General features: G+C 38.5%; 205 protein-coding genes, 2 pseudogenes and 2 riboswitches (1 of these 209 cut by a window edge). Of the genes and pseudogenes, 110 read left to right on the top strand and 97 right to left on the bottom strand.

The window, feature by feature from the left end:
- The first annotated feature begins 490 nt into the window (after positions 1 to 490).
- Complete coding sequence (locus tag H4J76_RS06580; protein WP_182217472.1) at positions 491 to 1,030, top strand: gamma carbonic anhydrase family protein; 540 nt, start codon at positions 491 to 493, stop codon at positions 1,028 to 1,030.
- Positions 1,031 to 1,045: 15 nt separating this feature from the next.
- Here the strand turns inward: H4J76_RS06580 and H4J76_RS06585 are convergent, their stop codons facing one another.
- The 11 genes from H4J76_RS06585 to H4J76_RS06635 form a co-directional block, all read right to left on the bottom strand.
- Positions 1,046 to 1,273, bottom strand: a complete 228-nt coding sequence (locus tag H4J76_RS06585; protein WP_182230293.1) for a hypothetical protein — start codon at positions 1,271 to 1,273, stop codon at positions 1,046 to 1,048.
- A gap of 1 nt (position 1,274) precedes the next feature.
- On the bottom strand, positions 1,275 to 2,081 hold the full coding sequence (aroE, locus tag H4J76_RS06590; RefSeq protein ID WP_182230294.1) for a shikimate dehydrogenase: 807 nt from the start codon (positions 2,079 to 2,081) through the stop codon (positions 1,275 to 1,277).
- A gap of 135 nt (positions 2,082 to 2,216) precedes the next feature.
- Positions 2,217 to 2,915: an OmpW family protein gene (locus tag H4J76_RS06595; protein ID WP_182230295.1), complete on the bottom strand. Its 699-nt coding sequence runs from the start codon at positions 2,913 to 2,915 to the stop codon at positions 2,217 to 2,219.
- A 277-nt stretch (positions 2,916 to 3,192) separates the two neighbouring features.
- Positions 3,193 to 4,104, bottom strand: a complete 912-nt coding sequence (gene hemF, locus H4J76_RS06600) for an oxygen-dependent coproporphyrinogen oxidase (RefSeq protein ID WP_182175890.1) — start codon at positions 4,102 to 4,104, stop codon at positions 3,193 to 3,195.
- Positions 4,101 to 4,649: a Sua5/YciO/YrdC/YwlC family protein gene (locus H4J76_RS06605; RefSeq protein WP_182175891.1), complete on the bottom strand. Its 549-nt coding sequence runs from the start codon at positions 4,647 to 4,649 to the stop codon at positions 4,101 to 4,103. Before H4J76_RS06605 ends, hemF begins: the two co-directional genes overlap by 4 nt.
- A 119-nt stretch (positions 4,650 to 4,768) precedes the next feature.
- On the bottom strand, positions 4,769 to 6,394 hold the full coding sequence (locus H4J76_RS06610) for an acyl-CoA synthetase (RefSeq protein WP_182230296.1): 1,626 nt from the start codon (positions 6,392 to 6,394) through the stop codon (positions 4,769 to 4,771).
- A gap of 254 nt (positions 6,395 to 6,648) precedes the next feature.
- Positions 6,649 to 7,152 (bottom strand): 5-(carboxyamino)imidazole ribonucleotide mutase, encoded by a 504-nt coding sequence (gene purE / locus H4J76_RS06615; protein WP_070375268.1) that lies wholly within the window; start codon positions 7,150 to 7,152, stop codon positions 6,649 to 6,651.
- 38 nt (positions 7,153 to 7,190) lie between these two features.
- Positions 7,191 to 7,766: a topoisomerase DNA-binding C4 zinc finger domain-containing protein gene (locus H4J76_RS06620; protein ID WP_182230297.1), complete on the bottom strand. Its 576-nt coding sequence runs from the start codon at positions 7,764 to 7,766 to the stop codon at positions 7,191 to 7,193.
- A gap of 75 nt (positions 7,767 to 7,841) precedes the next feature.
- Positions 7,842 to 8,315 (bottom strand): DUF494 family protein, encoded by a 474-nt coding sequence (locus tag H4J76_RS06625; RefSeq protein WP_070375270.1) that lies wholly within the window; start codon positions 8,313 to 8,315, stop codon positions 7,842 to 7,844.
- A 9-nt stretch (positions 8,316 to 8,324) separates the two neighbouring features.
- The gene (dprA, locus tag H4J76_RS06630) at positions 8,325 to 9,482 is read right to left on the bottom strand and encodes a DNA-processing protein DprA (protein ID WP_310733608.1); all 1,158 of its coding nucleotides are present in this window, start codon (positions 9,480 to 9,482) and stop codon (positions 8,325 to 8,327) included.
- A gap of 57 nt (positions 9,483 to 9,539) precedes the next feature.
- Positions 9,540 to 10,637 (bottom strand): LysM peptidoglycan-binding domain-containing protein, encoded by a 1,098-nt coding sequence (locus tag H4J76_RS06635; RefSeq protein ID WP_182217480.1) that lies wholly within the window; start codon positions 10,635 to 10,637, stop codon positions 9,540 to 9,542.
- 124 nt (positions 10,638 to 10,761) lie between these two features.
- Here H4J76_RS06635 and def point away from each other — a divergent pair, with 124 nt between their 5' ends.
- The 4 genes from def to trkA are packed head-to-tail and all read left to right on the top strand — an operon-like array spanning position 10,762 to position 15,034.
- Positions 10,762 to 11,271: a peptide deformylase gene (gene def / locus H4J76_RS06640; RefSeq protein WP_070375272.1), complete on the top strand. Its 510-nt coding sequence runs from the start codon at positions 10,762 to 10,764 to the stop codon at positions 11,269 to 11,271.
- A 35-nt stretch (positions 11,272 to 11,306) separates the two neighbouring features.
- Positions 11,307 to 12,299, top strand: a complete 993-nt coding sequence (gene fmt, locus H4J76_RS06645) for a methionyl-tRNA formyltransferase (RefSeq protein ID WP_182230298.1) — start codon at positions 11,307 to 11,309, stop codon at positions 12,297 to 12,299.
- Positions 12,299 to 13,600 carry a 16S rRNA (cytosine(967)-C(5))-methyltransferase RsmB gene (rsmB, locus tag H4J76_RS06650; protein WP_182222571.1) on the top strand — a complete coding sequence of 434 codons (1,302 nt, stop codon included), beginning with the start codon at positions 12,299 to 12,301 and terminating at the stop codon, positions 13,598 to 13,600. Before fmt ends, rsmB begins: the two co-directional genes overlap by 1 nt.
- 54 nt (positions 13,601 to 13,654) lie before the next feature.
- Positions 13,655 to 15,034: a Trk system potassium transporter TrkA gene (gene trkA / locus H4J76_RS06655; protein ID WP_070375275.1), complete on the top strand. Its 1,380-nt coding sequence runs from the start codon at positions 13,655 to 13,657 to the stop codon at positions 15,032 to 15,034.
- Positions 15,035 to 15,116: 82 nt separating this feature from the next.
- Here the strand turns inward: trkA and H4J76_RS06660 are convergent, their stop codons facing one another.
- The 5 genes from H4J76_RS06660 to H4J76_RS06680 form a co-directional block, all read right to left on the bottom strand.
- A complete protein-coding gene (locus tag H4J76_RS06660; protein WP_070375276.1) occupies positions 15,117 to 16,568 on the bottom strand; it encodes a TrkH family potassium uptake protein in 1,452 nt (483 codons plus the stop codon).
- Between the two features lie 107 nt (positions 16,569 to 16,675).
- Complete coding sequence (locus tag H4J76_RS06665; RefSeq protein ID WP_182222570.1) at positions 16,676 to 17,035, bottom strand: 5-carboxymethyl-2-hydroxymuconate Delta-isomerase; 360 nt, start codon at positions 17,033 to 17,035, stop codon at positions 16,676 to 16,678.
- A 24-nt stretch (positions 17,036 to 17,059) separates the two neighbouring features.
- The gene (locus H4J76_RS06670; RefSeq protein ID WP_182230299.1) at positions 17,060 to 17,686 is read right to left on the bottom strand and encodes a YigZ family protein; all 627 of its coding nucleotides are present in this window, start codon (positions 17,684 to 17,686) and stop codon (positions 17,060 to 17,062) included.
- 32 nt (positions 17,687 to 17,718) lie between these two features.
- Complete coding sequence (gene pepQ, locus H4J76_RS06675) at positions 17,719 to 19,038, bottom strand: Xaa-Pro dipeptidase (protein WP_070375279.1); 1,320 nt, start codon at positions 19,036 to 19,038, stop codon at positions 17,719 to 17,721.
- Between the two features lie 56 nt (positions 19,039 to 19,094).
- The gene (locus H4J76_RS06680; RefSeq protein WP_182230300.1) at positions 19,095 to 21,014 is read right to left on the bottom strand and encodes a transglycosylase SLT domain-containing protein; all 1,920 of its coding nucleotides are present in this window, start codon (positions 21,012 to 21,014) and stop codon (positions 19,095 to 19,097) included.
- 320 nt (positions 21,015 to 21,334) lie between these two features.
- Between H4J76_RS06680 and tusA the strand changes: the two genes are divergently transcribed.
- A complete protein-coding gene (gene tusA, locus H4J76_RS06685) occupies positions 21,335 to 21,595 on the top strand; it encodes a sulfurtransferase TusA (protein ID WP_182222566.1) in 261 nt (86 codons plus the stop codon).
- A gap of 60 nt (positions 21,596 to 21,655) precedes the next feature.
- Here the strand turns inward: tusA and glyS are convergent, their stop codons facing one another.
- The 6 genes from glyS to dnaA all read right to left on the bottom strand — a co-directional run bounded on the left by glyS (position 21,656) and on the right by dnaA (position 30,901).
- The gene (gene glyS, locus H4J76_RS06690) at positions 21,656 to 23,722 is read right to left on the bottom strand and encodes a glycine--tRNA ligase subunit beta (protein ID WP_182217494.1); all 2,067 of its coding nucleotides are present in this window, start codon (positions 23,720 to 23,722) and stop codon (positions 21,656 to 21,658) included.
- Positions 23,722 to 24,645, bottom strand: a complete 924-nt coding sequence (gene glyQ, locus H4J76_RS06695) for a glycine--tRNA ligase subunit alpha (RefSeq protein ID WP_070375291.1) — start codon at positions 24,643 to 24,645, stop codon at positions 23,722 to 23,724. Before glyQ ends, glyS begins: the two co-directional genes overlap by 1 nt.
- 211 nt (positions 24,646 to 24,856) lie before the next feature.
- A complete protein-coding gene (gene gyrB / locus H4J76_RS06700) occupies positions 24,857 to 27,301 on the bottom strand; it encodes a DNA topoisomerase (ATP-hydrolyzing) subunit B (protein WP_070375292.1) in 2,445 nt (814 codons plus the stop codon).
- Positions 27,302 to 27,311: 10 nt separating this feature from the next.
- Positions 27,312 to 28,400 (bottom strand): DNA replication/repair protein RecF, encoded by a 1,089-nt coding sequence (gene recF, locus H4J76_RS06705; protein WP_070375293.1) that lies wholly within the window; start codon positions 28,398 to 28,400, stop codon positions 27,312 to 27,314.
- Positions 28,400 to 29,503, bottom strand: a complete 1,104-nt coding sequence (gene dnaN / locus H4J76_RS06710) for a DNA polymerase III subunit beta (protein WP_070375294.1) — start codon at positions 29,501 to 29,503, stop codon at positions 28,400 to 28,402. Before dnaN ends, recF begins: the two co-directional genes overlap by 1 nt.
- A gap of 42 nt (positions 29,504 to 29,545) precedes the next feature.
- Positions 29,546 to 30,901, bottom strand: coding sequence for a chromosomal replication initiator protein DnaA (gene dnaA / locus H4J76_RS06715; protein ID WP_070375295.1), 1,356 nt, complete (start codon positions 30,899 to 30,901; stop codon positions 29,546 to 29,548).
- Positions 30,902 to 31,376: 475 nt separating this feature from the next.
- Between dnaA and rpmH the strand changes: the two genes are divergently transcribed.
- The 22 genes from rpmH (at position 31,377) to glmS (ending at position 52,250) form a co-directional block, all read left to right on the top strand.
- Entirely contained in the window at positions 31,377 to 31,511 is a 135-nt protein-coding gene (gene rpmH, locus H4J76_RS06720) for a 50S ribosomal protein L34 (protein ID WP_070375296.1), read from the top strand.
- A 40-nt stretch (positions 31,512 to 31,551) separates the two neighbouring features.
- Positions 31,552 to 31,908, top strand: a complete 357-nt coding sequence (gene rnpA, locus H4J76_RS06725; protein ID WP_070375297.1) for a ribonuclease P protein component — start codon at positions 31,552 to 31,554, stop codon at positions 31,906 to 31,908.
- Complete coding sequence (gene yidD, locus H4J76_RS06730) at positions 31,875 to 32,123, top strand: membrane protein insertion efficiency factor YidD (protein ID WP_070375298.1); 249 nt, start codon at positions 31,875 to 31,877, stop codon at positions 32,121 to 32,123. The genes rnpA and yidD overlap by 34 nt, the downstream gene beginning before the upstream one ends.
- Before the next feature lie 6 nt (positions 32,124 to 32,129).
- A complete protein-coding gene (yidC, locus tag H4J76_RS06735) occupies positions 32,130 to 33,767 on the top strand; it encodes a membrane protein insertase YidC (RefSeq protein WP_182222564.1) in 1,638 nt (545 codons plus the stop codon).
- Between the two features lie 101 nt (positions 33,768 to 33,868).
- Complete coding sequence (gene mnmE / locus H4J76_RS06740; RefSeq protein WP_182230301.1) at positions 33,869 to 35,245, top strand: tRNA uridine-5-carboxymethylaminomethyl(34) synthesis GTPase MnmE; 1,377 nt, start codon at positions 33,869 to 33,871, stop codon at positions 35,243 to 35,245.
- 39 nt (positions 35,246 to 35,284) lie between these two features.
- Positions 35,285 to 35,728, top strand: a complete 444-nt coding sequence (locus tag H4J76_RS06745) for a flavodoxin domain-containing protein (RefSeq protein ID WP_182230302.1) — start codon at positions 35,285 to 35,287, stop codon at positions 35,726 to 35,728.
- 436 nt (positions 35,729 to 36,164) lie between these two features.
- A complete protein-coding gene (mnmG, locus tag H4J76_RS06750; RefSeq protein ID WP_182217500.1) occupies positions 36,165 to 38,054 on the top strand; it encodes a tRNA uridine-5-carboxymethylaminomethyl(34) synthesis enzyme MnmG in 1,890 nt (629 codons plus the stop codon).
- Between the two features lie 27 nt (positions 38,055 to 38,081).
- Positions 38,082 to 38,714 carry a 16S rRNA (guanine(527)-N(7))-methyltransferase RsmG gene (gene rsmG, locus H4J76_RS06755; protein WP_182222561.1) on the top strand — a complete coding sequence of 211 codons (633 nt, stop codon included), beginning with the start codon at positions 38,082 to 38,084 and terminating at the stop codon, positions 38,712 to 38,714.
- Positions 38,715 to 38,735: 21 nt separating this feature from the next.
- Positions 38,736 to 39,533 (top strand): ParA family protein, encoded by a 798-nt coding sequence (locus tag H4J76_RS06760; RefSeq protein ID WP_070375304.1) that lies wholly within the window; start codon positions 38,736 to 38,738, stop codon positions 39,531 to 39,533.
- Between the two features lie 27 nt (positions 39,534 to 39,560).
- Positions 39,561 to 40,445, top strand: coding sequence for a ParB/RepB/Spo0J family partition protein (locus tag H4J76_RS06765; protein WP_182217502.1), 885 nt, complete (start codon positions 39,561 to 39,563; stop codon positions 40,443 to 40,445).
- Between the two features lie 311 nt (positions 40,446 to 40,756).
- Positions 40,757 to 41,152 carry an ATP synthase subunit I gene (locus H4J76_RS06770; RefSeq protein WP_182217504.1) on the top strand — a complete coding sequence of 132 codons (396 nt, stop codon included), beginning with the start codon at positions 40,757 to 40,759 and terminating at the stop codon, positions 41,150 to 41,152.
- A 47-nt stretch (positions 41,153 to 41,199) separates the two neighbouring features.
- Positions 41,200 to 42,054 carry a F0F1 ATP synthase subunit A gene (gene atpB, locus H4J76_RS06775; protein ID WP_182230303.1) on the top strand — a complete coding sequence of 285 codons (855 nt, stop codon included), beginning with the start codon at positions 41,200 to 41,202 and terminating at the stop codon, positions 42,052 to 42,054.
- 84 nt (positions 42,055 to 42,138) lie between these two features.
- Positions 42,139 to 42,366, top strand: coding sequence for a F0F1 ATP synthase subunit C (atpE, locus tag H4J76_RS06780; RefSeq protein WP_086745850.1), 228 nt, complete (start codon positions 42,139 to 42,141; stop codon positions 42,364 to 42,366).
- Between the two features lie 40 nt (positions 42,367 to 42,406).
- The gene (gene atpF / locus H4J76_RS06785; protein WP_070375308.1) at positions 42,407 to 42,877 is read left to right on the top strand and encodes a F0F1 ATP synthase subunit B; all 471 of its coding nucleotides are present in this window, start codon (positions 42,407 to 42,409) and stop codon (positions 42,875 to 42,877) included.
- Positions 42,878 to 42,891: 14 nt separating this feature from the next.
- Positions 42,892 to 43,425 carry a F0F1 ATP synthase subunit delta gene (gene atpH / locus H4J76_RS06790; RefSeq protein ID WP_070375309.1) on the top strand — a complete coding sequence of 178 codons (534 nt, stop codon included), beginning with the start codon at positions 42,892 to 42,894 and terminating at the stop codon, positions 43,423 to 43,425.
- A gap of 16 nt (positions 43,426 to 43,441) precedes the next feature.
- Positions 43,442 to 44,983: a F0F1 ATP synthase subunit alpha gene (gene atpA, locus H4J76_RS06795; RefSeq protein ID WP_070375310.1), complete on the top strand. Its 1,542-nt coding sequence runs from the start codon at positions 43,442 to 43,444 to the stop codon at positions 44,981 to 44,983.
- A gap of 27 nt (positions 44,984 to 45,010) precedes the next feature.
- Positions 45,011 to 45,871 carry a F0F1 ATP synthase subunit gamma gene (atpG, locus tag H4J76_RS06800; protein ID WP_182230304.1) on the top strand — a complete coding sequence of 287 codons (861 nt, stop codon included), beginning with the start codon at positions 45,011 to 45,013 and terminating at the stop codon, positions 45,869 to 45,871.
- 58 nt (positions 45,872 to 45,929) lie between these two features.
- Positions 45,930 to 47,315, top strand: coding sequence for a F0F1 ATP synthase subunit beta (gene atpD / locus H4J76_RS06805; RefSeq protein ID WP_182217848.1), 1,386 nt, complete (start codon positions 45,930 to 45,932; stop codon positions 47,313 to 47,315).
- 74 nt (positions 47,316 to 47,389) lie between these two features.
- Entirely contained in the window at positions 47,390 to 47,812 is a 423-nt protein-coding gene (locus H4J76_RS06810) for a F0F1 ATP synthase subunit epsilon (protein WP_070375313.1), read from the top strand.
- Between the two features lie 266 nt (positions 47,813 to 48,078).
- Positions 48,079 to 49,452, top strand: a complete 1,374-nt coding sequence (gene glmU / locus H4J76_RS06815) for a bifunctional UDP-N-acetylglucosamine diphosphorylase/glucosamine-1-phosphate N-acetyltransferase GlmU (RefSeq protein ID WP_182217846.1) — start codon at positions 48,079 to 48,081, stop codon at positions 49,450 to 49,452.
- 192 nt (positions 49,453 to 49,644) lie between these two features.
- The gene (locus H4J76_RS06820; RefSeq protein WP_182217845.1) at positions 49,645 to 50,406 is read left to right on the top strand and encodes a DeoR/GlpR family DNA-binding transcription regulator; all 762 of its coding nucleotides are present in this window, start codon (positions 49,645 to 49,647) and stop codon (positions 50,404 to 50,406) included.
- 11 nt (positions 50,407 to 50,417) lie between these two features.
- Complete coding sequence (glmS, locus tag H4J76_RS06825; protein WP_182217843.1) at positions 50,418 to 52,250, top strand: glutamine--fructose-6-phosphate transaminase (isomerizing); 1,833 nt, start codon at positions 50,418 to 50,420, stop codon at positions 52,248 to 52,250.
- 387 nt (positions 52,251 to 52,637) lie between these two features.
- On the opposite strand, the gene H4J76_RS06830 is transcribed toward glmS, so the two are convergent.
- A complete protein-coding gene (locus tag H4J76_RS06830; RefSeq protein WP_182217841.1) occupies positions 52,638 to 55,658 on the bottom strand; it encodes a TonB-dependent receptor in 3,021 nt (1,006 codons plus the stop codon).
- 1,057 nt (positions 55,659 to 56,715) lie between these two features.
- Here H4J76_RS06830 and H4J76_RS06835 point away from each other — a divergent pair.
- Positions 56,716 to 57,597: an NAD(P)-dependent oxidoreductase gene (locus H4J76_RS06835; protein WP_182217840.1), complete on the top strand. Its 882-nt coding sequence runs from the start codon at positions 56,716 to 56,718 to the stop codon at positions 57,595 to 57,597.
- Positions 57,598 to 57,772: 175 nt separating this feature from the next.
- Here the strand turns inward: H4J76_RS06835 and H4J76_RS06840 are convergent, their stop codons facing one another.
- Positions 57,773 to 58,513: a FadR/GntR family transcriptional regulator gene (locus tag H4J76_RS06840; protein ID WP_182217838.1), complete on the bottom strand. Its 741-nt coding sequence runs from the start codon at positions 58,511 to 58,513 to the stop codon at positions 57,773 to 57,775.
- A 430-nt stretch (positions 58,514 to 58,943) separates the two neighbouring features.
- Between H4J76_RS06840 and H4J76_RS06845 the strand changes: the two genes are divergently transcribed.
- The 9 genes from H4J76_RS06845 (at position 58,944) to pgi (ending at position 70,605) form a co-directional block, all read left to right on the top strand.
- Entirely contained in the window at positions 58,944 to 61,214 is a 2,271-nt protein-coding gene (locus tag H4J76_RS06845; protein ID WP_404842432.1) for a polysaccharide lyase 6 family protein, read from the top strand.
- 85 nt (positions 61,215 to 61,299) lie between these two features.
- On the top strand, positions 61,300 to 63,465 hold the full coding sequence (locus H4J76_RS06850) for a heparinase II/III family protein (RefSeq protein ID WP_259367753.1): 2,166 nt from the start codon (positions 61,300 to 61,302) through the stop codon (positions 63,463 to 63,465).
- A gap of 9 nt (positions 63,466 to 63,474) precedes the next feature.
- A complete protein-coding gene (locus H4J76_RS06855; protein ID WP_182217836.1) occupies positions 63,475 to 63,852 on the top strand; it encodes a cupin domain-containing protein in 378 nt (125 codons plus the stop codon).
- A complete protein-coding gene (locus tag H4J76_RS06860) occupies positions 63,852 to 65,150 on the top strand; it encodes an MFS transporter (RefSeq protein WP_182217835.1) in 1,299 nt (432 codons plus the stop codon). Before H4J76_RS06855 ends, H4J76_RS06860 begins: the two co-directional genes overlap by 1 nt.
- A 63-nt stretch (positions 65,151 to 65,213) precedes the next feature.
- A complete protein-coding gene (locus tag H4J76_RS06865; RefSeq protein WP_182217833.1) occupies positions 65,214 to 66,164 on the top strand; it encodes a sugar kinase in 951 nt (316 codons plus the stop codon).
- Positions 66,165 to 66,184: 20 nt separating this feature from the next.
- Positions 66,185 to 66,808 carry a bifunctional 4-hydroxy-2-oxoglutarate aldolase/2-dehydro-3-deoxy-phosphogluconate aldolase gene (eda, locus tag H4J76_RS06870; RefSeq protein WP_182217831.1) on the top strand — a complete coding sequence of 208 codons (624 nt, stop codon included), beginning with the start codon at positions 66,185 to 66,187 and terminating at the stop codon, positions 66,806 to 66,808.
- Between the two features lies 1 nt (position 66,809).
- The gene (gene fbaA, locus H4J76_RS06875; RefSeq protein WP_182230305.1) at positions 66,810 to 67,898 is read left to right on the top strand and encodes a class II fructose-bisphosphate aldolase; all 1,089 of its coding nucleotides are present in this window, start codon (positions 66,810 to 66,812) and stop codon (positions 67,896 to 67,898) included.
- Complete coding sequence (locus tag H4J76_RS06880; protein WP_182217827.1) at positions 67,895 to 68,872, top strand: class 1 fructose-bisphosphatase; 978 nt, start codon at positions 67,895 to 67,897, stop codon at positions 68,870 to 68,872. The genes fbaA and H4J76_RS06880 overlap by 4 nt, the downstream gene beginning before the upstream one ends.
- Before the next feature lie 104 nt (positions 68,873 to 68,976).
- Complete coding sequence (gene pgi / locus H4J76_RS06885) at positions 68,977 to 70,605, top strand: glucose-6-phosphate isomerase (RefSeq protein ID WP_182217826.1); 1,629 nt, start codon at positions 68,977 to 68,979, stop codon at positions 70,603 to 70,605.
- A gap of 107 nt (positions 70,606 to 70,712) precedes the next feature.
- On the opposite strand, the gene H4J76_RS06890 is transcribed toward pgi, so the two are convergent.
- Positions 70,713 to 71,033, bottom strand: coding sequence for a hypothetical protein (locus tag H4J76_RS06890; protein ID WP_182217824.1), 321 nt, complete (start codon positions 71,031 to 71,033; stop codon positions 70,713 to 70,715).
- A 238-nt stretch (positions 71,034 to 71,271) separates the two neighbouring features.
- On the opposite strand from H4J76_RS06890, the gene H4J76_RS06895 reads away from it, so the two are divergent.
- The 3 genes from H4J76_RS06895 (at position 71,272) to H4J76_RS06905 (ending at position 74,381) form a co-directional block, all read left to right on the top strand.
- Positions 71,272 to 72,036, top strand: coding sequence for a SapC family protein (locus H4J76_RS06895; protein WP_182217822.1), 765 nt, complete (start codon positions 71,272 to 71,274; stop codon positions 72,034 to 72,036).
- Positions 72,037 to 72,149: 113 nt separating this feature from the next.
- On the top strand, positions 72,150 to 72,749 hold the full coding sequence (locus tag H4J76_RS06900; RefSeq protein WP_182217821.1) for a YjaG family protein: 600 nt from the start codon (positions 72,150 to 72,152) through the stop codon (positions 72,747 to 72,749).
- Positions 72,750 to 72,812: 63 nt separating this feature from the next.
- Positions 72,813 to 74,381 (top strand): serine hydrolase, encoded by a 1,569-nt coding sequence (locus tag H4J76_RS06905; RefSeq protein ID WP_182222550.1) that lies wholly within the window; start codon positions 72,813 to 72,815, stop codon positions 74,379 to 74,381.
- A gap of 62 nt (positions 74,382 to 74,443) precedes the next feature.
- Here the strand turns inward: H4J76_RS06905 and rsmD are convergent, their stop codons facing one another.
- Positions 74,444 to 75,028, bottom strand: a complete 585-nt coding sequence (gene rsmD, locus H4J76_RS06910) for a 16S rRNA (guanine(966)-N(2))-methyltransferase RsmD (protein WP_070375326.1) — start codon at positions 75,026 to 75,028, stop codon at positions 74,444 to 74,446.
- Positions 75,029 to 75,366: 338 nt separating this feature from the next.
- Between rsmD and ftsY the strand changes: the two are divergent.
- From ftsY to ftsX, 3 genes and pseudogenes are all read left to right on the top strand, one after another.
- Positions 75,367 to 76,290: pseudogene (gene ftsY / locus H4J76_RS06915) on the top strand (signal recognition particle-docking protein FtsY); the annotation flags it as partial.
- Positions 76,291 to 76,361: 71 nt separating this feature from the next.
- Entirely contained in the window at positions 76,362 to 77,060 is a 699-nt protein-coding gene (gene ftsE, locus H4J76_RS06920) for a cell division ATP-binding protein FtsE (protein WP_182217164.1), read from the top strand.
- Positions 77,044 to 78,030: a permease-like cell division protein FtsX gene (gene ftsX, locus H4J76_RS06925; RefSeq protein WP_404842489.1), complete on the top strand. Its 987-nt coding sequence runs from the start codon at positions 77,044 to 77,046 to the stop codon at positions 78,028 to 78,030. Before ftsE ends, ftsX begins: the two co-directional genes overlap by 17 nt.
- 21 nt (positions 78,031 to 78,051) lie before the next feature.
- Here ftsX and H4J76_RS06930 read toward each other — a convergent pair whose 3' ends face one another.
- Complete coding sequence (locus H4J76_RS06930) at positions 78,052 to 79,269, bottom strand: EAL and HDOD domain-containing protein (RefSeq protein WP_259377124.1); 1,218 nt, start codon at positions 79,267 to 79,269, stop codon at positions 78,052 to 78,054.
- Positions 79,270 to 79,605: 336 nt separating this feature from the next.
- Between H4J76_RS06930 and rpoH the strand changes: the two genes are divergently transcribed.
- Complete coding sequence (gene rpoH / locus H4J76_RS06935; RefSeq protein ID WP_182175927.1) at positions 79,606 to 80,469, top strand: RNA polymerase sigma factor RpoH; 864 nt, start codon at positions 79,606 to 79,608, stop codon at positions 80,467 to 80,469.
- Between the two features lie 289 nt (positions 80,470 to 80,758).
- On the top strand, positions 80,759 to 83,392 hold the full coding sequence (locus tag H4J76_RS06940; RefSeq protein WP_182230306.1) for an EAL domain-containing protein: 2,634 nt from the start codon (positions 80,759 to 80,761) through the stop codon (positions 83,390 to 83,392).
- 18 nt (positions 83,393 to 83,410) lie between these two features.
- Here H4J76_RS06940 and H4J76_RS06945 read toward each other — a convergent pair whose 3' ends face one another.
- The gene (locus H4J76_RS06945) at positions 83,411 to 84,433 is read right to left on the bottom strand and encodes a hypothetical protein (protein ID WP_182230307.1); all 1,023 of its coding nucleotides are present in this window, start codon (positions 84,431 to 84,433) and stop codon (positions 83,411 to 83,413) included.
- 92 nt (positions 84,434 to 84,525) lie between these two features.
- Between H4J76_RS06945 and tatA the strand changes: the two genes are divergently transcribed.
- From tatA to H4J76_RS06980, 7 genes are all read left to right on the top strand, one after another.
- Positions 84,526 to 84,765 carry a Sec-independent protein translocase subunit TatA gene (gene tatA / locus H4J76_RS06950; protein ID WP_070375334.1) on the top strand — a complete coding sequence of 80 codons (240 nt, stop codon included), beginning with the start codon at positions 84,526 to 84,528 and terminating at the stop codon, positions 84,763 to 84,765.
- A 3-nt stretch (positions 84,766 to 84,768) separates the two neighbouring features.
- Positions 84,769 to 85,188 carry a Sec-independent protein translocase protein TatB gene (gene tatB / locus H4J76_RS06955; protein ID WP_182230308.1) on the top strand — a complete coding sequence of 140 codons (420 nt, stop codon included), beginning with the start codon at positions 84,769 to 84,771 and terminating at the stop codon, positions 85,186 to 85,188.
- A gap of 4 nt (positions 85,189 to 85,192) precedes the next feature.
- Positions 85,193 to 85,936 carry a twin-arginine translocase subunit TatC gene (gene tatC, locus H4J76_RS06960; protein ID WP_182217156.1) on the top strand — a complete coding sequence of 248 codons (744 nt, stop codon included), beginning with the start codon at positions 85,193 to 85,195 and terminating at the stop codon, positions 85,934 to 85,936.
- Positions 85,937 to 85,957: 21 nt separating this feature from the next.
- Positions 85,958 to 86,746 carry a TatD family hydrolase gene (locus H4J76_RS06965; protein WP_182221389.1) on the top strand — a complete coding sequence of 263 codons (789 nt, stop codon included), beginning with the start codon at positions 85,958 to 85,960 and terminating at the stop codon, positions 86,744 to 86,746.
- Positions 86,746 to 87,585, top strand: coding sequence for a GGDEF domain-containing protein (locus H4J76_RS06970; protein WP_259377125.1), 840 nt, complete (start codon positions 86,746 to 86,748; stop codon positions 87,583 to 87,585). The genes H4J76_RS06965 and H4J76_RS06970 overlap by 1 nt, the downstream gene beginning before the upstream one ends.
- A gap of 38 nt (positions 87,586 to 87,623) precedes the next feature.
- Entirely contained in the window at positions 87,624 to 88,643 is a 1,020-nt protein-coding gene (gene hemB / locus H4J76_RS06975; RefSeq protein ID WP_070375340.1) for a porphobilinogen synthase, read from the top strand.
- A 154-nt stretch (positions 88,644 to 88,797) separates the two neighbouring features.
- Positions 88,798 to 89,649 (top strand): DMT family transporter, encoded by an 852-nt coding sequence (locus H4J76_RS06980; protein WP_182230309.1) that lies wholly within the window; start codon positions 88,798 to 88,800, stop codon positions 89,647 to 89,649.
- A 72-nt stretch (positions 89,650 to 89,721) separates the two neighbouring features.
- Here H4J76_RS06980 and H4J76_RS06985 read toward each other — a convergent pair whose 3' ends face one another.
- The gene (locus tag H4J76_RS06985; RefSeq protein ID WP_182230310.1) at positions 89,722 to 91,260 is read right to left on the bottom strand and encodes a guanosine-5'-triphosphate,3'-diphosphate pyrophosphatase; all 1,539 of its coding nucleotides are present in this window, start codon (positions 91,258 to 91,260) and stop codon (positions 89,722 to 89,724) included.
- A gap of 6 nt (positions 91,261 to 91,266) precedes the next feature.
- On the bottom strand, positions 91,267 to 92,529 hold the full coding sequence (gene rhlB / locus H4J76_RS06990) for an ATP-dependent RNA helicase RhlB (RefSeq protein ID WP_070375343.1): 1,263 nt from the start codon (positions 92,527 to 92,529) through the stop codon (positions 91,267 to 91,269).
- 177 nt (positions 92,530 to 92,706) lie between these two features.
- On the opposite strand from rhlB, the gene trxA reads away from it, so the two are divergent.
- The 5 genes from trxA (at position 92,707) to arfA (ending at position 97,177) form a co-directional block, all read left to right on the top strand.
- Positions 92,707 to 93,033: a thioredoxin TrxA gene (trxA, locus tag H4J76_RS06995; protein ID WP_070375344.1), complete on the top strand. Its 327-nt coding sequence runs from the start codon at positions 92,707 to 92,709 to the stop codon at positions 93,031 to 93,033.
- Between the two features lie 214 nt (positions 93,034 to 93,247).
- Positions 93,248 to 94,507, top strand: a complete 1,260-nt coding sequence (gene rho / locus H4J76_RS07000) for a transcription termination factor Rho (protein WP_070375345.1) — start codon at positions 93,248 to 93,250, stop codon at positions 94,505 to 94,507.
- Between the two features lie 138 nt (positions 94,508 to 94,645).
- On the top strand, positions 94,646 to 96,148 hold the full coding sequence (ubiD, locus tag H4J76_RS07005; protein ID WP_070375346.1) for a 4-hydroxy-3-polyprenylbenzoate decarboxylase: 1,503 nt from the start codon (positions 94,646 to 94,648) through the stop codon (positions 96,146 to 96,148).
- A gap of 53 nt (positions 96,149 to 96,201) precedes the next feature.
- A complete protein-coding gene (fre, locus tag H4J76_RS07010; RefSeq protein WP_070375347.1) occupies positions 96,202 to 96,897 on the top strand; it encodes an NAD(P)H-flavin reductase in 696 nt (231 codons plus the stop codon).
- A gap of 76 nt (positions 96,898 to 96,973) precedes the next feature.
- Positions 96,974 to 97,177 carry an alternative ribosome rescue factor ArfA gene (gene arfA / locus H4J76_RS07015; RefSeq protein WP_070375348.1) on the top strand — a complete coding sequence of 68 codons (204 nt, stop codon included), beginning with the start codon at positions 96,974 to 96,976 and terminating at the stop codon, positions 97,175 to 97,177.
- 100 nt (positions 97,178 to 97,277) lie between these two features.
- Here arfA and H4J76_RS07020 read toward each other — a convergent pair whose 3' ends face one another.
- The 7 genes from H4J76_RS07020 to cyaY are packed head-to-tail and all read right to left on the bottom strand — an operon-like array spanning position 97,278 to position 103,061.
- Positions 97,278 to 97,706 carry a hypothetical protein gene (locus tag H4J76_RS07020; RefSeq protein ID WP_182230365.1) on the bottom strand — a complete coding sequence of 143 codons (429 nt, stop codon included), beginning with the start codon at positions 97,704 to 97,706 and terminating at the stop codon, positions 97,278 to 97,280.
- Between the two features lie 53 nt (positions 97,707 to 97,759).
- Positions 97,760 to 98,398, bottom strand: coding sequence for a hypothetical protein (locus tag H4J76_RS07025; RefSeq protein WP_182230311.1), 639 nt, complete (start codon positions 98,396 to 98,398; stop codon positions 97,760 to 97,762).
- Positions 98,395 to 99,639, bottom strand: a complete 1,245-nt coding sequence (locus H4J76_RS07030; RefSeq protein ID WP_182230312.1) for a heme biosynthesis HemY N-terminal domain-containing protein — start codon at positions 99,637 to 99,639, stop codon at positions 98,395 to 98,397. The genes H4J76_RS07025 and H4J76_RS07030 overlap by 4 nt, the downstream gene beginning before the upstream one ends.
- Positions 99,639 to 101,063: a uroporphyrinogen-III C-methyltransferase gene (locus H4J76_RS07035; RefSeq protein ID WP_182230313.1), complete on the bottom strand. Its 1,425-nt coding sequence runs from the start codon at positions 101,061 to 101,063 to the stop codon at positions 99,639 to 99,641. The genes H4J76_RS07030 and H4J76_RS07035 overlap by 1 nt, the downstream gene beginning before the upstream one ends.
- Positions 101,056 to 101,814 (bottom strand): uroporphyrinogen-III synthase, encoded by a 759-nt coding sequence (locus H4J76_RS07040; protein WP_182221380.1) that lies wholly within the window; start codon positions 101,812 to 101,814, stop codon positions 101,056 to 101,058. The genes H4J76_RS07035 and H4J76_RS07040 overlap by 8 nt, the downstream gene beginning before the upstream one ends.
- Entirely contained in the window at positions 101,801 to 102,736 is a 936-nt protein-coding gene (gene hemC / locus H4J76_RS07045) for a hydroxymethylbilane synthase (protein ID WP_182230314.1), read from the bottom strand. Before hemC ends, H4J76_RS07040 begins: the two co-directional genes overlap by 14 nt.
- Before the next feature lie 4 nt (positions 102,737 to 102,740).
- Positions 102,741 to 103,061 (bottom strand): iron donor protein CyaY, encoded by a 321-nt coding sequence (gene cyaY / locus H4J76_RS07050; protein ID WP_070375355.1) that lies wholly within the window; start codon positions 103,059 to 103,061, stop codon positions 102,741 to 102,743.
- Positions 103,062 to 103,142: 81 nt separating this feature from the next.
- On the opposite strand from cyaY, the gene H4J76_RS07055 reads away from it, so the two are divergent.
- The 8 genes from H4J76_RS07055 (at position 103,143) to H4J76_RS07090 (ending at position 112,525) form a co-directional block, all read left to right on the top strand.
- On the top strand, positions 103,143 to 103,349 hold the full coding sequence (locus H4J76_RS07055; RefSeq protein ID WP_070375356.1) for an LPS translocon maturation chaperone LptM: 207 nt from the start codon (positions 103,143 to 103,145) through the stop codon (positions 103,347 to 103,349).
- A gap of 2 nt (positions 103,350 to 103,351) precedes the next feature.
- Positions 103,352 to 104,602 (top strand): diaminopimelate decarboxylase, encoded by a 1,251-nt coding sequence (lysA, locus tag H4J76_RS07060; RefSeq protein ID WP_182221378.1) that lies wholly within the window; start codon positions 103,352 to 103,354, stop codon positions 104,600 to 104,602.
- Positions 104,603 to 104,627: 25 nt separating this feature from the next.
- On the top strand, positions 104,628 to 105,458 hold the full coding sequence (gene dapF, locus H4J76_RS07065) for a diaminopimelate epimerase (protein ID WP_182221377.1): 831 nt from the start codon (positions 104,628 to 104,630) through the stop codon (positions 105,456 to 105,458).
- Positions 105,459 to 105,506: 48 nt separating this feature from the next.
- A complete protein-coding gene (locus H4J76_RS07070; protein WP_259364684.1) occupies positions 105,507 to 106,190 on the top strand; it encodes a DUF484 family protein in 684 nt (227 codons plus the stop codon).
- Between the two features lie 8 nt (positions 106,191 to 106,198).
- A complete protein-coding gene (locus tag H4J76_RS07075; protein ID WP_182221376.1) occupies positions 106,199 to 106,960 on the top strand; it encodes an HAD-IA family hydrolase in 762 nt (253 codons plus the stop codon).
- A gap of 46 nt (positions 106,961 to 107,006) precedes the next feature.
- Positions 107,007 to 109,181, top strand: a complete 2,175-nt coding sequence (gene uvrD, locus H4J76_RS07080) for a DNA helicase II (RefSeq protein ID WP_182221375.1) — start codon at positions 107,007 to 107,009, stop codon at positions 109,179 to 109,181.
- Between the two features lie 63 nt (positions 109,182 to 109,244).
- Positions 109,245 to 110,498, top strand: coding sequence for a diguanylate cyclase (locus tag H4J76_RS07085; protein ID WP_182221374.1), 1,254 nt, complete (start codon positions 109,245 to 109,247; stop codon positions 110,496 to 110,498).
- 116 nt (positions 110,499 to 110,614) lie between these two features.
- Positions 110,615 to 112,525 (top strand): YfiR/HmsC family protein, encoded by a 1,911-nt coding sequence (locus tag H4J76_RS07090; RefSeq protein ID WP_182230315.1) that lies wholly within the window; start codon positions 110,615 to 110,617, stop codon positions 112,523 to 112,525.
- Between the two features lie 233 nt (positions 112,526 to 112,758).
- Here the strand turns inward: H4J76_RS07090 and rarD are convergent, their stop codons facing one another.
- Both rarD and H4J76_RS07100 read right to left on the bottom strand, forming a co-directional pair.
- Positions 112,759 to 113,682 (bottom strand): EamA family transporter RarD, encoded by a 924-nt coding sequence (rarD, locus tag H4J76_RS07095; protein ID WP_182217127.1) that lies wholly within the window; start codon positions 113,680 to 113,682, stop codon positions 112,759 to 112,761.
- A 253-nt stretch (positions 113,683 to 113,935) separates the two neighbouring features.
- Positions 113,936 to 114,403, bottom strand: coding sequence for a thioesterase family protein (locus tag H4J76_RS07100; protein WP_182230316.1), 468 nt, complete (start codon positions 114,401 to 114,403; stop codon positions 113,936 to 113,938).
- A 165-nt stretch (positions 114,404 to 114,568) separates the two neighbouring features.
- Here H4J76_RS07100 and recQ point away from each other — a divergent pair, with 165 nt between their 5' ends.
- A complete protein-coding gene (gene recQ / locus H4J76_RS07105) occupies positions 114,569 to 116,380 on the top strand; it encodes a DNA helicase RecQ (RefSeq protein WP_182230317.1) in 1,812 nt (603 codons plus the stop codon).
- A 72-nt stretch (positions 116,381 to 116,452) separates the two neighbouring features.
- On the opposite strand, the gene H4J76_RS07110 is transcribed toward recQ, so the two are convergent.
- Complete coding sequence (locus tag H4J76_RS07110; protein ID WP_182217124.1) at positions 116,453 to 116,752, bottom strand: cytochrome c; 300 nt, start codon at positions 116,750 to 116,752, stop codon at positions 116,453 to 116,455.
- A gap of 250 nt (positions 116,753 to 117,002) precedes the next feature.
- Positions 117,003 to 118,004, bottom strand: a complete 1,002-nt coding sequence (locus tag H4J76_RS07115; RefSeq protein WP_182230318.1) for a GGDEF domain-containing protein — start codon at positions 118,002 to 118,004, stop codon at positions 117,003 to 117,005.
- A gap of 230 nt (positions 118,005 to 118,234) precedes the next feature.
- Positions 118,235 to 118,317, bottom strand: a riboswitch (cyclic di-GMP riboswitch).
- Positions 118,318 to 118,476: 159 nt separating this feature from the next.
- Between H4J76_RS07115 and H4J76_RS07120 the strand changes: the two genes are divergently transcribed.
- Both H4J76_RS07120 and H4J76_RS07125 read left to right on the top strand, forming a co-directional pair.
- Entirely contained in the window at positions 118,477 to 120,309 is a 1,833-nt protein-coding gene (locus H4J76_RS07120) for a hypothetical protein (RefSeq protein WP_182230319.1), read from the top strand.
- A gap of 32 nt (positions 120,310 to 120,341) precedes the next feature.
- A complete protein-coding gene (locus H4J76_RS07125; protein ID WP_182230320.1) occupies positions 120,342 to 120,827 on the top strand; it encodes a hypothetical protein in 486 nt (161 codons plus the stop codon).
- A 66-nt stretch (positions 120,828 to 120,893) separates the two neighbouring features.
- On the opposite strand, the gene H4J76_RS07130 is transcribed toward H4J76_RS07125, so the two are convergent.
- Entirely contained in the window at positions 120,894 to 121,148 is a 255-nt protein-coding gene (locus H4J76_RS07130) for a hypothetical protein (RefSeq protein WP_070375371.1), read from the bottom strand.
- 152 nt (positions 121,149 to 121,300) lie between these two features.
- Here H4J76_RS07130 and tesB point away from each other — a divergent pair, with 152 nt between their 5' ends.
- Positions 121,301 to 122,158 (top strand): acyl-CoA thioesterase II, encoded by an 858-nt coding sequence (gene tesB / locus H4J76_RS07135; RefSeq protein WP_182217117.1) that lies wholly within the window; start codon positions 121,301 to 121,303, stop codon positions 122,156 to 122,158.
- On the opposite strand, the gene H4J76_RS07140 is transcribed toward tesB, so the two are convergent.
- Positions 122,155 to 123,408, bottom strand: coding sequence for a mechanosensitive ion channel family protein (locus H4J76_RS07140; protein ID WP_182230321.1), 1,254 nt, complete (start codon positions 123,406 to 123,408; stop codon positions 122,155 to 122,157). The two genes, tesB and H4J76_RS07140, sit on opposite strands and share 4 nt — an antisense overlap.
- A 26-nt stretch (positions 123,409 to 123,434) precedes the next feature.
- Positions 123,435 to 124,337 carry an acyltransferase gene (locus H4J76_RS07145; protein WP_182214597.1) on the bottom strand — a complete coding sequence of 301 codons (903 nt, stop codon included), beginning with the start codon at positions 124,335 to 124,337 and terminating at the stop codon, positions 123,435 to 123,437.
- 420 nt (positions 124,338 to 124,757) lie between these two features.
- On the opposite strand from H4J76_RS07145, the gene proB reads away from it, so the two are divergent.
- Positions 124,758 to 125,855, top strand: coding sequence for a glutamate 5-kinase (gene proB / locus H4J76_RS07150; RefSeq protein WP_182230322.1), 1,098 nt, complete (start codon positions 124,758 to 124,760; stop codon positions 125,853 to 125,855).
- Between the two features lie 30 nt (positions 125,856 to 125,885).
- Here the strand turns inward: proB and H4J76_RS07155 are convergent, their stop codons facing one another.
- From H4J76_RS07155 to ilvC, 3 genes are all read right to left on the bottom strand, one after another.
- Positions 125,886 to 126,281, bottom strand: coding sequence for a Fis family transcriptional regulator (locus H4J76_RS07155; protein WP_182214593.1), 396 nt, complete (start codon positions 126,279 to 126,281; stop codon positions 125,886 to 125,888).
- A gap of 285 nt (positions 126,282 to 126,566) precedes the next feature.
- A complete protein-coding gene (locus H4J76_RS07160) occupies positions 126,567 to 126,884 on the bottom strand; it encodes a pyrimidine/purine nucleoside phosphorylase (RefSeq protein WP_182230323.1) in 318 nt (105 codons plus the stop codon).
- A gap of 129 nt (positions 126,885 to 127,013) precedes the next feature.
- On the bottom strand, positions 127,014 to 128,498 hold the full coding sequence (ilvC, locus tag H4J76_RS07165) for a ketol-acid reductoisomerase (protein ID WP_182230324.1): 1,485 nt from the start codon (positions 128,496 to 128,498) through the stop codon (positions 127,014 to 127,016).
- Positions 128,499 to 128,697: 199 nt separating this feature from the next.
- Here ilvC and ilvY point away from each other — a divergent pair, with 199 nt between their 5' ends.
- Positions 128,698 to 129,576 (top strand): HTH-type transcriptional activator IlvY, encoded by an 879-nt coding sequence (gene ilvY, locus H4J76_RS07170; protein WP_070375379.1) that lies wholly within the window; start codon positions 128,698 to 128,700, stop codon positions 129,574 to 129,576.
- Between the two features lie 123 nt (positions 129,577 to 129,699).
- Here ilvY and H4J76_RS07175 read toward each other — a convergent pair whose 3' ends face one another.
- A complete protein-coding gene (locus H4J76_RS07175) occupies positions 129,700 to 131,223 on the bottom strand; it encodes a YifB family Mg chelatase-like AAA ATPase (RefSeq protein WP_182214590.1) in 1,524 nt (507 codons plus the stop codon).
- 501 nt (positions 131,224 to 131,724) lie between these two features.
- Between H4J76_RS07175 and ilvG the strand changes: the two genes are divergently transcribed.
- From ilvG to H4J76_RS07215, 8 genes are all read left to right on the top strand, one after another.
- A complete protein-coding gene (ilvG, locus tag H4J76_RS07180; RefSeq protein ID WP_070377107.1) occupies positions 131,725 to 133,389 on the top strand; it encodes an acetolactate synthase 2 catalytic subunit in 1,665 nt (554 codons plus the stop codon).
- A gap of 1 nt (position 133,390) precedes the next feature.
- Complete coding sequence (gene ilvM, locus H4J76_RS07185) at positions 133,391 to 133,636, top strand: acetolactate synthase 2 small subunit (RefSeq protein ID WP_070375381.1); 246 nt, start codon at positions 133,391 to 133,393, stop codon at positions 133,634 to 133,636.
- Positions 133,637 to 133,751: 115 nt separating this feature from the next.
- Positions 133,752 to 134,678: a branched-chain amino acid transaminase gene (locus tag H4J76_RS07190; RefSeq protein ID WP_070375382.1), complete on the top strand. Its 927-nt coding sequence runs from the start codon at positions 133,752 to 133,754 to the stop codon at positions 134,676 to 134,678.
- Between the two features lie 236 nt (positions 134,679 to 134,914).
- Positions 134,915 to 136,777 (top strand): dihydroxy-acid dehydratase, encoded by a 1,863-nt coding sequence (ilvD, locus tag H4J76_RS07195; RefSeq protein ID WP_070375383.1) that lies wholly within the window; start codon positions 134,915 to 134,917, stop codon positions 136,775 to 136,777.
- Between the two features lie 35 nt (positions 136,778 to 136,812).
- A complete protein-coding gene (ilvA, locus tag H4J76_RS07200; protein ID WP_182230325.1) occupies positions 136,813 to 138,384 on the top strand; it encodes a threonine ammonia-lyase, biosynthetic in 1,572 nt (523 codons plus the stop codon).
- Positions 138,385 to 138,521: 137 nt separating this feature from the next.
- The gene (locus tag H4J76_RS19875) at positions 138,522 to 139,955 is read left to right on the top strand and encodes a DUF418 domain-containing protein (protein WP_259364914.1); all 1,434 of its coding nucleotides are present in this window, start codon (positions 138,522 to 138,524) and stop codon (positions 139,953 to 139,955) included.
- A gap of 235 nt (positions 139,956 to 140,190) precedes the next feature.
- Positions 140,191 to 140,961 (top strand): response regulator, encoded by a 771-nt coding sequence (locus H4J76_RS07210; protein ID WP_070375385.1) that lies wholly within the window; start codon positions 140,191 to 140,193, stop codon positions 140,959 to 140,961.
- Between the two features lie 209 nt (positions 140,962 to 141,170).
- Positions 141,171 to 141,893 (top strand): helix-turn-helix domain-containing protein, encoded by a 723-nt coding sequence (locus H4J76_RS07215; RefSeq protein ID WP_182214588.1) that lies wholly within the window; start codon positions 141,171 to 141,173, stop codon positions 141,891 to 141,893.
- A gap of 60 nt (positions 141,894 to 141,953) precedes the next feature.
- Here the strand turns inward: H4J76_RS07215 and H4J76_RS07220 are convergent, their stop codons facing one another.
- Positions 141,954 to 142,202 (bottom strand): ubiquinone biosynthesis accessory factor UbiK, encoded by a 249-nt coding sequence (locus H4J76_RS07220; protein WP_070375387.1) that lies wholly within the window; start codon positions 142,200 to 142,202, stop codon positions 141,954 to 141,956.
- 186 nt (positions 142,203 to 142,388) lie between these two features.
- Here H4J76_RS07220 and rep point away from each other — a divergent pair, with 186 nt between their 5' ends.
- On the top strand, positions 142,389 to 144,410 hold the full coding sequence (gene rep, locus H4J76_RS07225) for a DNA helicase Rep (protein WP_182221364.1): 2,022 nt from the start codon (positions 142,389 to 142,391) through the stop codon (positions 144,408 to 144,410).
- A 1,081-nt stretch (positions 144,411 to 145,491) separates the two neighbouring features.
- Here the strand turns inward: rep and H4J76_RS19880 are convergent.
- The 4 genes from H4J76_RS19880 to ubiE all read right to left on the bottom strand — a co-directional run bounded on the left by H4J76_RS19880 (position 145,492) and on the right by ubiE (position 150,061).
- Complete coding sequence (locus H4J76_RS19880) at positions 145,492 to 146,130, bottom strand: PEP-CTERM sorting domain-containing protein (protein ID WP_259364640.1); 639 nt, start codon at positions 146,128 to 146,130, stop codon at positions 145,492 to 145,494.
- A gap of 917 nt (positions 146,131 to 147,047) precedes the next feature.
- Positions 147,048 to 148,613 (bottom strand): ubiquinone biosynthesis regulatory protein kinase UbiB, encoded by a 1,566-nt coding sequence (gene ubiB, locus H4J76_RS07235; protein WP_182230326.1) that lies wholly within the window; start codon positions 148,611 to 148,613, stop codon positions 147,048 to 147,050.
- A 15-nt stretch (positions 148,614 to 148,628) separates the two neighbouring features.
- A complete protein-coding gene (locus tag H4J76_RS07240) occupies positions 148,629 to 149,267 on the bottom strand; it encodes an SCP2 domain-containing protein (protein WP_182230327.1) in 639 nt (212 codons plus the stop codon).
- A gap of 2 nt (positions 149,268 to 149,269) precedes the next feature.
- Positions 149,270 to 150,061, bottom strand: a complete 792-nt coding sequence (gene ubiE, locus H4J76_RS07245) for a bifunctional demethylmenaquinone methyltransferase/2-methoxy-6-polyprenyl-1,4-benzoquinol methylase UbiE (protein ID WP_182221359.1) — start codon at positions 150,059 to 150,061, stop codon at positions 149,270 to 149,272.
- Between the two features lie 173 nt (positions 150,062 to 150,234).
- On the opposite strand from ubiE, the gene H4J76_RS07250 reads away from it, so the two are divergent.
- Both H4J76_RS07250 and H4J76_RS07255 read left to right on the top strand, forming a co-directional pair.
- A complete protein-coding gene (locus H4J76_RS07250) occupies positions 150,235 to 150,510 on the top strand; it encodes a hypothetical protein (RefSeq protein ID WP_182230328.1) in 276 nt (91 codons plus the stop codon).
- 21 nt (positions 150,511 to 150,531) lie between these two features.
- Positions 150,532 to 153,153, top strand: coding sequence for an immune inhibitor A domain-containing protein (locus H4J76_RS07255; RefSeq protein ID WP_182230329.1), 2,622 nt, complete (start codon positions 150,532 to 150,534; stop codon positions 153,151 to 153,153).
- 49 nt (positions 153,154 to 153,202) lie between these two features.
- Here H4J76_RS07255 and recG read toward each other — a convergent pair whose 3' ends face one another.
- From recG to H4J76_RS07295, 8 genes are all read right to left on the bottom strand, one after another.
- Positions 153,203 to 155,293, bottom strand: coding sequence for an ATP-dependent DNA helicase RecG (recG, locus tag H4J76_RS07260; protein ID WP_182230330.1), 2,091 nt, complete (start codon positions 155,291 to 155,293; stop codon positions 153,203 to 153,205).
- An 86-nt stretch (positions 155,294 to 155,379) separates the two neighbouring features.
- On the bottom strand, positions 155,380 to 156,087 hold the full coding sequence (trmH, locus tag H4J76_RS07265) for a tRNA (guanosine(18)-2'-O)-methyltransferase TrmH (RefSeq protein ID WP_182221356.1): 708 nt from the start codon (positions 156,085 to 156,087) through the stop codon (positions 155,380 to 155,382).
- A gap of 165 nt (positions 156,088 to 156,252) precedes the next feature.
- Positions 156,253 to 156,642 carry a RidA family protein gene (locus H4J76_RS07270; protein ID WP_070375400.1) on the bottom strand — a complete coding sequence of 130 codons (390 nt, stop codon included), beginning with the start codon at positions 156,640 to 156,642 and terminating at the stop codon, positions 156,253 to 156,255.
- A gap of 38 nt (positions 156,643 to 156,680) precedes the next feature.
- Positions 156,681 to 158,798 (bottom strand): bifunctional GTP diphosphokinase/guanosine-3',5'-bis pyrophosphate 3'-pyrophosphohydrolase, encoded by a 2,118-nt coding sequence (gene spoT, locus H4J76_RS07275; protein WP_070375401.1) that lies wholly within the window; start codon positions 158,796 to 158,798, stop codon positions 156,681 to 156,683.
- 170 nt (positions 158,799 to 158,968) lie between these two features.
- Positions 158,969 to 159,253, bottom strand: a complete 285-nt coding sequence (gene rpoZ, locus H4J76_RS07280; RefSeq protein WP_070375402.1) for a DNA-directed RNA polymerase subunit omega — start codon at positions 159,251 to 159,253, stop codon at positions 158,969 to 158,971.
- Positions 159,254 to 159,358: 105 nt separating this feature from the next.
- Entirely contained in the window at positions 159,359 to 159,985 is a 627-nt protein-coding gene (gene gmk / locus H4J76_RS07285) for a guanylate kinase (RefSeq protein ID WP_182175052.1), read from the bottom strand.
- A 175-nt stretch (positions 159,986 to 160,160) separates the two neighbouring features.
- Positions 160,161 to 161,189 (bottom strand): L-threonine 3-dehydrogenase, encoded by a 1,029-nt coding sequence (gene tdh, locus H4J76_RS07290; protein ID WP_070375404.1) that lies wholly within the window; start codon positions 161,187 to 161,189, stop codon positions 160,161 to 160,163.
- A 22-nt stretch (positions 161,190 to 161,211) separates the two neighbouring features.
- On the bottom strand, positions 161,212 to 162,423 hold the full coding sequence (locus tag H4J76_RS07295; RefSeq protein ID WP_070375405.1) for a glycine C-acetyltransferase: 1,212 nt from the start codon (positions 162,421 to 162,423) through the stop codon (positions 161,212 to 161,214).
- A gap of 175 nt (positions 162,424 to 162,598) precedes the next feature.
- Here H4J76_RS07295 and H4J76_RS07300 point away from each other — a divergent pair, with 175 nt between their 5' ends.
- The gene (locus tag H4J76_RS07300; RefSeq protein ID WP_404842490.1) at positions 162,599 to 163,030 is read left to right on the top strand and encodes an Lrp/AsnC family transcriptional regulator; all 432 of its coding nucleotides are present in this window, start codon (positions 162,599 to 162,601) and stop codon (positions 163,028 to 163,030) included.
- A gap of 14 nt (positions 163,031 to 163,044) precedes the next feature.
- Here H4J76_RS07300 and H4J76_RS07305 read toward each other — a convergent pair whose 3' ends face one another.
- Positions 163,045 to 163,827, bottom strand: a complete 783-nt coding sequence (locus H4J76_RS07305; protein ID WP_182230331.1) for a hypothetical protein — start codon at positions 163,825 to 163,827, stop codon at positions 163,045 to 163,047.
- 173 nt (positions 163,828 to 164,000) lie between these two features.
- On the opposite strand from H4J76_RS07305, the gene waaA reads away from it, so the two are divergent.
- Complete coding sequence (waaA, locus tag H4J76_RS07310) at positions 164,001 to 165,293, top strand: lipid IV(A) 3-deoxy-D-manno-octulosonic acid transferase (protein WP_182230332.1); 1,293 nt, start codon at positions 164,001 to 164,003, stop codon at positions 165,291 to 165,293.
- Position 165,294: 1 nt separating this feature from the next.
- Here waaA and H4J76_RS07315 read toward each other — a convergent pair whose 3' ends face one another.
- The 5 genes from H4J76_RS07315 to H4J76_RS07335 all read right to left on the bottom strand — a co-directional run bounded on the left by H4J76_RS07315 (position 165,295) and on the right by H4J76_RS07335 (position 170,797).
- Positions 165,295 to 166,101: a DUF4198 domain-containing protein gene (locus tag H4J76_RS07315; protein ID WP_182230333.1), complete on the bottom strand. Its 807-nt coding sequence runs from the start codon at positions 166,099 to 166,101 to the stop codon at positions 165,295 to 165,297.
- Between the two features lie 52 nt (positions 166,102 to 166,153).
- The gene (locus H4J76_RS07320) at positions 166,154 to 166,672 is read right to left on the bottom strand and encodes a DUF2271 domain-containing protein (RefSeq protein ID WP_182214554.1); all 519 of its coding nucleotides are present in this window, start codon (positions 166,670 to 166,672) and stop codon (positions 166,154 to 166,156) included.
- 53 nt (positions 166,673 to 166,725) lie between these two features.
- Complete coding sequence (locus H4J76_RS07325) at positions 166,726 to 167,316, bottom strand: PepSY-associated TM helix domain-containing protein (protein WP_070377110.1); 591 nt, start codon at positions 167,314 to 167,316, stop codon at positions 166,726 to 166,728.
- A gap of 72 nt (positions 167,317 to 167,388) precedes the next feature.
- A complete protein-coding gene (locus H4J76_RS07330; protein ID WP_182230334.1) occupies positions 167,389 to 169,482 on the bottom strand; it encodes a TonB-dependent siderophore receptor in 2,094 nt (697 codons plus the stop codon).
- Between the two features lie 241 nt (positions 169,483 to 169,723).
- The gene (locus H4J76_RS07335; protein WP_182230335.1) at positions 169,724 to 170,797 is read right to left on the bottom strand and encodes a glycosyltransferase family 9 protein; all 1,074 of its coding nucleotides are present in this window, start codon (positions 170,795 to 170,797) and stop codon (positions 169,724 to 169,726) included.
- A gap of 52 nt (positions 170,798 to 170,849) precedes the next feature.
- On the opposite strand from H4J76_RS07335, the gene H4J76_RS07340 reads away from it, so the two are divergent.
- Positions 170,850 to 171,623, top strand: a complete 774-nt coding sequence (locus H4J76_RS07340; protein WP_220465999.1) for a 3-deoxy-D-manno-octulosonic acid kinase — start codon at positions 170,850 to 170,852, stop codon at positions 171,621 to 171,623.
- Positions 171,624 to 171,693: 70 nt separating this feature from the next.
- Here H4J76_RS07340 and H4J76_RS07345 read toward each other — a convergent pair whose 3' ends face one another.
- On the bottom strand, positions 171,694 to 172,374 hold the full coding sequence (locus H4J76_RS07345; protein ID WP_231907340.1) for a TetR/AcrR family transcriptional regulator: 681 nt from the start codon (positions 172,372 to 172,374) through the stop codon (positions 171,694 to 171,696).
- 144 nt (positions 172,375 to 172,518) lie between these two features.
- Between H4J76_RS07345 and coaD the strand changes: the two genes are divergently transcribed.
- On the top strand, positions 172,519 to 172,992 hold the full coding sequence (coaD, locus tag H4J76_RS07350; RefSeq protein ID WP_070375412.1) for a pantetheine-phosphate adenylyltransferase: 474 nt from the start codon (positions 172,519 to 172,521) through the stop codon (positions 172,990 to 172,992).
- On the opposite strand, the gene mutM is transcribed toward coaD, so the two are convergent.
- The 9 genes from mutM to radC form a co-directional block, all read right to left on the bottom strand.
- On the bottom strand, positions 172,989 to 173,804 hold the full coding sequence (gene mutM, locus H4J76_RS07355; protein ID WP_070375413.1) for a bifunctional DNA-formamidopyrimidine glycosylase/DNA-(apurinic or apyrimidinic site) lyase: 816 nt from the start codon (positions 173,802 to 173,804) through the stop codon (positions 172,989 to 172,991). The two genes, coaD and mutM, sit on opposite strands and share 4 nt — an antisense overlap.
- 28 nt (positions 173,805 to 173,832) lie before the next feature.
- Positions 173,833 to 174,738 carry a RimK family alpha-L-glutamate ligase gene (locus tag H4J76_RS07360; RefSeq protein ID WP_259377126.1) on the bottom strand — a complete coding sequence of 302 codons (906 nt, stop codon included), beginning with the start codon at positions 174,736 to 174,738 and terminating at the stop codon, positions 173,833 to 173,835.
- Positions 174,739 to 174,771: 33 nt separating this feature from the next.
- Entirely contained in the window at positions 174,772 to 175,257 is a 486-nt protein-coding gene (locus tag H4J76_RS07365) for a hypothetical protein (protein WP_182230336.1), read from the bottom strand.
- 96 nt (positions 175,258 to 175,353) lie between these two features.
- On the bottom strand, positions 175,354 to 175,509 hold the full coding sequence (gene rpmG / locus H4J76_RS07370; protein WP_070375415.1) for a 50S ribosomal protein L33: 156 nt from the start codon (positions 175,507 to 175,509) through the stop codon (positions 175,354 to 175,356).
- Between the two features lie 24 nt (positions 175,510 to 175,533).
- On the bottom strand, positions 175,534 to 175,770 hold the full coding sequence (gene rpmB / locus H4J76_RS07375) for a 50S ribosomal protein L28 (RefSeq protein WP_070375416.1): 237 nt from the start codon (positions 175,768 to 175,770) through the stop codon (positions 175,534 to 175,536).
- A gap of 233 nt (positions 175,771 to 176,003) precedes the next feature.
- Entirely contained in the window at positions 176,004 to 176,384 is a 381-nt protein-coding gene (locus H4J76_RS07380; RefSeq protein WP_070375417.1) for a hypothetical protein, read from the bottom strand.
- Complete coding sequence (locus tag H4J76_RS07385; protein ID WP_070375418.1) at positions 176,371 to 177,039, bottom strand: AAA family ATPase; 669 nt, start codon at positions 177,037 to 177,039, stop codon at positions 176,371 to 176,373. The genes H4J76_RS07380 and H4J76_RS07385 overlap by 14 nt, the downstream gene beginning before the upstream one ends.
- Positions 177,040 to 177,119: 80 nt before the next feature.
- A complete protein-coding gene (locus H4J76_RS07390; protein WP_182214547.1) occupies positions 177,120 to 177,446 on the bottom strand; it encodes a PilZ domain-containing protein in 327 nt (108 codons plus the stop codon).
- A 26-nt stretch (positions 177,447 to 177,472) separates the two neighbouring features.
- Positions 177,473 to 178,147, bottom strand: coding sequence for a DNA repair protein RadC (gene radC, locus H4J76_RS07395; RefSeq protein WP_070375420.1), 675 nt, complete (start codon positions 178,145 to 178,147; stop codon positions 177,473 to 177,475).
- A gap of 81 nt (positions 178,148 to 178,228) precedes the next feature.
- Here radC and coaBC point away from each other — a divergent pair, with 81 nt between their 5' ends.
- The 4 genes from coaBC to H4J76_RS07415 all read left to right on the top strand — a co-directional run bounded on the left by coaBC (position 178,229) and on the right by H4J76_RS07415 (position 182,436).
- Positions 178,229 to 179,449: a bifunctional phosphopantothenoylcysteine decarboxylase/phosphopantothenate--cysteine ligase CoaBC gene (gene coaBC, locus H4J76_RS07400; protein ID WP_182230337.1), complete on the top strand. Its 1,221-nt coding sequence runs from the start codon at positions 178,229 to 178,231 to the stop codon at positions 179,447 to 179,449.
- A gap of 11 nt (positions 179,450 to 179,460) precedes the next feature.
- Positions 179,461 to 180,045 carry a nucleoid occlusion factor SlmA gene (slmA, locus tag H4J76_RS07405; protein ID WP_070375422.1) on the top strand — a complete coding sequence of 195 codons (585 nt, stop codon included), beginning with the start codon at positions 179,461 to 179,463 and terminating at the stop codon, positions 180,043 to 180,045.
- 95 nt (positions 180,046 to 180,140) lie between these two features.
- Entirely contained in the window at positions 180,141 to 181,613 is a 1,473-nt protein-coding gene (locus H4J76_RS07410; protein ID WP_182230338.1) for an aminoacyl-histidine dipeptidase, read from the top strand.
- Between the two features lie 163 nt (positions 181,614 to 181,776).
- Positions 181,777 to 182,436 carry a response regulator gene (locus H4J76_RS07415; protein ID WP_404842394.1) on the top strand — a complete coding sequence of 220 codons (660 nt, stop codon included), beginning with the start codon at positions 181,777 to 181,779 and terminating at the stop codon, positions 182,434 to 182,436.
- A 132-nt stretch (positions 182,437 to 182,568) separates the two neighbouring features.
- Here H4J76_RS07415 and H4J76_RS07420 read toward each other — a convergent pair whose 3' ends face one another.
- Entirely contained in the window at positions 182,569 to 186,006 is a 3,438-nt protein-coding gene (locus H4J76_RS07420) for a PAS-domain containing protein (protein ID WP_182230339.1), read from the bottom strand.
- Positions 186,007 to 186,190: 184 nt separating this feature from the next.
- Between H4J76_RS07420 and H4J76_RS07425 the strand changes: the two genes are divergently transcribed.
- Genes H4J76_RS07425 through H4J76_RS07435 form a run of 3 tightly spaced genes read left to right on the top strand, consistent with a single transcriptional unit; the run spans position 186,191 to position 191,153 of the window.
- The gene (locus H4J76_RS07425; protein ID WP_182230340.1) at positions 186,191 to 186,913 is read left to right on the top strand and encodes a TetR/AcrR family transcriptional regulator; all 723 of its coding nucleotides are present in this window, start codon (positions 186,191 to 186,193) and stop codon (positions 186,911 to 186,913) included.
- Between the two features lie 28 nt (positions 186,914 to 186,941).
- Complete coding sequence (locus tag H4J76_RS07430) at positions 186,942 to 188,039, top strand: efflux RND transporter periplasmic adaptor subunit (RefSeq protein ID WP_182230341.1); 1,098 nt, start codon at positions 186,942 to 186,944, stop codon at positions 188,037 to 188,039.
- A gap of 6 nt (positions 188,040 to 188,045) precedes the next feature.
- On the top strand, positions 188,046 to 191,153 hold the full coding sequence (locus tag H4J76_RS07435; protein ID WP_259377127.1) for an efflux RND transporter permease subunit: 3,108 nt from the start codon (positions 188,046 to 188,048) through the stop codon (positions 191,151 to 191,153).
- Positions 191,154 to 191,245: 92 nt separating this feature from the next.
- Here H4J76_RS07435 and H4J76_RS07440 read toward each other — a convergent pair whose 3' ends face one another.
- The 4 genes from H4J76_RS07440 to H4J76_RS07455 all read right to left on the bottom strand — a co-directional run bounded on the left by H4J76_RS07440 (position 191,246) and on the right by H4J76_RS07455 (position 194,797).
- Positions 191,246 to 191,668, bottom strand: a complete 423-nt coding sequence (locus H4J76_RS07440; protein ID WP_182230342.1) for a VOC family protein — start codon at positions 191,666 to 191,668, stop codon at positions 191,246 to 191,248.
- A gap of 398 nt (positions 191,669 to 192,066) precedes the next feature.
- Positions 192,067 to 192,507: a hypothetical protein gene (locus H4J76_RS07445; RefSeq protein ID WP_182221346.1), complete on the bottom strand. Its 441-nt coding sequence runs from the start codon at positions 192,505 to 192,507 to the stop codon at positions 192,067 to 192,069.
- Between the two features lie 299 nt (positions 192,508 to 192,806).
- Positions 192,807 to 194,546, bottom strand: a complete 1,740-nt coding sequence (locus tag H4J76_RS07450) for a sodium:solute symporter family protein (protein WP_070375431.1) — start codon at positions 194,544 to 194,546, stop codon at positions 192,807 to 192,809.
- Complete coding sequence (locus H4J76_RS07455; protein ID WP_070375432.1) at positions 194,546 to 194,797, bottom strand: DUF4212 domain-containing protein; 252 nt, start codon at positions 194,795 to 194,797, stop codon at positions 194,546 to 194,548. Before H4J76_RS07455 ends, H4J76_RS07450 begins: the two co-directional genes overlap by 1 nt.
- Before the next feature lie 314 nt (positions 194,798 to 195,111).
- On the opposite strand from H4J76_RS07455, the gene H4J76_RS07460 reads away from it, so the two are divergent.
- Complete coding sequence (locus tag H4J76_RS07460; RefSeq protein ID WP_182214531.1) at positions 195,112 to 196,989, top strand: putative nucleotidyltransferase substrate binding domain-containing protein; 1,878 nt, start codon at positions 195,112 to 195,114, stop codon at positions 196,987 to 196,989.
- 8 nt (positions 196,990 to 196,997) lie between these two features.
- Positions 196,998 to 197,702 carry an exonuclease domain-containing protein gene (locus H4J76_RS07465; protein WP_182214529.1) on the top strand — a complete coding sequence of 235 codons (705 nt, stop codon included), beginning with the start codon at positions 196,998 to 197,000 and terminating at the stop codon, positions 197,700 to 197,702.
- Between the two features lie 143 nt (positions 197,703 to 197,845).
- Here H4J76_RS07465 and H4J76_RS07470 read toward each other — a convergent pair whose 3' ends face one another.
- From H4J76_RS07470 to H4J76_RS07485, 4 genes are all read right to left on the bottom strand, one after another.
- Entirely contained in the window at positions 197,846 to 198,145 is a 300-nt protein-coding gene (locus H4J76_RS07470; protein ID WP_070375435.1) for a hypothetical protein, read from the bottom strand.
- Positions 198,146 to 198,354: 209 nt separating this feature from the next.
- On the bottom strand, positions 198,355 to 198,606 hold the full coding sequence (locus H4J76_RS07475; protein WP_070375436.1) for a YdcH family protein: 252 nt from the start codon (positions 198,604 to 198,606) through the stop codon (positions 198,355 to 198,357).
- Positions 198,607 to 198,616: 10 nt separating this feature from the next.
- Positions 198,617 to 198,931: a TraR/DksA C4-type zinc finger protein gene (locus tag H4J76_RS07480; RefSeq protein WP_182214528.1), complete on the bottom strand. Its 315-nt coding sequence runs from the start codon at positions 198,929 to 198,931 to the stop codon at positions 198,617 to 198,619.
- A gap of 175 nt (positions 198,932 to 199,106) precedes the next feature.
- Positions 199,107 to 201,395: a DPP IV N-terminal domain-containing protein gene (locus H4J76_RS07485; protein WP_182230343.1), complete on the bottom strand. Its 2,289-nt coding sequence runs from the start codon at positions 201,393 to 201,395 to the stop codon at positions 199,107 to 199,109.
- 300 nt (positions 201,396 to 201,695) lie between these two features.
- Between H4J76_RS07485 and H4J76_RS07490 the strand changes: the two genes are divergently transcribed.
- Entirely contained in the window at positions 201,696 to 202,742 is a 1,047-nt protein-coding gene (locus H4J76_RS07490) for a DcaP family trimeric outer membrane transporter (protein WP_070375439.1), read from the top strand.
- A gap of 933 nt (positions 202,743 to 203,675) precedes the next feature.
- On the opposite strand, the gene H4J76_RS07495 is transcribed toward H4J76_RS07490, so the two are convergent.
- Together H4J76_RS07495 and yihA are read right to left on the bottom strand one after the other, a co-directional pair.
- A complete protein-coding gene (locus tag H4J76_RS07495; RefSeq protein ID WP_182214524.1) occupies positions 203,676 to 206,024 on the bottom strand; it encodes a Tex family protein in 2,349 nt (782 codons plus the stop codon).
- Positions 206,025 to 206,222: 198 nt separating this feature from the next.
- Positions 206,223 to 206,864: a ribosome biogenesis GTP-binding protein YihA/YsxC gene (gene yihA, locus H4J76_RS07500; RefSeq protein WP_220465222.1), complete on the bottom strand. Its 642-nt coding sequence runs from the start codon at positions 206,862 to 206,864 to the stop codon at positions 206,223 to 206,225.
- Positions 206,865 to 207,067: 203 nt separating this feature from the next.
- Here yihA and H4J76_RS20280 point away from each other — a divergent pair.
- From H4J76_RS20280 to H4J76_RS07530, 7 genes and pseudogenes are all read left to right on the top strand, one after another.
- Positions 207,068 to 207,694 (top strand): annotated as a pseudogene (locus H4J76_RS20280) (c-type cytochrome); the annotation flags it as partial.
- On the top strand, positions 207,689 to 208,300 hold the full coding sequence (locus tag H4J76_RS20285) for a c-type cytochrome (protein WP_220466007.1): 612 nt from the start codon (positions 207,689 to 207,691) through the stop codon (positions 208,298 to 208,300). The pseudogene H4J76_RS20280 and the gene H4J76_RS20285, both read left to right, overlap by 6 nt.
- Before the next feature lie 197 nt (positions 208,301 to 208,497).
- Positions 208,498 to 209,121, top strand: a complete 624-nt coding sequence (locus H4J76_RS07510; protein ID WP_070375442.1) for a cytochrome c — start codon at positions 208,498 to 208,500, stop codon at positions 209,119 to 209,121.
- Positions 209,122 to 209,384: 263 nt separating this feature from the next.
- Positions 209,385 to 210,011 (top strand): paraquat-inducible protein A, encoded by a 627-nt coding sequence (locus tag H4J76_RS07515; protein ID WP_182214521.1) that lies wholly within the window; start codon positions 209,385 to 209,387, stop codon positions 210,009 to 210,011.
- On the top strand, positions 210,001 to 210,672 hold the full coding sequence (locus H4J76_RS07520) for a paraquat-inducible protein A (protein WP_182214519.1): 672 nt from the start codon (positions 210,001 to 210,003) through the stop codon (positions 210,670 to 210,672). Before H4J76_RS07515 ends, H4J76_RS07520 begins: the two co-directional genes overlap by 11 nt.
- Positions 210,662 to 213,682 carry a PqiB family protein gene (locus tag H4J76_RS07525; RefSeq protein WP_182230345.1) on the top strand — a complete coding sequence of 1,007 codons (3,021 nt, stop codon included), beginning with the start codon at positions 210,662 to 210,664 and terminating at the stop codon, positions 213,680 to 213,682. Before H4J76_RS07520 ends, H4J76_RS07525 begins: the two co-directional genes overlap by 11 nt.
- A 227-nt stretch (positions 213,683 to 213,909) precedes the next feature.
- Positions 213,910 to 215,460, top strand: coding sequence for a DUF418 domain-containing protein (locus H4J76_RS07530; protein ID WP_182230346.1), 1,551 nt, complete (start codon positions 213,910 to 213,912; stop codon positions 215,458 to 215,460).
- 16 nt (positions 215,461 to 215,476) lie between these two features.
- Here H4J76_RS07530 and thiE read toward each other — a convergent pair whose 3' ends face one another.
- Genes thiE through thiC form a run of 5 tightly spaced genes read right to left on the bottom strand, consistent with a single transcriptional unit; the run spans position 215,477 to position 221,228 of the window.
- The gene (gene thiE / locus H4J76_RS07535; protein WP_182230347.1) at positions 215,477 to 217,000 is read right to left on the bottom strand and encodes a thiamine phosphate synthase; all 1,524 of its coding nucleotides are present in this window, start codon (positions 216,998 to 217,000) and stop codon (positions 215,477 to 215,479) included.
- A gap of 18 nt (positions 217,001 to 217,018) precedes the next feature.
- The gene (locus H4J76_RS07540) at positions 217,019 to 217,822 is read right to left on the bottom strand and encodes a thiazole synthase (RefSeq protein WP_182230360.1); all 804 of its coding nucleotides are present in this window, start codon (positions 217,820 to 217,822) and stop codon (positions 217,019 to 217,021) included.
- A gap of 2 nt (positions 217,823 to 217,824) precedes the next feature.
- Positions 217,825 to 218,058, bottom strand: coding sequence for a sulfur carrier protein ThiS (thiS, locus tag H4J76_RS07545; protein WP_182230348.1), 234 nt, complete (start codon positions 218,056 to 218,058; stop codon positions 217,825 to 217,827).
- Complete coding sequence (locus H4J76_RS07550; protein ID WP_220466000.1) at positions 218,048 to 219,259, bottom strand: FAD-dependent oxidoreductase; 1,212 nt, start codon at positions 219,257 to 219,259, stop codon at positions 218,048 to 218,050. Before H4J76_RS07550 ends, thiS begins: the two co-directional genes overlap by 11 nt.
- A 7-nt stretch (positions 219,260 to 219,266) precedes the next feature.
- Positions 219,267 to 221,228, bottom strand: a complete 1,962-nt coding sequence (gene thiC / locus H4J76_RS07555; RefSeq protein ID WP_182230349.1) for a phosphomethylpyrimidine synthase ThiC — start codon at positions 221,226 to 221,228, stop codon at positions 219,267 to 219,269.
- 105 nt (positions 221,229 to 221,333) lie between these two features.
- A riboswitch (TPP riboswitch) is annotated at positions 221,334 to 221,455 on the bottom strand.
- Positions 221,456 to 221,629: 174 nt separating this feature from the next.
- Between thiC and H4J76_RS07560 the strand changes: the two genes are divergently transcribed.
- Positions 221,630 to 223,306, top strand: coding sequence for a M1 family metallopeptidase (locus H4J76_RS07560; protein ID WP_220466001.1), 1,677 nt, complete (start codon positions 221,630 to 221,632; stop codon positions 223,304 to 223,306).
- 80 nt (positions 223,307 to 223,386) lie between these two features.
- On the opposite strand, the gene H4J76_RS07565 is transcribed toward H4J76_RS07560, so the two are convergent.
- Entirely contained in the window at positions 223,387 to 223,896 is a 510-nt protein-coding gene (locus H4J76_RS07565; protein WP_182214509.1) for an outer membrane beta-barrel protein, read from the bottom strand.
- Between the two features lie 154 nt (positions 223,897 to 224,050).
- Here H4J76_RS07565 and H4J76_RS07570 point away from each other — a divergent pair, with 154 nt between their 5' ends.
- From H4J76_RS07570 to H4J76_RS07590, 5 genes are all read left to right on the top strand, one after another.
- Entirely contained in the window at positions 224,051 to 224,992 is a 942-nt protein-coding gene (locus H4J76_RS07570; protein WP_182214507.1) for a tetratricopeptide repeat protein, read from the top strand.
- Positions 224,993 to 225,186: 194 nt separating this feature from the next.
- Entirely contained in the window at positions 225,187 to 226,335 is a 1,149-nt protein-coding gene (locus H4J76_RS07575) for an S-(hydroxymethyl)glutathione dehydrogenase/class III alcohol dehydrogenase (RefSeq protein WP_220465219.1), read from the top strand.
- A gap of 21 nt (positions 226,336 to 226,356) precedes the next feature.
- On the top strand, positions 226,357 to 227,202 hold the full coding sequence (gene fghA / locus H4J76_RS07580) for an S-formylglutathione hydrolase (protein WP_182221337.1): 846 nt from the start codon (positions 226,357 to 226,359) through the stop codon (positions 227,200 to 227,202).
- A complete protein-coding gene (locus tag H4J76_RS07585) occupies positions 227,202 to 227,774 on the top strand; it encodes a HutD family protein (protein WP_182214504.1) in 573 nt (190 codons plus the stop codon). The genes fghA and H4J76_RS07585 overlap by 1 nt, the downstream gene beginning before the upstream one ends.
- A 127-nt stretch (positions 227,775 to 227,901) precedes the next feature.
- Entirely contained in the window at positions 227,902 to 229,443 is a 1,542-nt protein-coding gene (locus H4J76_RS07590; RefSeq protein WP_182221335.1) for a S10 family peptidase, read from the top strand.
- A gap of 63 nt (positions 229,444 to 229,506) precedes the next feature.
- Here H4J76_RS07590 and H4J76_RS07595 read toward each other — a convergent pair whose 3' ends face one another.
- The 3 genes in view from H4J76_RS07595 to H4J76_RS07605 are tightly spaced (at most 10 nt apart) and all read right to left on the bottom strand, a layout consistent with a single transcriptional unit that may run on beyond the window.
- Complete coding sequence (locus H4J76_RS07595) at positions 229,507 to 230,094, bottom strand: DUF4252 domain-containing protein (RefSeq protein ID WP_182230350.1); 588 nt, start codon at positions 230,092 to 230,094, stop codon at positions 229,507 to 229,509.
- 10 nt (positions 230,095 to 230,104) lie between these two features.
- The gene (locus tag H4J76_RS07600; protein ID WP_182175201.1) at positions 230,105 to 230,647 is read right to left on the bottom strand and encodes a DUF4252 domain-containing protein; all 543 of its coding nucleotides are present in this window, start codon (positions 230,645 to 230,647) and stop codon (positions 230,105 to 230,107) included.
- Positions 230,644 to 230,686, bottom strand: partial view of a hypothetical protein gene (locus tag H4J76_RS07605; protein WP_182214497.1) — the 3' end only. The gene runs 509 nt beyond the window's last position; 43 of the gene's 552 nt are visible here — the last part of the coding sequence; its start codon lies off the right edge, out of view; it ends in the stop codon at positions 230,644 to 230,646. The genes H4J76_RS07600 and H4J76_RS07605 overlap by 4 nt, the downstream gene beginning before the upstream one ends.

Raw genomic sequence — 230,686 nt, forward strand, 5'->3', positions numbered from 1 at the left:
GGAGCGTTGCTCCGTTGCTGCAGGCCTTGCCTGAAGCGAGATGCGCATGATACGCTTCTCAGTTTTGATGTCAACGTTTTATTTAATTTAATTTGAAGTTTCTTTTCGAAGATTCAAACCTTATCGATAAACGTTAAGTTAACTACTTTACCCTAAAGTGATGTAGATAACTTATCAAAACAGCTCTTTCGTGGTTCGTTTTGACTGAACCCCTTGGAACTGGAGCGCATTCTAGAGATTTCTCGCTGGGCGTCAACCCTTTTTTGCAATAAGTTTGAAATAAACGTTTGTTCGCTTAATTAACGTACAGGCCACGTTTTTATTGAGGTTTATTCGACCGAATACCACATTTATTAACCACACTTCTATTAGCTGATACTCTTTCGTTAAACTAAACATTTATATTAATACAGTTTATAACTGATATTTTTTCAACCTTTAGTCGATATTTGCTAATATTAATGCACAAGTTCACAACCTAATTCTCATTATGAATAAAACTATATTACGTAGCTACAATAAAATCACACCAAAATTGGGCCAAAAGGTCTATATTGATGAGTCTGCTGTACTCGTTGGAGATATATCTATGGGTGACGATGTCAGTATTTGGCCTTTGGTCGCCGCTAGGGGTGACGTTAATACTATTAGCATTGGCAATAGAACCAATATCCAAGATGGTACGGTATTGCATGTAACCCGTAAAAGCGCAGGTAATCCAACAGGCAATCCTCTCATTATAGGTGAAGATGTTACCGTTGGTCACAAGTGCATGCTACATGGTTGCACGTTAGGAGATCGTATACTTGTTGGTATGGGGGCAATCATTATGGATGGCGCGATTATTGAAAGTGACGTTTTTATTGGTGCAGGTTCTTTGGTGCCTCCTCATAAAACGTTAGAGAGTGGTTACCTATATGTAGGTAACCCGGTAAAACAAGTGAGATTACTAAAAGAAAGTGAGCAAGCATTTCTTAGTCAGTCTGCGATTAATTATGTTGAGCTTAAGAATGAGTACCTTGCTCAATAATAATTTATTAGCCCGTTACTTATAGTACAGCTCTATTCGACTTTCAAGGAGTGGCTCATTATCGTCGAGCCACTCTTCAACGATTTCTTCTAAATCAAATTTCAATGCATCACTCATTACATTATGCTTTGTACACTTAATAAGAATATTAATACGCTCACCAGAGAGTAATCCACTAAAGATCCAGCCCTGTTGGTTGTTATCATAAGTTATATCATCGTTGAAGATTATTTGTTGGTTCATCTTAATCCTCTTTTCTTAGCCTATTTAGCACCGATGCGGTTTCAGGTGAAACATTTCGCCAAGTTCTAAAACTTTCGGCGGCTTGTTCTACCAACATACCTAAACCATCAATAACATTACTTGCGCCATTGGCTTTCGCCCAAGCTAAAAATGGACTAAGTTCTTTACCATAAACCATATCGTAACAGTCGGTATTAGCAATAAGCTCTTTTGATAACGGTGGAATTTTCCCTGTTAAGCTTGCCGATGTTGCATTGATAATAAGGTCAAACTTTTCTGCTCCCAGAGCATCGAACCCTGTAGCCGTTAATTTATTGTTGTTAAACTTTTTAATCAGCTCTTCGGCTTTACTAACTGTTCTATTGGCGATAACAATTTTCTGTGGTCCTTGTGCTAATAAAGGTAAAATCACGCCTTTAGCAGCACCACCGGCACCAAGTAATAAAATACGACTATTTTTTAATAATATTTTATGATTAAGGAGGTCTTGTACAAGCCCTTCCCCATCGGTGTTATCGCCAAATATTTTACCACCCGTAAACGTTAAGGTATTTACCGCGCCGGCAAGTTGAGCCCGCTCGGTTAATTTATCGCATAATGCCATCGCTTGTTCTTTAAAAGGAGCGGTAATGTTGGCACCTTTAGCGCCACTATGCATAAAAGTAATGATTGTTTGTTCAAATAGCTCTAGTGCTACATATACACTTTGGTAGTTAAGTTGCTGCTGAGTTTGCTGCGCAAAAGATTGGTGAATGATGGGCGAACGTGATTGTTTGATAGGGTTACCAAAGACGCGATATTGATCCATAGAAAGCACTGGGTAATAAATTATACTTAAGGTTATCGTAATAAAGGCATGATGAATATAAAAAAAGCAGTTACCTTTATATAAAAGATGACTGCCTTAAAAGGGGGTTGTTAAGAGTTTGTGTTATTAATAATACTAAAACTTATAACCCAACATGATTGAATAAACCATAGGGTCAATTTCTACTGACGCAGACCCTTTAATATCACCAATTTTGAACGAGGCATCGGCATTAATATCAATATAACGAGCGGAAGCATTTACGTGCCACTTATCATTTATTAAGTAATCAGCGCCCACTTGAAACGATAAGCCGAATGAGCCATCAAGCTCTAAATCATTAAAACCTAAGGATTCAGGTGTACTTTTAAAACTTTCATCAAAAAATATGGTGTAATTTATGCCAACACCCACATAAGGTTTAATGTTCGATGCACTGTTAAAGTAATAAAGTGCACTAATTGTGGGTGGTAACTGTGTGACTTCCGCTAATGTCGCACCATCGACGTTCGCACCAAACAGTCCGGCAGAGATACGTTGTTGATCGTGAATAATGACATCATGGGCGAATGGTGTTGCAGCTAAAACTTCTATTGCCCAATTGTTATCATAGAAATAAATAAAATTTAAGCCAAGTTGAGTATTGTCATCAACAGAAAGAGATAATGGCGTGTTACCTCCTAATGCTTCAACAAAAACCCCTGACTTACCGCTATCTGGGTTAACCATAGTCGCACCACCACGGAAAACAAAATCTCCGGCTTTATAATCTTCAGCAAAGGCAGTTACAGAAAGAGAAGCTAAAACAGCTAAAGTAAGTAAACGTTTTTTCATGTGCAAAGTCCCTGTTTATTTTGTGGGTATTTAATGAAACGGATTCTATAGAGACTTAAAAATAAAAACATGACCTAGCGCAATAAAGTTGCGTTGTTTTAACTTTTATTTAAATATTTTACAAATAGAGGGGAGTAGAGGTAAATAACAGTGGCAAGTAAGCTTGGTGACGCAAATATAAAACAGCTAATGTCATTGACAGAAACACGAGAAGCTTTAGGCTTCTCGTTCAATCGGCGTTCAAAAAATCTAGCTGAAGTATTATAAATGATAATAATTATTGAGCTAACCAGTCTTGCGGTACTAAGTACTGAGCCAGTTCAGCTTCTTGACTTGTTGGATCGGGCTGATAATTATATTCCCAACGAGCAAGTGGCGGCATCGACATTAATATCGATTCTGTACGCCCACCGGACTGCAAACCAAATAAGGTTCCTCGGTCAAAGACTAAGTTAAACTCAACATAACGGCCACGGCGATATAATTGAAATTGACGTTGTTGCTCAGAGAATTCAATGTGCTTTCTTTTTTCGATAATCGGAACATAAGCGTCAACAAAGCCTTGCCCAACAGCTTTAATATAATTTAAGCAAGTATCAAAATCCCATTGATTCAAATCATCAAAAAATAAACCACCAACACCACGCGTTTCATCTCGGTGTTTTAAATAAAAATATTCATCGCACCATTTTTTATGCTCATTATAAACATTTTCACCAAAAGGCTGACAAAGTGATTTTGCCGTTTGGTGCCAATGAACAACATCTTCTTTTATAGGATAAAAAGGGGTTAAATCAAAACCACCACCAAACCACCACACAGGTTCCTCACCTTCTTTCTCAGCGATAAAAAATCGTACATTAGCGTGTGACGTTGGAATATAAGGATTTTTAGGGTGAATAACTAATGAAACACCACAAGCTCGCCAGGTTCTACCGGCTAGTTCAGGTCGATGAGCACTCGCTGATGGGGGTAACTTATCACCAGAGACTTCTGAAAAGTTTACACCACCTTGTTCAATAACAGTCCCGTCGGTTAATACTCGAGTACGGCCACCACCGCCTTCAGCGCGTATCCAGTTATCTTCAACGAACTGCCCACTACCGTCGGCGGCTTCTAATGCTGAACAAATATTGTCTTGCAGTGATTTTAAAAATTCAATGACTGTTTCTATGCTTACTTGGCTCATGCTCGAATTGTCTCTCCGGTCAGTGCATCAATTATTCTTGAAGGTTGAGTATACCCTAAAGTACTACCTTTTATGATGAAATCGATTTCAGCTGACAAAGTTTCTTCAACGTCTTGCCAAGTTCTTGCCGGCTCCTCCCCCGATAGGTTAGCACTGGTAGAAACAATCGGTTTATTTACCTTGTTGCATAGCGCTACTACATCAGGTTGGCTAGTCAATCGAACGGCTATGGTGGAAAATTTTCCAGTAAGTAGCCGATGGGTATTGCTATTTTTTGGCAATAATTGAGTAATACCGTTAGGCCAGCGAGAAAGTATACTCAAGCGTTTATCTTGCGGTATTTTACTGTCATCAATATAAGGGAGTAATTGAGAGTAGTTAGCCGCTAGTAAAATGAGGCCCTTTTCTGGAGAGCGGTTTTTAATGCTAAGTAATTTTTCAATTGCGAGTAAATTATCTGGATCGCAACCTAGGCCAAAAACAGCTTCGGTTGGATAAGCAATAATACCACCTTGGCTGTAAGCCTCTTCGGCAGAAGTCATCATAAATAATAATGGAAAATTAAAGGATTATTTTATGATTATACGGCGTTTATCTAACAGATAAAATAAGTGTTTAATTTCAGATAAAAATAATTTTATCGCCAAAATTAAACACTTGATAGTTATGAGAGGCTTTTTACTTTTTCACGTAAAATAAACTTCTGCACTTTACCTGTCGACGTTTTTGGTAAATCACTAAACACAATTTTCTTAGGGGCTTTAAATGTAGCCATATGTTCTCGACAAAAACTGATGATATCTTGCTCTGTAGCGCTTCGGCCTCGCTTTAATGAAACAAAGGCACATGGAGTTTCCCCCCATTTCTCATCGCTTTTAGCGACAACGGCTGCCTCTAATATATCAGGGTGTTGATATAAAATACTTTCGACTTCTACTGAAGATATATTTTCTCCACCTGAAATAATAATATCTTTAGAACGATCTCTTATTTCAATATAACCATCAGGATGCTTAACGGCTAAATCACCAGAATGGAACCAGCCATGTTTAAATGCTTCATTGGTCGCTTTCTCATTTTTTAGATAACCTTTCATCATACTATTACCACGAAACATAATTTCACCAACCGTTTCAGCATTACAAGGGACGGGCTGCATAGTTTCAGGGTCTAATACATCGACTTCTTCTTGTGTAGGATAGCGTACACCTTGACGTGCTTTTAACGCTGCTCGTTCATCATCGCTTTTATCATTCCATTCATCTTTCCACTCACTTACCACACAAGGCCCATAAACTTCAGTTAAACCATAGCCTTGGGTAATATCAAACCCCATTGCTTCCATCCCTTTAATAACGGATGGTGGGGGCGGAGCCCCCGCGGTCATGATATTTATGCCACGTGGTACTTTTGCCAGTAACTTTTGGTCTGCATTTAAAATCATATTTAAGACGATTGGCGCGCCACAAAAATGGCTGACCTTATGTTCAATTAAACTTTCAATGATTGCGCCAACTTCTACCTGCCTTAAGCAAACTTGTGTTCCACCCACAGCAACAACAGTCCATGGAAAACACCAACCATTACAATGGAACATTGGCAGTGTCCATAGGTACACTGAGTTATTGCCTAATGGCCAGATCATGTTGTTACCCAGCGAATTTAAATAAGCGCCGCGATGTGAATAGACCACACCTTTTGGGTTACCCGTTGTCCCTGATGTGTAATTTAACGCCAGCGCTTGCCACTCATCATGAATTAAATTTCCGGTGAAATTTTCATTACCTTCGGCAAGTAAGTCTTGATACTCAACACAACCTAAACGTTCACCGCCTTCACTCATTACATCGTCGATATCAATAATCAACGGTTGACGTGAACATAAGGTTAGTGCTTTTTTTACCACACAAGAAAATGCCGTATCGGTTAAGAGTACATCACATTCGCCATGGTCGAAAAGAAAAGCAATACTTTCAGCGTCTAAACGAATGTTTATAGAATGTAATACTGCACCCGTTAACGGCACACCATAATGGGCGTCTAGAAAGGCAGGAATATTAGCCGCCATGATGGCTACTGTATTACCGGGCTTAACACCGCGTTGCATTAATGCAGAGGCTAAGCGTCTAACATTATTACGATATTCACGATAAGTAATTTTTTGTTTACCATGAATGATGGCAACGCGTTCAGGATGTACGTCGGCGGTTCGATTTAAAAAGTTAATCGGTGTTAAAGGCTGGCTATTGGCTGCAACTTTGTCTAAGCCTTGGTCATAAATATTGTTCATCGACTTTCCTCATTATATTACGGTGCTGGTAGCTATTTAGTGCTACTTAACTTCTGCACTTACTGAGGATAGTTTACGCCTATTATTGCGTATAAAAATTATCCTTTGGTCTAATGGGGGAATTGGGGTATTCACATTCGATCGCAGTAAATATCTAGCGGAATATTTATATTTTAGCTAAACAAAAATATCAGGGTAAATTTTGGACATAAAAAAACCAGCAAGTAGCTGGTTTCTCAAATAACACATAAAATTTATGTTAATTTTTCTTGCATCGCTTCATCTTTTGCAAGTAAAGCAATAACATTAGCAGCGCGTTCTGCTTTTACTTTTTCTGCAATAGACGGATCAGCAACACCTAATATTTGTGCGGCTAAATAACCCGCATTTTTTGCACCAGCTTTACCAATAGCAACTGTTGCAACCGGTATTCCACCAGGCATCATAACCGTTGAAAGTAAGGCATCATGACCTTGTAATGGTCCGTTATCAATTGGAACACCAATAACTGGACGTGTGGTCATTCCTGCAACAGCACCAGCTAAATGAGCCGCTAAACCTGCAGCACATATAAAGACTTTACAGCCACGTTCTTCGGCATCTTTTACGTAAGCTTTAGCAGCATCAGGGGTTCTATGTGCTGAACGAACACGTACTTCATGTTCAATACCAAATGTTTTTAAAACGCTGATGGTTGCTTGCATAACAGGTAGGTCAGAATCTGAACCCATTAAAATTGCAACAAAAGTTGATGACATTTTGTCTCTCCAGAAGTTTAGTTAAATAATTGCGCGTATTATATCTCTTTACGCTTATAGGTGCATTTCTTTTCTGGACAGATTATGACGTTACCACTCGCCATTTTACGCTTCACTAATATCGGCCAATGGCATTCAGGGCAATTTTCAGCAACGGGTGGATAATTAAGGACATACTTGCATTTAGGATATTGTTCACAAGAATAAAATGTTTTTCCATAGCGATTGGTACGCTCAATTAATTCGGCTTGCTTACCCTTTTTCTGGCACTGTGGGCAAGCTACGCCAACGTCTTCTTGACCACTAGTATCTTCAATATGATGGCATTGGGGATAATTGGAACAACCGATAAACATTCCATATCGCCCTTGTTTAACCGCAAGTTCATGTTGGCACTCTGGGCATTCAGTTCCAGCTAAAATTTTATCTTCGACACGTTCGTGTTCAACAACTGGACGAGTGAAATCGCAGGCAGGATAGGAAGCACAACCAAAAAACTTTCCCGACTTACTATTCTTTATAACAATTTCACTGCCACATTCTGGGCACACTTCATACGCTTTTTCTAAAGCATGTTCGTTCTGTGAAAATAAGGGTTTATCAGAATTAGGCATAATGCAATCACTAGAATATTGTTAACGTTATTATGCCACGATTAGCCAAACTTAAGCGAGTTATACGATTGACACTTAATGTAATGGACCTTCTTGCTCATCAAAAATAAGATCTTCCATTTGCGAGTAAGCATTTTCTTTACCTGGCACGTTAAATAACACCATAAGTACCACCCACTTTAAATCATCAATCGAGAAGAACTTAGTATCTAACTCCATCACGCGGTCAATAACCATTTCTCGTGTGGTAAAATCTAGGACATTCACTTGCTCTAAAAATAAAAGAAAACCTCGACACTCAACATCAAGTAATTGCATTTCATCATCAACATAGACACGTACTGAGCGACGCCCTACTCGCGTTAAATACGGATAAGCATCGGTGTCTTGAAGTGCTGCTAGCTTTTCTAACCAACTTAGCGCTTTATATATTTCGTCTTGATGAAAACCTGCTCGGGTAAGTTCATCCGTTAATGACTCATGATCCACCATGATTTCGGCTTCACTATGTATATAGTTTTCAAAAAGATACATCAGTATATCAAACATAATTAGCCCCTATTTTACTCTTAGGTAACCCCCTGGAACCGTAGCAACCAGACCTTTAAGCTCTAACATTGTTAACCGAGTTAGTACGACATCTATCGGTAATTTGCTTCGTGAAACCACCATATCTACGGGGGTGATTTCATAACCCACACTAGCTAACAATGAATCGTTAAACAAGTGTTGTTTTTGACTTTTTTCTAAGCGTTGTTCTTTCTCTTTGTTTATCGTTAAGTGTAGACCTCTTTGTGGCAGTAGATCTAATTCATCAACTATATCGGCAATATTATCGACAAGTTTAGCACCTTGTTTAATCAGCCAGTGACACCCTTTAGCTTGTGGGTTATTAATGGTACTTGGGATAGCAAACACGTCACGATTTTGTTCTATGGCGCAACGAGCGGTTACCAAAGAGCCACTTTTAATAGTGGCTTCAACCACCAGCACCCCCACACTTAAACCACTAATCAATCTATTTCGTTTGGGGAAATAACCTGGCTTAGGTGGGGTGTTTGGAGGAAATTCACTGATAATAGCACCGTCATTGTCTAGAATGTTTTTTGCTAATAATCTATGTCTTGCTGGATAGACCTGATCTAAACCGGTCGCGACAACCGCGATGGTTTTACCTCCTGCCGATAACGTTCCCTGGTGAGCGGCGCCATCTATACCTAGCGCTAAACCACTCGTGACCACTAATCCAGCATTTGCTAACTGTTGTGCAAATTTAAACGCATTCTCTCGACCATTAATACTGGCATCTCGGCTACCGACCATGGCAATTTGCATTTGGTTTAATAGGCTAATATTTCCTTGGGCAAATAAAACCAATGGCGGATCATAAATTTGCTTTAACTGTGAAGGGTAACGAGAGTCAACAAAAGGAATAATGGCACTAATACATCGTTCAGTGGCGGCAATAATTTCAGAAATTCTTTGCCAATCAGGAGATCTAATCGCCGCTATCTGTTTTTGAGTAAGGTTTAATGATGACAGTTCTTGTGAGGAATGAAAAAGCTGCTCTACCCCAAAGAGTTCAACAAGTCTTAATTTTTTATCGATAGCTAGGCGTGGTATAAGCTTAAGCGCCAGCCAAAAGTGACTCGCGCTTTTCTTTTTATACTCATCACCCTGTTGAGGGATAACAGCTAAATTATACTTTATTGTCACTGTCTTCTCCCTAAGTACAGCGGTTTTACTTGTAAATTAAGATGAATTGCCTGTTGGTTAGTTTTCCACGGGTGAAGTAATAATATCTTGTAATCGAAGCGGTTTACTTGAACGCATAACGAGCGCTAAACTCACTTGCTGATACACTTTAAAAATCATCATTTCGCCAACAACCTCTTCTGGCATTTTATAATCAGAGCTCTCAACATTTGCCATACGATTCCACCGTGAAGCATCTTTGCTATACGTTGGGCCGTTACTTGTTTCAACAACACCTGGGCTGATTCGTTTTACCGAAACAATATCTCCTTGCTCAACGGCATGTTCGGCGCCACGATTAATCATTACGACGTCGAGTTTTCCAAATTCACTTAACCCACTCATACTGTTGATAATTAGTCCACGTAACGACTTAGTCGCTGGCTTTAGACTAAAAAATGACGGGTATTGTTGGTTTTCATTGACGGGCAGAATGAAATCACCGGAACGAATTTCTTCTTTAACGCCATCGACATACAAGGTAGCAGGCACTTTATTGTCAATATCACCGGTGCGTAAGACTTTTCCGGTACCTACAACACTAATGTTGTAGCCTAAAAGTTCTTGTGTTTCAGGGTCATAAATAGGCTTTTCTTTCTGATATATACCATAACCTTTGCCTAACTCTAATTCGCCGTTTACATAGAGATTAAAGCCGTCAATACTAGAGTTATAACCTTCATCACTCCCTAGTATATAAGGGAGCTTTGCAATGTCATCTTCAGATAAAATGCTACTGTAATTAATATAAGGCGCAATCACGTCCAAGGATAAACTTGAAATAGCAGATTGATCTTTTAATTTAACTCGTGCTCGGGGCGACCATTTAAGTTCAGGCTTTCCTCGCACTAACATTGGTTGCCCTTTTTCGTCAAAAACTAAACGAAGCTCGTCACCAGGATAAATTAAATGAGGATTATCAATATCAGGATTCAATCGCCACAACTTTGGCCAGAGCCAAGGCTGCTTGAGAAATATTGCTGAAATATCCCACAAAGTATCCCCCTTTTTAACAAAGTAAGATTTTGGGGCATTTTTATTTAATGTTAACTCATCAGCAGTAACCAATACTGAAAAAGATAAGCAGAGTATTAACAAAAAACTACGTATTAGCATGATAGTTCGCCTATTAAACAGATATATTAAGCTTTTAGCCTAAACCACTATTATTAATTATATTTAATAGCTAAAATTGAAACATAACACTCAATGCGATATTTCGCGAATTATTTGAATATTTATGACTATTTTAAACGTACTTAGATTTCCTGACGAACGCTTGCGCACTAAAGCGTTACCTGTAGAAGATATTAACAGTGATGTACAACAAATAATTGATGACATGTTTGAGACCATGCGAGAAGAGAACGGTGTTGGTTTAGCTGCCACCCAGGTCAATATCCATCAACGTATTGTCGTCATTAATGTTTCAGAAGACGAAGACCAGTCTTATGTCTTGATTAACCCAGAAATAATTAGCCATAGTGATACGACCGAAATCAATGAAGAAGGTTGTTTATCTGTGCCCGGTTGTTACGCAAAAGTTGACCGCTACACAGAAGTTACCGTGAAAGCGCTCGATCGTGAAGGACAAGCCTTTACCTTAAATGCAACTGAGTTACTCGCAGTTTGTATACAGCATGAATTAGATCATTTAGATGGTAAGTTATTTGTTGATTATCTATCACCATTAAAACGCCAGCGGATAAAAGCAAAACTAGAAAAAGAAGCTCGTTTAGCCAACAATTAATTATTGTTTTTATTAATATAATTCGGAATAAAACTTTGTCAAAAGCTCTTAAAATTATTTTTGCTGGCACGCCAGACTTTGCTGCACAACATCTGGCGGCGCTAATTAACTCTCATCATGAAGTGGTCGCGGTTTACTGTCCACCCGATAAACGTGCTGGACGTGGTAAAAAGCTAACCGCTTGTGCTACCAAAGAACTCGCTTTATCGCATGGTATTGTTGTTGAGCAACCAGTTAATTTTAAAGACGCTGGCGATCAAGAAAAGCTAGCCAGTTATAATGCTGATATTATGGTTGTTGTCGCTTACGGCTTATTATTGCCAATGGTTATTTTAGAAGCGCCGCGTTTAGGCTGTGTAAATGTACATGGCTCGATATTGCCAAAATGGCGTGGCGCCGCACCTATTCAACGTTCATTAGAGGCCGGTGATAAAGAAACAGGTGTGACGATTATGCAGATGGACAAAGGTTTAGATACCGGAGACATGATAGCTAAAGCAACCTGTGAAATTACTCAACAAGATACTAGCGCCACACTCTATGAAAAATTAGCCGATATCGGCCCTATTGCTTTACTAAGCACGCTTGATTTAATGGCTGAGAACAAGCATAGCGCCGAGCCCCAAGATAATAATTTAGCTAACTATGCGGCCAAACTTGATAAAGATGAAGCAGAATTAGATTGGCAATTACCCGCTGTAGAACTTCATCGTAAAGTTCGTGCTTATATACCATGGCCAGTTGCACAATTTACCTTTACTGATGAAAAAAATATCGAACATCGTATTCGGGTTTGGCAAGCCAGCTATACTGATGAGGCTCATGGTTGCCTGCCTGGAACAATAATTTCGGCAAATAAAAACGGCGTTACTGTTGCTACAACTTCAGGTTCACTGTGCTTAGAATCATTGCAATTACCCGGTAAAAAGCCAATGCCAGTGCGTGATATTTTAAACGGAAAAGCACTATGGTTTGCTGAAAACAGCCATATCAATAATTTAACTGCAAACAACATGAGTGAACAATAATGGCGACTAATATTAGAGCCCTAGCGGCAAGGTGTTGTTTTGCTGTTGTTGATAAAGGCAGAAGCCTTAGCGATGAGTTACCCAAAGCTCAAGCAAAAGTAGAAGGTAAAGATAAAGGACTTTTACAAGAACTTTGTTACGGCGTTTTACGGTATTTACCGGCACTTGAATATGACTTACGCCAGTTAATGGATAAGCCATTAAAAGGTAAACAACGGGTTGGCCACTTTCTTATTCTAGTGGGCATATATCAAGTAAAGCATACGCGCATTCCTGACCACGCGGCGGTAAGTGAAACAGTAGCAGCAACAAAACCTTTAAAGTGCGACTTTTTAAGAGGTTTAATTAATGGTGTCTTACGTAATGTTCAACGTAACCTAGCCAAAGACGATGCAGCAGAAATCGCAGCGAAGTTACCTGATCCAATAAAATATTCACACCCAAGCTGGTTTATCAAAAAGGTACAAAACGCTTACCCTGATCAATGGCAAGAAATTCTTAATGCTAATTTAGAGCGACCGCCGATGTGGTTAAGAGTCAATCAACGCCACCATAATGTGACTGAATATTTAGCTTTACTCGAGCAAGCAGAAATCCCTGTAGCACTCGTTGACGATAAATCATCAGCGATTAAACTCGTTGCTGCTGTAGATGTTAATAAGCTTCCTGGCTTTATTGATGGTTGGATCTCAGTTCAAGATGGTGCGGCTCAACAAGCCGCGATATTACTCGATACTCAAGCGGGTGACTTTGTGCTTGATTGTTGTGCTGCCCCAGGTGGTAAAACTTGCCACATTCTAGAATTAACCCCTGACTTAGCAAAAATGACGGCCATTGATATTGAAGAAAGTCGTTTATTAAGAGTAGAAGAAAACTTATCGCGCCTTAACTTATCAGCCGAGGTAATTACTGCTGATGCTGCTTCACAAGAATGGTGGGATGGACAACTTTTCGACCGTATTTTACTCGACGCCCCCTGCTCGGCTACCGGTGTAATTCGTCGCCACCCCGATATAAAATGGTTGAGAAAAGCAGAAGACATTGAAAAACTGGCAATATTGCAGCAACAAATATTAAAAAACATTTGGTCTTTACTTAAACCTGGCGGTATTTTGCTTTATGCAACCTGTAGTATTTTACCCGAAGAAAATATTCAACAGATAGAAGAGTTCTTATCTGAGAATAACAATGCTAAATTAGTACCAATAACAAATGAAAAAACCGACATAGGCTGGCAAATCTTGCCAAATGAGCAATCAATGGACGGTTTTTATTACGCTAAATTAGAAAAAACAATATAGGCTCTGATGATCTTTCAACCTTGCCGCTTAAAGACTAAAAATGAAAGTTAACTTATGAAAATAATAATAATTGGCGCAGGGCAAGTGGGCGGAACATTAGCTGAAAATCTTGTTGGTGAGCGTAACGATATTACGCTCATTGATACCAACGCAGAAACCTTGCATGAATTACAAGATAAAATGGACTTGCAAGTTGTTATTGGTAATGGCTGTCACCCTGATGTATTAAAGCAAGCGGGTGCAGAGGATGCCGAGTTGGTTATCGCGGTAAGTAGTGATGATGCAACGAATATGCTCGCCTGCCAAATTTGTTATACTTTATTTAACACCGCAAATAAAATAGCCCGAATTCGTTCATCACAAATATTACGCTACCAAAAAGAACTCTTTCAATCAAAAAACATACCCGTAGACCATGTTATTGCTCCAGAACAATTAGTTACTCGTGATATTGCGCGTTTAATTGATTACCCTGGCGCACTACAAGTCTTAGAGTTTGCCCAAGGAAAAGTCAGTTTAGTTGCCGTAAAAGCTTATTACGGGGGGTTATTGGTTGGTCATGCCCTGTCAACTTTGCGCGAGCATATTCCTAATGTTGACACACGAGTAGCGGCTATTTATCGTAACGGAAAACCTATCCGTCCGCTGGGTACTACCGTTATTGAAGCAGATGATGAAGTGTTTTTTATTGCTGCCACTATCCATATTCGTGCGGTAATGAATGAACTGCAAAAACTTGAAGCCTCATATAAAAGAATTATGATCGCTGGCGGTGGTAATATAGGCGCCGGCTTAGCTAAAATCTTAGAAAAAAATCATCAAGTTAAACTTATTGAACGTTCACCAAAGCGTGCGGAATACTTAGCCTCTGAGCTCAATGATACCTTAGTTTTTATTGGTGACTCTTCCGACCAAGAACTGTTACTCGAAGAACATATTGATCAATTCGATGTGTTTATTGCGGTCACCAACGACGATGAAGCAAATATCATGTCATCTTTGTTAGCAAAACGCTTAGGTGTACGTAAAGCGATGGTGCTAATTCAGCGAAGTGCTTATATAGATTTAGTACATGGCAGCGATATCGATATTGCCGTATCACCGCAACACGCTACTATCTCGGCATTATTGACACATGTACGCCGTGGTAGTATTGATAACGTATATAGCTTACGTGGTGGTGCTGCAGAAGCGATTGAAATTATTGCTAAAGGTGATGAAAAATCTTCAAAAGTAGTCGGTAAAACCATTCAAGCAATAAAGTTGCCGCCGGGGACCACCATTGGCGCCATTGTTAGACAGGATGAAGTGTTAATTGCTCACTCTGACACTAAGATAATGTCAGAAGATCATGTTATTCTTTTCTTAGTCAATAAACGTTATATTTATGATGTAGAGAAACTTTTCCATGTTGACGCGCTAACATTTTATTAAGATAAAAAGTGAATCTCGAGACATAAAAAACCCCAGATTTATCTGGGGTTTTTCGTTTCTATTATTACACTATACTCTACATCTAAGAGCGCCAGAAACCTGGAGTAAAGAGTACTAATAAAGTAAATATTTCTAATCGCCCAAAGAGCATAGCAACAATTAATACCCATTTACTGAAATCGGTGATCTCAGCAAAATTTGCGGCTACAGCACCTAAGCCTGGACCTAAGTTATTCAGACAAGCAGCCACTGCTGTAAAAGCCGTAATGTCGTCCATACCTGTGGCAAGCAGTAACAACATACAAATAATAAATACCGCAGCATAAGCTGAGAAAAAGCCCCATATCGCTTCAACAACACGATCAGGTAAAGCTTTACGACCTAATTTTATCGTAAAAACGGCTTTAGGATGTACTAAACGGTTTAATTCTCGTAAGCCTTGTAGATATAAAAGTACCACTCGTACAACTTTCATTCCGCCACCTGTACTCCCCGCACAGCCACCAATAAAACTGGCAAAGATTAAGAGTATTGGCAGTAATGTCGGCCAATCGGCAAAGCTGGTTGTTGCAAAGCCGGCGGTGGTACTAATAGAGACTGACTGGAATAAGGCTTGGTCGAATGCTTCAAAACCATCTTCGTAAGTGCCTGTTGCTAACAGCACAATTAAACAAATGAGTGTTAAGACAAATTGGATAGCAATAAAGACTTTAAATTCTGGATCGAAGAAGTAATTTTTTAAGGAGCGACTGTGCAATACAGCAAAATGCAGCGCAAAATTTACCCCAGCGATCAGCAAGAAAAACACACAAACAAAATTTATCGCGGGGCTATTAAAATAGCCGATACTGTCGGTATGTGTAGAGTAACCCCCGATAGCAATTGTTGAGAAAGCATGACAAATGGCATCAAAGATAGACATGCCTGCTCCCCAATAACTAATCGCACAGGCAATAGTTAAAAATAAATATATATACCATAAATGTTTTGCTGTATCGGCAATGCGCGGCGTCATTTTTGAATCTTTAACCGGTCCCGGTGTTTCAGCACGGTAAAGCTGCATACCACCAATACCTAGCATAGGTAAAACGGCAACCGCTAAAACTATAATACCCATACCGCCAAGCCACTGTAATTGCTGGCGATACCAAAGTACTGCATGCGGTAAACCATCAATCTCTTTTAAGATGGTCGCCCCAGTTGTTGTTAAGCCAGAAAATGATTCAAAAAAAGCATCTGCAACAGATAAATTAGGCTTGTCTAAGAGCAAAAGGGGCACCGCAGAGAAACTCGCCAGTACTACCCAGAATAAAACGACAATTAAAAAGCCTTCACGTGCGCGCAAGTCACTTTTTTCATTTTTAAACGGATACCAAGCAAGTAAACCTGCAAATAAGCAAAACAGAAATGCAGTCAGAAAGGAGACACCACCACCATCACGGTATAATAGTGCAATTAAAGCAGGCGGTAACATGGTTACACTCAACAGAGCAACCAGTAAGCCAAGAATTCGAATGATATTTTTTATTTGCACGAGTTAATTTTTATTATTCAGTAAAGTCATCGACCACATGTTTTTTGATGATAAAGCATAAAGATAAACACTGCGACTTTAAATCACCTATTTCGTCTTTAATTTATTCAGCTGACACGTTTATTATAAGATTCACGTTCCATATCGACTATTTCGACGCTAATTGAAATTGATTTAATAGCAAAGGAATTTAGATGACTTAACACGAGTTTAGATAGCTCTTGCCTTTGTTCTAAATTGCGACCTGACAGGATTTTGCAACAAACATGAATAAACCTTTGTTGATTATTGCTAGTTTGACTTTCATTTCCCACAGTAAAATATGTAAAGGGTGTTGCTCTTACTTTAATATCAGTCGGAGAAAATAATAAAGACTTAACTGCTCCTGCAAAAACGGCAGACATAATTTCTTTAATATCTAGTTCTTGAGCCAGTTCTTGTGAATATTCGATAATACAATGTGGCATGAGGGTGTCCTTTTTTATCTGATATTATCTTATATTAGGGTCAGTAGACCTAAGGGTTAATAACCCGGCAGAAAGCGTTTGTAATTGTTGCTTAACTTTTGTTAGTTGTTCTTCAGGTAACGCTATAATCAATTCTACTTGAGCGGCAAAGTCTTGTTGAATAATTTCACCCTTAGCTTGTTCAACAAAATACAAGACATCGTTTATCTGTCCGTAATCGCACGTTAATTGCTTTTCTACCATAGGAACTTTTGTACTTGTTTCTACTAACAATAATGCTTGACGAACACTGCCACCATAAGCCCGTTGTAACCCACCCGTACCGAGCTTAGTACCGCCAAAATAACGAACAACTATTGCACATAACTCACCAACATCACCTCCTTGTAAAACAGCTAACATCGGTCGTCCTGCTGTACCCGAAGGTTCACCATCATCAGAAGAGCCATAACCTTGGCTATCATCTGGTTTTCCTGTGAGAAATGCATAGCAATGATGGCTTGCTTGAGGATGTAATTTTCGACACTTAATTAATAGTTCTTTAGCCTCTTCGTGGCTTGTACATGGGGAAATAAAACAAATAAAACGACTACGGCTAACGATTGTTTCATCAACAATACTGTTAGCCGCTACTTTGTAAGGTTTGTTCATAAAATATAAAGTCGTAAATATAGTCTTAAGGGTTATTTCAACTCTAATTCACGGGTCATATTTTCGTTATGCAATTGATGAACAATAATATTATCTTCAATACGAATGCCACCAAATGGACGCATAGCCTCTATTTTTTCCCAATTTATCATTTTGCCATTTTTTGAAGCTTTAAGATCGGCCAATAATGATTCAATAAAATATAAGCCTGGTTCAATGGTAAATACTTGATTACTTTCAATAATACGTGAAGTACGTAAAAAAGGATGTTGTTCTGGTGTATTAGCATGAGTACCGCGTTCATCGGCCATAAAGCCGCCAACATCATGAGTTTGTAAGCCTAAATGATGACCTAAACCATGCGGAAAGAAGGTTGAAATAATACCCGTTTCAACTGCTGTATCAACATCAACATTAATAAAGCCGAATTCATGTAAGACATTACCAATATCACGATAGGTTTCAATATGTAAATCGACATAGCTTTTCCCGGGTTTTAAGCCATCAACAGCATTGAGCATCAATTTGTTCATGCGGGCAATCAATTCAGCAAACTTATCTCGTTTAAATGAATAAGTACGTGTTATATCAGAGGCATAACCATTAAAGCTTGCGCCTGCATCAATTAAAAATGAACGATGTGCTTGCGGTACACCACGGTCTAAAGCGGTGTAATGTAAAATTGAGGTATTCGTGTTCAGTGCAACAATATTGCCATAAGGTGTTTCGTCACCGGTATGATTGGTTGCTTTTAAATAGGCTTGCTGAATATCAAACTCTGACGAGCCTTGCAAGAAAGCGCTTTTTGCCGCTTTATGACCAGTAACAGCAATCGCGTTCGACTTACGTAAACACTCTTGTTCATATTGCGTTTTATAAGCGCGATGATAATGTATGTAATTAAGTAAAGGCTCAGGGTTTATATTTTTAAATCCTAGCGCTTTTGCTACTTCGATATGTTCGCCTATGTAGGCAAAATCGGTTTTATCATAGGGTAGCAATTTCTCAACATCAGTCGCTTTGGTCAGCACTTTAACATCAAAAAAATCATTCCAATAGTCATTAGCTAAAGGTGTGATTTTATGCCAAAAATCAACAGGTTGGTAATAGATAAGTGTTGGTTTATCTTCACCATTAATAATCAACCAGCAATTGGGAATATTCACTAATGGTAACCAAGCTTTAAAATGAGGATTCACTTTAAAGGGGTAACCATAATCATCGAGAAATACTTTAATTTCTTGACCAGAATGAATCACTAAACCTTGTAGATTCTCACGTTTTAAAACAGACTTCGACCGTTGCTGAAGTTCGCTAATATGGGCTGGGTAAAGTGTTGCTAATTTGATCATTGATCGCGCCTCTGAAAATTTTCCAATATCATATCATACTCTTCTAACGTTTGAATTTACTGAGCAATACTCATCGTAAATATCTGATCAAAGAGTGATACATCCTGCCCTACTTTTATTTGATATATTTCTTGATACGCCATAACACTTTTCACATACTCACGTGTTTCTTTATAGGGAATCGTCTCTATCCAAATATCCGCTGGCATAGGCTCCAAGCCTTTTAACCAACTCCGAACACGATACGGACCGGCATTATAAGCTGCTGTAGCAAGCACTTGATTACCATCATGTCGGTCAAGTAAACGCTTTAAATACTTTGTACCTAGCTTTATATTGTCTTTCGCATTCAATAAACGCTTGTTAGTCACTTTACGCTTCTGTAAATGTTTAGCTGTTGCGGGCATAACTTGCATTAACCCCTTTGCGCCTGCGGGTGAGTTAGCATCGGCCATAAATGAGCTCTCTCTGCGCGCTATTGCAAATGCCCAGGCAGGGTTTATTTTGTAAATTCCGGATGAATGCGTTATTTCATCAGCAAATGCTAATGGAAAACGTAAATCAACATCATTCAAATAACCCACTTTAGATAAGGTAAAAATGGCGCGATCAAACCACTGTGCTTCATAAGCTATTCTTGATGCGGCCAATTTTTCTCGATCACTTAACTGCGATAACCAATAATTCCATTCAAGCCGAGCTTGATGAAAACGTCCAATATGGAAGAATTCAAAAGCCCGCTTTGCTGCTGGGTTTTTCAATAAGTCGACTTTTTCAGCATCAGTAATCGCTAATGGATAATTTTGTAGGTTAACACTTTGCTTTATAGCACTTGCGGCAAGGAACCCATAGTAATGACGTTTATTCGCTAGTTCACTTAATACTTCATGCCCTAGTGCTGTTTCTCCAGTTTCAAGTAGGCTACGTCCATACCAGTAGCGCCATTGATTTTTCTGGTGTAATGTTTCAGGTAGTGCCCTTAAATCAGCTTTAATCGCTGGCCAATCTTGAGCTCTAAGTAGATCAGCCATTCTCCATTGCACAATGTTTGTCGACTGCAGTTTCTCATCCACTTTAGCTAGCCATGTCGCTGAGCTTTTATGGTTTTTACTGGCTAACGCAATAGCGAATTTTAAAACAATTTGCTGTTGTTGTGCTTCTGAAAAAGGTAATACTTCGATAGCCTTACTATATGTCTTTAACGCTTTTTCAGAGTCACGCCAAATTAAACGTTTTAAACCATAAGCGGCAATAGAGGCTTCTTTAACAGATTTCTGTGGAAAGCGTTTCATATTGCTAATGTAGGCAGGATCACGTCGCACTTTATGCCATAAGCTGCCTAAATACTGATCTTTTTTTGGTAGTAGTTGAGTCAAATAAGGGATTAAGGTGTGTTTACCGCCATCTGCAGCCAGAGCTATACGTTGCCATATACGTTCATCGGTTCTATAACCTGCTTTTTGCCAAAGCGTAAAAAGTGGATCACACACTTTCGGCTGAGACTTTCCTACCACCCATAGTTTAGTGACTTCAGGTAAAATTTTTGACTCCGCCACGCCTGATTGTAATTGATAACGATAATACTGACAGGTTAATTCCACATCAGAGGTCGGCTTAAAGAAGTCCTGAAATAATAATGCGTTGTCTTGTTTAGCTAAATAGTTCAGCCATTTTTTACGCAGTGGCCAGTCGAGTGGTGATCCGCGATATGTTTCAAGGAACTGACTAATTTCACCTGTATATGACATATTCATACCATGCATTAATCGTTGCTGATCTAAGTAAGGCTGCAATGGGTAATAGTGTAACTGCTGATACAAGGTTTGATAATGCAATGAATTGGGTTGCCAGACGTACTTTTCTGCTTCTTGAAATGCATCACGAATACTGGTTTGACTTATTGATGTTGTTGCACTAATTGTACTTGAGAGGAAAAGTGAGAATATTATTAACACTGACGATGTTAAACGAAACATAGCGTTACCTTAATTATAAGAAAATTTACTTCCCTTGGCCGTTAATTGACCCGTTCTACCTAAATATATTTCTGTTTACATCTGTAACTCTACCCTTAACAGACTAGTTAGCAGTTACCCTTAATTTTTCATGCATAGCCCAACAAAGCAAGTGAAATTAGCATTCTGTAATGCTTGATACTTATCATCAATAAATTAGCTTTTAAAGTCGTTACAAGGTAATGATAATTTAGTTTTTATAAATAAAATTTAGTCTTGATACCCTGCTTTCATTTTTTTTGCTAACATTGCCTTATTAATTATCTCCTTTGTATATCACCATGAATAATAACCCTGAAGATGTTTTCAAAAATCCCGACCATTTATTAGATGCTGTTGGGTTACGTTGCCCAGAGCCCGTCATGATGGTAAGGAAATCGATTCGAAAAATTTCCGCTCAAGAAACTTTATTAATAACGGCAGACGACCCTTCCACAACTAGAGATATACCCAGTTTTTGTCGTTTTATGGATCATGAACTTATCGCCCAACAAACTCATGAAAAACCTTTCCTTTATTTGATCAAAAAAGGGAAAGCTTAACACTTTCCCTTTTTAAATATTCAGCACTAATAAGTAAGTGTCGATACGACTAACGCTTACCTATTGTAAAAGTGCAACATCAGCAATCGCAAAGAAACTATTCCTAATTTCATTTAATAGCGTTAAACGATTAGTTTTTATCGCTTCATCGTCAGCCATCACCATAACATTATCAAAAAAGTTGTCTATCGGTGCTTTTAAACAAGCAAGCTCTGTTAATGCCGCCTGGTAATCTTTTGCCAACATCATCGGTGCAATCGTAGCTTTCACTTCATTAAATGCTTCAGCTAACGCTTTTTCTTGTGTTTCAGTGGCTAAATCAGCTTTAAACGTTGGGTAAAGTTCACCGCTAAATTTAGCTAAAATATTACCAACACGTTTATTAGCGGCAGCTAGTGTTGCGGCTTGTTCCAATGATTTAAAGTGACTTACCGCTTTAATACGTTTTTCAAAGTCTAAAGGTTCAGTTGGCGCATTGGCTAATACTGCTTGAATAACGTCAACTGATATACCTTGCTCTTGGTAATAGGCTCTAAATCTACCCAAAACAAAATCAACAACTTGGACATTAACGTTTTCATTTGAAAGTTTTTCACCGTATAAACTAACACTCTCTTCAATTAAGGTATTGATATCTAATGGTAATTTTTTCTCGATGATAATTCGAATCAAACCAATTGCCGCACGACGTAACGCAAAAGGGTCTTTATCACCTTTAGGAGCTTGGTTAATACCAAAAATACCCACTAAGCTGTCAATTTTATCTGCAATAGCGACTGCACAACCAATATTACCTTCAGGTAAGGCATCACCAGCATAGCGAGGTCTATATTGATCTTCTAAGGCTTGAGCAACTTCAGGTGCTTCGCCATCATTCTCAGCGTAATATTTACCCATAGTACCTTGTACTTGAGGAAACTCTAAAACCATATCAGACATCAAATCAGTTTTACTGAGTAAACCTGCTCGTTTTGCTTGTTCCGTGTTCTCGCCTATTTGTCCGGCAATAACTGCGCTTAATGAAGCAATACGTTCAGATTTCTCTTTTAATGTTCCTAACTGTTTCTGAAATAATACCGATGATAAACTTTCTAAACGTGACGCTAACGTTTTGCTCTTATCCGTTTTAAAGAAAAACTCCGCATCTGCCAAGCGTGGACGAATGACTTTTTCATTGCCCTTAATCACTTGAATAGGGTCTTTACTTTCAATGTTGGTTACAAAAATAAACTTATTTAATAACTGACCATTTTTATCATTTACCGGAAAGTATTTTTGGTGATCTTTCATTGAATAAATAAGTGGTTCAGCGGGAACATCTAAAAAGGCTTTGTCAAAACTACCAATTAATATTACCGGCCATTCAACTAAACCAGTAACTTCTTCCAATAACTCATCGTCAATTAATGCAACACCATCTAATTGCTGAGCGGCTTTATTAATTTCTGACAAAATTAATGCTTGGCGCTCTTGGTAATTAACTTGAACGAATGCCGACGTTAGTTTGTCTTCGTATTCATTTGCATGCGCTAAAGTAACGAAACCTTCATGATGAAAACGATGTCCCGTGACAACATTACTTGAACTTACTTCTAAAGTTTCACCGGCAATGATTTCTGCGCCAAACATTATGGTCAAGGTATGGACTGGGCGAATAAATTGAGTACGAGTACTGCCCCAACGCATAGGTTTAGGAACAGGTAGTTTACTTACCGCAATATTGACCATAGCAGGAATTAACTCTGCTATGGTTTTTCCTGTTTGTGTCGCACGATGTAATAACCATTCACCTTTGTCAGTCTTTAAGCGCTGAGCTTCTTCAACACTAATACCATTGGAACGTGCCCAACCTTGCGCGGCTTTGCTAGGATTGCCTTCAGCATCAAATGCTACATCAATGGCTGGACCCCGTTTTTCAATTTCTTTATCGGCCTGTTTTTCAACTAACTGACTGACCTTTACCGCTAAACGACGTGGTGTAGCAAACCATTGAATATCTTCGTAAGTTAAACCTGCGCTATCTAGTTGATCTTTTATTTGCTGATAAAATGTAACGGCAAGATTTTTTAATGACTTCGGTGGTAATTCTTCAGTACCTAGCTCTATTAGTAGTGTTTCTGTGTTCATTATGATTTCCCACCAGCAGTATTATTATTTTTACAAAGAGGAAAACCTAATTCTTCACGCTTATCGTAATAAGCCTGTGCACAAGCTTTTGATAATGTTCTGACTCTTAGTATATAACGTTGGCGTTCGGTCACTGAAATAGCGTGACGAGCGTCTAATAGGTTAAAGGCGTGTGAGGCTTTCATAACTTGCTCGTAAGCGGGTAATGCTAAACCTGCTGCAATTAACTTCTGGCTATCTTTTTCACATTGATCAAAAGTATTAAACAAAGCATCGACATCTGCATGTTCAAAATTATACGTTGACTGCTCAACCTCATTTTGATGAAAAACATCACCATAAAGTACAGTACCCATAGGACCATCAGCCCATACTAGGTCATAGATACTATCAACATTTTGGATATACATAGCTAAGCGTTCTAAGCCATAGGTTATCTCACCTGTGACTGGCGTACACTCTAAGCCACCTACTTGTTGGAAGTAAGTAAATTGTGATACTTCCATACCGTTTAACCAAATCTCCCATCCTAATCCCCACGCGCCTAGCGTTGGTGATTCCCAGTTGTCTTCAACAAAGCGGATATCATGAACTAAAGGATCAATGCCCAGTTCTTTTAAAGAATTTAAGTATAATTCTTGAATATTTTTCGGCGAAGGTTTTAACATGACTTGGAATTGATAGTAATGTTGTAAACGATTAGGGTTTTCACCATAACGGCCATCAGTTGGACGGCGACAAGGTTGAACATAAGCACTGCTCATTGGCTCAGGACCAATAGAACGTAAAAATGTCATTGGGTGAAAAGTACCAGCGCCGACTTCAAGATCAAGCGGTTGTACGATGACACAACCTTGGCGTGACCAGTAGTCTTGCAACTGAAAGATTAATCCTTGAAATGTTTTTATATTGAACGTACTCATAATTTTCCGATTCATTATTCGTGTGAGTTTTACCGATAACGGCTAATGATATTAAGTATACCGATTGCATTATTATTAACCTAGTAACAAGTTAACAAACTTTGAGTTTTTACTCGGTAATCAATTTACTTTAGCTATTACCGTATTGCAGAATGTTAAAATGCCCAGATTTGATGTCCGGGCATTTATAATTTTAAAATAACGCGCTTAACTATATATCTAAGTTAGCTACATTTAACGCATTCGCTTCAATGAAGTTTCTACGTGGTTCAACATGATCACCCATTAATGTAGTGAACAATAAATCCGCGGCAATAGCATCTTCAATGGTAACTTGTAACATACGACGAGTTTCAGGATCCATGGTGGTTTCCCATAACTGGCTTGGGTTCATTTCACCCAATCCTTTATAACGTTGTATATACTGACCACGTTTAGATTCAGCCATTAACCATGTTAGTGCGTCTTCAAAAGTAGTAACCGTTTTAATTTTTTCACCACGTTTAACATAACCACCTTCTTCAATGAGACCATTGATAGCAGTATTTAAACCAAAAATAGTTTCAAATTCTTTTGAATGAATGAATTCATAACCACAATCATAAATATGATCAATACCATGTTGGCGAACGTTAAAACTTGGATAGTAGATATTTCTTTCTTGGTCATGCTTAATATCTGCAGAATAGATAGAACCATTACCATCTTGTTCGTCTAATTGTGCGACTAAGTCACCAACCCATGCTTCTACTAACGCTTTATCATGAAAATCAGTTTTAACAATTTCTCTGCTGTAGATCATTTTTTCTAATATATCAGCAGGTATTTGACGTGAAACACGCTTAATAATGTCATGCGTTTTACGATACTGTTTCACTAACTGTTCTAAAGCTAAGCCTGAAATAGCTGGTGCTGATTCATTAACATAAATCTCGGCACTATCTAGAGCTAACGTTGTTAAGTACTCTGTTAAGCCGTCATCATCTTTAATGTAACGCTCTTGCTTACCTTTTTTCACTTTATAAAGTGGTGGTTGAGCAATAAAGATATGACCACGTTCCATTATTTCTGGCATTTGACGATAGAAAAACGTCAGTAATAATGTACGTATGTGAGAACCATCGACATCGGCATCGGTCATAATGATGATACTGTGATAACGAAGTTTTTCTGGATTATATTCATCGCGACCAATACCACAACCTAAGGCGGTGATTAATGTTCCAACTTCTTGTGATGAAATCATTTTATCAAAACGTGCTTTCTCAACGTTAAGAATTTTACCTTTCAACGGTAATATTGCTTGGTTTCTACGATTTCGCCCCTGCTTGGCAGAGCCGCCAGCAGAGTCTCCTTCGACAATATATAGTTCAGAAAGAGCAGGATCTTTTTCCTGACAATCAGCTAATTTACCTGGTAAGCCAGCAATATCTAATGCACCTTTACGGCGCGTCATTTCACGGGCTTTACGAGCAGCTTCTCGCGCTCTAGCTGCATCAACAATCTTCATGATAATAGTACGAGCAACAGAAGGTTTTTCTAAAAGGTATTCACCAAGTTTTTCGCCCATCGCTTGTTCAACAGCTGTTTTTACTTCTGAAGATACCAATTTATCTTTGGTCTGCGATGAGAACTTAGGATCAGGAACTTTAACCGATATTACCGCGGTTAATCCTTCACGAGCGTCATCACCCGAAGCACTTGTTTCTGTGCTACCACCTTTCTTCGTTTTATTAAGGCCTTCTTTAACCATGTAACTATTTAGTGTACGTGTTAAAGCAGTACGGAAACCGCTTAAGTGAGTACCACCATCACGTTGAGGAATATTATTAGTAAAACAATGAATACTTTCTTGGAAACCATCATTCCATTGCATAGCAACTTCAACAATAATGCCGTCTTCACGCGCTAAATCAAAATAGAATATTTCTTCATTGACGGGTGTTTTATTGGTATTAAGGTAATCGACGAAAGCTTGAATACCACCATCAAATTTAAAATGGTCTTCTTTGCCTTTTTCACGTTCATCAATTAAACGAATTGAAATACCAGAGTTTAAGAAAGATAACTCACGGATACGTTTAACTAATAAGTCATAGTGAAATAAAATATCTGTGAAGGTATTTTCACTTGGCCAAAAACGTACTTCAGTACCTGTTTTATCACTAACACCAACTTCAGCTAAAGGAGCTTCAGCAACACCTTCGTGATATATCTGCTCAAATAATTTACCTGCTCGGCGAATATTCAGTTTTAGCTTACTACTTAAAGCATTTACTACAGAAATACCAACACCATGAAGACCACCTGAAACTTTATAGCCAGAATCTTCACCACCGAATTTACCACCAGCATGAAGTACTGTCATGATAACTTCAGCAGCAGAAATACCTTCTTCAGGGTGAATGTCAGTTGGAATACCACGACCATCATCTCTAACCGATACAGAGCCGTCTATGTGTATTTTAACAACAATTTCAGTACAATGACCTGCTAAGGCTTCATCGATAGAATTATCTAAAACTTCAAATACCATATGATGCAAGCCACTGCCATCATCCGTGTCACCAATGTACATTCCTGGTCTTTTACGTACAGCATCAAGTCCTTTTAGAACTTTGATACTGTCTGAGCCGTATTCATTTTCTACTGTCATAGCGTATAGCCTATTTACCTATTGCTGAGATTTGTCCATGTTTCACGTGAAACATCTTATAATTATTATCAGTAGGAACCAAGGGTTCTACTGCGATTTTATCAATTGCCGTGATGATAACTTGGCAGTCTAATTTATTTATCGCGTTGTTTAATAAGGTTCTAGAATTTAAATCTAGTTCCGCACCAACATCGTCAATTAATAAAATTGGTTTTACTCGCTTAACTTTTTCTATTAACTTAGCTTGCGCAAAAGTTAACGCCAGTAAAAACAACTTTTGTTGGCCACGTGATAACTGATTGTCGATCACCACATTACCCGTTAAAAATTTCACATCAAACTTTTGTGCACCGTATAAACTAAAGCCTGCTTTTTTTTCTCTCTCTCTATTTTGTAATAACACATCACTCAATGTTTTTTTACTATTCCAACCTTGGCTATAAGATATCGATATACCTTCAGCTAAACTAGGCAACATCAACTCTAACCAAGGTTGAAGCTCTAAAGAAAGCTCCTTAATATATTCGTCACGTAATTTTGCAACCCTTACCGATGCCTCGCAGAATACTTGGCTCCAATAATCTAAGGTATCAACATCAGACCTATTACGTAAACAAGCATTTCTTTGTTTTAGTATTCTTGAAAATTCTTTCCAACAATCTGAAAATGAATGTTTCACGTGAAACAATCCTAAATCAATGAAACGTCTTCTTTGTTTCGGTCCACCAAAAAATAATTTAAAACTTTCTGGTGTAATAACTTGTACCGCAATATTTATTGCTAATTGAGAAAGCTGTCTATGCTTTTCACCAGCAATTTTAATTTCTGTTAAGCCGGTAGCAAAATCTTTGGCAACACCTAACTGTAATCCTTTATCGTCTTTAGCACTAACAATGAATTTACTTTTATTGTGAGTGACTAAATTTTCAACTTGCGACGTTCTAAAAGACTTACCATGACCCAAGTAAAAAATAGCTTCAAGTAAACTGCTTTTACCACTGCCGTTATCACCGATAATAAAATTTATATTATCGTTTAATTCAATGGTATCTGCTGCTAAATTTCTAAAATCATAAGCGGTAAGTTTTTCTATACTCATTAAAGTCGCATTGGCATAACAACATAAATAGCTTCGTTACTTTCAGCACCTTCGATAACTACACTACTATTTGCATCGGCTAAAGTAAATTTAACCTCAGGCTCTTTTATTGCGTTTAGAACATCTAGAACATAATTTACGTTGAAACCTATTTCAACTTCCTCGTAAGGAAAATCAATTTCTAATATTTCTTCGGCTTGTTCTTGTTCAGGGTTATTAGCGGTAATTTTTAATTCGTGTTTAGAAAAATTAAGACGGACACCTTTAAACTTATCATTAGATAATATCGAAGCGCGGGATAATAATTGTCGTAAATTTTCTTTACTGGTGTTGAGTACTTTATCACCATTGCGTGGTAAAACACGACGATAGTCAGGAAAACGACCATCAACTAATTTACTGGTAAATGAAAAGCCACTATCAATAATACGAATATGATTTGAGCCTAAAAAGACTTGAACGTTTTCTTCGACTGGGTCAAGTAAACGAATAATTTCTAAGATACCTTTACGAGGCACAATAACTTGTCTAGACGGCAGTGTTAATTCATTTGACGAAATTTTACATATCGCTAAACGGTGACCGTCAGTAGCTACAGAGCGAATTTCGTTACCTTCTGTCTCTATAGACATACCGTTAAGGTAGTACCTAACATCTTGATTTGCCATAGAAAAATGAGTGCTTTCTATTAATCGAAGCAAGTCAGATTTAAATATTTGAAATTCAACATCACCTTTCCACTCTTCTATATTAGGAAAGTCAGCAGCAGGTAGCGTTGCTAAAGAATATTTACTTCTACCGGTACTGATAATGATTGCTTCATTATTCGATTCAAAAGATAACATTGAATCTTCGGGTAAACTTTTACAGATATCGAGAAGCTTGCGGGCGGGAATAGTAATTTTTCCATCCTCACCTTGGTTATCTATTTGCGTACTAGATACCATTTCAAGCTCTAAATCAGTGGCTGTTAACGTAAGTGACTGCCCACTTATATCTAAAAGAATATTACCAAGGATAGGTAATGTACTTTTACGTTCTACGGCACCAGAAACCAATAAAAGTGGTTTCAGTAATAATTCCCTATTTAATGAAAACTTCATTTATCTACCTATCTTTTTATGTACTTATTATTATAACGAAAGCTATGACGAAAGTGTTCTAGTTAAATTAGAATAATCTTCCTTAATGTCATGCGACTCTTCGCGTAACGCTTTAACTTTTCGACATGCATGGAGAACAGTCGTATGATCTCGCCCACCGTAGGCATCACCTATCTCAGGTAAACTATGATTAGTTAACTCTTTAGATAATGCCATTGCAATTTGTCTAGGTCTAGCAACAGATCTATTTCTACGTTTTGAAAGTAGATCCGCCACTTTAATTTTATAATATTCTGCAACAGTTCGTTGGATATTATCGATAGTAACTAACTTGTCTTGTAAGGCAAGCAAATCTCGTAATGCTTCTCGGACAAAATCAATAGTAATTGGCCGGCCGGTAAAATTAGCATTAGCAATAACGCGATTCAATGCGCCTTCTAACTCACGAACATTAGAACGTAAACGTTTAGCTATAAAAAACGCAACTTCATCAGCCAAATTAATATGACTTTCTTGTGCTTTACGCTTAAGAATGGCGACACGCGTTTCTAGTTCGGGTGGTTCTATTGCTATCGTTAATCCCCAACCGAAGCGAGATTTAAGTCTGTCTTCAACATCGACTTCTTTAGGATAACGGTCGCTGGTTAAAATAATTTGTTGATTGCCTTCAAGCAAGGCATTAAAAGTGTGAAAAAATTCTTCTTGGGTACGATCTTTACCGGCAAAGAATTGAATATCATCTATCAGTAATGCATCGACACTACGGTAGTAATGCTTAAATTTTTCCATCGCATTATTTTGTAACGCACGCACCATATCTTGAACAAAACGTTCAGAGTGCATATAGGCGATCTTTGCATTGGGTTTATTCAGTAAAATACCATTACCAACAGCGTGTAATAAATGGGTTTTACCTAACCCTGTACCGCCATAAATAAATAAAGGGTTATAAGCAGAACCAGGATTATCAGCAACTTGAGAAGCGGCAGCACGTGCTAATTGGTTAGACTTACCTTCAACGAAATTGTCAAAGGTATATTTAACTCTAACATTGGTCGTTTTAGGTAAATTACTTTGTGGCTCTTCTCGTTTTTTATTCGAGGTAACAAGTTGAGGAATAGTATTAATAATATTCTGAGAGCTACTTTGGTTTGGAATACTGCCAACATCAAACCTGAGTAAAGGAGGATTTGTACTTTCTTGCAAAGTGACCAATTCATTTATACGACTTACATACTTATCTCGAACCCAATCAAGCACAAAACGATTAGGCGCATATAAAGTCATGATATTATCGGCAACAACACACTGTAATGGACGTATCCACATACTAAATTGCTGTGCAGGCAATTCTTCTTGTAGAACTGAAAGGCATCGCTGCCAAAGTGAATGATCCAACCAAATGCTCCTGAAATTACGCTATCTTTTGTTAAATCATCTTTTAGCTAATATGACAAATAAAACAAAAGTCGGTAAATATGGTATTTTGTAATGTGTCTATTATCACCATAGTTATCCACAACATCAATATTGACTTTTAAATAGTTGCCCTTTTAGAGAAAATAAATAAAAAAAACCACACATAAGCAATTAAAACGGTCTTCTTAGACTAATTTACTGCTAAAATATCGTTTACATATTATTTAGCTATTAGTGGCAATTGCTTATATTATTATGGAAATTATTTGATCAAATGTTATAAAACTGTGGATATAAATAATTAACCTAAAGATCTATTAGGATCTTTTTAAAATAGATTACTATAAGCATTGACAACACCTGCTACAAACTATAAAATTCGGCCTCTTTTTTTAGAACCAGTGTGCTCAATACGGCTGTTTGCCAGGGCAACAACAACAGACGGATGAGCGTAATGAAAAGAACATTTCAACCTAGTGTATTAAAGCGTAAACGCAACCACGGTTTCCGTGCACGTATGGCTACAAAAAACGGTCGTGCAGTAATTTCACGTCGTCGTGCGAAAGGCCGTAAAAGCCTTAGCGCATAATCTCTTCTTTAATCTTTAATTAAGAGATATTTTAACCATCATGGTTAATTATGAATTTAATCGGGAGTCACGCTTGTTGACTCCCGGTCACTTTCAATCTGTATTTTCTAAACCTCTTCGTTTCGGCTCTAGCCACATAACCATTCTTGTTAGTCCAAATATTGATGAACGTAATCGTTTAGGCTTAGCTATTGCTAAAAAACGCGTTAAATTAGCTGTTCAGCGAAATCGTATTAAACGTCAAATCAGAGAAAGCTTTCGACTCAATCAGCACGACTTACCTAACATCGATATGGTTGTAATGGTAAAGTCTGGTACTGATCAGTTAGAAAATGCCGAAATAAGAAAACAATTAGAAAAAATATGGCGAAAGATAATTCAGCGGCACAACAGCTAGCCATAGCTCTTGTAAAAGCTTACCAGCGCTGGCTTAGTCCACTACTGGGTAATAACTGCCGATTCCATCCAACTTGCTCTTTTTATGCTGTTGAAGCGATAAATCGCTTCGGTGTGATAAAAGGTTGTTGGTTAGCAGCCAAACGTATACTAAAATGCCACCCATTAAACGCGGGTGGATTAGATCCCGTGCCACCATCAAAAGAAGAGAAATAATAAATTATGGAATCTCAACGCAGTTTTCTTTTTATTGCGCTTATGGTTGTTACTTATTTGCTATTCACTGAATACCAAAAAGATAATGCACCCGTAGTAGCTCAAACAACAATGACTCAAACATCTGATCAAATTGCTACCGGCAATGGAGATTTTGTTCCTGAATCATCAAGCTCAGCAATGCCAATGTCAGCGCCTACTAAAGCAAAAGAACAAGTCATTACAATTAATACTGACGTGTTAATAGTAAAAATTGCGACTAGCGGTGGTGATATCATTGATGCGAAATTAGTCAAATTTAATACCGAACAAGGAAACGATATTCCTTTTACCGTTTTGCAAAACGGTAGCCGTAAATACATCGCACAAAGTGGTTTAATAGGCGCGCAAGGCATAGATAAAGTGTCCGGACGTCCTATTTACCAAACGAGTAGCAAAAACTACCAGTTAGAAGGCGATGATCCATTAATCGTTGATTTACAATATACTGCTGAAAATGGCTTAAACGTAACAAAGCGTTTTACATTTACAAAATCAGACTACAGCGTAAATGTTGAATATATTATAAACAACACTGCAACTACCGCTGCTACCGTTCAAATGTACGGACAACTAAAACAGTCTACTTTAGTGGAAAGTGGCAGTTCATTAATGCCTACGTATCGTGGTGCAGCCTATTCGACAACTGAAGATCGCTATGAAAAATACGATTTTGGTGACATTGAAGAAAAAAGATTAAATGTAGCTACTGCTGGTGGATGGGTTGCAATGCTTGAACATTATTTTGTTTCCGCATGGGTACCGAGTCTAACTGCCGATAACAATATTTATTCAAGTTATTCTGCTAACAATGAAGCAGTTATTGGGTTTAAGTCACCATCTGTGACTATTCAACCAAATAGCCAAGCGACAACCTCAGCTATTTTTTATGTTGGTCCTAAGGATCAATATAAGCTTGATGAGATAGCGCCAAACTTAGGGTTAACTATAGATTACGGCTTTTTATTCATGATCAGTAAGCCACTATTTTGGTTATTACTTCAAATTCAGTCTTTAGTTACTAACTGGGGTATTGCGATTATTGTAATTACCTTAGTCGTTAAGGGTGCTATGTATCCATTAACAAAAGCACAATACACCTCAATGGCTAAGATGCGTGAACTTGCGCCTAAAATGGCACAGTTAAAAGAACGCTTTGGTGATGACCGTCAGAAAATGTCACAAGCTACCATGGAAATGTACAAAAAAGAAAAAGTGAACCCAGCCGGTGGTTGTTTACCAATGATCATTCAAATGCCAATATTCTTAGCATTGTATTGGGTATTTTTAGAAAGTGTTGAACTACGACATGCACCGTTCTTTTTCTGGATAGAAGATCTTTCTACTATGGACCCTTACTTTATATTACCGGTATTTATGGGTGTAAGTATGTTCGTTATGCAAAAAATGCAACCGATGACGATACAAGATCCGATGCAACAGAAAATAATGCAATACATGCCAGTGGCATTCTCTGTATTTATGGCTTGGTTCCCATCAGGTTTAGTACTTTACTGGTTTGTCAGTAACATGATTTCAATTGCTCAAATGAAAATTATTTTCAGTGGTATTGAAAAAGCTAAACTAGCCAAAGCTAAAGATTAATTTCTACAGCGTAAAATTATTAAAGGCGGCCTATTAGGTCGCCTTTTTTATTTCCAGTGAAAAATGTTTATAATAGCTAAGCTATTATCTAGGAAATGATTATGACCGAAATTTTATATCAAAAAGAAACCATTGCCGCACAAGCTACTGCACCTGGTAGAGGTGGCGTTGGTATTATCAGAATATCTGGACCTGAAGTTAAGAGTGTTGCTCAGGCTATTTTGGGCAAGATACCTGAAATTAGAAAAGCTGAGTATTTACCCTTTAATGATGCTAACCAGCAAACGCTCGATCAAGGCATTGCCTTATATTTTAAAGCGCCCCACTCATTTACTGGTGAAGATGTCCTTGAATTGCAAGGACATGGTGGACCCGTGATTTTAGATATGCTGTTAAAAGAAATTTTAGCACTACCTAAAGTACGTATGGCAAAACCCGGTGAATTTAGTGAGCAGGCATTTATTAATGACAAATTAGATTTAACACAAGCTGAGGCCATCGCTGATTTAATCAACTCGAGTTCAGAGCAAGCGGCTCGTTGTGCATTACATTCACTACAGGGTGATTTTTCTAAGCTTGTTAATCAACTTGTCGAAAGTACTATTCATTTAAGAATGTATGTTGAAGCCGCAATTGATTTTCCTGAAGAAGAAATAGACTTTCTTGCTGATGAAAAAGTTGTTGGCGATCTGAAAAAAATCATAAGTCAGGTAGAAAAGGTTCAAAGCCAAGCCCATCAGGGCAGTATTATTCGTGAAGGAATGCGCGTAGTTATCGCTGGACGACCTAATGCCGGTAAATCAAGCTTGTTAAATGCATTAAGCGGACGTGAAGCAGCTATTGTCACAGATATAGCAGGAACAACACGAGATGTCCTTACAGAGCAGATACACATCGATGGTATGCCACTGCATATTATTGATACGGCCGGCCTACGTGAAAGTAACGATCAAGTAGAGCAAATTGGTATTGAACGCGCTTGGCAGGAAATAAATCAAGCAGATAGAGTGCTTCTTATGATCGATGCTTGTGATGATAATAATGATGATCCACAGAAATTATGGCCAGAATTTTTTGCCAAACTTCCCAAAAATATTGGTTTAAGCATTATTAAAAACAAAGCAGATATTAAGGGCATAGCGACCGGTTTATCGGCGACTAATGATATTCCTACGGTAACCTTATCGGCAAAAAATGGTGATGGCATAGCAGAGCTCAAAGACCATTTAAAAAGTATTATGGGCTATCAGGGCAGTACCGAAGGAGGATTTATGGCAAGGAGACGACATTTAGCCGCATTAGAACAAGCTCACCATCATTTAATTATTGGTTTAGAACAGCTTGAATCTTATGTCGCAGGAGAAATTCTTGCTGAAGAGTTACGTTTATGTCAGATAGAACTCAATAAAATAACTGGTGAATTTACCAATGACGACTTATTAACAGAGATATTTTCGTCTTTTTGTATCGGAAAATAACGCTAAATACCACTTTAAATTTAAGAAAAAAGGGACAAAATGAGCTCATTTCAAATCATTGTTGGCAGTATGTTAGGTGGATCTGAGTATGTTGCTGAAGCCTGTGAAGAGACATTATTGGCACTAAATCACCAAACAACTCTTCACTTGCAGCCCGAATTTGAACAAATAATAGCCGATAATCAAACTTGGCTAATTTGTACATCGACTCATGGTGCTGGAGACTTTCCTGACAACATTCAAAAATTTGTTGAAGATCTTAAAAATAGCACTATAGATCTATCCCCAGTTAAATTTATGATCATAGGTTTGGGTGATTCAAATTATGATACCTTTTGTAAAGCCGCTAAAGATTTTCAAAAGTTATTACTATCAAGGGGTTGCAATGAAATAGTCGTGATCAAAACCTTAGATATGAGTGATGAAATAGATCCAGAGGATCTTGCTCAGCGTTGGTTAGAAACTAATAAAGATCTTTTATAAAGATCTTACTCATAAGTTATCAACAAAACTGTCCCCTACAACAACCATCTGTGGATAAGTCTGGGTAAAAGCTATTAATTTCTTATTATTATTCAGTGTATAGAATTCTAATTTATTTAGCTTGTGGATAACTAGCCATTTTGATCATAGGTTTAAAACCCTTTGATCAAAGTTTGATCACAGTGTTATGATCGTACTAATGAACTGTTATTTATAAGAAAAAAGGACTTATCAACAGAAAATGGCTTTACTAATAAGTAATAGTAATAAGATCTCTTTAAAGATCTTATATATTATAAGAAGGATCACACTCAGATCTTTTTAGTCATTTGATCATTCCCCTCATCGCAAAAAAGCGCTAAAATACGTTCCCTAATTTTTGAATAACAAATTATTCATAAAAATATTTTTAACGTTTAATCAAGGCCTGAAATTTATGTGGTACCAAGAATCTTATGACGTAATCGTAGTGGGTGGTGGTCATGCCGGAACTGAAGCATGTCTTGCAGCAGCACGTATGGGTTGTAAAACATTATTGTTAACGCATAACATCGACACCTTAGGTCAAATGTCATGTAATCCAGCCATTGGCGGAATTGGCAAAGGACATCTTGTTAAAGAAATTGATGCCTTAGGCGGATTAATGGCAACGGCTACAGACCATGCTGCAATTCAATTTAGAACATTAAATGCCAGTAAAGGTCCTGCTGTTCGTGCTACACGAGCACAGGCTGATCGAATTTTATATCGCTCGTATGTTAGAAGTCATTTAGAAAATCAAGAAAATCTTACTATTTTTCAACAACCTTGTGACGATCTTATTCTAGAAAATAATAGAATTGTCGGTGTATCTACACAAATGGGATTGAAATTTAAAGCGAAGTCCGTTGTTTTAACCGTTGGCACATTTTTAGCAGGACAAATTCATATCGGTTTGAATAATTACCAAGGTGGCCGAGCAGGAGATCCTGCAAGTGTAAATTTAGCAAAAAATCTACGTGATATGCCATTTCGAATGGATCGTTTAAAAACAGGTACCCCACCTCGTTTAGATGCACGCAGCTTAGATTTTACTAAAATGGAGCAACAACCAGGCGATGATCCTCGACCGGTATTTTCATTTATGGGATCAAGAGATGATCATCCAGCTCAAGTACCTTGTTACATTACCCATACCAACAGTAATACCCATGATATTATTAGAAATGGTCTCGATAGATCGCCAATGTACACTGGCGTTATTGAAGGCGTTGGACCAAGATATTGTCCTTCAATAGAAGATAAAATAACTCGCTTTGCAGATAAAGATTCTCATCAAATATTTGTTGAACCTGAAGGGTTAACAACCCATGAAATATATCCTAACGGTATATCAACAAGTTTGCCTTTCGATGTTCAAATGGCATTAGTACGTTCAATCAAAGGTTTTGAAGACGCTCATATCACTCGACCGGGCTACGCTATTGAATATGATTACTTTGATCCTCGCGATTTGAAACAAACCCTTGAAAGTAAATTTGTTGAAAATTTATATTTTGCTGGACAAATTAACGGTACGACTGGTTATGAAGAAGCTGGAGCTCAAGGGCTATTAGCGGCGACGAATGCTGCAGCTCGAGTACAAGGAAAAGAAGAACTTATTTTAGGCCGCGATGAAGCTTACATGGGCGTATTGGTTGACGACTTAGCGACGCTAGGCACTAAAGAACCTTACCGTATGTTTACTTCACGTGCTGAATACCGATTATTGTTACGCGAAGATAACGCTGATATCAGATTAACAGAAAAAGGTTATAAACTGGGCTTAGTTGATGAAGCTCGCTGGAAAGCCTTTAACGAAAAAATAGAGATGGTTGAACTAGAGCGTCAACGCTTAAAAACAACCTGGATCCAAAAAGATCACTCTGGCGTAGATCAAATCAATGAGCTACTTAAAGCCGATATCAGTCGAGAAAATAGTTTAGAAGATCTGATCAGACGCCCTGAAGTTCGTTACGATGATTTAATGAAAATAGAAGGTTTAGGACCGGCAATTACAAATAAACAAGCTGCAGAGCAAGTTGAAATTCAAATTAAATATGCAGGTTATATTGATAGACAACTTGATGAAATATCAAAAAAGAAACGACACGAAAATACGCTGATCCCACTAGATTTTGATTTTACCCAAATATCGGGTTTATCAAATGAAGTTGTGGCAAAATTAAGTGATTCACGACCTGAAACAATTGGCAAAGCATCACGTATATCCGGTATTACACCAGCAGCGATATCGTTATTATTGGTTTATCTTAAAAAGCATGGTTTGTTACGTAAGATTGCCTAATTAAAATTATTAAAACGCGAAAAAAAAATGACACTTAAAACTGAACTAACATTACTCATTGATAAAAGCGAATTAACACTCGATGAAGCACAAATAGATTTATTAATTCAATATGTTGAATTGTTAGATAAATGGAATAAGGCTTATAACCTAACATCTGTCCGTAATACCAGTGATATGCTGGTTAAACATATAATGGATAGCCTAATGGTAGGCAAAGAGTTAAAAGGTCAATCATTTATTGATGTAGGTACAGGACCAGGTTTACCAGGTATACCGCTAGCTATTTTATACCCTGAAAGAAATTTTGTTTTATTGGACAGTTTAGGTAAAAGAATCACTTTCTTACGACAAGTGGTTTTTCAACTAAAGCTCAAGAATGTCACACCAGTGTTATCCAGGGTTGAAAAATATCAACCTGATGAACTCTTTGATGGTGTGTTAAGTCGAGCATTTGCATCACTTGAAGATATGGTCAATTGGTGTCAACATCTGATTGCGGATGAAACGGGGCGATTTTATGCACTAAAAGGTCAATTTCCCCGCGAAGAAATAGAACAATTACCAGAACATATAAAGTTTGTAGACAGTAGCGAAATAATCGTGCCTAATTTACAAGGCGAACGCCATGTTATTAAACTAAAAAAAATAATAATATAATAAAATACTTTCGAGGTCATTGTGGGAAAAATCATTGCGGTTGCTAACCAAAAAGGTGGGGTTGGTAAAACAACAACATCTGTTAATTTAGCTGCCTCACTAGCAGCAACCAAACGAAAAATATTATTAATTGATTTAGACCCTCAAGGCAATGCCACTATGGGCAGTGGAATCGATAAGTATGAAGTACACGCAACATGCTATGAATTACTTGTCGAACAAAAGTCTTTCGAAGAAGTGGTATGTCGAGAAACGTCAGGTTTATATGATTTAATTGCCGCCAACACTGATGTTACTGCTGCTGAAATCAAATTAATGCAAGTGTATTCTCGAGAACATCGTCTAAAAAATGCCTTAGCCCCTATTCGCGATCAATATGATTATATTATAATTGACTGCCCTCCTTCATTGAATATGCTGACAGTGAACGCCATGACTGCTGCTGATTCGGTGTTGGTGCCCATGCAATGTGAATACTATGCATTAGAAGGCTTAACAGCACTTATGGACACAGTTTCGCAGTTAACATCGGTAGTGAATGCTGACTTACACATAGAAGGCATTTTGCGAACGATGTACGACCCCCGTAACCGATTAGCTAATGATGTCTCAGAACAATTGAAACGTCATTTTGGTGATAAAGTTTACCGAACCGTAATTCCACGTAATGTCCGTTTAGCTGAAGCACCCAGTTTTGGCTCACCAGTAATGTATTACGATAAGTCATCAACTGGTGCAAAAGCGTATTTAGCACTTGCCGGTGAAATATTACGTAAAGCAGAACAAAAAAAACAAAAACCTGAAAAAACAATTGATTAACTATTTAGATAAACCCGAAGGAAAATTATGAGTCCAGCAAAACGTAGAGGCCTAGGTCGTGGCCTTGATGCATTATTAACATCAAATAAAGAAACTGATGATGCGACTCAACGTAATTTATCTTCTAATCAAGACAGTGAATTACAATATTTACCCATAGAGCAATTACAACAGGGTAAATACCAACCCCGCAAAGATATGTCGGCTGAGGCTTTAGAAGATTTATCAAATTCTATTCTTTCTCAAGGAATTATACAGCCAATTGTTGTTCGAAATATTAGTGAAAACAATTATGAAATAATTGCTGGCGAGCGTCGATGGCGAGCCGCGCAATTAGCTAAAATGGACAAGGTTCCTTGTTTAATTAAAAATGTACCCGATGAAGCTGCAATCGCTATTGCCTTAATTGAAAACATTCAGCGTGAAGATCTTAATGCAATGGAAGAAGCTATTGCATTAGAGCGTTTATTAACAGAATTTGAGTTAACGCACCAAGAAGTAGCCAATGCGGTGGGTAAATCTAGAACGACTGTTTCTAATCTACTGCGTTTAAATAATCTCAACGAAGACGTTAAGACATTGCTAGAACACGGTGATATCGAAATGGGACATGCACGTGCGTTACTAGCATTAGAAAAAGACATACAAAGTAATGCGGCTAGAACTGTTGTTGCTAAAGATTTAACCGTTCGTGAAACAGAAGCGTTAATTAAAAAGATACAAGCACCAGAGAAGGTGATTGAAGAAAAAGAAAAAGACCCAGATACTAAAAGTTTAGAGCAAAATTTATCAGAAAGATTTGGTTCACAGGTGACAATTGCTCATAACAAAAAAGGTAAAGGAAAATTGGTTATCTCCTACAGCGACCTATCTGAGCTTGATAGTATTATTTCTCGCTTCAACTCTTATTAGATTACGCGCATATTATATTTAAGGTAGTTAACGGGTAATAATAAAAAATATTGTTTATTACCCATTAACCAGGATAAAAAATAAGTTTTATTTAACTATTTTATCTTTAGTTATGTCATTCAAAGGTAACGTTTTCATTTTCGATTAAAGCTTTCTAAATTTAGTGTTAAATTTTGTACATATTGGGGCAATCAACGCCCTATTTTGTTGCATTAGTGCTGTAATTAAGTATACTTGCGACGACTTTTTTAAAGTTAAAGTATTAACTTTAAAAAATACTATGACTACGAAGCATTACGTTGGAGACCGCAGTGGCGAAAGGTTATCAAAATTTATTAACTACGCCTGGTCGAAAATTAGCGTCGAGACAAATCGGTATAATGACAATGTTGGTCGTTATATGCGCGGTAATAACATATTTCAATTGGGGACTCTTATACGCTTACTCTTTACTTGTAGGTGGAGTAGTGGTGATAGTTCCTAATATTATTTTCGCTTATAAAGCATTTAAGTATGCAGGTGCAAATGCCTCAAGAAAGGTTATGGAATCTTTTTATACCGGCGTAAAATTAAAAATGCTCTATACAGCGTTATTATTCGCGCTAGTATTTAAATTTTTAGTGATTTCACCCTTAATATTTTTAAGCACATATTGTGTGGTGGTGTTTTTAACATTACTACTGCCAGTTTTTTTAACTGAACGTTAATTCACTGGCGATAAAGATTTATAAACTTTAACTTTTGGGATAATAAAATGGCAGAAGAAGTCACCTTATCAAGCCATATCCAACACCATTTAACTAATGCAAAAATGTGTACAACCGATACTGGTTTAGCATTTAATAAAGCATGTAGTGACAGTGGGTTTTGGACATGGCATATAGATACACTAGCATGGTCAATTGGCCTAGGTATGCTGTTTTTGTGGACTTTTCGCAAAGCTGCTAAAGGAGCTACTGTAGGTGTTCCTGATAAATTTCAATGTTTTATTGAAATGGTTGTCGAGTTTGTCGGTGACAACGTTAATAAAACGTTCCAAGGAAAAAGTACATTAATTGCACCATTAGCCTTAACGATATTTGTTTGGGTCTTTTTAATGAACTTAATGGACTTAATTCCAGTTGATTTCTTACCTGCATTTGCTGGTTTTGTCGGTGAAACTGCTTTCGGCATGGACAGTCACGATGTCTACATGAAAGTTGTACCAACAACAGATATTAATTTAACGGCTGCTCTAGCACTTGGCGTATTTTTATTGATGATTTTTTATTCAATAAAAATAAAAGGTCTTGGCGGTTTTGTTAAAGAATTAACCTTGCACCCGTTCAACACCAAAAACAAGTTAGCGATGGTATTTTTGATCCCTTGTAATTTATTACTTGAAACCATTGCTCTTATTGCTAAGCCATTTTCGTTAGCACTACGTTTGTTTGGTAACTTATATGCAGGTGAATTAATATTCATCTTAATTGGCGCTGTTGGTTTGATGCAGCTTCCATTGCACTTTGTCTGGGCTGTATTCCATATATTAGTTATCGTATTGCAAGCATTCGTCTTTATGATGCTAACAATCGTTTACTTAAGTATGGCGAGTTCTGATAATCATTAATTTTTAACCTTTAACCTTAACTTTAACTTTAACTTTAACTTTACAATTAAAACTTTGGAGAAAAAAATGGAACAAATATTAACAATGCCTGAAGCGATTAAGTTTATCGCAGTTGCTTTACTAATCGGTTTTGGTGCTATTGGTACTGCAATTGGCTTTGGTAACATGGGTGGTAAATTCTTGGAAGCGTGTGCACGTCAACCAGAACTAGCTCCTTCACTACAAGTGAAAATGTTTATTTTAGCTGGTTTAATCGATGCCGTTGCTATGATCGGTGTTGGTATCGCGATGGTATTATTGTTTGTACTTTAATTTCATTATTTGAACAGCTTACTATTAAGGAGGAGCGGTTGTGAATTTAAACGCCACTCTAATTGGTGAATTAATAGCATTCGTTGTTTTTGTTTGGTTCTGCATGAAATATGTATGGCCACCATTGAACGATGCTATTGAAGCTCGCCAGAAAAAGATCGCTGATGGACTTGCTGCTTCAGACCGTGCTGCAAATGATCTTGAGCTTGCTCAAGAAAAAGCTACTGCTCAACTTAGAGAAGCTAAGTCACAAGCTGCCGAAATTATCGAAGCAGCGAAAAAACGTGAAACGCAAATAGTTGAAGAAGCTGCAGTAAAAGCTCAAGCTGAGAAAGAAAAAATCTTAGCTACAGGTCACACAGAAATCGAAACTGAACGTAACCGTGTTAAAGAAGAATTGCGCAAACAATTTGCTATTCTTGCTGTCGCCGGTGCCGAGAAGATTCTTGAACGTTCTATTGATGCCGCCACACATAGTGACATCTTAGATAAATTCGTCGCTGAACTTTAAGAGGGAATAGAGCTATGTCTGAATTGACAACTGTCGCTCGTCCTTACGCTAAAGCAGCGTTCGATTTTGCTGTTGAAGCAAAGGCTATTGATAGCTGGTTATCACAGCTGACCTTTGCTGCTGAAGTTGCCAAAGATGAAACCATTAAAGGGGTTCTTTCTGGTGGTGCTTCAGTCGAGCAGGCACAAGCACTTTTTTTAAGTGTTTGTGGCGAGCAAATAGACAGTCAAGGCCAAAATTTCTTGAAAATAATGGCAGAAAACGAACGCTTGTTGGTGCTACCACATGTTTTGACGCAATTTTTAGCACTTAAAGCTGAATTTGAGCAAGAAGTTACTGTGGATGTAACCTCAGCTGTAGAAATTACAGCAGAGCAAAAAACAACACTTAGCGCCGCGCTTGTAAAGCGTTTGGCTCGAAAAGTAAAGCTTAATTGTATTGTCGATGCGACTATTATTTCAGGTTTAATTATTAAAGCTGATGACATGGTAATTGATGGCTCTATACAAGGTAAATTGAGCCGTTTAGCAACAATTTTACAATCCTAGAATAAGGGAAAAGAGCATGCAACTGAATTCCACTGAAATCGCCGAACTGATCAAAAATCGTATTGAACAGTTTGACGTTGTCAGCGAAGCTCGCAACGAAGGTACTATCGTTTCTGTAACTGACGGTATTATTCGTATACATGGCCTTGCTGATGTAATGCAAGGTGAAATGATCGAACTTCCTGGTAGCCGTTTTGCTATCGCGTTAAACCTTGACCGTGATTCGGTCGGTGCGGTAGTTATGGGTCCATACGCTGACTTAGCTGAAGGCGTAAAAGTTAAAAGTACTGGTCGTATTTTAGAAGTACCAGTAGGTCGTGGTTTATTAGGTCGAGTGGTTAACACTTTGGGTGAGCCTATTGACGGTAAAGGACCTATTGAAAATGATGGTTTTTCTCCTGTTGAAGTTTTAGCACCAGGTGTTATCGAACGTAAATCTGTTGATCAACCTGTACAAACAGGTATTAAATCAATTGATTCAATGATTCCAATTGGCCGTGGCCAACGTGAACTTATCATTGGTGACCGTCAAATTGGTAAGTCTGCCATCGCTTTAGATGCCATTATTAACCAAAAAGATACTGGTATTAAGTGTGTATATGTAGCAATAGGCCAAAAGGCTTCTACAGTTGCTAACTTAGTACGTTCTTTAGAAGAACACGGCGCGTTAGATAATACTATCGTTGTTGTTGCTGGTGCTTCTGAAGCTGCCGCACTACAGTACTTGTCAGCATATTCTGGCTGTACTATGGGTGAATACTTCCGAGATCGTGGTGAAGATGCATTAATCGTATATGATGATTTGTCTAAGCAAGCAGTTGCTTACCGTCAAATTTCATTACTTTTACGTCGTCCACCAGGTCGTGAAGCTTACCCAGGTGACGTTTTCTATCTTCATAGTCGTTTACTTGAACGTGCTGCTCGTGTAAACGAAGCATACGTAGAAAAGTTTACCAACGGTGCAGTTAAAGGTAAAACGGGTTCATTAACGGCTTTACCTATCATTGAAACGCAAGCGGGTGATGTATCTGCTTTCGTACCAACTAACGTAATATCAATTACTGATGGTCAGATTTTCTTAGAGTCTAACCTATTTAACTCAGGTATTCGTCCTGCTGTTAACGCTGGTATTTCTGTTTCTCGTGTTGGTGGTGCTGCGCAAACTAAGATCATCAAGAAGTTAGGTGGTGGTATACGTTTAGCCTTAGCACAATATGCTGAATTAGCTGCATTTGCTCAATTTGCTTCAGATTTAGATGACGCGACTCGTGCTCAATTAGAGCATGGACAACGTGTTACTGAACTGATGAAGCAAAAGCAATACAGTCCATTGTCAATTGCTGAAACAGCCGTATCGTTATTTGCTGCAGAAAAAGGTTACTTGAACGATGTTGAAATCGCTAAAGTGGTTGATTTTGAAGATGCATTACGCACTTACGTAAACAATGATCACGCTGAGTTGATGGCTACTATCAATGAAAAAGGCGACTATAACAAAGATATCGAGTCTGGTTTAGCGAAAGCGATTGAAGCTTTTAAAGCTACTCAAACTTGGTAATTTAGTTCACCTTTTTGGAGAATAGTCATGGCTGGTGGTAAAGAGATTAAATCAAAGATTGGAAGTGTAAAAAATACACAGAAGATCACCAGCGCAATGGAAATGGTTGCAGCTAGTAAAATGCGCAAAGCGCAAGATAATATGGCTGCATCTCGTCCATACGCTGAGAATATGCGAGATGTGATCGGTCGCGTCGCACTTGGTAATTTAGAATTTCGTCATCCATATATGGTTGAACGTGAAGTCAAGCGTGTAGGTTATATCGTTGTCTCAACAGACCGTGGTTTGTGTGGTGGTTTAAATATTAATTTATTTAAAAAGGTACTTGTTGATGCGGGTACACACCAAACAGCGGGCGCCGATGTTGAATTTGCCATAGTGGGTTCTAAAGCTACGTCATTTTTTAACAATATCGGTGCTAAAATAGTGTCGCAGAAGTCTGGATTAGGTGACAATCCTTCACTAACTGATTTAATTGGTAGTGTTAAGGTAATGTTGAACGCCTATGATAATGGTGAAATAGATAGATTGTTCATTGTATATAACAAATTTGTTAATACCATGACGCAAAAACCAACAATCGATCAACTTTTACCTCTGCCTAAGTCAGATGATGACGCATTTAAGCATAGCTGGGATTATTTATACGAACCTGATGCTCAAGTTTTACTTGAAAAACTGCTCGTTCGTTATACGGAATCGCAAGTATATCAAGGTGTGGTTGAAAATCTCGCCTGTGAACAAGCTGCTCGTATGGTTGCAATGAAAGCTGCAACAGATAATGCGGGTGACTTAATTGATGATTTACAATTGGTATATAACAAAGCGCGTCAAGCAAGTATTACTCAAGAATTGGGTGAAATCTGTGCTGGTGCAGCAGCGGTATAAACAAAAGTTCTTTGTTTATTTTATTAGTAAATAAGAGCACAAGATTAGAGGATTAAACATGAGTACAGGTAAAGTCGTCCAAATCATTGGCGCAGTTGTGGATGTAGAATTTCCACAAAATGCTGTACCTCAGGTATATGACGCGTTAAAAATAACTGAAGGTAACCTTAGTGGCTTAGTACTTGAAGTACAACAGCAACTTGGTGGTGGCGTAGTTCGTACTATCGCCATGGGTTCATCTGACGGTTTACGTCGTGGTCTGAATGTAGAAAACACAGGTGATAATATCCAAGTTCCAGTAGGTACTGCAACTTTGGGTCGCATCATGAACGTATTGGGTGAGCCTATCGATGAAGCTGGCCCAATCGGCGAAGAAGAAAAGTGGTCAATTCACCGCCAAGCGCCAGCATATGCTGACCAAGCGATGTCAAATGAGCTACTTGAAACTGGTATCAAAGTAATCGATTTAGTTTGTCCATTCGCTAAGGGTGGTAAAGTTGGTTTGTTCGGTGGTGCTGGTGTTGGTAAAACCGTTAACATGATGGAACTTATTCGTAACATCGCGATTGAGCATAGCGGCTACTCAGTATTTGCTGGTGTAGGTGAGCGTACTCGTGAAGGTAACGATTTCTATCATGAAATGAACGATTCAAATGTACTTGATAAAGTATCACTTGTTTACGGTCAAATGAACGAGCCTCCAGGAAACCGTTTACGTGTTGCCTTTACAGGTTTAACAATGGCTGAGAAATTCCGTGACGAAGGTCGTGACGTATTATTCTTTGTTGATAACATTTACCGTTATACATTAGCCGGTACTGAAGTATCTGCACTTCTTGGTCGTATGCCATCAGCGGTTGGTTATCAACCAACACTTGCTGAAGAAATGGGTGTACTTCAAGAGCGTATTACTTCAACTAAGAAAGGTTCAATCACTTCAATCCAAGCGGTATACGTACCAGCAGATGATTTGACTGATCCCTCTCCAGCTACTACTTTTGCTCACTTAGATGCAACGGTTGTATTGAGTCGTGATATCGCTTCGCAAGGTATTTACCCTGCAATTGACCCACTAGATTCTACTTCTCGTCAACTTGATCCATTAGTTGTTGGCGCTGAGCATTATGAAACTGCCCGTGGTGTTCAATCAACATTACAACGTTACAAAGAACTTAAAGATATTATCGCCATCTTAGGTATGGATGAATTATCTGAAGAAGACAAATTAGCAGTGAATCGTGCACGTAAGATTCAACGCTTTTTATCTCAACCGTTCTTTGTTGCTGAAGTATTCACCGGTTCTCCTGGTAAGTATGTGTCACTTAAAAACACTATCAGTGGTTTTAAAGGCCTACTTGCAGGTGAATACGATGATTTACCTGAGCAAGCTTTTTATATGGTTGGTTCTATCGAAGAAGCAGTTGAAAAAGCTAAAAACATGTAATTTGCTTGGGCGTGTTAGGTTAACGTAAGTCATCGACTTATTGACTATCTAACCGCCTACTTTAGGAGGTCAAAATGTCAGCAATGACGGTAAATCTAAATGTAGTAAGTGCAGAAGAGAATCTATTCTCTGGACGTATTGAATCATTACAGATCACAGGTTCAGAAGGTGAACTAGGTATTATGCCTGGTCACGCACCTTTATTGACCTCGCTAAAACCTGGTATGGCTCGTATTGTTAAATATGGTGGCTCAGTAGATGTTATATATCTTTCTGGCGGCATGTTAGAAGTTCAACCAAATAACGTAACCGTATTAGCTGATATAGCGATACGTGCAGACGATTTGGATGAAAAAGAAGTATTAGAAGCTAAGCAACGTGCAGAAAAACACATGAACGCCCATGGCGGAGATGTTGGTTTTGCTGAAGTTGCGGCTGAATTAGCGCGAGTAACTGCGCAATTACGCGTAATACAAGCGTCTAATAAAAAAGTCTAACTTTACAGACAAAACACTAAGTTTTAGTGACAGAAAAGCGATATTTACTTAAGGTATATATCGCTTTTTTTTGTCTTTAATATACTGGCTAATTAAGTCTTACCACAAAGTCACTCGGTTAAATTTACTGAACTTTGTTAAGCGATTAATCTTGATGATGTAAAAATATATCAGATACTTATAGCGCTACATGGCTATAGTTTATCTGTTAAAACAAGGTTACAATATTTGTTATTACCATCAAAAACATAAATAACGGATATACTATGTCTCTTTCAGTTGTCATTCTTGCCGCGGGTAAAGGTACTCGCATGCGTTCATCACTCCCTAAAGTACTTCACGCAATTGCTGACAAACCTATGGTTAGCCATGTCATTAATGCTGCACGCCAATTAAACGCCGATAATATCTATATTGTCTATGGCTTTGGTGGTGAAGTATTAAAAGCGACAATAGCGAAGAGTAGTGCAAATGATGATTTAACCTTTATTGAACAAAAAGAACAACTAGGTACCGGACATGCCGTAGATATGGCATCACCTTTCATTAAAGATAATGAAAATGTTTTAGTGCTTTATGGTGATGTACCACTGACCAAAGTTAGTACATTAGAAAAATTATTAGCGGTTAAACCAGACCATGGTATGGGATTACTAACGGTAAATTTAGCTGATCCTACTGGCTACGGTCGTATAATGCGTAAAGATAATGCAGTGGTTGGCATCATAGAGCAAAAAGATGCTTCGGCCGAACAGTTATTAATTACTGAAGCTAATACCGGCATTTTATTAGCAAATGGTGGAGATTTAAAACGTTGGTTAGCAAATTTGTCAAGTGACAATGCCCAAGGTGAATATTACTTAACTGATATTATTGCCGCATGTCATCATGAAGGTAAAACTATTGCTACTGCGCATCCCGATACCGAGATTGAAGTTGAAGGTGCCAATAATCGAGTGCAACTTGCTTCATTAGAACGAGCTTTCCAACTACGTGAAGCCGAAGCGTTAATGATAGCAGGGGCAAGCCTACGTGATCCTAACCGCATCGATATTCGTGGAAACGTAGTCATTGGAGAAGAAGTGCATATCGACATCAATTGTATTTTCGAAGGTGATGTTTCCTTAGCGAGTGGTGTGCAAATAGGAGCCAATTGTATTTTAAAAAATTGTACAATCGGCGAAAATAGCATAGTTAAAGCAAATAGTATTATCGAAGACGCCGTTGTTGGTAAAGACTGTTCTGTCGGCCCATTTGCTCGACTACGCCCCGGCTCTGTAATGAATAAAGACTCTCATGTTGGTAATTTTGTTGAAATGAAAAAAACAACTTTAGGAGCTGGTAGTAAAGCGGGACACTTAACGTATCTGGGCGATACGATTATTGGTCAGAATGTAAATATTGGCGCTGGAACCATCACTTGTAACTATGATGGCGTTAATAAGTTTAAAACTATTATAGATGACGGTGCTTTCGTCGGTTCAAATAGTTCGTTAGTGGCCCCGGTTACTATCGGTGCTAATGCCACCATAGGTGCAGGCTCTGTTATTGCCAAAGATGTAGCAGCCAGTGAATTAGCTGTTGCTAGAGGTAAACAAAGAAATATAGCCGGCTGGCAAAGACCGACCAAAAAAAGCTAGGTTAATTGATATTTAAAATGAAAGGGGCGCAATATGTGCCTCTTTTTTATGTTCACTGATATTAATTAGGATTAATATCAGTGAAATAAATATTTATTGCCATAAAAGCATACTTTTGTTCTAATAGCTTAAGTTACTAAACGAAACTTATTCTGTAAGATAAGTGACGAAACAAAAGATAAACTTAATCGCATGTCAAAAAGAAACACCCAGCAGCGTCGCCACAGTATTATCTCTGAGCTTAATGAGCACGGAGAAGTAAGTGTCGATAGTCTTGCAAAAAAATTCGTTACTTCAGAAGTAACCATCAGAAAAGATTTAGCTGCGCTAGAAAATAGCGGATTATTGCTCAGACGCTACGGTGGAGCTGTGCCTTTACCTAGAGATATTATCGAGCATAAGTCTGATAAAGTTTCGAAACGAAAGGTTTCAATTGCCAGTAAAGCGGCAACACTTATTCGTGATCATAACCGCATCATTATCGACAGCGGTAGTACGACTTCGGCCTTAGTGAAAGAGCTTAATAGCAAACAAGGTTTAATCGTAATGACCAACTCTTTAGCTATAGCTTCTGACTTACATGCGCTTGAAAATGAACCGACATTATTGATGACCGGGGGCACTTGGGATACACATTCTGAGTCTTTTCAAGGTCAAGTAGCGGAAAGTGTCTTGAGATCTTATGATTTTGACCAACTTTTTATTGGTGCCGATGGTATCGATATAGAGCGTGGCACGACTACTTTTAATGAGCTTTTAGGGCTTAGCCGCGTGATGGCCGACGTCTCTCGTGAAGTTATTGTACTTGTTGAATCTGAAAAAATTAATCGTAAAATACCTAACGTTGAAATTCCTTGGCAAAATATAGACATACTGATCACTGATGCAGATCTGTCTGATGAACTCAAAGCCAAACTCTTAGAACAAGACGTTAAATTACTCATTGCAAAATAAAAGGAAAAACTATGTGTGGGATCGTAGGTGCTGTAGCACAACGTGATGTAGCAGATATATTAGTTGAAGGGTTAAAACGCCTAGAATACCGTGGATATGACTCAGCCGGTGTTGCTATTATCGATAATAACAACCAATTAAACAGAGTACGCCGCTTAGGCAAAGTACAAGAGTTAGCAGACGCTTTAATAACAACCCCTTTATCAGGTGGAACAGGTATTGCTCATACGCGCTGGGCTACTCATGGTGCGCCAAGTGAAGTGAATGCTCACCCACATGTATCTAGTGAAAATATCGCTGTTGTTCATAATGGTATCATCGAAAATCACCAAAGTTTAAGAATACGTTTGCAGGGCATGGGCTACGAATTTGTTTCAGAAACAGATACTGAAGTTATTGCTCATTTAGTTCATCTTGAATTGAAAACATCAGCGACCTTACTTGAAGCAGTACAAAAAACAGTTAAGCAGCTTGATGGCGCCTATGGCACAGTTGTACTTGATACTACCGATAAGAGTCGTGTAGTTGTTGCACGCTCTGGCAGCCCTTTAGTGATAGGTTATGGCGTAGGTGAAAATTTTATAGCCTCTGATATGATGGCGCTATTACCGGTCACGCGAAAGTTTGCTTTTCTTGAAGAAGGTGACGTTGCTGAAGTCACTCGTTTTGAAGTTAACGTATTTGATACTAACGGCGTACCCGTAAAGCGTGAAGCAAAAGAACAAGATATCAGTCAAGACAGTGGTGATAAAGGTGAATACCGTCACTACATGCTAAAAGAAACTTATGAACAACCTACGGCTATCCGCAATACTTTAGAGGGGCGCTTGTCTGGTAATGTGCTCGATATGAATACTTTTGGTGAAGGCGCTGATGAAATATTTAAGGGTATCGAACACGTACAGATTATTGCCTGTGGTACTAGCTACCATTCAGGTATGGTTGCTCGGTATTGGTTAGAGTCGCTAGCGGGTGTTTCTTGTAATATAGAGATTGCTAGTGAGTTTAGATACCGAAAGTCTCATGTTCCTAAAAATGCCTTAATTGTAACTATCTCTCAGTCGGGTGAAACAGCTGATACTTTAGCGGCACTTCGCTTAGCAAAAGAGCTTGGCTATAAAGCCAGCTTAGTTATTTGTAACGTAGCCGGTTCATCTTTAGTACGTGAATCTGATCTCGCTTTCATGACCAAAGCGGGCGCAGAAATTGGCGTTGCTTCTACCAAAGCATTTACCACACAGTTAGTCGGCTTGTTAATGATGACTTGGGCTATAGGTAAACATCACGGTATGAGTGAAGCGGTTCAAAATGAAATCGCCAGTTCATTAATGGCTTTACCCAGTAAACTAGAAGAAGTCTTAGCATTAGCAAGTTCTATCGAAGATTTAGCAGAAGACTTTGCTGACAAACACAACGCTTTGTTTTTAGGTCGTGGCGACCAATATCCTATCGCTATGGAAGGGGCTTTAAAGTTAAAAGAAATCTCTTATATCCATGCTGAAGCATACGCCGCTGGTGAATTAAAACATGGACCATTAGCGTTAATTGATGCTGATATGCCTGTAATCGTTGTTGCGCCTAAAAATGATTTAATTGAAAAGCTTAAATCAAATGTTGAAGAAGTCCGCGCGCGCGGTGGCTTAATGTATGTGTTCGCTGACAGTGAAGCAAATTTTGCCAGTGATGATACGATGAAAGTTATTAATGTGCCGGTATGTGACGATTTAATCGCACCCATTGTTTATACGTTACCACTGCAATTGCTTTCATATTATGTCGCAATAATTAAAGGCACAGATGTTGATCAACCTCGTAACTTAGCAAAATCAGTTACCGTTGAGTAATAGGTCTTATATTAAAGAAAACTGTTGTTATCGATAAATAGGTTTGAGATCTAGTTAATAGATATGAGATCTTAATTATAAAGCGACTTACTCTTTTGAGTGGTCGCTTTTTTATTGGTCATAGATTCATTGTTAGGGTCTTTCATCTAATGTAGACACTAATTTGTCTTAATAAACAGTCCGCTTAGCCCCCATTACACTTTTATAATTTTAGAAAAAGCACTTTTTATTTTCTACAATAACCTTGGTTGTTATCACAGCACTATTTTTATTTAAAAAAAAGTCATTAACGAGATTTTTCTCATTAATGACTTAATTGATGCTTTACCTACAGCGCTGACATCCAAATAAATATGACTATAGGACGGAATAAGCGCTTTTTATTTCTTAGAACTTGTAGCTAATACCAAAGGTAATACGACGGTCTGTTATACCTTGAGCACATAACATAGCCCCTTCATTAACACATGACTGTGTAATGTCTGACTCTGTTAAGTTGACAGCTTCAACACCAAGGTTTAAATTTTCATCGACGTCATAACTTACACTAGCATTAAGTTGTCCTCTGTCATGGGTTACAACAGGGAAGCCTAATGTAGAGTTAAGGCTAGCGCCCGCTGCAGTATCTTCAGTGCGAAACGCATCACGCCACGTATAACGTAATCTTGCTGAAAGACCAAATTTTTCATAGTAAACAGCTACATTGTAAGCGTTTTCTGAAAAATCAAGTAAACCTCGTTCTGATGAATACGTGACAAAGTTTGCATCGTCATAAACACCTTGTATTGCATTAAGGATATCTGTTCCGCGTGACGCTGAAGTGTAAAAAGCTGAACCGCCTTTATACTCTTGTATGGTGTAGTTGGCGACAATGCCGAAACCTGATGCCCAACCTAAGTCTTCTTCGAAGCTGGAAAGGTCATACTGGACAGCCATTTCTATACCTGATTGAGTCGTTGTTGCAGTATCATTAAAGAGTGTTTCAACATCAACACACAAACCTGTGGTATTTGGATCTCCGATTGCATTAGGCTGAACGGCAGGGTTATAGATACCGCCTCCTGCACATGTAGGTCCAGGTTCACGCCAACCGTTTGCGTCAATTGCTGCACTTTCTAATTGAGTAACAAATAAGTTAGTACGTTCTTTTTTGAAATAGCCGATACTAACTACTGCTGCCTCAGCAAAATACCATTCAGCAGAAAGATCAAACGAAGTGACTTCTTCAGGTTCCAAACCAGCATTACCAATTTCGACAGATTGATTTTCGTTTGTACCAAATGATACCGAGGTATTTAAATCGCCAAAGTTAGGACGAAGAATGTCTTTACCCCAACCTAAACGTAAAACCACATCGTCAGTTACATCGGCAACTAAATTCAAACGAGGTAATGTATAACTATAATCACCTTTGTTTGTTGCTGGCGTTGCAACACCATTGACTACTGTATTACCTGTTGATGCAATATCTGTTGATATATGACGAACACCAAAATTACCACGGAACATTTTATATTCAAAGTTTGCTTGTGCGTATAGCGCATGCGTTTCTTCTTTTATTTTAAAAGCTGCGGTATCTGAAGGTGTCAGGTTTGAAAAGTCTTGTTTACCGCCATGAGCAACAATAGCCGCTTCTAAGGTCGCTAACACACCGTCTGGATCATTGAATGCTAAGTCTGGATTAACAATAAGAAAATTTCTAAGGGCTAGTTCTCTACCATCGGCATCACCAAAGTGGCTAGGACCAGCAACAAGAAGTTCTGAAAACAAAGCGCCGTTTGGACTATCAACCATTTTGCTGAAGCCACCAATACGATCAGATATTGATACTGCACTATGTTTTGTTTCATTGTAGCGATAACCGAAATCAACAGAAGTGATCATACTTTCATCGATAAAATAAGTGAAATCAGTGCGGAATGCATTTTCAGAATTATCTGTAGAGCTTCTACTTATGTCTACCTGATCTAGCACAACGTTATTTGGATTAAGTAAATCATCAACAGTTGGTGCGAATGGAGAAGCAAAATCAATACCAAATGCCAATGAGTCACCAGTTAAATCATAAATAAATGGCACACTGTTATCGTTACTCGAACCATCAAGAGGCGTCAGTGGGTTAGGGTTAATAAAGTTTAATTGAGTGTTTAATGAAGGGGTAACGGTATCAGAATTTGCTGTAGACAACTCAGCACTTACAAATAAGTTATTACCTTGCCATTCACCACCAAATCTAAAAACTTCGGTGTCTGTGACACGAGCACCAGTATCACTGTTAAAGCGTAAGTTTGGATCGTCGTCATCAACTGAATTGATTGGTTGAATTGTGCCTCTGGTAGCCGCTTGAATACTGCCTAGATTTACACCATCAAGAGAGCCAAAGTTTATTGTTTCAAACTGAGAAGGTAAAGTGTAGTTAAGTACACTACTAACACCTGAACCTTGTACTCGTGTACTTTCTTGACGACGCTCTTGGCTGGTAATAATAGCATCAAAGAAAAATTTCGTGTTGTCGTTAGGGGCAAACTCAAGAGTAGTGGCAATATTGGTTGTTTCATATTCAAAATTTTCTAATTCCTGATTAAGGAATTGAATGCCGAGAAAATCGAAATCTTGAGCTGCAGGTCTTTTAGTTGCTTGATCTTCTAATGTGCCACTTCTATAGACGTCAGCGTTAACATTTTCAACAAGGCTACCATCACGGTCAACGCGTGGACGAAATGACGTAGCTTCTTGTTTAGCGTAGCTACCACTTATAACAAATCCAAATTTACCTGAGTCAAGTTCCCAGTTATCTCCGTATGCTCCTGAGAATCTTGGCTGAACACCATCAGTGGTTAAACTACTGTCTTCACCTTGTAAGCGAAGTGATCCTAATGTCTCAGTCAACTCAAGAGGACGAATAGTACGTAAATTTACCGTGCCACCAATAGAGCCTTCGGTCGTTTTAGCTTCTGGTGATTTTGTTATTTCAACACCCGCGATAATGGCCGCTGAAAGATCTTCAAAATTCATTCCACTTCGTCCAGACCCTGAGCCGACTGTCGAAGCACCATTAATTTCAACACGGTTAGCGTTACTACCACGAATTTGAACACCAGTACCTATACCAGCTGTTCTTGTGATTTGAACGCCTGTTACGTTTTCAAGAACCTCTGCAAGGTTTTGGTCAGGTAGCTTACCAATATCTGTAGCCATAATGACTTCGACCAGGTTAGCTGTTTCACGTTTTTCTGCAAGGGCAGTCGTTAGAGAGCTTCGCATACCCGTAACCTGAATTACTTCAATTTCAGTTTCATTGTTTACTTGTGGTTCTATTTCAGCTTCTTGTGCACTTACCGATGCTGCAAAATTCAGCGAGGTAGCTGAAAGAATCGCTAATGTTAATTTTGATAATTTTTGTCTCATATATTTCCCCTGTGTAGTTTTTTTGAAATTTGATTTGTAAACATCTCAAAAGCCACATCTTTAATTTATAAAAGTCGTCCCCTAAACCCCCAACACCTTACAAGTAAATTACTTAGTACTGATAAGGAATTACTACAGATAGTTACAATAAAAATTGGAAAGGTCAATCTTTTGGTTATACAAAACAAGTGTAAAAATGTGTAAATTGGTATACCAATATTCGCTTCGTTGGTTACCAGGTTGTTTGTTTATTGTTGTTTTGTCTTGTAAGTTATTGAATAAACAGTTTTTGGTCGATTATTGTGCATTAGTAATAACGAATGTTTTTATTTTTATATGTATCTTTTATATTCTAATAAAATATAAAGGAGTGTAGTTTATATATTGTAATGGTCTAGATAGGTTATGGTTGAATTTTTGCTGATCAACCATATATTTTTTATTGGTTGACCGGGTGGCGGCGCACAATTGATTCAACACTAATCTATTAGATAATAGCCATTAAAGTGATGTTTATTAGTAACAATATAAACGTTATTGTAAAACTTCAGCGCTTTGTATGAGCTAAAAATATAATAAATTATCATATAATGATAAGTATATATTTAACAATAAATTTTAGTTAAAGGGCATTTAAATCATATACTTGGTTTTTATCTGACTGTTATAAATGAAATGGTTAAACTATAAAATAGCTTAGATGAATACGGGTAACACCTATAAGCTTCATTATTTTTAATAAGTTAAACCAACTCTATTACCAATAATTATTGATTGGTTGACACCTATTGTTGTTTTGGTTAGTATTTAATGGTTCCTTATTGTTTCGAGTGTTTCTAAGCAATAAGTTTGTATAGACACAAGACAAGCATACCGTGTTTATACCGAAATTATTAACCGCTTGAATATAAGGTTCGGTGTTCGGTTTATATACCGAGTATTACCCTAGGGCTTAGATAATTTAGCTAAATATACTCAAATAAAATAACATGCCCATCGATAAAGTGAGCAATGTTGCACTCAGATAAACAAACAATAATATTTTTAGGAGTTAGATATGACAAAACCTATTATAGGTTTCATCGGCCTTGGCCTTATGGGCGGCAACATGGTCGAAAACTTACAAACGCGTGGCTTTCAAGTAAATGTAATGGATTTAAATAAAGAGGCGGTTGCTAAGGTAATTGCTCGCGGTAATGCTACTGAAGTCACCTCAGCGAAAGAACTCGCAGAACGTAGTGATATAGTAATGCTTGCGTTAACAACTTCTGTTGTTGTTGAAAAGCTAGTTTATGCTGAAGACGGTATTTTAGCGGGTATTAAAGAAGGTGCTGTTCTGATTGATTTTGGTACTTCTATACCAGCATCTACTCGTAAGATTGGTGCAGATCTTGCCAAGAAAGGCGCAGGGATGATTGATGCCCCATTAGGTCGAACACCCGCTCATGCTAAAGATGGCTTACTTAATATTATGGCTGCTGGTGACTTAGATACTTTTAATAAAGTGAAGCCTATTTTAGAACAGCAAGGTGAAAATGTATTCCATCTTGGCGCTCTTGGTGCAGGTCACACGACTAAGCTCATAAATAACTTCATCGGTATGACTACGGTTACAGCGATGTCACAAGCTTTTGCTGTTGCTGATAAAGCTGGCGTTGACCGCCAACAGCTTTTTGATATTATGTCGACAGGTCCATCTAACTCACCGTTTATGGGCTTTTGTAAAAACTACGCCGTAGATGGTGTAAGTGATTTAGGTTTCTCTATCGCTAATGCGAATAAAGATTTAGGTTACTTTTTAGAAATGGTCAAAGACCTTGGTACTGTGTCACAAATTGCTGAAGGTACTTCTGCCAATCTAAATGCAGCAGTTGCTGCCGACATGGGTAATGGTAACGTGCCAGAAATATTTGACTACTTCCTTAAATTGGCGAAGTAATTTCAATGTATATCATGCTAAAGTGACGAATATTGTTTTAGCATAATGACGCTATTAGTAAGGCGACCGCACTGTTGTTAGATTTTAAGTGATGAGTTGATTGACGATATAGTTAAATAAAAGGCCTCTATTAAAGAGGCCTTTTATGTTTTACCTGATATAAAGTTATAATTAATTAAATATCGTTAGAGTGAGGAATTGAATAAAGTCCACGCTTTTCACTGTTTTTTTGTTTTATTTCTTCTAACGCTCTCGACTCGACGGCATCAAATAAGGCGTTTATTAGTCGGTTAAAATGACTGTGCATAGCAAGCCTTGCTTGAGGAGCGTCTCTTAATTTTAATGCCTGATAGATCGCTTTATGCTCTGCAAGTGTTTTTGAATTATCTTTACTGCAAACACTGTCATAATCTTTAATAATTTCTGGTGTTGATGAGCGAAGCTTCCAAAGATTTTGTACGGTTAAAATCATCGCACTATTACGGGTAGCATTGGCTATAATTTGATGGAATTCTTTATCAGCGGCAGCAATAAACTGACTGTTTTCCATATCAACTAAGGTTTGATGTAAGCGAACCAATTCATCTTCGGTGATGGTTGTTGCCGCAATCGCTGCTACTTCACCTTCAATTAATGCTCTAGCTTGAGTAACCTCAAAAGCATTAATTTGCTTGTGTAAGCCCGATAATTGGTTAACCGGTTTTAAAACATAAACGCCGGAACCTGTTTTAACTTCAATTTTCTCACGAACTTCTAGGGCAATTATTGCCTCTCGAATCGTTGGTCTGCTCACTTTAAATGTTTCAGCTAATTCTCTTTCTGGTGGTAAGCGACTGCCTGCGGTGTAAATTTCAGAATCAATTAAAGCCTCTATTTTATCTACAATACCCCAAAATAGCCTGCGGTTGCTGCTCATATTATTTTCCTTAGCTAAATATAATAAAGTGATGCCCTATATAACTAATCATATAGCCTTCTGGCGCTTATGGCAAAACTATTAGGTGAGGAATTTTCTGTTTATTAATGTTTTGGTCTAGGTGTAAAGATAACTTCTGTATAAAGGTCTAGCGCTAAATTCAACTTTAATTATTACCAATTGGACGGTATTTGGTAATGTGATTTGGTTGACAATGGCTGTTGATATCAGTTAAATTAAATCGATTGTTAGTTAGAAGTACGATGTGAGCTGTTTTATTACATTAGTAATGGCGTTGGATAAGCCCGAAATGTAAAGGGAAGTGATACTTTTATTTTAGCTAAATCCAATTAATACCAATATGTTGACGTTATTTAATAGTTATTAGTAAAAACGTTAAATTTTACACTTTAATTTCATAGGTTATTTTATGCAGCAAACTAAACTATCACCCTATCTACTGTGTTGTCTCACCATAACATTTTGCTTAATGTTAACAACAAACCAATTAGCGGCAAAAGAATGGTTAGTTGGCGATCAAACGGCGTATAAAAATGCATTGGAAAAAGTAAAGCCGGGTGACAATATTATCTTGTCTGACGGCATATGGAATAACTTTGAAATTTTGTTTAAAGGCGAAGGTACAATACAAAAGCCAATAACACTAAAGGCACAAACAAAAGGTAAGGTTTTCCTGACTGGGCAATCAAATTTGAGGTTGTCTGGTAAGCATTTAGTCGTTTCAGGATTAGTTTTTAAAAATGGTTATACGCCTAGTAGTGCTGTTGTCGCTTTTAGAAGTAATAAAGAAAATTTAGCTTATCATTCACGGGTAACAGAAGTTGTTATTGATAACTTCAGTAATCCTGATAAGCGTGAGTCTGACTATTGGGTGGCTATTTATGGTCAATATAATCGTTTTGATCATAATTACCTCACCGGTAAACGTAATAAAGGGGTAACTCTTGCTGTTCGTTTAGATACAGTAGATAGTCAAGAGAATCATCATAAAATAGATCATAACTATTTTGGCCCTCGCCCTATTCTTGGCTCTAATGGTGGCGAAACTCTTCGTATTGGCACCAGCCATTATTCATTATCAAATTCATACACCTTAGTTGAAAATAATTATTTTGATCGCTGTGATGGTGAAGTAGAAATAATATCAGTTAAATCAGGACAAAATAAAATTCGTAATAATGTCTTTTTTGAGTCGAGAGGTACGCTGACCTTACGCCACGGTAATGGCAATATCATAGAAGAAAATGTCTTCTTTGGTAATGGCGTTGACCATACCGGTGGTATTCGAGTAATAAATAAAGAACAAATTATTCGTAACAATTATCTTGAAGGACTAACCGGTTATCGTTTTGGCAGTGGCTTTACTGTCATGAATGGCGTTCCTAATTCATCTATTAATCGATATCACCAAGTTGATAACGCTTTAATTGAAAATAATTCTTTAATTAATGTTGATCATATTCAGCTAGCAGCAGGAAGCGACCAAGAAAGAAGTGCGGTACCAATTAACTCTAAAGTACAAAACAACTTAATTTTTAATGATAATGGTCAACAACCTTTTACGCTATTTGACGATGTAAGTGGCATTAAATTTAAAGGCAATATTGCAAATACTGTCGCGCTAGAAAAGCTAGCATCAGGTATTAGCCAACAGAATATTGAGCTTAAGCGTGCAGCTAATGGCTTGCTTTACCCTACCGACAAAAAACTTTTGGCTAAGGGAGCTAAAAAGAGTTTATCACCCGTTTTAAAATCAGCAACAGGTCCAAGTTGGTACAAGAAAACTGATGGCTTAGTTGCCTTTGAATCGGGTCATACTATTAATGTTAAAGCAGAAGACGATGCTTTATTTAATGCTGTGGTTTCAGCAAGTAATGGCGATGTCCTTATATTGGCTGATGGAAATTACGATGTTAGAAAGATGATTGATATTAATAAAACGGTATCGATTAAAGCGCAAAATCAAGGCATGGTTAAGGTAACTTTTCAGCGTTCTACCTTATTTCAAATTTCTGATGGAGGTAGCTTAACTCTTGATGGCTTGAATATAAATGGTAGCAACAGTCCCGATGCTTCAGGTAATACCTTAGTTCGTTCACAGAAATGGGGAATGGTTTATAACTACCGTTTTGTTATGCGTAATAGCAAGGTGAGTGGACTTGATATTAATCATTCGTTTCATTTTTTTGACGCGGGTAATGGTTCGTTTGCTGATTATATTGAGTTAACTAATAACCAATTTACCGATATCACCGGTGATTTTCTTCGCTTAAACAAAGAAATTGAAGACTTAGGTATTTATAACGCGGAATATGTCATTTTAAAAAATAACACTTTTGATAATGTACAAGGTGCTTTAGTTAACTTATATCGAGGTGGCACTGACGAAAGTACTTTTGGTCCTCATTTAGCGATGTATAAAAACGCTATTAACAATAGTGGTAATGGTAAGCGTAATAAAACTGGATCGAGTCTTTACTTGCACGGTGTACAGGTTACCAATATCGACAATAATACTTTTACTGATACTGCTGAGATCATTATTGAACATACCGTAGGCGAACCCAAAACAGCTATAAATGATAATAACTTTAAGGGTACAGCAGCGCCTAATGTGAAAGAGCTACATGCCGCAGGCCCGCATACCGCTGTGCTATTAAACAACAAGCAATCTAACTAAGAGCTTCTCTATGAAAATTTCTAATCCAATGTCATTTTATTCACCAATATGGTGTTCAGCAAAAAAGGGGCTATTTCTTATTTCCATGCTGATTACCGCGGTACTGGCAAGTAATAAGGTGATGGCATATACGAGCCCTAATCTTGTTATTACCACTGCGGATGTCGCTGATATGCGTGGTGCTATTGAACAAAATGGACAGTTTACCGAAGCTTTTGTTGCTAATAAATTATTAGTTAATAAGCAAATAATACAAGTGATAACTGTACCTCTACCAAAAGATGGCGGCGGCGGTTATACCCATGAGCGCCATAAGAAAAATTATAAATTGATGTACGATGCAGGGATTATTTATCAATTAACGCAAGATGAAAAATATGCAAATTACGTACGTGACATGTTGCTTGAGTATGCAAAGCTCTACCCTACTTTACCTTTGCATCCAAAAAGAAAAATGGGTAAACAAAACCCAGGTAAACTCTTTTGGCAAAGCTTAAACGAAGCGATGTGGTTGGTATATACCAGTCAAGCTTACGATTTAATTATACCTTCTTTAACATCTGCTGAAAAATCGACCATTGAAAAAGGGCTATTTCATCCTATTGTAAAATTTTTATCTGTCGATTCTCCTGAAACATTCAATAAAGTTCATAACCATGGTACCTGGACAACGGCTGCTGTTGGTATGACAGGTTATGTATTAGGTGAGTTGGACTGGGTAGAACAAGCGCTTTATGGTTTAGATAAATCTGGCAAGGGCGGATTTTTAAGACAGTTAGATGAGCTTTTCTCTCCCGCAGGTTATTACAATGAAGGTCCTTATTACCAACGTTTTGCGTTACTGCCGTTTATTACCTTTGCTAAGGCTATTCAAACCAATCAACCTGAACGTAAAATTTTTGAATACCGTGATGGAATCGTATTAAAAGCGATTGATACGACGATACAATTAAGCTACAACAATTTATTCTTTCCAATTAATGATGCGATTAAAAGTAAGGGTATCGATACTATTGAGTTAGTTAATGGTGTTGCCATAGCCTATGGTTTTACAAAAGACACAGGTTTACTTGATATTGCTAACCTGCAGAAACAGATTTTATTAACTGGCGACGGTTTAAAAGTGGCAAATGCTTTAGATAATCATCTAGCTACGCCTTATAAATTTAAGTCGGTTGCCTTTGGTGATGGTAACGATGGCGAGCAAGGTGCCTTAGTGATCATGCGCCAAAATGTTGGTGGAGAACAAGCGGTACTGTTTAAACCCGCCGCGCAAGGTTTAGGTCATGGACATTTTGATAAACTGACTTGGCAATTTTATGATAAAGGTGAAGAGATAGTCTCAGATTACGGCGCTGCTCGATTTTTAAATGTTGAAGCTAAATTTGGTGGGCGATATTTGCCAGAAAACCAAACATGGGCTAAACAAACTGTTGCGCATAACACCGTTGTTGTTGACGAAAAATCACATTTTAATGCCAATGTTGCCGTGGGTAATGCCAATTACCCTAAACTGGTGTTTTTTGAAAAAGATACTAATGTGACGATCAGTTCTGCACGTATCAATAGTGCTTATGACGGTGTTTCATTAACTCGCACCATAGCGTTAATAAAACTGCCAGAGCAGGAACAATCATTGGTTGTTGATGTTTTTGATGTTATGTCAAAGCAAGCACATCAGTATGATTTACCTGTCCATTACAAAGGTCATTTAATTAGCACAAGCTTTGACTTAAACACCCATTTAACTAGCTTGCCAGTCCTTGGCAAAGAAAATGGCTATCAACACTTATGGTTAAAAGCACAAGCTCAACCCAAGGCTGGCTTATCTCAAATTACTTGGTTAAATGATAATGGTCGGTTTTACACAAACTCGATCGTTATGGACGGTGATGCTTCCTTAATCTTTACTCAGATTGGAGCCAACGATCCGCTCTTTAACTTACGTAACGAAAATGCCTTTATCAACCGTAAAACAAAATCTAAGAATCATACCTTTGTTAGCGTATTAGAGCCGCATGGCGAATATAACCCATCAAAAGAATTTACCATCGCAGCCGTAAGCAGTGTTGAAACATTATCACATCAAAAGATTGATGATATTGATGTGGTAGAAATCATGCTTAGTGGCGATAAACATTATCTATTAGCGTTTAATGCAACTGAAAAAAATCAACGCAATGCATTTTCATTTAATGGCTCAAAATATAAATTTGATGGCCGTTTTAAATTGTTCGAAATTAAAAAATAGAGGTCAACCATGAGTCAAAGTGAAAATTTTTCATTTGGTAATGAAACAGAAATAGAAGATATAGGCGGCGGTTTAAAGCGTCAAATGTTGGGTTACAACCATGAGTTGATGGCAGTTAAGATCTGGTTTGAAAAAGGTGCCATTGGTTACAATCATGCTCACCGGCACTCTCAAGTAACCTATGTTGTTGAAGGAGAATTTCACTTTAACATTAATGGTGTAACTAAAATATTAAAGCCAGGTGATAGCTGTATGATACCACCCCATGCTGACCATGGTGCGACTTGCCATACCGGTGGAATTTTAATTGATACTTTTAGCCCTGCTCGGGAAGATTTTGTCGAAGAAGGTGCTTTTGATCATATTCACAATAAGGAAAGCAGCTAATGAAACTTAAAAATCTCCGTTGGTGGGTTATTACGTTAATCGCAATCGCAACCGTAATTAACTACATTGATCGATCTGCACTTGCTGTATTGTGGCCAGACATCGTTGAAGATTTATTTCCTGATGAATCAGCTTTTGAACGAAAACAAATCTATGCAAATATTTCCATGGTTTTCATTTTATCTTATGCTTTTGGTCAAGCAATTTTTGGCAAGATATTTGATTGGATCGGTACTCGTTTAGGCTTTGTGTTATCTATTGGTGTTTGGTCTCTTGCCACTGCCGCTCACGCATTTGCACAGGGTGTACTGAGTTTCAGTATTTTTCGCGCTATATTAGGTGTTGCGGAAGCTGGAAACTGGCCCGGTGCAGCTAAGAGTAATGCCGATTGGTTCCCGACAAAAGAACGTGCCTTAGCACAAGGTATCTTCAACTCTGGTGCTGCTATTGGCGGTATCATTGCTATTCCGTTAGTGGCCTATTTGACCGTTTATTTCAGTTGGCAAATGGTCTTTGTTGTTATTGGTTTGGTTGGTTTATTGTGGCTTATTCCTTGGATTATATTGGTAAAGGCGCCACCTAAATCACATCCTTGGATCACCGATGAAGAACGCGCATATATTTTAACGGGTCAACGAAATACTAATGTTGATGATTCTTCAACGGAAGACGAATATAACCCAAGTACGGGTGAATTACTGTCACGTAAAGAAAGTTGGGGCGTAATTATTGCTTCAGCGGCTATTGACCCTATTTGGTGGCTATTTGTTTTTTGGATCCCTATTTACCTTAACGAAGTGTATGGCATGGATGTTAAAGCTATTGGTATCTACGGATGGGTACCTTATGTGGGTGCTATGTTTGGTGCTTGGTTTGGTGGTCTTCTTGCACAGAATCGTATAAAGGCAGGCTGGAATATTGATAGAACTCGTAAGTTAACCATTACTTTGGGTTGTTTGATTATGTTGCCAGCACTATTAGCGATGGCAAGCCCTGGTGGACCCACTACAGCGGTAATGATTATGGCTGTTATCTTATTTGGCTTCCAAACCGTTATCAGTAATCTTCAAACATTACCTAGTGACCTTTTTGGTAAAAAATCTGTAGGTACACTCGCTGGATTTTCAGGCATGGCGGCAAAATTTGGCGCATTAGGCTTAACAGCGTTAGTGCCTATTTTAACTGCTGATGGTAACTACACCCCTGCTTTTGTTATCGGTGCGTCTTTAGCTATTATTGCAATGGCCGCTGTTTGGATTCTTATTCCCAAAATAGAACCATTAAAACCTAAAGCTTAAGCATGTAATCATCCGGTAATTAGTTACCGGATAAATTTTAATTAAATTAATAAGGCTATGTAAATGAAGAACATTTATTTATTCGGCGAATGTATGATTGAATTGATGCCTGCTGCACAAGATCAGTCATCTACTCTAATGAAACAATCGTTTGCCGGAGATGTTTTTAACACAGCTGTTTACCTAAAACGCACTTTTACTGACATGAACGTGCATTTAGTTACCGCTGTTGGTCAAGACCCATTTAGCCTTGATATGCTCCAATACTTTGAGAATGAAAATATTGGCTGTGATTTTGTGTTTAAATCGACAACAAAAATCCCAGGTTTATACTCTATTCAACTTGATGAGCAAGGTGAACGTAGTTTCACCTATTGGCGTGAAAACTCTGCTGCTCGCCAAGTAATGCAACACATTGATGATGAAGTGATAAGTCAATTAGCAAAAGGAGATATGTTTTTTTTCTCCGGTATTTCTTTGGCTGTTATTGAGCCAAGTGCTAGAGCAGCATTCTGGCTTTTAATTGATCAATTAAAAGCCGCAGGAGTACAAATTGTATTTGACCCTAATTACCGTCCTCGTATGTGGAGTGGCGCCAAAGAAGCTCAAGATCAGTTTGAATTAGCCTTACAAAAATCAGATTTATCTTTGCCTGGTGTTGATGATTTTCAGCAATTATTTGGTATGACTACCGTTGAAGAAGTTAATCAATACTGTCAGCAATTTGGCTTAACTGAATTAATCATAAAAAATGGCGAGCAAGGCATTTTAGTTGTCGTTGACGGCGAAACGTCTCAATTTGCCATCACCCCAGTAGAAAATGTGGTTGATACAACGTCTGCGGGCGATTCATTTAATGGCGTTTACCTTGGTGCTCGTATTGAGGGGTACTCAGTAAATGACTCAATTTCCTTAGCATCAAAAGCCGCTGGCTTTGTAATACAACATAGAGGTGCTATTGCACCAGCAGATGAGTTTAATCGGTTTATTAAAACTCAACTCGAATTAGTCTAAAAATTTAATAAGGATCATTCATGAAATCATTTTCCACACTGATGGGAAAGCAGACTCTGCTACCTATAATTCAAGCAGACAATGTTGAACAAGGACTTAATATTGCTAAAGCTATGGCCGCCGCAGGTATTGGTTTAGTTGAAGTGGTACTGAGAACGCCAGCATCACTTGATATTATAAAAGCCATTAAGCAAGAACTACCCGAATTAAAAGTAGGTGCTGGTACGGTGCTTGACGCTAATGTTTTAAAGCAAGCACTCGATGCGGGTAGTGATTTTATTATTACGCCAGCAGTATCAAGTCAATTACTGACTGTTTTAGCTAAATGTACGGTTCCTGTACTTCCTGGAGTATCTAATACGGCAGATATACTTTTAGCAAAGGAATTTGGCTATAACGAGCTCAAATTATTTCCTGCTTCATTATCTGGAGGTGCTCCGTTTTTAAAAGCTATGGGGTCAGTTTTTAAAGATATATCTTTTTGCCCAACTGGCGGAATTAAGCAGAGTAATCAAGATGAATATTTAGCATTAACCAATGTATTTGCTGTCGGTGGCACTTGGATTGCTGATGCTAACTGGGTAGAATCGGGGCAATGGTCTAAGATCACAGCTGCTTGTTTAACTGCCCAAGGAATTAATTAATATGAAGAGTTTATCAGATCTCGTCAAGAGTGGTTTTGTCTTCGGTGAAGATGTTAGCGTGCTTTTTGATTATGCTAAAAAAAATAAGTTTGCTTACCCTGCGGTTAATGTCATTGGTACTAACTCTATTAATGCAGCACTCGAAGCGGCCAGTGAAATAAACTCACCTATTATTATTCAATTATCATATTCGGGTGCGGCTTTTTTTATTGGTAAAGGGCATAAACTTTCACCTATGGATGCCGCCATTGAAGGCGGTGTTATCGCGGCAAAATATATTAAAGCCGTGGCTAAGTTTTATGATATTCCTGTCATCATTAACACCGACCATGCTTCTAAAAAGCTCTTACCTTGGATTGATGGCTTATTAGCGCACAGCGAGGCACATTTTAAAACAATGGGTGAACCATTATTTAGCTCGCATATGATTGATTTATCTGAGCAAACATTAGTCGAAAATATTGATATTTGTGCTCGTTATCTTAAACGCATGACAGCAATCGGTATGACCTTAGAAATTGAGCTCGGCTTTACAGGCGGCGAAGAAGACGGTGTCGATAATACTGGCCTTGATGCTTCATTACTTTATACCCAACCCGAAGATGTTGCTTATGCTTATGAGCACTTAAGTCGTGTCAGTGATTCATTCACCATTGCGGCTTCTTTTGGTAATGTGCATGGTGTTTATAAGCCTGGTAACGTGCAATTAACGCCTAAGATATTGAAAAACTCTCAAGCCTTTGTCGCCGAAAAATATGGTTTGGGACATAACGCGCTGAACTTTGTTTTTCACGGTGGATCAGGGTCTGCACCAGCAGAAATCACTGAAGCTATTGGTTATGGTGTCATCAAAATGAATATAGATACCGACACACAGTGGGCAAGCTGGAAAGGGGTTGCTGACTATTATCAAGACAATAAAGCTTATCTGCAAAGCCAAATAGGTAACCCTACGGGTGACGATAGTCCTAACAAAAAATATTACGACCCACGTGTCTGGTTACGTAAAGTCGAATTGTCGATGGCTGAGCGTTTAATCCTTTCATTTAAAGAACTTAATTGCCTTAATCGGTATAAGGGAGACTTATGAAACGCTTAGTTCACTGTTTAGAAAACGATAAGGTTGATATTGAACTTATTCTGTTAATTGATACCATTGTAACAGCCTGCAAAGAAATTTCTTTTAGAGTGGGACAAGGCGCATTGTCAAATGTGCTGGGCTCTACCTTAGATGAGAATATTCAGGGTGAAACGCAAAAAAAATTAGACATCATCAGTAATCAGTTACTTAAAGATATGTTGTTAGAGAGTGGTCGCGTTAGAACCATTGCGTCTGAAGAGGAAGACTCGGTGGTTGCGGCAACCGAAGGTGCCCCTTACATTGTCGCCTTTGACCCACTTGATGGCTCTTCTAATATTGATATTAATGGTCAAATAGGCACAATATTTACCATCTATCGCGCCAAAGACGACGTTCCGGCAACCAGCGAATTACAATTTGCTCAACAAGGAACCGAGCAAGTATGTGCGGGCTATGTGTTATATGGTCCCTCGACCATGCTGGCGTTGACCACGGGCGGTCCGTCGCGTTTATATACCTTAGATAGAACACAAGGCTGCTACTTACTGACCACCACACAACTGGAAATACCGACACAGACAGCAGAGTTTGCGGTCAATATGTCAAACTTTACTCAGTGGTCATCGGGCTTTACCGATTACATTAATGCTTTACTGTTAGGCAATGAAGGCCCGCGCGCTAAAAAATATAACATGCGTTGGAATGGCGCTATGGTGGGTGATGTTCATCGTGTTTTGTCTCGTGGTGGTATTTTTTGCTACCCCAGCGATACTAAAAATGCTCAGCAACCGGCTAAATTACGTTTGTTGTATGAAGCCAATCCCTTAGCCATGCTTGTTGAAAATGCTCAGGGTAAAGCTTTTACTGAACACGAGCGTATCTTAACAATCATACCATCGCATATTCATCAACGTGTTGCGGTGATTATGGGCTCAACGGAAGAAGTTGATGCATGTTTAGGGTATTTAAAGCCAACGCCCTAATCAGTTATAATGATTTTTTCGTATAAATATGACCGATAGCTAAAGGTTACGCTATCATGTGACTTTGTAGTCAGTCTCCTCTTTTAAATTAGGATATAACGGGTATGTTACCAAGCACCCCAGAGTGGAAGTCACTCGTTAATCATTATAATAAAAACGTACCGGTACAAATGCGCGATTTATTTACGCAAGATACGGAACGTTTTAATAATTTTTCACTTTCTGGCGCGGGAATAATGCTCGATTATTCGAAAAACCGCGTTACTGATGAAACCATGCACTTACTCATGAATCTGGCACAATCATCCGGTTTAGTCGATAAGCGTGCTCAGATGTTTAATGGCTCAGCGATTAATACCACTGAAAATCGTCCGGTATTACATACCGCGTTACGTAACTTTTCAGGGAACGCTGTCTATGTTGATGGTGTCGATGTGATGCCACAAATACAGACAACGCTGGCTAAGCTCGAAATTTTTGTTAATGATATTTCATCAGGTAAAAAAGTAGGCTATACCGGCAAAGCATTTACGGATGTGATTAGTATTGGCATTGGCGGGTCTTTTCTTGGACCTAAAATAATGTCAGAGGCACTAAAACCTTATCAACAAAGCCAGTTAAACGTCCATTTTATTGCGAACGTTGACGGTTGTCACATTCATGATGTGCTTGCTAAAGTCAATCCTGAAACGACGCTCTTTATTACGTCATCTAAAACATTAACTACCCAAGAAACACTGCGTAATACCCTAACAGCACGTGATTGGTTTGTTGCTACTGCCACCACCGAAAACGTTAAACATCACTTTGCCTGTGTGTCGTCTAATGTTGAGGCCGCGCAAGAATTAGGTATAGATAAAGATAATATTTTTCCGATGTGGGATTGGGTGGGAGGACGTTATTCGGTCTGGTCTGCGATTGGTTTACCCTTAGCTTTAGCGATAGGTTTTGAGCATTACCGTGACTTTTTACAAGGTGCGTTTGAAATGGATGAACATTTCACCCAGGCGCCACTTGAAAAAAACCTCCCGGTTATTTTGGCGTTATTAGGTATTTGGTACCGAAATTTTCATGGCGCGCAATCACAGGTTTTATTACCTTATTACCATTATTTACGGGGTTTACCGGCTTATATCCAACAGTTGGATATGGAGAGTAACGGAAAATCTATTTCACTTGATAATAAATCGATGTCTTATGATACTGGGCCGATCATTTGGGGAAGCGAAGGGACCAACGGTCAGCACTCGTTTCATCAACTTATTCATCAAAGCAAAACCCCTATTCCTGTTGATTTTTTGATGCCGTTATTCCCCTTTCACGAGATGGGGAATCATCATGACATGCTGGCGTCTAACTGTTTTGGTCAAAGTCAGGCCTTAATGGCGGGGCAAAGTCTCGAAGAAGTGAAAGCGGCAATGAAAAAAGCGAACTGTGATGTATCAGAGATTCAAAAGCTGTCTACACATAAAGTTATGGAGGGTAATAAACCCAGTAACACGCTTTTATTTGAAAAGTTAACACCTAAGGTGCTTGGCAGTTTAATTGCTATGTATGAGCATAAAGTGTTTGTGCAGGGGGTTATTTGGAAAGTGAACTCTTTTGATCAATGGGGGGTTGAATTAGGCAAGTCGCTGGGTAATAAAGTACTAACAAAAATAACTGACCCCAGTGAAACGCTAGATATGGATGGCTCAACGAATGCCCTTATTAAGCTTTACAGAGCTCGTTAAATGCTCAAGCTTAGCCAATAGTTGACTATTAGCGCTAGTTTTTTAGCGCTAATTTTTGCTATATTTAAGTGGGATCTATATATTTTATTATCTGCATCTATCAAAAATTAAAAAGTTTGATATTTTAAATATTCGGGATATAAAGTTAAGTAGTCGCACCAAGAACTAAAGCTACGGTATTGAAAACGTTTATCTGTGGCGGTGTACCATTTCGATTCACGAAGTGCCTGTAATCGAAATTTAATTTTGTACCCGTCGATTGCAACATAACAGGCAAGGTTTTCAGTCGTGTTGTTTTTTATTTTAACCTGTGCAAATCCGTCTAAATTACGGCCATAAATAGTTTTTGTTTTTGGCTTCGCATGGACGATATTTGTTAATAACAATATTAATACAGCAAAAAATAGGGTGATGAGTAAGTTTTTCATTAAATTTACATTATTTTCTTTAGATAATAAGGAAGTATTAGCTATTTGATATTCTTTACAAAAGTATAGCTGACTTATTGTGTAGAGTGAAAAGTGATTTAATATTTAAATAAAAAGAACATTTTTTTTTATATACCATTGAAAGCTCTCCCTATTGGCACCATAACTATTTATAACATTATATAAGCGCTAAAATTTTTAAATGAAAAGCGCATGCATTAAAGAGAAGAATATTATTATGGCTAACGTCGTTCCAGTAAGAAAAGATCAACACCAGAATTTAAAAGTTACTACTAAACGTGGCTTAGAACATATTGAGAAGCAACACATTGCTCCAATTACCGCAGCAGAATATACCAAAGCCGCTAACAGCTTTCCTATCTTCTTAGTTAAACAGCCTGAGGGCTCAAGCTTCCGCAGTATCGTTATGCTAGGACTAGAAGCTGGCGAAAACTTATACTATAAAGATGAACGTTGGACTGGTACTTACTTACCACACGGTGCATCTATGATGCCGTTTGGTTTAGGTATAGACCCAGATAAAGAAAAAACGTTAACGACTTATATCGATTTAGACAGTGCTTATGTAGGCGATGATAAAGATAATGCCTTGTTTGACGCTGAAGGTTTGGTTACCGATTTTTATAAAAACGTTCAAGAATCATTAGGCCGTTTATATGAAAATGAAACGATGACTGAACGATTCATGGTTGAATTAGCTGAAAATGATTTATTGCGAGAATTAGAATTGCATATTAATTTCAGTACCGGCGAAAATAAAAAACTGGTTGGTTTATTTGGCATTAATGAGAAAAAACTTCAGGAACTTAGCGAAGCTAAAGTTTTAGATTTCCATAAACGAGGTCTATTTATTCCTATTCATGCGATGTTAGGATCGATTGGTCAGATTAATCGTTTAGCTCAATTACGCAATCTATCTGATAGTGAGCAAAAAGTAACGGCTATTCAAATACAATTTGCTAAAGAAACTGCTGAAGCGTAATCGCTTAACGGTTTTAAAGAGAAGAGCCTTATGGCTCTTTTTTTATATCTAAATAAACGTAATGTTATATTTTGGGATATACTCATTTTTTAAACTTTTCCATGGAGAGTACAGTGGCTATTCAACTTCCTTTTTCCCATTTAAGTCAATGGCAACAGATCGCTTTTTCTGCTGCATTATTAGAGCGAATGATCCCCAATTATAAAGTTTTTTCTGAACATGCAGATTTTGGTGAATTTTCAGTATTACGTAATCAATTAGAGCTTATCTGGCAGTGGCTTGATAAAAATAATCGTTGTAAAATAAATTATGAAGCACAAATAAATAAACTGGAGCCACAAATACCCGATCCAGAAGGTTTTGATTTTTTTGGGGTATTTCCAGCCATTGATGCAACTATGGCAACAATGTCACTTTTACAGGCGATGCAAGATAAAGAGGTAGAAGGCGCTGAAATTGTCTCACGATTATCAGAGAATAGCGTAACTTATTATGTTGAACTGATGATCGCTGATCAAAGAGACGCTAATGACGACAGTGACATTACGACTAAAGAAATAGAACAACACCCATTAATGGAGTGGGAGTTTGATACGCAAAATGAGCTCTATTACGCACTAAAAGATTCTCCTGAAAATAAAGAAACCTGTATTAAAATTAAAGCGATGGTTCTTGAAGAAGGATTATCCAATTTAGGCATTGAAATTACTTAGGATGCACAATCTACTTATTAGAATAACTAAACAATTAGAATAACTAAACAATTAGGATAAAAGATGAAATTATTCCACACTATTTTGATGACGGTAGCCTATCTATTTGCCTCTTTAGCTTTTGGTAATCCTGCAAATACGCTTGAACAAAAAAATCAAAATATCGAAAAATCGATTAATAAGGCAATGAATACTTTTCAAGTGCCTGGTGTTGCTGTTGCTATTATTAAAGATAATAAAGTGGTGATGAGTAAAGGTTTCGGTTTAACTGAATATGGTAAAAATAATAAGGTTAATGGCGATACTCTTTTTGGTATTGCCTCTAACACTAAGGCGATGACCGCAGCGTTATTAGCCAATTTGGTGGATCAAGGGAAATTAACATGGCAAACAAAGGTTATTGATATACTCCCTGAATTTCAAATGCCAAACGCTTACGTGACTCGCGAGTTTACCCTACTCGATTTATTATCACACAACAGTGGTTTAGGCCTAGGTGCAGGCGACCTGATGATTTGGCCAGGTACAACGTTAACCAATAAAGATATTATTAAAGGCTTAAAGCATTTACCCGAGGTTTCAAGCTTTCGCAGTGAGTTCGCTTACGACAATTTAATGTATGTTATTGCCGGTGAGATCATCGCAAAAGTTACCGGTAAAACTTGGCAAGAAAATATTAAAGAAACTATTTTTAAGCCGTTAGGGATGAAGAATACTAAAGCAAAGTTTTCACTGATTTCAACAGACAACAAAAATGTTGCTCGTGCTCATGTTCCGTTAGATGGCAAGCTAAATGTGGTTGGTGGTAACTTCTTAGAGCAGTTTTCTTCAGCGGGATCTGTTGCCTCAAGTGTTAATGATATGTCTTTATGGCTCAAAGCGCAGTTAAACCAAGGCGTTTACGGTGATAACAAAAAACTTTTTAGTGAACGTCAAAGCCACAACATGTGGCAAATGCGAACAATATTACCGGTATCAGCTACCGCGACAAAAAATGATAAAACCCATTTTTCTGGTTATGGTCTAGGTTGGTTTTTAAATGATTATCACGGTGTAAAGTTAGTTCATCACAGTGGTGGCATTCTAGGTATGGTCTCTAAAGTTGTTTTAGTTCCAGAAGAAAACTTAGCGATGGTTATTTTAACCAATCAGCAATCGGGATATGCTTTTAATGCGATTTATCATCAAATATTAAATGAATATTTAGACTTGCCTGAAAAAGACTGGGTGGATTTCTATGCGACGATGAGTGAGCAACGAAAAAGTGCAGAAAAAAATCGTTTAGCAGAAGCCGCCAGTAATGTTGATAAAAATTCACGTCATTCTTTACCTTTAAAAGCTTATGCACAAACCTATCAAGATAATTGGTACGGTGATATTGCGATTAACTATGCAAATAATGCTTTAAGCATGCAGTTTGGTCATACACCGGCATTGCGCGGTGTATTAGAGCATTATCAACATAATACTTTTATTGTGCGCTGGGATGATAGAACCTTGGAAGCCGATGCTTTTGTTAATTTTAATCTGAATCCGGATGGTTCAATTAACGAGATAACAATGCAAGCTGTGTCGCGCGCAACCGATTTTAGCTTTGATTTTCATGACTTAAAGCTTAAACCTAAGCAGTAAGCGTTTTATTGATAATGTTAAGCTGGGGGCGTTTAAGGTTAACTCCCAGCGATAAACGAAGGTTACATTTTTTGATATAAACGATAAGCGACTTGTCCGGCTATTTTTTCTTTTAATAGTGTCCAGTTCATGGGCAGCTGTTGGTTATTTTGTTCACTTTCCATTTCTATATAAATCAATGCGTTGTCAGCCAAACTATGTTGGTCTAATCGTTTGGCCGTTTGCTCAACTAAATTTTTGCGAAAAGGCGGATCAATAAAGACAATATCAAATTTGCTGATATTTTTTTCAATGAAACTCAGCGCATCACTATTTACTATCGAGATATTAGCTGATTTCAGTAAACGTTGGTTTTCAAGTAATTGCTGAGCCGCCGCTTTGTTTAATTCTACGAAGCTAACATGGCTTGCCCCTCGTGATAATGCCTCAAAACCCAAACCACCAGAGCCAGCAAAGCAATCTAAACAGAGACTGTCTTGAATAAAAGGCATTAACCAATTAAAAACGGTTTCTTTTACCCTATCTGTGGTGGGTCTTAAACCTTCTGCCATTAAAACAGGCAGCTTTCGGCCACGGTGTGATCCGCCAATAATACGAATACTGCCTTTATTGTTAGGTTTTGCTGATTGTTTACGTTGTTTGTTCATATCTTACTCAGCTTTTGTTTTTTGTATTGTTTTTAGGTGCTACTATAGCGAGGATTTTATCCTTGTTTAGTGAACTATTGCCATCAAAATGATGGTGCAGAGAAGAATTTATTGTTATGTCAAAGAAAAAAGGTCTATTTTCCTGGTTAGGTTTGGGACGTCAGCAAGAAGAAGCTGTTGAAGAAGTTACAGATGTTGTTGAAACATCAGTAGAAACATCTGATGTTTCTGAAGAAAAAATCGCAGAGAATGTTGAAGAAATTCAAGGTGAAAGCCTTGTAATCGATGACATTGTTGTCGACAATATTCTTGCAGAGCCAGAGCCAGCAGTTAAGGCTAAGGCTGGTTTCTTTGCTCGATTAAAGCAAGGACTGACTAAAACACGCCAAAATATTGGTGGTGGAATATTTACTTTATTCAGTGGCAAAAAAATTGATGACGAGTTATTTGAAGAACTTGAAACACATTTACTGTTAGCTGATGTGGGTATTGAAACGACCACAAAAATTATTAAATCACTTACAGAGAGTGCATCACGTAAACAGCTTAAAAATGCTGAAGCTTTGTATGATTTACTCAAAGAAGAGTTAAAGAAAATTATTGAGCCAGCAAGTGTGCCCTTAGAGATTAACAATGATTCAGGTCCTTTTGTTATCTTAATGGTCGGTGTTAATGGGGTTGGAAAAACCACCACTATTGGTAAATTAGCGAAAAAATTTCAAGCTGAAGGTAAATCGGTCATGCTAGCGGCCGGTGATACGTTTAGAGCAGCGGCGGTTGAGCAATTACAAGTGTGGGGCGAGCGCAACGATATTCCTGTTATTGCCCAGCATACTGGCGCAGACAGTGCATCTGTTATTTTTGATGCGATTAGTGCCGCAAAAGCCCGTGGTGTTGATGTACTCATTGCTGATACTGCTGGCCGGCTGCAGAACAAAAGTCACTTAATGGATGAATTGAAAAAAGTTGTCCGTGTTATGAAAAAGATTGATGATAAAGCACCTCATGAGGTGATGTTAACTTTAGATGCAGGTACTGGACAGAATGCGTTAAGCCAAACAAAATTATTTAATGAAGCGGTTGGTTTGACGGGACTAACATTAACCAAGCTTGATGGTACGGCTAAAGGTGGTGTTGTGTTTGCTATTGCTGATAAAAATGCGATTCCTATCCGCTATTTAGGCGTCGGTGAAGGCATTGATGATTTACGTCCGTTTAACGGTGATGATTTTATTGATGCATTATTCACCCAAGATAGCTAAGATTTACGGTATAGTTTTGATGCCCGACTACACTATGTGAAGAATAATAAAAATAAGAGTATGGCCATTTTATGATCCACTTTAACAATGTCAGTAAAACCTATCCCGGTGGCTTTCTAGCACTTAAAAATGTTAGTTTTGAATTGGCTGCGGGGGAAATGGCATTTTTAACCGGACATTCAGGAGCGGGGAAAAGTACACTCTTAAAGCTAATGAGCTTAATGGAAAAGCCGACCAGTGGTAAAATCCAAATTAACGGTAATGAAATATCAAATATAAAGTATAAAGATATTCCTTATGCTCGCCGAAAAATAGGAATGATTTTTCAAAACCATAATCTATTAATGGACAGAACTATTTTCGATAATGTTGCATTACCTTTAGTCATTGAAGGGTATAGCCACAAGGAAACCCGAAAACGCGTGGAAGCAGCGCTAGATAAAGTCCATTTGAGCGATAAGTTACGTTGTTTTCCTAATATGTTGTCAGGTGGAGAGCAGCAGCGAGTTGGCATTGCTAGAGCATTAGTGAATAAACCATTAATCTTGCTTGCTGATGAGCCAACCGGAAACTTAGATCCTAAGCTTTCCTTAGATATTATTCGCTTGTTTGAAGAATTTAATGATTTTGGCGTTACCGTACTCATAGCTACGCATGATCTGGGGCTAATTGCTAGAATGAAATATAGAACGCTGACGCTTAAGCAAGGTTCAATGATCACCGATGGTATCGTTGAAGGTTTACAAGTTAGGCATGAAAACAATGAATAAACCTACCCGTTTTGGCCAACCTTCGCAGAAATTAAATTTTGCAGCAAAAATAACAGATAGATTAATTCGACATGTTCAACAAGCCGTAGGTAGTTTAGGCGATTTATGGCGTACTCCTTTCACCTCAATAATGACGGTTTTGGTTTTAGGTATCAGTTTAACCTTACCGGCTACGTTACATCTATTTGTTAAAAATGCTAAAGCCATCAGTGAACAGTGGGATACCGCCTCAGAAATCAGTTTGTTTTTGAAATTGTCAGTGACTGACAAAGCGGCACAAAACTTAGTTCATCGAATTGAACTTTATCCTGAGGTTGCCAAAGTTACTTACATCTCGGCAGAGCAGGCTTTACAAGAGTTTAAAACCTTATCTGGTTTTGGACAGGCGTTAGAATATTTAGATAAAAATCCCTTGCCAGCAACACTGTTAGTGACCCCAACAACGCGTGCTAGTCAAACACAGGCGGCTGGAGAGTTACTATTGAAGCTAGAAAAAGAACGAGAGGTTCAGCAAGGAAAATTAGACCTCGAATGGCTTTCTCGATTAGAAGCTATTGCTAAACTTATTGAAGATATCGTGGTAGGTATCGGTGCATTACTGTGTTTGTCTGTGGTGCTCATTATTGGCAACACTATACGCTTGGCTATTTTAAATCAAAAAGATGCGATTGCTGTGATGAAACTTGTCGGCGCGACGGATAGCTTTATTCAGCGTCCTTTTTTATATGCGGGCCTTTGGTATGGTATTTTGGGGGGTGTGGTCTCTTGGTTATGTGTGGCTCTGCTCGCTAAATATTTATCGGGAGCTCTCTCTGAATTAACCCATTTATATCAGAGTAACTTTATTATTAGTGGTTTAAGCTTTTCAGAAGCGATGACACTGATATTATTTGCCGTTATACTCGGTTTATCAGGAAGTTATATTTCAGTGCGTAAGCATATTCGTGCCATAGAGCCTACCGCTGATTAATAAAGCCTACTAAATGTCGATTTAAGTTCCACAGGCGATCATTTCGTCTGCCCATGACAGTGAGTCTTTATAAGCTTGAAAACAAAGTTCACTCTCTAAGGTAATTCTCTTAGCAATTTCTTCACCCTCTGCCCATAAGCCTTGTTCAATGTTTTTTACTAATGACAAGTAATCTCCAAGGTCACACTGCTCGCTTCTTAATGCCGATTTTATGCCTTGATGAATAGGTAATACACCTAATACATATTCTAATTCATGGTCTAAAATACCATCGATTAACGATAATATACCGGTGAGAAAAGCTTTAGGCGGATTTTCACTTTCAAAGCGGCAAAGGGCTATTTTTTCACAAAACTTAGCTCGTGCTAAAGAAAGACGCATAATTTCTGGATTTTTATCTGAGCTTAAATCTGACAGCGCAAGCAACGCGATAAATTTTTTCAGTTCAACTTGCCCTATATAAGCAAGAGCATGTTTTAACGAGGTTATTTCCTGGCTACTACCATAGGTAGGACTATTGATAAAACGCAGTAATTTATAGGTTAAGCCGGGGTCAACGGCAAAAATTTCACTGATTTTGTTAATGTTTAACTCTACTTGGCTTGCTTGGCTGATCAGTTCGAGGATGTTTTGTTTTGCCGTGGTAATTTTTCGCTGTTTTAGCATTTCTGGTTTTGCAAAAAAATAACCTTGAAAAAGTGTAAATCCCAGCATTTTTAATCGTTCAAATTGTTGTGAAGTTTCTACTTTTTCAGCTAATAGTGTTACGTTTAGTCCGGCAAGTTTTCTGACCAGCTTGCTAATTTCTAGAATAGAAAATTGTAGGACATCAATTTTGATAATGTCTATGATGGGGTAAAATGGAGCCCACTTTTCATCAAAGTCAAAATCGTCTAAGGCTAATTTATAACCCTTCTCATGAAGTGACTGGCAAGCAGCTAATAGCTCAGGGGTTACCGGAACGTCTTCTAAAATTTCTAATACCACGTTTTTGGGATCAAGGAAGCTTGGGAAGTGAAAAATCAAGGTATCAGCATGAAAGTTAATATATGCGGGTAGATCACCAGTGACTTGCTCTATGCCTAAGCTTAAATGGTTATTAGTTAGTATGTTAGATGTTGCTTGGTTAGGATCAATATCAGGAAAACTGTTACTTTTACCATCGCGAAAAAGCAATTCATAGGCAACAACATTTTGTTTAATATCTAAGATGGGTTGACGAGCAACATATGAGTACAAATTATGACCCTCTAAAATTCATTTATAAGTTACTTAAATACAATTTATAAGTTACTTAAATACATAAAGTAATAGCCACATCCTTGTTAAATTACATCTTGACACAAAAGCTAAGTTATTGTTTTGTAAGTTTTAAGTGTTTTTTTATGCTTTTATGTTAACAAATGTACACAAAAAAAGCAGATAAATTTACTAGACTGAGTTGTTTCGTCTTGTGTTGTAAGGTAATGTGTGATGCGTTGCTCGCCTACACGGTCGATGTATGCTATTATAGCGAGCTAGAAAGTTAAAAATTATTTAAGAGTTATTAAAGAGCAATAAAGAGGGGTTTTTAAAATGAGTAAACCGATACAATCAATGGCGCTAACAGTTCCACGTAGCGGTAGTATTGAATCTTACATGCAGTCTGCTTATGGCATTCCTATGCTTACTGCACAGCGTGAGAATGAACTCGCCACTCGTTTATATTCAGAAAATGATTTACAAGCGGCACAAGAGCTTATTATGTCGCATTTACGTTTTGTTATTCATGTAGCAAAAGGTTATGCAGGTTATGGTTTACCTCAAGCCGATTTAATTCAAGAAGGTAACGTTGGTTTAATGAAAGCTGTTAAGCGTTTTAACCCGGAAGTGGGTGTACGTTTAGTGTCGTTTGCTGTTCATTGGATAAAAGCTGAGATTCATGAGTTTGTGTTACGTAATTGGCGTATTGTTAAAGTGGCAACAACCAAGGCACAACGTAAATTGTTTTTTAACCTTCGTAAAAACAAAAAACGTTTAGGTTGGTTCAGTAACGACGAAATTAATAATGTTGCAGAGACTCTAGGTGTTACACCTAAAGATGTTTTAGAGATGGAATCTAGAATGAGTAATCAAGATCAGGCTTTTGAGCTGTCATCTGACGATGTTGATAATTCTGCTGGTGGAGGTTACTCTCCAGCCTTATATCTTGAAGATCATCAGTCAGATCTCGCTGTTCAGGTTGAAGATGAAGATCACTCTTCTCATGCTAATAAGCGTTTATCTAATGCCTTAGTCATTCTTGATGAACGCAGCCAAGATATTATAAGAACCCGTTGGTTAACTGAAGATAAAACGACGTTACAAGATTTAGCTAACAAGTATCATATTTCTGCAGAGCGTGTCAGACAGTTAGAAAAAAATGCCCTTAATAAACTTAAAGGCTCAATGGCTGCTTAGTTATTGGCTCATGTCTGTACCAACAAAAAAACCGATTTACGTCGGTTTTTTTATGTCTGCTTTTTGTAGACTTTCTCTTGTGAGCACTGATACTAGCTTGCTTATGTTAATCATTAACGGTCTTTTGTCTCTTTTCGGTAAATGTTGCGCAACTCGTCAATTATAGTGTACAAAAAATAGACATATACTGTATTGATCTTATCAATTCAAATAAGGTACTAGCCAAGTGATATTAATTTGGTAGACTAACCGCTTAAAAATAATACTAATAACTAACTATGGAATAGCCTTGACGGAATTAAAGGCAAAGGAAGACATTCTGGCATTACGTCAGCTTCCCAAATTAAAGTCTCTACTTAAAAAGTATCGGCAGGTTAAAACCATGCAGTCGGGTTTGTTGCAGTTGTCTGAATTGGCAAGCACAGTTACCGATATGGCAGCCTTTTATGCTGAGCTTAAATCGGTGATCAAAACATTATTAATTACCGATAGTTTTCACATCACCCTGATCAATTCAAAAGATAATCTTGAGCTTGCTCATTGTCACAACCCTGAAGAAATTCGTTTACATGATCATTTAAAAGTTGCAGATTGGCGAAAATGCTTAACAGGTATGGTTTTTGAAAATGAAAAGCCGATGCATTGCTCTGCTAAAGAGCGTTTAGCATTAGCAAAATCAGGCGATATTTTTCTTTATGGTTCATCCTGTGTTGATTGGCTTGGTGTTCCGCTTAGACGTGGCAATCAGGTTATTGGTGTTCTGGCATTACAAAGTTACGATGATAAACTTTGCTTTGATGAATATGATTGTCAGTTGCTTGAATTTATTGCCTTGCATTTAGTGACCGCTATTGATCGTGTACGTAGTCGTGAATTATTAGAAGAAAGTATTTTACTGCGTACTGAAACGCTAACCGAAATGAATAAGCAGTTACAAGTTGAAATTGCTGAGCGTAAGAAAGCGGTAAAAATGCATAAAGCCTTATTATCAATTTCAGAAATTACGGCTAATTCACAAGATATTGATTGCTTCTATCGAGCTATCCATCAAGAAATTAATACTCTATTACCCGCAAAGAACTTATATATTGCTCTGTTAGATACGGGTGATAACAAAGATAACTCTATCGTGACTTTTCCCTATTATGACGATGAAAATGTGCATACACCTTTGCCTCGAATGTTAGGTTTTGGGCTGACAGAATTAGCGATAAATGCTGTTGCACCGACATTGATCACCGAAGGTAAAGTCTTTTATTTATCTGAGCAAGGTGAAATAACGAGTGAACCGCTGACGATAGATTATCCTAAAAATAAGATGCCACAAGCATGGCTTGCTGCACCATTGATGGAAGATGGCAAGATATTCGGCATATTAGCTATTCAGCATTACCAAGATTCGCAAGCCTATCAGCAGAGTGACCTAACCTTAATACGCTTTATTAGCCAGCACGTTGATACCGCTATTTTACGTAAGCGTTCGCAAGCCGAAATAAAAAAACACCATGAAAAATTAGAAAATACGGTTAATCAACGTACCCAAGAGCTACAAGCGAGTAATTTAAATTTGCGTATGCAAATTGATGAGAGACGAAAAGCAGAAGCGCAACTTTACTATGAAGCACACCATGATGGCCTAACAAAACTGCCCAATAGAGCGATGTTTTCAGACCGATTGAGCTACTCATTACGACATTTGAAGCGTCATCCCGATCAACGCTTTGCCGTGTTATTTATCGATTTAGATCGCTTTAAAATGATTAACGATACATTGGGACACCATGCTGGAGATGAGTTTCTTATTGAGATAGCACTAAGATTACAAGACTGTGTCAGAGATAATGATATTTTAGCGCGTTTAGGGGGAGATGAATTTGTTATTTTGCTTGATTCACTACAATGTCAAGATGATATTGAAGAAGTGGCCTCACGCATTATTACCGCTGTTGCCAAACCTTTCAGTTTAGGTGGTCATACACTTTACTCGAATGCCAGTATAGGTATTGCGCAATGTAGCAGTCATTATAAGGATTCTCATGAAATTTTACGTGATGCTGATGCCGCTATGTATCAAGCGAAAAACTTAGGTCGTGGTCGTTATGTCTTTTTTGATGAAAGCATGCGAGAACAACTTATGGCAAGTATGACTTTAGAGCAAGAATTACGCGTTGCCATTACCAAGAGTCAATTTGAACTGCATTATCAGCAAATATCCAACTTAACGTTAACAAATACCATTGGTTTTGAAGCTTTATTACGTTGGCAGCATCCAACTAAAGGCTTACTAACGCCAAGTGAATTTTTATATATGGCCGAAGAAACCGGCATGATATTAGACATCGAAGCTTGGGTTATTAAAGAAGTTAGTCAACAATTAAAAAGCTGGCAACAAAATACCGAGTATTTTAATGCTTTTATTGGTATTAACTTATCGGGACGTCACTTAGTTCAAGCGAATCAGCTCAATAAGCTGATCAAGCAAATTAAAGACGCAGGTATAGAGCCTCATCGTTTAATTCTTGAATTTAATGAATCTGCATTTGCTCAACAAAGTGAATTAGCCCTGAAGAACTTACGTCGATTAAAAGAATTTGGGGTTAAACTCGCTCTAGATGATTACGGCGCGGGTTCATCGTCATTAAATTTCTTACACAACTACCCGTTTGAATTTATCAAATTAGACAGAAGTTTTGTTCGTACGCTAAATACTAATAATAAAAATTTATCGTTAGTTAAGGCTTTGCATGATTTGGGCAGTAACTTTGGCTACCATTTAGTCGCTGAAGGAATCGAGTCAGAGGAAATGTTGAAAAAGTTACAGAACGCCGGTTGTGAATTTGGTCAGGGCTTTCATATTAGTCGACCGATAAAAATGCCACGTATAATAACCGAAAGTGAGGTTATAGTTAAAGTTAGCGCCTAATTTTTCGTCAACAATTAATTATATTTTACTAAAAAAACCTTCTATGCGTAATGCAATTCCGGGTGTGGTGGTGTAATTATCCTCTTTTGACCACTCTAAAAATGGTTCTACTTCAAAAAACAACCATTTTTCTAGTGCATTGAATCGATAACGATAACTCAGCGTATATTTGTCGGTAAAAAAACCATATTGACCATTACGCTCACCTTCAACTTGTAAACCAACAACGGAGGCCGTTGTTGAATCTAATTGATTTAATTGATAAAAGCCGTGTTTCCATCGAATGCCACTAAATGATTCAGAGCCGCGAATAGTATAATTGATCCTATATTGTGATTTTTCATTATATTGATAATTATATTCAAGAAATAACTTAGCTCCAAGACCGTCGCCTAAAAAGTAATAGGTTGAAGGTTCAACTTTAAAACCATGCTTTTCATTGAAGGTATACAACTTGCGCTTACGTATTTTTACAAAAATATCGCCGCCTGAAATTCCTAATCGAGTATCAACTAAGCTATCGCTCTTCTTTTTAACCACATAACGTAAGGCAGCGGCGAAGCTTTCTTCATTTATTTCTGGGCGAGTACCAATACCATCGAGGGGTAACTGGCCGTCTTCAACGTCATCTTCATCGGAAAGAATCAAGCTCATCTTATCTTTAAAGTGAGGTAACTTTACTTTTAATCGAAAACGAGAGTCAAGCTCCGCCAAATGACGTGCTTTGGGTATCCAGCCAAAACGTATTTTGGCTGTTGCTTTGGGTTCAATTTGTTGGCTATCTATATCGGTAAAAAAACTATCGAACCAAGTCGCTGATTGATAAACGGAATTAGCGATGGTGTCGTGTACCTCTTGCCCCCAGTCATCGGACACAAGTGTGGGTACAACATGCCTTTGTGGATGTTTGATAGGTTTTACTATTTGCTTTTCAGTGTCACTGTCCATGTTTTGATCTTGTTTAGCATTACTCTGAAAAGTAGTGAAAGTAATGCTGATCATCAACAAGCAACTCAGATAAATAAGGTGCTTTTTCTGCAAAGTTTGTCCTATCGCATTATTTTGTCTATCAAAGGATGATTTTTCATTTTAAAACTTTATAATGAATCCATTCTAAATAATAGGGGTTTATCATGGGAAATATGGGTATTTGGCAATTATTAATTGTTGCGGTTATTATAGTGTTGTTATTTGGCACAAAAAAATTACGTAATCTAGGTGGCGATTTAGGCTCTGCGGTTAAAGGTTTTAAAAATGCTATGACAGATAGTAACGCTAAAAAGGAAGAAGAAAGTGCAGAAAATATTGCTGATAAGTCTGTTACTACCGACACCGAAGATAAAGTAAAAACAAAAGAAAAAGATCAGGCGTAAGCGATGTTTGATATTGGCTTTTGGGAGCTGTCGCTGATTGCGATAATAGGTATGATCGTTTTAGGTCCAGAACGTTTACCTGTTGCTATTAGAACGGTGCGCGGTTGGATAAGTGGTGTTCGTAAATTTAGTGATAGTGTAAAAACCGAGCTTACCGAAGAATTACGCATACAAGAATTACATGCTAATTTGAAAAAAGCTGAACAAGCGGATATGAAAAATCTATCACCTGAGATTGCTGAATCATTAAAAACATTACAAGAAGCTGCTGAGATGGTCAATCGTCCTTATCAACTCGATAAAGAGCCTGAAAAAGTTGACTCACAAAGTATTGTCTCAGAAAATATTGGAAAAAATGATAAGGTGACTGAAGAAGCAGCAGTCACTGCTAACCTTTCATCTTCACAAGAAAATAAAAAGTAACACCATGAATCCATCTCCAGCAAGTAGTTATACTTTATTTGATCATTTACTCGAATTACGCAGCCGATTGTTGAACGTTGTGGTGGGCGTTTTGGTTGTCTTTTTAGGCTTATTCTATTTCGCTAATGAAATTTATGAATATGTTTCCAAACCCTTAATGGAAACCTTACCTGAAGGGGGGCAAATGATCGCAACCGATGTTGCCTCTTCTTTCTTTGCTCCTTTTAAATTAACCATGGTACTTTCTATTTTTATTGCCATGCCCTTTATTCTTTATCAAATTTGGGCCTTTGTTGCGCCTGGCTTATACAAGAATGAAAAACGCTTAGTTATTCCACTGATGTTCGGCAGCACCTTGCTATTTTATGGTGGTATTGCTTTTGTCTATTATGTGGTTTTCCCAATAATTTTTGCTTTTTTTACTTCTGTAGCTCCTGAAGGGGTAAATATTGCCACCGACATTACCAGTTATTTAGATTTTGTTCTAAAATTATTCTTTGCCTTTGGGATTGTTTTTGAAATACCCATTGTTATTATTTTACTGTGTTGGACCGGTTTTACCGATCCCGACAGTTTGCGTGCAAAAAGACCCTATGTTGTTGTTGGTGCGTTTGTGGTTGGCATGTTGTTAACACCGCCTGATATTATTTCACAAACATTATTGGCCGTACCCATGCTGTTATTATTTGAATTAGGCGTTTTTATAGCGTCTATTTACCAGAAAAAAAACGAATCTGAAGAAGCTTAGTTTGATGAAACTGGATAGCTAATGATCGATATTGGCGTTAATTTAACAAATACTCGTTTTGATAAAGACCGTGATGAATTAATCGCGCGGGCTAAATCTGCTGGTATCAGGGCTATGTTGGTTACCGGAACTAATATCTCTGAAAGTCATAAAGCTTTACAATTATCTGCACAATATCCTGATTATCTTTATACCACAGCGGGTATACATCCCCATGATGCCGATAATGTCAGTGATAACTATTTAGATGACATTCGATTATTAGCTAAAAATAAAGCGGTAAAAGCGATTGGTGAATGTGGTTTAGATTTTAACCGTAATTTTTCTACGCCAAAGCAACAAGAAAAAGTGTTTGCTGAACAAATATCATTAGCTGCAGAACTTCAATTACCACTTTTTTTACATCAACGGGATGCTTTCCCTGTCTGGTTTCAATTACTATCTCCTTACTTAACCGCTGTGCCCGCTATGGTTTCTCATTGCTTTACCGGTAATGAAAATGAGTTAAATCAATGCTTATCAGCTGGTATGTATATTGGTATTACCGGATGGGTGTGTGACGAACGTCGTGGAGAACCATTACAAGCGCTTATTCCATCAATCCCATTAGATAGGTTAATGATTGAAACAGATGCGCCATATTTAACACCTAGAAGCATTAAGCCTAAACCCAAAAGCAGTCGCAATGAACCAAGCTATTTACCTTACGTCATAGAAAAGCTCGCCCAATTGTACCAATGCCATAGCGACGACATTATTAATGCCACCAGTGAAAATGCGCGAAAAGTTTTCAACTTAGGTGAGCGTTAATGATCTCACTCTTTAATCGGTCAACTTCTTACCTTTTTATTGTTGCAATATTAGTGATGATTTTATCGATAATTCAGTTAGTTGTGCAATTTTCATCGCTGACCTTATTGTTATTAATTATGGCTCTCTTTATGGCGTTGTTAGTCTTTTCACAAGAAAAAAACACTAAAAACGCTCTTGCTAGCAATGCAACAGATCAGCACGTTGAAAATGAAGTTCAAGATAACGATGAGCTTGAAAGTAAAGTACAAGAGCGTACTTTAGAGCTCAATATTGCTTTGCAAGAACTCGAAGAAGTTAATAAAGAGTTAGAAGAAAAGAATACGTTAGACGACCTTACCGGTTTGTATAACCGGAGATTTTATGATCAAAAAATACTCGCTGAATATCGACGTAGTCGCCGTAACTTAACGCCCTTGAGCTTAGTGATTCTTGACATCGATCATTTTAAAAAAGTAAATGATACTTATGGTCACTTAGCCGGTGATGAATGTTTAATCATAGTGGCTGCTTGCATTAAAAGTTGCTTGCGAAGAAGTGCAGACATCAGTTGTCGTTATGGCGGTGAAGAATTTTGTTTAATTTTGCCTGAAACCGATAGCCAAGGGGCATTAGCACTGGCTGAAGAATTAAGGGAAAGTATTGCTAGCTGTCAGGTTAGCTACAATAACACTATCATAAGTCTAACCATTAGCTGTGGTGTTAGCACTTATTTACAACAAAAAGATGTTCAAGCCGAGCATCTCTTTGCCGCAGCAGATCAAGCCTTATATCAAGCAAAACATAATGGCCGCAATCAAGTGAGACAACAAGACTTTGTCAAAGCTAGCGATAGTTAACCGCTAACTTATCAACTTTATTTATATAGGAAAATTTTATGAGTAACGCTTTTGGGCAATTTCCTGCCCGCAGAATGCGCCGCATGCGCCGTGATGATTTTTCGCGTCGTTTAATGTCAGAAAATCAATTAACCGTTAATGATTTAATTTACCCGGTCTTTGTTCTTGATGGTGAAAATCAGCGCGAAGCTATAGCGTCTATGCCTGGCGTCGAACGTAAAAGTATTGATTTATTATTAGAAGAAGCGCAAGAACTGGTTGATTTAGGTATTCCTGCCATTGCTATATTTCCTGTCACTCCAGCAAATAAAAAGTCATTAATGGCTGAAGAAGCCTATAACCCTGAAGGGTTAGCTCAACGTACTGTTCGTGCACTAAAAGCAAAGTTTCCTGAATTAGGGGTAATAACCGATGTTGCTCTTGACCCTTTTACGACCCATGGACAAGATGGCATTCTTGGCATAAAGGGTAAAGATGAGGGTTACGTATTAAATGACATCACCAAAGAAATTTTAGTTAAGCAAGCGTTGTCTCATGCTCAAGCGGGTGCCGATGTGGTTGCCCCTTCAGATATGATGGATGGTCGTGTTGGAGCAATTCGTCAAGAATTAGAAAAACATGGTTTTGTAAACACGCGAATTTTAGCTTATTCAGCAAAGTATGCTTCTAATTATTATGGTCCTTTTCGTGATGCTGTTGGCTCTGCAAGTAACATTAAAGGCGGTAATAAATTCTCATATCAAATGGACCCAGCAAACAGTGATGAAGCATTACATGAAGTTGCTCAAGACATTGCTGAAGGTGCAGATATGGTCATGGTAAAGCCGGGTATGCCTTATTTAGATATTGTGCGCCGAGTTAAAGATACCTTTCAAGTGCCAACATATGCTTATCAGGTGAGTGGCGAATATGCAATGCACATGGCAGCCATTCAAAATGGCTGGTTAGCTGAAAAACCCTGTGTTATGGAAGGTTTACTCGCTTTTAAACGTGCGGGCGCCGATGGTATTTTAACTTACTTTGCTAAAAAAGTGGCTTACTGGTTAAAAGAACAATAATGTGAACCCCCGATCTTAAAGGGCTGATTGTAAAAATCTTAATTTGCAATGCTATAAGTAGATAGTAAAAATATATAGGCAAACGACTTATTCTATTAGCTGAGCTATTTTAGCTGGTAGAATAGCTTGTTTAATTTTACTAAATCGAGCATGAATGCCCAGTCACAAACAGTCATTATTTTCACTGCATAGTGCGGTGTTACTTTTCGCTATATCGGGTCTTTTTGCTAAGTGGCTAAATATGCCAGCCAGCCATATTGTTTTTGGTCGTGCTGCTTTTGCCGCTGTAACTATTGCGCTTTTTGTTTTACTGATAAGAAAGCAGTCTCTAAAAGTTGAAAAGTCACTACTATTGCCACTTGCTTTTACTGGTTTGGTTTTAGCTTTTCATTGGGGCAGTTTCTTTTATGCTATTCAGGTATCAAGTGTCGCAATTGGCTTGATCACTTTTGCAACTTTCCCTGTTTTTGTTAGTTTCCTCGAACCGATGTTGTTTAAAGAAAAATTCCATTATAAGGCGTTATTGCAGGCTTTACTCACGGTTGTTGGTATCTTATTTATTCTACCACTTGACCATTTAAGTGCAGGGGATATCGATGGTGTTATATGGGGAATGACATCGGCGATGAGTTTTGCTTTGTTAACACTGTTAAATCGAAAGTTTGTTGCCAAAACATCGGCTAAAAAAGTGGCCTTCTATCAAAACGCTTGTGCCACGGTATGTTTATTACCCTTAATGTTTTTATATCCGATCACCATATCTTACCAACAGTTGTCGGTATTAATTATTTTAGGTGTTCTTTTCACGGCAGTTGCTCATACATTATTTAATCATTCTCTAAAGGTGGTTAAAGCGCAAACAGCAAGTATCGCAGTAAGTTTAGAGCCTATCTACGGTTCTATAGCCGCGTATTTTCTTTTAGGTGAACAAATAACGTTCATGATGGTGATTGGTGGCAGTATTGTTATTTTTACCAATCTTTGGGCATCTAAAACCAATAGTTAATGATCACTAAATATTGATATTTAAGTGTGTTATTGAGTTTTCCAGAGCCGATATCAAACGATAAATGAATGGTTATTTAAGGGCTTCTTGAGTCTCACAAAAGATGTTAAGTGATAAATGAAGCGTTGTTAAATGGGCACTTTCTTGGAGCAGTTCGTCAGCGATGAGTGGGTGTGCAGCAAGCCAAGTCGTTGGTAAACATAAATTGATAATATCATCACCCGTACTTTTAATAATAGCGGTTTGATAATCGGGCAAAGCATCATCTTTGCGGCGTCGACATAAAATGATGGCTAAACGTAAAATAACTAACAGGTAGCTTGCTTGCTGAAAATTTACTGCCGTTTGATTTTCTAGTAAATCGACATCAATATTACCTTTGTGTAACCGGACTAAGGTGACGAGTAATTGTCGTTCAATTTGATTAAATCCTGGTAAATCAGCGTGTTGTAATATGTAGGCACCATGATGCTGATGCTGCTTAAACTCTAATAACAAACCAATTTCATGTAATTCACAGGCAGCATTCAATAATGCTAAGCTGTTTTCTTCATCTAATGACCAAGTTTCCTTATAGGTGTGAAATAAACTTGTCGCTTGTCTTTGAATTCGTACGGAATGTTGATTATCAATATGAAATTTTTCAGTGAGAGAATTAATCGTACTCTGACGGATACTCATATCTACCCTTTTAGGCAGCATGCTGTAAAGTAAACCTTCACGTAAAGCACCACTTGATAACTGAATGTTCTCAATGTTGAAGCTTTCAATGACGGCAATTAAAATAGCGACACCACTGGCTATAACGGGCGATCTTTCCTGGCTAAGCCCAGCAATCTTAATTTCACTGATGGTTTTACATTGTATTAACTGTTGTTGAATAGTCTGTAAGAAAAGCAGATTAACACCAGTACTCTTATGGTTAAATTGTTGCATTTCGGTCAGGGCTTGCATGGTGCCAGAGCCACTTAACACTAACTTCCAACCCGTTTCTTTAAAACGCTCAACCAAAGGAAATATTACTTTTTTTGCTGCAGCTATAGCAAGAGCAAAATTTTCAGCCGTTAATTTATTATCCGAGAAATAACGGCTATTAAAAGTGACACAGCCAATATCTAAGCTTTCGACTTGCTTAGTTACAAAACCATCACCTAAAATAAGCTCAGTACTTGCGCCGCCAATATCAATAACAAAGCGTTGTTTAGCACCACAACTGGTATGTGCCACCCCTAAATAAATATTTTTGGCTTCTTGTTTGCCACTGAGTAGCTTTATTTTTTGTCCCAAAATTTTATTAGCTTGTGTTAAAAACTCTTCACGATTTTTAGCAAGACGCAGGGTTGCTGTCGCGACAATACGGACGTTTTTTTGAGGAATATCTTGCAGCCGTTCAGCGAAAAAGCTTAAACATTCAAGGCCTCGAGCAATCGCGGCTTGGCTGAGTTGGTTATCTGAATTTAAACCGGAGGCTAAACGAACTTTACGTTTAACTTTATCAACCACCTGAACGCTATTAGCTAGCTGTCGGGTGATCAACATGTGAAAGCTGTTTGAACCTAAATCGATCACCGCATAAAGAGGTGTGGAAATCTCAGTATGGGTGATCGTCATAGTCGTCTAGTGGCGACGCTGGTTGTTGCCACCCGTTCTGCCACGATTTTGTCCACCATTTTGAGGCTTATGGCGACGAGGACGAGGCTTAGGAGTAGGAAAATCAGTTAATAATGCATCTTGATTATATTTACTTACCGGTAAGGCATGTTCAATATAGGTTTCGATAGGAGGTAAGTTAAAAACATAGCCTTCACATGCGAAACTAATTGCATGACCTGTTGCACCAGCACGGCCAGTACGGCCTATACGATGTACATAATCTTCACAATCATCTGGTAAATCATAATTAAAGACATGACTTACGCTAGGAATATGCAAACCGCGTGCGGCTACATCAGTGGCAACTAAGATATCTAGTTCACCGGCACTAAATTGCTCAAGAATCTTTAAACGTTTCTTCTGAGGTACATCGCCAGTTAATAAACCAACGCGGATGTTATCAATTTCTAAATGTGAATAAACTTTTTCACAAACATGTTTGGTATTGGCAAAGATGATCGCTTTTTCAGGCCATTCTTCTTCAATTAATGTTTGTAATAAAGCCATTTTATCTTCGTTAGAAGGATAAAATAATTCTTCAGAAATTCGAGTGTTTGTTTTTTGTTCTGGCGCGATTTCAACACTTTCTGGCTCATTCATGTGTTCAAATGCAAGTTCTTTTACACGAAAAGATAAGGTTGCTGAAAATAACATGCTTAAACGTGCTGTAGCGGCAGGCATACGATTAAACATATATCTGATATCTTTAATGAAGCCTAGATCAAACATACGATCGGCTTCATCAAGCACAACAACTTCGATATTGTTTAGGTTATAAATACCTTGTTTCATATAATCGAGCAAACGACCACAGGTACCAATAAGAATATCTACACCAGCTTCAAGCTCTAAGCGTTGGCTTTCATAGCCTTCACCACCATAAACTACGCCTAAGCGTAAGCCAGTGCTTTTTGCCATTTCTTTAGCATCACGGTGAATTTGTACGGCTAATTCACGTGTTGGTGCCATGATTAAGGCACGAGGTTGATTATGCTTTGGATCTGGTTTTTGTAATAAGTGATGAAAGGTTGCAGCTAAAAAGGCGATTGTTTTACCTTCGCCTGTTTGTGCTTGGCCTGCAATATCAGTACCTTTCAATAAAATGGGTAAAGATTGCTCTTGAATTGAAGTGCAATACTCAAAGCCCATAGCGTCAAGACCTGCGACAACTTTAGTGTCGAGGTTAAGTTCTGAGAACTTAGTTTCAGTTAAGTGTGTTTTATTCATGCGCACAGCTTAACAGGTTATATAGTTAATAAAAAACGGTATCGAGTAAATGTATTCATAAATACTCAATTAATGTTAGAAATAGCCAACAGTTATAAGATCAAAGTTGGTAATTCATAATGATGGCGTTATAATCCCCACCAATTGGCAAAATGCCACCATTTAACGGAGATAGAAATGAGCGATAGAATTGTTCAGTTAACAGACGACAGTTTTGATACTGACGTAATTACCGCCTCAGGCCTTATATTAGTCGATTTTTGGGCTGAATGGTGTGGTCCTTGTAAAATGATCGCACCTTTATTAAATGACATTGCAGAAGAATATGCAGGTCAAGTAACTGTTGGTAAATTAAATATCGATCAAAACTCAATTACTCCACCTAAATACGGTATTCGTGGTATTCCTACGTTATTGTTATTTAAAGATGGCGCAGTCGCTGATACTAAGGTTGGCGCTTTATCTAAAACTCAATTAAAAGAGTTTATTGATAATAATTTATAAGTTTTCATAAAAAGGTTCGTATTTACGAGCCTTTTTTGTATATATTAGCTTATTAATTAAAGAAGAAAGCCATAGATCAAATTTTGATCCTTTACCTGATTAAATTTTAGTGCTAAATTTAGCTTTCTAATGAACCACATTTCAAACCAAACTCCAATTTCAATGATGCCAACAGGCAAACTCACTTCAATATAAATAGTTAAAGAACCCCACTATGAACCTGATCGAACTTAAAGAAAAACCAATAAGCGAACTTGTCGAGCTTGCCGCATCTATGAAGCTTGATAATTTAGGCCGCAATCGTAAACAAGACATAATTTTTGCTATATTAAATGCTCATGCCGAAAACGATAATGATATTTTTGGTGGCGGTGTTCTAGAAATTTTACAAGACGGCTTTGGTTTTTTGCGTTCTTCAGATTCCTCATATTTAGCAGGACCTGATGATATTTATGTTTCACCGAGTCAAATTCGCCGTTTCAGTATGCGAACGGGTGATACTATTCACGGAAAAATCCGTCCACCTAAAAAAGGTGAACGTTATTTCGCGTTATTAAAAGTAGCAGAAGTTAATTTCGACAAGCCAGAAAATGTTCGCAACAAAATACTCTTTGAAAATTTAACCCCAATCCATCCTGATGAACGTTTAATCATGGAACGTGGTAATGGTTCAACTGAAGATATTACCGCACGTGTTTTAGATTTGGCTTCTCCAATTGGTAAAGGGCAACGTGGTTTAATTGTTGCTCCACCAAAAGCGGGTAAAACATTATTACTACAAAACATTGCGCAAAGTATTGCTCATAACCATCCTGATGCCGAGTTAATGGTATTGCTTATCGATGAACGTCCAGAAGAAGTGACAGAGATGCAGCGCTTGGTAAAAGGCGAAGTCATTGCATCAACGTTCGATGAACCAGCAAACCGCCATGTACAAGTAGCTGAAATGGTTATTGAAAAGGCTAAGCGTTTAGTTGAACATAAAAAAGATGTTGTTATTCTACTTGACTCAATTACACGTTTAGCTCGAGCTTATAACACGGTTATTCCATCATCAGGTAAAATTCTTACCGGTGGTGTTGACGCCAATGCTTTACACCGTCCAAAACGCTTTTTTGGTGCCGCGCGTAATATTGAGCACGGTGGTAGTTTAACGATTATCGCGACAGCTCTAGTAGAAACCGGCTCTAAAATGGACGAAGTTATTTACGAAGAGTTTAAAGGTACCGGTAACATGGAATTACACCTTTCTCGTAAAGTGTCTGAAAAGCGTGTTTTCCCAGCGATTAATATTAATCGTAGTGGTACTCGTCGTGAAGAATTGATCACTAAACCTGCAGAATTACAGAAAATGTGGATTTTACGTAAAATTGTTCATGAAATGGACGAAGTTGGTGCAATTGAATTCCTCATCGACAAACTAGCAATGACTAAAACGAATAACGAATTTTTTGATTCTATGAAACGTAAATAGTTTATTGGTCGCTTATTCACATCCGTGTGATTGCGACATACCGTACATCCTGTACATAAACGCCAGTGTTAGCAATAACAGCTGGCGTTTTTGCTTAAAACACTGTCAAACTATTAAGCGGATGAGTGATTTAAATTTATGAAATATAGTGACTTAAGAGACTTTATAAAACAGTTGGAAAAAATAGGCCAGCTCAAGCGTATTTCCCAGCCTATTTCTACAGATTTAACGATGACCGAAATCAGTGACCGTACGCTACGTGCTGAGGGGCCAGCGTTATTATTTGAAAACCCCGTCGACAAAAATGGTGTACCACATGGCATGCCAGTACTAACTAATTTGTTTGGTACGCCTGATCGTGTTGCCTTGGCTATGGGACAACCTGATGTGCGTGCTTTACGTGATGTTGGTAAATTACTTGCCATGTTAAAAGAGCCTGAACCTCCTAAAGGTTTTCGTGACGCGATAAGTAAAATCCCGGTTTATAAGCAAGTATTAAATATGCCGGTAAAAATGATTAAAAAGCCGTTGTGTCAGCAAGTTATTATTGAGGGTGCCGATGTAGATTTAAATAAACTACCTATTCAAAAATGTTGGCCAGGTGATGTTGCTCCTTTAATTACTTGGGGGTTAACGGTTACACGAGGTCCTCATAAAGAACGTCAAAATTTAGGTATTTATCGACAGCAATTAATCAGTAAAAATAAAATTATTATGCGTTGGTTATCACATCGTGGTGGTGCATTAGATTTTCAAGAATTTAAGCAAACCAATCCAGGTGAAAAATACCCTATTTCTGTTGCTTTAGGTGCAGATCCTGCCACTATTTTAGGCGCGGTAACGCCTGTTCCTGATACTTTATCAGAGTACGCTTTTGCTGGCTTACTACGTGGTGCTAAAACAGAAGTGGCAAAATGTATTAGTAACGATTTAGAAGTACCGGCGACGGCTGAGATTATTTTAGAAGGTTATCTAGACCCAGCTGAAGTTGCTCCAGAAGGACCATACGGCGATCATACCGGTTACTATAATGAAGTTGATAACTTCCCTGTGATGACGGTAACCCATATTACTCATCGTAAAGACCCTATTTATCACAGTACTTATACTGGCCGTCCACCGGATGAACCCGCCATTTTAGGTGTGGCATTAAATGAAGTGTTTGTGCCTATTTTACAGAAACAATTTCCTGAAATTCAGGATTTCTATTTACCACCCGAAGGTTGTTCATATCGTTTGGCGATTGTTACTATTAAAAAGCAATATGCTGGACATGCAAAACGCGTAATGATGGGTGTTTGGTCTTTCCTACGTCAATTTATGTATACTAAGTTTGTTATTGTTTGTGACGATGATATTAATGCTCGTGATTGGAAAGATGTAATTTGGGCAATGACCACGCGGATGGATCCAAGTCGAGATACGGTATTAATTGAAAACACACCGATTGATTATTTAGACTTTGCATCTCCTGTGTCTGGTTTAGGTTCAAAGATGGGTATGGATGCAACAAATAAATGGCCAGGTGAAACAAATCGCGAATGGGGTGAACCTATCGTGATGACCGAAGAAGTTAAAACAGATGTTGATAATATTTGGGATGAACTTAATATATTTCCAACAACTGATAAAAAGAATTAGTAACTGTTATCCTGAACATGTTTTAGGATCTGAATAATGAAAGGTTTAAATAAATGAATAAAATTAAGTGTCAGGTAGAATCATTAACATCTCTGACAGAGTTTGTTTATAAAGTGCTATTAAAGCCAAGTGAGCAAATTGATTTTCAAGCCGGCCAATACTTAAATTTTGTGATGAGTGAGGATGATAAACGTCCTTTCTCTATTGCCAGTGCACCCAATGCTGAATTAATTGAACTACAAATTGGTGCTTCAGGTGCTGACAGTTACCCAATGCAAGTTATTGAACATATTAAAGCCAATAATACCGTTACTGTAGAAATGCCACTAGGCAATGCGCAGCTGCGCAGTGAAAGCGAACGTCCGCTTTTACTTTTGGCGGGTGGTACAGGGTTTTCTTATATAAAATCTATGTATGAATTGTTAGCGTCACAAAGGTCATCGCGAAAGATTACTGTTTATTGGGGTTTGCGTGATCAAAGTGCTTGTTATGAACTAGAAAAAACAGCTAAAATTATTGCAGGTCTAGAAAATGGTACTTTTCACCCGGTGGTAGAGAACCCTGATGACAATTGGCAAGGTCAAGTTGGCATGGTTCACCACGTTGTGATGAAAGATATTAAAAATTTAGCCGATTATGATATTTATTTGGCTGGACGTTTTGATATGGTAGGCGCAGTTCGCACCGACTTTTTAGCGCAAGGAGCCTTAGTTGAACATATGTTTGCTGATGCTTTTGCCTATATTTAATATTAGATAAAGTTTTTAAATGAATAACCGATAAAGCCATCATACCGATGGCTTTTATTATTGAAGAGTAAAATTAATGAGTAAAAATAAACAGGGTCAAGTATTGCAAAATACTTTAGCAACAGACTTAGGGCGAGGGAAAATCAAAGATAATTTTTTCGCGGCTCTTGTCACATCGAAAGTTTATAAACTGCAGGTGGTGCAGGCTAAAAAAGGTAAAGGTTCATTCAAACGTAGCAACAAACATCAAGGTAGAGAACCTTATTTAATGAATGCTTAGTACGTTAGTATTTATTAAATAGGGCTTTGTGAAGATAGTCATCATGGCGTAGGTGCCGATGACTATTTTATTTTTTATAATGACTGACTAGATTAAGTGGCTATTTATTCGCGATTCTATTGATACTTAAACCATCAATTAAAAAGCCATGACTCGCTAACCAAGTTGATGCATCTTTAGCATTGGTAAACACTTGCCGTTCATAAGACGCATCAGTATGGGGTATTAGCCTTTCTAATTGCATTTCTTTGGCTGCGCTCTTTGTGTAAATATGACAATCTTTGCTGCAACCATTGTCCTTGAACCACTGGCAATGTTCTTCAATATGTTTATCAATTGCAGGAACACCGAACTCCCAATCCTCAAAAGAAGAAACAATAGCCCAAGGACTACCTTTAAGCGGGCTCGCTTTAGCACGAAACTCTTTAACATAAGCAATAATAGCTTCTTCGTTCCAAGTGCCAGAAAACCATTGCACAACAACATTGCCACGAACTTCAATTTTCCATTCTCCGTGAATGCTAAACATAATAGGCCTCTTTTATTTGCTTTTGATATAATGTGCTTAAGCTGAAAATATTTTTAGATTGAGTCTTTTAATATACTTTGTGGGCTAGCAACAAATATTTGATAGGGTAAAGGCTCAGCCAGTAAACTTTCGTCAACAGTAAACTCAACGAAGCCACTTTTAGTAAAAAAGTGAGTGAGATCATCTATCGCCACTTTTTCAGTTTGCAAATCAGCCGCTTGATAATAAGCTTTAATACCTTCATCCTCACATTCATCGGCATCAACAAAGAGATGCATTGGCATACTTAAGACCGTAATAGATTGAGCCTTTTGATGATGTTTAACAATTTCTTTAAGCAGGTATTGCCCAATCGCTTGTTTACGATATTGTGGCAGAACACTGATCGCTTCAAGTAAAATATGTGTTTTAGCTTTTTTGGTCTCAGCAGTAATGCTTAATTGTTCACATAAGCCTTGTTCAAGGTTTTGGCCTTTAAAATAAAGGTTAAGTGGAATTTCCCAGTCAGTATCTTCGTTGGCTAATAAAGTATAAGAGCCAACAGCATCACGGTGTTTATTGAGGGTGATTAGCTCAATTTCAGCTTTAGCAATAATATCGCCTTGCTCGTTTTTTACATTGATTTCTTGGCATAATTGCCAATCAAAAGCACCGGCAATTTCAGGTTTTCTAAAGTCGACTGTTAAATTCATTTTTGTTCGTTTCCGTTATTTATAACTAAGGTATTATTGTTAAAGCTGCCAATTTGACCTAAAGCTTTATTTAATACTTGATTGGCTTTTTTATATTCGCCTTGCTGCTCTAATACTTGAGAAAAATTCAGCAGATCAATAACATCATATTGTGTACCTGCTAAATTAATTAGGCTATTAAAGGCTTTTTCTGCCATCGGCAGTTGTTGAGATTTTGCGGCTAAATTAGCTAAACAACTTAACCATTTTCCGCTGTGAGGATCATTATGTAACTGTTTTTGAACGGCACTGATTAATTCATCAGTCGCCGAAATAGGTAGCTGGCGAATATTCTTTAAAAAAGTATCGTCTGCGCCTTTTTTAATCACGGGTAATAATATTTTATTGAGTGGTTCAGTGATCTTATGCTCGGCTAATACTTGACAATAAGCCCAGAGAATAACTTCATTATGTTTTAATTTTCGAGTAAGTTTGTGCCACCGCTGTGCCAATGAATCGTTATTTTCTTTGCGTATTGTTTCATTAAAAGCACCATAGAAAGCGCTTGCTTCCCATAATGCTATTTTTTCATTCGTAATAGTTTTTTGTTTACGGGCTGAAACAAGTTGCTCTATCACATAATCAAAACGTTTTTCTTGCAAGCTTAAGATGATCTCTAAGCTTAATAACCTTGCATCATGACCAATTTGTTTGTGATGTTTATCAATAATACCCCGTGCCTGTGCAAAGTCTTCCTGAGAGATTAATAACTTAATCGTCACGAGTACTGATTCTAAACCAGAGCCTTTAACGCCATTGTCTTCTTGTGCTAATAAAGCTAAGTAGTGATTAGTGTTTGATCGCAGCGATTGTTTCGACGATGCTGCAGCAGCCAATAGATAAGACGTATGAGTAAATCTTGAGGGTTCAGCCGCTTTAGCAAACAAATGCTCTGCTTGTTGGTTGTCTTCAAGAATAAAAGCAGCAATGCCGCGATTAAAGTCCCTTAAACCTCGACGGCGATTAGCAAAAGCAATTTTGTTCCAGCCGCCAAAACCCAAACGTAGACTGCCACGCACAAGTGTCATCGATAACCCTAAGGCGATAAATAATAGCGTTAACATAATACATGCCATTACTACGGTTGATTCTATGGTTAAATCGCCCATCGCAATTAAGATATAACCTTTTTCATTTATTAGTAGTGGGCTAATAGCAACCGCAGCAAAAAATATTAATATCCACAGTATTAATTTTTTCATTATAAGGCCTCATTCGTGCTGTTAGGCTGCACTTTTGACTCTTGTGGTGCAACTTCTTCAGGTGGTGTTTGAGATGAGCCATTTAGGGCTTTTTCTTTGCCCTCGGGTAATTTATCAGGCATTACTTGAGGCGTTAATTGTTCAAGTGTTGGTTTTAAAGGCGTTTCTGCTAGCACTTTACTCATCGCTTTTAGCGATAAAAGCGTACTGGGGTAATCATAAGTGATTATCTTACCTTTTAGTTTTTGAATAGCTTGATAAAAGCTTTGATTTTCAACTTTTTGCATATCAAAATATTCTGTTAACCATAGTTGAATGTCATTTAAGGTTTGATTATAAATTTTCTGTTTTTTCTCTGTCACTGCCCACTGAGCTAATTGTAACTTTAAGCTAAGGTTCTCAATAAGGTTTTGTTGATGTTGTGGCGACATTAATGGTTTTACATTACCACTACTTCTGCGGACAGTAATAAAATCTGCAAGAATTTTTTGCCATGTTTTAGCGAGGTTTTCTCGCCAATCATTGGTGCTTTCAGATAATGTGAAATCACTGCTCTTGTTGTCATTATCTGGAATTTTAACCATAGCCAAGGGTAAGTTTGCCAGTTGATGACTCATCGCCATTAAGGTCATAACGGTTTCTTCGTTGTCTACAACAGGTATTAATGTTAACTGTGCGATGTCTTGACGAATTAATTGACGAATAGGTAAAAACTGCGGATCTTTAAGTTCTTTGAGACGCATATCCGCATCTTGTAACAAGCCAATTGCAGCTCTTGTATCTTGCTCTAGCCACATCGTGCGAGTGGCAATACGAATAAGGTACTCTGCTTCGTGTAATAACCAATCACTGGGTTGATTTTGTGATAATCGTTCAACAGTCTTTTCAAGTTGAGCGATTTTAACTTGGCTGTCTGTTGTTATTGTTGCAATCTCACGGTTTAAGCGCTGTGAAAACATGGTTTGTTGCTGAGCAAATAACTGCTTAACTTTTTGCTCACTACTGGCCAAACTTTGTTGGGTTTTTTGCTCACTAGTGGCTAAAATTTGCTGAGTTTGTTGTAAAAACTCTGCTTTGCTCTGGGCTTGTTGTTGTATATCCCAGTAATATAAACCGCCGACACCAACACTTGCTGCTAAAGCTATGATTAAGGAAACTACGGCAGTCTTAGATAATTTTTGTTTATTCATTTTTGTATCATTCGCCACCGGTGATTTAGCTTTTTTTTCCGAGGTTTTAATGGCTGGTTTTTTCTCATTAACCACAGCGGAGGCTTTATTTTTTTCGGGGGACTTCTGTTCTTCACTCGAGGATGCTGTTGTCGCTGACGCTAGTGAAATAGAAGTTGAAAAACCTTGCTCTGACTTTTCGTCAGTCGCTTTTGTTTCTGAAGTATTTGACTCGTTTAGCTTTTTATCAGTCATTATTTTTTCCATATGAAGTGATTGCACTAAGCATGGCTTGATCATTAGCACCGTTAGCATTAATGATATTGAGTAATCCTAGTTGTTTCGCTTGTTCGGCAATGCGCTCACTAGCGACAATCCATAAACAAGTAGTTTGCCAATAACTCTCTGAATGCTTTATTAAGTGTACTATGCTTTCTAGCAAAGCGTTACTGGTTATGACAATACAATTTATTCGCTGATTTCGCCATTGTTGAACCTGTTTTTGCGTGACGGGAAGCCAGACTTTTTTATAGCTTTCTAAATAGTGAACTTTGGCGCCTCGCAAGGTGAGTTGCTGGGCAATATGCTCTCGACCACCGTCACCACGAACAATAATAATGGTTTCGCCACTGATTGTTTTTTCATCAAGTATATTAAGTGTTAATAAACCTTCACTGGTATGAAGTTCAGGGGAAACAGCACTAAGCCCTTTTGCTTTTAAAGCGTTTAGTGTTGCGCTACCGATAGCAATAATGCGTTTTTGTTGCCATTGAGAAAAATCAACAGCACAATGAGCAAACTCAACCGCAGCGACACTAACAAAAATAACAATGGCTTGCGGATATTGTTTGATGAGCTTTTTAGTGGTGATTTTACAAGCAAGTGATTGATAGTCAAAGAACGGTTGGCAGTGACTGTCAATGCCGATACTTTTTAACTGTTGCGCTAAAGCACGTCCTACTTTTTCAGGACGTGTGATTAAAACGTGTGTGTTACTGTTGTGCATAAACCTGACGCAATATTCTATCAGCGCCTTTTTCAAGGAGTTGCTCAGCCAGTGTATTACCTAGTTGTTCAGCATTTTTACTATCACCAGTTATTTCACTGGTCAGTATTTCACTACCGTCAGTTGCGCCCACTAAACCACGTAAAAAAACTTGGCCATTGTTTTGAATAACAGCGTAGCTCCCAATAGGGACCTGGCAACCACCTTCTAAAGCGCGGTTCATCGCTCGTTCTGCTAACACCCGAATACGGGTAGTTTCACAACCTAATGGCGCAAGTAAAGCTTTAAGGGTTTCATCGTTCGTTCTACATTCAATTCCGACAGCACCTTGTCCGTTTGCTGGCAACATGACCTCGGGTTCAATAAACTCTTGAATTCGCTCAGGCATCGCCAAACGTATTAATCCGGCTGCGGCAAGTATAATGGCATCATATTCGCCATTATCTAATTTTTTTAAACGGGTATTTACGTTACCGCGCAAATCACGAATGTCTAAATCTGGGCGCATGGCTTTAATTTGGCATTGACGACGTAAACTTGAGGTACCAACAACAGCACCCTGTGGCAGTTCGGCTAAACTGTTAATGGTGTTGGAGACGAAGGCATCACGAGGGTCTTCACGAGGACAAATTACTTCTAAGCCTAGCCCTTCAGGAAATTCTACGGGAACATCTTTCATTGAATGAACCGCGATGTCAGCACGGTCTTCTAACATGGCAACTTCGAGTTCTTTAACAAATAAACCTTTACCACCGACTTTAGCTAAAGGTGTATCTAAAATAATATCGCCTTTGGTGGTCATGGGAACAAGTTCAACAATAATGCCAGCGTGGAAATGCTCTAATTGTGCTTTTACATATTCGGCTTGCCATAAAGCGAGTGCACTTTTACGTGTGGCAATGCGTACGGTTGTTGTGCTCATTAAATTATCCTGCGCTAATAGTTATTTCGGTGTCGGCCTGAATACTGATCGCTTTTGATAAGAATTGCCAAAGTTCGCCACCACCACGTTTGTCTGTCCATTGGCCATCTTCACACTGAAAATGATGACCATTAAATTTAGTTGCTACCCATATTTCCTGCAAGGGTGCTTGTTTATTAATGATGACTTTGCTGCCACTTTTAAAGGTCAGTGTTAACATGCCACCCACACCCTCATAATCAATGTCGGTACCACAATCTTCAATGGCTTCTTCTATTTGAAGAATAATTTCATCGGCAAGTAAATTGTATTGGCTGTCGTTCATTAATGCTTCCTTTTCTAGCGCAATGAAATTTATTCATCTTTGCTAGCTATTTGTTGGTCATGAGATTATAAAACGTCTATCATGAGAAAAAAATCGAATAAATCAAGTATGCGTAAACAAAATTCAATTATTTTAGCGTTTTTTATTATATCAGTGCTTTTAAGTGGATGTGGAATTAAAGGTCCACTAACGCAAAAATCTGTGCAAGTAAAAGTACAGCAGCAAACTGAACACGCTAATACACAGCCAAAACAAAACTCACCAGCACCAAAATCGCAGGAAAATTAATCGTGGATTTTTTCAATTACAAAAACACTTCTCTGTATGCTGAAGATTGTGCCGTTACTCAACTTGTTAAGCAACATGGTACGCCGTTATATATATATTCACGAGCGACTATTGAGCGCCACTGGCATGCGTTTGACCAAGCGGCCGGTGATAAACCACATTTAGTGTGTTATGCGGTGAAAGCCAACAGTAACATTGCCGTACTCAATGTGATGGCACGTTTAGGTAGTGGTTTTGATATCGTTTCAAAAGGCGAACTTGCTCGTGTATTACAAGCCGGCGGTGATGCCCGCAAAGTGGTGTTTTCGGGCGTTGGCAAAAAGTCAGATGAAATTGCTTTTGCCTTAGAAAAGGGTATTTACTGCTTCAATGTTGAATCAGCAGCAGAGCTAACGCGTATTCAGCAGGTAGCCGAGCGCATGAAAATGACTGCACCGGTCTCTTTAAGAGTAAACCCTGATGTAGATGCTGGTACGCATCCTTATATATCGACAGGCTTAAAAGAAAATAAATTTGGTATTAGCATTGATGATGCCTTTGAGCTTTACCAACACGCCAATAGTTTATCGAATATTGCGGTAAAGGGCATTGATTGCCATATTGGTTCGCAGTTAACTGAAGTACAACCCTTTTTAGACGCACTTGACCGAGTACTCGCACTCGTTGACCGCCTCGCAGAGGTAAATATTGCCTTATCGCATATCGATGTTGGCGGTGGTTTAGGCGTATGTTATAACGACGAAACGCCACCTCATCCTAACGAATACGCGAAAGCGATTGCGGATAAGTTAGCTGATCGTGATATTACGCTGATTTATGAGCCCGGTCGTGCCATTATGGCTAATGCTGGAATTTTAGTGACCGAAGTTGAATTACTAAAAACGAATCAAGATAGACATTTTGCGATTGTTGATGCCGCGATGAATGATTTAATTCGTCCGTCGCTTTATCAAGCATGGCAAGCGATTATCGAAGTTGAAAAAAATGAACTCACCAGTAAAAAAACTTATGACATTGTTGGTCCTATTTGTGAAACGGGTGATTTTCTGGGTAAAGCTCGAGAACTAAGTATCGTGGCCGGTGATCTCTTAGCGATCCGTTCATCGGGTGCCTATGGTTTTTCGATGAGTTCAAATTATAATAGTCGCCCAAAAGCGGCTGAAATTATGGTCGATGGTGAAGAAAATCATTTGATCCGTGCTCGGGAAACACTTGAGCAATTATGGCAAGGCGAGTCTTTGTTACCAAAATAAGTATCAAATTGAATATGGGAAGTAAATGTTAGTTAATTTTTCAAAAATGCACGGTTTAGGTAACGACTTCCTAGTACTAGACAATGTTACCCAGAATGTTTATTTGTCTAATGAGCAAATAAAGCAGTTATCCGATCGTAATTTCGGTGTCGGTTTTGATCAAGTGTTAGTGGTTGAGCCACCGTACGATCCCGATTTAGATTTTCATTATCGCATCTTTAATGCCGACGGTAGTGAAGTTGGGCAGTGTGGCAATGGTGCTCGTTGTTTTGCTAAATTTGTGCGTTTAAAAGGCTTAACGAATAAAAATAAAATTAAGGTGTCGACACAGTCAGGCAAGATGACCTTATTTGTTGAGCGCGATGGTAACGTTTCAGTGAATATGCCAACACCTAAATTTGAACCAAGCCAGATTCCATTTACTGCCCAGAAAGTAGAAGGTACTTACATTCTTCGCAGTGATGAAGACACCGTATTGTGTGGAGTGGTCTCTTTAGGTAATCCGCATTGTGTGTTGACAGTTGACTCGGTTGATGAGGCTCCTGTTGAGACGTTAGGTAAAGCCTTGTCACATCACGAACGCTTTCCCCAGCAAGTGAATGTTGGCTTTATGGAAATTGTTGCCCCTGACTATATTAAACTTCGTGTTTATGAACGTGGTTCAGCTGAAACGTTAGCCTGTGGTAGTGGTGCTTGTGCAGCAGTAGTTATTGGCCAAATACAAAATAAATTAGGTCGAGATGTTACGGTGGAATTACCGGGCGGTAACTTAAAGGTTTATTGGAAAGGACCGGGTAATTCAGTCAAAATGACCGGCCCAGCCGTACATGTATTTGACGGGCAATTAAATTTATAATCAGCATAAAGTTAGCTTATTTAACTATTTAAGATATAGAGAATTAATTTGAACGACTCAACCCCAATGCAATTAGATGAAGTAAGTTTAACGGATGATCTCATTGTTGATTACTTACATGATAACCCAGAGTTTTTTAATCGTAATCCTGAGCTGATCACTAGTCTACGTTTATCCGATGTTAATCGTGGCACCGTCTCGTTAGTGCAAAGACAACAAAGCCAGCAACGTCAAAAAATTCATGGTCTAGAAGAAGAAATCACTCAACTTATGGCGATAGCTAACCATAATGAACAGCTTTTTGCTTTGTATAGCGACTTGTATTTACGCTTGTTAGATTGCAGCTCCGCACCTGAGTTGCTTGATTGTTTGTATCAAGCAACCACAGAATTATTGTCATTATCGGGTTTGAAAGTCTGGTTAAAAGAGCATACTGAGGTTGACCATGCTAGCATCGTTAAAAACGATTGTGCAGGGGTGATGAATAATCGTTTATCCAAAGATGATTATTATTTTGGGCGCTTACAAAAAAGCGAGCAAGAACTTATTTTTTCGCAACATCAAGAAGGCTCTGTGGTCTTAATTAAGCTAAATCATATTAATGATGACATTGGTTTTATGGCGATAAGCAGTGCCGACGCCGACCACTTTGATCCACGCATGGATACTTTATTGCTTAGTCAATTTAGAAAGCTGGTGGCAAAATTACTTTTTCAACAACTGTATAAATAACACAGACAATGAAATTTTATCGTCGCTTAGCTCCCTTTCAAGCCATTAGTTTTGACCTTGATGATACCCTGTATAGTAATTATCCGGTAATGATGGCAACAGATGCCAAAATGGTTGCTTATTTTTCAGCACTTTTCTCATTACAGATCATCGCCACTCATGCGACAAAAAATACTCTTTTTGATTACCGGTTTTGGTCACCTTTTCGCGAGCAAGCCATAGCCGCGAATCCACAATTAATACACCATGTGGGTGATATACGTTTAGCCACTTACACCCTAGGCATGAAAGCATTGGGTTTAGCTGATGACATTGCGAGTGACCAAGCACAAAAAGCGTTAGATTATTTTGTTCAACAACGCAGTGATTTTGTGGTGCCAGAAGCTGTGCATCAATTATTGCAAAGCTTACAAAAAAAATATCCCTTGGTGGCCATCAGTAACGGCAATGTTGATACTGATAAAATAGGTATTTCAGCTTACTTTAGCTATCGATTTCATGCCGGGGATTTATCAACAACAGCTTTAAATAAAAATCAACGACTACGGCAAAAGCCCGCAGCAGATATGTTTGTTGAAGCTTGCGAAAAATTAATAATAAAACCGTCACAACTATTACATGTTGGTGATTGTGGTCGCTCTGATATTTTAGGTGCTATCGATGCTGGCTGCCAAACCGCATGGATTTCCTGCTATGATGTTGGCAAACCACTAACTGTTTTACCTAATATTGAGCTAGCAGATATTAGCGAATTGTGTCACTTGTTATAATTTTATCTATACTTACTTTCTACTTTTCTAAGGTTATTTTTCCGTTATGGACGTTTCTGAACTACTTGAGTCACTCAATGAAAAACAACGAGATGTTGTCGCCGCTCCACTACAAAATATGTTGGTATTAGCTGGCGCAGGAAGTGGTAAAACTCGGGTGTTAGTGCAACGTATTGCCTGGTTAATGCAAGTTGAAAACGCCTCTTCTCATAGTATTTTAGCCGTTACTTTTACCAATAAAGCAGCAGCAGAAATGCGAGTGCGTGTTGAAAAAACAGTTGAGGGTAACGTTCATGGTATGTGGGTCGGTACTTTCCATGGTTTAGCCCATCGCTTACTTCGTATGCATTTTCAAGAAGCTAAATTACCACAAAATTTTCAAGTACTTGATTCAGATGATCAACTGCGCTTAGTGAAGCGCATCGTACGTTCGTTAGGTATTGACGAAAAACGTTGGCCACCCAAGCAGATGCAGTGGTATATCAATGGAAAAAAAGATGAAGGCATTCGTCCACAGCACATAGAGGTTTACGATGATCCCACTGAGCAAACATTTGTTAAAGTTTATCAAGGATATCAAGAAGCTTGTGATCGAGCCGGTTTAGTCGATTTTGCCGAGTTATTATTGCGTGCTCATGAACTTTGGTTGAATAACCCCGTTTTGCTTGCCCATTATCAGCAACGTTTTAAGCATATTTTAGTCGACGAATTTCAAGATACTAATGCCATTCAATACGCCTGGTTAAATATTCTGGGTAATGCATCGAGTAAGGTGATGATTGTTGGTGATGACGACCAATCAATTTATGGCTGGCGTGGCGCAAAAATTGAAAATATTCAGCGTTTTCTCAATGAATTTGACGACACGAAAACTATCCGTTTAGAACAGAATTATCGCTCCACAGCCAATATTCTTAATGCGGCTAATAAACTTATCGCCAATAATAATAATCGCTTAGGTAAAAAGTTATGGACCGAAGATGAAGCGGGCGAAAAAATATCTATTTATACGGCATTCAACGAAATAGATGAAGCTCGCTTTATTGCGGGTCGAATTACGGATTGGCGTAAAGAAGGCAGCTTAGATGATGTCGCTATTTTATATCGCAGTAATGCGCAATCTCGTTTACTCGAAGAAGCGCTCTTGCAGAGTCGCTTACCTTATCGTATTTATGGTGGTCAACGCTTCTTTGAACGTTTAGAAATTAAGGATGCACTTGCTTACTTACGCTTATTAAATAATCGCGATGATGATGCGGCTTTTGAACGTATTATTAATACCCCAACACGTGGCGTTGGTAATACTAGCCTATCGTTAATACGTGACGCTGCGCGCAGTTTAGAAATGACATTATGGCAAGCGTGTCAATTCATGCTAAAAAATGATGAATTGAAAGGACGAAGTGCGAAAGTCATTCAAAATTTTATTAATATTATCGACACCCTCGAAGATGACTCTAGCCACCTTGACCTCGACCAACAGGCCAACTATGTTATTCAACACAGTGGTTTAAAAGCCATGTATCAAGCTGAAAAAGGTGAACGTGCCGAGGCAAGAATAGAAAACTTAAATGAGCTTGTTACCGCTTGTCAGACCTTCGAAGCGGACCCAGAGTTAATAGAAGAACAAACAAAACTCACCTCATTTTTAACCCATGCCGCCCTTGAAGCAGGCGAGTCACAAGCCGATGATTATGAACCCGCTGTGCAGTTAATGACTATGCACTCTGCGAAAGGTTTAGAGTTTCCATTAGTGTTTATTGCCGGCTTAGAGGAGGGAATGTTTCCCTCACAAAAATCAGTAGAAGAAATAGGACGTTTAGAAGAGGAAAGACGTTTATGTTACGTCGGCATGACACGTGCTATGAATAAGCTATACTTGTGTCATGCAGAAAGCCGTCGACTTTATGGACAAGAAAAATTCCATAAAGCCAGTCGCTTTTTACGTGAATTACCTCCTGAGTGTACCGAAGAAATAAGATTACAAAACCAAGTGACTCGTCCATCAACTAAAGGTAAGTTTTCTTCGACTTTTACACTGGAAACGTTTGAGAACAGCGGTTTTAGTTTAGGACAGTCAGTCGTTCATGCTAAATTTGGCGAAGGCGTTGTCTTAAATTATGAAGGTTCTGGAGCTCAAAGCCGTATTCAAGTTAATTTTGCTGGTGTAGGTAGTAAATGGCTGGTGGTCGCCTATGCTAATTTACAAGCCAACGTTTAATATCACATAAAAATCATTGGTTCTTTCATGTGATGCCATTATAAAAATAAGGTATGAAATTATATGTCAATGCAGTTACTCGTAGTAGAAGACAGTAAGCCTATTGCTCGTGTTATTAAGCAAATTGGCGAGGCATTAAATTATCAGGTAACTATTGCTACCACACTTGCTGAAGTAGAAGAAATTTTACAGGGCAAAAATGACTTTTTTGCTGCCACTATAGATTATGCCTTACCAGATGCTCCCAATGGCGAAGCAATAGCTTGTGTGCTCTCTCATGGTATTCCAAGTGTCGTTATGACAGGCAAAATGGATGAAACGACTCGACAGCAAATACTTGCTCAGCCCGTTGTTGACTATATCCCTAAAGAGAATAGCCAAGCTTTCCTTTATTTAAAACGTATTTTACATTGGCAAATAACCAACAGCAGTACAGGTATTCTTGTTGTTGATGATTCTTTAGCGGCACGAAATTATGTTTCTCAGCTATTAAAACGCCGCAACTTTAATGTTTATTTAGCCAATGACGGTGTGCAAGCGCTAGAACGCTTAAAGCAGCACAAAGACATTAAATTGGTGATCACCGATCTGGAAATGCCCATCATGGACGGTATCGAATTAACTAATGAAATCCGTAAAATCTATAGTCGTGATCAACTCGCTATTATTGGTATATCTGGAGCAGACAACGGTATGCATTCGGCACGCTTTATTAAAAATGGTGCTGATGACTTTTTACGTAAACCTTTTTGCCCAGAAGAGTTTTATTGTCGAATTACCCAAAATATTGAGAATTTAAACAATATTGAACAAATCCAAAAAGCAGCAAACGTAGACTATTTAACCGACTTACCTAACAGACGGGCTTTTTTCTCTAAAGCAGAACAACTGGTACCGCAATATATTAAAAGAGACATGCCTTATTGTGTTGCTATGCTCGACATTGATTTTTTCAAAAAAATCAATGATAACTACGGAAATGATGCCGGCGATCATGTCTTAAAAGTACTGGCATTATATATGCGTAAACATCTAGGATCAGGTTTGTTGGCCCGCTTAGGTGGTGAAGAGTTTGCCGTCTTAATGTACGGTACTGATGAGGATCAACTTTACACTAAATTAGACGATCTTCGTCGAGATATTTCTGTTTCTCAGCTAACTTTTGAAGAGCACCATATTGCCTTTAACATCAGTATAGGCTTGGTTTGTAATAGTACAGAGACGTTTGCTAAACAACTGAATCAAGCGGAAAGTGCGCTTTATAATGCTAAAGAAAATGGCCGCAATCAATTGAGTCTTTTTGGCGTCGATGATTAACGCTTTAGTTAAAATGTAGATGTTAAAGTTATGCCGAGCTTGAATTAACTTAAAGGTGCTTTTTTTTATAAAAAAAAGTAAAGTGGTTAAACTATTTTAACAACAGGGTGCACTAAATGAAGAAAAAAATAATGCTCATGAGCAAACATTTGCTGATGTTGTTTTGTTTTTTTATTAGCACCTCAAACTCAATTTTTGCACAGCAAATTGATAGTGAGCAAGTTAAAGCCGCTTATATTTACAATTTTATTAAACATGTTAGCTGGCAAAATGAAAATAACAAACAGCAATTTGTTGTTGGTGTTTATGGTGATGATATCTTTGCTGCCTTGCTTAATAAAACCTTGGCTAAGCGTGTCATTAGAAACAAGCCAATCAAAGTTATTGTCATAAAAAATATCGAAGCGGGTAAACAAACTGACTTGTTTTTTACTGCTGCCAATAGCAATACTGAAATAGCCGATATTGCTGCCATTCTCCGCAGTAGCAGCACACTTTTGATTACTGATAACAGTATTGATAAGCATAATGTGATGATCAACCTAGTTAACGATGTTGAAAATTCTGCGATAGATTTTGAAGTGAATAAATCAAATATTGTCTTTGAGGGTTTGGTGATGTCTGCTGAAATATTATTGTCAGGTGGGACTGAACTTCAGGTGGCTACCTTGTATAGAGAAACAGAGTTGGCATTACAAGTCATTAGGGCGCGTGAAGCAAGGTTGAACCAAAAGTTAACCGATCAAGAAAATCAAATATCCTCAGCAAAAGAAAAGCTTAATACCTTAAATAAGAATTTAACACAGCAAGAAAAAATGGCGGGTAAGCGTCAGCAAGAGCTAAATATCCTAAAAATAGATACTGAACAACAGCAACGCTCGATAAAAACCAAAGAGCTGCAATTACAGCAAGTAACAACCCAGTTAAAAGTAGCAAAAACAAACTTAGAGAACCAGCAAAGCTCGGTTGTCAATAAAGAACAAGAAAATAGGGCTATGGCTGAAAAAATATTGACTAATAAAGATATTTTGCAACGGCAACAGCAACAAATAAGTTTTCAAGGCATGCAATTAAATAAAAAAAATCAAGAGTTAGATAATCGCGAAGAACGCATTGATAAACAGCGACTTTATTTGATTGTAATGGCGTCCTTTCTTACCCTGTTAGTAGTGATTTCAGGATTGGTGGTCGTACTTTTTGTTAAAAATAGGCAGACAACACGAACATTAACTCGTACGCTCGAAAATTTACAAAAGATGCAAAAGCAATTAATTCAATCTGAAAAAATGGCGTCGTTAGGCACCTTAACTGCAGGAGTTGCCCATGAAATTAATACCCCACTTGGTATTGCGGTAACATCAACAAGTTCAGCGTTAGAAAGTACCCTAAAGATTCGTAAAAACTTTGAAACAGGCAACTTAACCCGCACGGCAATGCAACATTACTTTAGTGGTATGGAGAAGGCTTCTAACTTGAATACTAACGCTTTAGAGCGTGTTATTGAGTTGTTGAATAACTTCAAGCAAGTCGCAGCCGATCAAATGGTGGGAGAAGAGCGAGAAATTGATTTAGTCAGTTATATTGAAGAGGTCATGTCTACGTTATCGGCAGAAATGAAGCGCTTTAGGGTGAGTTATCAATATAGCGGTGAAAGTGAATTGAAAATAACCACCATTCCAGGAGCGTTAGCGCAGGTGCTAACAAATTTAGTCACGAATGCGTTAAAGCACGCTTTTGAAAATAAAGCACAGGGCAATATTGCTATCAACTTAACGAAAACCCAAGACGGTCATGTTGTTATCGTCTTTAAAGATGATGGCCATGGCATGACTCAACATGTGCTAGATAATATTTTTGAACCTTTCTTCACCACCAAAAGAAATTCTGGCGGTACTGGCTTAGGAATGAATATTGTTTATAATATTATATGTCAAAAACTACAAGGCAATATCAAAATTAAAAGTAAACTAGCCCTAGGGTCTAGTTTGCAGATCACCCTGCCAATAAAGCTTAAAGCCAATACTTAACTTAACTAAATGACATCGTCTTTTTAAATAGTCTCTACAGCATTGCTAACAGTTAAAAACTACAAGATAAGATCAAGATTGAAAGTAAACTAGCACTAGGGTCTAGTTTTCAGATCACCCTGCCAATAAAGCTTGAAAGTAAACTAGCACAAGTTTCTAGTGTTCAGCTTACTCTGGCAAAAAAGCTTAAGGCCAGTACTTAACCAACCTTAGATATAATCCCGGTAATACAATTAACGGCTTAATCCTTCATTCAATGCTAATTTACGTTTTTCATTTCTGGCTTTTAGTGAGTCAAGGCTATAAATAACTAAAGCTAACCAAATCGCAGCAAAGGTGACTAATTTAGCAGGTTGCAATGTTTCTTGATAATAGAAGGTTGCTAAAAAAAACATAATACTGGGTCCAATGTATTGAAAAAAACCTAGCGTTGATAATGTTAATCTCTTTGCCGCAGCAGTAAAACATAACAGTGGCGCTGTAGTAACTACGCCTGCAGCGATCAATAGCAGGTTTAAATTTGAGCTGTTTTCAAACATGTTAGCGGTATTAGTATTAACAAATAACAACCAATAAACAATCGCGAGCGGTAGCATCATGCTTGATTCAATTAATAAACCAACAAAAGAATCAAGGTGCATTTTTTTACGTAACAAGCCATAAATACCAAACGTTCCAGCAAGTGCTAATGAAATTACCGGTAATGAACCTAATGCAACCAGTTGAATTAACACGCCACATAATGCCAGCGCAACGGCAAACTTCTGCATTTTTCGCAAACGCTCACCTAAAAAAATAACACCGAGTGCGACACTAAATAAAGGATTGATAAAATAACCTAAACTCGCGTCTAGTAGATGATCATTATTTATCGCCCAGATGAATAAAAACCAATTTACTAATAGAAAAGTAGCGGATAAGGCAAGTTTAGCCAATAACCTAGGTTGTTTGAGTGTATCGATTAATACCCGAAATCTTTTACTGATGATAACGATTAGAAATAACAGTAGGCTCGACCAAATAATACGATGAACCATAATTTCATCAGGGCTGATAGAAGAAATTAATTTGAAATAGATGGGCGCTAAACCCCAAAGCAGATAAGCACTAATCGCGTTAATTACGCCATTACGGTCTTTGTTATCAGTTACAGTCATGATTTTCAGTAAACTTTAGCAGCAAAAATAAAGAGCCGAATTATAACACAATGATTTTAATTTCAGCGCTTTACTTGTTCGATAACCGCAAACTGTCGGCTGTATATTGATAATACTTTTGCTAACGTTATTCACTTTAATTAGCTAATAACTACTCATTTACAATGAATATCTGTTGTACGTTTTTAAATAGACCTGAATCTAGCTATCGTATGAACACAAAGCCAGCACTTTAAAAATTAACGGGTGAATATTAACCAACTAGATAAGTACCGGTGCCAAAAGCAATGTGGTCACCTTTTTCGTTATGTAATTCCATGCGAGCAACCGCGACTTTATTGCCACTACGAATAATATGAGCTGTAGCGATAAACTCCTCACCACGACCTGGTCGTAAATAATCGGTACGCAGATCTATCGTTCCTAGGCAGCTCAAACTTTGTTGAATTGTTGTTGGTGTTTTGTGCTCAAGTTGTTCAATCATATTCGCTGCCACGACAACACCACCAGCAAAATCAAGGGCTGATGCAGTGACACCACCATGTAGCGTTTTCTGTAATGGGTTGCCCATTAACTTATCTTGCCATAAAAAACGTACTTCAGAGGTATTACAATCAAATTTACTAACGGTTAGGCCCAGTAATTTATTAAAGGGAAGGCTGTGTGACCAAAAATGAGTAAGTTGCTCAATCATTTGTTTTTCATCTAAATTATTTGTCATAATCCTTCCAATTTAACCAGCAGATTCTTCTAACTGGTCTAATGTCTTCATTGTAGCTTAGCACTTATCTTTCTAAGCATTCAATAAATACTAAAATAGTGCTCTCGACTTTTTTTGTGGCTGGGGTAAAATAACAATAATTGTCGTTTAATAAAGTTTACTCCGTTGCTAAAAGCTCCCCCCACAGTCTCACAAGCTCAGCTTGAAGATGCGTTAAAGCATCATTTTGGTTATCAAACTTTTCGAAGCGGACAATTAGAAATTATTCAGCAATTATTTCAAGGTCGAGACAGTTTAGTACTTATGCCAACGGGTGGTGGTAAATCGATGTGTTATCAACTGCCTGCCGTATTATTACCAGGAATAACCATCGTTGTTTCACCCTTAATAGCTTTAATGAAAGATCAAGTTGATGGTTTGACTCGACAAGGTATTTCAGCGGCTTTTGTTAATTCGAGTTTAGATCAAAAAACAATCAATGATATTTTTGAGCGCTTATCTCGTAGTGAGCTTAAGTTGTTATACATAGCTCCAGAGCGTTTAAAAAATTATTATTTTATGCAACGCTTGGCAAGCATACAGATAAGTTTATTTGCTATTGACGAAGCACATTGTATTTCACAATGGGGACATGATTTTCGGCCGGCATACACACAACTTCATACAATTAAACAACGATTTCCATCGGTACCGGTTATGGCGTTAACAGCAACTGCCGATGTTACAACCCGAAGAGATATTCTTCTTCAACTCGCATTGACTGATCCTTATATTCATCTTGATAGCTTTGACCGGCCTAATATTCGTTTTACCTTAGCGGATAAATATAAGGGCGATCACCAGGTGTTACGCTACATTAAAAAGCGTGGTGATGATTGCGGCATTGTTTACTGTAGTAGCCGCTGGCAAGTTGAGAAATTATCTAAAATGTTAGCAAGTGCGGGTATAAATTGTTCTGCCTATCATGCTGGCATGGAAACAGAGATGCGCAATATTGTCCAAGATGGTTTTGCCAAAGATAATATTCAAGTGGTTATTGCCACCGTAGCTTTTGGATTGGGCATCAATAAATCAAATATCCGCTTTGTGATTCATTTTGAACCTCCAAGAACACTCGAGTCATATTATCAAGAGATTGGCCGTGCTGGCCGAGACGGTTTAGCGGCAGAAGCGTTATTTTTGTATGATGAAAAAGATGTAGAACGCATTACCAAGTATATAGCTGATGGTGATAATGAAGAAAGGGTGAACGTTGAACAACAGCGTTTTCAAGCGTTAAAAGGCTTTATTGAAGCTCAAACCTGCCGTCGACAAGTTGTACTTAATTATTTTGCAGAATTTACCACTAAAAAATGTGGTAACTGTGATATTTGTTTAGATCCACCCACTCAATTTGACGCTACTGAAGCGGCACAAAAAGTCTTATCTTGTGTGTTTCGTATCCAGCAACAAGGTGATATTGAACATGTTGTGCAAGTGCTCAGAGGGGAGTTAACTGAAAAAGTTAGGCAACTGCAGCATGAAAAAGTGTCCACTTTCGCTATCGGTAAAAGTAAAACTCCGGGATATTGGTTTGCTATTATTAGACAATTGATTCATTTGGGATTTTTACAGCAAGATATTTCTCAACAATCTGCGTTATTTTTAACACAAGCATCGCGCTCGGTGTTGAAAGGGGATGAACCCTTAATGTTAGCTTCACCAAGGTTGCAAAAAGCGAGTTATTGGCAACAAGATAAAACCGATAAACGTTATGACCGTGTCTTATTTGTTAAATTAAGAAGTTTGCGTAAAACGATTGCAGATGCAGAGGATATTGCGCCATTCATTGTTTTCAATGATGCAACGTTGTCAGAGCTTGCGCGTATAAAGCCAAAAACATCACAGCAAATGCTAAATATTAATGGTATTGGTGATACAAAACTTGCCCGTTATGGACATGACTTTTTGCAAGTTATTCAACAGCATAATGCTTAAAACAAAAAACGCTCAATTGAGCGTTTTTTAATATTATTTTTGATGAACCAGGTTCAACAATAACTACTGAGTTTATTTTAAACTAGCGTAATAAGCTGAAATATTTGCGATATCTTCATCACTTAAACCCATAGCCATAGGTCCCATAACAGGATCTTTACGTTTACCGGCTTTAAAGTCTTTCAACTGTTTAGCAAGATAAGCTTCTTTTTGACCAGCAAGGTTTGGGTACATAGGTACCGCAGAGATACCAGCAGCACCATGACAAGCAGCACACATACCAGTTTTTGCTTTACCAGCAGCAGCATCACCAGCAAAAACAGGAGACGCCATCATTAAAGTAGCAGCAACAGCTAAAGTAATTTTTTTCATAAATTATTTCTCTCTTAGTCGTTAGGAATTTTACACTGCATTCAGTATATGAGAAAACAAGGAGGCTGTCGTCGACTATTTTTAGCTAAGCACTCGCAATGTAATCTTCTTTGATTTACCACCGAGTATATTAAGATTATTACCGATTATATTGAGTAAAGTTGGGCATACTATCACTGATATTATTTATTGAAGTGAAAATATCAGCGAGAGAAAAATGTCATCAAGCAAAAAGTATCTTGTTGAGCGATTAAGAACTTAATGTATTATTTTTTTTGTATAAATCGGGTAGTAACAGGCGTGATTTTTTTAAGATACTGCTGGCATTTTCAGCAATATTAAAGGTGTCTACACCAGTAGACAATGTCATTTGAGGTAATCTAATACCAGACTTACTACTAACAAAGCGCAGCTTTTCAACGCCATGTGTTATTTTACTGGCAATTTCTCGAGCACTTTCTTTGTCAATATCAGGTAACAGAATTAAAAATTCATCGCCACCTGAACGTATTGGTAGACCGCTGCCATCAACATAACTACTCACTTTACTGGCTATTTTTGATAAGAGAACATCACTAATTAAATGACCGAATTGCAGATTAACTTCTGAAATTTGATCAACACAGACGACAATTGCGGCAACTTGCCGACTTGGATCTTCTGTTAGCCATAAATCTAAATGCTTAGACATAGCTTTACGATTATAAAGACCGGTAAGTGGATCCATGTAAATTTCTTCACGTACTTCTTTTAATTCAACTTTTAACGCCTGGGTCTTTTTACGGGTAAAAGAAATATGTTCAGCAAATTTTTGTTGGTGTAGTTTAAAGGCTTTAGATGCCTGGCGAATGCTATTTACCGCAACGACTATTTTTTCTTTATCGGCAGATTGTAGATCAGAAATATTGCCGTCTAGCGTGGTAATCAGTTTATTAATACTCTGCGATGATTTTTGGCTGTTTTTTTCAACATGGGTGACAACGTCATCTAGGTCGTCAATGAGTTCATCTCTGAATTTACTTTGGCCTAAAATGAATTGGCGATAGTTTTCTTCAATGAAAAAATCATCAAGCTTTTTACCCGTGGCAAGTTTATTTTCAATGGCAGTATTAAGAAGAATGTTTTTTTTATTAATATATTCGTAGCTAACTGAATAATTAATTGGGCTGACAGGTAAAAACCACCGCTGTAATTGTTTTACGGCCATGTTCATTTTTAGTTCAGCTTGTTTTATGGAATCATGATATTTCATTGTTCCATCTCAATTTGCACACCCAATTAATAATATCAATAGACCATTTTCTAGTATAAACAAGTAAAGTACCACATATATTTTTTGTCTATAAAAAACATATATTTAGTTATATAGTATTTTAAATGAAGGTAATATATGACAGAAAATAATTAAAAATAAGGGAAGGACCGCAAAGTATACCGAAAGCAAACTGTTCAAAATAAAGACAAGCCCCCACTATATCTATACTTGGCAGTTCCGCTATCCTAGGTTTCCCCTTAGACCGGTAACTTTGCGTCTCTAGCTTTCACTAGATTTGCCCTTTTCGAGTTTTAGAAACTCTAAATTCATTATAAGCGTTGAACTATGCTTGTAAACCTTTATTATGAATAATTTGTTGAACCGTAACGAAAACCTATAAGTAATAGATAAATTTATAGGTTATGGCTGATCACTCTACTGATCATTAGATAAAGGATTTTAGTTAATAATGCCCTGTAAACTGTTGTTGATCCTTTGTTTTTTTATAGCTCCTTTATTTTGTTTTGCCAATGATGCTTTAAACGTTGAGCAAAACATTAAAGATGTTGAGCGCTATTTTTTACAAGACGCTGAAAACCTTCCCTACGAAGAGATCATTACACTTTCAAAAAAAATTTTGGGATCTCAAGAAAATTATACCGTCCAAATTCGTGGAAAAACCTTCATCCTTCTTGCTGATGTTGCCAATAATAAGGGTGAAAATAGCGAAGCATTTCATTTTGCGCAAGATGGAATTTCTCTGCAAGGACTTGAACCAGCCATAAAGTTTAATTTATTGCTGAAAGTTGCAGATGGCTATTATTTACAAGAGAAGTATGAACAAACTCAAAATATGGCAACCAATGTTATTTTAATGGCAGATTCTCCACAAGTGCTAAAATATCGTTTAATTGCTTTGAGTTATCGAGCTGTTACCTATGCGTTGCAAAATAAAAACGATTTATCGATGAATGATCTTAATCAAGTTAAGGTGCTGATTTCGGTAAATCCTCAGTATGAGGATCACCTTTGTCTTTTAGAAATTTTAGCAACGGCATATTATTATTTAGGCGATTATCAAACATCGCTAACCATGCAAAATAAGCTATTAACGTTAAAATTTGATTTAGACAAACTGGCTAATATTGACCAAACTTATTTACACTTAGGCCGTGCTTATTTTCAGTTAAATTTATTTGATGATGCTTACAATGCTTTTTGGGAAGCACAAAAACACGGCAAAAATAAAAATGCTCCAATTAGTGCTGCCTATGCTGAATTAGGATTGGCAGAGGTGTTATTAAAGCAGGGAGAATTTAGTGACTCACATAATTGGCTATTATCAGCCAGTGCTACATTTAATGAAAAGAGGTTAAATAAGCCTTATTTAACCTCGTTAATTCTATTAGCAGAGACCTCAAGTCTATTAAACAATAAAGCTGTATACCAACATTACCTTCAATTAGCTGAATTAACTGCTAAACACATAAAGCTATCAAAAAAGCAGGCTAAATTATTACTTTTATTAAGTCATATGTATCAGCAAAACGGTGATTATAAAAATGCGTTAATGGCCCATAAAAATTATCTTGAATTACTTCAACAGTTTCAGAAAAAGGCTGAACCCTCTTTAATTATTGACTCCAGTCAAATGTTAAGTGCAAATGATAAAAGTCGAAATTTAATCCTGAATCTCGCTGAACAGAGTAAGCTACAAACTCAATTCAGTGCAAAATTTATCGCGCAAAAAGAAGTTATATATTTATTGATTGTGATCGTTATTTTATTAGTCATTACGTTGGTTTTTTTTGGGTTAAGACAAAGAACGTTGCGCTTAAATCAAGTATACGATGAAGAGGAACAGCCATTATCTTATTTGGTAACGCCCTCCCAAACGAAAAGAAATTATCAACTGAATTATAAAATGGCGAGGAAATACGACTATCCCTTAGCGATTGGCTACTTATCAGTTGTTAACTGGCAAGAGCTTACCTTTCACTTTAATGATAAAATTATGCTCGAAGTTTCAAAAACATTAGCGACCTTACTTAATGAGTCAAAAGGTGAATTTGATGAAGCGGGTACGATTAACGATGGTGAATATTTACTGATAGGTCCTCACCAAACTCAAGCTGAAATAGCGATTAAGTTAAATAGTTTAGCTAATGCAATTAAACTGAGATTCTTCGCTAATTTAGGTGATTATTCACTTAAAATTGGCTACGCCTATGGCTCACCCACAGCACAAGATATTGACCCTTACATATTTTTATCGCGTTTAAGTGAAACCACTAAAGCGTAGTCAATATTACTTTTTATTTTAATAGGCTTAATATGATTTTTGTATTGTCCATTGCTGCTATTTTTGTAGCTTTGAGTATTTATTTTTATTTTCGAGCAGAAGGTCTGCAACGCGAATTATTTAGTGTGAAAAAAGAGCTCAGTAGTAGTCAGAAAGAAAATAAGTTTTATATAGACTCTATGGCAATAATTGCCAAGCGACACGAAGATTTTGTTAAAAATCGATTACAAATAATTAAAAATTGTCAGGCATTAGAACCTGAGACGATTGAAATTATTTCACCACTGGTTAATAACTATGCCTCGATTTTTATTGAGTGTTTAAAAGGAAAAGGTAAACTGCAGTCAATCACTAAAAAGTGTTATGGAAATTTTGACGACGGCGCTTTTAAAAGGTTCGCGGCGCATGTTGCTAAGCAAGATGCCAGCGTAAGACGTATGTGGTCAAGTAATAATTTGACGGGGTATATTTCTTTAATTGAAGCTTTATTACTGACTAAAACTAAAAAAGATGCCTAATAGGGGCATCTTTTCATGTATCTCTGAAAGTAGGCTAGGTATTTGCCTTTAATCAAGGATGAATAACTAAGGACGAATAATTATACTTGGTGTTGAGTCTACTTCACCTTCACCGTTAATGGTTGCTGTTTTACCATTGCATTGTAATATGGCTAAGCTGCCGTTATTGCTATTTCTAATAAAAGATAAGTCGTAACCAAACTGAGTCATGCTACTGGCGGCAAATTTTTGTGCAAGAGAAAGCCTGTCCCATAGCGACTGTTCCTCATTACTACCTTGCCTTCTTTCTAACAATACTTCTCTTTCTAATAGCGCTTCCATTGAGATCTCTTCGTATTTTTAGTCAATAATTTTCTTATTCCCTAGATACTACCTTGCAGCGTATGAATTTTCAACAATTTTAAAATGTCGCTAAAGATATAAATTATAAATATGCTATAGTCAAAATTTTATATCAGTGAGTGCTAAATATTATGAGTCAAGTGTTGGATGATTTATCTTCATTATTAGAATTAGAGGTAATCGAACAAGGAATTTATCGTGGTCAAAGCCAAGATTTAGGCTTTCGTGCGCTGTTTGGTGGTCAAGTAATGGGACAAGCTGTTTCTGCCGCTCAAGAAACAGTTGATTCAGCACGTAATGTTCACTCGCTTCATTCTTATTTTCTACGTCCAGGAGATGCCAGTAAGCCGGTTGTTTATGAAGTCGAAAATATCCGTGATGGTAAAAGTTTTAGCACCCGGCGTGTTAAAGCAATTCAAAACGGTAAAGATATATTCTATATGACGGCCTCTTTTCAACAATATGAAAAAGGCATTGAGCATCAAGATCTTATGCCCGATGTACCCGCACCTGAAGATTTAGCGTCTTACACAGATTTCATTTTCGACAACCAAGATAAAATACCTGAAGAAATTAGAGGTAAATTTTTAGCTGAAAAGCCCATCGAAATGCGTCCTGTTAAACCTTATAATTGGCTGCAACCCGAAAAGACAGCACCTAAGTCTCAGATGTGGATAAAAGCAAACGGCACCTTATCTGATGATTTACGTATTCATACCTATATGCTGGCTTATACTTCTGACTTCTTGTTTTTACCAACGGCTTTATTTCCACACGGCTTGAGTCATTGGCAACCCAATTTACAGATTGCCACGATTGACCATGCCATGTGGTTTCATCGCCCATTTCGTTTTGATGATTGGCTGCTTTACGTTATGGATAGTCCGTCAGCAAGTGGCGGTCGAGGCTTAGTTAAAGGGCAAATTTTTAATCGTCAAGGACAGCTTGTTGCCTCAACGATGCAAGAAGGCGTAGTTCGTCAACGTTAAAGTTGTCGACTCGAGCGACTTTTTTGCCAGTCATAGCCGGTAGGATGTTGAAAAACACGTAAACTGAATACCGGCGCCATAGCGAATAAATGGTCAAAAATATCGGCTTGTATACCCTCATAATTCTTCCAGTTTTGGTCATTACTGAAACAATATATCTCCAGCGGTAAGCCTGAGTCGGTTGCCGCTAATTGCCTGACCATACAAGTCATCTCATCATGTATTTTTTCATGTTTAGCTAAGTAAGCGGTAATATAAGCGCGAAAAGTTCCGACATTGGTTAACTGCCGGCTATTAACATTATCGTTAGATAAATTAGCCGTTTTTAAACTCGTGGTGATTTCATCAGATTTTTGCTGTAAATAATCTTTTAATAAACTGATTTCTTTAAGTTTTTCAATCTCAGCACTTTGATAAAATGAAATACTGTTGATATCAATAATAATGCTACGCTTAATGCGTCGACCACCTGAATTGAGCATGCCTCGCCAATTCTTAAATGAGCCGTTTATTAAGGCGTACGTAGGAACGGTTGTCACTGTATTATCGAAGTTTTTTACTTTAACCGTATTTAAACCAATCTCAATAACATCGCCATCAGCACCATAATTAGGAATTTCAATCCAGTCACCAGGCGCGACCATTTTGTTTGCTGATATTTGAATACTAGCGACTAAACCTTTAATCGTGTCCTGAAATACTAATAATAAAACAGCAGTTAATGCACCTAAACCACTGAGTAAATAAATAGGTGACTTATCTAAAATAAATGAAATAGATAGAATCGTAGCAACCAAATAAATAACCAGTTTTATCACTTGTATCGTTGAGCTTAAGGGTAAGTAGCGGTCACGCGCAGTATTTTGATAAAGACTTCTAATGACGTTTAAAATAGCACTAATAGAACGTGCAATTTGAAAGCTGAGAGCTATTTTTACAAAAACCACTAAAACGGCGCCAAGTAATGCTTGTTCGGGCAGTAAAATAGGCGTTAAAAACAGTAGTACGAATAACGGAATTAAAAAAGCGAAGCGAGAAAAAACATTATGCTCTAATAAAACATCATCCCAAGTATTTTTTGTTTTGCTGACCATTTTGTTAACAAAAGCTAATACCTGATATTTTGCGAGGTAGTAACCCAATGCTGAAATGACAAAAATGAGCATGCAACCAACAAAAATGGTGGCCATCGCTAAATACGCTTCGGCGATACCTTGGTTAGTTAACCATGTGCTAATGAGTTCACTCATTTAAGTTTCCTTTTTCAATTTCAATGTTATTTAGCGGTATTATCATTATTAAACTCGATAAGTTTTTGGTCTTTATCAAGCCATAATTGATTAACCCACTTTTGAAATTTTATTTTAAAATGTCGATCGCGCACATAGTCGCCAACAAGATCATCCCCAATGTTTGAAACCTCTACATCGACATTTACCTGTTTAATTTTTCCCGCTAAAAAATCACTAAAAGTAGGGATCCCCTCTGGGTAATGAATGGTAACATTGACTATTTTATGCAAGTTGCCGCCCATGGCTTCTAGCACAAAACCTATGCCACCAGCTTTAGGTTTAAGTAGATGTTTAAAAGTGGAATTTTGCTTATCGTGCTTTTCGTTAGTGAAGCGTGTTCCTTCTATAAAGTTCATTATACTGACGGGTTTATGCTTGAATTTAGCACAAGCTTTACGTGTGGTTTCAACGTCTTTGCCTTTTAAATGAGGGTTCTTTTTAATGAAAGATTGGCTATAACGCTTCATAAATGGAAAGTCGAGGGCCCACCAAGCCAAGCCTAAAAAAGGCACAAAAATAAGTTCTTTTTTTAAGAAGAATTTCAAAAAAGGAATTTTGCGATGCATGACTCGCTGCAAGATAACAATATCAACCCAGCTTTGGTGATTACAGACTACCAAATACCATTCTTTCATGGTTAGTTGATCTAAGCCGGTTACCTTAATTTCTGTTTTATTAAAGAGCTTTTGAATGAAGGTGTTAACACCCACCCAATTGCTTGCCATTTGATCTAATAAATAGCTGAATATTTTTTTAGCAAAGGTTAAGGGAATAATAGCCTTACAAAATGAAAATATAATAATAGGTATTAACCAGAAAAGCGTATTAACGGTATAAATTGTTAGCGAAATAATATGAATAAGTAGCGGAGGTAAAAAATTCAACATGGAATACTTGCTCAATATAACAAAAATAAATAGATGTCCGATCATAATCTGATTTGAAGTAATTTTCAGCAAAAACAGTGAAATAAATTAATCACGATTAACAACCGTTTGAAAACGATTATTCATCAAGTTGTTGAAATGAGTGAAAGTTAACTAGGCTTAATGTTAATCATTAGCAGAGAAAGGCGTTTTAGGCGTCTATTATTGATATTTTAGAATGAGGTAAAAAACACCATCTTGTTATTTCAAGTTAAGTAACTCGCCATTTCTTAAGTTTTAAAGGATATAAATACCGAATTAATTCGATATAACAAGTCAACAGCCTAAAAAGGATAAACTCATCTATATTATGGCAAAAAGTTGATTGCAAATTACCTGCATATCGAGGCATGCTATGGGCTGGATCATAGGGGAACAACAATGAATTTTAATCGTGCGGTAATTAAAGTAGGCAGTGCTTTAGTTGCACCAGACAATAAGGGCTGTAGTGGTAAGTATATTCTTGCTATTGCTCGTTTTATTACCGAATGCCAACAGGCAGGTAAAGAAATTATTATCGTTTCATCGGGCAGTGTTGCTGCAGGACGACAATTAATTAAGCACGGCTCTCCCGTACCCTCTATTCCCACTAAACAAGCGATGGCATCTGTTGGGCAAATGAAAATGATGGCGAATTGGCAGCGATTTTTTGATGTTCCTTGTAGCCAGTTACTTATTACCCATGGAGATTTAAAAGATCGCCAGCGCTACATCAATATTAAAAACACCCTACGCATTTTATTGGAAAATGGTGTTATTCCTATTGTTAATGAAAATGACACGGTCGCGACCGATGAATTGAAAGTCGGTGATAACGATAATTTAGCCGCCTTAGTCGCTTTAGTGAGTGAAGCTGACTGCTTATTCATCTTAAGCGATATCGACGGTGTTTATGATCAAGACCCGCGTGAAAACCCTAAGGCAAGGTTACTCCCTGAAATTCACGAAATTACCGCTGAAATTCATGCCATGGCTGGAACAACAAATAACGTTATTGCCACCGGTGGTATGAAAACAAAAATTCAGGCCGCCGAAAAAGCGGTTGAAAATGGCATAGAGACTTATATTTTAAATGGTAGTCGTAGTGAAGTTTTTCAACAGATATTAAAAGGTGAAAACCCAGGTACACATTTTAGTGCCAAACAAGCGGCGACCAAAGCACGCAAACACTGGTTAAAACATACCTTAAAAAGCAGCGGAAAAGTACATCTTGATGCCGGTGCAGTGCATGCTGTGGTTAATGAAGGAGCTTCGCTATTACCCTCAGGTGTCAGTCAAGTTGACGGTGATTTTGTCGCTGGAGAGTCTGTTGATATTATTGACGCGCATTCTAAAAATTTGATTGCTAAAGGTATTTGCCAATACAGTCAACGAGATTTATTGCGTATTATGGGGTGTAATAGTGAACAGATAATCACTTTATTAGGCTGTTGTCCCAGTAAAGTGATTATTCATCGTGATGATATGGTTGTTTTATAAGGCTAGGTAACGGGGTAATTAACTGAGGCTCTAGCGGCCAAACTGTTTACTTTGTGTTGGCTTTTGCTTAGTCACTCTTAATTTTAGACGTTCAGGCCATTGACCACTATGGTCACGTAAGCAAGACTCTTCACTATCTAAATGGACATTGTGGCGAACGTTTTTTAAGACAATACCCACTTTGAGTAACTGCTTTTGAATGACATCACGCAAGTGATCATCAACTTTTTGTTCTTTCGCTGCAATCACTTCTGCATCGATATCGAAAATACAGGTCACCACTAAACTTGCGGGAAAATTAGTGTAATTAGCGCGGTGGGTTAGCCAACAGAAACCATCAACTTCGTTAGTGAAGTCTTCGCAGGCTAATTTAAGTGCTTTACAAACATTATTATCGATTTTTTGCGTGGTTTTATTGAGTTTCATTATTTATATTCAGCAATGGCTATTAAAGATGATTTTTTCATTAAATGAGTATTATTGATAGTAAATCAGCAATGTTTTTAGTGGCGAGGTGTTAAATAAGGTTTAGCGGTTATCGGCAAGAGCGAGTTAAATTATAATGATAACTTAACGTTAAATGTCGAAGTCCGTTTTAAGAAGGTGTCACTTTTAAGGTATCAGTGAGTTTTTGTCGATAAGGGTGACTTAAGCTAATGATAAGCACCTCCATTATCTTCGGAGGTACTGTTAAAGCCAATAGATGTGGCTTTATGCTGCTATATAAGAACAGCAATAATCAGCTAACGCTTTTACTTTGATATCAAATTTAGCATCGGCGTCGACATAAAAGTGTCCACCTGCAGAAATGCTTTGCCATTGCGTCTCGTTAGGTAATAATATTTCAACCTCACCAGCGATAATTTCCATCAATTCTTTTTCTGCCGTAGCAAAGGTATACTCACCAGGCATCATAATGCCTAAGGTTACTACTGAACCATCTGCTAGCGTTACTTTTCTGCTAGTTACGTTGCCGTCAAAATAAACATTAGCGGCCTTGGTCAGTGTTACATTCTTTAATTCTGTCATGATAATTTTCCTCTTTGATATAAAATAAAGCGCTGCAGTGTAGCACTTGCTGGCCAGAAAATAATACCATTAGACTCTCTGGCCTAAGTGTTTACCTTTAGTGACCTACAACGCTCGTTTTATTTTATTTTATTGATTCGACTCTACAATGCGTTTCATATCTGTCATGTAGCCACGTAATTTTTTACCTACGCTTTCGACACCATGGCTGCGAATTGCTTCGTTAACTTCAATCAAGCGTACGTTATCAACGCCATTTGAGCTTTCCTTTAAGCCTTCACCTAATTCTTCAAGTGACAATTTGCTGACGAAATCACTAAGTAAAGGTTGTGCAGCATGGGTAAATAAATAGTTACCGTATTCAGCGGTATCTGAAATGACTACGTTCATTTCGTACAATTTGTTACGGGCAATACAGTTAGCAATTAACGGTGTTTCGTGTAATGACTCATAATACGCTGACTCCTCAATGATACCCGCAGCAACCATAGCTTCAAAGGCTAGTTCAACACCGGCTTTTACCATAGCTACCACAAAGATGCCTTTGTCGTAGTATTCTTGTTCGGTAATTTCAATGTCGCAATCAGCTGCTTTTTCAAAAGAAGACTCAGCTGTTTCTTCACGCCATTTTAATAAGTTCACATCATCATTTGCCCAATCTTCCATCATAGTGGCAGAGAAGCGACCTTCGATAATATCGTCCATATGTTTTTCAAATAACGGACGTAAGATGACTTTTAATGCTTCAGACATATCAAACGCTTTAACTTTAGCAGGGTTTGATAAACGGTCCATCATATTGGTAATACCGCCATGCTTTAAGCCTTCCGTTGTTGTTTCAATGCCGTATTGTAATAGCTTACGTGCATACGCAGCATCCATACCTTGCGCAACTAACTGCTTATGGCCAAGTACTGCTGCGGTTTGCAACATGCCACATAAAATAGTTTGCTCGCCCATTAAGTCAGACTTCACTTCAGCAATAAATGATGATTCAAGTACGCCGGCACGATCGCCACCAGTAGCTGATGCGTAAGCCTTAGCTATTGCTAAGCCGTTACCTTGTGGATCATTCTCAGGGTGAACAGCAATTAAAGTAGGTACACCAAAACCACGTTTGTATTCTTCACGTACTTCAGTACCCGGACATTTAGGGGCAACCATGACTACAGTAATATCTTCACGAATTTTCATACCTTCTTCAACGATATTAAAACCGTGTGAGTAGGCTAAAGTTGAACCATGTTTCATATGAGGCATAACAGCAGTAACAGCAGATGTATGTTGCTTGTCTGGTGTTAAATTAAGCACTAAGTCAGCTTGTGGTATTAATTCTGCGTATGTACCTACGGTAAAACCGTTCTCTGTCGCCCATTGCCAAGATTGACGTTTTGATGAAATGGCAGCTTCGCGTAATGCGTAAGAGATATTTAAACCCGAATCACGCATGTTCAAACCTTGGTTTAGCCCTTGCGCGCCACAACCGACAATGACAATATTCCAGTCTTTAATAAAATTACAGCCATCGCTGAATTCTTCACGCTGCATAAAACGACATTTGCCTAACTGACCTAATTTTTCACGTAAACTTAAGGTGTTAAAATAATTGCTCATTGGGTTATCCTTTTGTCTCAAATCGACTCAACGTAATGCTGGCGATGTGATTATTTAATGGCTTTATCGGTCTTTCCGACGATGGAGTTATCATAGCGCAAGATTAATGTTGCTTAAAATGATATATTCGCAAGGTGGTGTTGCATAAAGTGCAACGATTGGTGGGTAAAATGTTGTCAATGAATGGTAAGAGTAAATAATGGATCTTAAATCGTTAAAAATGTTTGTGCATTTAACCCACAGTCTTCATTTTGGGAAAACCGCTGAAGCGCACCATGTCAGTACTTCTACCTTAAGTCGAATTATTCAAAGGCTGGAAGATCAGTTAGGTTGTTTGCTATTACATCGTGATAATCGTTCAGTCGTGCTAACTGAGGCAGGCATGTTATTTTATAAATATGCCGAACAGCAACTTGAGCAATGGCAATTATTGCAATTGTCGCTCGACCAAAAGCAGGCTGAACTACAGGGTAAACTTCACATTTATTGTTCTGTTACTGCCGCTTATAGTCATTTACCACCGCTATTGGAACGCTTTCGCCAACAACACCCGCTAGTTGAAATTGTATTAACGACCGGTGATGCTGCTGATGCCTTTGACCAAGTACAGCAAAAGTTGGTAGATTTTGCTTTTGGTGTAAAACCTGAAAGCTTATCAAGAATGTTTTATTTTCAGCATATTGCTACTGTGCCGTTGGCCGTTATTGCACCAACGATGGCTTGTCGAGTTCAGCAACAATTACAAGACGAAACAATTATTTGGTCTGAAGTACCGATTATTTTAGCTGAGCATGGTGCGGCGCGTAAGCGTTTTGAACTTTGGTATCGTAAAAAGCAACAAGGTAAACCCAATATTTATGCAACAGTTTCGGGTCATGAAGCGCTTGTTAGCATGGTTGCTTTAGGTTGTGGTGTCGGCATGGCCCCAAAAGTTGTTGTTGAAAATAGCCCGGTAAAAGACCGGGTGCAATATTTACAAAATGTTGGCGACATTGAGCCGTTCGACCTCGGCATTTGTTGTTTAAACCAAAGTCGAGAACAAACCTTAGTCAAAGCCTTCTTTGAGGCAATTAAATAGTCTCAGCAACCGCTTTATCGCTAGAGAATAGCCATTGTTATTGGCTAGAAGGCTTTTTGATAAGATGCTAATGCCAGATATATTCAATATGACGACTTTAATCTTATTAATTGTGATGTCCGGTTAAAAAGAAACAGCATCGGTTAGGTGTCTCAGTAATCGGTCCATTGCGCGATAAGACAGCGCTTCAATGATATGTTCATGTTGAATATCTTCAATACTATTCATGTCTGCCAAGGTGCGCGCTATCTTTAATATTTTATGGTGGGCACGGGTAGACAAACCAAGTTTTTCAACGGCAAGCTCTAAAAACTCATGCTCATCAGTACTCAGTTTGCAAAATATCCGTGTTTCAGCACTCCCTAAGTGAGCATTTGCTTTCCCTTGCCGCTGTAATTGTAATTCTCTACACAGCGCAACCCTTTTCTGTATTTGCGCAGAACTTTCATTGTTATGATCATCCTTTGCCCACATACCCTTGGGTAAACGGGTCACCTCAATTTGAATGTCAATTCGGTCAAGAAAAGGCCCCGATAGGCGATTTAAATAGCGTAGCACTTGTTCAGGTGTGCTGCGGTTATCATTGTAAAATCCGGTTGGGCTAGGATTCATCGCAGCTACTAATTGAAATTTTGCTGGAAAGGTTTGTTTGTACATTGCTCTAGAAATGGTAACTTCGGCTGATTCCATGGGTTCACGTAAAACATCGAGCACTTTACGAGCAAATTCTGGTAATTCATCCAGAAATAATACGCCATTATGCGCCAATGAAATCTCTCCCGCTTGTGGTTGGCTGCCACCACCAACCAGTGCCGCAGAAGAAGCCGTATGATGGGGAGCGCGAAAGGGGCGAGTTAACCAAGATTTATGATTGATTTTTTGATGGCTAATCGAAGCGATAGCTGCAGCCTCTAACGCTTCACTTTCGCTCATTGGTGGTAATATTCCAGGTAAACGGCTCGCTAGCATGGTTTTGCCCGTACCGGGTGGCCCAATAAAAAGTAGATTGTGCGCGCCACAAGCGGAGATTTCTAGAGCTCTTTTTGCCAGTGGTTGGCCAATAACATCAGCAATGTCTTTACTGGTAGGCACTTGATAATGCTCTACTGCTTTTGCAGACACCAAAGGTAGCGAGCGTTGCTTTAAAAAGTGTGGGTATAATTGACTTAAATGTTCTATTGATAAAATATTGGCCTGCTTAACCCAACTCGCTTGTTCAGCATTTTGTTTAGGAATAACTAAGGTTCTTTTAGCGTTAGCGCAAGCAATTGCCATTGGAATTTCACCAATAATTTCACGCAATTCACCGGAAAGCGCAAGTTCGCCAGCAAACTCATATTGGCTTAAATCTGTATTAGGCAGTTGCTTACTGGCAACCAAAATACCAAGCGCTATCGGTAAGTCGAAGCGACCTCCTTCTTTAGGTAAATCAGCAGGGGCTAGATTTATGGTAATTCGCTTTGCGGGGAACTGATAACCACAATTGATGATAGCGCTGCGCACCCGATCTTTTGATTCACGTACCGAGGTTTCTGGTAAACCGACAATATTAAATACCGGCAGTCCATTGGCTAAATGCACTTCGACAGTGACAAGGGGAGATTCAAGCCCAACCCGGGCTCTGCTATAAATACAAGCTAAGCTCATAACAAATCCATTTAGTTAGCATCCTGTAAGTTAAGTTTAGGCAGGATTTATCTAAAGTGCTAACGCATCATATAACTAAATTATTTATTTCAATTAAAAAACGCTAGTAAAAAAACTTGCACTTAATATTAGAGCTATGGTACTAATTTAAATAGGCAGTGCAATAGCCAACAAATTTAAAAGTTTTTCATTTTGTTTTTATAAAGAATCAAGGTAATTGAATAAACATGCAAAAATTTAGTTCAGTGATTATTAACATTCTCGTCGTGGTGATTATTAAATCATCGCGAGGTTGTTTGTTGAGCTAAGAAAAACTAAAGCAAAAAACAAACCCTCGCTCCGAAAGGAACGGGGGTTTTTTTATAGATAAAGATGAAAATAATGATGGTCAGTTTTAATATCAATATTTTATATCAATAAATCATACCAACTCAGCGCAAAGGAGAAAGCTCAAACTAACGGTTATGCAAAATGTATTCAGTTGGGTGGGTTAAAAAAAAGATGACAAGTGAAAAGAAACAAACAGGCGGTTCATTACTTTTTGACGTACTTCAGCAGCACGGTGTTGAGCATGTTTTTGGTTATCCTGGTGGCGCTATAATGCCAATTTATGATGCACTTACCGACAGTGACATCCAACACTTCTTGTGTCGTCATGAGCAAGGTGCGGCATTTTCAGCAGTAGGTTATGCAAGAGCATCCGGTAAAGTAGGGGTTTGTTTTGCGACTTCTGGACCGGGGGCAACTAATTTAATTACTGGCCTTGCTGACGCCCTTGCCGATTCAATTCCTATTGTTGCCATAACTGGACAAGTTGCTACTTCGGTGATGGGCTCTGATGCTTTTCAGGAAATCGATATTTTTGGTTTATCACTCGCCTGTACTAAGCATTCTTTTCAGGTAACAGATATTAATGATCTTGAAAAAGTTTTACATCAAGCCTTTGCTATAGCATTGGAAGGGAGACAAGGTCCTGTTCTTGTCGATATCCCAAAAGACATTCAAATTGCGCATGTGGTTAGCCAAGGCAGTGTAGTTTCAACCTTGAAAAATAAAGTTAATTTACCACCGGCTAATGTTGGTTCTGCAATCGCTATGCTTTGTCATGCAAAACAGCCTGTTTTGTATGTGGGTGGCGGTGTAGGTATGGCAAACGCGGTCGATGAATTACGCGATTTTATTGATATTACCCATATACCGAGTGTTTCAACATTAAAAGGTTTAGGTGCTATTTCGCCTAATAATGAAAACTATCTTGGCATGTTAGGCATGCACGGCACTAAAGCGGCAAACTTAGCGGTACAAGAAAGTGATTTATTGGTTGTTGTTGGTGCACGTTTTGATGACCGAGTTACTGGGAAATTAACTGAGTTTGCGCCCCATGCGAAAGTTATTCATTTTGATATAGATACAGCCGAGATTAATAAACGCCGAGCCGCTGATTCAGCGATCTTAGGTGATTTAAAAACTAATTTACCTGCCTTATCGATTCCTTTAGAAATCAAAAGTTGGCAACAAAAATGTCAGCAAATGAAAGCTGATTTTTCTTGGGATTATAATCATCCTGGCAGCACTATTTTTGCACCAGCGGTACTTAAAGAGTTGAGCGATAAAATGCCGCTAAACAGTTGTGTTACCACTGATGTTGGTCAACATCAAATGTGGGCGGCACAGCATATGTCATTTGATCACCCTAGTAACTTTTTAACCAGTGCTGGAATGGGCACCATGGGCTTTGGCTTGCCGGCCGCGATCGGTGCACAAGTTAGCCGACCAACAGATTGTATTATTACTGTTTCAGGCGATGGCTCTATCATGATGAATGTGCAAGAACTCTCAACAATAAAGCGTTTTCAGCTACCGGTAAAAATTGTCCTCATTGATAATGCCAAATTAGGTATGGTCCGCCAATGGCAAGATTTATTTTTTGATGGACGTTTAAGTGAAACAGATCTTTCTGATAACCCTGATTTTGTCATGCTTGCAAATGCATTTGACATTAAAGCTAAACAGATAAGCTCTAAGGCAGAGGTTTCTGAGGCGATTGAAGAGATGTTAGCGCATAACGGGCCTTATCTTTTACAAGTTAAAATAGATGCCGCAGATAATGTTTGGCCACTAGTTCCACCCAATACAGCCAATGATAAAATGATGGAGAGTACTTAAGATGAATCATTATCAATTACGTATAAAGGCTGATGATAAGCAAGTGGTGTTAGAGCGTATTTTACAAGTCACCCGCTACCGAGGCTTCCTAATCGAAGGCATTAAGGCGCGAGTTAATACCGGTACAAATATCGGCACTATAGAATTAATGGTGCGAAGTGAGCGACCTATTTCACTTTTAGTTGATCAAATTAATAAACTGATTGATATCAAAGACGTCAAGGTAGACAAAAATACCACGAAGTAATGTCGCTCATAACCAGTTATAATAATTGCGCAACAAGCACCCATAAAAATTCAGAGTTGGTTGGGTAATTAAACTACAGCTAACTCGTTAAAAATATTATAAATTAGGAAGAAAAATGGCTAAAGTAAATGCAGAACTAATTTGGTTTAATGGTGAACTCATGCCTTGGAAAAATGCTACCGTGCATGTAATGAGTCACGCTTTGCATTATGGTTCCTCGGTATTTGAAGGTATCCGTGCTTATGATACTCATAAAGGTACGTGTATTTTTCGTTTAGAAGAACATATTAAACGTTTATTTGATTCAGCAAAAATCTATCGAATGAATATCCCTTTTACCCAAGAAGAAATTGTTCAAGCCTGTAAAGATGCCGTTGCTGAAAATGGTTTAGCTTCTGCTTACTTACGTCCGTTGGCTTTTTTGGGTGATATCGGTATGGGGTTACGTCCACCTATTGATGCAAAAGCTGATGTAATGATTGCAGCATTTAGTTGGGAAGCTTACCTAGGCGCTGATGCTATTGAGAATGGTGTAGAAGTTGGAGTGTCAAGTTGGAATCGATTAGCACCTAACACTATGCCAACAGCAGCAAAAGCCGGTGGTAATTACCTTTCATCACAACTGATTTCAGCTGAAGCTGCTCGTCATGGTTATGCTGAAGGTGTCGCACTTGATATCAATAATATGGTTAGTGAAGGAGCCGGTCAAAACTTATTTTTGATCCGCAAAGGTATTCTTTATACCCCTCCTGGAACGGCTTCGATTTTACAAGGTTTAACCCGCGATACTGTATTTTTTCTTGCAGAACAATTGGGTTATGAAGTACGTGAAGAGCCAATTTCTCGTGAGTCATTGTACTTAGTTGATGAGTTCTTTATGTGTGGCACAGCAACGGAAGTTGTACCAGTAAAATCAGTGGACGGAATGCTTGTCGGTAATGGTACCCGTGGACCGATCACTAAAGCTATTCAAGAAGCATTTTTTGGTATTTTCAACGGAACGACTACTGTTCCAGATAATTGGTTAGATCCCGTTAAATAACGGTAATAAAAGCAACTCGTTGTCATTACCACTTTACCGGCATCGGCAATACTCGCTTCTGGCGATAAGCCCGTTACGCCTTCTTTGCTAAAGTGGCAAATGTTGAAGAGTTGCTATCACCGTAAACTATAAATAAAACCGATAAGGTTTTATTTTAAGAGCTTCTTGGAACAGTAGCTTTCAAAATAAAATTTTTCACAATATTAATTCACATTATCAATTGGAATGTAAATATCATGCCTAAATTAAGATCTGCAACTTCTACTCAAGGCCGTAATATGGCTGGGGCTCGTGCTTTATGGCGCGCAACAGGAATGACGGATAATGATTTTGGCAAACCAATTATTGCGGTTGTTAACTCCTTTACTCAGTTTGTACCCGGTCATGTGCATTTAAAAGATATGGGACAGCTTGTTGCCGGCGCTATTGAAAAAGCGGGTGGTGTCGCTAAAGAATTTAATACCATTGCGGTTGATGATGGTATTGCCATGGGTCACAGCGGTATGCTTTACAGTTTACCTTCGCGTGATTTAATTGCCGACTCGGTTGAATATATGGTTAATGCGCATTGTGCCGATGCTATGGTCTGTATTTCAAACTGTGACAAAATCACGCCGGGTATGTTAATGGCGGCTATGCGCTTAAATATTCCAGTGATTTTTGTTTCCGGTGGCCCAATGGAAGCTGGTAAAACTAAGCTTTCTAACCAAATTATCAAACTTGACCTTGTTGATGCGATGATCCAAGGTGCTGACCCAAAAGTCTCTGACGCGCAAAGTGACCAAGTTGAACGTTCGGCTTGTCCTACTTGTGGTTCTTGTTCGGGCATGTTTACTGCTAATTCAATGAACTGTTTAGCAGAAGCGTTAGGTTTAGCACAACCGGGTAACGGTTCAATGCTTGCAACCCATGCTGACCGTGAACAACTGTTCTTAAACGCGGGTAAAGAAATTGTTAAATTAACTAAGCGCTACTATCAAGAAAATGACGAGTCGGCGTTGCCACGTAATATTGCTAACAAAGCGGCGTTCGAAAATGCCACTTGTTTAGATATTGCTATGGGTGGTTCAACAAATACCGTGTTGCATTTAATCGCCGCTGCGCAAGAAGCTGATATTGATTTCACCATGAAAGATATGGATCGCTTATCAAGAGTTGTCCCGCAGTTATGTAAAGTTGCTCCTTCTACACCTAAATACCATATGGAAGACGTACATCGCGCTGGTGGTGTCATTGCAATTTTAGGTGAATTAGCTCGCGCTAATTTATTAACCATGGACATCAAAAACGTACTGGGTTTAACACTTGATGAAATGCTAGAAAAATATGATATAACGTTAACTAAAGACCAAAGCGTGATCGACTTTTTCCGTGCAGGCCCCGCAGGTATTCGTACCACTAAAGCTTTTAGTCAAGACTGTCGTTGGGATACTGTTGATGACGATCGTGAAAACGGCTGTATACGTTCACTTGAACACGCGTATTCATTAGAGGGTGGCTTAGCGGTATTAGCCGGTAATATTGCCCCTGATGGTTGTGTTGTTAAAACGGCGGGTGTATCAGATGATAATTTAGTCTTTACCGGTCCAGCTCATGTTTTTGAAAGCCAAGATGATGCGGTTTCAGGTATTTTAGCGGGCAAGGTTGTTGCTGGCGAAGTGGTTGTTATTCGTTACGAAGGCCCTAAAGGGGGTCCTGGTATGCAAGAAATGCTTTACCCAACCACTTACTTAAAATCTATGGGGTTAGGTAAAGAATGTGCCTTATTAACCGATGGCCGTTTCTCTGGTGGCACTTCTGGTTTATCTATTGGCCATGTTTCTCCTGAAGCTGGCAGTGGCGGTATGATTGCCTTAGTTGAACAAGGTGACATTATTCATATCGATATTCCTAATCGCGATATTACATTAAACGTCAGCGAAGCAGTTTTAGCTGAACGTCGCACTAACATGGAAGCAAAAGGCAAGGATGCTTGGAAACCACTTAACCGTGTACGCCCAATTAGCTATGCCTTGAAAAATTACGCGATGTTAGCAACAAGTGCTGACAAAGGTGCAGTACGTAACCGTGATTTACTTGACGGTTTAGTTGGGGCGTAAGGTGAATTTCTTGATGACCTTTTGGAATAAATATAATGACTGAAGCTGAACAGCAAGCTTTAGTGCTTGCGAAAGAAACTCAAGAACAAGGGCTCGACTATTTACGAAGAATTCTATTGGCACCCGTTTATGATGTTGCTATAGAAAGTGAATTAACATCATTAACTAAGTTGTCATCACGTTTAGGCAATCAAATTTTCCTTAAACGTGAAGACCAGCAACCGGTTCATTCTTTTAAGATCCGTGGTGCTTATAATAAGCTTGTTAATTTAACTGAAGAGCAGTGTATTCATGGGGTGATTGCCGCTTCTGCCGGTAATCATGCTCAGGGCTTGGCACTTGCAGCAAATAAGCTCGGTATTAAAGCCACGATTGTTATGCCAATAACAACACCTGATATAAAAGTTGATAATGTACGTCGTTTTGGCGCCGAAGTGCGCTTAGTCGGTAAAAGTTTCAATGAAGCGCAAGTTGCTTCATTAGATTTTGCCCGAGATGAAAATAAAACAATAGTTCCTCCTTTTGATGATATCGATATTATCGCTGGACAAGGCACGGTTGCCAAAGAACTTTTACAGCAGCACCCAAAAATTGACGTTGTTTTTGTTCCAGTCGGTGGTGGCGGTTTACTAGCAGGTATGTCGGTTTATTTAAAGCAACTACGACCCAATATAAAAGTTATCGGTGTTGAAGCAGAAGACTCTGCTTGCTTGAAAGCCGCTATGGAAGCCGGTAAACCGGTCGACTTAGAACAAGTGGGACTGTTTGCTGATGGGGTTGCCGTAAAGAGGATTGGTGAAAATACCTTCAATGTCATTAAACATTATTGCGATGACGTGATCACGGTAACAACCGATGAAATTTGTACTTCTATCAAAGACATCTTTGAACAGACGCGCGTGATTTCAGAACCTGCTGGCGCATTGTCACTGGCGGGCTTACAGAAGTATTGTAAAACCAGTGCTGGAGATGAAGCATTAGTTGCTATTCTGTCTGGCGCTAATATGAATTTTCACACGTTACGATATATTTCAGAGCGATGTGAATTAGGTGAGCAAAAAGAAGCGGTGCTCGCAGTAAAAATTCCAGAAAAGAAAGGTAGTTTTAGAACCTTCTGTCATGCCTTAGATGGACGAGTGATCACTGAGTTTAATTACCGTTATGCAACAAAAGCCGATGGCAGCCATAAAAGTGCTAATATTTTTGTAGGTGTTAGAACCAGTGGTGAAGATGATCGAAATCACTTACTGTCACAGTTAACTAAAAGAGATTATCGAGCAACAGATCTTACTGATAACGAATTAGCTAAACTTCATGTCCGCTATATGATTGGTGGCCAAAATTCTTCACCAACGCCAGAGCGTATTTTTCGTTTTCAGTTTCCTGAATATCCAGGTGCATTGGAAAAGTTCTTAGATACCTTAGGTGAGCATTGGAATATTACTTTATTTCATTACCGTAATCATGGTGCGGCTTTCGGGCAAGTATTAGCTGGCTTTGAAGTGAATAATGATGACCAGCTTGCCTTTTTTAATCATTTAAAAGATTTAGGTTATGAGTGGCAAGAAGAAACCGAAAATAAAGCCTATCAAGCATTTTTAAATTAAATCGAGCGATTATTTAAATAACCTTTACTGATCATATACTAAAGCCACTTTAATTGAAGTGGCTTCTTATATTTTATACTTTTCAATTGCAGAAAAATTAGTTTATTCTATATCCATAAAAACTATATGGACAATTCATGATGCAAGTAAGCCAAGAAGATGAATCGGTAATACCCCCCTCTAAGTTAAAACCCTTGGATAAACATAAACGTGTTGATGCCTTAGATATTTTACGCGGCCTAGCTCTCGTTGGTATTTTATTGATGAATATTGAATGGTTTAACCGTGCAATTATTTCTTTAGGCGGACACGATACAACATTAACTGGTATTGACCATGCAATTGGTTGGTTAATTCGTTGTTTTGTTGAAGGTAAATTTTATAAATTATTTGCCCTTATCTTTGGAATGGGCTTTGCTGTTATGTTGTTACGTGCCAAAGATGCAGGTCGACCCTTTGGTGCTTGGTTTGTTCGTCGTATGTTGGTATTGCTGCTCATCGGTATAGCCCATATGATTTTTTTATGGGGCGGTGATATTTTACACCAGTACGCTATCGCGGGTTTAATCCTATTAGCTTGGGTTACCTATAAAAAAACAGAAGACCCAAAAGCTTATTTAAAACTAGCCTTAATGTGGCTAATGATCCCTCTTTTTCTGGTGAGTTTTTTGGGTTCTATATTGGGCATGGTTTTTAACGAGTCTAAGTATCAAGAAATATGGCAAAACGACCTTGATATATATACAGCAGTTGAACAGCAATTACTGACAAATACTGATGTTATATTAGAAAAGAACGATGCTATTGATAGTGAAGAGTCTAGTGCTGAAGAAGCTATACTTACCGATGAAGAACTGAGAGAAATCACTATTGCTGAAACTATTGAGCAACGTAAAGCATTACAGGCGGATATTGCTGAAGAAGATAGTGCCTTTATGCAAAATAGTTATTGGCAAGCTACAGAATACCGGCTTGGCTTTCTGGGATTTATGTTGATGTTCACGCCTATTATGTCGTTGTTCGTTTTAATACCAATATTTATCTTAGGTTTTTGGCTGGTGGTGACAGAAAAAATAACCAAACACCAAGAGCATCATAAATTTTTTAGTCTCTTGGCTAAAGTCGGTTTATGCGTTGGTATTCCATTAAATGTTGCTAGCATCTTAATTATTCAACACCCTGCCGCAGCTATTTCAGTCGTGCTGCAAGGTGTTGGGCAAACACTTTTTTATATCGGCCAATATTTACTTTCGGCAGGATATTTAGGTCTCGTTGTTTGTGCGTTAAACAAACAAAAGTGGCAGCAGTTTTTTGTCGCATTTTCACCCATGGGGCAAATGGCATTAACCAATTATTTAATGCACTCAGTTATTTTAACGAGTATCTTTTATGGTTATGCGGGAGGGCAATACGGTGAGATATCAAGAGCACCGCAAATGCTTATTGTTATAGCCATTATAGTGACTCAAATAATATTATCTAAATGGTGGTTAAACCGCTACCGCTTTGGTCCCATGGAATGGTTATGGCGTAGCCTAACCTATAAACAAATGCAGCCAATGAAGTTGTAACCTGCGGTAGATTTAAGCGAGTTTACCTTTAAAAGTTAACAAGCAGCCATTGGCTGCTTGTTACATAAAGAAGATAGATTAACTTGTTTTATTGTTTACTTTAATGACGACAATTCTCTTTGTTTAGCAGAAGCAGTTAAGCAAAGAAGAGCCACCGGGTAATATAAGTTTACTTAGTGAAACTCTCAGGTATAGTAATTTATAATTAAGTTTTACTAATGCGAGTGAGTTTTATATGACCCAAAAAAGATTGCTCGTTGTTGAGGACAGTAAGTCAATTGCGCTAGTTATTGAAAAAATTGCTGTTTCCTTAGGATATTCCGTGACCATCGCTCACACCTTTGCTCATGTTAAAGTGTTGCTCGCCCAAGAGCATAGTTTTTTCTTAGCGACGCTTGATTATGGTTTACCTGATGCGCCTAATGGTGAAGTTGTTCCCTATATTGTTCAACACAATATTCCCAGTATTATCATGACGGGCCGAATTGATGACGCTACACATAAGAAATTACTTAACCAACCCATTATTGATTACATTACAAAAACGAATGCTCAGGCTTATCATTACTTACTTCGAATCCTTCATGGTCAACTTCATAACCCAAAAATTGGTGTTTTAGTCGTTGATGATTCTTTAGCCTCAAGAAATCATGTTTGTCAGTTACTTAAACGAAGAAACTTTACAGTTTATGATGTTGAAGATGGTACCAAAGCAATTAAAAAGCTTGAGGAGCAACCAGATATAAAAATTGTGATCCTTGAGCAAGATTTAACCGGGGTGAGTGGCTTAGAATTAGTACATAAAATTAGAGCCAAACACCCAATTAATGAGTTAATCATTATAGCGGTAGCGAGTTCAGAAAAGAGTTTTCAATCAGCACGATTCATTAAAAATGGTGCCGATGATTTTCTACGAAAACCTTTTTGTCCCGAAGAATTCTATTGCCGCGTTATGCTAAATATTGAGAAGCTACAATATATTGAGAAACTAAAAGATATCAATTAAATTAAGTTTATCCTTAAAATAAAAAAGCAGCCGGTGGCTGCTTTTTTATGGGTAAGCAATGACAATAAACATTTATGTCAAATAACCCTAACAACATTTCTATATTCAACAATATTCTTAAATATTCACCTTTATATTATTGCAGGAATAACCAAGAATAAGTCTGCTGTCGACGGCATTTTAATACTTAATCTAAAAAGGAAAAGCAAATGACGCTTGGTGAACAGTTAAAAAAACTTAGAAATGAAAAAGCATTAAGTCAGCCTGATTTAGCTGATTTAACGGGAATAGAGCAATCTTATTTATCAAAGTTAGAAAATGATAAGTCAATGCCATCAAATGATATTTTTAGAAGGTTATTAGCCGCTTATGAGTTATCTTTAGCTGATTTTATAGCTGCATTCGACAGACGCTACGCTGAGTCTCAGCTTAAGCAAATACCTGATATAGAGCATTGGTTAAAGCAGCAACAGCAATCACAAATGTTAAATCAAAGGCGTTATCTTTATATATGCAGTGCACTGATTGTCCTTGCGCTTACTTTATTCTATGTCGGACAAAGTAAAATATTGTTTCCAGAGGTACAGTTTGGATACTATTCTCAAGGCGTTGTTTTAGCGGGAGAGCCAAAAGATATATTTGATGATTGGGAGAAGATGATCCCGCGAGAAGATGTAAAAAACCAGCTTTACTATAAAAAGAAGATGGAGATGACACAACGTAAGGACGAAAAATTCATATTGTCTGAGAAATTCTTAGGGAAAAACTATGTAGTAACATTACCAAAAGGTCTTCGGCTTTATCGTGCTGATAGTGAAAAAATGATTGCTCAGCCAATAAATGCATGGCTACGAATAGCGGGTGTATTCTTGTTTTTCATGGGAATTATGGGCTTTATTTTAGAGCGGCGTATATATAAAATAGTCACTTAGTCATACTCTTAGAAGCGATAAGTTAGTTGTACCGATAATAACTTATCGCTATTTGTGACTTTATTCAGCTAACTTAGTTTCGATTTCAGCGAGCTTATTTTCTAACTCAGCCAGTTTCTGACGTGTTTTTAATAATACTTGTGTTTGAACATCAAACTCTTCACGAGAAACTACGTCAAGCTGTGTTAATTTTCGTTGTAACACCACTTTGGTTTTTTCTTCAATATCTGCAGCTATATCTTTGAATTTAGGTGGAATTGCATCAGAAACTTGTTTGGCGATTTCTTCAATCTTTTTAGCGTTAAACATAATCATTATCCTTAGTTCATCAATGAGCTCATTGTAATGTATTTAATGGTTTTGCCAATGGCTAATTTATTAACTACAAGATATTTAACAATGTAGAGTTTGACCTGTGCGCGGGTATATACGATATAGAGCAAACAAGGTAAAATCATCGCCCTGAAAATCTAATTATCTGAAAAACTGAACACTATGAAACTTAACCCCGGACAAAATGAAGCGGTAAAATATGTTACTGGCCCCTGCTTAGTCTTAGCCGGCGCGGGTAGTGGTAAAACAGGGGTTATCTGTAAGAAAATTGCTTATCTTATTGAAAAATGTGATTACAAAGCTCGTAATATTGCGGCAGTAACCTTTACCAATAAAGCCGCACGAGAAATGAAAGAACGTGTGATTAAGATGATGGACAAAAGTTTAACGCGAGGTCTCACCGTTTCGACTTTTCACTCGCTGGGTCTTGATATTATTCGTAAAGAAATTAAAACCTTAGGTTATAAACCCGGTTTTACTTTATTTGACGACCAAGACACGTTGTCTTTATTAAAAGAATTAACACATGATGAGCTTGATGGTGATAAAGATTTACTGAGTAAATTACAGAGCATGATTTCCAATTGGAAAAATGACTTAATGTTACCTGATTCCGCGATAAAAATGGCTGGTGATGCAGACACCACGATGTTTGCTGAATTCTACCAGCTCTATCAAAAACATATGAAGGCCTATAACGCGCTTGATTTCGATGACTTAATCTTAATCCCTACCTTGTTGTTAAAAAACTTTCCTGACGTTAAAGCACGCTGGCAGAAAAAAATTCAATACTTACTGGTTGATGAATATCAAGATACCAATGCCAGCCAATATGAGTTAGTAAAATTAATCGCGGGTGAACGGGCCTTGTTAACGGTTGTTGGTGATGACGATCAATCTATATATTCATGGCGTGGTGCAAAACCGCAAAATCTTGTTTTACTTGGAGAAGATTTTCCGCAACTTAAGTTGATTAAGTTAGAACAAAATTACCGCTCAAGTGGTCGTATTCTTAAGTGTGCCAATACTTTAATCGCGAACAACCCTCATGTTTACGACAAAGCGTTGTTTAGTGAGTTGGCTTATGGCGTTGAACTGCGCGTTATTCAAGCAAAAAATGAAGAGCATGAAATTGAGCGAGTGGTCGGTGAATTAATTGGTCATAAGTTCTTAAACAAAAGTAAATTTAAAAATTATGCGATCTTATATCGTGGTAATCATCAATCGCGCTTATTAGAAAAAGCATTAATGCTTAACCGTATTCCTTATAAGATCAGCGGCGGGACTTCATTCTTCTCTCGCAGCGAAATTAAAGACATGATGGCATTTTTACGTGTTCTGGTGAACCCTGATGATGACAATGCATTTCTAAGAATAGTTAATGTACCACGCAGAGAGATTGGACCCACGACACTAGAAAAACTGGGTAATTACGCCAATATGCGGCAAATAAGTATGTTCGCCGCTAGTTTTGAGTTGGGGCTTGAACAGCATTTAACTGGTCGTGGTTTAGTGCATGTGCAAAGGTTTACTCGTTGGTTAGTTGAAACTGGCGATCACGCGGAGCGAGGTGATACTCCTGCCGTGCTTAGAGCGATGATCCGTGAAATAAATTATGAAGATTGGCTGTACGACACTTCGCCTAGCCCAAAAGCAGCAGAAATGCGCATGAAAAACGTTACGCAACTTTTTAGTTGGGTAACTAATATGCTTGAAGGGGATGAAGAAGAAGAGCCTATGTTATTGCCAGCCATTGTAACCCGCTTAACCTTGCGGGATATGATGGAACGTGGCGAAGATGAAGATGATGCTGACCAAGTACAATTAATGACACTACACGCTTCTAAGGGGCTAGAATTTCCTTATGTCTTCTTGATTGGCATGGAAGAAGGTTTATTGCCACACCAAACAAGTATGGACGAAGGTAACGTTGAAGAAGAGCGTCGATTGGCTTATGTGGGAATTACCCGTGCGCAACGTGAATTGATTTTTACTTATGCCAAAGAGCGCCGACAATATGGTGAAGTTTCTCGCACCGAAGCGAGTCGATTTTTACACGAATTACCGCAAGACGATTTAAGTTGGGAGCTAACAGAAACTAAAAAAAGCCAAGAGCACAAAGACAAAACCACTAAAATGGGTGTGGCGAATTTGCGTGATATGCTCAAGAATAAAAACAAATAAGTACTTTTTATGTTTTGGCTAAAGGTAGCTAAAATAGAAAAACTTCAATTAAGCCCGCCATTAATGATAATAAAATAACGCCTCTCTGCTTCAGGGAGGCGTTATTTTTTATTAAAAATTTGCCATGAAAATTAAAATAATCTTACAAAGTTAAACAAATGAAATACAAAAGCTGAACAGTTAATGTTTTGTATTTTATTATAATTAATTTACACAAAGTTCGACCTTTAGCTCAATAAAAGGCAATAAACCTCTTATTGGTCTCACTTTTAATGAAAAATTAATTATATGGATATTGCAGTTGATGAGTTTAAAGAAAGTACTGTTGAGTTTTTTTATGGGAATTTCCATCAGTTCATGTGCGTTCGTTCCCTCTTCTTCACCTGACCAGCCTTACTATTATGACTGCGATATGGTGACAAAAAAACTAACTTTAAAATCCACTCAAATGGGGGAGCTAGGAGATTGTGACGATGGCGGTATAGCGGAATGTATCATTATGACGGGTATTTTGAGTACAGCAATCTTGATTGTTTCTGGCAGTGTCGTTTTGTTAGGTAATACTTTACATTGGTCAGAATATAAGTTGAAATGTTAGACATGCAATAAGGTCATCTAAAATTAAAACAGCTCAACAGATATAATTTATTGTTGGTAGTTTTCCTATTCATTATTTTACTGGCTTGTAAAAATAACTTACGCGCTTTATGAAAGCGAGTAACGCATAAATTATAACGTCCACTTCAAGTTCATTGCTGCCTTTGGTACTTCACCTATTTACGCTAACTAATGCCACATTACTGACCTAATTTAGCCGTGAATTAATCACCATAAATAGTCCGCTTAGCCACCATTGCAGACACTCGACAGTGATTATCTTGTGGTTAAAATCAAGAATTAGGCTCAAATAGTGCTAATGCTTTAGTGGCAATCGTCAGAAGTCTCTGTTCATATGGCATAATAAAGGATCCTATGGTGATGGTTTTATGATGAAATAACTTGGTTTACCAATCACCAGAAACAAAAAAAACACCAATCATGACAATTGATGTTTTCTAGAATCAAGTTTTAAAAAACTGGCTTAAGATTGTTTCTTAAATCGACGTGATGCTAAACCAATAATTCCTAATGCAAAAATAGCTAGTGTTGATGGTTCGGGAACGTCAACTTGATTGTTATTACGAACTAACACGTACCGCTGCCAAACGTTATTACTGTTTAAATTTGTGTTCAGGCCTGAACGCCAACCTCCATTCACACTGTCTCCGTTGTTTCCGGCATGCCACGAAATCCTCAAGTCACCACATGCGGAATCAGAGCGACACACTGTGTCCGCTGAATTCTGTGATATCGACGACGTGTCTGCGAACCCGAGAGATGACGAATTTCTGTACCAATATGCGTCATCAGCAAATAGTGTAGTGTTTTGAGACGTGATTGTATTAAGAACTGTAGTAGAAGTAAATGCAAATAAGTCGTAAGTCAGACTGCTTGAAAAACTAGAAGAAGCCAACGCAACCGTGCTCCCAGGTGCTATGCTTCCTAATACGCCTGCATAATCAAAAGAACTTCCATAGCCGCCCTGATACACAACATTCCAATCATTGTCTGCCACGAGTTTTGAATAATCCGAAATGATTCCTGCATTTGCGACAGTAACTAAACAGCTAACCGCGACTATTCCGCCAGCAATGAAGCTACTTAAAGATTTATTTTTCATATTGATATTCCTTTTAAACAGTTTTGGAAAAAATCCTAAAAGTGAAACGACATCACTTACACATATCTATGCATAAATCACACCAATTAATTAATATCTAATTATTTCAATTGGATAAATAAAATAAAGCCTCGCGACATACCTTGACTGTAAAAGAGTCTGACACAAAAAACTACAGATAAATTATCAAGTTCAAACCTCCTAAAACAGCCATTTCAGTTATCTAGTTAACTAAAGTTCATTATTGCTAATTATCATTCGTCACATCAACAACGAGACAAGCCAGTTAAAATCTCACATTGCTTCCACCTAGCAGCTGACTTTCAATCAGTTAGCTTGATATGTCATTCGTTGGTATTACTACAAGCCCAAAATCTTGATTTCAAATAATAAAGCGTCTATTTTCATACCAATTAATTAGCATAAAACAAGTGGTAAAATTTAATTTAGGCGTACTAATGGTGCTTTAGCTTTCACTGTTAACATCCAAAAATTGAATTACACTGTCGGCTTTGAGGTTTAAAGCGTACCTTAGCTATAACGATGTTGTAGCTTCCGCTAAGCGCACAGAGTGATCGTTAATAATTCAAATTGACTGGCAGCAATGGTGGTAAAAAGGACTGTTTTTAGGGTTAATTAAGGCCAAAACAGGTAGGTTTTGGCATTAGTCGTCGTTAAAGGTAGTTATGTTAGCAATTATATTGTCGGTTAGCGGCCTTTAGAACACTAGTAGTTAAGACCTCAAATAGGCACAAAATAATAATGTTTGTCGTCTCAAAAAATTTATTTCGTCTCAAGCCGATAACGTCAACTTAGATTTAGTCCTCAAACGGATATCTCCTGAAGTAATTATCTCAGCTTAGATTAATGTTAGATAACCTCATTACTGATATCTACTCAGACAGTTGAAGCAGGTATTAGTGAAATATAATGGCTGCACAAATACATAAGGTACTAAAAAGCAAAGTACCAATAATAACTTTATGATTTTTGTGTTGCTGCGTTTTTAATTCAGTGAATAAGTGCATTTGCTTTTGACGGGTTACTTGGGTCGTTTTTAAATAATCATAAAGCAGGTCTGGCATTTCAGGCAGTTTTTCATTCCAAAAAGGCAGATTTTCTTTTATCTTTTTAAATACGGCTTTAACACCCATTTGCTGTTTTACCCAATTCTCTAGGAAAGGTTTAGCTGTTTGCCATAAGTCGAGTTGTGGGTATAGTTGTCGGCCTAAGCCTTCGATATAGAGTAAGGTTTTCTGTAATAAAACTAATTGTGGTTGCACTTCCATATTGAATCGTCTGGCGGTGTTAAAAAGGCTTACCAGCACTTGCCCAAAAGATATTTCTGATAAGGGTTTGTTGAATATCGGTTCGCAAACAGTGCGAATAGCAAATTCAAACTCATCAACACTGGTCTCGCTTGGTACCCAGCCAGAGTCGACATGAAGCTCGGCAACTTTCCGATAATCTCTATTAAAAAACGCGACAAAATTTTCGGCCAAGTAGCGTTTATCTTCACGGTTTAACGTACCACAGATACCAAAATCTATCGCTATCCATGTTGGATCGGCAGGGTTTGTTGCATCGACAAAAACATTGCCTGGATGCATATCAGCATGAAAAAAGCTGTCACGAAATACTTGGGTAAAAAACACTTCAACCCCACGTTCAGCAAGTAATTTCATGTCTACACCAAGCCCTTGAAGTGTCGCTATCTCTCCAACGCCAATACCATAAATACGTTCCATAACCATTACGTTTTCATGGCTAAAATCACTATAAACCTTGGGTACATATAATACGCTATCGCTGGCATTACCCTGGGAAAAATTGTGCTTTAATAAGGTTGCATTCGCGGCTTCACGGTTGAGATCTAGTTCGTCAACAATCGTTTTTCGGTATTCATTAACGACCTCTTTTGGGCGTAGTCGTTTACCATCAGGTAAAAATTTAGCGACAACACCCGCAAATAGCGACATGACTTTTACGTCAGCTAAAATTGTCTCAGTAATGTTGGGACGTAAAACTTTAAGGACTACTTCAAAAGGTTGTCCGTCTTGCAGCAAGGTGGCTGTATGCACTTGGGCAATTGACGCCGAAGCAAGAGGTTTACTATTAAAATCACTAAAATGCTGATTAAATGTTTCTTCACCTATGGCTTCTAAAACAATAGCTTTGGCTAATTCACCATCAAAAGCAGGTACTTGATCTTGCAGCAATGCCAGTTCGTTGGCAAAATCTTCAGGAAGTAAGTCACGACGGGTTGACAACATCTGGCCAAACTTTACAAACACCGGACCTAAAGATTCAATCGCTAGGCGAAGTCGCAAGGCTGAAGGCTTATCTTGGTGTTTATTACGTAGCCAGAATAACGTAAAGCGAATGAATTTTGCATACCAAGGTATCATATGGCTTGGGATCAGTTCATCAAGACCAAATTGAAGAAGTGTTTTGATGATGCGATAAAGTCGTAAACTGCTCACAATGTTCCTTGAGAATTAAGTTAAGGGAGTTAATTTTTCAGCAAGTCGCTGAATACGTTCCGCTACTGTATTTGTTTGCTTAGTTATTTCAGTAACCTGTTCACTAAAACTACCGAGTTGACTGGCTGTAACCACTAAGCGTTTTTCATGCACTAGCCATTCGCTGGCGTCGGCTTGTATCTGTTGTGTGGCAAAATTAATTTTTTTCGCCCAGCGCTTACCTAACTGCGACAACTTATAAGTAGGAATATCACCAATATGTTGAGCAATTTCGCTTTGCCAATCAACTTCTAATGATTGGGCAATATTAGCAAACTGTTGAGCAACTTTAATGTCACCTTGAACATCGAGTTTCTCTTGCTTGATTAACTCCGTAATTTGTTGCTCTTTCTTTAGTTCACGTAAAGTTTTTATACTCGTATTTATTGTACAGTCGCTACGTTCAGTTAGGCCAGTCACTAACACTTTGTTGTTATTAATAGAGAAACTTAGCGGAAAACCTAACTCAGTTAATAAAATGGTTAATGTTTTTTCTTCTAAGGTCTGCAAAACACTGGCACCCTTAACATTGATTGCGAGTGCTTGATTAAAGGCAAACTCTACGGTTGAACAAAGCGTTTGTTGAAACATTAACTGACTACTGAAGTTTGTCACGATTAAAATTTATACCCTTTGTGCAGAGCAACAACACCACCGGTAAGGTTTTTGAAACTTGTCTGTTCAAAACCCGCCGAATCCATCATTTCTTTTAATGTTTCTTGATCAGGGTGCATGCGAATAGACTCGGCTAAATATTGATAGCTATCACCATCTTTAGCCACTAATTCGCCCATTTTAGGAAGAATATTAAAAGAATAAAAGTCGTAAGCCTTACTGATTAACTGATGTTCTGGTTTTGAAAACTCTAGCACCAATAAACGACCACCGGGTTTTAATACGCGGTAAATAGACCTTAGCGCCATATCTTTGTCCGTAACGTTACGTAAACCAAAAGCTATGGTGACAATATCAAAGGTATTGTCTTCAAAGGGTAAGTATTGTGCATTGGCTTGTACGTATTCAATATTTTGTACTAAACCTTTGTCACGTAACTTATCTCGACCAACATTGAGCATAGAGCTATTAATATCAGCAAGAATAACCTTGCCTTCACGACCAACCAGCTGTGAAAATTTTGCGGTTAAATCGCCAGTACCACCGGCTAAATCTAGTACTTTGTTACCAGGACGTACGCCACTAGCATCTATGGTGAAGCGTTTCCAAAGGCGATGAATACCAAAAGACATTAGGTCATTCATTACATCATATTGCGCGGCGACAGAGTGAAATACACTGGCAACCTTTGACTCTTTCTCGTTTTTATCTACCGTTTGAAAGCCAAAATGTGTGGTGTTGTCACTTGAAGAATTTGATTCATTTTCTTGATGATTATCTTGTTGAGCGGCCATCTAACATTCACTTATCACTAAAATTACTGACAGTTTACCGTATTTTTTAGCAATTATTAACACTTGAAATCAAGTGGTGGTGTTTTTTATTAAATGGACTGTGCTGGTTAAACTTTATCCACTAATTAATATGCTGTATTATGGTTATTATTATTGTTATATACGGCGATGTTATGAAATTTTATTTAGGGGTCGTGATGACTTTATTACTGGGGTGTCAGCAAACATCAGCACCACTAACCGCTAAAAATAGCAGCGAACAAGTTATTATAAAAAAAATTGTTTGTCATCAGTCAACGATACCACCACTTAAGAACACGCAAAAGTTAAAAGAGCGGTTAATTGCCAATGGTAAAATTGATGGCTCATTATCTAATGAAGAAATAGATCATGCAGTTAATAACTATATTCGTAAGAAAAACGCGGCTTTGAAAAACTGTGCTAAATAACAAGTTACACAAGGAAAACTCATGAAGATACCCTATCTATTAGCTTTGTTGGTCTTGATAAGTCAGCTGCCTTTACGAGCAGAAAATATTGATGATATAAAACGTTTTTCAAAAAGTGCACCAGCAGATGCTGGTGTTATTAACAAAGAGCGTATTCTCTATTGGTTAGAAAAAAGAGGCGAATTGTCAATAAACGCCACTGACCAACAAAAAAAACAAGCACTGTCTAACTATCTGATAAAAAAATCATTTCAACCTAAAGTTTTGCCTCAGGCCTTATCAAAAAAAGTGGTAGCCGCTGAACGTTTTAGTAGTGGAGAACGCCGTAAAAAGATGGGCTTCAATAGTCAGTTGAAAAAAACGCAAATAGCCCATTATTTATTACAAGAAACGGCAGATACTGACGTTGAAACCACGGTTAATGTTTTAGCGATACTGATCGATTTTAATGATTTAAAGCATAACGATAATGGTTTATCAGCGAATGATACCGATATGTTTTATGCGAATTATTCGCCTGCTCATTATAATGAGCTTTTATTTTCTGCGAGTGGATTTGATGGTCCATCAGGACAAAATATTGAATCGGCTTATCAATATTATCAACATGAGTCTGGTCAGAAATTCTTTTTTACCGGCCAAGTTAAGGGGTGGGTGACTGCAGAAAATAATGCCAGTTATTATGGTAGCAACGACGAAGAAACCGAAAATGATCAAAATGTTAAGGCGCTTGTTGTTGAAGCAGTTACACAACTTGTTGCTAATGGCTTAGATTTATCCCCTTACGACAAAACTGATTTATTTGATTTTGACGGAGACGGAAATGTTAATGAACCTGACGGTATTATTGATCATATTATGCTTTTCCATGCGAGTATCGGTGAGGAAGCCGGTGGTGGCAATTTAGCCGAAGATGCTATTTGGTCACATCGAAGTTTTGTGCTCAATGATACGGGTGATCAACCAGCTACTATCCCCGGTTCTGATATAAAAGCGTTTGGTTATACTATTAATCCGATTGATGCGGCTCCCGGCGTTGTTGTCCATGAATTTGGTCATGATTTAGGTTTACTTGACGAATATGATATCGATAGTAGTGATATTGGGGCGCCTGTTTCAGAGTGGTCAGTTATGGCTTCTGGTACTTGGCTGGGTTCTCCAGCAGGAACTCGCCCGTCTGCTTTTAGTCCTCTGGCCCGTGATTATCTACAGGAGCGTTATCAAGGCAACTGGATAACTCAACGGCAAGTTGATTTTGCGACATTAAACAATGAGAGTATCTCCTTGGTTAGTACCGTTGATCATACTGCGGTTAACCAGATTAAGGTGAACTTACCGCCATCTGTATTAGATTTTCCAGCAGCTTACGCGGGAGAATATCAATTTTATTCTGATAAGGGTGATATGTTGGAAAACAGTATGTCGTTCTCAGTCGACTTGCCAGCAGGTACCCCGACATTGTCGATGAAGGCACGCTGGGAAATAGAACAAGACTATGATTACCTGCAGGTATTAGTAAACGACACCGTAATTAAGGGAAATCACAGCCAAAATAGCAATCCGTATTACCCAAGCATAGGTGAATATATCAGCGGAAATTCAGCCGATATTGCCAATGCAGAAGGTGATTTAAAATGGACTGATTTAACCTTTGATCTTGCTAGTTTTGCTGGACAAAGTGTTGTCATTAAAATTAATTATGTTACCGATCAAGCGGAAGGTGGTTATGGCTTTGTCGCAGATGAAATAAAAGTATTCAATGGTGCGAGTGAGATCTTTGCTATCGATGGCGAAGAAGAAAATCAAGCTACACTTTCCGGGTTTAGCCGTTTAGCTGATAAAATTGCCGGTTTACCCCATTACTATTATGTTCAATTACGCAGTCATACCAGTGTTGATAGTCGCTTAAAAAATATCGGCTATGATGCGGGCGTTTTACTTTGGTATCGTAATGAAAATATTGCTGATAATAAGGTAGACGAGCATGCTGGCCAGTTATTTATCGGTGTGGTTGATGCGGATCAAAACTTAGTAAAAGCGTCTAATGGCAGTAACAGAAATTCGGCATATCAGATACACGACGCTGCATTTAGTTTATACGACCAACAACCTTTTAACGGTGATGTGCATAATGTTGCAAAGAGTTTTTTTAGCGATTCCAATGATTACTCTTCGCCAAGTCAACCTGAGTCTGGTGTTATCCTACCCAAACTCGACTTTAGCATGAAGGTCGACTTGCAAAGCTCTGATAGTACTTCGGCAACCGTAACACTTTCAAGCTCCTCGGAAGCGTCCGATTTAAGCGTTTCATTTTCTCATTCAGCTAATGATTTAGTGGTGACCTTTACTTCAATGCCAGTAGGGGGCGATTCACAATATAATTATGCTTGGAATTTTGATGATAATAGTACCAGTAACATACAAAACCCTAGTCACACTTTTACTCAGGCTGGTACCTATAGTGTTGAATTAACGGTAATGGATAGCACAGGCCTTAGCGTTAAAACGACCAAGAGCATCACGGTTAGTAAAGCACCTGCTGTTGTTGTTATACCACCAGCAAAAGTGAAAACCTCAGGTGGAGGAGCAATAAGCTTTGGTTTGTTTTTGAGCTTGTGTTTATTGAGAATAATAAGAAAGTAATTTAGGCTTTTCGTTTTTGCTTAGTTGTTTTATTTCTATATAAAGCAGCTTAAGCATTGGTAAAGTATTCGCGATCGCCCATCCAACGCTGAATAATCGCTTGGGCATTTTGTGGGTGTTTTTTCCAAATAAGATAAGCATGTTGCTGTACTTCTGGAATTAAATGCGCATCTCTGAGCAAGTCTGCTATTTTTAGATCGGCGAGACCCGTTTGCTTGGTACCTAAAAATTCACCTGGACCTCGTATTTCTAAGTCTTTTTGTGCGATAACAAAGCCGTCATTACTTTCACGTAATACCGCTAAGCGTTTGGTTGCGGTTTTAGATAGTGGGCTTTTATACATTAAGACACAATGTGAAGCGACTGTCCCTCTTCCTACACGACCACGTAGCTGATGGAGTTGCGCCAAGCCTAACCGTTCAGGGTTTTCAATGACCATTAAGCTGGAATTGGGGACATCAACACCGACCTCAATAACGGTTGTCGCCACCAATAAGTCTAGTTCGCCTTTTTTAAACGTTTCCATTACTGACTGTTTTTCAGCGGCTTTCATTCTTCCGTGTATCAAACCAATTTTTAATTCTGTTAGTTGCTCTTGTAAATACACCGCCGTATCTTCTGCTGCTTGGCATTGTAATACTTCAGACTCTTCAATTAATGTACACACCCAATAAGCTTGTCGATTGTCTTTTACACAGCCTTTTCGAATGCGTTCAACTACATCTTCACGGCGTGTGTCAGGTAAGGCGATGGTATTTATCGGGGTTCTTCCTGGGGGAAGTTCATCAATAATAGAGGTGTCTAAATCGGCATAGGCAGTCATGGCTAACGTGCGAGGGATCGGAGTTGCTGTCATAATCAATTGATGCGGATAATTACCCTCAAAAGCGCCTTTCTCGCGCAGTGATAAACGCTGATGTACACCAAAGCGATGTTGTTCATCAATAATAATCAGTGTTAAATTATGAAAGATAACTTTATCTTGAAATAAAGCATGGGTACCGACAATCATCTGCATACTACCATTTTCGATATGCTCTAGTGCGCTACGTCTTGCTTTTGCCTTCGTTTTTCCAGCTAGCCAGCCGACGCTGATATCAAGCGGTTCAAACCAGTTTTTAAAATTAAGGGCATGTTGTTCTGCTAATATTTCTGTTGGCGCCATTAAGGCAACCTGAAAGCCTTTACTGATAGCAGTGAGTGCCGCAAGTGCCGCAACTAAGGTTTTTCCTGAACCCACATCACCTTGTACTAAGCGCATCATTGGCTGAGTTTTCATCAGGTCCTGACGAATTTCTTGTACCACTCTTACTTGAGCATTGGTGGGTGAAAAAGGTAATGAGGCTAAAAACTTATCACTGAGTACTTTATCATCGATTAAAGATATTGAACGATGAGCATCACTAGACTGGCGTAATTTCAGCATACTTAAATTATGCGCCAATAATTCTTCTTTTATTAATCGTAACTGTGCTGGATGCTTACCCTCTTCCAACTGTATTACTGAAGTTTCAGGGGGCGGACGATGAATAAGCGCCAAAGCTTGCGCGAGAGAATAATTTTGCAAATTAAACTCCTCAGGTAATAACTCTTCAACTTGGCCTCGTTCTAATCTAATTAACGCTTGCTCGGTTAAGTTACGTAAAGTTATTTGTCGTAAGCCTTCAGTCGTTGGGTAAACAGGGGTTAGTGTTTCTTCTACCTCGGTTAAAGCTTGGTCTTCATCAAGGGATTTATACTCAGGATGAATTATTTCAAAACCACGAGCGCCACGTTTAATTTCACCATAACAGCGAATGTTCAGCCCTAATGCTAAGCTATTTTTTTGTGCAGCGCTAAAGCGAAAAAAACGTAAGTTTACGGTTCCTGAAGCATCTTGAACGGTAACCAGTAACATACGTCCCTTGCCATTAATGATTTGGCTACCGGTGATTTCACCAATAATATTAGTGAAAACGCCAGGGAAACAGTCTCGTATTGCGGTAACACGAGTCCGGTCTTCATAACGATTGGGTAAATGAAAAAGTAAATCTTGTAGTGAGCGCAAGCCAACTTTTTCAAGTTTTTCTGCCATGCTTGGACCAACACCTTTTAAGCTGGTGATGGCTATTTGTGCGAGTTTGGCTAGCCCTTTTGACACTAAGTTATTGTCCTTTTATCATATAGTCAAATCACCTAAACGGCATATTTAAGGGCTTAGCTATAAAATTCCAGCAATGCTGTCGATTAATTATCTAATGCTTTCCAAGCCGCTTGAGTCATTTGCATCTGTTCCCACCATGATTCAGAGGCAATGATTTGTCCCTCTTCATCAATCACAGGATAAGGTAATCCCTTACGTTTGCATGCCTCGGCAAAAATAGGATGTCCACCTTCAAATAAGAAACGCTGACGGCGATTATCATCAATTCGAGCAGTGTCATACATTCCAGCTAATTGACGCTGACGTTGCGCTTCATACAAAACCACAGAAGAGGCGACAGAAACGTTTAACGATTGCACCATGCCAACCATAGGAATAACAATATCTTGATCGGCCATTGCAAGTGCAATATCTGAAGCACCAAACTTTTCTTGGCCTAAAATAATAGCCGTTGGTTTGGTGTAATCGATCTCACGAAAATCTACAGCGCTATCAGAAAGGTTGGTCACCAATATTTGCATGCCTTGCTTTTTTAATTCATCAATAGCATCTTTAGTTGTCGTGTAGTTGTGCACATCAATCCAGTTTTGACTACCCGCAGCACTGCCGCCACGTACTTCCATTTCATCACTTTTCCAGATGGCATGTACATCACTAACGCCAACAGCATCGGCGGTGCGAACAACTGCGGCAAGGTTATGTGACTTATGAACACCTTCCATACAAACAGTTAAATCTGGTTGGCGTTTATCGAGCATCGCGTTTATTCTTTTTAATCTTTCAGGAGTCATTACACTTCACATCTACACTTTATGGTTCATCATCTAAAAATCGCTAAACAAATTTTTTATACGAGATTGCTTACATATTTTTGACGATTTGCTCTTAAATTTAACGGTTAGGTGCAACCATTAAATTTAAGGAGGGAAAATATACTTTACAGTTAACAGCGAAAATTAGCCGACGTTAGGTAATTCCATCACGCCATCTATTTCAATTAATACGTCTTTGGGTAAACGAGAAACTTGTACCGCAGCGCGTGCTGGGTAGGGTTGTTGAAAATATTGGCTCATTACTTCGTTTACTGTTGCAAAGTTGGCGAGATCCATCATGAAAATGTTTACCTTCACCATATCGTTAATATTACCGCCTGCGGCTTCACATACCGCAACTAAGTTCTTAAATACCTGATTAGTTTGCTCGGTAAAGTCTTCAGAAACAACAGTCATCGTCTCTGGAATAAGAGGGATCTGACCTGAAAGGTAAACGGTATTATTAACTTTTACCGCTTGGCTGTATGTGCCGATTGCACTGGGTGCGTTATCTGTACTGATAATTGTTTTCATAGTAATTCCTACATGGTAATTTTGTTAAAGACGATTGACTACTTATTACGCACAACACGCTGAACATCAATCATCACTTTTATTTTTCGAATAATATCGGCTAAATGAACGCGGTCACGACAGGTTATCTCCATGTCAATCGCATATAGTCCCGAGTCTTTTTCACCAGAATTTAGCGCATGAACATTGGATTCACACTTAGCAATAACATTGGTCAATGCGGCGAGTGCACCTTGATGATTCATTATTTCAATACGTAATTTTGCAATGAAGTCTCGGTTAATATCACTGTCCCATTTTACTGGAAATAAGCTACCTTGTTCATGGTTTTTAATGTTACGACAACCTTGTTGATGCACCATTAAACCTTTACCAGGACTCAAGTAAGCTAATATAGCGTCTCCTGGAATAGGACGGCAACATTTTCCGTAACTGACCAACATACCTTCGCTGCCTTTGATTGGCATTTTGGTTTTACTGTTTGGATCGGCGAAGCCACTTTCTGCACTATCTATAGTAAATTCATCGGTTAATCGTCTAGCAATACCTATGCTTAACGCATTACCTAAGCCAATATTGACGAGTAGGCCATCAAGACTGGTATTACCGGTCTCTTTAACAACCTGATCAATTTTTGCTTGGTCAATGTCTTCGATATGGACTTTACCTAAGGCATGACTTAATAAACGTCGTCCTAAACCATAAGATTCTGTTTGCTCTTGTGAACGTAAATAAGTACGAATTTGTAAGCGTGCTTTAGCAGTAACAACAAAGTTTAACCAAGTGGCATTCGGTCGAGCGGCAGAAGAAGTTATAACTTCAATGGTTTGCCCTGAATCAATAGCTCGACTTAGTGGATAAGGTTTACGATCGACCTTAACCCCGACACATGAATTACCAACATCAGTGTGAACAGCATAAGCAAAATCGACAGCAGTTGCGCCCATCGGCAATTCAATAATACGTCCGTCTGGGGTAAAGACATAAATTTCTTCAGGAAATAAGTCTGACTTTACGTTCTCAATAAATTCAAATGAACTACCAGCACTTTGTTGTAATTCTAATAAACTTTGCATCCAACGACGAGCTTTCATTTGAGCTGTGGTGCCACTCTTGTCGCCGTCTTGTTTGTACAACCAGTGAGCGGCTACCCCTTTGTCTGCCATTTGATCCATATCTTGTGTACGAATTTGAATTTCAACAGGGATGCCATGTGGACCAATCAGTGAAGTATGCAGCGATTGATAACCATTTGTTTTGGGAATAGCGATATAATCTTTAAAGCGGCTTTCAATTGGTTTGAATAAGTTATGCACAGCGCCAAGTGTTCGGTAACAATTATCGATCTTATTCTCTACGATGACACGAAAAGCGTAAATGTCCATGACTTCATTGAACATTAATTCTTTATTGAGCATTTTACGATAGATAGAATAAAGGTGCTTTTCTCGGCCAATAACTTGCGCTTCAATCCCACTTTCTTTAAGACGAGCCGCAATTTCTTCTTGAATGTTATTAATAATTTCTTTGCGATTACCACGGGCTTTTTTTACCGCTGACTTTAACGCACGTGCGCGCATCGGGTAAAGGGCTTCAAAACCTAAAACTTCTAATTCACTTTTAATATCGTGAATACCCAAACGGTTAGCAATGGGGGCGTAAATTTCTAATGTTTCACGGGCAATACGTCGACGTTTATCTGGACGTAAAGATTCGAGCGTGCGCATGTTGTGTGTGCGGTCGGCAAGTTTAATCAGAATTACGCGTATGTCTTGCACCATTGCAAGTATCATTTTACGGAAGTTTTCCGCTTGCATCTCTTCTTTGTTATCAAACTTTAATTTATCAAGCTTACTGACACCTTCAACTAATTCAGCAACGGTATAGCCAAATAATTCGGCTAATTCGTCTTTAGTTACCGGAGTATCCTCAATAACATCATGGAGTAATGCCGCCATTAAGGTTTCATGGTCAAGGTGCATTTTTGCTAGGTTTAAAGCAACGGCTACCGGATGAGTAATATAAGGCTCACCGCTTGAACGCATTTGTCCTTCATGCGCTTCACGCGCAACAAGGTAAGCTTGCTTTAATAAGTCAATTTGTACTTTAGAAAGATAGCTTGAAACAAGTTCTTTTAATGGTTCAAAAAGGTACACGCATTGAATCCTTGATGATTAAGCTGAACGGTCTTATTACCGCCAGTCAAAGCTTTGAGTCAGCATAACACAATACGTTATTCGTTAAATACTGACAATAAAAAACGCGTATCATTAACAATGATTACGCGTTTAGTTTATATCTCGTCGCTATAAGGCGACAAAAGATTTTATAGCTGTGGCTGAGCGCCACCAACAATGGCTGCAACAGCAGCAAGTTCTGCAGAGTCTTGCTGAACTTGTTCATGACGGTCGCTATTGTTCATTACTTCAGTAGTGATTAAACCGGCTTCAATTTCACGTAAAGCTATAACGGTAGGCTTGTCATTTTCAGGGTCAACTAAAGGATCTTTACCACCTGTGGCAATTTGACGAGCACGACGTGATGCGATTAACACCAAGTCAAAACGATTGCCTACTTTTTCTACAGCACCTTCAACAGTTACGCGAGCCATTTGGTCACTCCAACTTAAAATTTATAAAATAGTGCCGTAGTTTACTGAGCTACAGGCGATTAAGCAAGGTATATACCTATACTAGGTGAAAATACAGTAGAAATATTAGTCTTTTAATAATTCATCGAACATCAATTGATGCGTTATCGCTTGTTGCTGACATTTTAGGCGTTGGTTATTAACGATGGTGGTTAAGTCGCTCAGCGCCTGAGTAAAGTCGTTATTAACAATAATGTAGTCAAACTCAGTGTAGTGCGAGCATTCTGCTTTTGCTTGTGCCATACGAGATTTAATGGTGGCATCGCTATCTTGTCCGCGCTTTTTTAAACGGTTTTCAAGTTCTGCTTTTGAAGGCGGACTAATAAAAATTGTGGTGACACTGGGTTGTTTTATCCGTACTTGCTTGGCGCCTTGCCAGTCGATATCAAGAAAAACATCAATACCTTGTGCAAGTTGTTTATCTATCGCAGATGCTGAGGTGCCATAATAGTTACCAAAAACTTCAGCATACTCATAAAACTCATTTTGTTTAATCTGCTTTTGAAATTGCTCAACATTAATAAAATGGTAATGTTCAGCGTTATTTTCACCCGGACGAGGTGCTCGTGTGGTGTGAGAAACTGACACTTGCATCGGTCTTGCCGACTCTTGAGATAATAAGGCTTTAATTAAACTAGATTTTCCTGCACCGCTAGGTGCGGAAAGAATAAATAAATTACCGGGAGTTGTCACAATATTGCCTTATAAAAGAGGTGAAAAATAAATAATGTTTATTATAACGAATTGATGGGGTATTTCATCTCTAAACTTGCTTACCGATAGCAAGAGCAGCATTGTTAATAAAAAAGCCAGCTTTTTAGCTGGCTTTATATTTTCATTAACAGGTCAGTTGATTAAACCAAAAGGTTTAACTTTCCCAGTTTAAGATAACTTTACCAGAAAGGCCTGAACGCATGGTATCAAAGCCTTTTTGAAAATCATCAATATCAAAATGATGAGTAATAATCGGTGATAAGTCTAAACCTGACTGAATTAAGCTCGCCATTTTGTACCAAGTCTCAAACATTTCACGACCGTAAATACCTTTAATTGTTAAGCCTTTAAAAATAACTTGGCTCCAATCAATGGCCATATCTTGACCAGGAATACCGAGCATAGCGATTTTGCCGCCGTTATTCATGTTTTCTAACATAGCTTTAAAGGCCATAGGTACGCCCGACATTTCCATGCCAACGTCAAAGCCTTCAGTCATCCCTAGTTCGGTCATCACATCAGTTAAACTTTCTTTACTGACATTAACCGCTCGAGTGGCGCCCATTTTTCGGGCCAAATCTAAGCGATATTCATTAATGTCAGTAATAACAACATGGCGCGCACCGACATGTTTAGCGACGGCTGCTGCCATAATGCCAATAGGACCTGCGCCAGTAATAAGTACATCTTCACCGACCAAGTCAAAAGACAAAGCCGTATGAACAGCATTGCCAAAAGGGTCGAATATCGCAGCTAAATCGTCAGATATTTCATCGGGTAATTTAAACGCATTATAAGCAGGGATCACTAAATATTCAGCAAATGAGCCTTCTCGGTTAACACCGACACCGACAGTATTTCGGCATAAATGTGTACGACCACCGCGACAATTTCGGCAATGACCACAGGTAATATGTCCTTCGCCAGACACCCGGTCACCTAAAGCAAAGCCTTTGACTTCTTGACCAATACCGACCACTTCGCCCGCATACTCATGCCCGACTACCATAGGAACGGGAATGGTTTTTTGTGCCCATTCGTCCCAGTTGTAAATATGAATGTCGGTGCCACAAATAGCGGTTTTTTTAATTTTAATTAATAAATCATTATGACCAAGTTGTGGTTTTTCACTCTCAGTCATCCAAATGCCGGGTTCGGCTTTTAACTTTGCTAATGCTTTCATGGTATTTCCTTTAATCCTAACCTTAACCAATAATGTTCATTGCTTTGCCAATACGAATAAAGGCAGAAATGGCTTTATCAAGTTGCTCTTGGGTATGAGCGGCTGAGATTTGAGTTCGAATACGTGCTTGCCCTTTAGGGACTACTGGGAATGAAAAGCCAATCACGTAGATACCTTCCGCTAATAAGCGGCTCGCCATTTCACTGGCTACTTTTGCGTCGCCTAACATCACTGGGATAATCGCGTGATCAGCGCCCGCACAGGTAAAACCAGCAGCTTCCATATTCGTGCGAAAGTAACGGGCATTATCTTTTAATGTTTTACGTAATTTGCCACCCTCAGCTAATAAATCAATCACGGTAATTGACGCATTAACAATAGCGGGTGCTAACGAATTAGAAAATAAGTAAGGGCGTGAACGTTGACGTAACCATTCAATAGTTTCTTTTTTACCTGAGGTGTAACCACCTGAAGCGCCACCCATAGCTTTACCTAGTGTGCCTGTTATAATATCAACACGGCCCATTACATCACAATATTCGTGGCTACCTCGGCCTTCTTCACCGACAAATCCGACAGCGTGCGAGTCATCAACCATCACTAAAGCATTATATTTATCAGCTAAATCACACACTGCTTTTAAGTTAGCGATAACGCCGTCCATCGAAAATACGCCATCGGTAGCAATTAATTTAAAACGTGCACCAGCGGCATCAGCTGCAATGAGTTGTTGCTCTAAATCGCTGGCGTCATTGTTAGCGTAACGGTAACGTTTTGCTTTACATAAACGCACACCATCAATAATAGAAGCATGGTTTAATGAGTCACTGATAATCGCATCTTCGGCGCCCAATAAGGTTTCAAATAATCCGGCATTAGCATCAAAACATGAAGAATAAAGGATAGTATCTTCCATGCCTAAAAATTGACTTAATTTTGCTTCTAGTGTTTTGTGAATATCTTGGGTACCACAAATAAATCGTACCGATGCCATACCAAAACCATGCTCGTCTAAGCCTGCTTTTGCTGCAGCGATAAGCTCAGGATGATTGGCCAAACCTAAGTAATTGTTAGCACAAAAGTTGACTACCGCTTCACCACTAGCTACGGCAATGTTCGGTTGTTGTGCTGTGGTAATAACACGTTCGGCTTTATATAAACCGTCTTCTTTAACTTGCTCAATTTGATCATTTAAATGTGCATAAAAACTTGCGTTGTTTGAAGAGTCGTTCACAACAATTCCTTATTAATAGGTTTGGATAATAATAGTATTATTATCCTAGACGAAGATTGAAAAAAGTGACACTAGTTAATTTTATGGTTATTTGATTAGTTAAATTGACATGTGACACTATCAAAATGACTATTGTTAGTGTCTAATTGGTTTTATTAATGGTTGACGGGTATAAATGATGATTACAGAAAAAGATGAAGAGCTACTCGCTATTTTACGATGCAACGCCCGAGCAAGTGTTTCTGACATTGCTAGAGCGACTGGCGTATCTCGCACGGCGATACAAAATCGTCTAACTAAGTTAGAAAATAGTGGTGTGATAAAAGCCTACAGTATTGTTTTAGGTAGTGAATATAGTAATCAGTTAATTTCGGCAAATGTATCACTAAAAGTAAATCCTAATCTTAGGCGAAATATTTGTATCGCGTTAAGAAAAATACACAATATTAGTCATATCTACTCTATTAGCGGTCAATATGATTTGTTAGCGACCATTCAGGCACAAACATTAAAAAAGTTAAATGAAATTCTTAATATAGTTTGTTCGCTAGAAGGGGTCGAACGGACAAACTCTTCTATTATCCTAGATACTGTTTTTGAAAAATAAAGCGTATTTACTGATCAGTTCAAAGTGGTGTTTAGCCATGAAGTCAGGTTGACTGCTAGGTACTTATTGCGGCGTAATAAGTTATGCCCTTGGTCAACGCCTTGAAAAATTTGGCTGGTAGAGTGACGGTCGCCATTCCATGAAAATAGCTCTTGGGCGGTTAAAAAACTATCGGCATGATGCGCTGAACTGACGAAATAAGCAGGAATATCAATTAAGTTTTTATAATACTCTTTTTCCATATGATCCATAATAGGCGAAAGTATAACAAAGCTATTAATGCGAATTTTTTCTGCTAAGCGTACCGCTTCATTGACTGAGCAACCGCTGGCAACCAGTGAGATAGGTTGTTGCTCGCCAATTTTACTGCGCAAATAATTATAAGCCGCCAGAACATCTTTTTCCCAATACGAGGTCAGCATGGCAACTTCAGCTTGGTAGCTAACAATATCTTTTACTTGGTGTTTTATCGTTTGGTGAGAAAAACCTTCAGATTCGCTTGCGCCATAGCCTCTAAAGTCAATGGCTAGTGCATTAAGACCTTGCTCGGCTAGTAATTCACCCAGTACATTATAGCTTTCGCTACTGTGGGAGCAGTCATGGAGTAATAATACGCCGCCACCAAGCGCGTCTCCGAGATAATAATTAGCCGATAAGACAAAATCGTCGTCAGCGAGAAACTTTACTTTTTGCGGCGTATCTTTTTTATTTACTTGGCTAACATCTACTTGATTATATGTTGGTTCTTCATATTCTTGTGCGGATAATAAAGGCGCTAGTAGTATAATGCTGACCATGGCGAACCCATGGTTGAATATGTTCTTGATGAAATGAAATTTGCTCATTTTCCTGCACTACTATTTTAGTTCCTTTAATATCACGACGATAACAAACTCCATCGGCTTTGGGTATTTTTATTGTTTGCTTAAGTCGCTATACTGCGTTTATCAACAACTAAAGAGTTTTTTCTGTGCGTTATCAATTATCTTTAATGTTATATCGACTTGTTTTTCTTTGCTTACTCCCGATCGTTTGGTTGTTACTTCAGTTTCGCTCAGTAAAACAAAAAGCTTATCGACAACGAATCAGCGAACGTTTGGGGTTTTTACCTCGAGAATTTAAAGCGGGTGGCATTATCGTTCATGCGGCGAGTGTCGGTGAAGTTATTGCTCTAAAGAGTTTTATCAGCCAACTGCTAGAAACAAAACCTCATCGTGTTGTCACTGTCACTACTTTTACTCCAACGGGTTCAGAGCAAGTTAAAAAATTGTTTGGGGAACGTGTTCAACATTGTTATTTACCCCTAGATAGTACCTTTTGTGTGGCAGCATTTTTAAATAGATTGAAACCACAGGCGATGGTTTTTATGGAAACTGAGTTGTGGCCAAACTTAATCGCGCAAAGTGCAGATCAAGGAATAAAATTGTTATTGATTAATGGCCGCTTATCACAAAAATCGATGAACAATTATCGCAAGCTAGCTTGGTTAATCACACCGACAATTAACCGTTTTGATAAAGTGTTATGTCAAAGCCAAGTGAACTATGAGCACTTTTTAGCCTTAGGTGCCGATGCTGCTCGCTGCAAGGTTTCTGGAAATGTGAAGTTTGACATCAGTGTTAATCAAACAATAAAAGATAAGCGGCAAGAGCTGGCTGAATTTGTGGTAACCGAACGATTAATCTGGGTTGTTGCTAGCACTCATAAAGGGGATGAAAGTCTTGCGTTAAATGCGTTTGCTGAATTACTAAAAAGCTTGCCACAATTACTACTCATTATTGTACCGCGCCATCCAGAGCGCTTTAATGATGTCGCATCATTATGTGTAGCGCAAGGTTATAATATTGCCCGTCGCAGCACTCAAGAAAAAGTAACTCGTGATAAACAAGTTTGGTTACTCGATAGTTTAGGGGAGCTGTTACCGACGTGTGCTTTAGCTAGCGTTGTAACTATGGGGGGCAGTTTTTCGGATATCGGTGGGCATAATCCCCTTGAACCTGCGCTATTTAAAAAACCGATTGTCGTTGGCCCTAATATGAGTAATTTTGTTGAGGTTATGCAGCAACTCGTTGCTGAAAAAGGCATTGTTCAGCTCACTGACCAAGACAGTGCGAAGATGACTGATGAACTAAGTAAAATCATTGCTGATATTTTGTTATCAGAAAAAACGCAGCAAACATTGGGAGAAAATGCTTACCGCGTGGTAACACAAAACCAAGGAGCTAGTGCCCGAAGTGTAAAACAATTATTGACGTTACTTTAGTTTAATTAAGTTGTGCTTCAAATGTTAAAAATACACTGCCCATTTGCTGGTCCGCCAAAGGAGAGTTTGGTGTGTCTTCTTTGTGCTCAGCAACTAATAAATATCGACCTGCAGCGTTCGGTGTGAAGGTAATTTCACCTTTTTCATTTGAGAGCAAAGTTAACGTTTGCGGGTTATTGCGGTAACGTGCGCCGTCGGCGGTAATTTCTACGGCAACATCTTTTTGTGCCTTACCATTAAATAAAAATTTGAAAGTCACTTTTTCATTTTCAGCAATATCTGATGGATGAGTAACCGGTAGCAATTCTAATAATTTACCTTCGGTTTTAAAGTTATCACTCGGTGCATTTAAAGTGACATAACTCTCTATTCTTGCATAACGATAAGTGGTTTTGATCGCTGTAGCTTCGGTTGGTAATTTGCCGGCTAGTTCTGTCTTATTAGCTGATAGTCTTTTATGCTCGCCGTCGATAGTATAAGAGGTGATAAAGCTAGCCTCACTGTTATTGGTGATTTTATAGGTCCCAGGATCTTTTAAGAAGTAATCAATGACACTTTTTCTATGGCCTTTATAGCTTGACGACGCTCTTGATGGCTTGCCATTAGGGGTAATAATTCTCACTAAATCTGCCCCCATAGCTTTATCAACATTAAAGGTTTCATTTGATGCAGTTATATCAACCATTATCCATTCGCCTTGTTCAGCAGACAAATTAAAGTGGCTTGGTAAAACCCAGCGAGAATGAGCGAAAGCTTGTGTACTAATGGCACAGGTTAAGGTGAACGCGATTATTTTTTTTAAAGTCATTTTATATTCCAAGTCTAGTGTTTACGTTTTTGAGTTAAGGGGATGAATACGTTTATTTCGGTAGCACAGTGAATTTTATTTCATCAGTTTCATGGCTTGCCGCTAAAGTAAATGTTGATTTTATGTTATTTAATACAAATGGTTGGCGCAAAATGGCTCGTCCACCGTTTTCTCTGACTACTTCAATAAATAAAGTATATTGTCCTTTTATTAGTGACTTTTTCTGATCATCTTCGGCCAAGAAAGTCAGAGGATATTTGCCTGCTGCGCGAGTCGCAGAAGTTATACCATCAACAAAGTCAGCATCTTTTTTACCGACCTTACGCCACCATCGTCGAATGTCCTTTAACCATTTCGTTTTTTCTCGCCAAAGTAATAAGGTACGTACTGGTTTTCCTTGTGAGTTTTCAATCCAGCTCGCAACATAGGGCGGATGATACTCGCCGAGTTGCTGCTTTAAAGTCAGTTCAAGCTCTAATTGTGCTGGCGCTGAGTTGCTCGGATTGGCAACGGCATTAAAATTTATCAAGCTTAATAAAATAAGTGATAACCCGATTTTGTTTATCTTCATATAAATTCCTTTTGTGCTCACTCAAGTAGAGAGCGTTGTTCATGCTAATTGATTTAAATCCACCAGATAGCGGTAGAAATCATGGCGACAGTCACGGTTAAACTTACCGTTAAGGTACGATTAAATCGTCTTTGTGGCATGGCTAAAATAAAGCCACTTAGGGCAAATAGGATGCAAAGTAAACTGGTTATATCAATAATCCACCCCCAAAAAACACTGGTATTTCTTCCCTTATGTAAATCGTTCATTAGCGCCCACCAACCGTAGTCAGTTTCTTCAAAAAACAACTCTCCACTGACTAAATCGAGGGTAATAGCGGTATTTTTTCCTGCTCGTTTTATACTGAAAAACAACTCGTCTTGGCTACTTTCGAGGATCGTGTTGTTTAACGATACCGACAATTTTTGCTCAATAGCTGTCGAAACATTAACAATTTGTAGTGGTGTTAACGGCGGATTTTTAATCATAGACAAATCAATCATTAATGCTCTTTCTACAACGTCAGCTTTGCTGTCACGAAACCATTCAGGATGATTGAGGGTAATGCCGGTTACTGAAAAAAAGAGCAGTAAGCTCAACAATGCCATCGACACATAGACATGAATCAGACGAGAAAAACTTAAGGTACTTTTATTTATTTGCATAGCAGGTGTCAGGGTCTTTAATTTATTAATGAGCAACAAATAACTATTTGTTACCCATTATTTTTAGTCAATTTAGAATGATATCTGTGCGGCTAATCGGTAGCTAATTCCGTCGCCTGCGGTAACGCTAGATATACCACCACCAGCAAGGTAATCAGTATCGAGCAAGTTTTGTATGTTGAAGCGGAAATCAACACCTTGGCCACTTATTGTGGTCTTATAGGTTGCTCCAACATCGATACGGGTATAAGCATCTTTGGATATAGTGTTATCGCTATCGGCAAAACGTTCACCTTGATAAAATGCACCCGCATTAAGAGCAAGTTGGTCCGTTAATTCATAACGAGACCAAATTGATGCTGACCACTCGGGAGCATCAACAGGGGTTTTTCCTTGATAATTTTCATCTTTGTCGTATTTTGCGGCTAAGTTCATTAACGATGCCATAACAAAGAGCTTATCGTTTATTGCGCCTTGTGCAGCAACTTCGAAACCTTTGTGACGCTGCTCACCTGCCTGTTCAGTTTGCGTATCAAAATTAGGATCGCCGTTGATTGTTTCAGTGATTAACTTGCCTGTTTTGGTAATATCAAAAATAGCGGTCGTTACTAATAAACGTTCATCAAATAATTGCCACTTAGAGCCGATTTCAAGTTGTTTAGATGTCATGGCCTCGAGCTTCATGCCATGATTAATATCTCGATCGTTTTCGAGTGTTTCGCTGCTCTGGGGTTCAAACCCTTCTGAATAACTCGCGTAGAAAGTGGTTTGGGCATCAGGATGAAATAAAAGCCCAGCTTTAGGCAAGAACGACTCATTGTTCGCGCCTTCTTTACTTTGCTTGTCGTAACGTCCTCCGACCGATATTTGCCATTGATCATTTAAGGTGATTAAGTCTTGTAAATAAATGCCATAGTAATCATAGGCACTGGTGTAAAGTGAATCGTCAGTTGTGTAGCTGATATCAGGTCGTGCTGGCTCTTCTTGGTCGCTAGAGTAGTTAATTGACTCGCCATTTACTTTACGTTGTCCGTAGTAATAGTCTAAAGAATTAGCGCCAATTAATAATTGATGATCGAGACCGGCGAGGGTAAATTCTCCGGTAAAATCGATAAAAGCAGTTTTAAACTGCCAGTCATCAAAACGGTCGTAGGGTTTAGACGTATAGCTATCACCCTCTAAAAAAGTTGTGGGTTTTTTAGGAGACGATTCAAATCGTTGGCGTTTAAAGCTTTGTTCATTGTAGCCGAGTGCAACTTGCCACTGATTATTTAATGCATAGTTGATATCAACACCGATGTTTTCAACGGTAATGTCAGTAAATGCCCAAGACATATCACGAATGGTTTTATTATGACCAATAACATCGCCTTTTTCATCTAACCAAGAACCTGTATCTAACCCTGCTTCATCGTCCGTTCGGTCATAATGAAGGCGTACCATTGCATCGTCTGAAATATCATAGTCAATGACTAACGCACCTAGAAAACGATCGCGCTGACGTTGTTCATTGTTTTGGTACTCATGCTGATATTTAGCATCTTGTTTAACCAGTACACCTCTGTAACGTAATGACTCATCATCAGTTAACGAGCCACCAGCATCTAACGATAATCGGCTTGAACCTTCTTGGTCAACATCAACACCTAGCGTAAATAATGTTTTAGCTGTTGGCTTTTTTGTCACCATATTCACTAATCCACCAGGCCCTGATTGACCATATAAAATACTTGAAGGACCTTTAATCACTTCGATATTTTCTAAGATTTCGATAGGTTGTTGGTAGTGTGACCAATGCTGGTGGCCATCTCTAAGGTAGCCATTGGAAGAACTTAGTTCAAAGCCGCGTAGATTGAATACTTCACGATTACGTTGTTTAGAGCCGGCAGTTAAACTTGCGTCATTGGTTAATACTTCGCCTAATGTTGTCGCTAGTTGTTCTGCTATTACCGAGTTGGGAATAACGGTGACCGACTGAGAAGTTTCTAATAAAGAAACATTGGTCCGCATTGCGCCATGTGCTTGGTCAACTTTATAGTTATTAAAATAACTACCTTTAACTTCAATAACTTCAACAGAGCTATTATTTGTAGCGCTTTCATTGGCACTTGATGAAAAAGGCGTTAAGCCAACGAAAATTGCTAAGCAGACAGGTGAATACTTCATTGTTATTCCTAAGAGAAAAATTGAGAGATAAATTTACTTGGTGCGAATACTAATGATAGTGATTATCATTTGCAACAAATAAATTTACTTTATTGTCTTTTTCCCGATAACTGTTATTCGGTTGTTGTTGTTGTTGTTGCTTGTTAAGTTAAATGTGGCGCAAGGATCCCTGGTCTCGCTAAAATAATGCAAGACCTTGTTTTGAATTTATAGTTGATGTGAGGCAGTTTAACCGTCACTATTATTTAAGGAGAAACTCAGGGTAGTGTTCATCAAGAAGTAGGTGCAGTTTTTCTTTAACTTGGCTGAAAGTAATACCATTCATTAAATCACTACCTTTGGCGCGAATCCCCCAAGGTAGCTGTTCAAGAGGTTGTCTATATTGTTCTTGGGCAGTATGTTGGTAGCAACTTACTACATAGTTTTGATATAAATATGGCCCGGTACGGCAAGGATTACTGTGCGCGTACAAGCCAATAACGGGTGTGCCAACAGTGACTGCCATGTGCGCTGGCCCAGTGTCAGGAGCTATCACCAAATGAGCTATTTTAAGCACACCAAGTAGCTGTTTCAAATTGGTTTGGCCAACAAGGTTAACAAGGTTGCATTGGCTTAAACTGATAATCTCAGTGGCTAGTAATGTTTCTAATGTGGTCGGTCCGCCACAAATAACCACTTGAAAACCTAACGCTGTTAAATAATCGGCTATTTTTGCATAACCTTCGGCATGCCAATTTCTCTCAGCTTTACTTGCCGCGGGCGAAATAACAGCAATAGGTTTATCAGATGCTAACGATAGCCGCTCACTTGCCCAAAGTTCGTTTTCGTCACCAATGGGCATTTGCCAGCTAGGACTTTCGCTGGGAACACCGATAGCTTCTGCAAAACCAATAAAACCATCAAGTACATGTGGTTGATGTTGTGGCGCTATCTGATGATTAGTGAAAAGCCACTGACCTTCTTTAGCTCGTTTACGGTCGAAACCTATTTTTATTTTTGCTTTAATACAGCAACTCGCTAAACTGGCACGCAAGGCTACTTGCATATGTAATAGCACATCAAATTTTTGATCGGCTAACTCAGCACGTAAATCCCGATAGCCTTTTAAGCCTGCTTTCTTATCAAATATGACAAATTTTACCTGTGGCAATTCTTGTAATAAGTTCGCCTCTACTTTGCCTATCACCCAAGTAATTTTTGTTTGAGGATAAAAACGTTGAATTTGTTGCACCATAGCTACGGCGTGACAAACGTCTCCGATAGCAGATAAGCGTAATAAACATAAATTTTTTGGCGCTGTTAATTGACCCAGCATAAAGGAATCACCACAATAGAGCATATAAAGTATTTGAATTGAGTCTATTATCTTGAAACAGTCAGCAATTGTAAAACCTTACCAAGAAAAAATTTACCAACAAGCTAATATTTATTGTTGCTATAACGCCAATGCAATCGATGACTTTTCTCCTGAAATGCTTAATAGTGATTTTTGGCATGAAAATAATGCCATTACCGGCAGTGCCCAAGGGCGTGGTACTACTTGGTTTGTTCAGTACGACTCTCCAGAAGTAAACACCATGGAAAAACAACATTGGGTGTTACGTCATTATTTTCGTGGTGGTTTAATTGGCAAAATAATTAATGATAAATATTTTTTTACGGGACAAAATAGTACTCGAGCCGCCCAAGAATACCATTTATTGAATACGCTACAGGGGTTAGCACTGCCAGCGCCAAAGCCGGTTGCTTTTCGAGTGATTAAGCAGGGGCTTTTTTATCAAGCTGATTTGTTATCTTCTCGAATTGAACATGCTCAAGATTTAGTCGCGGTTTTATCAAAAGCACCATTAGTCGAGCACATTTGGCGAGAAGTGGGCAAGGTGATCCGTCGTTTTCATGATGCTGGCATTTATCATCATGATTTAAATAGTCACAATATTCTGCTCGATGAAGAGAACAATGTTTGGTTGATTGATTTTGATCGCGGCGAACAACGAGCGGTTGCTCAATCATGGCAGCAAGCTAATATGGCAAGATTATTACGTTCTTTTGAAAAAGAAAAAGCAAAATTGCCAAACTTTAATTGGCAAAAATCAGACTGGCAACTTCTATTAGCAGGATACCTGCAGTCAAATGAGTGATTAACGGCATTAAAAATGCAAAATTTAATTGAATAATATTTTGATTTTCAACTGATCAGGCGGTTGGTGATTAAGCGATTTCAGCGACTTCCATACAACGTTTACGGTACATGGTACGCGCTTCTAAAAACTCAGGCATTGCAGATTCAGTGATATAAGGTTGAATAATCACTAATATTTTTAAGACGCCTTCATAAAAAACAGCATCAGTAATTTCAATGTTTTTATTTTGGGTTTGATAAAAGCTTAACCAGAAGGTGTTCACTAAACGCAAGATACTGACAATATCAGGTAAGTCTTCATCAGCAAACTTCATCATATGAGTACTACGTAATGACAACAGCATCTCACTGACACGGGTAGCTATTGATGATTGTACATCAACATATTTTTCATGTAATAAAGGATTTTTTGCTAACAATACCGGCAGGTTACTGTAGAAAAATCTAAACTTCATCAGTGCTTGAAAAACAGCATCCATATATAAAATGATGGTATCGAGGGGCTTTACTTCGGGCGTTACAAAAGGGACTGTATCTAGTAATAGGTTACGTGCATATTCTTCGTAGATGGAAAGAATAATGTCTTCTTTATTGCGAAAATGATAATAGAGGTTACCCGGACTAATGCTTAAATGCGCTGCAATATGATTGGTTGTTACGTTGCGCTCGCCTTGTTCATTGAAAAGCTCAATGCTGGCTTGAATAATTTTATCACGGGTTTTCATGTCAGTTACTTCTGTTTTTATCATTGTATTATTTTCCATCATACTATCAAAATTGAACTGACGGAAAGGCTTTTCGAGTAAATACTTTAACAAATTCGTCTTTGTAAGTTTCCATTCACTAAAAATAGCCTTTACAATGTTTTTAAGTTTATAAAGAAGATACAACTAATGACGATAAAAGCGATTTACCCAGGAACCTTTGATCCGGTCACTAACGGCCACACAGATTTAATTGAACGTGCGAGTGCTTTGTTTTCTGAAGTTATTGTTGGTGTTGCTGCCAGCCCAAGTAAAAAGCCTCGTTTTGATTTAGCGCAGCGTGTTGCTATGATTGAAGAAGTGAGTCGACATCTGCCCAATATCACCGTGGTTGGTTTTAGTGGCTTGCTAGTCGATTTTGCTAAAAAAAATCAAGCCAAAGTACTGATCCGCGGCTTGCGCGCTGTGTCTGATTTTGATTATGAATTTCAATTAGCCAATATGAATAGACGTTTAGCCCCTGAACTCGAAAGTGTATTTTTGACACCATCAGAAGGAAATTCTTTTATCTCGTCAACCTTAGTAAAAGAAGTATCCTTGCATAATGGTGATGTGAGTCAATTTGTTCATCCTATTGTAAAAGCCGCACTCGACGATACTTAATCAGTTTGGCAGTTCGGACAGAACACCGAGCTGCGATTCGATTGTCTAACTTCTTCAAGAATCGTTTGGCAGCTATTACATTGCTTGCCTGCTCGACCGTAAACTAATAATTCTTGTGCAAAATATCCTGGGCGACCATCTGCTTGAGTAAAATCTTTTAAGGTTGTGCCACCTTGGGCAATGGCTGCAGTTAATACTTGTTTGATAATATCGGTAAGCTGATCAAAACGTGCTGCAGAAATTGTTCCGGCTAAGGCCGTTGGTAGAATACCTGCTTTAAACAATGCTTCATTTGCGTAAATATTACCGACACCGACCACAACAGGGTTTGACATTAAAAAGGTTTTTATTGGTACTTTGCGATTCTGTGCCTTAGTAAATAAATAACCGTAAGTGAAGTCATCACTCAATGGCTCGGGTCCTAATTTACTTAATAAACCTCGCTCGTCAATATTGTCTTTAAACCATAATACCGCGCCAAAACGTCGAGGGTCATTCAAACGTAACGCTTTGCCGTGTGCGAAGACTAAATCAAAATGGTCATGCTTTGCGATAGGTGTATCGGCTTCAATAACTCTAATGGTTCCTGACATGCCTAAATGCAAAACTAAGGTGCCATGTGAAAACTTAATTAATAAATATTTTGAGCGGCGTTCAACAGCATGAACACTATGACCAATCATACTTTGTACTGTTTCAGGAATAGGCCAACGTAATTTTGCATTACGTACAACGACTTGCGAAACGGTTTGCTTTAAAATATGGGGACTAATGCCTTGTCGGCAAACTTCTACTTCAGGTAATTCGGGCATAGTAGCTCTATATCGGGTTTATGGTAAATTACAGTGTTAATGCTTGCATGCGATGAACAAAAGCATCGGCAAAGCGTGTTGCTGATTGTTCATCCATATTAAAATATAATGAAGGCTCAATTAGCTCAGCTTCCATAAGGGCAAAACCCTGCTCACAGCGTACAAAATCAACGCGAGCATACAGAGGCATGCCTATTAGCGTTTTTATCGCTTTAAGGGCTTGCTCCGCATGCTTTGTTAAGCTTGCTTCGGGTGTTATTGACCTTAAACGACCGCCATGTTCTTCCTGAACGCGAAAGTCATCGTCTTTTGGTGTTTTTAAAATGGCGTGACTGTAGTGGCCATTAAAATAAAACAGTGAAAACTCACCTTCATCAATAACATTTTTCATAAAGGGCTGAACTAAAAACTCACTGGCTGAAAACGCTTGGGCAAGTTGCGGATAAAATGTTTGATGATTTTCTTTTGTTAGCCAAAAAGTATTATCAGCATTTGCACTTATACGAGGCTTAATGACTAATTGATCAACATTTAATTCAGTAAAATATTGATCTAGCTGTTGCGGCGTTAAATTTTTCCGCCACAATGTTTTAACAATATTTACATCAAGGCTAACTAATTCACGTAAATATTTTTTATCAATATTCCACTCAACTGTTAGTAAACTATTTTCAAGGTGAGCACTAGATTGCTCAATATCAGTTAACACCTTTAAAAATTCAGCCGCATCGTCTTGGTAATCCCATGGCGAACGAATAATAACGGCAGCATAGTCGTTCCAATTAACACTTTTATCGTGCCATGACACCATATGCATTTGCCAACCTAACGCGAGTAGTGGCTGTGCAAGTAAATGGTCGTAAGCCTCAAAATTTTCAAGGTTGTCCATGGTCAGTATCGCGCAGTCTTGTATTTTATGATGAGTCATCGACATGATCTTCTTTATAGTTTTAGTGAAAGGGGGAAGTTAACTGGCTAATATTTCATTGGGAATGAGCTGTGAAAATATTGCCAACGGAAAAGCTAACCATCTTTTTTGCTGAGGATTAAAGACCAGCAATTCATTATCAGTAATAAACAAATTAAGTAATTGAGCTTGCGCTTCACCGGCTAATTCAACCGTAACAACTAACGCCATTTGGTGGTCAAGCTCGGGTGGAACAGTAACTATGTCACCTGTTATCTCATGCCAGGAGAGCATCATTTGCTCTAATGCTTGTCCTGATATTTTTGCTGGTGTAGCTCGCCAAGTGCGTCCGATGCGTTCTATCGCCACTTGCTGGTTAACCGCTAGCGATAGAATAACAGCATGTTTGGCAAATAAGGTCTGTTGTTTATTATCTTGTTGCTCAGTTGATGAATATAATTTTTTATTGGTCACGTTAATCACCAGAATAAAAATCATCACTGAAAAAATGATAACGTTGTTCCAACCAGTACGAGAGAGCTTCATAAAAGACTCATTATTAAATACGATAATAGTGATGATACTAAATTTTAGGCAATAAAAAACCCAGCAATTGCTGGGTTTTTAAAAACTTGAATTAAATTACTTAATTTTAGCTTCTTTGTACATTACGTGCTGACGGATGCGTGGATCAAATTTCTTGATCTCCATCTTTTCAGGCATAGTCTTTTTATTCTTATCAGTAGTATAAAAATGACCAGTACCGGCACTAGAAACTAAACGAATTTTATCGCGCATAATAATTTCCTCTAAAAGTAGTTGTTAAACTTTTCCGCCACGGGCACGGATGTCAGTTAATACTACATCAATACCTTTCTTATCGATAATACGCATTCCTTTCGGAGTTAAACGTAATTTAACGAAACGATTTTCACTCTCCACCCAAAAACGGTGAGATTGAAGGTTTGGTAAAAAACGACGACGAGTCGCGTTTCTTGCATGTGAACGGTTGTTTCCAACCATTGGCACTTTGCCTGTTACTTGGCAAACTTTAGACATTCTGAGTACTCCAAAAATTAATTCCAGGTCGAACTATTATTCCCCAAGACCGTCGCCTCGGGATCCTGAAAAAGGTGGCATATTATAGTGAAACTGAAAAATGAAAGCCACCTTTAATAAGAAAAAACTATATTAACTTAATATTGTATTACTTTACAATGGTTTATCTGTTTTTTGTGGCAGTATAATGCAAGGTTTGAGTGATAATTGCACAGATAAATATCAAATTGTTGTTAATTTATGCCTGAGTCGAGCAATTTTTTCAGTTTATTATGCTGTTCTTCGTCACAAAGTTCGTTAATTAAAATACGAATAATATGTGATTTGGCTAATTTAGTTTCTTTGGCGAGATCTTGTAATTGGATAATCGCTTGTTCACTGAGAGTGAAAGTGGCATGACGAAAGGGCTTATTTCCTTTCATATTCTTACTCGCCAATTGCTGTTTTGCAGCAAGAATGGCTTGTTCAATAGAGACATTTTTGGTGTTGTCGCTATTAACAATTTCAGGGTGCCCTAACGCGTAATTTTCTGCGTCAGCAATAAATTCGTCAACAGTAAATTCCCTTTTCTTTTTATTTCCTTGTGTGGTTTTCTTTAGGTCAGTTAAACTCATGTGAGTTGTCCGGTTTCATTGCTAATAATTCTTCAGCTATAGCAGTCATTTCTATTGCTGCTTTACCCTGAGGTTCTATTTCGAGTACTGAAGAGCCTTGTTCTTCGCTGTCATCATAAACATTACGACTAAAGGTTACCGCGTTTAATACGTTAATACCATATGAGCGGCAAACATCTTTTGCTTCTAATATTCGTTTACCTTGGTTGGGTAACGATGGGCATTGGGTGATAACAAAAGAGGCGAGCATTTTTGGGTTAACCATTTTACAGGTACTGAGCATATCTTCCATGTGCGGCACGGTTTTTAGATCTCGACGTTTAGGGCGCAGCGGAATAATAACATGGTCAGCAACCGACATTGCAGCACGAAGCGCTAAGTTATCTTGGCCACCACAGTCAACAATTACATAATCATAATGCTGTACTAAACTGAGTAAATCGTTACGAATTTTACCGTATAATTGAATACAGTTTATCGCGGGTAACGACGGATCAGAATTTCTTGCTTGTATCCAGTCAGAGGTTGTTCTTTGTGGATCACAGTCAACCATCAACACGATAGCTTTTTTATCTCGGGCAAAATAAACGGCTAAATTCTGTGCTAAACAGCTTTTACCACTACCCCCTTTTTCGCCACCTACTAAAATCATCATAATATAAAATGTCCTTACCTCTTGTTGTAACATTTGCTGTTGTAACATTCGCGTCGAGAATTAATTATAGTGCAACTATTTTATTTTGCATTTTCATTTTCTAAGCGTAATGCCAATTCAAAATAACCGTTCGGTTGCTTAAGACAGCGGATCACTGTGCCATATAAATTTTGGCTGTTGGGGTTGGCTACCTTAAAAACGACGGTCACTTTAGTTTGTAGTGGAATGACATGGTCGCAATCGAGCTTTAAGCCGCCACGCGAAAAGTCCAAACAAGTAATTTTTCGTTGCACGGTTTGTTGCTGGTCATTTACCCAACGTATATCAACTAACTCTTTTTCCATATCTAAGCGAAAAGATTGTCGTCGCTCGTCGTCGCTGCTCTGATTGGGTTTAGGTTCATTCATCTAAAGCTCCTTCTGTTATTTATTATTTATAATTCACCGTGTTCAGCAAACGAGTAACACTGATTACCGGCAACAATAATGTGATCGAGTACTTGTATATCAATTAAGCTTAGTGCCTGTTCTAGTCTTTTGGTAATTTGTTTATCCGCAATGCTCGCTTCGGCAATACCCGAAGGATGATTATGCGCTAAAATTACCGCGACGGCTTTTTGTTTTAACGCCTGCTCAACCACTATTCTCGGGTAGACAGCTGCCGCGTTAATGGTGCCAAAAAATAATCGTTCAAAGGTTAACACTTGATGCTGGCTGTCGAGAAACATTACCGCAAAGACTTCTCTGCTTTCACCACGTAATTCACTGATCAAGTAATCTCGTGTCACCTGTGAAGAGGTTAACGCAGTACCTTTTTGCAATTGCTCGCTAAGATAACGCTTTGACATCTCCAAACAAGCTTGTAACTGTACATATTTCGCCACACCTAAACCATGATGTTGACAAAACTCCTGCTCAGTTGCGCGATAGATGGCGGCAATGCTGCCAAAACTTTTTAAAAGCTGCTGAGCTAGCTCAACTACATGGCATCCCTTTACTCCCGTGCGTAAAAATATAGCCAATAATTCCGCATCACTTAAACTGCTAGGTCCTTTGTGTAGTAGCTTTTCCCTGGGTTTTTCATTTTCTAACCAATCTTTTAACATCACCGCATCCTTGCAAAGCAAATTTGTAAATGGGCAAATTAATGGTATCTTATCGCCACTTATCGTTATTAAGACTAGCAGTTTATGCAAATTTTACAGGGTAAAAAAATAGTTCTGGGTATTACTGGCGGTATCGCTGCCTATAAAACGCCAGAATTAGTGCGTCGTTTAAAAGATAATGGCGCAGATGTTCGTGTAGTGATGACAACAGCGGCAAAAGCTTTTATCACTCCACTAACATTACAGGCCGTTTCTGCCAATGGCGTTTCAGACAGTTTGCTTGATAGCCAAGCAGAATTAGCTATGGGGCATATAGAATTAGCAAAATGGGCAGACTTTATCCTAATTGCACCAGCGACTGCCGACGCAATTGCTCGTATTACCTGCGGTATGGCGAATGATTTATTAACTACATTATGTTTGGCAACAAGTGCGCCAATTGCTATCGCTCCAGCGATGAATCAACAAATGTGGCATGCGGCAATTACTCAAGAAAATATTGCTAAACTTATTTCACGAAAAGTTGCCGTATTTGGTCCTGGCTCAGGAGCACAAGCTTGTGGTGATGTTGGTTTAGGGAGAATGTTAGATGTTGACCCTTTAGTCAGCCATGTCTGTCAATTTTTTCAACCAGCGTCGAAGATTGCTCAGGTAGATTTATCGGGCCAACGTTGGGTGATCACAGCAGGGCCAACACGTGAAGCTATAGACCCAGTGCGCTATATTTCAAATCATAGCTCAGGGAAAATGGGTTATGCCATAGCACAAGCAGCACAATTAGCGGGCGCAGAAGTCCAAATAATATCGGGTCCCGTCAGTATTGCTGTTCCCCATGGTTGTAAAAAAATAGCGGTGGAAAGTGCATTGCAAATGCACCAGCAAGCGCTTGAACTTGCCAAAAAAGCCGATGTTTTTGTTGCCTGTGCCGCGGTTGCTGATTATCGAGTCAGTGATGTAGCAACGCAAAAAATTAAAAAATCAGCTGATGAAATGCAACTTATTTTAGTGAAAAATCCTGATATTGTTGCCGATGTTGCTGCTTTATCCGTAAAACCTTTTACCGTCGGTTTTGCGGCTGAAACACAAGATGTAGCACATTATGCGCTTGATAAATTAAAAAGAAAAAATCTTGATATGATTGCTGCCAACAATGTTGCGCTGTCAGGACAAGGCTTTAATAGTGATGATAATGCCTTAACGGTTTTCTCCAATAAAAATAAAACGGAACTACCGTTAGCATCAAAAAAAATACTTGCCGAGCAATTAGTACAACTAATTTCGCAACATTATGTTGAAAAAAAATAAGAGAACGATTTATGACCGTAGCGCAAAAACCTAATCGCAAACAACAAATTTTAGAGTGTTTAGCAAAAATGCTAGAAACTTGTCCTGGCCAGAGAATAACGACCGCCAAACTTGCTGCTGAAGTGGGTGTATCAGAAGCTGCGCTTTATCGCCACTTTCCTTCTAAAGCGCGTATGTTCGAAGGTTTAATTGATTTTATTGAAGAATCAACGTTTTCACGGGTGAATTTAATCCTCAGTGATCACAAAGAAGCCTTAGTGCGTTGTCATCATATTTTGCATGTATTGTTGGTTTTTTCAGAGCGTAATCCTGGCATGTGTCGTATCTTGGCTGGTGATGCGTTAATGGGCGAAAATGAAAGATTACGAACACGTGTTAATCAGTATTTTGAAAAATTAGAAACGCAATTTAAACAAGTCTTACGTGAACGAAAATTACGTGAAGGTAAGAGCTTTAGCATTTCAGAGCAAGCATTAGCAAATATCTTAGGCGCTTATGTTGAAGGAAAAATTAGCCAATATGTTCGTTCAGGTTTTACCAAGAAGCCTAGCGAAGATTTTAACGATCAATGGCAATTTTTAATGGCGGGTAAGTAAGTTTCGGGTAAAAATGCGACGACATAACCCTGAGCAATACCGATTTCAGTAAGTTGATAAACTAATAAGTATTAAAATAAAATTAAGGAAAAAATGTGAGTAATTTATCACAGCTTCATCCCATGCATTTATGGCAGTTATTTGAAAAAATATGCAGTATTCCACACCCTTCAAAGCATGAGCAAAAAATATCAGCTTGGATCCAAGCTTGGGCAAAAGAGCAAGGTTTATCGGTAAAAGAAGACGCCGTTGGTAATATCTTTATTAAGAAGCCAGCTACAGCGGGTATGGAAAACTGCCAAGGCGTCATTCTACAAGCGCATATGGACATGGTTCCACAAAAAAATGCTGATACCGTTCATGATTTTTTAACCGATGCTATCAAACCTTACACGGTTGAAGAAGCTGATGGACAATGGGTTACAGCAGAAGGTACCACCTTAGGCGCTGATAATGGTATTGGCTTATGCTCAGCTTTAGCCGTTTTGGCAAGCAATGATATCGCTCATGGTCCTTTAGAAGTTTTAGTAACCATAGATGAAGAAGCTGGCATGACCGGCGCTTTTGGCTTGGAGGCGGGCTGGTTAGAGGGTGATATTCTAATTAATACCGATTCTGAACAAGAAGGTGAAATCTATATGGGGTGCGCCGGTGGTATTGACGCCGAAGCTACCTTTAAATTGATTTTTGAAGATGTTACCCAAGATTTTACTTCATTTACCTTATCTCTTTCAGGTTTAAAAGGTGGGCATTCTGGGGTAGACATTGATACGGGTCGTGCCAATGCAAATAAACTTTTAGTGCGATTTTTACTCGACGCAAGCCAAAATTTTGATTTGCGTTTAGTTGATTTAAATGGCGGGAGCTTGCGTAACGCTATTCCTCGTGAAGCTGATGCCAGTTTTGTTATTGCAGCAAAAGATGTGAGCGCTTTTAAACTTAGCCTAGACGATTATTTAGACAGGTTACGCGCAACATTAGGCAGTATTGAAACCGATATTGAGATGTTACTTATTTCACCAGAGGTTTTCGACCAGTGTTGGAGTCTTAAAACACAGTCGTCAATTTTAAACGCCCTTAACGCTTGCCCCAATGGTGTTATTCGCATGAGTGACGATATTGAAGGTATTGTAGAAACATCGCTTAACTTAGGGGTTGTTCGCTGTAAAGGGCGTAATTTTATCGCTATGTCTCTTATTCGTAGTTTACATGACGATGGCCGATTACTGGCCGAGTCTATGGTGAAATCAGTCTTTACATTAGCAGGAGCAAAGGTTGAATTTTCTGGTGCTTATCCCGGCTGGAAGCCGAATACAGATTCAAAAATTATGAAAACTGTCCGTGATACTTACCAGTCACTTTTTAATAAAGTGCCTGAAATTATGGTTATCCATGCCGGTTTAGAATGTGGTTTATTTAAAAACGCTTATCCAAACTGGGATATGGTTTCGTTTGGCCCCACCATTAAATTTCCTCATTCACCTGATGAAAAAGTGAATGTCGAAGCCGTTGGGCTTTATTGGCAGTTACTGGTTGAAGTATTGAAGAATATTCCAGCAAAAGCTTAGTTTTTCTGTTGTTATGCTGAAGATGCTGCCTTACTTTTAATCAAGTAAGGTGCATAATTTCAACATAATGTGGTTTAAATCAAAACAAGCGTTGTTAGGCTAAGGTCTAATAAACTTTTTCTGGTAAAACCGTATACTTGAAGAAGAAAGTTTTAAGGATTAAATTATGTTCCAGCCAGAAAAAATAATAGTTGCTGACGATCACCCTTTATTTAGACAAGCGTTATTAGCTGCGCTCGATGTTAAGTTTAATAAAACCCAGTGGTTAGAAGCACAGACAATCGAGCAACTTGAACAACAACTCGCTAATAATACCGACAGTGATTTAGTTTTGTTAGACTTAAATATTCCTGGCGCTCATGGTTTTAACACTTTAATTCATGTGCGTAATCATTTTCCGCAAATACCGGTAGTGATGATCTCGGCTCATGAAGATAACGATACTATTCGTAAAGCGATGGAATATGGCGCAGCGGGTTTTGTACCTAAATCGACGCCAGTTGAAACTATTATTTACGCGATTCAACAAATCTTAGCAGGAGAAGTATGGGTGCCAGAAAGCTTTGCTCAGGCGAGTAAAGGTGATGGAGAAAGTAATATTGCCGAGCGTGTGGCGAGTTTAACTCAGCAGCAATACCGCATTTTAATGATGTTTGCCCAAGGCTTATTAAACAAACAAATTGCTTACGACCTTAATGTCTCAGAAGCGACTATTAAGGCGCATGCTACCGCTATCTTTCGTAAACTCAATGTTCGTAACAGAACGCAAGCCGTTATTGCTATTGCGCCACTGAATGTTGCTGAGCCAAATATTAATCACTAACCGCAACTATTAACAATTACCAGTAATAGCAATGGGCTATTGCTTGCCAATTGCTTGTTAGTGCCCAACCCTCTAATTAATCACTCACAGCGGTTTGTAAAATCAATCATCAACAACCGTTGGTGATAACGATTACTCAGAATAATTATCTTGTAACTTCTTCGCTAGCAGTGCACTCATCATTGCGCGCAGCGCTGCTGGCTTAACCAATTTTCTCATAAAGCCAACATCGGCTTTATGGGTTTTTTCTTCAATGTCACTATCGGTAGTCGCTGTAATTAATATTGCTGGAATATAATGATTACTGCTTGCACGTAGCGCTTTGATAAGGGTTAAGCCGTCTTGATTGTTATTAAGCTGGTAGTCGACTAATAAAATTTCAACTTCATTTTGATGCTGTGCAAATATTGCTATTGCCTGCTCAAAAGACTCAGCCGATAGCACGTTACACTGCCAAGCACTGAGCAGTTCTGTCATGCCATTAAGTACATCAGGGTCGTTATCAATACACATTACCGTGACGTCTTTTAGACCTATTTTAGTGACTGGCTGCTCAATTTTAATATTAAATTGTCGATGTGCTTTGGTGATAGCGAGTGAGAACTTACACCCTTGCTGCTCTTTTGATGTTAACGACAGCGGGTGTCCTAATAATTTTGCAAAGCTTTGGGTAATATTCAGACCCAATCCTAAACCTCTGCTGGCATGACTTGGATTGTTTTCTAGTTGAGTAAATTGCTCGAAAACAATCTTTTGTTTTTCAAGCGGAATGCCTGGGCCGTTGTCCAATACTTGCAGAATAACTTGCTGACCAACAGTTCGCGATCCTAATAAAATTTTCCCCGGACTGGCGTAGCGAAAGGCATTGCCAATTAAGTTCTGTAAAATACGGCGTAATAAATTACGGTCTGAAGTAATCCAAGCTTTACAAGAGACCACTTTAAATTCAACTTGATATTCAGCCGCCGTCGCTGAGAATTCTTGCGCCAAATCTTTAAATAAATCATTCACTGAAAATGTGGTGAGGTGGGTGGTGATATTACCGCTTTCAATACGTGCTATTTCAGCTAAGTCGGCCAGTAAGTCGTTAGCAACTTTTAAAGAATGATCGATGTTTTTGACTTGTCTTAATTGGCTTTCGCTTAAACTGCCTTGGCTACTCAAGGCTGAGGTAAATAATCTTGCAGCTTCCAATGGCTGCATTAAATCATGGCTGCAGGCTTTCAGATAGAGGCTTTTTTTGATATGTGCTTGTTCAGCCTTCTCACGAGCAGCATCTAAATCTTCATTGGTTTTTTCTAATTTTTTAGTGCGTTCGGTAATAATGGTTTCTAAATCAATATTGGTATCTTTTAAGACTCTTTCAGCATTTTTATAGGCGGTAACGTCAGAAAACAACATGACAAAGCCACCACCGGGTAAAGGGTTACCTTGAATTCTGATCACTTGGCCGTCAGGGTTTTCACGTTCAGAGCTGTGAGGGCTTCCGTTTCGTAAATACTCTAAACGTTTTTCAACTTGCCGACTAATTTCACCTTCGCCGCAAAGACCTCGCGTGGCGTTGTAACGAATAAGGTGCTTTATCGGGCAGCCTTTGTAAATTAACTCTTTAGGGTAAGAAAATAGATCAATATATTTATTGTTCCAAGCGACTAATTTTAGCTCATTATCGACAATTGAAATACCATCACTGGCGTTTTCTATAGCGCTTTGTAATAAATTTTGACTGAATTTACGCTGCTGGCTCGAAGCATCTTCAACTAATACCGCAATTTCGTCGAGGGCAATATCGCGTCCATCTAAAGCCGAAGATAAGACTAAACGTGCTGAAGATGCCCCCATAACACTTGCCAGTGTGTTTTCAGTATGCAGTAATAACTGTTGATTATAATCTTGATGAGTAACCTCTTTTTTCACGACACCTTGCTTAAAGTGTTTAAAACTAATTTTTGCTTTTCCCTCGCCAACAAAGCGCGAGACAAGCACTTCTAAATCACGTTCATCAATATGACGTTTTTTCTGTGAATTGAGTAGTTTAGGTGCTTGCCACTCTAAAAATAGCGATGCCTGTACCCGCTCTTGCACACTTTGGCGACTGACTTGTGATAATGCCCACATTACAAACATATTAACCGTTAAGCTAAGTAGGCTAACGGTGGTATTAGCCGATAATAAGCCGCCGGTAAAAGGCTGCTCGTATAAGCCAAATTGTGGAATAAAATTAAGTAATAACCACATTGAAAAACCAATTAAAATACCCGCATATACTCCAGTTAAGCTTGCTCTTCGCCAGTAAAATGCCGCAACAAGTGCTGGGGTCAATTGCGCAAAAGCTCCAAAAGCAATTTCACCTAACGAGCTTAGCGTATCGGGTGAAGTCATCAAAAACACCCCGTAGCCCAGTAAAATAACTAAAAAAACGAGTGCTTTACGAATGTTAAGCAAGCGAATTCTAAATTCATCAAAATCGGTGTTTTTAGCTTTGCTAGCACGAAAAATATAAGGGAAAACTATTTCATTGCTCAACATCGTACTCAGTGCAATCGAAGAAATAATCACCATAGAGCTGGCAGCAGAAATAGCACCTAGAAAAGCAAACAGTGTTAACCAGGTTTGTTGTTGATGCCAAGGTAAAAATAAAACATAAGCATCTGAAGGGACACTATCACCCAAGAGCATTTGGCCCGCGATACCCAGCGGCGCAGCGAAAACCGCAAAAACTAATAAATAAAGCGGAAATATTTTTCGACTGAGTTTAGTATCTTTTGGGTCTTTAAGTTCAACGACCATGACTTGAAATTGTCGAGGTAAGGATAAAAATGCCGCCATAACAATAACTAACATCGCTAACATCGACATCATATTAGGAAAGTTAAGTTGCTGCTCTAGCTGTAAACTTGCTCCTGACTTGTACCAAATGTCCATGGGCGAGTCGAAGACAAAAAAAGTCACAAAAATACCGACAGCAAGAAAGGCAAAAAGTTTGACTAACGATTCAAAAGCAATGGCAAGCATTACACCTGGGTGGCGCTCGGTAACATCGATGTGACGAATACCAAATATTACGGTGAAGCCAGCAAGTACTACGCTTGAAATAAGTCCAAAGCGCCAAGTCACTAACGTTTGTTCAGCTTGAAGTTGTTGAAAAGAATAGACAATAGCTTTTAATTGTAGAGCGATATAGGGCATGGTGCCGATTAAAGCGACGATGGTCACCATAATCGCTAGCTTGTGTGACTTGCCATAACGTGAGGCGAGTAAATCAGCGAGAGAAGTTAAGTTTAACTTTAAGCTAACACGCACAATACGTTGGATAAAAGGCCAAGCAAAAACAAATAATAAAATGGGTCCTAAATAGATAGGAATATGAGAAAGAAAGTTCGTTGAGGCCTGGCCCGTAGTGCCTAAAAAGCTCCACGACGTACAGTAAACCCCTAGTGTTAGCGCATAAATAATACCCTGACTTTTACGAACAATTTTATGGCGGTATTTGTTTCCTAAATAGGCAATAAGAAAAAGCAGGCCAATATAACCAATACTCAATACCGACAATTGCCAATTAGGAAACATAATAAATCTCAATTTTTATTTTTATACTTCTACAATACCAAGCATTTAAGCTAATTTATACAAAACTTGGTGGGTAATTAAGCGAAGTTTTTTTAGCCATTAACTTCAGGACATTGCATTTCAACAACATTGCTATATAATCGCGTTCGAATATCATTCGAACGAATAAGTTAAAGAGGTTGCTATGGCACCCGCACCAAAATTTAGCCTTGAAGAACAAGAGAAGTTAATTCTGTTTGCCGCGGTTACCGCAATAGAAAAAAGTAACTTATTAGATTTTTCAATGTCATCAATCGCCAAGTCTGCTGGCCTATCTATGGGGTCGGTCTATAAATTTGTGCAATGTAAAGAAGACTTGCTGATTGTCTTAGCAACAAAAATGTATCAAGAAAGGTATCGGGTTGTAAGTCAAGTGCTTGCACTGCCACTAACTACGCCAGAACGAATTATTGCTTTAAGCTTACTCGATTTTTCTAAAGTACAAATGTTTAGTTTTGATGATCAACTAGAAAGTATTGTTAATACACGCTCTATTATAAAGCGATGCTCGCAACGCTGGCTTGATTATATGATTAATTGTAGTCGTGTCTGCGAGGATTCATTTAAAGTATTGTTGCAAACGGCAGTCGATACTAATGAACTTCAGTCGGGCGTTAATGACATGGAGCAGATAAGTATTGGCGCATGGTCTTTAAATGTCGGTTATTTTCAAACGGTAAGATTACATCACAATAGAAACAGCAAACAAGATAGTGAAGCTCAAGAGGGTATCACTTCTTTATCAACAGACAATGTGCACATTCTTAATTTACAACGCTTTATCAACACCTTTAATTGGCAACAAAAAGTCAGTAAAGACGATATTGAAAAAGTAGCTCTACAGCTAACTACGTCAGAACTTAGATAACAACATGAGAAATAATAAAGGAAATACTATGAAAATCCGTCAATGGATTCTGATTATTCTAATTTTAGCTGCAGTGGTCAGTAGCTTGTATTTTTATAAGTCATCATTACAAGCCCAAGCATCGCAGGGAGTCAATATGCCTGAGCCTTCAGCAACGGTTAATGCGACTGAAGCGGTTCGTGTCGATTATCAAGAAATGCTTAAAGTCAGTGGTGAAGTACAAGCCTTTAAATCATTATCATTAAATAATGAATTCGCTGGGCAAATTACCTTGTTAAATGCACAGTCAGGACGCCTGGTGAAAAAAGATCAGGTACTTATTGAAATTGACCATCGAGATGAAGACTCGAAGTTAATTGCCGCTCAAGCACAGCTTACCTTAGCGAAAAAGACCTACAGTCGCTATCTTGTCTTAAAGAAAAACAATGAAATTAGTGCAGAACTTGTTGATCAAGCTGAAGCTGAAGTTGCATTGGCTAAGTCAGATGTAGCCTTATTAGAAACGATGATCGCCAAGAAAAAACTGAGCGCGCCTTTTGATGCAAAAGTGGCCATTCACAATCTTGAAATAGGACAATATTTAGATAAAAACAGTCAAGTATTGACCTTGATTGGTATTAACGAATTTACCTGGATTGATTTCTACTTACCACAAGTTTATCAAGAGCTCGTGGTGGGATCTGTTGTTAACGTTCAACCGATGAATCAGCTTAAGTCATATGAAGCGATGATTATTGCCATTGATCCACAATTAAAACGGACTTCACGTAGCTTGAAGTATCGCGCACAAATAAAGTCTTCATTATTAGCATTGAAGCCTAATACCTTAGTCAGTGTTTATTCACCCATTGCCGCCGAGGCTTCGCTAATATCAGTACCTGATATCGCCATAACACGAGATCCACTAGGAAGTTATGTTTTTATACTTGAAGCAGAGGGTGAAGGTGCTTATCGGGCTAAAAAAGTTAAAGTGACTTTGGGTGATCGCAATGATGACCGAGTAATGGTGTTGTCAGGCCTCAATGAAGGACAATTAATTGCTACAAAAGGTGCATTTAAATTATTCCCACAAATGAAAGTTTACCTCGCTGAGTCTTTGTCAGCGAGCACTGCTGATAAGAAATAGCGAGTTATGATGAAAAAAACTTCAAATCCAATTTCACACAGTAAAGCATCGGTAATGGATATTTTTGTTCGCCGTCCTGTTGTCGCGTTAGTTTTGTCTATTATTATTTGTTTAGCGGGACTTTGGTCAATCAGTAAGATCCCCGTGTTGCAGTTTCCAAAGATAGAGAGTGCTTCGTTAGTTATTGACACGTATTACATTGGCGCTTCAGCTGAAGTGGTGCAAGGTTTTGTTACTGAACCGATAGAGCGAGCTGCCGCAACGGTGCCTGGTGTTGAGTATGTTGAGTCTAAAACGACTTCAGGCAGCAGTAAAGTTACCGCGTGGCTCAACTTAAATGAAAATAGTACCTTAGCATTAGCGGAGTTAACCGCACGTTTAAGCCAAATTCGCTATGAATTACCCACAGGTGCGCAAGACCCCATAGTCTCAGTGAGTCGTGCAGATCGTCCTTTTGCTGTCTTCTATCTGAATGTTAATGCTAATGGTAATGACTTATCAAAAGTCACTGATTACTTAACCCGACAAGTTAATCCGGTTTTAAACGCCATAGAAGGTGTGCAACGTGTTGGTATTGAAGGGGCAAGAACGCCAGCAATGCGCATCTGGTTGAATACCCAAGCGCTTGCAGTGTTTAACTTAAGTTCGACAGAGGTTTACCAAGCATTAGCAACCAATAACAGTATTGCAACTATGGGCTATGCTGAAAATAGCCGACAGCGCATTGATATTGTTGCTAACAGTCAATTAACGTCAGTGACTGAGTTTGAGCAATTAGTGGTGGCAAATATCGACGGTGCTACCATTCATTTAATTGATATTGCTCGTGTTGAAATAGCGGCAGAAGATGCCAGCGTTACGGCAAGGCTAAATGATAGTGACACGGTTTATATCTCAATTTGGCCCTTACCTGGCGCTAATGAAATTGATATTGGCGATAGTCTTTATAGTAAAATTGCCGAATTGAATAAAACATTACCTTTAGGTATGTCGATAGATTTTGCCTTCGACGGTACACTTTATATGCGTGATGCGTTAAGTGAAATTTTCATTACTTTAATGGAAACTGTTATTTTAGTCGGCTTGGTCGTTGTCTTATTAATGGGGTCATTTAGAAGTGCGATGGTACCACTTATTACTATACCTATATCTATACTTGGCGCGGTAGCAGCGATGTCATTTATGGGTTTCTCGCTTAACTTATTAACCGTGTTAGCGATTGTATTATCGGTAGGTTTGGTGGTTGATGATGCGATTGTGGTGGTGGAAAACGTTGCCCGTTTAATGCGTAAAGGTTATTCAAAATTTGACGCTGCTTTAGAAAGTTCACGTCAACTACTTGTTCCCATTATTTCGATGACCTTAACGTTAGCTGCGGTCTATGCTCCTATTGGATTTTTATCAGGGTTAACCGGGGTTTTATTTAAAGAATTTGCTTTTACCTTGGCTATTGCGGTCATTATTTCAGGGATTGTCGCGATTACTTTATCATCGGTGATGAGCGCACATATCTTGCCTAAAGGTGGGGAAGAGGGGTGGTTAACACGAAAAGTGAATAAACTCTTTGATAATATTCAACAGGCTTATGGCAAATTACTGCAACGTATTTTTAAGTGGCAAGGGCAGGTTTTTTTAATTGCGGCTGTGGTTTCTTTGCTTTCAGTGCCTTTTTATTTGCAATCAAAGAAAGAGCTAGCGCCTGTTGAAGATCAAGCGAGTGTTATGTTTGTCGTTATGTCACCACCTGACTCTTCATTAGCGTACAACGTTGCTCAAATGGGACCTGTGGTGGAGACCTTACAAGAGATTGAAGGTGGTTTGAAAGTTTGGCAATTACTCTTTACTTCTGGTGGCTTTGGCGGCTTAGAGTTGGTCGGTGCTGACGATCGTAATTACTCTACACAAGAACTTATTCCAGAAATGTATGGCAAATTGGCGCAAATACCCGGTTTGAATATGTTACCTATATTACCCGGTTCATTGCCAACCGCGGGACAATTTGAAATTGAAATGGTGGTTAAATCTTCGGCATCCTACGCTGAAATGAAAAACTATGCTGATCAATTAGTGGGAGCAGCGTTTGCCAGCGGTGATTTTCTTTTTGCAGACAGTGATTTAAAAATAGATTTACCCCAAGTTGAGTTACAACTAGATCGCGAAAAAATTGCTGATTTGGGGCTTAATGTTGCTGATATTAGTCAACAAATGGGCATTCTATTGTCGAGTAACTTCGTTAACCGTTTCGATGCTAACGGTAAGGCATATCGTGTTATTCCAATGGTTGATAATAATATTCGGGGTAAAACTGAAGAGATCTTAGCGTTAAATATTAAGATACCTTCGGGAGAATTAATCCCCGTTTCGGCTGTTGCTGATTTAACATGGAAAACCGTACCGCGTGAACTATCAACTTTTGCTCAGCAGGCTTCATTTAAAGTTTATGGTGGCGTTGCGCCAGGCGTTAATAAAGAACAAGCGCTGTCAACACTAGAAAATGCGGCGAGAAATATGCTACCTACAGGTTACAGTATTGACTATGCTGGAGAATCACGTCAGCTTCGCAAAGAAGGCAGTACCCTAGTGATGGTATTAGGTGTTTCATTATTGATTGTATTTTTAGTTTTAGCGGTACAATTTAATAGCTTTAGAGACCCGCTTGTGGTGCTTTTAGGTTGTGTACCCTTAGCGTTGTCGGGAGCATTACTTTTACCTTATATTGAGTTAACCACCATTAATATTTATTCACAAATTGGTTTGATCACCTTAATTGGTTTAATCGCTAAAAATGGTATTCTTATTGTCGAATTTGCGAATCATGCTCAAATAGCTGGCGCCGATAAATTAGCGGCGGTTACAGAGGCGGCAACGACACGTTTGCGACCAATATTAATGACGACCGCGGCAACTATTTTAGGACATTTTCCTTTAGTATTGGTGACGGGAGCTGGAGCAGAAGCGCGAAACAGTATCGGTATTATTTTAGTGGCGGGTATGTTTATTGGCACACTATTCACGCTGTTTGTTTTACCGAGTTTCTATTTGTTATTCGCCGAGCGTCGACAGGCTTCAGTCGAAAATAGACCCGAGATGGCTATCGCTAAAAGCGAAGCTTAGTCACGGCTGTTGTTGCTTAGTAAAAAAGGGCGTTACTTTATCAAGTAACGCCCTTTTTTTAGGCAACAAACGCAGTTAATACTTTAAGGGGATCACTCGTCGCCACTGTTTCGTTGTTGAGGAATATCACTAAAGTACTGGACAAACTCTACTTCAAAGCCATTGGGGTCAAGAAAATATAAATTAGCTCGGTGTGTATGCTCAACGCCTTCTTTATGCACATCAAAGCCCGCCTTTACTAGTCTATTTTTTATTGCTGTTAAATTATCAGTCACAAAAGCAAAATGGGCTAAACCTACTTGATGTCCCAATAAATCTCGATTTTCTCCAATACCGTTATTGTTGAAAGTAAGGTATTGATAGTCGTCACCAAAGTGTACCCAATTGCGATCTACGCCAGACCATTGTGAAATGCCCTCAGCTCTTATTTTCCAATGAGGAAAGGCTGCTTGGTAAAATGTCAATGTTTGTGGAATGTCGTTAACGACTAAATTTAAGTGTTCAATGTGTAGCATAAGTATCCTTGTTTACTAACAGTGAAAAAACGATGAAAACTCAGCTTAAGCTGAAGTAAAAGGTTATTTCTAATAAGCTTGAAATTATATTATGCCAATTAAGTCCTAATGGACAGGGTGAACACTGAAGAAGTGAATTTAATCATAGACAACCTTGCTAAGCGCTGGAGTGTAAAAGTATCGAGGTTACCTTTTTATCAAAAAATAATCTTCCTATGGTGGCTTAGCGTGATTAATTTGGGGGTGTAATAAGATGTCGTGGCGAATGATTGTTCAGATAATGAGTTGGCTTGGTGTTAGTCATGTTATCAGTGGTTGTTTTTATCAATGAATCGTTGTCATAAATACCATGACAACGATAAATTAACGACCTGCTACTTGTGGGGTTATCGGTGGTCTTAGTTAAGTGTTTGCGTATAAAACTCAGAAAAATATTTACCGCCCTTAATTTCAAGGATTAAACGTAATTTGTAGCTTTGGCCTTTATCTGCAACCAAACGACCAAGTGGTGTTTCGCGCTTCCAGTAATAAGGCGAGTCTTTCATGCCGAGTCGAAAGGACGTTGCTTGGTTTTCTTTATCGACGAGAAATAAAGTCGCGGTGTCGATAGGAAAAGTAGAATTAACGGTCGTTATACCCTTATCATCCATAACATTTACTTCAAATTCTCCTGATTTTAAAATACATTTTTGCTGACTAACGTCACAATGTCCAAAGGGAACTAATTCAAAAGCGCGCGCTTGACTAGCACTATTCTCTTCCCATAAATCAGCTAAGGCAAAGCCTAAAATGGTCAGGATAGGGGCAACGATAATAGCTGTTTTAGTGTGTTTGTTCATAAAGCTTCCTATGAGTATATGTTACTTCGTCATGCTGAATTTATTTCAGTTGTTTAACTTGAGATCTTGAAATGAATTTAGGATGACGCCGACTTAGCTAGTTAGGTTTTAGTTCTGCCGCCCACTGAGTCAGTTTAGTTTTAATCATAACGGCCATTTAGCCCGTTCGGTGTTAAGTATTATGTCTGCTTAAGCAGAAGAATTTACTCATTATATCGTAATAAGTAAATATAAAGCCCTATTTATACAAGTTAAATAGGGCTTTAGTATTATTAATCAAAAAGTTGTCGTAAGACTAATTAGTGATCATGTGCTGCTGAAACACCACCGTGCGGTGTACGGAAGTTTTCAACCATTTGTTGGATATGAGCGGGTGCTGGACCTGTTACTCTTAATACAGCGAAAGCAACTGCAAAGTTAACAGCAGCGCCGACTGCACCAAAGGCATTAGGAGAAATACCAAAGAACCAGTTAGGACCCATGTCACCTAGGAAAGAAGTGCCTGGGATAAACATAAAACCTTTGTGTTGGAACACGTATAACATAGTTACACCGATACCCGAACACATGCCCCAAACTGCTGCTGGACCACTCATCTTCTTAGCAAATATACCCATCATTAGTGCAGGGAATATTGACGATGCGGCTAAACCAAAGGCTAGCGCCACCGTTCCTGCGGCAAAGCCAGGCGGATTTAAACCAAGCCAACCAGCAACCATCACTGATATTGTCATCACAATTCGACCTGCGAGTAACTCATCTTTCTCTGACATGTCAGGTGTTAAAATACCTTTCAATAAATCGTGGGAGATAGAGGAGGATATCGCTAATAACAAACCAGCGGCAGTAGATAACGCAGCAGCTAAACCACCGGCGGCAACTAAAGCAATAACCCAGTTTGGTAAGTTTGCGATTGCTGGGTTAGCAAGTACCATAATGTCACGGTCAACTTTAACCATTTCATTGGTCGCTTTATCAGCAGTATATTGTATTTTACCATCGCCATTCTTGTCTTCGTATTGTAAAAGACCAGTTTTTTCCCAATCTTTAAACCATTGTGGACGTTCAGCATACTCAAGGTTCTGACCGGCTACGGGTTCAATAGTGTTCATTAGGTTTAAACGAGCCATTGCGCCAACTGCCGGAGCAACTGTGTATAACAAGGCGATAAAGACTAATGCGTAACCTGCAGATTGACGTGCAGCTTTAACTGAAGGAACGGTAAAGAAGCGCATAATAACGTGAGGTAAACCGGCAGTACCTATCATCAGAGATAGAGTATATGCGAACATATTTACTGAGCCGCCCATGTTGTCAGTGGTGTACTCTTTAAAGCCTAATTCAGTAACAACTAAGTCTAATTTATCAAGTAAATAAACACCGCTACCGTCAGCCAACGTTGAGCCTAAGCCTAACTGTGGAATAGGGTTACCCGTTAACTGTAGTGAAATAAAGACTGCAGGAATGGTATAAGCAAAAATCAATACTATGTACTGAGCAATTTGCGTGTAAGTAATACCTTTCATACCACCCAATACGGCATAAACCCAAACAACGAACATACCGATGTAAAGACCTAAATCGTAATCAACTTCTAGGAAGCGAGAGAAAGCAACACCCACACCTTTCATTTGACCAATGATGTAAGTTAATGACGCTATGATTAAACAAACAACGGCAACAACACGTGCTGTTTTTGAGTAATAACGGTCAAAAATAAATTCAGGTACAGTGAACTTGCCGTGCTTACGTAAGTAAGGAGCAAGTAGCATGGCCAGTAGTACATAACCACCAGTCCAACCCATTAAGAAAACTGAGCCACCATAGCCAAGGAAAGAAATCATCCCTGCCATTGAAATAAATGACGCGGCACTCATCCAATCGGCACCAATTGCCATACCATTTTGTAATGGGGTAACACCACCACCAGCAACGTAAAAGTCACTAGTTGAACCGGCACGAGCCCACCAAGCAATACCAAAGTAAACGGCGAAAGAACCGAACACAGCAATGTATGTATAGAGTTTTAACTCATCCATTATGATTCCTCGACGTTATATTTTTTATCAAGATCGTTCATTTTTTTGGTGTACCAAAAAACTAAACCGACAAAAGTGTAAATTGAACCTTGCTGTGCAAACCAGAAACCTAGTTTGTAGCCACCGATACGTATTTCATTTAAAGGTTCTACTAATAGCAAACCGAACCCAAATGAAACGACGAACCAGATAACAAGACTTATAAATATTAGGCGCAGATTTTCTGACCAATATGTCTGTTTCTCTTCCATTATCCTCTCCTAGCAACTTAACTTATCTGGGTTTTAGCCCAGTTATTATGTGAAGCGTTTATTATTTTTTTACGCTTGATTTATCACCTGTTTTACCAATTAAGGCAGTAGTTACGTTTACTATTAATTCGGATCGCGATAAAACCAAAATCAAAATTCATAGTGAAATTTAACTATTATTGACACTAACAAGGTTTTTCGAATTGAGGTATTACACTTTAGTCTAGATTTTATACTTTAGGGTTGACGTAAGCGGGCTAAATACACTAAAAATAGCTATCTACTAAGTATGTTTTGTTAAAGGCTGAAAGAATATGGATCATGAACTCGCCGAAATTAGTGCTTTCCTTCAAGCGATTCCGCCATTCGATACCCTACCCGAATCGGTGACGTTACAATTAGTCAAAGAAATAAATATTTGCTACGTAAGGGCCAAACAACCGTTGCCACCTAATGGTATCGAGGAGGCGCGTCTTTACATCTTACGCAAAGGTGCTTTGGTTTATACCGACCATAATGGCCAGTTAGTGGGAAAATATACCGAAGGTGAAATTTGCAGTGTTTTTTGTCGACCCGCACAACGCAATGAAGTGGAGGTAAATACTGAAGAAGACACTTTACTGTACAGTCTTGATTATCAAACTTTGCTGTCTTTAGTTGCAGACTACCCACAAATAGACGCTTTTTTCATGCAAACTGCTGCAGAACGTTTAAAAGGAAAAATGAGTAAGGTTAATGAAGACGCGATTATTAATTCTTCACTGATTAATAACCCCATTAGTCAATTTTATCATCAACCAGTATTAACCATTAACAGTCATCAAAGCATACAAGAAGCGGCGCTAAAAATGACTGAAAAAGATATTTCTTGCCTAGTCGTAATCGATGATAAAGAAAGTGGTGTCGGTGCACCCGTTGGTATAGTCACCGATAAAGATATTCGTCGACGTTGTGTCGCTGAAGGGTTAAGTTTTACCCTGCCAGTCAGCGAGATTATGACCACAGATATGGCAACGTTACCCGAGCAAAGTAGCGCTTATGATGCGCTTATGTTGATGACTAGCAAGCGTATTCACCACCTCCCTATTACTGGCTTTAGTGATTCTGGAGAGTATGGCGAACTAGTGGCGATGGTAACTATCACGGACTTAATGAATAATGAAGGCCACAATGCCGTCAATATCACCAGTATTATTCGTAAAGCGGCGACCATTAACGATTTGATCCGTATCAGTAAATTAATACCAAAATTACAAATTCGTATGGCTAAACTCGGCACCAGCGCTGATCATATTGGTAAAAGTATTAGCGCGATAACGATGGCATTTACGATTCGAATTATTGAAATGTCAGAAAAAATCAATGGTAAAGCGCCAGTTCCCTATGCATGGGTAGCTTGTGGTTCTCAAGCAAGACAAGAGCAGCTTGCCCATTCTGACCAAGACAATGCTTTAATTATTTCTGATCAGGTACAACCTGAGCATGAAGCTTGGTTTGAAAACCTCGCCTCGTTTGTTTGTGATGGTCTTGCTGCCTGCGGTTTTATCTTGTGTCCTGGCGATATCATGGCTTCAAACCCTAAATGGCGACAACCACAAAAAATGTGGCATCAATATTTTGAGCAATGGGTGAATACTCCAAGCCCACAGGCGTTACTTAATGGTAGTGTCTTCTTTGATTTTGCTACAGTACATGGCGACGATTCTTTACTTAACGAAGTACGTAGCAAGCTGCTGGCAAAAACCAAAGGTAATAGCTTATTTCTCGCACACCTGTCTAGAAATGCTTTGATGCTGAGGCCACCACTGGGGTTTTTTCGGGATTTTGTGTTAATTTCTGATGGCGAGCATAAATCGAGTCTAGATATTAAGCACAATGGTATAGCGCCGATTGTTGATCTGGCAAGAATTTATGCGCTAGCCGAAGGGATCGCATCAGTGAACACTATAGAGCGCCTTAGAAAAGCAGCTGGAAGCCCTTCTATTTCTAAAGAGTCGGCGGCTAACTTAATTGATGCTTATGAATTTTTAGGCATATTGCGTTTAGAGCACCAAGCCAATTTACTTCAAGCAGGTAAAGAGCCAAATAATTACTTGTCACCGAAAAAATTGTCTAAGCTCGAACGTGAACATTTAAAGGATGCTTTTAAAGTCATTAAAGCATTACAAGATAGCAGACAGTCAACGTACTAAGGTTAAATATGCTCAGCAATCAACCCTTGTTTTATTGGTTACTCGGTTATGAAGCTCAACGAAAACGTGCTTGGGCACGAGCGCCAGAAGGAGCCTTAAAAGACTTTCTTGCTGTTAGTTTTCCTGAACCTGATACGCCATTAAATGATATTGAAATTTTGTCGGTTGATTTTGAAACCACTGGCCTTCATGCCATTAACGATAAGTTACTAAGTGTTGGCTTTATTGGCATAAAACAGCAGCAAATATCATTAAAAGACAGCTACCATCAAATCATCAAAACGAAGGATGATCTTAGCGCAGATAACGTTATTATTCATCAAATAACTGATCAGCAAAAAGAACAAGGCGCGCCATTAAAAGAGGTGGTTGAAGCCTTACTCAAAGCTTTGGCTGGAAAAGTAATGTTGGTACATTTTGCTCGTATTGAAAGACAATTCTTGCAACAAGCTTGTTTGGAACTTTATGGCGTAGCGCCACCTTTTCCGATGATAGATACCCTAATGATAGCAAAGCGTCAACTTGATAAAAAGGATGTCGCTTACGACCCCTCAGAATTAAGATTGTCAACTTTGCGCCACGCTCATGGCTTGCCAAATCATTTTGCCCATAACGCTTTAAATGACGCTATAGCTACGGCAGAACTGTTGATGGTACAAGTCAGTGAAATGTCTGATAACAACTCACTTAAATTGCACGATTTATTATTGTAATTTCGGCTCAATGAACCCATAAAAACTAATGGCAAGTAAATCTGTTGAAGGCAAGCGTAATATTTTCAAGTTGAATATTACTTTTGAACAATACCCCTGACAACTTACTACCGCTCTTATTTGAAATGGCTTATGGTGACCGTTTAGGCTTTATCAACGGAGGTTGATGTAGACTTAGCATTGGCCTTGATTATTTCAATATCTACTTTATCAATTAGTAATAAAACGTCTGCTAATTTTTTTCTTAAATCAGCAGAGAGCTTGTTAGGGAAGCTACATTTTTTGGCGACAGAAAGTGATTCTCTGCGGATAACGATGTTAAGTAAATTCTGGATAGAGTCGGTATTTGATAGTGCTAATGCGGGGAGTGGTTTTTCAACTGCTTGATTAAAGGTATCGTACGCTTCTTGTAATGCTACTTTTGCTTGTTTTAGTCTAGCCATGTAACCACCTATTTTATTGTTATTAAGGGCCTATTGGTGTTTATCACGATTAATCAAAACACCTATGGCCCCTTCTACAATAAATAGATTTGAAACTTTGTCTAGTGTTATTCGTTAGTAATTAAACGATTGCAGTAGTGTTAACGTTATCATCTTGCCTTGAACCTATAGCTAACCTTAGTTTCATGCTCTTACTTGACGATAAAATTTTAGGTGGTTAATTTCGCTTTTTTGATGATGGTAAATAATTCATCTTTTAAATGTAAACGCTGCTTTTTTTGTTGATCGAGATATTCATCCGAAGTATTTTCAGCCCCTTGTTCAATGTGATGTACTTCTTGATCGAGCTCGTGATATTTTTTGAATAAGCGAGCAAAATGAGCATCATTCATTTTTAGGCTGCGTATTTCATCAGCAAATTCTGGAAACTCGTGGTGTAAATCATGTTTTTCTATTATCATTTTTTATCCCTTATGTTGCGCAATTAATACAAGTTGTTGTGTAAGGTAAAGCGTGTAATCTTTCGATGTTTATTAGGGTGTTACAGCTTGAACAAAAGCCATATTTTTTATTTTTTAGACGATTTAATGCGGCAATAACATACTTTAGTTCAGCTTTTGCTTGGTGATGAATTTCATCTAGCACTTCATCATTTTCGGTTTCGGTCGCTTGTTCAGCAAAGTCCTGTGAGCGACCTTGATGTAAATCAGCTTCAATAGCACTTATGCGATGCTCTAGCTGAGCTTTTTTCTCTGTTAAGGAGGTTAATATTTCTTGATGAGTCATGTCATTTTCCTTTAAATGATAAGGGCTATGACTTTATTTTATGGCAACGTTGGCTAATTGTTTTGATCTAGCGCAAGTGTAAGCGAATAATTGGCAAGCTAGGGCTGATAAAAATAATGTAATGCCAATAAAAAAGACGCAGTAAGCGTCTTTTTTATTGGGTTATAAAGCTGTTTTATTTAGAAAACTGAAACTCTTTGGGTGGCGTTGCTCCCATTAAATGTTCAACAAAATAATCCCAACGTTTGCGCATCATGTAAGGTTCACGCGCAAAACCGTGGCCGCGATTAGGTAACATCAACATATCAAAATCTTTGTTAGCCTTAATCAAAGCTTCAACGACAATCAAAGTATTGTAAGGTGGTACATTGGTATCGGTTGTACCGTGAGCGATCAATAATTTACCTTGCAAACTGTCAACCGATAACTGGTTTGCTTGGCTGTCGTAATTGCTAATGCCTTCTTCATCTATAACTTCAAGACCATGGTATTTTTCGCCCCATTCATCAGCATAGTTACGGTTATCATGATTACCTGCCTGTGATACAGCTACTTTGTAGAAATTTGGAAAAGTTAATAACGCGCGAGTTGATGCGAAACCACCGCCAGAATGACCCCAAATACCAACGCGTGTTACATCAATCCAATTATGACGCTTAGCTAACTGTTCAATGGCAGAAACTTGATCAGGAATACCACTGTCGCCCATGTTGCCATAATAAAATTCATGGAAAGCTTTTGAGCGACCCGGTGTACCCAAAGCATCAATTTCTATAACAATAAAACCTAACTCAGCAATTGCTTGGTTATCGCCACGAGAGCTACGAAAATGACGGCCACGAATACTACCTACTTGTGGACCTGGATATAAATAATTAACTACAGGGTAAGATTGGCTGGCGTCAAAATTTGTTGGCTTGTACATTAAACCATAAATATCATTTTCACCGTTTCTGTCTTTAACAATAAATTCAACCGGTGCTTGCCAGCCAGACGCTTTTAATTGGCTAATATCCATGGTTTCTATGGTCAATTCTTTGTTATTACTAACGGCACGTACTCGGCTTATTTCAGCGGTTGTTGGTGTTGCCGCGCGGTCTAAAAAGTGTGTGCCGGCTTTGTTTAACGTAATGCGATGGTGCTTTTTCTCAGGTGTTAATAAGGTTAACTCAGAGCCATCTTTGTTAACGCTGTAAAGATAATGGTAATAAGGGTCACTGCCTTCTTTGCCTGCGCCAGTGAAAATAAGCTTACCCGTTTGTTGATCAACATGGAGTAATTCGATAACCGTCCAGTCACCTTGGGTAATTTGTTGTTTAACTTTCCCCGTTGCTAAATCTATTAGGTATAAATGTCCCCAGTTACTGCGCTGAGAAAACCAAATAGCCTCATTACTTTTTTCTAAATACTGCCAACTAATGCCATCGACACCTGATTCAAAAAAGCTTTTTTGTGTTTCTGACATAACAAGCTTAACTTTACCGGTTTTAGCATCAGCAATTTTCAACGTGGCAGTTTTGTGATCGCGCGTAGAAGAAACAAAGGCAAATGTTTTACTATCGTCAGCCCAATCTATGTCTAATAGTTCGCCTTTACGTCCAGCGACATGGTCAGTGATTGTTGAACGGTGAGCATCGGGTGCCATATCAAGTGGCGTGACCTTTTTACTTTCAACGTCGATAACGACACGATGAATAGCAAATATATGTTCATCACCCGGTAAAGGATACTTCCAAACGTCAATTGTTGGATGGCCAACTGCGGTTGACACTATGCCCATGTCACCTACGTTGCGGCCATCATGCTTAAAGGTGGTTAATTTTTTTGAGTCAGGCGCCCAAGTCACTACGGGAGAATCACGACGAACCCAGCCAGCATTATTGGTTGCATAGCCAAAGTCTTTAATACCGTCAGTGGTGAGTTGGCTTTCTTTATCTGTTATTAAATCACGTAACCATAGATTATGATCGCGAATAAAGACGGCACGTTTACCATCAGGTGATAAGTTTTCCGCACTTTTTTGGCTTAGTTCATCAAGCTGGCATAAATAATGAGTTAAATCACATTGGTAACTCTTTGCCTTTACTGAAAATTTGATGTTGTTTGCAGATATAAACTCTACTTGAGTGAAAGGGAACTTATCGTGATTTACTTCGCTATCAGTAATGCGAGCAAGTGATTCTGCTAATTTTTTATGATCGAATGCGAGAGATTTTTTCTGGCTATTAATATCAACTTTAAAAAATTTATCGCCGTCTTCAGTATGGCTGCGGTATACCAAAGTGTCATTGCTTGACCATAACGGGTAGTCAACAGTACCTGTTACTAACTTACTGGTATAGCTTGATAATTGTTGTTCAGCTTTTTTATAGTCGTCAACGCTTAGTTGTTTTGCCGACAACAGGGTTGGTGTCAGTGCAGAAATAATTGCAACGCCACTGGCAAGAATAAGAGATTTTCTCATCTAAATTTACCTTTTTTCATTATTAGTTATTCACTCGAGGATAATACAAGCAAAGCTATGATCAGCCTAACATTTCCTAACCGCTTCAAGTGTAATTATCGTTAAATATACAATTTTATAAGATGAAAGAATCGTTATTAACAGGCAAAAAACATCCCCTTTAGACTTATGTCTAATTTCTAAATAGCGATTAACGTTTTAAGTTATATCCATAAAATAAAAATAAAACGATAAAAAGTAGCCAAAAGATCGTATCTGCAGTTTTTCTGAGGCTAATACACAACAAACGGGGATAGCAAAATGTTTAACAAGAAAAAGCTTCTATTAGCAACAGGATTATTCGCACTGGCTGGCACAGCAAATGCGGCTTACGAAATTAAATTAGACAACGACGATAGTATTACTTTTGGTGGCTATATCAAAGCCGACGCACGTTACATCGATGGTACTGTTGCAGCAACTGATTATTGGTATGGTAGTGGCACGGCACTAGACAATAGTATTTCTAATTTTGGTATTGCGGTAAATGAATCACGCATTAATACTAAATATAAGCATGGTGATTTAACCGGTTTTATTGAAATGGATTTCTATGGAGACGCTGTTAGAGGAGGGGGTAATGAAATTATCTCAAATTCGTCAAACCCACGTATTCGTCATGCATTTATTAAATATAAAGATCTATTAATTGGTGACACTTGGTCAACTTTTGTTAACACCAGTGCACTTGCAGAAGCCGCTGATTTTGGTGGTCCATTGTTATCAGCAGCTTTTATTCGTCAAGGACAAGTTCGTTACACTATGGGTAACTTTCAGGTCTCTGTTGAAAATCCAGAATCATATGGTGGTGTCAGTGGCAATGATTCTATGCCTGATGTTATTGCTCGTTATAATTTTAAAGGCGATTGGGGTAATGTCGCTATTGCCGCAGTAGCCAAACGATTACAAACCGTTGGTGGTAATGAAGAATCAGCACTAGGTTATGGTATTTCAGGTCGCATTAATACTTTTGGCAAAGATGACTTTCGTTTTCAATTTCATGGTGGTGAAGTAGGTCGCTATATTGGCGTAACCGCATCAAAAGATTTAATTGGCGAAGAAGTTGAAGAAACAACCTCAATCAGCGTTGCATACCGCCATTTCTGGACCGAAGATTTACGAAGCACGGCCTTTTATGGTAACACCACTACAGAAGTTGCAGATTATGACCGTACACATTGGGGTGTAAATTTATTTAAAAATGTTACTCAGCAATTATCCTTCGGTGTTGAAGTGGGTAATTTTGAAATGGCAGATAAAAATGTTGATTCTGACTACTTACAATTTTCAGCAAAATACGTTTTATAAGTATACCGTTACATAAAAGCAAAGAATTCACACGTTTTGCGTTAGTTGACCTCCTATTCTGAGGTTTTTTGGGGAAGCTTTTGCTTCCCCTTTTTTATGTACAGGATGTACGGTATAGCGAGGTGGCATGGATGCCAAAGAACGCATATGTCATCCTAATACAAAAACAACCGTCCCAAAAACCGTCATCCTGAATTTATTTCAGGATCTAGTGTTATGAATATGGCAAGAAGCACAGATACTGAAACAAGTTCAGCATGACGGAGTCTTTAGCATAAATTTAACATAACCAAGTCTTTAAAATAAAAAACCGTCATCCTGAATTTATTTCAGGATCTAGTGTTATGAATATGGAAAGAAGCACAGATACTGAAACAAGTTCAGCATGACGGAGTCTTTAGCATAAACTCAACATGAAGCAGTCTTTAGAATAAATTCAGCATGACGAGGTCTTTAGCATAAATTCAACACAACCAATTATTTAGAATAAAAGACCGTCATCCTGAATTTATTTCAGGATCTAGTGTTATGAATATGGAAAGAAGCACAGATACTGAAACAAGTTCAGCATGACGAAGTATTTAGCATAAATTCAGCACGACGAAGCCTTTAGCATAAATTGAACATAACCAAGTCTTTAAAATAAAAAACCGTCATCCTGAATTTATTTCAGGATCTAGTGTTATCAATATAGCAAAAAGCACAGATACTGAAACAAGTTCAGTATGACGAGGTCTTTAGCATAAGTTCAGCATGACGAAGTCTTTAGCATAAATTCAGCATGAAGCAGTCTTTAGAATAAATTCAGTATGACGAGGTCTTTAGCATAAATTGAACATAACCAAGTCTTTAAAATAAAAAACCGTCATCCTGAATTTATTTCAGGATCTAGTCGTTGATACTGATAACTTCAGTACCAACATCACCCCTCTACTACTTTTTAAACTTAGCAAAGGCATCAGCAAAAGCGTTACCCATAGCGGCATTTTCACTCTTTTTAGCGGGTGGCTTTGTATTACGTTGCGGGTTTGGCTTAGCCGTTTTGGGTGTGGTATTTTGTGAACGAGGCTGAGGCTTATTCGTCTGTTGGTTTTGTTCTGGCTTGGTGGTCACTGTTTCATCTAAACGCATAGATAAGCTAATGCGTTTTCTAGCCGCATCAACTTCCATTACTTTTACTTTAACAATATCACCTGCTTTCACAATTTCACGTGGGTCGCTAACAAATTTGTCAGTAAGTGATGAAATATGTACTAAGCCATCTTGATGAACACCTAAATCGACAAAGGCACCAAAATTGGCAACGTTTGAAATAACACCTTCAAGTACCATGCCGACAGTTAAGTCATTAATGGTATTTACACCTTCTTTAAACTGTGCGGCTTTAAAAACAGGTCGAGGATCTCGGCCGGGCTTTTCTAGCTCACTAATAATATCTTTAAGCGTTAATTCGCCAATATTAATATCGTTGAGATCTGTGATATTAATTTTACTTAATTGTTCACTATTACCGATTAAATCACTAATGTTGCTATTAAGATGGGCAATGATCTTTTCAATAACTGGGTAGCTTTCTGGATGAACACCTGAATTGTCTAGTGGATTTTTACCACCTGAAATACGTAAAAATCCCGCTGCCTGTTCAAAGGCTTTAGGACCCAAACGCGCTACTTTCTTGAGTTCTTTTCTGTCATCAAAACGACCATGTTCGTCGCGATAAGCAACGACGTTATCAGCCATCGTTTTATTTAATCCTGAAACTCGTGTTAATAACGCAGCCGAAGCACTATTTAAATCAACACCGACATTATTTACACAATCTTCTATAACATTGTCGAGGGTTTTACTTAGCTGGCTCTGACTTACGTCATGTTGATATTGACCAACGCCAATCGCTTTAGGGTCAATTTTCACTAGTTCAGCTAATGGGTCTTGTAAACGCCGTGCAATAGAAACCGCGCCGCGAATGGAGACGTCTAAATCTGGAAATTCTTTTGCGGCAAATTCTGAAGCAGAATAAACAGAAGCACCGGCCTCACTGACCATCACTTTTTGTGGTTTATTTGCTTCTAATGCCTGAATAACCTCTGCCGCGAGTTTGTCACTTTCACGTGAGCCAGTACCATTACCTATCGCGAGTAATTCAACTTTGTGTTGTTGGCATAAATTGACTAAGGTTCGTACTGATTTTTCCCAATGATTCTGTGGTGCGTGTGGGAAAATTGTCGCGGTTTGTAATAATTTACCGGTAGCATCAACAATCGCTAATTTACAACCCGTTCGCATACCTGGATCTAAGCCTAGTGTCGTTTTTGCACCAGCGGGCGCAGCCATTAATAAATCACTTAAATTGGTGGCAAAAACTTTTATCGCCCCATTTTCTGCTTGTTCACGTAAATTACCCAATAGTTCAGTTTCTAAGCTTAGGCTTAATTTTATTTTCCATGCCCAGCGTACCACTTTAGTGATAAATTCTGCACCAGCTTGTCCGGTTAAACGCAGATTGTAGTGCTCACAAATAATTTGTTCGGCACTTGAGTACTGACTATCTTCTTGGTTTGGGTCTACGTTAATACTGAGTTGTAATATTTTTTCATTGCGACCACGCAACATCGCTAAAGCACGATGTGAGGGAACATTTTTTAATAATTCTGAGTGCTCGAAATAGTCGCGATATTTAGCGCCTTCTTGCTGTTTGCCTTTAGCGACAATACTGGTTAAATGTGCTTGCTTTAATAAATGCTTACGCAGCTTTTGTAATAAATTGGCGTCTTGAGCAAAACGTTCAATAAGGATATAAATAGCGCCCTCAAGGACTGATTTTTCATCGCTAAAACCGGCATCATTATTGATAAAAGCTTTTGCTTCAACTTCTGGCGTTAACGCCCAGTTATTATAAAGGTTATTGGCAAGTGGTTCTAAACCCGACTCTATGGCTATTTGGCCTTTAGTGCGACGCTTAGGTTTAAACGGTAAATATAAATCTTCTAAACGGGTTTTGTTGTCTGCTGCTTGTAATTCTTTTTCTAATGCTGGCGTTAATTTATCTTGTTGGGTGATGCTGGTAATAATGACTTTTCGACGATCTTCAAGCTCACGTAAATAACTTAAACGTTGATCAATGTGGCGCAGATGATTATCGTCTAACCCTTGAGTAACCTCTTTACGGTAACGCGCAATAAAAGGTACGGTTGCGCCGTCATCAAGCAAGTTAATTGCTGAAGTTATCTGAGCGGTTTTAACGTTAAGTTCTGTTGCGATGAGTTCAGCAATGGTAGCCATTAATTGACGAGCCTTTTTGAAAGAATAAGTTTTAAAGCACTATGTTGCCATGGTTTGATAGCAGCATCAATTTGCTTGTTAGGTTTGTGGATGAAGATTAATGATTGAAAAATGAATGTTTTGTTTATCGCGTTTTTCGTATGAAAAACATTAGCCAAGTTAGACCTTAGTAAGGTCACTTGGCATTAAATGGCGATGCTAAAACTCTTCACTTTCGGGAAGGTCTGTTGGTAAATCGGCAGACAACCACTTACAAATTAGGTCATTTGCTGTTTCTAACCCCGTATATTTTAATGATGAAAAAGCTTGTACGGTAATATCTGCATTTAACGATGCTAAGGCTTTTTTAACCTGAAGCACTTCAGCACTTCTTTTGCCTTGTGAAAGCTTGTCGCATTTTGTTAATAACGCCAATATCGGTAAATCACTGTCCGCGGCCCATTGGATCAAGTCCATATCAAGATCTTTTAACGGATGACGAATATCCATTAAAATAACTAGGCCTTTTAAACAATCACGTTTTTCTAAATATTCGCCAAGTGCTTTTTGCCATTTTTTCTTCATTTCAATCGGCACTTTGGCAAAGCCGTAACCGGGTAAGTCAACCAAACGTCTGTTAGGTGCGACTTCAAAAATGTTAATAAGCTGCGTTCGACCCGGTGTTTTACTGACACGAGCTAAACCACGTTGGTTAGTTAAGGTATTTAGTGCGCTTGATTTACCCGCATTTGAACGTCCCGCAAAGGCCACTTCTATACCGTTGTCTTCAGGCAAGCGACGAATATCCGGCGCACTTAAAGTGAAAGTGGCTTTACTTAAATGAATAACAGGTGATGACAAAATGGTGTCCAATAACAAATAAAAAAAGCATTATATCTTTTTTTTCTCGTGAAACAGTAAAAAGTGTCATTTTTTAAGCTTAATTTTTACTATGCTTATTACACCGTGATGATATTAGTGTAAAATATGACTAGTTTTTTATATTCATCCGTTTATTTTTTAGTGAATACTTAATCAATAGTAATAGAGCAGAGAGCCATTCAATGAATAAAATTATTTTTTCGTTAATTCTTGCCGTAACGAGTATTAATGTCGCGTTCGCAGCAACCGGAAGTGTTGATGCAGGTAAAAGTAAAGCAGCTATGTGTAGTGCTTGTCATGGTGCTAATGGGATTGGCGCAAGTGATGCGTTTCCTAACTTAGCGGGTCAGCATGCTGCCTATATTGTTAAACAACTACAAGCCTTTAAAAGTGGTACACGTGTCAACGCTATGATGGGACCAATGGCTGCTGGCTTATCCGATCAAGATATGGCTGATATCGGTGCTTACTTCTCAAGTTTAGATAGAAGTGGCGCAACCGTTTCAGTTGAACTTGCTAGCATGCATTCAGCTCCGGCTGCTGTAGTAGAAACTGTTGCTTATGTTGGCAATGCTAGTGCAGGTAAGAGCCTTTACGAATTAGGTGATGCTTCACGTAATATTGCTAGCTGTATCGGCTGCCATGGTAAAGAGGGCAATAGTCAGGTACTAATCAACCCTAATTTAGCCAACCAACATGCCCAGTATATCGAAAAGCAATTATATGCTTTTAAAGATAAAACGCGCATTAACTATGCAATGAATCAATTTGCTGGTGCGATGACCGATGAAGATATTGCCGATATGGGCGCCTATTTTGCTGATACCAAGGCCGTTGCTCATGTAAAACCTAAGCGTGTTACTAAGGTTGCGATTATTACCGAAGAAGCGATTGCCGGAAAAGCAAAGTCAGCAATGTGTAGTGCTTGTCACGGTGCGGACGGTAATAGTTTAGTGCCTATGTATCCAAAATTAGCAGGACAACATGCGGAATATACAGCTAAACAACTAAAAGAGTTTAAATCTGGTGTGCGTGAAAATGCGGTAATGGCAGGTATGGCTGCAGCCTTGTCTGAACAAGACATGGCTGAATTAGGCGCATATTTTGCTAGTCAAAAACCGACGCCAGGTAATGGCAAGGGCTCTGAACTAGGGCGCAAATTATACTTTGGTGGAGACACAGCTCGTGGTATTACCGCTTGTATCGCTTGTCATGGCGCAACGGGTAAAGGTGTTGCAAAAGCTGGTTTCCCTGTTGTTGCTAATCAAAGTGTTGAATACTTAACTGCACAGTTAATGAGTTTTAAAACCGGTGAACGCAATAATGATCGTAATGGCATGATGGGAAATATAGCTAAACGTTTGAAGAAAAATGACATTGATGCATTAGCGCAATACATGTCTTCAATGAAATAAAGCACGGTTAAAAGAATATTTTTAAAAAAGCAGCTTAATAAGCTGCTTTTTTATGCCTGCTAAGTGATCAATAAATTAGTCCGATGGGTATAACTTGTGTAAACTGTTTGATATTGAAGACTGCAGTGCCTAAGGTAATAACCTTACCAATCATTGCTAGCCACATTTAATTATCTACATATATAGAGAGCTCATTGATGAAAAGAATACTACTAAGCTTGGTTTTATTAGGAACAAGTGCACTAAATATCAGCTATGCTGCCCAAGGTAATGTTGATGCCGGTAAAACAAAATCTGCAATGTGTGGAGCATGTCACGGTGTTGATGGTAATAGCTTAGTACCTATGTATCCTAGTCTGGCTGGACAAGGTAGTAGCTATATCGCGAAACAATTAGCTGACTTTAAAACGGGGCTAACTTCGGGCGGAAAAGAAGGCCGTGTTAATGCAATTATGGGTGGTATGGCCATGGCATTGAGCGAACAAGATATGCTTGATTTAGGCGCTTATTATAGTGCACAACCTGCAAAATATGCGGGTGGAGCAACCAGTGACGTTGGCAAAAAGCTATATTTTGGTGGTGATATAGAGCGTGGAATTACCGCTTGTATTGCTTGTCATGGCGCTGATGCAAAAGGCATGTCACAAGCTGGTTTCCCAGCTCTGGGCGGACAAAATGCAATGTACTTAACTGCTCAGTTGGAAAGTTTTCGTTCGGGAGCTCGCAACAATGACAAAAATGGCATGATGCGAAATATTGCTATGAAGCTAGAAGATGCAGATATTGCCGCCTTAGTGCAATACATGTCGACGATAAAATAGTCGCTTATAGCTACATGTAGTTCTGAACATCGTCTTTATTTGCCATCCATGGCACCAAGACATACCGTTCATCCTGAACATCGTCTTTATTTGCCATCCATGGCACCAAGACATACCGTTCATCCTGAACATAAAGCAGCTTAATAAGCTGCTTTTTTATTGGCTAAGATAGGTTAATGTCGTACACTAAAATAGATATTATTAGTTGGTAATTTGTTGATTTTAAAGGTAAGGGTAATTATCTTGATGGAACTGGGTCTTTAGTGAAAAATCATTCAGTTGTTAATAATATGATTGCTTGTCATCAATGCGATTCGTTATTACCTATGCCGTATTTATTAGAAGGACAAAATGCTTTATGTGGTTGTTGTGGCGCGATGTTGTTTTCAAAGAAGAGGGATGCGATTAATCGAACCCTTGCTGTCGCCATTGCAGGGTTATTGTTTTTTTTACCCGCGGCATTATTACCTATTATTGGCATCGGCGCCGCAGGTCTTTACAATGATGCCTCTCTGGTTGACTGTATTACGCTTTTAATTGATAGTCGCAATTACGTACTCGCCTTTGCTGTTTTTATGTTTACCATTGCTATCCCTGTAGTGAGGCTGATCACGGCCTTATATATTTCATGGTGCATAAAGTTTCAAAAAATTAAACCTTCGTTGTTAGTGTTTTTTCGCTCTTATCATGTTTTAGATACTTGGACGATGCTCCACGTTTTTTTACTTGGTGTTGTTGTTTCTATGTATAAACTTTCTTCACTGGCTGATATGACGATTGATGGTGGGTTAATTAGCCTAATATTCCTGTTGTTATGTTCAACATTGGTGTCGGTGACAATAGATCAGCACAATATATGGCATGAGCTGGAGAAATCTCTTGAGCAATAAAGCCCTTGCCGCAGGTTTAGGCAGTTGCCCAAAGTGTCATAAGCTCAATGTTATGCATAGCGAGCGACAAGTCTGTTCACGCTGTTTAACGCTATTTTCTGCTCGAAAACCTAAAAGTATTGAATACACGTTAGCTTGGACCATTGCCGCGTTAGTGATGTTTATTCCGGCTAATATTTATCCTATGATGGTGTTTTACACTTTCGGCAACCCCGAAGCATCAACCATTTTGGAGGGGATCGCCATTTTTATTCAAATGGGGATGTTGCCGGTAGCGATCATCATTTTTATTGCTAGCTTTGTTATACCCTTAGGGAAAATTATTGGGCTATTTACCTTGATGTACAACACCAAAAGAAAAACACAATTGTCGTTAAAACAACAAGGAAAGTTATATCATATTGTCGAATTTTTAGGACCATGGTCAATGCTCGATGTATTCGTGGTGACGGTCATGGCTGCGGTCGTTAATTTAGGCTTTTTATCTAGTATTGAACCAGCAGTTGGTATTACCTACTTTACTTTAATGGTAATTTTTACCATTTTTGCCGCGGAAAGCTTTGATCCGCGACTATTATGGGATAACTATCAGAAGCATAATCATCAGTCACTTTCTGAAAAAACATATAACAAAACGGATGTCCCTCATCATGACAAATAAAACTATTCTTGCCGAATCAAAAGCTATTATTAAAAGTCGAGAAGGTATTTCTGCTGTCTGGTTAGTGCCTATTATTGCGTTGTTATTTGGTGCTTGGCTAATTATAAAAGCTGTTTCTGACCGAGGCACGTTTATCACCGTTCAGTTTGAAAGTGCAAGTGGTATTGTGGTTGGTAAAACTCAAGTTCGCTATAAAGGACTTACCACAGGTATTGTTCGTGACGTTGAAGTATCTGAAGACTTACAGAGTGTTATTGTCGAAATTGAAATGATTTCAAGCTCAAAAAAAATGTTGACCGATAAAACACGTTTTTGGTACGTGACTGCCGACGTTTCATTTCAAGGTATTACCGGATTAGACACTTTGTTATCAGGGAGTTACATAAATGTGATGCCTGATATAGAAGAAGAAGGTAAAGCAAGGAGTCACTTTATTGCCTTAAGTGAAGAACCGGTATTAGATCAAGCAACGCCAGGTTTACATGTATCATTAACTACAAAAACTTTGGGTTCATTAGGCAAGAAATCGCCGGTTTTATTTAAACAAATTACCGTCGGTTATGTCGCTGGATTTAACTATGAGGCAACTTCTGATCTGATCAATATTAACCTTTTTATTGAACCTGAGTACGCTAACTTAGTAAAAGAAAACTCGCGTTTTTGGAATACCAGTGGCGTAACAGTATCAGGCTCATTAACTAGTGGTGTTACTGTTCATACCGATTCACTGGCATCTGTTGTTGCTGGAGGTGTGGCTTTTGGAAACTCTGATTATGAAGCTGTTATGGGACCAGCGATCAACGGCCAAAATTTCACCTTATATTCTGATTATGAAACCGCCAATATGGGCCATGAAATTCAGTTAATGTTAAACTGGAATTCAGGTATAGATCGCGATGCAGCGATTATGTATCAAGGGTTAACATTAGGAAAAATTACCGACTTTACTCGTATTGATCCCGAAGAAAGGATCATCGAAGCCAGTGCTATTATCAATCCTCGTATCATTCCCTATTTAACCAGTGGTTCGCAGTTTTTTGTTATAGCGCCAAATCTGGACTTAGGCGGCGTTACAAATTTACATACATTAATGCTAGGCGCTCACATTGGTATTCGTCCATCAGTTGATGGTAAACCGTTAAATAAATTTAACGTATATAATCAAGAGCCTGCCTACCAATATAGTGAGCCTGGGTTACATTTAGTGTTAAAAGCACAAGATGTTGGCTCTTTAACCACAAGCTCTAATATTTATTATAAACAGCAGAAAGTAGGTACTATTCAGGCAATTGAAAATATTGGCCCTAATGAATTTTTAGTACACATTTTCATTGAACCTAAATACAAAAGCTTTGTTTCTAGTGATAGTCACTTTTGGAACGCCAGTGGTTTGCATATTTCAGGTGGCTTACAAAATTTTGATATACAAGCACAATCTATTCAGTCGATGTTAGCGGGCGGTATTGCTTTTGACTTAGGTGATAATAATGAAAAATCAGCACCTAAGAATGGTGATAGCTTTCAGCTGTTTATTGATAAAAACGTGGCTAAACAACGTTCAACATTTAACCTTTATACGAATAGTGCCCATGGTTTAAGTAACAAAACCCGTATCATGCTAAGAGGTGAAGAAATTGGTTCTGTTCATAAAGTCATTCGCCAGCAAGACCAAGTTGCCCTTCAGGTTGGGGTCTTAACTGATTACGAATATATTCTCCGAGAAAACAGTCAGTTTTGGCTCGTTAATGCCGACTTATCCTTGTCAGGAATGACAAATACCGATGCTTTATTTGGCGGGGCGTATATCAGCGTTAACGTTGGAGAAGGTGAAAAAGCCCATGATTTTATTGTCACTGACTTACCACCGGCAAAACACTTATCATCACAAGGACTACAACTTTCGCTAAAATCAGAGCAAGGGAATGTCGTTAATCCAGGCAGTCCGATTAGCTTTAGAGGCATAGCTGTAGGACAAGTGGATAATGTTTCTCTCGATACTACAGGTAATAACGTTGAAATAAATATTACCGTTGATGAAGAATACCGACATTTAATTTCTAATTTTACCCGTTTCTACAACGCCAGTGGTGTAACTATAAGCGGTGGTCTAGGGAATTTTATTGTTAAAACAGAATCTGCTGATGCGATATTAAAGGGGGGGATCAGTTTTATAAACCCAGAAATAAAGCCTGAGCAAGACACCGTTGAAGAGGGAGAGAAATTTACCTTATTTGATAATGTTGAGTATGCAAAATTAGCGGGCGTTGCCATAGAAATTCATTTTAGTGATGTAGAGGGCTTGAAAAATAATTTAAAAATAAAATATCAAGATCAACAAGTTGGCTTAGTTTCTCGGATCAAATTTGATCAGCAAGGATTTGGCGCAACCGTTTATGCTTTTCTAAATGACAGTGGCCGAAAGTTCGCGGTTGCAGACTCAAAATTTTGGTTTGCTAAACCAGAGCTTGCTGTTGTGGGCTCAGTAAATGTTGGCGCTATTCTAGAAGGGGGCTTTATTGGATTAATGCCAGGTAAGGGAGAAATAAGTCATCGCTTTGAGGCCAAAGCCATTATGCCTGTAACAACGACGCTTCCTTCAGGGTTAAATCTTTCATTAAGTGCAAAAAACTTAGGTTCAGTAAGAACTGGCAATCCTGTGCTCTATCGACAAGTTAAAGTTGGTCGGGTAATTGGTGTCGACTTATCACCTACTGCCGACACCGTTAATATCTATATTAATATTTATCCGCGTTATGCGCCTTTAGTAAGTCAAAGCAGTCGGTTTTGGAATACCAGTGGTATTCGTATTGATGCGGGGCTTTTTTCAGGGATCAATATAGACTCAGAATCTATAGAAACACTGCTTGCCGGTGGTATAGCTTTTGCTACACCTGAGGTTGACGTTAAGGAGACTTTTCAGCCAGCAGAGCAAGGACAACTATTTAAGTTAGCACGAGATGTTGATGACGATTGGCATAAGTGGCAACCTAAAATTGAATTGTCGCAATAAGAACAAGAGATACCCCCCTTAACTTTGTTCAATACACTGTTGGCGATAGCGTTAAGGAAAAGCCGTAAATTTGGTCTAAAGTTACAATTTGTTGTTTATTTATTAATAACTATAATAATAAAGTTCATACAATTCGTTAAAAACCAATAGGTAACGAATTGGCATGACTCATGCTTTTAAGCATGCAAACAATATTAACTCATTATAATAATACAGTGGAAAAACCTATGGAAAATGAATTCCCCGGCACTAATAAAGAGCTAACACCGCTCACAAACTCTAATCGTATTCAAGTGATGGACTTACTTCGTGGCTTTGCCTTAATTGGCATTATTATGATGAATATCGAATGGTTTAATCGCCCTGTTAGCGCATTACTGAGCTTTGATTATAGTCTTACTGGCTTCGATTGGGCATCAAGTTGGTTAGTTAAAGTGTTTGTAGAAGGCAAATTTTATAAGTTGTTTTCAATACTTTTTGGTATGGGTTTTGCCATCATGCTCGTTAGGGCGCAAGAGGCAGATCGTAAATTTGGCGCATGGTTTACCCGACGTATGTTGGCATTATTTGTTTTTGGTATGGCGCATTTAATTTTTCTTTGGGGTGGAGATATTATTCACGACTATGCGGTAGGAGGTTTGCTTTTACTGGGGTTTGTTTTACTTTTACGCACTAAAAAATTAGCGCGATTTAATACCCCCGCGACGTTTGCAAAAGTGGGTTTCTCGCTATTACTGATGCCGTTATTGGTTTCAATGTTTGCCGCTCTTTATTTTGGTGTTACCCGTGACAACACCGTAATAACCAACGATTGGCAACAGGAAGTCAGCATTAATCAGCAGCTTGATGTGTTACTGCAACAAGAAAAAGATAATCCTAAAGAAATATGGGTTAGTAAAAATACAGAGATTGAAGAAGAAAGTACCTTAATAGCAGCGAGTGGAGCAGTAATCGAGGGTGATGTTGAAGCATTAGAAGAAAGAGAAGAAGCTGTAGAAGAAGTCGATGAAGATAGCATGACCGACGAAGAGCTTATTATTTATAAAGCTCAACAACGTTTTGAACGAAAACAAAGCCGTGCGCAAGATGAAGCAAAAGAAACAGCAGCTTTTACGCAAACTAGCTATATTGAAGCGACTAAGTACCGAGCTAAAAGCGCCGTTGAAGCTTTAGGTAACACGCCAACCTTTGCCTTCTTTGTTTGTTTACCTCTTTTCATGGTGGGCTATTGGTTAGTCGCTAGTGGCAGAATGAAAAACCCACAACAACACCAAAGTTTCTTCAGTGTTATGTGCTGGGGCGGATTGAGCATTGGCCTACTGTTAAGTATTGCAGGAACTTTTATTAGTCTACACCCAGTGACAAAAAGTGCTATCGAAGTGAGAGCCGGCGGACAAACTATTTTTTATTATGGGCAGTTTGTTCTCTGTGCCGGTTATATTGGCTTGTTTGTAAAATTAGCCAGCAAAGCTTGGTTTATCAAAGGTTTTTCATGGTTGGCACCGTTAGGAAAAATGGCGCTTACTAATTACATCGGTCATTCTATAATCTTAACGACAATATTTTATGGCTATGCTGGTGGTATGTTTGGCCAAATAGCCCGCGGACAACAAATGCTTATTGTCGTCGCGGTGATTTTTGCCCAAGTTGTTTTTTGTACACTATGGTTGAAATTCTTTAGATTTGGCCCGTTAGAATGGTTATGGCGCTCAATTACGTACCTGAAATGGCAACCACTACGCTTAGAAAAAAAACTTGATACAAGTATAGCTTCTTAGGTTTTACTGGGAAAAATTACTGCATAATATGCTGGAATTGTTTAACTGCGATTTCAGCATTCTCACTTTCAGTGATCGCGGTAACAACCGCTATACTGTCAACACCCGTCTGCCAAACACGTTCTGCTCGTTGATGATTAATACCGCCAATGGCTACAACCGGAATATTGCTGGCTAATTTCAATAGCTGTTGTAAGTTTTCTACCCCTTGAATTTGTCCGCTCATATTTTTAGTTTTAGTGGGAAATATAGCGCCAATCGCTAAATAAGAGGGTTGTAATTGTTGTGCTAATAAAAATTCATAACAACCATGAGTACTAATACCTAAGTGTAAACCTGACTGATGAATCTTAGTTAAATTAGCGTTTTGTAAATCTTCTTGGCCGATATGCACACCGTAAGCGCGATGCTTTATTGCTAATTGCCAATAATCATTAATAAACAAGCGCGTTTTATACGGCTGACTAATGGCTATGGCTGCAATGATTAGTTTTTCAAGCTCGATGTCCGTCTTATTTTTCAACCGTAGTTGAATAATATTTAAGCCTAATGGCAATAAACGTTTTAACCAATAAAGTGAGTCAACCACAGGGTAAAGCCCAAGCTTATTATCTGATAGTGCCAACGATGGAAAAGGCGGTAACTGCTGATATTTCTTGACTAGGTTGGATGATATTCTGGGGAAAAAGTCAGCACTATTAGGCCAATGGGTTTGTTCAAATGCGCCATAATAATCGGTTTTTTTCATGCTAGCAGTTACCGATTTAGCTAAACCCTGATTAATAAATGTTTTGGTTAAGGTAAAGGCATCACGTAATAAATAGCCGTGTGCTAAAAAAGCCGCTAATGCGCTAGCAAAGGAGCATCCACCACCATGACTGTAAGAAGTATTTATTCGCGGTGAAGAGAGTTGATAACTTATCGATGATTGCTCAACGTGATGTAAACAATAGTCATCACTGACTTGTAAACCATCATTGTCTAACACGGCACTGTGCCCACCTTTTACGATGACGCTGGCGACGCCTAATTCGGCAATTTTTATTGCCAGCTCAACGGGGTTAAGTATCAATAAGTTTGATAATTGTTGCGCTTCCACCAGGTTGGGGGTAATAACATCAATATAGCTGAACAATAGGGTTAAATCTTCTCGCTGTAGTGTCGAAAAACGACCACCGACGCTCGCTTGGCCAACGGGGTCAAAAACGACACTTATTTTTGAGTAGTTAGCTTTAAAGCCCGCTAATAATTCGGTTAACCATGTGACTTGTTCAAGATTGGCTATTAAGCCAATCTTAATGACACTGGGTGGTTTATCACTAATTAATACCTTAGCTTGTTGTTGTAATGTCTCGCTAGCGACCGGATTTATCGAGACAAGGCGGTTAGCGTTTTGTACGGTATTCGCGGTGATCAAATGACAAACTTCAACACCCAAGGCATGACCTGTTTTTATATCGGCGGCAATGCCCGCACCACCAGAGCAATCGCTGCCAGAAATCGTCCATACAATCGGTTTTTCTTTAACACTTTCTGTCATAGCTTTATCCTTGTTGCCTTATTGATGCCAAAAAGGTGTATCTAGGGTTGGGGTTGATGGGTGAGCGGTTTGTCGTTGCTGCATTACACCCGCCATGTATCCTTGCTCGCCAGCGACAATGGCTTGTGCGAAGGCTTTTGCCATCAGCACCGGACTATCTGCCAAGGCAATTGCTGAATTTAATAATACGGCGTCGTAACCCATTTCCATAGCTAGACAAGCATCTGAGGGTTTACCAATACCCGCATCTAAAATGAGAGTTGCATCTGGAAGCCGCGAACGAATTGTTGCTAAATTATAAGGGTTCATTAGACCCTTACCTGTGCCTATTGGCGATGCCCAAGGCATGATCACCTGACAACCTAAGTCATATAAACGCTGACACACCACTAGATCGTCGGTGCAATAAGGTAGCACTTTAAAACCCTCATTTAACAACTGTTCACTGGCCTTTAATAGCTCGATAGGGTCTGGTTGTAAATTATAGTCATCACCGATAACTTCCAATTTTATCCAATCCGTTTGAAAAATTTCGCGGCTCATTTTTGCTAGGGTTACCGCTTCTTTAGCTGTTTTACAGCCCGCCGTATTGGGTAATAAAAATCCCTGAGTCTCTTTAACAATCTCTTGAATATACTGCCAAATTTTTGCGCCTGACTGTTGCGCAGGGTTTTGGCGTTTTAACGACAAGGTGACAATTTTTGAGCCACTGGCTAATATCGCTTTTTTCATGATCTGTGGCGAAGGATAAAGTGCGCTACCAATTAATAAACGACTATTAACCGCTTGTCCGTATATCATTAGTTCGGTTGAAAATGTCATCATTAACCTCCCTGAATAGGAAACAGTACATCTATACTGTCCTCTTGATTAATTGTGGTTTTTTGATAGTCAGCTTTACCAATAAAGTCACCATTAAGGGCTACGGCAAAACTTTGTTTTTGCTGCTCTGGCGTTAAATAATGCAGTAATGCCATTGATATATTGGGTGTTTTACTGGCAATGGTGATTACTTGTCCATTGATAAAATAGGTTGTTATAGCTGCTTTAGTATTCATTGATGGCTAACCACTTATGATAAGGAGATTCTGTTAATGAGCGACACTCGAAAAAATGCGCAACGGTAAACTCTAACTGCTTTAACACAACCGGCGCAATAAGGTAGCCGTGGCGAAACAGTCCATTGACTTGGATAAGCCGATTTTGCAGTGATATTTTAGCTTGGTTATCACTAAAAGCAGGTCTTAACTGGCTAATATGTTGATGAATATTGGCTTCAGCAAATCCAGCATGGACACTATAAGCCGCGCTGAGTAATTCCATTGAAGAACGTACCGTCATTGGCGCGCAGTCTTCACTTTCGATTTCAGTTGCTCCCACGACATAAAAGCCGTTAGTTTTAGGGGCTATATATAATTGATAGCGAGGGTGCATTAAACGAATAGGCCGGGTAATATTGACTTCAGGGGAAAATAACTGAAATATCTCACCTCGTACTCCTCGTAAATCTTTTAAGGGGGCTGCGGTGTTTTCGCCTGCACTGTTGCGTGCGCCTGCACCGCGACAGTCAATTGCTAAATCAGCAGCAATAATATGCTTTGACGTGTTAGTTTGCTTACTGCCTTTGTTGCCTAGTGGGTTATCCTCATGGTAAGTGACTAAACAGCTCGATTTTTGCTGTTCAATGTTAACGACAGGTGAATTTTCTAACCAAGTAACGCTACTTTTTTCTAGCTGCTTTTGCAGGGCTTTTAGTAATTTACGATTACCTATTTGCCCTTCTTCAGGTAAAAACAACCCATGATTAAAGCGATGAGCTAATTCAGGCTCAAGGGCAAGTATTTGTTGGCGATTCAGTTGCTGTAGCTGATGTTGCGGATAATGATTTTTGATATAAGCCATGAAACGCTGATAATCGCCTTGGTCTTGTTCATGGCTAACCATTAAGGTGCCTGCTTGTTGAAAATAAGTGTAACTGTCTAATTTAGCAAGAATCTCAGGCCAAAGCGCTAATGACTCAAAGCCCATTTCAACAATATTACGATCGCTATGCATAGCTTCACCTAGCGGCGTTAATAAACCGGCAGCAGCATAAGCGGCACTTTGGTGGCCCTGTTTATTATCTTTATCAACCAAGGTCACTTGATGACCTTGATTAACCAAAGACAATGCCATTAAACGACCCACTAATCCTGCGCCAATAACAACGATATTGGCACAGATTTGAGTAGGTTTAGGGAACTGCTGAGAAATAGTCATCGGCTGACTATTTCACCTGATGGTAAATTTCACTACCGGCCGCTTTAAATTCCGCCGACTTTTCAGCCATGCCTTGTGCAATATCGGTTGGCGTTGCATCTAAAACAATGACTTCGTCAAGTAACTGTATTTCTATTTTATTGCTGGCTTCAAGACCCGCGGCATAATCACGTACTTCCTGAGATATTTTCATCGAACAGAATTTTGGCCCACACATAGAGCAGAAGTGGGCAACTTTACCTGATTCTTGTGGCAAGGTTTCATCGTGATAAGCCTTGGCTCTTTCAGGGTCTAAACCGATATTAAATTGATCGTACCAACGAAATTCAAAGCGCGCTTTGCTCATCGCATTATCACGAATTTGTGCCCCCGGATGACCTTTTGCTAAATCGCCGGCATGGGCAGCAATTTTATAGGTCATTAAACCTTCTTTAACATCTTCTTTATTGGGTAAGCCTAAATGTTCTTTAGGAGTGACATAACAAAGCATGGCACAACCGTACCAACCAATATTAGCGGCGCCAATACCCGAAGTAATATGGTCATAACCCGGTGCAATATCAGTCGTTAACGGACCTAACGTATAAAAAGGTGCTTCACCACAATGTTTAAGTTGCTCGTCCATATTTGCTTTGATCATATGCAGTGGCACATGCCCGGGGCCTTCAATAATCGTTTGTACATCATGCTGCCAAGCAATTTTAGTTAATTCGCCTAAGGTATGTAATTCGGCAAATTGTGCTTCATCGTTGGCATCAGCAACCGAGCCCGGGCGTAAACCGTCGCCGAGTGAAAACGAGACATCGTATTGCTTTAATATTTCACAAATATCTTCAAAGTGGGTGTATAAAAAATTTTCTTTATGATGCGCTAAGCACCACTTCGCCATAATTGAACCACCACGTGAGACAATACCGGTGACACGCTTAGCGGTCATTGGAACATAGCGTAATAATACACCGGCATGAATGGTAAAATAATCAACACCTTGCTCGGCTTGTTCGATAAGGGTATCGCGGAAAATTTCCCAGGTTAAGTCTTCTGCCACGCCATTTACTTTTTCTAGCGCTTGATAGATAGGCACCGTACCAATGGGCACTGGCGAGTTGCGCATGATCCATTCGCGGGTTTCATGAATATTACGACCCGTTGATAAATCCATTACCGTGTCTGCGCCCCACTTGGTCGACCAAACCAGTTTTTCTACTTCTTCTTCAATGGAAGAGGTCACCGCCGAATTACCAATATTGGCATTTACTTTAATTAAAAAGTTACGACCAATAATCATCGGCTCACATTCTGGGTGGTTAATGTTTACCGGAATAATTGCTCGGCCACGCGCGACTTCATCACGGACAAACTCTGCGGTAATTTGCGCTGGAATACTGGCGCCAAATGACTGACCTTTATGTTGTAGTAGTAAGGTTTTATCTTTGACCTCTTCACGTTTTAAATTTTCACGAATGGCAATATATTCCATTTCAGGGGTAATGATCCCTTGGCGAGCATAGTGCATTTGGGTAACGTTTTGACCTTTTTTAGCGACACGCATTTTAGGTAAGTGTTCAAAGCGTATTGCGTCAACACCATCGTCAGCTAAACGTTGTTGAGCATAAGTAGAGCTATTTGATGTTAAGAGCTCAACATCACCACGACTATCAATCCAACTTTCACGCAGGCGAGGAATACCTTTGTGTACGTCTATCTCGACACTTTCATCGGTATAAAAACCTGAGGTATCGTAGACGCAAAGAGGTTCATTTTTTTCGTAGGTTGGCTTATCTTTATTACCCGCTAATAAAGTATCAGACAAGGTGATTTCGCGCATACCTACCTTGATATCGTGAATTTTACCTTGCACATAAACTTTTTTAGAATTTGGGAATGATTGATCAGAAACGTTTTTTAAGAATGTTTCAGCTTGTTCGCGACGTTCTCTGCGAGTGAGTTTGTTAGCTGGTTTGGTCATTTTTTTGCCTTTTAATAATATGCATTTCGTTATAAATGCACGAATAAAAAAGACGAAGTGTAGAGTGAGGAAAAAATAAAAAAGTGACGAATTAATCCTTTAACTCTTTTATTTTACCTTGTTCCCTTACGCAGATATTAATCTGATCAGGTTCTACGGATCCCGCTTTCGCGATCTCAGCTTTGAATATTTCTTTAGAAATAATCTCAGCACTCCGACAAGTAATTGTGGTGATTCTATCGTATTAGTTTCAAAATACGCAATCATAATGTTGTATTTGGTTATAATTAATTTTTAGATAACGATGTGAGTCGTTGACAGATCTTACCCTTTTTAGGGTTCACAATTTATATTACACAATGCTAGTATATTGTATACGAGAGAGTGTTAGGACAATAACAATGATAAAAAAACGGATAACGACTTCACTTGCTGGCTTAGTTTGCGCTATGGTTTTTGCTGGGCATGTTAGCGCGAGTAATTGGCAACAAGAAAGTGGCAAAGTAACGCACCAAGAAAAATTACGGGGTACTATTACACCAGAAAGAAAGTGGTGGGATTTAATTCATTATCATCTTAATGTAAAAGTTGACCCTGAAACTAAGCTTTTTTCAGGTAAAAACACCATGACTTATAAGGTGTTAGCTAAAGGTGAACGTTTACAAATAGAACTACAGGCGCCAATGAAGCTTGAGAAAGTACACCAAAATGGTAAGGCGCTTGAAGTAGAGCAAGATGGCTATTCTTATTTTATTACCCCAGCCAGTAAGCAAGAAATAGGCTCGGAGCAGAAGATAACTATGTACTTCTCTGGACAGCCCGTTACCGCAAAAAACGCCCCATGGGATGGCGGTATTACTTGGAAGAAAGACAGTAATGGCCTCGACTTTATTGCCACTTCAAATCAAGGCATTGGCTCTAGTATTTGGTGGCCAAATAAAGATCATCCTGCCGACGAGCCTAACAATGGCGTGTTAATCAGCGTTGAAGTGCCAGAACATTTAATGGATGTGTCTAATGGTCGATTAATTAAAGTTGAACACAATAAAATTGATAAAACAAAAATTTATCATTGGCAAGTTGTGAATCCTATTAATAATTATGGGGTCAATATTAACATTGGTGACTATGTTCATTTTGGTGAAAAGTATCAAGGTGAAAAAGGTCAGCTTGATATGGACTACTATGTTTTACGGGAAAACTTAGCGAAAGCAAGAAAACAGTTTAAAGAAGCAAAACGAACCATTGAAGCGTTCGAGCATTGGTTTGGTCCTTATCCGTTTTATGAAGACAGTTATAAACTGGTGGAAGCACCATATTTGGGGATGGAGCATCAAAGTTCGGTGACTTATGGTAATGGTTATCAAAATGGTTATTTAGGGCGTGATAGAAGTAGTACTGGCCCAGGATTATTATTTGATTTTATTATTGTTCATGAATCAGGTCATGAGTGGTTTGCCAATAACATCACCAATAAAGATGTTGCCGATATGTGGATCCATGAGAGCTTTACTAACTATTCAGAAAGTTTATTTTTAGAGTATCATTTCACCAAAGAGCAAGCCTTTGAATACGTTCGTGGTCAACGGATGAATATTGGTAATCAATCCCCTATTATTGGCGAATATAATGCTAATCGCGGTGGTTCTGGTGATATGTACGATAAAGGTGGCAATATGCTGCATACTATTCGCCAAGTGATTAATAATGATAGAAAATGGCGAGAAATACTCCGTGGACTAGGTAAAGTTTTTTATCATCAAACAGTGACTACCCAAGATATTGAAAACTACATTAGCACACAATCAGGTATCGACTTAAGTAAGGTATTTGATCAATATTTACGTGATATACGTATTCCCACTTTCGAATATTTTATCAAAGATAAAGTGATGAAAATTCGTTGGGGTAACGTGGTTAAGGGTTTTGATATGCCGTTACGCGTCACTATTGCCGGTAAAACACAGTGGCTGGCACCAACAGCAACTTGGACTACTGTTGAACTTGAGCAGGAAAATCCAAATATAGCCGTTGATGCTAACTTTTATATTTCGACACTCAGTGTTTTAGGTCATTAGTTTTAAAAGTTAACGGTATAAAATTAAAAAGGAGAGCTTATTGCTCTCCTTATACGTCAACGGTCAGTTAAATATTGCGCTTAAAAAGCGTATTTAAAACCAACAGAAAGTAATTTAGTACCGTCATACGTTTCATAAGAGGCTTCAACGCTCACTTTTTTATTGAGGCTATAACCAACACCAGCGCCGAAACCAAACTCCCATGAATCATCAGACGCTGATTCGCCACGGTAGCTTGCTTTGAGGTCTAAGTTTGCATAAGACGGCATCACATAAACATATGCGCGATTGTTGAAGTCGTATTGACCACGCAAAGACAAAGCGAGTAAGCTTTCTACTTCAATTTTAGCACCGTAAAGTGAGTCGTCACCAACACCAGAACCGAGACGAAGTTCAGGCATCAAGTAAAAGTTTTTCGCTGAATTTTCAATTTTATATGCCACTGAGCCATAGATAAAGTTCAAAGAAATATCGTCGCCATCAGAGCTATCAGATAACTGACCGAATCCACCGCCCACTTGCCAATCAGCAGCTACGGCTGTTAGGGAAAGACTGAAAAGAGTGAGTGCAATAGCGGTTTTCTTAAACATAATAAATCCTTTATTTTATTTGGGTTAACTTTAGGTTAAATTAAGGTGAAGATTTCGCGCAGAGCTTAACACCAAGATATTTTTTGTTCAATAATCTTTAATAAATTATAGTCTGGCACTTGGCAATTAATAACATCAGTGGCAATATCTAACGATGAATAAACATTTTTTTATCTCTTCAAAACTTTATTTACTTGGACTTATAGCACTATTATTGTGGGTTTTTTGCTTACCGGTTGCAAAAAGTTATGCAATGAAAAGTGAGAGCACAGCAAAGCTATGTCAGCGCTCGCCATCATCATGCCTAGAAAAAGTTAATATTGAATTAACCCAAGTACAGCCGAAAAGCCGCATCTGGTTTAGCTTAATGCAATTCAAATTATCCTCGCTATTTATTTTGCAACACAGTGATGAGCTTTACCAAGAAACAAAGCGTTGGATAAACGATGAAGACCTACCGATCCCTTTTCAAGTCACTCTTTATATGTATTATGCTAAGTGTTTACTTAGTCATGGCGACTTAGTAGAAGGGAAGCGTTATATTTATAAAGCAAAAGCACAATTAGCAATAATGAATGAAGTTTATCCATCTCCAATTAAACTTATTGAAATTGCTAACTTACAAATGTTTATTGGTGAGTTACCTGAAGCCTATGAGTCACTTAATGCTTTAAAAGAAAAATATAAAAACAGTCATAATCCGCAGTTTATGATGGATCTTTTTGGTCATTTAGGGCACGTCGCTAGGCAACTTGAATTGTATGATGAAGCGCTTGCTCACTGGTATGCAACCGTTCCTTGGAGTTATAAATATGGCAATGAACAACAAATAGCGACAGTACATTTTAATTTAGCGCAAGCACAACAACACGCTGAACAATTCTCATTGGCTGAAAAAAGTTATTTAGCCGCAATTAAGCATGCTGACATTGCTTTAGATGTTGTGAAAGCCTCTCATGCAAAATTGTACTTAGCCGAAATAAAGTTGCTGGGCGGTGATAAAGAACAAGCCGAGGAGCTATTACTGGCCATTAACGAAGAACTCTTAGCGCCAAACCTGCTATTAAAGCTTAATGACCTTAAGGGTGAATTATAAAACCTTTAAGAGGGAGTCGATAACAAAGCATACTGCAAAAAGGTTTGATAAATCCTTATGGTGAATATCTCGCCATCATAGTAAAGCCCAATTTATTAATCGGGTTAACATAATTTTATCCATTTCAATAGGCTGTTATTCCTGATATTTATCCACTATCATTGTCTTTAAAGAATGTAATCAGGTCAATTCATATGTCAGCAGTTACGCAAAAACTAAACACCATCAAATCTAAAGCTGCAATTGCTTGGGGGCCAAATAAACCCTTAACAATTGAAGAAATTGATGTAGAACTTCCCAAAAAAGGCGAGGTTCTCGTTAAAATCATCGCTTCAGGCGTTTGTCATACAGATGCTTTCACGCTTTCAGGCGAAGACCCTGAAGGAATATTTCCAGTCATTTTAGGGCATGAAGGTGGCGGAATTGTTGAACAAATAGGTGAGGGTGTCACCAGTGTTGCGGTTGGCGATCATGTCATTCCTTTATACACACCTGAGTGTGGTGAGTGTAAATTCTGTAAATCGGGTAAAACCAACCTGTGTCAAAAAATTCGCGAAACCCAAGGTAAAGGCTTAATGCCTGATGGCACCTCGAGATTTTCATTAAACGGCAAAGCTATATTTCACTATATGGGCTGTTCTACTTTCTCTGAATATACTGTTTTACCTGAAATATCTTTAGCGAAAGTTAACCCTAAAGCACCGCTTGAAGAAGTGTGTTTATTGGGTTGCGGAGTAACTACCGGCATGGGCGCAGTCATGAATACGGCGAAAGTTGAAGTAGGTGATACCGTGGCTATTTTTGGTTTAGGTGGTATTGGTTTGTCGGCTATTATTGGCGCTGCTATGGCGAAAGCAAGCCGTATTATTGCGATTGATATCAACGAAAGTAAATTTGAGTTAGCCAAAAAGCTGGGTGCAACAGACTGTATTAATCCCAAAGATTACGATAAACCTATTCAAGACGTTATTGTTGAATTAACCGATGGTGGTGTTGACTACTCTTTTGAATGTATCGGTAATGTTAATGTGATGCGTTCGGCCTTAGAGTGTTGTCATAAAGGCTGGGGTGAGTCTATTATTATTGGTGTTGCTGGCGCAGGACAAGAGATTTCAACTCGCCCATTTCAACTGGTTACTGGTCGAGTATGGCGTGGTACTGCCTTTGGTGGGGTGAAAGGTCGTAGTGAGTTACCTGAGTATGTTGAACGCTATCTTGCCGGTGAATTTGCTTTAAACGACTTTATTACCCATACCATGTCGTTAGAAAAAATTAATGAGGCCTTTGAATTAATGCACGAAGGTAAGAGTATTCGTAGTGTTATTCATTTTAACCATTCGTAAGTACCTAAAAGGTTGAAGATCATGTTAGAAAAAATTAGCAGTAATAAAATGTTTGGTGGCGTTCAAGAGCATTTTCAACATCATGCTGAAAGTCTAAAATGTCCGATGCGTTTCGCTATTTATTTACCTGAGGGTGCCAGCAAGCATTCACCAGTGCCGGTTTTATATTGGCTTTCAGGACTGACCTGTACCGATGAAAACTTTGTACAGAAATCAGGAGGACAGCGCATGGCATCGGCACTCGGTATAGCCATTGTTTGTCCTGATACCAGCCCGCGCGGGGATGATGTTGCCGATGATGAAAACCAGTCTTACGATCTAGGGTTAGGTGCGGGTTTCTATATAAATGCCACCGAGAAACCTTGGTCTACTCATTATAAAATGTATGATTATATTGTTAATGAATTGCCAGCGTTAATTGCAGAAAACTTTCCTGTATCGAGTAAAAAATCAATCAGTGGTCATTCAATGGGTGGGCATGGCGCGTTAACGATAGCGCTAAAAAATCCTGATAAATATTGTTCGGTATCTGCTTTTAGCCCCATAGCTAATCCAATTAATAGCCCTTGGGGACAAAAAGCGTTTAGCGCTTATTTAGGTGATGATAAAGCTTTATGGCAGCAACATGATGCAAGCGTGTTGATGAAAGCAAGTACACAGCATATACCGGCATTGGTTGATCAAGGTTTAGCCGATGACTTTTTGCAAGAGCAACTTCAGCCAGAATCATTGATTTCAGCGGCGCTGAGTAATAACTATCCACTAATACTTAACCAACATCAGGGATATGATCACAGTTACTTTTTCATCGCCAGTTTTATTGAAAGTCACTTATGTTTCCATGCGAAACATTTGGGGCAGTCTTAATGTTTACAGTTATTTCACCTGAACATTTTAAGACTATCCCATGGAAAAATGGCCAAGGTGAAACTATTGAATTGGCGATTAATGACGGCGGTACTTTAGCTGACTTTATTTGGCGCTTGAGTATGGCGAATGTTGTTGAAGATGGAGTCTTTTCTGATTTTTCAGGTTATCAGCGTAATCTCATTCTCATTGCCGGTAAGGGCATTAATTTACAACACGATAACCGTAAAACTGATCAGTTGAATAATATCCTCGATGTCGCCAATTTTGATGGGGGTTGTCGAACCGTTGGACATTTACCTGCAGGCGAAATTACCGATTTTAATATTATTACCGATAAAGAAAAGTGCTCGGCCGTTGTGGAAACCTTGCTAGCTCAACAAACAGTTGAACTTAAAGCTGCAGACTTATGCTTTGTTTACAGTTTATCGGGTGCATTCCAGTTAACGTCATACCAAAATCACCAAATAATAAAGGCAGGGCATTTATTGAAATTGAATACCCTTAAAGCAGGGGAGATGACGATTACAGGACAAAAGCTGATCGTGGTTTACTTAACGCAAAATACCTAGGCAAAATTTAGTGACAGCAGGTGTTTATCGCTGAAAATAGTCATTTAAACTTTTATTTCAGCGATAATATTTTTTCTGTTTTAGAGTATGGAGATATTAATAAAAATTCAATGCACAGGACGTTAAAATGAAAGCACACCATTTAGTCAAAGTATTCGCCTTGTTGCTGATATTCTCACCGTTTGCTAATGCTGAGAATACTGCTGACAATAGCCGCAAGTTACCTATCGACGAAAGCTCAACCACAAAACATAGCACTAAGGTTAATGGTAAAAAATTCGACTACACTGCCACTACAGGTACTCAACCCGTATGGGACAGTGAGGGTAACCCAACCGCCAGTTTGTTTTATACCTATTACCAACGCAGCGATGTTAAGAATAAAAGCGCACGACCTTTATTAATTTCTTTTAACGGCGGCCCAGGTTCAGCATCTGTTTGGATGCATGTTGCCTACACCGGCCCACGTGTTTTAAATGTTGATGACGAAGGATATCCATTGCAGCCTTACGGTGTTAAGACCAATGACTATTCAATTTTAGATGTTGCCGATATTGTTTTTGTTAACCCAGTTAATACGGGTTATTCACGAGTTTTACCCGACAAAGAGGGCAAGATGCCTTCGAAAGAACAACAAAAATCGATGTTTTTTGGTGTCAATGCCGACATCAAATATCTAGCAGATTGGGTCAATACTTTTGTGACCCGGAATGAGCGCTGGCGTTCACCAAAATATTTAATCGGTGAAAGTTATGGTACTACCCGTGTTTCAGGTTTAGCTTTAGAACTACAATCACGTCAGTGGATGTATTTAAATGGTGTGATTCTCGTGTCGCCAACCGATATTGGTATTAAGCGTGACGGACCAGTAAAGGCCGCAAATCGCCTACCTTATTTTGCAGCTGCTGCCTGGTATCACCAAGCACTAAAGAGCGATTTACAGCAAAAAGACTTATTGGATATTTTGCCTGAAGTTGAAAAGTTTACTATTGAGCAATACATACCTGCACTCGCTAAAGGTGGCTTTATTAGCCCAGCAGAAAAACAGGCGATAGCTGAAAAGGTCTCTTATTATTCAGGACTTTCGGTCACTGAAGTATTACGCAGTAATTTAGATATTAGCGCTTCCTATTTTTGGAAAGAACTATTACGTGACCGTGAGCAAACAATTGGTCGTTTAGATTCACGTTACTTAGGTATTGACGAGAAAACAACCGGTTCACGTCCTGACTACAATGCTGAATTAACGTCATGGCTGCACAGTTTCACGCCCGCCATTAATTACTATTTACGCGAAGAGTTAAACTATAAAACAGACATTAAATATAATATGTTCGGTGATGTACATCCGTGGGATCGCACTAACAATAATACCGGTAAAAATTTACGTTTAGCGATGGCACAAAACCCTTATTTAAATGTCATGTTCCAAGCCGGTTACTACGATGGTGCGACTAACTATTTTGATGCTAAGTACACTATGTGGCAGTTAGATCAAAGTGGTAAAATGCAAGACCGTTTGTCTTTTAAAGGCTACCGCAGTGGTCATATGATGTACCTTCGCTATGAAGATTTAAAAGCGGCGAATGATGATATTCGTCAATTTATTAAAGCGTCTTTACCTGATAATAAACAAGCCGCTAAATACAAAGCTGCTTCGCCACGATAAATTATCTTAGCACTTAAAAGCAAGCCGATTAAGTTATCATTTATAACTTAATCGGCTAATATGTTATTCCTCTTCATCTACTTCTTTAAATCTTTTTGCCGCATCATTTTTCTTATAAACCTGCTCCATAATAGGTTCAAAAGAGTTAGGGTGGATATTACCAATAATATTGACAAATACCGCCTCATTATCTGAAAGTGACAGTACAACTAAACCATCAATTACTTCACCGTTTGACTTGATGAACATCAGTGAGTAATCAGTTGATTCATCATCATTCATTCTTACTACATGTTGCCAACCATCGGCACGTAAATTAGCTTGAGTTTCAATGAAATTATCTTTAAACAACTCACTGTTTTTTTCAACGTTATAAACACTTATACGAACACCATCTACGTCATCCAATAAAGCATCAATTTCAGGGTCTTCATCGGCATCAATAACCCAACGTGCTGTGCCAATGGCTAATGGACCTAAAGACAAGTTTATTTCGCTGTCAGCTTGCCACCAATAAGGTGATTCAATATCGGCATAGCCAGCATGACTGTGAAGTCCCCCTGCGGTAATGCCGCACCCGGTTAAGAAAAAGCTTGCTGCAATTGCTAATAGCAAGGTCACTTTCTTTAAAAAATAGTGAGATAGTTTCATGGTTTACTCGTTATTTTAAGTCAATATCAATGTTAAGTGATTTGGTTACTTTATTAATTTGTGCAGGGTCTATTTCACCAACAATGTTAATGAATACCGCTTCTCGGCCGTCCTTATCACTTTTATTGTTAATAACCATAACCACTAAACCATCCATAAGGTCATCAGTGATTTTGGTGAATACTCGTACCTTTTCATCTTCTTCATTGACCGATACAATAGGTAACCAGTTTTTAGATTGAATATCTTTGCTGACTTTTGCAATTAAATCTATTGCCGGTTGATCGCTACCTTTCATATTATAGATTTGTACACGAACAGCTTTTAATTTGCTGATTAACTCTGATGCTTCTGGATCAGACAGATTAATTTTGCTAATAAAACCTAACATGGTTTTATTTAAATTAACCATCACTTTAGGTTCACCATAAACTGAGTTAAGGCTGGCAAAGTCTACATAACCTCGCTCTTTTGTAATGTCATCGGCAAAAGCTGAACTGCTCATTAATAATGATGAACTAAATAAAATAAGTGCTGATAATAATTTTTTCATGATGTTTCCTTAAAATGATTAAGTGGTTTAAATAAACCT

Source organism: Colwellia sp. BRX9-1 (assembly GCF_014077195.1).
Taxonomy (GTDB): Bacteria; Pseudomonadota; Gammaproteobacteria; order Enterobacterales; family Alteromonadaceae; genus Colwellia_A.

Coding starts and splice junctions, on each gene's coding strand:
- rsmG (WP_182222561.1), top strand. CDS start 38,082: ATGACACTTAAAACTGAACTAACATTACTCATTGATAAAAGCGAATTA.
- H4J76_RS06610 (WP_182230296.1), bottom strand. CDS start 6,394: ATGAACAATATTTATGACCAAGGCTTAGACAAAGTTGCAGCCAATAGC.
- H4J76_RS07470 (WP_070375435.1), bottom strand. CDS start 198,145: ATGGCTAGACTAAAACAAGCAAAAGTAGCATTACAAGAAGCGTACGAT.
- H4J76_RS06985 (WP_182230310.1), bottom strand. CDS start 91,260: ATGACGATCACCCATACTGAGATTTCCACACCTCTTTATGCGGTGATC.
- H4J76_RS06965 (WP_182221389.1), top strand. CDS start 85,958: ATGATCGATATTGGCGTTAATTTAACAAATACTCGTTTTGATAAAGAC.
- H4J76_RS07210 (WP_070375385.1), top strand. CDS start 140,191: ATGACCCAAAAAAGATTGCTCGTTGTTGAGGACAGTAAGTCAATTGCG.
- thiC (WP_182230349.1), bottom strand. CDS start 221,228: ATGACCAAACCAGCTAACAAACTCACTCGCAGAGAACGTCGCGAACAA.
- H4J76_RS06980 (WP_182230309.1), top strand. CDS start 88,798: ATGCCCAGTCACAAACAGTCATTATTTTCACTGCATAGTGCGGTGTTA.
- H4J76_RS07300 (WP_404842490.1), top strand. CDS start 162,599: ATGATGATTACAGAAAAAGATGAAGAGCTACTCGCTATTTTACGATGC.
- proB (WP_182230322.1), top strand. CDS start 124,758: ATGAATTTTAATCGTGCGGTAATTAAAGTAGGCAGTGCTTTAGTTGCA.
- H4J76_RS07390 (WP_182214547.1), bottom strand. CDS start 177,446: ATGAATGAACCTAAACCCAATCAGAGCAGCGACGACGAGCGACGACAA.
- H4J76_RS07215 (WP_182214588.1), top strand. CDS start 141,171: ATGACGCTTGGTGAACAGTTAAAAAAACTTAGAAATGAAAAAGCATTA.
- H4J76_RS07550 (WP_220466000.1), bottom strand. CDS start 219,259: ATGACTATTTCTCAGCAGTTCCCTAAACCTACTCAAATCTGTGCCAAT.
- H4J76_RS07440 (WP_182230342.1), bottom strand. CDS start 191,668: ATGCTACACATTGAACACTTAAATTTAGTCGTTAACGACATTCCACAA.
- rsmB (WP_182222571.1), top strand. CDS start 12,299: ATGGCGACTAATATTAGAGCCCTAGCGGCAAGGTGTTGTTTTGCTGTT.
- mnmE (WP_182230301.1), top strand. CDS start 33,869: ATGACCGAAATTTTATATCAAAAAGAAACCATTGCCGCACAAGCTACT.
- H4J76_RS07090 (WP_182230315.1), top strand. CDS start 110,615: ATGAAGAAAAAAATAATGCTCATGAGCAAACATTTGCTGATGTTGTTT.
- H4J76_RS06595 (WP_182230295.1), bottom strand. CDS start 2,915: ATGAAAAAACGTTTACTTACTTTAGCTGTTTTAGCTTCTCTTTCTGTA.
- H4J76_RS07475 (WP_070375436.1), bottom strand. CDS start 198,606: ATGATAATAGAAAAACATGATTTACACCACGAGTTTCCAGAATTTGCT.
- trxA (WP_070375344.1), top strand. CDS start 92,707: ATGAGCGATAGAATTGTTCAGTTAACAGACGACAGTTTTGATACTGAC.
- H4J76_RS07575 (WP_220465219.1), top strand. CDS start 225,187: ATGTCAGCAGTTACGCAAAAACTAAACACCATCAAATCTAAAGCTGCA.
- H4J76_RS07585 (WP_182214504.1), top strand. CDS start 227,202: ATGTTTACAGTTATTTCACCTGAACATTTTAAGACTATCCCATGGAAA.
- H4J76_RS06580 (WP_182217472.1), top strand. CDS start 491: ATGAATAAAACTATATTACGTAGCTACAATAAAATCACACCAAAATTG.
- glyS (WP_182217494.1), bottom strand. CDS start 23,722: ATGAACACAGAAACACTACTAATAGAGCTAGGTACTGAAGAATTACCA.
- H4J76_RS07445 (WP_182221346.1), bottom strand. CDS start 192,507: ATGAACAAACACACTAAAACAGCTATTATCGTTGCCCCTATCCTGACC.
- H4J76_RS07125 (WP_182230320.1), top strand. CDS start 120,342: ATGATTTTTGTATTGTCCATTGCTGCTATTTTTGTAGCTTTGAGTATT.
- H4J76_RS07270 (WP_070375400.1), bottom strand. CDS start 156,642: ATGAAAACAATTATCAGTACAGATAACGCACCCAGTGCAATCGGCACA.
- H4J76_RS07030 (WP_182230312.1), bottom strand. CDS start 99,639: ATGAAAAAATTAATACTGTGGATATTAATATTTTTTGCTGCGGTTGCT.
- H4J76_RS07145 (WP_182214597.1), bottom strand. CDS start 124,337: ATGTTGAATTTTTTACCTCCGCTACTTATTCATATTATTTCGCTAACA.
- rpoZ (WP_070375402.1), bottom strand. CDS start 159,253: ATGGCTCGCGTAACTGTTGAAGGTGCTGTAGAAAAAGTAGGCAATCGT.
- glmU (WP_182217846.1), top strand. CDS start 48,079: ATGTCTCTTTCAGTTGTCATTCTTGCCGCGGGTAAAGGTACTCGCATG.
- H4J76_RS07175 (WP_182214590.1), bottom strand. CDS start 131,223: ATGAGCTTAGCTTGTATTTATAGCAGAGCCCGGGTTGGGCTTGAATCT.
- ilvY (WP_070375379.1), top strand. CDS start 128,698: ATGGATCTTAAATCGTTAAAAATGTTTGTGCATTTAACCCACAGTCTT.
- H4J76_RS07075 (WP_182221376.1), top strand. CDS start 106,199: ATGAAATTTTATCGTCGCTTAGCTCCCTTTCAAGCCATTAGTTTTGAC.
- thiE (WP_182230347.1), bottom strand. CDS start 217,000: ATGACAGAAAGTGTTAAAGAAAAACCGATTGTATGGACGATTTCTGGC.
- thiS (WP_182230348.1), bottom strand. CDS start 218,058: ATGAATACTAAAGCAGCTATAACAACCTATTTTATCAATGGACAAGTA.
- rpmB (WP_070375416.1), bottom strand. CDS start 175,770: ATGTCTAAAGTTTGCCAAGTAACAGGCAAAGTGCCAATGGTTGGAAAC.
- H4J76_RS06665 (WP_182222570.1), bottom strand. CDS start 17,035: ATGCCACATTGTATTATCGAATATTCACAAGAACTGGCTCAAGAACTA.
- tatC (WP_182217156.1), top strand. CDS start 85,193: ATGAATCCATCTCCAGCAAGTAGTTATACTTTATTTGATCATTTACTC.
- mnmG (WP_182217500.1), top strand. CDS start 36,165: ATGTGGTACCAAGAATCTTATGACGTAATCGTAGTGGGTGGTGGTCAT.
- H4J76_RS06845 (WP_404842432.1), top strand. CDS start 58,944: ATGCAGCAAACTAAACTATCACCCTATCTACTGTGTTGTCTCACCATA.
- rpoH (WP_182175927.1), top strand. CDS start 79,606: ATGAGTAAACCGATACAATCAATGGCGCTAACAGTTCCACGTAGCGGT.
- H4J76_RS07435 (WP_259377127.1), top strand. CDS start 188,046: ATGATGAAAAAAACTTCAAATCCAATTTCACACAGTAAAGCATCGGTA.
- H4J76_RS07460 (WP_182214531.1), top strand. CDS start 195,112: ATGGATCATGAACTCGCCGAAATTAGTGCTTTCCTTCAAGCGATTCCG.
- recF (WP_070375293.1), bottom strand. CDS start 28,400: ATGAGTATAGAAAAACTTACCGCTTATGATTTTAGAAATTTAGCAGCA.
- rpmG (WP_070375415.1), bottom strand. CDS start 175,509: ATGCGCGATAAAATTCGTTTAGTTTCTAGTGCCGGTACTGGTCATTTT.
- H4J76_RS07255 (WP_182230329.1), top strand. CDS start 150,532: ATGAAGATACCCTATCTATTAGCTTTGTTGGTCTTGATAAGTCAGCTG.
- H4J76_RS07040 (WP_182221380.1), bottom strand. CDS start 101,814: ATGCACAACAGTAACACACACGTTTTAATCACACGTCCTGAAAAAGTA.
- hemB (WP_070375340.1), top strand. CDS start 87,624: ATGAGTAACGCTTTTGGGCAATTTCCTGCCCGCAGAATGCGCCGCATG.
- H4J76_RS07490 (WP_070375439.1), top strand. CDS start 201,696: ATGTTTAACAAGAAAAAGCTTCTATTAGCAACAGGATTATTCGCACTG.
- ilvG (WP_070377107.1), top strand. CDS start 131,725: ATGACAAGTGAAAAGAAACAAACAGGCGGTTCATTACTTTTTGACGTA.
- H4J76_RS07315 (WP_182230333.1), bottom strand. CDS start 166,101: ATGACTTTAAAAAAAATAATCGCGTTCACCTTAACCTGTGCCATTAGT.
- H4J76_RS07425 (WP_182230340.1), top strand. CDS start 186,191: ATGGCACCCGCACCAAAATTTAGCCTTGAAGAACAAGAGAAGTTAATT.
- H4J76_RS06620 (WP_182230297.1), bottom strand. CDS start 7,766: ATGCCTAATTCTGATAAACCCTTATTTTCACAGAACGAACATGCTTTA.
- fre (WP_070375347.1), top strand. CDS start 96,202: ATGAATAAAATTAAGTGTCAGGTAGAATCATTAACATCTCTGACAGAG.
- pgi (WP_182217826.1), top strand. CDS start 68,977: ATGTTACCAAGCACCCCAGAGTGGAAGTCACTCGTTAATCATTATAAT.
- H4J76_RS07430 (WP_182230341.1), top strand. CDS start 186,942: ATGAAAATCCGTCAATGGATTCTGATTATTCTAATTTTAGCTGCAGTG.
- ilvC (WP_182230324.1), bottom strand. CDS start 128,498: ATGAGCAATTATTTTAACACCTTAAGTTTACGTGAAAAATTAGGTCAG.
- H4J76_RS07160 (WP_182230323.1), bottom strand. CDS start 126,884: ATGACAGAATTAAAGAATGTAACACTGACCAAGGCCGCTAATGTTTAT.
- H4J76_RS19880 (WP_259364640.1), bottom strand. CDS start 146,130: ATGAAAAATAAATCTTTAAGTAGCTTCATTGCTGGCGGAATAGTCGCG.
- tesB (WP_182217117.1), top strand. CDS start 121,301: ATGAGTCAAGTGTTGGATGATTTATCTTCATTATTAGAATTAGAGGTA.
- ubiE (WP_182221359.1), bottom strand. CDS start 150,061: ATGGCCGCTCAACAAGATAATCATCAAGAAAATGAATCAAATTCTTCA.
- H4J76_RS06635 (WP_182217480.1), bottom strand. CDS start 10,637: ATGCTAATACGTAGTTTTTTGTTAATACTCTGCTTATCTTTTTCAGTA.
- H4J76_RS19875 (WP_259364914.1), top strand. CDS start 138,522: ATGATGCAAGTAAGCCAAGAAGATGAATCGGTAATACCCCCCTCTAAG.
- H4J76_RS07305 (WP_182230331.1), bottom strand. CDS start 163,827: ATGGTCAGCATTATACTACTAGCGCCTTTATTATCCGCACAAGAATAT.
- H4J76_RS06745 (WP_182230302.1), top strand. CDS start 35,285: ATGAGCTCATTTCAAATCATTGTTGGCAGTATGTTAGGTGGATCTGAG.
- glyQ (WP_070375291.1), bottom strand. CDS start 24,645: ATGAGTACGTTCAATATAAAAACATTTCAAGGATTAATCTTTCAGTTG.
- H4J76_RS07320 (WP_182214554.1), bottom strand. CDS start 166,672: ATGAAGATAAACAAAATCGGGTTATCACTTATTTTATTAAGCTTGATA.
- H4J76_RS06840 (WP_182217838.1), bottom strand. CDS start 58,513: ATGAGCAGCAACCGCAGGCTATTTTGGGGTATTGTAGATAAAATAGAG.
- H4J76_RS06765 (WP_182217502.1), top strand. CDS start 39,561: ATGAGTCCAGCAAAACGTAGAGGCCTAGGTCGTGGCCTTGATGCATTA.
- rho (WP_070375345.1), top strand. CDS start 93,248: ATGAACCTGATCGAACTTAAAGAAAAACCAATAAGCGAACTTGTCGAG.
- atpG (WP_182230304.1), top strand. CDS start 45,011: ATGGCTGGTGGTAAAGAGATTAAATCAAAGATTGGAAGTGTAAAAAAT.
- ubiD (WP_070375346.1), top strand. CDS start 94,646: ATGAAATATAGTGACTTAAGAGACTTTATAAAACAGTTGGAAAAAATA.
- H4J76_RS07130 (WP_070375371.1), bottom strand. CDS start 121,148: ATGGAAGCGCTATTAGAAAGAGAAGTATTGTTAGAAAGAAGGCAAGGT.
- H4J76_RS06850 (WP_259367753.1), top strand. CDS start 61,300: ATGCTGATTACCGCGGTACTGGCAAGTAATAAGGTGATGGCATATACG.
- H4J76_RS07565 (WP_182214509.1), bottom strand. CDS start 223,896: ATGTTTAAGAAAACCGCTATTGCACTCACTCTTTTCAGTCTTTCCCTA.
- H4J76_RS07530 (WP_182230346.1), top strand. CDS start 213,910: ATGGAAAATGAATTCCCCGGCACTAATAAAGAGCTAACACCGCTCACA.
- H4J76_RS07085 (WP_182221374.1), top strand. CDS start 109,245: ATGTCAATGCAGTTACTCGTAGTAGAAGACAGTAAGCCTATTGCTCGT.
- H4J76_RS07220 (WP_070375387.1), bottom strand. CDS start 142,202: ATGTTTAACGCTAAAAAGATTGAAGAAATCGCCAAACAAGTTTCTGAT.
- H4J76_RS06855 (WP_182217836.1), top strand. CDS start 63,475: ATGAGTCAAAGTGAAAATTTTTCATTTGGTAATGAAACAGAAATAGAA.
- H4J76_RS06810 (WP_070375313.1), top strand. CDS start 47,390: ATGTCAGCAATGACGGTAAATCTAAATGTAGTAAGTGCAGAAGAGAAT.
- eda (WP_182217831.1), top strand. CDS start 66,185: ATGAAATCATTTTCCACACTGATGGGAAAGCAGACTCTGCTACCTATA.
- H4J76_RS07480 (WP_182214528.1), bottom strand. CDS start 198,931: ATGACTCATCAAGAAATATTAACCTCCTTAACAGAGAAAAAAGCTCAG.
- H4J76_RS07385 (WP_070375418.1), bottom strand. CDS start 177,039: ATGATGATTTTAGTAGGTGGCGAAAAAGGGGGTAGTGGTAAAAGCTGT.
- H4J76_RS06605 (WP_182175891.1), bottom strand. CDS start 4,649: ATGATGACTTCTGCCGAAGAGGCTTACAGCCAAGGTGGTATTATTGCT.
- trmH (WP_182221356.1), bottom strand. CDS start 156,087: ATGACTCCTGAAAGATTAAAAAGAATAAACGCGATGCTCGATAAACGC.
- mutM (WP_070375413.1), bottom strand. CDS start 173,804: ATGCCCGAATTACCTGAAGTAGAAGTTTGCCGACAAGGCATTAGTCCC.
- fghA (WP_182221337.1), top strand. CDS start 226,357: ATGTTAGAAAAAATTAGCAGTAATAAAATGTTTGGTGGCGTTCAAGAG.
- yidC (WP_182222564.1), top strand. CDS start 32,130: ATGGAATCTCAACGCAGTTTTCTTTTTATTGCGCTTATGGTTGTTACT.
- H4J76_RS07525 (WP_182230345.1), top strand. CDS start 210,662: ATGACAAATAAAACTATTCTTGCCGAATCAAAAGCTATTATTAAAAGT.
- H4J76_RS07540 (WP_182230360.1), bottom strand. CDS start 217,822: ATGACATTTTCAACCGAACTAATGATATACGGACAAGCGGTTAATAGT.
- rsmD (WP_070375326.1), bottom strand. CDS start 75,028: ATGAACAAACAACGTAAACAATCAGCAAAACCTAACAATAAAGGCAGT.
- cyaY (WP_070375355.1), bottom strand. CDS start 103,061: ATGAACGACAGCCAATACAATTTACTTGCCGATGAAATTATTCTTCAA.
- ilvD (WP_070375383.1), top strand. CDS start 134,915: ATGCCTAAATTAAGATCTGCAACTTCTACTCAAGGCCGTAATATGGCT.
- atpE (WP_086745850.1), top strand. CDS start 42,139: ATGCCTGAAGCGATTAAGTTTATCGCAGTTGCTTTACTAATCGGTTTT.
- H4J76_RS06865 (WP_182217833.1), top strand. CDS start 65,214: ATGAAGAACATTTATTTATTCGGCGAATGTATGATTGAATTGATGCCT.
- aroE (WP_182230294.1), bottom strand. CDS start 2,081: ATGGATCAATATCGCGTCTTTGGTAACCCTATCAAACAATCACGTTCG.
- tdh (WP_070375404.1), bottom strand. CDS start 161,189: ATGAAAGCATTAGCAAAGTTAAAAGCCGAACCCGGCATTTGGATGACT.
- H4J76_RS07250 (WP_182230328.1), top strand. CDS start 150,235: ATGAAATTTTATTTAGGGGTCGTGATGACTTTATTACTGGGGTGTCAG.
- coaBC (WP_182230337.1), top strand. CDS start 178,229: ATGCAAATTTTACAGGGTAAAAAAATAGTTCTGGGTATTACTGGCGGT.
- ilvA (WP_182230325.1), top strand. CDS start 136,813: ATGACTGAAGCTGAACAGCAAGCTTTAGTGCTTGCGAAAGAAACTCAA.
- H4J76_RS06970 (WP_259377125.1), top strand. CDS start 86,746: ATGATCTCACTCTTTAATCGGTCAACTTCTTACCTTTTTATTGTTGCA.
- H4J76_RS06820 (WP_182217845.1), top strand. CDS start 49,645: ATGTCAAAAAGAAACACCCAGCAGCGTCGCCACAGTATTATCTCTGAG.
- rarD (WP_182217127.1), bottom strand. CDS start 113,682: ATGACTGTAACTGATAACAAAGACCGTAATGGCGTAATTAACGCGATT.
- H4J76_RS07155 (WP_182214593.1), bottom strand. CDS start 126,281: ATGAAACTCAATAAAACCACGCAAAAAATCGATAATAATGTTTGTAAA.
- H4J76_RS07020 (WP_182230365.1), bottom strand. CDS start 97,706: ATGTTTAGCATTCACGGAGAATGGAAAATTGAAGTTCGTGGCAATGTT.
- H4J76_RS07120 (WP_182230319.1), top strand. CDS start 118,477: ATGCCCTGTAAACTGTTGTTGATCCTTTGTTTTTTTATAGCTCCTTTA.
- rpmH (WP_070375296.1), top strand. CDS start 31,377: ATGAAAAGAACATTTCAACCTAGTGTATTAAAGCGTAAACGCAACCAC.
- atpH (WP_070375309.1), top strand. CDS start 42,892: ATGTCTGAATTGACAACTGTCGCTCGTCCTTACGCTAAAGCAGCGTTC.
- tusA (WP_182222566.1), top strand. CDS start 21,335: ATGAATAATAACCCTGAAGATGTTTTCAAAAATCCCGACCATTTATTA.
- ftsE (WP_182217164.1), top strand. CDS start 76,362: ATGATCCACTTTAACAATGTCAGTAAAACCTATCCCGGTGGCTTTCTA.
- fbaA (WP_182230305.1), top strand. CDS start 66,810: ATGAAGAGTTTATCAGATCTCGTCAAGAGTGGTTTTGTCTTCGGTGAA.
- H4J76_RS07115 (WP_182230318.1), bottom strand. CDS start 118,004: ATGAAATATCATGATTCCATAAAACAAGCTGAACTAAAAATGAACATG.
- H4J76_RS07380 (WP_070375417.1), bottom strand. CDS start 176,384: ATGAGTTTAACTGACCTAAAGAAAACCACACAAGGAAATAAAAAGAAA.
- atpA (WP_070375310.1), top strand. CDS start 43,442: ATGCAACTGAATTCCACTGAAATCGCCGAACTGATCAAAAATCGTATT.
- yidD (WP_070375298.1), top strand. CDS start 31,875: ATGGCGAAAGATAATTCAGCGGCACAACAGCTAGCCATAGCTCTTGTA.
- glmS (WP_182217843.1), top strand. CDS start 50,418: ATGTGTGGGATCGTAGGTGCTGTAGCACAACGTGATGTAGCAGATATA.
- arfA (WP_070375348.1), top strand. CDS start 96,974: ATGAGTAAAAATAAACAGGGTCAAGTATTGCAAAATACTTTAGCAACA.
- H4J76_RS07190 (WP_070375382.1), top strand. CDS start 133,752: ATGGCTAAAGTAAATGCAGAACTAATTTGGTTTAATGGTGAACTCATG.
- H4J76_RS06680 (WP_182230300.1), bottom strand. CDS start 21,014: ATGTTTCGTTTAACATCGTCAGTGTTAATAATATTCTCACTTTTCCTC.
- H4J76_RS07560 (WP_220466001.1), top strand. CDS start 221,630: ATGATAAAAAAACGGATAACGACTTCACTTGCTGGCTTAGTTTGCGCT.
- H4J76_RS07455 (WP_070375432.1), bottom strand. CDS start 194,797: ATGGAAGAGAAACAGACATATTGGTCAGAAAATCTGCGCCTAATATTT.
- slmA (WP_070375422.1), top strand. CDS start 179,461: ATGACCGTAGCGCAAAAACCTAATCGCAAACAACAAATTTTAGAGTGT.
- uvrD (WP_182221375.1), top strand. CDS start 107,007: ATGGACGTTTCTGAACTACTTGAGTCACTCAATGAAAAACAACGAGAT.
- tatB (WP_182230308.1), top strand. CDS start 84,769: ATGTTTGATATTGGCTTTTGGGAGCTGTCGCTGATTGCGATAATAGGT.
- H4J76_RS07495 (WP_182214524.1), bottom strand. CDS start 206,024: ATGGCTACCATTGCTGAACTCATCGCAACAGAACTTAACGTTAAAACC.
- tatA (WP_070375334.1), top strand. CDS start 84,526: ATGGGAAATATGGGTATTTGGCAATTATTAATTGTTGCGGTTATTATA.
- H4J76_RS06670 (WP_182230299.1), bottom strand. CDS start 17,686: ATGAACAAACCTTACAAAGTAGCGGCTAACAGTATTGTTGATGAAACA.
- H4J76_RS20285 (WP_220466007.1), top strand. CDS start 207,689: ATGGGCGCCTATTTTGCTGATACCAAGGCCGTTGCTCATGTAAAACCT.
- dapF (WP_182221377.1), top strand. CDS start 104,628: ATGTTAGTTAATTTTTCAAAAATGCACGGTTTAGGTAACGACTTCCTA.
- hemF (WP_182175890.1), bottom strand. CDS start 4,104: ATGAGCCAAGTAAGCATAGAAACAGTCATTGAATTTTTAAAATCACTG.
- H4J76_RS07485 (WP_182230343.1), bottom strand. CDS start 201,395: ATGAGAAAATCTCTTATTCTTGCCAGTGGCGTTGCAATTATTTCTGCA.
- purE (WP_070375268.1), bottom strand. CDS start 7,152: ATGTCATCAACTTTTGTTGCAATTTTAATGGGTTCAGATTCTGACCTA.
- H4J76_RS07360 (WP_259377126.1), bottom strand. CDS start 174,738: ATGTCGATGACTCATCATAAAATACAAGACTGCGCGATACTGACCATG.
- H4J76_RS07330 (WP_182230334.1), bottom strand. CDS start 169,482: ATGAAGTATTCACCTGTCTGCTTAGCAATTTTCGTTGGCTTAACGCCT.
- H4J76_RS06880 (WP_182217827.1), top strand. CDS start 67,895: ATGAAACGCTTAGTTCACTGTTTAGAAAACGATAAGGTTGATATTGAA.
- H4J76_RS07510 (WP_070375442.1), top strand. CDS start 208,498: ATGAAAAGAATACTACTAAGCTTGGTTTTATTAGGAACAAGTGCACTA.
- H4J76_RS07570 (WP_182214507.1), top strand. CDS start 224,051: ATGAATAAACATTTTTTTATCTCTTCAAAACTTTATTTACTTGGACTT.
- H4J76_RS07450 (WP_070375431.1), bottom strand. CDS start 194,546: ATGGATGAGTTAAAACTCTATACATACATTGCTGTGTTCGGTTCTTTC.
- atpD (WP_182217848.1), top strand. CDS start 45,930: ATGAGTACAGGTAAAGTCGTCCAAATCATTGGCGCAGTTGTGGATGTA.
- H4J76_RS07055 (WP_070375356.1), top strand. CDS start 103,143: ATGAGAAAAAAATCGAATAAATCAAGTATGCGTAAACAAAATTCAATT.
- H4J76_RS07420 (WP_182230339.1), bottom strand. CDS start 186,006: ATGTTTCCTAATTGGCAATTGTCGGTATTGAGTATTGGTTATATTGGC.
- trkA (WP_070375275.1), top strand. CDS start 13,655: ATGAAAATAATAATAATTGGCGCAGGGCAAGTGGGCGGAACATTAGCT.
- H4J76_RS06830 (WP_182217841.1), bottom strand. CDS start 55,658: ATGAGACAAAAATTATCAAAATTAACATTAGCGATTCTTTCAGCTACC.
- dnaN (WP_070375294.1), bottom strand. CDS start 29,503: ATGAAGTTTTCATTAAATAGGGAATTATTACTGAAACCACTTTTATTG.
- H4J76_RS07590 (WP_182221335.1), top strand. CDS start 227,902: ATGAAAGCACACCATTTAGTCAAAGTATTCGCCTTGTTGCTGATATTC.
- H4J76_RS07035 (WP_182230313.1), bottom strand. CDS start 101,063: ATGACTGATAAAAAGCTAAACGAGTCAAATACTTCAGAAACAAAAGCG.
- coaD (WP_070375412.1), top strand. CDS start 172,519: ATGACGATAAAAGCGATTTACCCAGGAACCTTTGATCCGGTCACTAAC.
- H4J76_RS07325 (WP_070377110.1), bottom strand. CDS start 167,316: ATGCAAATAAATAAAAGTACCTTAAGTTTTTCTCGTCTGATTCATGTC.
- ftsX (WP_404842489.1), top strand. CDS start 77,044: ATGAAAACAATGAATAAACCTACCCGTTTTGGCCAACCTTCGCAGAAA.
- ilvM (WP_070375381.1), top strand. CDS start 133,391: ATGAATCATTATCAATTACGTATAAAGGCTGATGATAAGCAAGTGGTG.
- H4J76_RS07140 (WP_182230321.1), bottom strand. CDS start 123,408: ATGAGTGAACTCATTAGCACATGGTTAACTAACCAAGGTATCGCCGAA.
- H4J76_RS07100 (WP_182230316.1), bottom strand. CDS start 114,403: ATGACAAATAATTTAGATGAAAAACAAATGATTGAGCAACTTACTCAT.
- H4J76_RS07025 (WP_182230311.1), bottom strand. CDS start 98,398: ATGAATTTAACAGTCGACTTTAGAAAACCTGAAATTGCCGGTGCTTTT.
- hemC (WP_182230314.1), bottom strand. CDS start 102,736: ATGAGCACAACAACCGTACGCATTGCCACACGTAAAAGTGCACTCGCT.
- H4J76_RS06895 (WP_182217822.1), top strand. CDS start 71,272: ATGGCTAACGTCGTTCCAGTAAGAAAAGATCAACACCAGAATTTAAAA.
- H4J76_RS07110 (WP_182217124.1), bottom strand. CDS start 116,752: ATGAAAAAAATTACTTTAGCTGTTGCTGCTACTTTAATGATGGCGTCT.
- gyrB (WP_070375292.1), bottom strand. CDS start 27,301: ATGACAGTAGAAAATGAATACGGCTCAGACAGTATCAAAGTTCTAAAA.
- H4J76_RS07465 (WP_182214529.1), top strand. CDS start 196,998: ATGCTCAGCAATCAACCCTTGTTTTATTGGTTACTCGGTTATGAAGCT.
- atpB (WP_182230303.1), top strand. CDS start 41,200: ATGGCAGAAGAAGTCACCTTATCAAGCCATATCCAACACCATTTAACT.
- rhlB (WP_070375343.1), bottom strand. CDS start 92,529: ATGAATAAAACACACTTAACTGAAACTAAGTTCTCAGAACTTAACCTC.
- rnpA (WP_070375297.1), top strand. CDS start 31,552: ATGGTTAATTATGAATTTAATCGGGAGTCACGCTTGTTGACTCCCGGT.
- H4J76_RS06905 (WP_182222550.1), top strand. CDS start 72,813: ATGAAATTATTCCACACTATTTTGATGACGGTAGCCTATCTATTTGCC.
- H4J76_RS07595 (WP_182230350.1), bottom strand. CDS start 230,094: ATGAAACTATCTCACTATTTTTTAAAGAAAGTGACCTTGCTATTAGCA.
- H4J76_RS06585 (WP_182230293.1), bottom strand. CDS start 1,273: ATGAACCAACAAATAATCTTCAACGATGATATAACTTATGATAACAAC.
- H4J76_RS06860 (WP_182217835.1), top strand. CDS start 63,852: ATGAAACTTAAAAATCTCCGTTGGTGGGTTATTACGTTAATCGCAATC.
- H4J76_RS07345 (WP_231907340.1), bottom strand. CDS start 172,374: ATGATAAAAACAGAAGTAACTGACATGAAAACCCGTGATAAAATTATT.
- H4J76_RS06835 (WP_182217840.1), top strand. CDS start 56,716: ATGACAAAACCTATTATAGGTTTCATCGGCCTTGGCCTTATGGGCGGC.
- H4J76_RS07365 (WP_182230336.1), bottom strand. CDS start 175,257: ATGAAGCTCTCTCGTACTGGTTGGAACAACGTTATCATTTTTTCAGTG.
- def (WP_070375272.1), top strand. CDS start 10,762: ATGACTATTTTAAACGTACTTAGATTTCCTGACGAACGCTTGCGCACT.
- H4J76_RS07600 (WP_182175201.1), bottom strand. CDS start 230,647: ATGAAAAAATTATTATCAGCACTTATTTTATTTAGTTCATCATTATTA.
- rep (WP_182221364.1), top strand. CDS start 142,389: ATGAAACTTAACCCCGGACAAAATGAAGCGGTAAAATATGTTACTGGC.
- H4J76_RS06890 (WP_182217824.1), bottom strand. CDS start 71,033: ATGAAAAACTTACTCATCACCCTATTTTTTGCTGTATTAATATTGTTA.
- H4J76_RS06625 (WP_070375270.1), bottom strand. CDS start 8,315: ATGTTTGATATACTGATGTATCTTTTTGAAAACTATATACATAGTGAA.
- pepQ (WP_070375279.1), bottom strand. CDS start 19,038: ATGATCAAATTAGCAACACTTTACCCAGCCCATATTAGCGAACTTCAG.
- H4J76_RS07335 (WP_182230335.1), bottom strand. CDS start 170,797: ATGCTGGGTCAATTAACAGCGCCAAAAAATTTATGTTTATTACGCTTA.